The following is a 227207-nucleotide window of genomic DNA, read 5'->3' as shown; positions in this document are numbered from 1 at the left end:
ACCGCACCGGCCGGCGACGAGGTCGAACTCGCCTGGAACCCGGAGTTCCTGCGCGAGGGCTTCGCCGTGGAGGACACCCTCCACCCCGACCGGCTGGTCTTCGGCACCGAGTCCGCGTGGGCGGAGGAGCAGTTGCGCGCGGCGTTCGCTCCGGTCATCGCCCAGGGCACCCCGGTGGTGGTCGCCGACCTGCCGACCGCCGAACTGGTCAAGGTCGCCGCCAACTCCTTCCTGGCCACGAAGATCTCGTACATCAACGCCATGGCGGAGGTCTGCGAGGCCTCCGGCGCCGACGTCCACCGGCTGGCCGAGGCGCTGGCCTACGACGACCGGATCGGCGGCCGGTTCCTCAAGCCCGGCCTGGGCTTCGGCGGCGGCTGTCTGCCCAAGGACATCAGGGCCTTCATCCACCGCGCCGAGGAACTGAACGTCGCGCAGGCGGTCGCCTTCCTGCGCGAGGTGGACGGGATCAACCAGCGCCGCCGGGCCCGCACCGTGGACCTGGTCCGCGAGCTGGTCGGCGGGGAACTCGCGGGGACGAAGGTGGTCGCGCTCGGGGCGGCCTTCAAGCCCAACTCCGACGACATCCGGGACGCCCCGGCACTGGACGTCGCCTCGACGCTGCACCGGGCCGGTGCACAGGTGACCGTCTACGACCCGGTCGCGATGGACAACGCCCGCCGCGCCCACCCCGAGCTGACATACGGCACCGATGTGCTGCAGGCCGCCGCGGGCGCCGACGTCGTGGTGCTGCTGACCGAGTGGGCGCAGTTCCGGGAGATCGACCCGGAGGTCATGGGCTCCGTGGTGAACCGGCGCCGGGTCGTGGACGGCCGGCACGCCCTCGACCCGGCCCAGTGGCGGGCGGCCGGCTGGGAGTACCGGGCGCTCGGCCGCAACTGACCCGGGGCCGAGGCCGCCTCAGGCGAACTCGGCGAGGGCGCGCTCCACGATGGCCTCCAGCTGCTGGTGGTGCGCGCCCTTCCAGTAGGCGCGGCCGCACTCCGCGCACTGCGCGAAGACGTCGTACGACTTCTGCGTCCCGCCCTTCAGCTGGTCCGCCACCTCTTCCTTGGTCGCCTTCCTCAGCAGGCCGTTGCAGGCAGTGCAGCGGGTCCAGGGACGCAGCTCGGGGGCGAAGCGGTCGAGGATGTCATGGAGTTGGTCGTCGGGGCTGGTGCTGTAGACAAAGGCGCCCGCCCAGAGTTCGCGGCGGCGCAGCAGGCCCCGGTCACGGCTCAGCAGGACGCGCTTCTCGGCCGCCGAGCGGCCGGAGAGGGCCGGGTCGCCGATGTCCGTCGACTCGTACGCCGTGTCCACGCCCAGCAGCCGCAGCCGGCGGGCGAGGGTGCCGAGGTGGACGTCGAGGAGGAAGCGGAGGGGAGCGCCGGGCACCCGCTGCGGGCGCCGGACCGCGTGCACGGCCACCGACTCGCCGTCCGCCGGGATGTGGGCGACCGGGACCTCCCGGCCGTCCACCACCAGCGCGCCGACCTCGGTGAGCGGGACGCCGAGGGACTCGATCACATGGCCGAGCGTGGAGACGCCGTCGACGGCGAGCGGGTGCGTGCCCGTGCGGCGGGCTTGCGGGACGAACAGGGCCAGCTCGGGGGCGACTCCGACACGGATCTCGGGAGCGTTCACCTGGTCAGGATGGCATGGGAGGCGGCTGGACCTCAGGGTTTTTCCGGGGGCAGGCCGTGCTCGATGACGTTCAGGGCGCGGTCGACGAGGGCCTTGAAGTCGGGCTCGTGGTCCTGCTCCGCCCAGTACATCGAGGTCTCCATCAGGCCGCCGATGACGGACATCGCGTAGACCCGCACCTCCAGGCTGTTCGGGTCGCGGCCGGTGCGCTCGCCGATGGCCTGGCACAGCAGGCGGCCGGTCTCCGACATGCTCTCCATCATCCGGGAGCGCACCGCCGGCACCTCGACCATCAGCCGGGTGCGCAGCCGGGAGACCGCGTGGGCGTCCTTCATGCCCAGTGAGACCGCCCGGTGCATCACATGGCGGAGGGACTCCGGCCACGGCTCGTCGGCGGGCCGGGCGCGGAGCTCCTCCAGGATCAGCGGGTCGTACTCGTCCGTGAGGACGATGTCCTCCTTGGTCGGGAAGTACCGGAAGACGGTCGACGGCGACACCTCGGCCCGCTCGGCGATCTGCTCGATCGTCGTGGCCTCGTACCCCTGTTCCTCGACCAGCGCGTACATCGCCTCGCGGATCGACTCGCGGGTCTTGATCTTCTTCCGTTCGCGCAGGCCGAGCCGGGGGTTGTCGGCGGGGGAGAAGGAGGTGTGCGGTGCCGTCATGCTGGTCATTGTCCGGCATCGGCGGTGGCAGGGGCCACGGCCGGGTCCTCGTTCTCTTCCGCTTCCGTGTCGTGGGCGGCCGGTGTGTTGGGCAGGAACGCGGCGGCCAGCAGCGCGGTGAGCAGCGCGGCGACGCCGCACACCAGCAGGACCAGGCCCATGCCGTGGACGTACGCGGCGTTCGCGGAGGCGACCAGAGGGGTCGAGCCCGTCTTCTCGGCGACCAGGTGGGCGGCGACCACCGACTCGCCGGCGGTGTGACCGAGCGGGGCGGGCAGGCCGGTCACGTTCAGGCGGTCACGGAAGGTGCTCGCGAGCAGGCTGCCGAGCAGGGCGATGCCGATGGCGCCACCGACCTGGCGCGTGGTCATCAGCAGCCCGGAACCGCTGCCGGCCCGGTCGGTGGGCAGGGCACCGAGGGCGCCGTCCATCGCCGGGACCACCGAGAAGCCGAAGCCGAGGCCGGCGATGGACAGCCACACAGCGGTGTAGCCGTAGCCGGAGTCCACGGTCGTACGGCTGCCGAGGATCGCGGCGAAGGCGAGGACGACCAGGCCGGTGGCGACCACGGCGCGTGATCCGAAGCGGGCGACGATCGCCTCGGTGCCCCGCGCGGCCACCAGCAGGCCGCCCATCATGGGAAGGAGCCTCAGCCCGGTGCCGAAGGCGTCGTTGCCGAGGACCGCCTGGAGGTAGGGCGGCAGCACGAACAGCAGGCCGGACAGCACGAACATCACCAGGGTCGCCGCGAGGGTGTTGAGCAGGAAGCCGCGGTGGGTGAGGAGGGTCATGTCGAGCATGGGACGCTCGACCTGGCGTTCCCGCAGCACCAGGCCCGCGATGAGGACGACGGAGGCCGCCGGCAGGGCCAGGACCAGCGGGTCGCCCCAGCCGCGGTCGGGGGCCTCGATGATCGCGTAGATCAGGGCGCCGAGGCCGGTCACGGTGAGTGCGGTGGAGAGGATGTCCACCCTGGGGGAGGCGGGGTCGCTGGTCTCGGGGAGCAGGAAGACGCAGGCGGTGACGCCTATGGCGGCCATCGGGACGTTGATCAGGAAGACCGAGCCCCACCAGAAGTGGTTGAGCAGGAAGCCGCCGATGATCGGGCCGAGCGGCAGGCCGAGCGCGGAGGCGGCCGAGACGATGCCGACGGCCCTGGTGCGCTCCTTCGGCCCGAACAGCGAGGGCAGCACGGACATGGCGAGCGGCATCACCAGTGCCGCGCCCACGCCCATAACCGTACGGGCGGCGATCACCCAGTTCACGTCGTCGGCGAGGGAACCGGTCAGGGAGCCGGCCAGGAAGACCAGCAGGCCGGTGACGAGCATCCGGCGGCGGCCGAAGCGGTCGCCGAGGAGTCCGGCCGGGAGCATCAGCGACGCGAAGACGACGACGTACGCGTCCGCCATCCACTGCTGCTGACTGGTCGTGGCGCCGAGCTCGCCGGCCATGGTCGGCAGCGCCACATTGAGGATCGTCGTGTCGAAGCCGAGCACCAGCATGCTCGCGACCAGGGCGCCCAGGGCCCACCAGCGGCGGTGGTTCTGATGGGTCTCTTCAAGCTGAGTGACAGAAGCCATGAAATGAGAGTAGCTGTCAAAATCTTGTATCTGTCAATGGGGGGCTGCTGTCAGCGTATGAAAAACCGGGCATGAAGAACCGGGCATGAAAAAAGTGGCCACGGCTCGGGAGCCGTGGCCACTCGGAGAGCGGCGGGTGGGACTACGCGTGCTGGTAGGCCACCAGGGAGATCCCCACGTAGTGGACGACGAACGCGGCCAGGGTGAGGGAGTGGAAGACCTCGTGGAATCCGAAGTAACGCGGTGACGGGTTGGGGCGCTTGATGCCGTAGATCACGCCGCCCGCGCTGTAGAGGAGGCCGCCGACGACGACCAGGACCAGCACGGCGATGCCGCCGGTGTGCATGAAGTCGGGCAGGAAGAAGACCGCCGCCCAGCCCATCGCTATGTAGCAGGGGGTGTACAGCCAGCGAGGGGCGCCGACCCAGAAGACCCGGAAGACGATGCCCGCGGCCGCCGCTGCCCAGATGCCCCACAGCAGCCACACGCCCTTGGAGTCCGGCAGGAGCAGCAGGGTCAGCGGTGTGTAGGTGCCCGCGATGATCAGGAAGATGTTGGCGTGGTCGAGTCTGCGCAGGATGCCGTCCATGCGCGGACTCCAGTTGCCCCGGTGGTACAGCGCGCTCACGCCGAACAGCAGACACGCCGTCAGGACGTAGATCCCGCAGGCGACCCGGCCGCGCGGTGAGTCGGCGAGAGCGGTGAGGACGAGGCCCGAGATGAGTACGGCCGGAAACATGCCCAGATGCAGCCAGCCGCGCAACTTGGGCTTGACCTGGTGCGACAGGGAGGAGAGCGCGCTGGATCCGCTGCCGGCGGCCGGCGGGTCCGTGGGCGCGTCGGGGACGGACGCAGTCATGGACCGCATCGTACCTACGGAACCGTAAGTTACGGATCAGTCTCGCCCGATGACCGCCCAGGAGTGGCCATCCTCTCACGAAGCCTCCGAAGAGCTTACATCGGTGTGCAAAAAGACCTTGAGGCGAACTCAATGTGGACGCAAAGAAACGCAGGTGGGCGTGGCGACCGTGGCCTTCCTCACGTCGCTCATCTGTGACTCCCTCTGGACAGATGGGTGATCGAGTCGGAGGATCAAATGAGTGCGGTCGGCACCGGATGAGCGGCTACGAGAAGCATCCGGGTCGCAGCCCCCACGGGGCGACAAGGTCCTCAGCGGACCAAAAAGATCAAAAAATCCCTCATTTAGGAGCAATCGTGGCGCGCGACATCGCGGCTCCCACCGTCATCCCCACCAAACATCAGGAACTGATCTCGTGGGTCAACGAGATCGCCGAACTGACGCAGCCGGACAGCGTGGTCTGGTGTGACGGATCCGAGGCCGAGTACGAGCGACTGTGCGAAGAGCTCGTGGCGAGGGGCACCTTCAAGAAGCTCGACCCGATCAAGCGCCCCCACTCCTACTACGCGGCCTCCGACCCGACCGACGTCGCCCGGGTCGAGGACCGCACCTTCATCTGCTCCGAGCAGGAGCAGGACGCCGGCCCGACCAACCACTGGAAGGCCCCCGCCGAGATGCGGGACATCTTCACCGGCGAACAGGGCCTGTTCCGCGGCTCGATGAAGGGCCGGACAATGTACGTCGTCCCGTTCTGCATGGGCCCGCTGGGCTCCCCGCTCTCCGCGCTCGGCGTGGAGATCACGGACTCCGCGTACGTCGCCGCCTCGATGCGCACGATGACGCGCATGGGCCAGGCCGTCCTCGACGAACTCGGTGACGACGGCTTCTTCGTGAAGGCCGTGCACACCCTCGGCGCCCCGCTGGAGCCCGGCCAGGCGGACGTCCCCTGGCCGTGCAACCGGACCAAGTACATCTCGCACTTCCCCGAGTCCCGCGAGATCTGGTCCTACGGCTCCGGCTACGGCGGCAACGCCCTGCTCGGCAAGAAGTGCTACGCCCTGCGCATCGCCTCCGTGATGGCGCGGGACGAGGGCTGGCTCGCCGAGCACATGCTGATCCTCAAGCTCACTCCTCCGCAGGGCGAGTCCAAGTACGTTGCCGCCGCCTTCCCGAGCGCCTGCGGCAAGACCAACCTCGCCATGCTGGAGCCCACCGTCTCCGGGTGGACCGTCGAGACCATCGGCGACGACATCGCCTGGATGCGGTTCGGCGAGGACGGCCGCCTCTACGCGATCAACCCCGAGGCCGGCTTCTTCGGTGTCGCGCCAGGCACCGGTGAGCACACCAACGCCAACGCGATGAAGACTCTGTGGGGCAACGCGGTCTTCACCAACGTTGCGCTCACCGACGACAACGACATCTGGTGGGAGGGCATGACGGAGGAGCTTCCGGCCCACCTCACGGACTGGAAGGGCAACGACTGGACGCCGGAGTCCGAGACCCCGGCAGCCCACCCCAACGCCCGCTTCACCGTGCCCGCCGCGCAGTGCCCGATCATCGCGCCGGAGTGGGAGGACCCGAAGGGCGTGCCGATCTCGGCGATCCTCTTCGGCGGCCGCCGCGCCACCGCCGTACCGCTGGTGACCGAGTCCTTCGACTGGAACCACGGCGTGTTCCTGGGCGCCAACGTGGCCTCCGAGAAGACCGCCGCCGCCGAGGGCAAGGTCGGCGAGCTGCGTCGCGACCCGTTCGCGATGCTGCCGTTCTGCGGCTACAACATGGGCGACTACATGGCCCACTGGATCGACGTGGCCAAGGACAAGGACCAGTCCAAGCTGCCGAAGATCTACTACGTCAACTGGTTCCGCAAGAACGACGAGGGCAAGTTCGTCTGGCCCGGCTTCGGCGAGAACTCCCGGGTACTGAAGTGGATCGTGGAGCGGCTGGACGGCAGGGCGGCGGGCGTGGAGACGCCGATCGGTGTGCTGCCGACCCGTGAGGCCCTCGACACCAAGGGGCTGGACCTGGCCGACGGCGACCTCGACTTCCTGCTGACCGTCGACAAGGAGATCTGGCGCGAGGAGGCCGCGCTGATCCCCGACCACCTCGACACCTTCGGCGAGCACACGCCGAAGGAGCTGTGGGACGAGTACCGGGCGCTGGTGGAGCGGCTGGGCTGAGTCCCCGTGTGAAGACTCCGCGGCCGGTACGGGTGTGCCCTGACCAGCGATCGTCACGACCGGCCGCGGTGTGAACCGGCGAGGCCGCGCACAACGGAGTGCGCGGCTCATGGGCCTGCCGTCGCCTTTTCCCTTCCGCCCCGATGGGAGCGTTGGTGACGGCAGGCCTTCGCCTGTGGGGGTGCGTTGCCGGGTGCGGGTGTGGGGCAGCCGGTCGCGCAGTTCCTCGCGCCCCTAGGGAGTTTGGGCTGCCGGTGTCGTGCAGAGGCCGTTGGTCGCGCCCGCGCGGCGGCAGCCGCATATTGATACAGCCCCGCCCCGCCGCGCTTCTTCAGCTGCCCCTCTGTCCCGGAAGACCGAGTCGCTGCTGGGCGCCCTGGACGCTGACCAGCTTGTGCAGCAGCGGGGCGGTCCTCGCCACGTCGGCGTCGCTCGCCACGACCCGGCCGCCGTTGGCGGCCATCTTCAGGGTGCCCTTGCCCTTGCCGTCGAGCACGGCGAGGCCGTTGGCGGCCAGTACGTCGGCCGCGCTGCGGTGGGCCACCACCACGAGGGGCGAGTAGAAGGGCCGGGGGAGGGGCTGGCGGGCGTGGTGCTTCCCGGCCAACTGGTCGGCGGGCGCCGAGCCGGACGGGAAGGCGAAGTCATAGCCCTTCAGGTCCAGGCCGTCCATGGCAACGGGGGGACGAGGACCGATCGGAGGTACGGCAGGTTCGGCACCACCGAAGAACACCGTTGCGGGGGACCGCCGTTGCGGCGGGAAGAAGATGCCTGCGGTGAGGCGAGAGGCTCTGGAGGGGCGGGGAGTTGTGGCAACCCGGTCCGCGCGGCGTTGGATGGGCGCGCGGACCGGGGCCGTTCGGGGGGCGGTCAGCCGGTCGTCGTGAGTGCCGTTGCCGCCGCGTGGGCGTCCATGCGTTCCGCCGCGAGGATCGCCGCCGCGGTGTCCGCCCGGGATGCCGCGACGACCAGCGCGCGGCCGGCGAGCGCGTGGGCGCGCTCGTGCAGGGTCGCCGGCTCCTGGACCGCGGCCGGCGACGCGCGGACCGGCGTACGTCCGCCCCGCAGCCGGGTCACCTGCTCCGCCAGCCGGGTCGCGGCGGCGTCGAGGTCGGTGGACGGCGTGAGGCCGCGCAGCTCGTCGGTGACGGCGAGCAGGGCCGCGAGATGTCCCGCGAGCTGGATGTCCAGCTCTTCCTCGCGCGTCCGGTGCGGGAAGTCCGAGGGGGCGCCGGCCATCGTGCTGTGGATCGACTTGGTGCGGATCGGTTCGTACATGGGAGATGGCCTCCTGTGCTGTCAGGAAACCATCCTAGCTTAGATCTCGTCTAAAGTTGACCCGGCTCACGGCCCGTGGTCCGGCGGCTACGACGGGCCGCTCCCGCCCCCGGCTACCGCTGCCCGTAGCTGTCCAGGAACCGGCCGATCCGGGTGATCGCGTCCCGCAGGTCGCCCACCGACGGCAGGGTGACCACCCGGAAGTGATCCGGTTCCGGCCAGTTGAAGCCGGTGCCCTGGACGACCATGATCTTCTCCTGCCGCAGCAGGTCCAGGACCATCTGCCGGTCGTCCTTGATCTTGAAGACCTGCGGGTCCAGGCGCGGGAAGAGATAGAGGGCGCCCTTGGGCCGGACGCAGGTCACGCCCGGGATCTGGGTGAGCAGGTCGTACGCCGTGTCCACCTGCTCCTTCAGGCGGCCGCCCGGCAGCACCAGCTCGTTGATCGACTGGCGTCCGCTGAGCGCGGCCACGACCCCGTGCTGACCCGGCATGTTCGCGCACAGCCGCATGTTCGCGAGGATCGTCAGGCCCTCGATGTAGGAGTCGGCGTGTGCGCGGGGGCCGGAGATGGCCATCCAGCCGACCCGGTAGCCGGCCACCCGGTAGGCCTTCGACATGCCGTTGAAGGTGAGGGTGAGCAGGTCCGGGGCGATGGCGGCGGTGGGGGTGTGCGTGGCGTCGTCGTAGAGGATCTTGTCGTAGATCTCGTCCGAGCAGACGAGGAGGTTGTGGCGGCGGGCGATGTCGGTCAGTCCGCGCAGCATCGCCTCGTCGTACACCGCGCCCGTCGGGTTGTTCGGGTTGATGATGACGATGGCCTTGGTGCGGTCGGTGACCTTGCGCTCGATGTCGGCGAGGTCGGGCATCCAGTCCGCCTGCTCGTCGCACCGGTAGTGCACCGCCGTACCGCCGGAGAGCGAGACCGCCGCGGTCCACAGCGGGTAGTCCGGGGCCGGCACGAGGACCTCGTCGCCGTCGTCCAGCAGGCCCTGCATCGCCATCACGATCAGCTCGGAGACGCCGTTGCCGATGAAGACGTGCTCGACGTCGGTCTCGATACCGATGGTCTGGTTGTGCATGACGACCGCGCGCCGGGCGGCCAGCAGGCCCTTCGCGTCGCCGTAGCCGTGCGCCGAGGAGACGTTGCGGAGGATGTCCTCCAGGATCTCCGGCGGGCAGTCGAAGCCGAAGGCGGCCGGGTTCCCGGTGTTGAGCTTGAGGATGCGGTGCCCCGCCGCCTCGAGCCGCATCGCCTCCTCGAGAACCGGGCCCCGGATCTCGTAACAGACGTTGGCGAGCTTGGTCGACTGGATCACCTGCATGTCGGTGAGCTTACGGTGCGGTAACGCACGCCGGGTCGTGCTTTCCGCCACGTGAGACGACGCGTTCCGGTCGGCGGCGCCTCCGTCGTACACAACTCGCACACGGGTTCTTGCCGTGGGCAGGCCTTGCCGTGAGGATGTCCATGACAAAGACGTACGGGCGACCGGAAGATCTCCGGTCGCTCTCGTCTGCAGAGGGGACCCCCACATGAACAAGCCTCTCCTTGCCGCGCTCGCCTCCCTGGCCATCACCGGGATCGGCACGGCACCGGCGGTCGCCGCACCCCAGCAGGCCGCGGTGACCGTCAACTTCGCCGGCACCGTCTCGCTCAGCAACTGCTCCGGCTCCGTCATCCGCTTCCCGAACTCCGCGGACTCCGACCCGGCGCTCGTCCTCACCAACGGCCACTGCCTGGAGACCGGCTTCCCGGCGGCCGGCGAGGTCATCACCGGCCAGTCCTCCAGCCGTACCTTCGGCCTGCTGAACTCCGCCGGCACCAAGGTCGCCACGCTCCGCGCCAACCAGGTCGTCTACTCGACGATGACCGACACGGACGTCACGATCTACCGCACCACCACGACGTACGCGGCGATCAAGAACTCCTACGGCATCAGCCCGCTGACCGTCAGCAGCGCGCACCCCGTCGCCGGCACCGCCATCAAGGTCGTCTCCGGCTACTGGAAGACGATCTACAGCTGCAACGTCGACGGGTTCGTGTACCGGCTGAAGGAGGGCGACTGGACCTGGAAGGACTCGGTCCGTTACACCTCCGCGTGCAACACGATCGGCGGGACCTCGGGCTCGCCGGTGATCGACACCACCACGGGACAGCTCGTCGCCGTCAACAACACCGGCAACGAGGACGGGGAACGGTGCACCGTCAACAACCCGTGCGAGGTGGACGCGAGCGGGAACGTCACGGTTCGGCAGGGCATCAACTACGCGGAGGAGACGTACATCATTCCGGCGTGCTTCACGACGGGGAACGTGCTGAACCTCAGCGCGAGCGGGTGCACCCTGCCCAAGCCGTAGAGCTTGGTGGAGGGACGGTCCGTCACATGGGACTGCGACGGACCGCCCGCCCCGCCAGGACGTCCGTGCGACACCCGTCCTCGATCACGAAACGGCCGTTGATCAGGACGTGGGGGATGCCCGTCGGCAGCTTGCGCGGCTCTGTGAAGGTGGAGCCCGCCGCCACCGTCTCCGGGTCGAACAGGACCACGTCCGCCCGGTAGCCCTCACGGACCAGGCCGCGGTCCGGCAGACGGAGGCGGGCCGCGGGGCGCGCCGTGAGGTGGGAGACGCACTCCTCCAGCGACAGCACGCCCAACTCCCTTACGTAGTGGCCCAGATAGTGCGGGAACGTGCCGTACGCCCGTGGATGCGGCTTGGTGCCCTGGAGGATGCCGTCCGAGCCGCCGGTGTGGACGCGGTGGCGCATGATCGTGCGGACGTTCTCCTCGTGGCCGACGTGCTGGAGGATCGAGGGGGCGAGCCGGTCCGCCAGCAGCAGCCGGCGGGCCGTCGTCCACGGGGTCTCGCCGCGCAGCCGCGCCGACTCCTCGACCGTGCGGCCGACGAAGTCCGCCAGCGCCGGGTCGGCCACGCCGGAGACCTCGATCGTGTCCCACTCGATGGGCACGCCGTGACAGCCGTCGGAGCCGATGGACTCCAGGTGGTGGCGGATGCGCTCGGATGCCTCGTCGTCCGCGAGCCGGGCCAGGACCGCGTCCGGGCCGCCCTCGTTCGCCCAGCTCGGCAGCATGGCGGCGAGGGTCGTGCTGCCGGGGGTGTACGGGTAGGTGTCGAGGGTGATGTCGGCCCCGGCCGCGAGGGCCTTGTCCAGCAGCGACAGCAGTTCGGGCGCCCGGCCCTCGTTCACGCCGAAGTTCATGGTGGCGTGGGCGAGGTGGAGGGAGCAGTTCGCCGCGCGGGACAGGGCCACCATCTCCGCGTACGCCTCCAGGGCGCCCGCCCCGTACGAGCGGTGGTGCGGGCAGTAGTAGCCGCCGTACGACGCCACCACCCGGCACAGCTCGGTCAGTTCGGCGTCCCCGGCGTACATGCCGGGGGTGTAGGTGAGGCCGGAGGACATACCGACCGCGCCCTGTTCCATGCCCTCCGCCACCAGCCGGCGCATCCGGTCCAGCTCGGCCGGGGTCGCCTCGCGGTCCTCCCAGCCGACGGCCAGCGCGCGGACCGTGCCCTGCGGGATCAGGTAGGCCGCGTTGACGGCGATGCCCCGGTCCAGCCGGTCCAGGTACCCGCCCACCGAACGCCAGTCGAAGTCGATGTCGTCGCCGTGGCCGTTCCAGCCGGTGATGGCCCGGCGGACCTCGGCGAGGGTGCGGTCGTCGACGGGGGCGTACGACAGCCCGTCCTGGCCCAGGACTTCCAGGGTGACCCCCTGTGCGGCCTTGGCGCTGTGGTCCGGGTCGCGGAGCAGGGCCAGGTCGCTGTGGGCGTGCATGTCGATGAAGCCGGGGGAGAGGACCAGGCCCTCGGCGTCCAGCTCGCGCGTCGCACGCGGGCGCTGGCAGCCCGCCGCCGCGGCCTCCTTGACGATGGCGACGATCCTGCCGTCGTCGATGACCACGTCCGCACGGTAGGAGGGCGCGCCGCCGCCGTCGACGACGTCCGCGTCCCGGATGACCAGATCCTCCACCGGTTGCTCCCTAGAAGTAGGTGCGGACGTAGTCGACGACCGTGCCGTCCGCCTCGGCGACCGGGATCAGCTGCCACTTGTCGAACGACGTGCACGGGTGGGAGAGGCCCAGTCCCACCCAGTCCCCGACCCGGACGTCCGCCTCGGGGGTGGTGGCGAGCCAGGTGTGCTGGTCGGACAGGCCGGTGACCGACACCCCGGCCGCCGGGCGCTCCGTGCCCTCCCGGCGGATCACCTGGGCGAACGGGAGGTGCAGGTCGTAGGCCGCGTCCCGCTTGCCCGCGTTGGCGAAGGCCTGCTCGGGGGAGGGGCGGGAGACGATCTGCGCCCAGAGACGGAAGGCCGGCTCCAGGGCGCCCTCCTCGGGGACCCGGTTGAAGGGGGTGATCTCCCGGTAGTGGCCGTCGTCGTGCGAGACATAGGCGCCGGACCGCAGCAACCTCAGTACGGGGAGGGAGAGTTCGGGGATCCCGGCGAAGACGTCCGCCACCGCGTCGAACCAGGCGCTGCCGCCCGCGCTGATGACGACCTCGTCCGTGCCGGCGAACCGGCCCGCCTTGTCGAAGTCGGCGGCGAGCGCGACCAGCCGGCGCAGATAGGCGTGCACCCGGTCGGGGTCCGCCTGCGGGACCTCACCCTCGTACCCGGCGACCCCGACCAGCCGCAGGGTCCCCGCCGCCCCGGCCACCGCGTCCGCGACCGCCGCGCACTCCGCCTCGGTGCGGACGCCGGTACGGGCGCCCTCCCCGGCGGCCAGCTCCACGACGACGTCGACGGGACGCGAGGTGCCCTTCAGTGCCGCGTCCATCAGCTCGACCCCGCGCACGGAGTCGACGTAACAGACGAAGCGGAACTCCGCGTCGCGCTCCAGCTCGGCGGCGATCCAGCGCAGCGCCGGTGCGTCCACCAGCTCGTTCGCCAGGAAGATCCGCCGGGTGCCGAAGGCGCGGGCCACCCGTACCTGGTGCGGGACGGCGAGCGTGATGCCCCACGCCCCGCGCTCGACCTGGCGCCGGAAGAGCTGCGGGGCCATGGAGGTCTTGCCGTGCGGGGCGAAGGCGAGACCGTGCCGTTCGGTGTACGTCTCCATGAGCGCGAGATTGTGTTCCAGACACTCGGCGGACAGGGCCAGTACGGGGGTGGCGAAGCCGTCGGAGAAGAGGTTGCGGCGCTGGGCGGCCAGCTCGCCGACGGTGAGGCCCTCCGCGTCGGGCGGGAGGCCCTTGAAACGGTGGTCGACGCGCTCCTGGGCGAGGCGGGCGAGCGCTTCGGTGCCGGTGTCGAAGGACACGGGGCCTCCCTGATCAGGTCAGTTGCATTGCGTGCAACGTCCATTGCGTATATCGCTTACCGCTGTCTAACATCCACGCCAACGCCGGGTCAATGGAGCCCGCGGCGACCCGAGACGACGAGGAGCCACCACCATCGTGAAGGCCACGGACGCCGTTGACGCCGTTGACGTCGTGAAGGTCGTGGACGTCGTCGCGCTCGGCGAGTCCATGGTGACGTTCCTGCCCACGCGGCCGGGGCGCCTCGCGGACGTACCGTCCTTCGACCGCGCGATCGGCGGCGCCGAGTCCAACGTCGCGTGTGCACTGGCGGCGGCGGGACATTCGGTGCGCTGGGTGAGCCGGGTCGGCGCGGACGGGTTCGGTGACCACCTGGTGGAGACGGTGGCTTCGTACGGCGTCGACGTCGGGCGTGTGGACCGTGATCCCGTGCGTCCGACGGGCGTGTACTTCCGTACGGCGGGGGACCGGGCGACGGACGCCCACGAGGTCGCGTACTACCGGGCGGGCTCGGCGGCGTCGGCGATGTCGGTGCAGACGGTGGACCTGGCCGCGGTGCGGGCGGGGCGGATCCTGCATCTGTCGGGGATCACGGCCGCGCTGTCGCGGGGCTGCCTGGACCTGATGAGAGAGCTGACAGCTCTCGCCGATGGCCGGCCGGTGGTGTCCTTCGACGTCAACCACCGGCGCGGGTTGTGGGGTTCGGGCGACGGGCCGGATGTCCTGCTGGAGCTGGCGCGCCGGGCCGACATCGTGTTTGTGGGGGAGGACGAGGCGGAGGAGGCGTGGGGGGTGACGGGCGGGCCGGCGGCGGTTCGGGCGATGTTGCCGGAGCCGGGGGTGTTGGTGGTGAAGCAAGGTGCGGTGGGGGCCGTGGCATTCGTGTCGCCTGCGGGCAGTCGTGGGCTGGTCGCGCAGTTCCCCGCGCCCCTGACGGGGCGCTGTGGCTGCGGGCGTCCTGTCGGCTCACCCCGCTGCGGGCAGTCGTGCCGCTGGGGCGATGGGGGTCCCCCCACTCTAGCGAAGCCGAGAGTGGGGGAGGGTGGGCGCGGCGGCACCCTGCCGGCGCCGGAAAGCGATCCCACCCCTTCCCCCACCCCACCCGCCTTCGAGCCCGCCCCCACCGTGGACGTCGTAGTCCCCGTCGGTGCCGGTGACGCCTTCGCCGCAGGGTTCCTCTCCGGCACCCTGCGCGGACTGCCCCTCCGCGATCGCCTCCGCCTCGGCCACCTCTTCGCCGCCGCCGCCCTCACCACCCCCGCCGACCTCGCCCCGCCTCCCGCCCGCGACACCGCCGACCGTCTGACCGCCCTCGACGCCACCGCGTGGGAGAGACTTCGACTCGGCCCCGGCTGGACGCAAGCCGACGCGGCCGAAGAGGAGGTACCCACCCCATGAGCCAGACCGTCGACCGAGCGCTCAGCATCCTGCCGTTGCTCGCCGAGGGCCCCGCCGACCTCGGCCAGGTCGCCGAGCGCCTCGGCGTGCACAAGTCGACCGCCCTGCGACTGCTGCGCACCCTCCACGAACACGGGCTCGTCTACCGCCAGTCCGACCAGCGCTACCGGCTCGGCGCCCGGCTCTTCGCCCTGGCCCAGGAGGCGATGGAGAACCTCGACATCCGCGAGATCGCCCACCCCCACCTGGCCCGGCTCAACGAGGCCTGCGGGCACACCGTGCACCTCGCCGTGTTCGAGGAGGGCGAGGTCCTCTACATCGACAAGGTCGAGAGCCGCTACCCGGTGCGCATGTACTCGCGCATCGGCAAACCGGTCGCCATCACCGTCGCCGCCGTCGCCAAACTGCTCCTCGCCGACCTGCCCGAGCCCGAGCGGCGCGCCCTCGCCGACAAGCTCGACTACCCCATGTACACGGCCCGTTCGACACCGAACGCGGAGGCCTTCCGCAGGGAACTGGCCAAGGTGCGCGAACAGGGCTGGGCCACCGACCTCGGCGGCCACGAGGAGTCCATCAACTGCGTCGCGGCCCCCATCCGCGGCGCCGACGGCCGGGTCGTCGCCGCGATGTCGGTCTCCGCGCCCAACGTCGTCGTCACCGCCGACGAACTCCTCACCCTGCTCCCGCAGGTGCGCCGTACGGCGGACGCGATCAGCGGCGAGTACTCCGGCAGAACACCGATCAAGGAATCCAGCTGATGACCGAGAAGACCGCCCTCACCCCCACGACCCACACCACCCCGCCCGCCAAGTTCTCCCACGGCGTGCGCAAGGGCAACATCCTCCAGGTCGCCGGCCAGGTCGGCTTCCTACCCGCCGAAGAGGGCAAGCCCCCGACGCCGGCCGGCCCCACGCTGCGCGAGCAGACCCTCCAGACCCTCGCCAACGTCAAGGCGATCCTGGAGGAGGGCGGCGCCTCCTGGGACGACGTGATGATGATCCGCGTCTATCTGACGGACGTGGACCACTTCGCCGAGATGAACGGCATCTACAACACCTACTTCGAGGAGCAGGGCCTCACCGCCCCGCCCGCCGCCCGTACGACGGTCTACGTCGGTCTGCCCGCCGGCCTCCTCATCGAGATCGACGCGCTCGCCGTACTCGGCTGACGGCTCATCGACTCCCGCACGTCCTGCACGGCTCGGCGCCCGCATCGGGTGCCGAGCCGCGATCCCCCCTGCCCGAAAGCACGATGTACCTACGAAGAGGACCCCCGTATGTCCATACCGCTCGCCGCATCAGCCACCACCGCCCCGGCCACCCCACCCCACACCGGAGGACTGCTCCTCCTCCTCGACGGCACCGCGGGTCTTCTCACCGTCGCCGCCATCGGCATAGCCCTGCTCCTCTTCCTCATCATCAAGGCGAGACTCCAGCCCTTCGTCGCCCTGCTCGCCGTCTCCATAGCCGTCGGCCTGCTGGCCGGTCTCTCCGTCACCGAGCTCTTCGGCACCGTCCAGCGCTCGGACGCCGTCTCCACCATCGAGTCCGGCATGGGCGGCATCCTCGGCCATGTCGCGATCATCATCGGCCTCGGCACCATGCTCGGCGCGATCCTCGAAGTCAGCGGCGGGGCGGAGGTGCTGGCCTCCCGGCTGCTCAACCTCTTCGGGGAGAAGCGGGCCCCGCTCGCCATGGGCCTCACCGGCCTGATCTTCGGCATCCCGGTCTTCTTCGACGTCGGCATCTTCGTGCTGGCCCCGCTCGTCTACGCGGCCGCCAAACGCGGCGGCAAGTCGATCCTGCTCTACTGCCTTCCGCTGCTCGCCGGTCTCTCCATGACCCACGCCTTCCTCCCGCCGCACCCGGGCCCGGTGGCCGCCGCCGCCCTGCTCCACGTCCAGCTCGGCTGGGTCATCCTGATGGGCATCGTCTGCGGCATCCCGGCGGTGCTGGCCGCCTGGGTGTACTCGGCCTGGATAGGCAAGCGGATCTTCGTCGCCGTACCGCAGGACATGGTCGAGGCGGCCGACGAGGCCAAGCAGGCCGTGCTGGCCGAGCAGCGGGCGGACGGCGTCGAGCCGCAGGAGAAGCCCGTCGCGCTCGGCACGGTCCTCGCCATCATCGGTACGCCGCTGGTCCTGATCCTCGCCGCGACCTTCTCCTCCATCGCCCTGGACCCCTCCACCGGCCGCTCGGTGATCGAGTTCTTCGGCACGCCGATGGTCGCCCTCACCATCGCCCTGGTGCTCGCCTACTACCTGCTGGGCATCCGGCGCGGCTGGTCCCGCAAGTCCCTGGAGACGGTGTCGACCGCGTCCCTCAAGCCGGTCGGCAACATCCTGCTGGTGGTCGGCGCCGGCGGGATCTTCGGTGCCGTGCTGAAGGCGAGCGGGGTCGCCCAGGCCCTGTCCGACACCTTCAACGGCGTGGGCCTCCCGGTGATCGTCCTCTCCTATCTGATCTCCGTCGTCCTGCGGGTCGCCCAGGGCTCGGCGACCGTGGCGATCGTGACGACGGCCGGCATCGTCGCCCCGCTGCTGAGCGAGGGTCATCACTCCCAGGCCTTCGTCGCCCTCGTCATCATGGCCGTCTCGGCGGGCTCTATCTTCGCCTCGCACGTCAACGACGGCGGCTTCTGGATGGTGGCCAAGTACTTCGGCATCAGCGAGCGGGACACCCTGAAGACCTGGACCGTCCTGGAGACGGTGCTCTCGGTGGCCGGCTTCGCGGTGGCGGCCGTGCTCAGCGTCTTCGTGTAGGCGTCTGATAACGAAGTCGGGGCTGGCTGTGTCCGGCACAGGTTCTTGGACCATACTGCCCGCTGTGGAGCAGCGCATAGGAGCCAACAGCCAGCCCCTGGAAGGCGCCGGATTCGACCCGGCCTTCATCCCCGGGCTCACCGCACCCGCGTCCGCCGAGGCGAAGGACGCGGGGCCGGAGGACACCCGGCCCGAGGAGGCCGAGGATGCCGAGGCGGCGGAACCGGTGGCCCTGACCAAGGCCGCGACCGACGCGGAAACCACGGTCGACGAGGACGCCGAGGACGCCGAAGACACCGAGGAGGCCGCCGAGGGCCCCGTCTTCGAGGCCTCCGACCGGCGTGCCCGGATAGTGGCAGACCACCGGGGCGTGCGCCTCAGCCTCGACGAGGAGAAGTGCGAGTTCCGCTGGGACGAGATCGGCGCGATCGAGACCGAGGCACCGCGCTTCGGGAAGCGCTTCACGATCACCGTCCACACCCCGGACCGCCGTTGGTACCCCATCGAGATCGAGGCGACGTCCCGCTCCCGCTTCAAGGAGTGGGACGAGCAGCTGGACGTGGTCCTGGACGCGTACTTCGAGGACGGCGACGAGGAAGCCGAGAACGAGGTCGAGAAAGAAGCCGAGAAAGAAGCCGAGACCGACGCCGGCGACTGAGGGGCGCGGTGAACCGCGCACCGAACAGACCGTGTGGTGCGAGCTCGGTGCCTGTGGGTGCGAGTAGCTCCGCCGGGTGGGGTTTGTCGCGCCCACGCGGCGGAGCCACACATCGATGCAGTCCCGCGCCCCTCGGAGCGTTAGTGATCGCTACGGCAGGCCGTGCACATGCGCCCCCACCGAGTTGGACCACGCGTTGCCCGATGCCGCGTCCCAGTTGGTCGACCAGGTCATCGCACCCCGCAGGCCGGGGTACGTCGTCGACGGCTTGAAGGAGCCGCAGTTGGTGGCCTTGGTCAAGCAGTCCAGGGCGTTGTTGACCACCGTCGGGGAGACGTAACCGCTGCCCGCCGCGCTGGTCGACGCCGGCAGGCCGAGGCCCACCTGGGACGGGGACAGCCCGCCCTGCAGCTGGATGCAGGCCAGCGCGGTGAGGAAGTCCACCGAGCCCTGGCTGTACACCTTGCCGTCGCAGCCCAGCATCGAACCGCTGTTGTAGTACTGCATGTTGACGACCGTGAGGATGTCCTTGATGTTCAGGGCCGTCTGGAAGTACCCGTTGGACGTGGACTGCATGTCGATCGTCTGCGGTGCCATGGTGATGATCAGCGACGAGCCCGCCTTCGCCGACAGCGAGCGCAGTGCCTGGCTCATGTAGGTGGCGTTGATGCCGTTCTCCAGGTCGATGTCGACGCCGTCGAAGCCGTACGTCTGCATCAGCGAATAGACGGAGTTGGCGAAGTTCGTCGCGGAGGCCGAGTCGCTCACCGAGATCGTGCCGTTCTGGCCGCCGATGGAGATGATGACCTTCTTGCCGGCCGCCTGCTTGGCCTTGATGTCGGCCTTGAACTGGTCGACCGTGTACCCGCCGAGGCCGGCGGAGTCGAGGGTGAAGCTGACCGCGCCCGGTGTGGTGGTCGCGTCCGCGAAGGCGACGGCGATGATGTCGTACGAGGACGGCACGTCGGAGATCTTCTGGACGGTCGCGCCGTTGTTGAAGTTCTGCCAGTAGCCCGTCACCGCGTGCTTGGGGAGCGAGCCGCCGCCGCTGCCGCCGGAGGCGGTCGTGGTCGCCGTCACCGCCGTCGACCTGGCGGACTCGCCCGCCGAGTTGGTCGCGGTGACCTGGAAGGAGTACGACGTCGAGGCGGCGAGCCCGGTGATCGTGGCCGAGGCGCCGGTGACCGCCGTGACCTTGGCGCCGTTCTGGTAGACGTTGTAGCCGGTCGCGCCCGACACCGCGCTCCAGGACAGGGACGCCGAGGACGACGTCGTACCGGAGACCGCGAGGCCGGTGGGGGTGGCGGGGACCGTCGGTGTCGGGTCGGAGCCGCCGCCGTCGGGGCCGTAGACCGAGACGTCGTCGGCGTAGTAGGCGGGCTGGCCGTACCAGCCGTGGGTCCAGACCGTGACCGAGGTGGTCGAGGAACCGGTGGTGAAGGTCGTCGACAGCTGCGTCCAGGACGTGTTCGGGGTCCAGGTCGACACGTCCGTGGTGCCGGTGCCGGTCACACCGAGGTAGGTGTAGGCGCCCTGCACCCACGCGCTCAGCGTGTAGGTCGAGTTGGCCTTGACCGCCACCGTCTGGCTGCACTGGGCGTAGTCCTGCCCGGCCGGGGTCGCCTTCAGGGCGGCGGCGCCGGAGTGGACGGGGGAGGAGACGGTCGTACCGCTGCCCGCGGAGCAGGTCCAGTTGGCGAGGGCCGACTCGAAGCCGGCGTTCTTCACGTTGTTGACGTCGGCGGCGGAGGCCGGGGAGGAGGCCAGGCCCGCCATCGCGAGTGCCGTGGCGAGAGCGGCCACGGCCGACCAGGTTCGGATACGACGCTGTCCGGCATGCCGGGACACGAGTCGGGGGATGAGTCTGGGCATGACAATCAAGGTGGTCCAGACCAATTCCCGTGTCAATAGGTCCAGACCAAATTCAAAGCCGCCGCTGACCGGATCAGACCCCGGTCATATGCTCAACCTGTCCCGGTTTGAAGCTACTTGTGTGGTCACGGATCCCAGACAGCTGGACAAACGCTGTTCTCCGGTCACAGAGGCGTGGTTACAGTGCTGAGGTAGTCACGCAATGAAGTCGTCCCGGCTCATTGGAGTAACACCGGTGAGCCGCCGGGGTGTGAAGAGCGGGGAGCTGCGCGTGCCAACTGCCATTGCCGTGACCAGCGCCGACATGGCGCTGCCGGTGCAGGACGAGCGGACCATGCCCGCCGTCGTGCTCCGGGACCTGGACCAGCGGCCCCTCGACCAGACCCTCGCCGAGTTCGTGGCGCTCATCGAACAGCACGGGCATGTCATCGTCGTCTGCTCCGCGGCCGTACCCGAAGCCGTGATCCGGCGCCTGCACACGCTCCGCTCCCTGCTGGAGAGCGACCGGATCGCCCTGTTCCGCCCCGATCTCCCGCCCCTCGGCATCGCCGTCCTGGCCCGGCAGTTGCGGCAGCTGGCCTCCTGCGACCTCAGCCCCGGCGTCCTCGCGTCGGCCGGCCGGCTGCTCACCCACTACATCCACTCCGGCGCGGTCCTCGGCTCGGTCGCCAAGCTGGACCGGGTCCCGGTCACCCTCAAGACGCACGCCAAGTCCTGGGTGCCCGGCACCCAGTTCGGGGTCGTCGCGCATCCCCAGCCCCAACTGGTCCGGGTCGGCCCGGAAGCGACCCTGACGGGACCCGAGTTCAGCACCTGGATGCTGGTCGCCAGGGGACAGCTGCAGTCCGAGTGGATCGGCGGCCTCGCCAAGTCCTGGGGCGCGTACGGGCTGCGCGAGACCCCGCTGCCGGCCGAGTCCTCCGTGTGGTGGGGGACCGGCCGCATGATCGAGTTCACCAGCTATCTCGCCGACCTGTCGGTCCTCTACCAGCTGGTCACCTCGGTACGGCAGACCAGCTGTCACTGGTGCGGTATCGACGTCATCGGCGACCGCTGTGTCTTCTGCTCCGCCACCCCGCCCGACTACGACCCCCCGGCACGCCGCGCGCTGGAACAGCGGACGCCCGCCTGACCCGTACCACTCACCGCTCGGTTCCCCCACTTCCCCCGATGAGCCCGATGAGGTCGCACGGTCCATGAACTCCCGTCAGCGCCGCGGCGTGATACTCCTGATCCTGTCGGTGATCTGCGCCCTCGGCGCGTTCGCCGGCGTGCTCTCCGTCATCGACAACGCGAAGGCCGAGGTCGGCCCCAAGGTCACCGCGTACAAGGTCCGGTCGGACGTCAAGCCGTACACGACGCTGGGCGCCGGCCAGTTCCAGAAGGTCGAGATGCCCAAGCGGTGGCTGTCCGCCAACGCCGTCACCAGCCTCAGCGCGATCGAGGGCAAGATCGCGGTCACCACGCTGAAGAAGGGCTCGCTGCTCCAGACCGACATGATCGTCGACCAGCCCGCACTGAAGGCGGGCGAGCAGGAGGTCGCGATCATGATCGACGCGGCCACCGGTGTGGCCGGCAAGATCACCCCGGGCTCGCTGGTCAACGTCTACGCCACTTTCCAGGGCAAGCAGCAGAGCGCCCCTGACCAGTCGAAGATCATCGTGACCAACGCCCGGGTTCTGGACGTCGGCGCCCAGCTCAGCTACGTGGCCCCGGACAACAGGAACCAGCAGCCCAGCGACGCCGTCCCCATCACCTTCGCCCTGTCCACCCTCGACGCCCAGCGCCTCACCTACGCGGAGTCCTTCGCCCAGCGGGTCCGGCTCGCCCTGGTCGCGCCCGGCACCACGACCACCGTGCCGGACAAGGACCGTACGTACGAACTCGCGACGGACAAGTGAGAGGCGCCTCGCATGCCCATCAGGATCCTCCCCGCCGTCGGTGACGCGGACGCCGTCCGCTCTCTGGTCTCCCTGCTCAGCCAACTCCCGGACAGCGAGCCGCTGCCGCCCGTCGTCGACTCCACCCAACTCGTCGACATCCTGGCCCGGTTCGCCGCCGAGTCCGTCGACGAACTTCCCGAGGTCGTCGTCGTCCACGAACGCATCGGCCCGGTCCCGGCCCTGGAGCTGATCCGCGAGGTCGCCCTGCGCTTCCCCGCGGTCGGCGTCGTCCTCGTCACCACCGACACCAGTCCCGGCCTGTTCGCCGCCGCGATGGACTCCGGCGCCCGCGGCCTGGTCGGGCTGCCCATGAGCTACGAGGAACTGGCCGGCCGCGTCCAGGCGGTCGCCCAGTGGTCCACCGGCGTACGACGCCACCTCGGCCACGGCGCGGACGCCTTCGCCGGCGTCGGCGGAACCGTGGTCACCGTCAGCGGCGCCAAGGGCGGGACCGGCGCGACCCTGGTGGCGATCCAGATCGCCCTCGCCGCGCAGGCCTCCGGCCACTCCACCGCCCTGGTCGACCTCGACCTCCAGACCGGGGACGTCGCCTCCTACCTGGACGTCCAGTTCCGCCGCTCGGTCGCCGACCTGGCCGCGGTCAACGACATCTCCCCCCGCGTCATGGCCGAGGCCGTCTTCCGCCACGACTCCGGGCTCGCCCTGCTCCTCGCCCCCGCCGAGGGCGAACGGGGCGAGGAGGTCACCGACCGGGCCGCCCGCCAGATCCTCAGCTCCCTGCGCTCCCGCTACGAGATCGTGGTCGTCGACTGCGGCGCCCAGCTCGGCGGGGCGGGCGCGGCGGCGGTCGAGACGGCGGACCTGGCACTCCTGGTGACCACCCCCGACGTGGTCGCCGTACGCGCCGCCAAGCGCACGGTGCGCATGTGGGACCGGCTGCAGATCCGCAAGGCCGAGGAGACGACGGTGGTCGTCAACCGGCATACGAGAGCCACGGAGATCCAGCCGGCGCTGATCCAGCGGATCACCGGAACCGCACTGGCGGGGACGCCGATTCCCGCCAACTTCAAGGAACTCCAGGGCGCGGTGGACGCGGGGCGTGTGCACGAGCTGGACAGCCGCAGCACGGTGAAGCAGGCGATGTGGGCGCTTGCGGGGGAGCTGGGGCTGGTGCGGACATCGGAGGGAACGGTGCCGCGCCGGGCGGGCCGAGCGCGGGGCGGGGAGCGGGCGGCGGTTGGGTTCCGGCGGCGGAAGGAGCTGCCGTGAGAGGCCGTGGGCCGGGTGCCGGCAGGTGGGGGCCGAGCGCGCAGTTCCCCGAGCCCCTACGGGGCGCTTCCTTGGGGGACCTTGTAAAGACGTGCCCTGCTGAAGCGCGCCCAAGGGGCGCGGGGCCGCATCGGATATGCGGCTACCGCCGCGGGGCCGCGGTCAGCCCGCACCGGCCCGCACCCGACCGCGGTCAGGTCACGATCGAACTCCTGGGCATGACCCCGATCATCATCCTCACCCTGGTGCTCATGTGGCAGGCCGTCCTCGTCGGATACGCCTTCACCCTTGCCGGGAACGCCGCAGACGAAGGCGTACGCGCGGGCACGGCCGTCCCGCGGGGGGAACGCTTCGGCGTCTGCCAGACCGCCGCGCTTGAGGACCTCTCCAGCGCATGGCGGCAGGGAGCCACCGTGGACCGGTGCGGCGGCACAGGCACGGTCATCGCGGACGTCTCCCTGCGCGTCCCGGTGCTCTTCCCGGGCACCGTCGACTTCCCCGTCACCGTGCACGGCCACGCCGGCACGGTGGAGGAGGTGAAGCGCTGATGCGCCACAAGCCGCACGACCGCGGCCAGGTCGCCGTCGAGTACCTCGGGTTCATCCCGGTCCTGCTCGTCGTCGGGCTGGCCGGCATCCAGCTGGGCGCCGTCGCCTACGCCGCCGAGCAGGCCGGGACGGCGGCCCGGGCCGGGGCCCGCGCCGCCTCGCTGCGCGAGGACGTCGGCGCGGCCTGTACCAGCGCGGTCAGCGGCGGGATCGACGTGAGCTGCGCGTCCTTTGGGGGCGGCGACTCGGTCACCGTCACCGCCACGGTCCACATCCCGAAGATCGTCTGGGATCTGGGCAACGCCACCAAGTCCGCCACGATGCCCGTCGACCACTGAACGAGGAGCACGGCAAACATGAGCCTGCGGGCACGCATCAACTCCCCCGAGGAGCACGGCAGCCGGGGGGAGGACGGCCATCTGGTCTCCTCCTACCGGGCCAAGCTCCTGGAGGAGATCGACCTCGCGGAGATGAGCGCGCTGGCCGCCGCCGAGCGCCGGGCGCGCCTCGAACGCGTCCTCGGCCACATCATCAGCCGCGAGGGCCCGGTCCTGTCGACCGTCGAGCGCTCCCAGCTGATCCGCAGGGTGGTCGACGAGGCCCTGGGCCTGGGCATCCTGGAGCCGCTGCTCGAAGACGCGTCGATCACGGAGATCATGGTGAACGGCCCCGACGCGATCTTCGTGGAACGCGGCGGCCGCGTCGAGCAGTTGCCGTTGCGCTTCGTCTCGGCGGACCAGCTGATGCAGACCATCGAGCGGATCGTCTCCACGGTCAACCGCCGCGTGGACGAGTCCAACCCGATGGTCGACGCCCGCCTCCCCTCCGGCGAACGCGTCAACGTCATCATCCCGCCGCTCTCCCTGACCGGCCCCACCCTCACCATCCGCCGCTTCCCGCGCTCCTTCACCCTTCAGGAGCTGATCGGCTTCGGCTCGCTCGACGAGCACATGGTGTTCCTGCTGGCGGGCCTGGTGCAGGCGAAGTTCAACATCATCGTCTCCGGCGCCACCGGCACCGGGAAGACGACCCTGCTGAACGCCCTCTCCGGTCTGATCCCGGCGCACGAACGCATCATCACCATCGAGGACTCCGCCGAACTCCAGCTCCAGCAGTCGCACGTGGTCCGGCTGGAGTCCCGCCCGGCGAACGTCGAGGGCAAGGGCCAGGTCACCATCCGCGACCTGGTACGCAACTCGCTGCGGATGCGCCCCGACCGGATCGTGGTCGGTGAGGTCCGCGGCGGCGAGTCCCTGGACATGCTCCAGGCCATGTCCACGGGTCACGACGGATCGCTCGCGACCGTCCACGCCAACAGCGCGGAGGACGCCCTGACCCGGCTGCAGACCCTGGCCTCCATGTCGGACGTCGAAGTGCCCTTCGTCGCCCTGCACGACCAGATCAACAGCGCGGTCGAGGTCATCGTCCAGTTGACCCGGTTCGCCGACGGCGTCCGCCGGATCACCGAGATTGCGATCCTGGACAGCCACGGCAGCGAGCCGTACCGGCTGGCGACGGTGGCCCGCTTCGACGCCCAGCCCATGACCCACGACGGCCATGTCCAGGGCGTCTTCCAGTACTTCCCGCTCCCGCGCCGTACCGCCGACCGCCTCTACATGGCGGGCCAGCCGATCCCGCAGGCCTTCGGCGTGGCCCAGCACTTCGACCAGCTCACCACGCGAGAAGCGAGGTAGGCCATGACCCTCCACGACCTCGTCACCCTCACCACCGGCGTCACCCTGCTGGCCTGTCTGCTGGCCGTGGTGGGCCTGCACACCTACGCCTCCGGCCGGGCCCAGCGCGCCGCCCTGGTGGACCGCCTCTCCTCCACCGGCCAGGCCCCGCTCACCGGCCGCCGGCGCCGTTTCCGCAACCTGGACCGCCGCCTGCGCGGCACGGTGATCGGCCGCCGCCTCGAACTCCGCCTGACGGCAACGGGCCTGGACGTGACGCCCGGCGAGTTCTTCGCCTACATGCTCGCCGCCGTCGTGGCCCTCTGGCTCATCGGCCAGGCCGCGCTGGCCCCCTTCTTCGGGCCGATCGCCGGCCTCCTCGGGGTCTTCGCCGCCGTCCAGTTCCTCAACTGGCAGCGCCAGAAACGCATCGAGCGGTTCATCGCCCAACTGCCCGAACTGGCCCGCATCCTGGCCAACGCCACCCACGCCGGCCTCGCCCTGCGCACCGCGATCGGCATGGCGGCGGAGGAGCTGGAGGCCCCGGCCGGTGAGGAACTGGGCAAGGTGGCCGACCAGTTGGCGATCGGCCACGCCATGGAGGACGCGCTGGGCGAACTGGCCGCCCGGCTCCCGTCCCGCGAACTGGTCGTCCTGGTCACGACCTTGGTTCTGTCCAACAGGGCGGGTGGTCAAGTGGTGAGTGCGCTGCGCAACCTGACCGAGACCCTGGAGGAGCGCAAGGAGACCCGCCGCGAGATCCGCACCCAGCTCTCCCAGGTGACGATGACGTCGTACGCCGTCCCGGTGCTCGGCATCGGCGCCCTGTTCCTGATGAACGGGGTCAAGGGCGACACGCTGGACCGCATGACGGGCACCACCCTCGGCCAGGCGGCCGTACTCATCGCCTTCGGCCTCTACGTCGTCGGCTTCGTCCTCATCCGCCGCCTCAGCCGGATCGACGTGTAGGGGGCCGTGAACATGGCACTACTCCTGGCCCTCCTGATGGCCCTCGGCGTCTGGGGCGTCTTCGCGGGCATCCGCATGTACCGCGCGGACGCGAAGCTCCCCTCCGACCTGGCGATCGCCCTGGAGGTGGGCGCCACCCGCACCGGCGCCGCCCACTCCCTCATCGACCGCATGGGCATGCGCTACGCCCCCGCCGTCCTCCGCCTGATGGGCCCGCGCCAGGTGGCCCGGTACCGCCGGAAGATCGACCTGGCGGGCAACCCCGGCGGCCTGACGATCGACCGTTACGCGGCCCGGCGGGCGGTCTACGGCGCGCTGGGCGGCGTCGGCTTCCTGGTCTTCCTCCTCCGCGGCCAGTGGCTGGTGGCCGTTCTCCTGCTCCTCTTCGGCGCGTTCTGGACGGAGGTCGGCATCTGGTCGGCGATCCGCATCCGCAAGGACGTCATCGAACGCACCCTGCCGGACTTCCTGGACGTCCTCGCCGTGGTGGTGAGCGCCGGCCTCGGCTTCCGCCAGGCCCTCGACCGGGTGGCCTCCCACTACGAGGGCCCCTGGGCGGACGAACTCCGCATCACCCTGCGCCAGCTCGACCTGGGCATGAGCCGCCGCCAGGCCTTCGCGGAACTCAGGCGCCGCAACGACTCGGAACAGGTGGCCATGTTCGTCACGGCCCTCCAGCAGGGCGAGGAACTGGGAGCGCCGATCGTCGACACCCTGGTCGCCCTGGCCAAGGACATGCGCCGCACGGACGCCCAGAACGCCCGCCGCAAGGCCGCCCGGGCCGTGCCGAGGGCAACGCTGATGATCACCACGTTCATGGTCCCGGCGACGATGCTCCTGCTGGCGGCGGGCCTGCTGCTCGGCTCGGGAGTCGACTTCGGGTCGGTCACGGGCAAGTAGCCGGAGAAGGGTGGGTGACGGCGATGGCGACGCGGGAGGACGACGGGAAGGTCGAGATCCGGGCCCTGCAGGCGATGGGCCGCCAGGTCTTCGGCTTCCGCCTGGCGATGATCGCCGTGGCGACCCCCGCGGCCCTCCTCAACGCCACCCCCGGACTGGGCGCCCGCCTGGTCGGCTCGGCGGTGGTCGTCACCTTCATGATCTCGTACGTCCTCTTCCGCGACTGGCAGCGCTTCGGCCCCCTCCTCCTGCGTCACCCCACCCTGCTGGCCGCCGACACCCTCTTCGGCTCCTTCCTCCTGATCTCGGCAGGCCCGGACACCACCCTCGCCTACGTCAGCGTCTGCACCCCGCTCCTGGCCGGCCTCCTCTACAGCTGGCGCGGAGCGGCGGTCTTCGCGTCCCTCCAGTCGCTGATCCTGCTGCTCGTACAGGCCACCCTGAAGCACCACGCGAGCGTCGCCGAGTCGCTTCTCCTGCCCGGCCTGTGCGTGATCACCGGTGCGATGGGCTCGACCCTGCGCACCCTGATGCTCCGCTTCGGCACCGCCACCGAGGCCCTCACCGAGACCCGCGCCCGCCTCGCCGCGACGGAGGCGGTCAGCGCGGAACGCGCCCGGCTGGCCCGCGAGATGCACGACTCGGTGACCAAGACGCTGTACGGCGTCGCCCTGATCGCCGACGGCCTCGCGGAGTCGGCGGCCGCGTCCCCGGACCGCCTGGACCCGACGCTGATCAGACAGCAGGCGGAACTGGTGGCGAACGCGGCCCGCAGGGCGGCGGCGGAGTCCCGGGACATCCTGAAGGATCTGCGCGCCGGAACGGACGGTGAGGCATCGGACGTCCGCTCCGAACTGGAGTCGCTGACACGTGACTTCACGGCCCGTACGGCGATGACGGCGACATACGAGGGCCCGGACACCCCGGTTCCGCTGCCCCCCGCCACGACCCGCCAGTTGCTGGGCATCGCGGCGGAGGCCCTGGAGAACGCCCACCGGCACGCGCGGGCGACGAGAGTCGACGTACGGGCGGAGACCACCCCCGACCACCGTCTGATCGTCACGATCCACGACGACGGCCGCGGCCTGCCCCCGGACGCGACCGTCGAAGACCTGCACCACACCGGCCACTTCGGCCTGCTCGGCATGACGGAACGGGCCGCGTCGATGGGCGCGCGGCTCCGGCTGACCGCCGACAAGGGTACGGAGGTCCGGGTGGAGCTGACCCTGACATGACCGAGCCGAGAGGAGGCCCCCCGATGCCGCGGCACCCCTTCACGCAGTACGAAGACCCACCGCCCCCACCCCTGCGCGTCCTGGTGGCCGACGACAACCCGGTGATCCGCGCCGGCCTGACGGCCGTCCTCTCCGCCGCGGACGGCCTCACGGTCGTCGCCGAGGCCGAGGACGGTCGCGCGGCCTACGAGGCGGCCCTGCACCACCGCCCCGACGTGATTCTCCTCGACGTCCGCATGCCGGGGGTCGACGGAATATCGGCGCTACCGCACCTGGTGCGCCTGGCCCCGGTGATGATGCTGACGTACAGCGACGAGACGGAGATCGTGCAGGAGGCCGCACGCCTGGGCGCCGGTGGCTACCTGGTCCACGGCGAGTTCACCACAGCACAGCTGACACAGGCGGTACGGGACGTGGGCGGGGGGCGGCCGCACTTCACACCGACGGCTACGAACGCGTTGCTGGCCCATGTACGTCTGCATGCAACTGCACACAGGAACCCTGAACTTCGCATTAGAGCAAGGAATTTTCCACACCAAGACCTTTCGCAACTGCAATCAGATATGGGACAGTCGGCTAAGTCTCGGTTTCAACTGAGCAGCAGGGAGGCGGAGATCATGGACCTCATCGCGTCCGGCATGAACAACCATCAGATCGCCGCCACTTGCTTCATCAGCGAGAAGACGGTCAAGAACCACATCAACCGCATCTTCGCCAAGCTCCACAGCACCACCCGCGCGCAGGCGACGGCCAAGTGGCTGGGGGTGGCATGAGGATGAACTGGGTCCGGATTTGGGTCCTGGGACCCTCCGCGGATGGGTATGGTCCGCCGTACGTTGCGAGGATCGGAACCGAACCCGGAGGGGAGCACCATGAGCGACCGGATGCTGAGGATGCTAGTTGCCGTGCAGCGCCGTGCCGACGACCGGGGGCAGACCGCGGTCGAGTATCTGGGGATCATCGCGGTGGTGGTGGCGATCGTGCTGGCGATCACGGGTACCAGCATCGGCTCCACGATCCTCGACAAGATCACGGCGCAGATCAACAAGATCGTGTGAGGCGCGTCCGCCAGTACGGCGACTCCGGGCAGGCCTTCCCCGTCTACATCACGGTTGTGGGAGGCCTGCTCTTTCTCGCGCTCGCCTACTTCGCGGTCGGCCAGGCCGCGGTGAACCGTAACGGAGCCCAGACCGCCGCGGACGCGGCGGCGCTCGCGGCGGCGGTGAACACTCGCAACGAGCTTGCCGATCAGTGGGTGCAGGACGTACTTGACCCGACCAAGTGGCAGGACATCTTCGACGGCGACGTGGCAGTGGCTGACTCGTGCTGGCGCGCCGATCAACTCGCCGCGCAGAACGACGCCAAAGCCTGGTGCACATCCGAACCTCCTTTGCGTTACACGGTCGATGCCGAGACGAACAAGACGGTCGGGCACTCCGTGGTCCCCAACACCGAGGCATTGCAGTCGACCGCACACGCCACCGCCGTGATCGAGCCGCTCTGCACGTTCACGCTCCCCGGCGCGGGCGGCGCCTTGCCGAAACTCACCTGCAAGGACCGCGACTGGACCCTGGACCCGGCCGACCTTACGGACCTCCCGGGACCCGAGGACCTCTTCGACGTCCACCTGGCCGATTGACAAGCGAATCGACGAGTGAAGAAGGAAGCGGGAGCGATGAGCATTCGGTGCACTGCGCAGGCTCGCAGCGGGGCCGTCGCATTGCTGGTAGCGGCCGGTCTAGCCGCAGGAGTGGCCGGCTGCGGCGGCGGTGGCGACGACGGCAAGAAGCCGCAGGCATCGGCGTCCGCCTCCCAGAGCGGTGGATCCCAGCCGAGCGCCCAGGAAGGGCAGTCGGCCGCGCCCCTGGCCGAACTCCGCGGGCAGGACGGTCTGCTTCTCCAGATCACCTCGGCCGACCGCGACGCGGGCGGCTTCGTCACGGTGAACGGCGCGTTCAAGAACGACGGCTCCCAGTCCCTCGTGATCCCGTCCGCGATCCGTGGCGACGAGACCGAGATCGTCCAGCACGGGACGTCACTCGGCGGTGCGACGCTCGTGGACTCCAAGGGCAAGAAGCGGTACTACGTCCTGCGCGACACGGAGGGCCGCCCGCTGACGACGACCGGCCTCTCAACGATCGCGGCCGGCCAGACCATCCCCGTCTTCATGCAGTTCCCCGCCCCACCCACCGACACCACCGAGGTCACCCTCCAACTCCCCACCTTCTCCAGCGGCACGATCCGGATCTCCGGGTGAGGCCGAAGTGAACACACCACGCCTCCCCCTGACCCTGGGCGCCGCCACGCTCCTCCTCGTCACCAATCTCTGCGGCGCGACGGCCGCGAGGGCCGACGGCAGTGACCCGAGCGTCCCCCCGGGCACCGAGCCCTCCGCCACCGCGCCCGTGAAGATCGACCCGACCGATCCCGATCTGAAGCTCCCCGAGGGGGCCACCCTCGCCGATCCCAAGGTGCTGGACATCAAGTCGGTCGTGGAGGACCAGAGCGGGGACGAGCGCAGGGAGGACACCAACGCGGACGTGACGTTCGCCCTCCAGGCCGAGGTGCTGTTCAGCAAGGACAGCGCCAAGCTGAGCGCGGCGGCGAAGGCGCGGATCGGCACGATCGCGGACGAGATCAGGAAGCAGAACGCGACCCAGGTCCGCGTCTTCGGCTTCACGGACAACCTGGGCTCCTCGGCCCACGGAGACGTCCTCTCCCGCCAGCGCGCCAACGCCGTACAGGGCGTCCTCGACCAGGACCTGAACGACCCGAACGTCACCTTCGACGTCCGCGGCTACGGCGAGCAGTACCCGATCGCCGACAACTCCACGGAGGAGGGCCGCAAGAAGAACCGCAGGGTGGAGGTGACGTTCCCGAGGACGGGGGGCTGAGTGGCGTCGGTGCCCCAGCCGCGGGGCGCGGTCACAGTTCCTGGAGCGCGTCCAAGGAGATATCGACGTCGATGTCGAACGGGTCACCGACATTGAGCTGCTCTCTCGGTAAGTGCCGACCCATGCGTACGTCTTGGTCACGGGGTCGAGTTCATAGGCCCGTACGACCGGATGCCTGCCGCGGCGTACTTGTGCGGCTTGGAGTCGCGGTCGCGGGCCTCCGAGTCCGGCGAGACGAACTCGACGGCGAGCAGGACGTCGGCGGCCTTGAACCGAGTCTGCTCCAGCCCGGTGAGAGCGTCGGCGCGGACTACGGACACGTCGGGTTCGGGGCCGTGGGCGGCGGTCCAGGACGACGGTCATCTCACGGCGGACCTTGAACGCCTTGGGTACGGTCCGGCGCAGGCCGACCACCAGAAGGTCGATCATGGTCCAGTGGAAATCGGCACCGGCCAGCGACCGCCGGGCACGGCGTTCGGCTCGGCCAGGGGCTCGGCGGTCATGAGTCCTCCCCTGGGCGGGATTCTCGGCCTGCCTGTTCACCGTAACCAGCGAATCGACGCCTGTCATCACAATGAGTGACGGGCGAGGCGCACGCGTGAACCCGGCCCTGCTGGAGAGGGCGGTCCGCGCCGAGTGAGCTGCTACTCCACCTCGACGCTCACCCGTGCCCCCACTTCCACACCCCACCCCGCCATGGCCCCGGCCTCCGCCTCCAGCACATGCCGGGACCGGAGACGCGGCAGGCCCAGGCGCCCCGGCGGCATGGTGCGTACGGCGATGACGGTCAGCCGCCGGTCCAGATAGGCGACATCGATCGGCATCCGCATCCGGAACGTGTGGATGCTGCCTGCGGGGGAGAGCAGGATCGCCCCGTCGAGCGCGTCCCGTCCCAACAGGCCCTTCGCGCGAGCGCGATAGGAGGTGGCGATTTCCAGCGCGACGATGACCGGTTTCTCGCCGCCATGGATGACCAGCCTTCCTCGCCCGTCCCGCCAGCGCCTCATGGTCTGCCTCTCGCTTGTCTCCCAGCGGTTCCCCGAAGCGACCGTATCCGCAACACGGACGAGTGAAGCTTGCCGCGGTGCTCAAGTGCGCGGCGCGGCCGGGTATTTCGCCTCAGAGCAGGCAGACCGGTCCGGCCGGTTGCCCCCGGCCCGCCAGAGCCGAACCCGGGGTCGCCCCTGTCCCGCGGATATCGTCGGGAGGATCAAGAGACCTCTGGCCCCACACCACCGTAACGAGGCATCCGCATGGCTGAGCGGCTGAAGGTCGACGGTACTGAACTCGATCGGTTCTTCAAGGACTTGAAGCGAGCGCAGGAGTCGTTCACAGCCCTGCAGAAGTTTCTGCGTGACCCAGGCGTCAATGGCCTGGGCACGGACGACCTGGACCAGGCCTGTGACCGGTTCCGGGAGGACTGGCTACGGGGCCAAGGAGATCGCCGGGCAGATCGGGGAGCTCACGGACAGCACGAAGAAGGCCAAGGACGACTTCCACGAGGTCGACGTGGCCTTGGAGAAGGCGTTGGAAAAGGCGAGGCGGAAGAGCGGGAACAAGTGACGGCCACGAATCCCTACGCGACAGCGCGGCAACCCAGTTGTGACGGTCCCGGTCCTTGGGTAGGACCCTCCCCATGACCGCACTAGGCGCCGTATTCCGCCCCCAACTGCCCCCCGAGCGACTCCGTGCCGTGGCCCGGCTCGCGGACGAGGTCGGGCTGGAAGAGCTGTGGCTCTGGGAGGACTGTTTCCTGGAGGGTGGGATCTCCACCGCCGCCGCTGCCCTCGCCTGGTCGGAACGGGTGCGGGTCGGCGTCGGGCTGTTGCCCGTGCCGTTGCGGAACGTCGCCGTCACCGCCATGGAGGCGGCCGCGCTGCACCGGATGTTCCCGGAGCGCGCGATCCTCGGCGTCGGGCACGGAGTGCAGGACTGGATGGGCCAGGTCGGCGCCCGCGCCGAGTCCCCGCTGACCCTGCTGCGGGAGCACCTCGACGCCCTGCGGGCGCTGTTGCGCGGGGAGCGGCTCACCGTCGACGGGCGGTACGTCCGGCTCGACGATGTCGCGCTCGACTGGCCGCCCGCCGGGCCCGTCGAGGTCCTCGCCGGTGGCTCAGGCCCCCGTACTCTCCGCCTCACCGGTGAAGCCGCCGACGGGACCATCCTCACCGCCGCCACGCCACCCGACGGCGTCCGCCGGGCGCGGCGGCTCATCGAGGAGGGGCGGGCGGCCGCCGGGCGGGGCGCGGACGAGCCGTACAAGGTCGTCGTCTATCTCCTCACCGCCACCGGGGCCGACGCGGCCGCCCGGCTCCGGGCCGAACTCGTCGCCGAGGGGCTGGAGTCCGTCCCCGATCTCGGTGTCGCCGGAGACGCGGGCGCCGTCGCCAAGGCCGTGCAACGGCTCACGGAGGCCGGCGCCGACACCGTCATCCTCCAGCCGACGGGGGACGAACCCGACATGGAGGGCTTCGTGCGGTTCACCGCAGAGGAGGTCCGGCCGCTGGTGCCGTGAGCCGTCCGGCGGTCGAGACCGAGCAGGGCACGGTCAGCCGGTACCCGTGGCCACGGTCAGCCCGTACCCGTGGCCGTGGCCCGCCGGTGATCGCCCGTCGTCCCGTCGATCAGCTCCCGCAGGATGTCGATGTGCCCGGCGTGCCGGGCCGTCTCCTCGATCATGTGCACCAGCACCCAGCGCAGGGAGACCGGGTGGTCCCGCCAGTCCGGCCGGCCCAGCGTGTCCAGTGGCCGCCCGCTGATCACCGCGTCGGACGCGGCGCGCGCACGGCCGTAGAAGTCGATGATCTGCCGGGTCGTCTCGCCCGGGCCGACCGACAGGTCCTCTTCCGTGGACGGGTCGAACCACAGAGGCTCGACCTCGCCGCCGAAGCTCGACACGAACCAGCCGTACTCCACCGACCCCAGATGCTTCACCAGCCCCAGCAGGTTCGTGCCGGAGGGAGTCATCGGGCGGCGCAGCTGTTCGTCGTCGAGGCCGTCCAGCTTCCACAGCACCGCGTCCCGGTGCCGGTCCAGGCTTGCGTGCAGGATGTCCTTCTCGCCTGCGGTGTACGTGCCATCGGTCGTCATGGTGGGTGAAATTAGCAGCGGGCACTGACATTCCGTTGGGATCATGCGGTCCATGGCAGAGCAGACGCACCGCACCTTCGAGGATCTCGTCGCCGAGGGCACCGGCGTGCCGACCGAGGGCTGGGACTTCTCCTGGTTCGAGGGCCGGGCCACCGAGGCGCGGCCCTCCTGGGGCTATGCCCGCGCCGCCGGTGGACGGTTGGCCCGTGCCACCGCCGCCCTCGACATCCAGACCGGCGGCGGCGAGGTCCTCGGCTTGGCCCTCGGCGCCGCGGCCCCGGACCGGCCGCGGCTGCTCGCCGCCACCGAGGGCTGGCCGCCGAACGTCGGCAAGGCGAGCGCCCTGCTGAGCGAGCGCGGTGTCGTGGTCGTCGCCTCGCCCGAGGACGCGCCGCTGCCGTTCGCCGACGAGACCTTCGACCTGGTCCTCAGTCGGCACCCGGTGCGCGCCCACTGGTCCGAGATCGCGCGGGTGCTGCGTCCGGGCGGCAGCTACTTCGCCCAGCACGTCGGCCCCGCCAGCGTCTTCGAGCTGGTGGAGTTCTTCCTCGGGCCGCAGCCGGAGGCGGTCCGCGGCGTGCGCCATCCCGCCCGCGAGCGCGCCGGGGCGGAGGCGGCCGGGCTGGAGATCGTCGGCCTGCGGGCCGAACGGCTGCGGGTGGAGTTCTACGACATCGCCGCCGTCGTGCACTTCCTGCGGAAGGTCGTCTGGATGGTCCCCGGTTTCACGGTCGAGGAGTACGAGCCCCAACTGCGCGCCCTGCACCGGCGGATCGAGGTGGAGGGCCCCTTCGTCGCGCACAGCACCCGGCACCTCTTCGACGCCCGTAAGCCGGAGCGCCGGCCGTGATCCACGGACCTTGGAATGCCAGGCGCCGAAGAATGGCCAAGAACTGCCGCTCCAGCGCCTCGACACCCATCCCGCGCCAGGTGCACCCAAAGGATCATCATGGTGCATGTCGTGACGCTACAGACCCAACAGGGTCAAGTCGTGTACTAGTCCATGGAACTACGCATAAGCGAACATCCAACCTTTCCGTTCGGCTCCGATTTCCACAGCGTTTTCACATCGTTACCTCTTGTGCCCCATTTGGGTCCACCGGTTCACGTAAGTTCAGACCAAGGGAATTCGCGTGAGCAAAGCTGCGCGGGCGGCACCGTGCAGTGGAGGGGGCTGCGCGGTGCCGTAATACCCCCCCTGGTCCCCGTCCAGCGGCTGTTCGCAGGCGGAGTAGCCCATCGGGGGGAGGGGCGAACAACTCGCCGAGGCATCCCCAAGCGGTTCAAACCCTCTTGATCTCCCTGAATGGGATCGATTTTCCTGGGATTCCGCTGCGAATCGGCCATGGGAGGCCCCTGAATCCAGCGTTTCCGACCCACCGCGGCGTCGCCGGGCGACTCCGGAGAGTAGTTGTGGCACGCCGATGCGCGCAGCATCACTTACAAAGGGTTATGGTGGAGACCCCCCCTCGGGCCGGTCCGTCTCCCCCCCACGGACCGGCCCGTTTTTTGTCCGGCGCGGGGCTGTAGCAATCTGCGGCTACCGCCGCGTGGGCGCGACCAGCCCCGACGCACCAGCGGTCGCCCAATCACCCAGGCCCCGCACCCACCTGGGCGCCCTCCCACCGCCCCCCTCAACTCCCGGAGGGGTAGGCTTCGGCCCGCGGAACCCCACAGCGAAACATGAGGGGCGGACTCAAGTGAACCTGCGTGACAAGCTGCGCGGCCTGCTCGTCAGGCTCTACGCACGCCGGGTGGAAGGTCACCTGGACCACGCTCAGGTGCCCAAGCACATCGGCGTCATCATGGACGGCAACCGTCGCTGGGCGAAGGCCGCCGGCTCCAGCACCGTGCACGGCCACCGGGCCGGCGCCGAGAAGATCGAGGAGTTCCTCGGCTGGTGCTCCGAGACCGACGTCGAGGTCGTCACCCTCTGGCTGCTGTCCACGGACAACTTCGACCGCGCCAAGGAGGAGCTGGTCCCTCTCCTCGGCATCATCGAGGACGTCGTCCGCACCCTCGCCGCCGACGGCCGCTGGCGCGTCCACCACGTCGGCACCCCCGACCTCCTTCCCTCCCCGATGCAGAACGCGCTCAAGGAGGCCGAGGAGTCCACCGCGCACGTCGACGGAATACTGGTGAACGTCGCCATCGGCTACGGCGGCCGCCAGGAGATCGCCGACGCCGTCCGCTCGATGATCCTGGACGCCCACGACAAGGGCGTCGCGATGGACGACCTCGCCGACGCCGTCGACGTCGACATGATCGGCCGGCACCTCTACACCGGTGCCCAGCCCGACCCGGACCTGGTGATCCGCACCAGCGGCGAGCAGAGGCTGTCCGGTTTCATGCTCTGGCAGACCGCGCACTCCGAGTACTACTTCTGCGAGGTCTTCTGGCCCGCGTTCCGCAAGGTCGACTTCCTGCGGGCCCTGCGGGACTACGCCGCCCGGCACCGCCGCTACGGCGGGTGACGTGATCGTGACGGCGATCGGGAACTCGGCACACGACCCCCGTCACCGCCGCCACGCTGGATCACCCTCTCGCTACGGTGGATGACCCCACCGCACCCATGAGGCGTAAATCACCCATTTCGGGGCGCCGGTAACACGGTGTTCACCTGCGCGTCGTTGCGGACCGTGGCATGGCGGCGCATGTTCAAGGGCATAAGGCAAGCAGGTCGATGCCCGAACCACGGGCATCGGATCTCAGCGGGCGGCTCGGGGTCGCTCGCCCGGGAGGCCCTTTGCACCAGCCCGACCGTGCGGTCACGGCACGGAAGAAGCAGCGGGGGGCCGGTTTTCGGCCCGTGCAGGGTGGCCGTCGACCGGTCCAGCTCTTCCTCGTCGCTCCCCGACCTCATCCGAGGGGGTACGTCCTTCCGTGGTGACCAGCACAACGCGCCGCAAGTCCGACCGGCGCACCTATGTTCTCGACACCAGCGTCCTGCTGGCCGACCCGAACGCCATGACCCGCTTCGACGAGCACGAGGTCGTGCTCCCGATCGTCGTGGTCACGGAACTGGAGGCCAAACGGCACCATCCCGAACTCGGTTACTTCGCCCGGCAGGCCCTGCGTCTGCTCGACGACTACCGGGTCCGGCACGGCCGTCTGGACGCCCCCATCCCCATCGGGGACCTGGGCGGCACGATCCGTGTCGAGCTCAATCACTCGGACCCCAGCGTGCTGCCCTCCGGCTACCGCCTGGGGGACAACGACTCCCGCATCCTCGCGGTGGCTCGCAACCTGCAGGCCGAGGGGTACGACGTCACCGTCGTCTCGAAGGACCTGCCGCTCAGGATCAAGGCCTCGTCGGTCGGCCTCCTCGCCGAGGAGTACCGCGCCGAACTCGCCATCACGGGCGCCTCCGGCTGGACCGGAATGTCCGAACTGATGCTGTCCGGCGAACAGGTGGACATCCTCTTCGAGGAAGGCCATGTGTATGTGCCGGAGGCCTCCGACCTCCCCGTGCACACTGGCCTGACCATCCAGTCCGAGCGCGGTAAGGCACTCGGCCGGGTGACGGCGGAGGGCAACGTCCGTGTGGTACGCGGCGATCGGGAGGCGTTCGGCATCAAGGGCCGCAGCGCCGAGCAGCGCATCGCGCTCGATCTGCTGCTCGATCCGGACGTCGGGATCGTGTCGATGGGCGGCCGGGCCGGCACCGGCAAGTCGGCGCTGGCGCTGTGCGCGGGCCTGGAGGCGGTTCTCGAGCGCCGTCAGCACAAGAAGGTGATGGTCTTCCGGCCGCTGTACGCGGTCGGCGGGCAGGAACTGGGCTATCTGCCCGGCTCCGAGTCCGAGAAGATGAGCCCCTGGGCGCAGGCGGTCTTCGACACCCTCTCGGCGGTCACCAGCCGTGAGGTCATCGAGGAGGTCACCGCCCGCGGGATGCTGGAGGTGCTGCCGCTGACCCACATCCGCGGCCGCTCCCTGCACGACGCGTTCGTGATCGTCGACGAGGCCCAGTCACTGGAACGGAACGTCCTGCTGACCGTTCTGTCCCGGATCGGCGCGAATTCAAGGGTGGTTCTGACCCATGACGTGGCGCAGCGGGACAATCTCCGGGTCGGCCGTTACGACGGTGTGGTCGCCGTGGTGGAGAAGCTGAAGGGGCACCCGCTTTTCGCGCATGTCACCCTCACCCGGTCGGAGAGGTCCCAGATTGCCGCGCTTGTGACCGAAATGCTGGAGGACGGACACATCTGATCCATCTGACCCCTGTGTCCAACTTGGGCTGTTGATCCACCCGTTGGCGCCGTCCGGCAAAGGTCCTGAGCCTAGCCGGGCGGCTCCTTCGCGTGTGCGGCTTTCCTGAAATCCCCTGGGGGAAACGGGATGTGAGCTTTCACACGCAACTCGGAATTGCCACCCGGCGTCGGGTTACGGCAGAGTCTCATTCCTGTCAGGCCCCGCATACGACACACCTGTACCCCCAGCGGTACGGAACCACAGATGCATCACAGCTAATTCCACAGCGACGTCGTATGCCGCCCGAGCACCAAGCGGCGCTCCCCGCAGGGGAGTCGTCCATCGGGCCCGTGCCTCCCGTGACCCCGCAGTTGGGAGGCCAGCGTTCAGGGCACGATTGCGTCCGCCAGGGTCACCGAAGCGGGCGATGCTGGAAGGAAACCGTGTGAGCCGGATTTCGGTCCGGGGATTCGCAGTGGCCTCGGCCACCGCGGTCACCGCCGTCGGAAGCGTTGTCGGTGTTGCCTCGGGCAGCGTCGCACAGCCGAACGACGCTGAGGCGACGGCAGCCGACACCACGCTCCTCGCGGACATCCCCGCGGGTCAGCAGGCGACGGTGCAGACCGCGTCCCTGACGCAGCAGGCCGACGCCGTGGCCATCCAGGCCGACGCGAGCGCCAAGAAGGACGCCGAGCAGGCAGCCCGGGTGGCGGCCGCCAAGACCGCGGAGGCCAAGAAGGCCGCTGCCGAGCAGGCGGCGAAGGAGGCCAAGCAGCGCGCCGACGAGAAGGCGGCGGCCAGCCGTTCCTCCTCCACCAGCTTCCCGGTCCAGAGCTCGTACAGCGTGTCGCAGATCCAGGCGATGGCGCAGCAGATGGTGGCGAGCGGCCAGTTCCAGTGCTTCAGCAACATCGTGAGCCACGAGTCCGGCTGGAACTATCGCGCGGTCAACGCCTCCTCCGGCGCCTACGGCCTCTTCCAGGCCCTGCCGGGCTCCAAGATGTCGTCCGTCGGCTCCGACTGGCAGACCAACCCGGCCACCCAGATCAAGTGGGGCCTCAACTACATGAACTCCCGCTACGGCAGCCCGTGCCAAGCGTGGTCGTTCTGGCAGGCGAACTCCTGGTACTAGGGCCGACCCGGCTCCTTTCAACCCTCGACAGCCCCTCCCCGTCCTAGGGGGAGGGGCTGTCGCCCTGTACGGTCGGAACGAACGACTCCAGGGGGAGTGGTGAGGAGCACCCGAAGACGCGGGGGAAGAGAGCGGATCATGTCGCGAATGCCGGAGTGGCTCGGCACGCTCGGTGCCAAACTGAGCGAGATGGGCGAGCGGTTGGACGAGCGCCGGGCCGAGGTGGAGCGGGACCACCGCGACCCCGAGGCGCCCGCGCAGGCCCCCGCTCCCGCACCGGCGGCCCCCGCCCCCGCTCCCGCCCGCAAGCCCGCACCGCGTCCCGACCCCGTGACGGCCATTCCGTGGGGCGTACGGGTCGCCGCCGAGGCCGGTTGGCGACTGCTGGTGCTGGCCGGCACGGTCTGGATCCTGATGCGGGTCATCAGCGCCGTACAACTCGTCGTGTTCGCCTTCGTCATAGCGCTGCTGATCACCGCCCTGCTCCAGCCCACGGTCGCCCGGCTGTGCCGCCACGGCATGCCACGCGGGCCGGCCACCGCGCTCACCGCGATCTCCGGCTTCGTGGTGATCGGCCTGATGGGCTGGTTCGTGACCTGGCAGGTCATGGAGAACATCGACACCCTCTCCACCCAGATCCAGAGCGGCATCGACGATCTGCGCAACTGGCTCCTGAAGAGCCCCTTCCACGTCACCGACAAGCAGATCAACCAGATCGCCAAGAACCTCCGCGAGGCGATCGGCGCCAACACCGACCAGATCACCTCGTTCGGCCTGGAGGGCGTCCAGGTGGTCGTGGAGGCCCTGACCGGCATCCTGCTGGTCTTCTTCTCGACGCTCTTCCTGCTCTACGACGGTGCGCGCATCTGGCAGTGGTTCCTGAAGCTCGTGCCCTCCGCCGCCCGCGAGGGCGTGGCCGGCGCCGGCCCGCGCGCCTGGCGCACGCTCACCGCCTACGTCCGCGGCACGGTCCTGGTCGCCCTCATCGACGCCATCTTCATCGGCCTGGGCATCTACTTCCTGGACGTCCCCATGGCCGTCCCGCTCGCCGTCTTCATCTTCCTGTTCTCCTTCATCCCGCTGGTCGGCGCGGTGGCCTCGGGCGCCCTGGCGGTGGTGGTCGCGCTCGTCACCCAGGGCGTCTTCACGGCCGTCATGACCCTGGTCGTCGTCCTCGCGGTCCAGCAGATCGAGGGCCACATCCTGCAGCCGTTCATCCTCGGCCGCGCGGTCCGCGTCCACCCGCTCGCGGTGGTTCTCACGGTCGCGGCCGGCGGCATGGTCGCGGGCATCGGCGGCGCGGTGGTGGCCGTACCGCTGGTGGCGGTGACGAACACGGTGGTCAGCTATCTGCACCAGTACTCGCACGAGCGGTATGCGGACGAAGAGCCGCCCGAACCAGCCGGTACGGCGCCCGGGGACGAGGCCGTTCAGGCCGAAGCGGGGTCCGGGGGCGCGGCCCCCGGAGCCGCCGAGGACCCCGCCTACACGAAGTGAGCGGGGTCCACGGAGCGACGGCTCCTACTCGAACTCGGTAAGCACGGCTTCCGCGTCCAGCGTCACGCCCACAGCCTGAACCACCGAGGCGATCTTGAACGCCTCCTGGATCACCTCACGGTCGACGCCGGCCTTGCGCAGCACCTGCTCGTGCGAGTCCAGGCACATCCCGCAGCCGTTGATCGCGGACACCGCGAACGACCACAGCTCGAAGTCGACCTTGTCGACACCGGGGTTGCCGATGACGTTCATCCGCAGACCGGCGCGCAGGGTGCCGTACTCGTGGTCGGAGAGCAGATGGCGGGTGCGGTAGAAGACGTTGTTCATCACCATCACCGCGGCGGCGGACTTCGCCGCCCGGTACGCCTCCGGCGACAGGTTCGCCTTCGCCTCGGGCGCCAGCTCGCGCAGCACGATCGGGGAGCGGGAGGCGATGGCGGTCGCCAGGACCGTGCCCCACAGCTGCTGCGCCGGCAGCTCGGAGTTGCCGATGACCGAACCCAGGTTGAGCTTCAGGTCCTTGGCGTAGTCCGGGACCGCGGACTTGAGGGCGTCGAGCGACATCTCACTCACCGGCCAGCAGCGCGACCGGGTCCAGCGTCTCGTCGCCCTTGCTCCAGTTGCACGGGCAGAGCTCGTCCGTCTGGAGCGCGTCGAGGACCCGCAGGACCTCCTTGGGGTTACGGCCCACCGAGCCGGCGGTCACCATGGAGAACTGGATCTCGTTGTTCTGGTCGACGATGAACACGGCGCGCTTGGCGAAGCCGTCCTCGCCCTCGATGCCCAGGTCGCGCATCAGCTCGTGCTTCGAGTCGGCCATCATCGGGAACGGCAGCTCGCGCAGGTCGTCGTGGTCCTTGCGCCAGGCGTGGTGGACGAACTCGGAGTCACCGGAGAAGCCGAGGATCTGCGCGTCACGGTCGGCGAACTCGTCGTTCAGCTTCCCGAACGCGGCGATCTCGGTCGGGCACACGAAGGTGAAGTCCTTGGGCCACGCGAAGACCACCTTCCAACCCTGGTAGGTCTTGTGAGTGATCGTCTCGAACTCCTTGCCCTTCTCCAGCGAGACGCAGGCGGTCAGTTCGAACTCGGGGAACTTGTCACCGACAGTGAGCACATGCTCTCCTTGCAGCGCGGAAACACCCCGGATCGCGGGGTCGCCTCCGATGGGTTGGACGCCGTCGATCGTGGCACAGGGTGCATTGATTCCTGAAATAGCTACACTCGGTCGGGTTGATCGGAGGTGGCTATCAGTGGCTGTGGGTAACCCCATGGGGAACATGGGAAACGGTGTCGGCGCGGCAGGCAGGCGGCGTCAACCCAGTCTCGCCCAGCTGCGCGCCTTCTCCGCCGTCGCCGAGCACCTCCACTTCCGGGACGCCGCCGCCGCGATAGGGATGAGCCAGCCCGCGTTGTCCGGAGCCGTCTCGGCACTGGAGGAGACGCTCGGGGTCACGCTCCTGGAGCGCACCACCCGCAAGGTGCTGCTCTCGCCCGCCGGTGAGCGGCTGGCGGTACGTGCCAAGGCCGTACTGGAGGAGGTGCGGTCGCTGCTGGCGGAGGCCGAGGCCGTGCGGGCGCCGTTCACCGGCGCGCTGCGGCTCGGCGTCATCCCGACCGTCGCGCCGTATCTGCTGCCCACCGTGCTGCGGCTGGTCCACGGCCGCTACCCGGACCTCGACCTCCAGGTCCACGAGGAGCAGACCGCCAGCCTGCTGGACGGACTGGCCGCCGGCCGCCTCGACCTGCTGCTGCTCGCGGTCCCCCTGGGCATCCAGGGTGTCGTCGAACTCCCGCTGTACGACGAGGACTTCGTGCTGGTCACCCCGCTCGGCCATCCCCTGGGCGGCCGTACGGGCATTCCGCGCGAGGCGCTGAAGGAGCTGAACCTGCTGCTTCTGGACGAGGGGCACTGTCTGCGCGACCAGGCCCTTGACATCTGCCGTGAGGCGGGCCGCGCGGATGCCCCGGTGACCACCACGGCCGCCGGCCTCGCGACCCTCGTCCAGCTGGTCGCCGGCGGGCTCGGCTGCACCCTGCTGCCGCACACCGCCGTCAGGGTCGAGACGAGCCGCAGCGAACGGCTGCTCACCGGGGCCTTCGCCGAGCCCGCGCCGAGCCGGCGGATCGCCCTCGCGATGCGTGCCGGGGCAGCGCGCGGCGCCGAGTACCGGGAGCTGGCGGACGCGTTGCGCGAGGCGCTGCGGCCGCTGCCCGTCCGGGTACTCGGCGCCGGTTCCTGACCTTGTTATTCGGTACGCAGACCGTCCGGGCGCATCAGGCGCAGCAGCGGCGGCAGGCTGAGGAGCGTCACCGCCAGGACGACCGCCGCGCCGAAGCCGGTCATCGCCAGCACGCCCGGCCAGTCCACGCGCACCGTGTCGCCGACCATCTTCAGCAGCACCGTGCCCAGCGTCAGCCCCACCGCGCCGGCCAGCAGCAGACCGAGCCCGACCGGGATCGCCGTCTGCCACAGCACCGACAGGCTCAGCGTGCGCCGCCGGGTGCCGAAGGCGACCAGCGCCGACAGGAGTTTCCTGCGCTCGCGCAGCTGCTCCAGCTGGCCGACCAGCAGGCTCGCGCCGATCAGCGCCAGTACGGCGGCGGCACCGACGAACAGCCCGTTGCGGATCGAGTCGAACTGGCCGCTCAGTTCGGTCGAGGTCAGCGTTTCCGCGTGCATCAGCGGGTCGATCCGGACCGCCGTGTTGATCACGTACTCCCTGGCGTCGCGCACCCCGGAGTCGATGGACAGATAGACCACGCCCTGCACCGCCGTGCTGGCGCCGTCCGGCAGCGCGCCCGGGGTGAGCAGGAAACCGCCGCGCGCGTAGCCGGTGGGGTCCTGGCGGGTCTGTGCCTGCTTCAGCCCCGCCGGTACCGTCCAGCGGCTCACGGGGCCGTCGTCGCCGGTGTAGGAAGGGTTGAGGTAGAGCGTCCGGCCGTGCTTCTCCCCGGCCGCCAGCAGCTTCGCCGTCTCGGAGTCGGCATCGGAGCCCTTCAGCACGAAGGCGTCGCCGTCGTGGCAGGACGGCAGGGTCGCGACCTCCCGCAGCGAGGCGCAACTGCCCACGCTCACCTGGGCGGTCCGGGTCGGCTCCTTCTTCAGGTCACCGGCCTCGCCGTCGGCGATCGAGACCACCTTCAGCACACCTTTGGTACCGCTCATGGCCTGGGCGACCCTGGGCACCGGGACGCCGTTGGGAACCTGCACCGACATCTGGGCGCGAGTGAGGTCGTTGGTGGTCCGCTTGGTGTAGTCCGCCTCGACACCGGCGAAGACCATCTGGAGCGCGATCGCGCCGGCCACCGCCACCGCGATGCCGTTGACCATGCGGGCCGCCGTACCGCTGCTCAACTGGAGTCGCCGCACGGCCAGTTGCCAGGACACCGCGCCCCGGCCGAGCCGTGCGACGACCGACTCGACGACCCACGGCAGCAGGGCCGTGACGCCGACCAGCAGGAGCAGGACGCCGCCGGTGACCAGGTACTGGTTGAAGTCGCCGCCGCCGCGGCCCTGCCCGATCATCGGGTAGAGCGCCGCAAGACCGGCCACCGGGAGCAGTAGCCGCCACCACAGCCGGCGCCGCCTGGGCTTCGCCGTACGCACCACGCCGAGCGGCTCGATCACCACCCCGCGCAGCGCGAACAGCGTCACCAGCACGGCCGCCGCCGGGACGGTGACGCCCACCAGCGCGGCCAGCGCGGGAGAGGGGTTGAGATAGCTCGGGAACACACTGGTGCCGAACACCTCGGCACTGCCTACGAGCTGACGGCCGGCCAGGAAGAAGCCGACGCCGAAGACAAGGCCGAGCAGCGCGCCCGCCATCGCCTCGCCTGCCGCGATCCGCCGTACCATCCGGCCGTCGGAGCCGACGAGCCGCAGCGCGGCCAGCCGCCGGTCGCGGCGCTCGCCGCCGAAGCGGACGGCGGCCGCGACGAACACGGCGACCGGCATCAGCAGCACCACGAACACCAGGAGGACGAGCAGGGTGAGGACCGGGTCGGTGCTTGCGTCCGGCGACCTGGGGCTGCCGAAGTGGTCGAGCCGGGCCACGTTCGGCGGGTTGATATGGCCGGCGAGGTCGTCGGAGCCCGCGTAGTAGGCGAGTTCCTGTGAGCCGATCAGCCCGCGCTCCGCGATGGTGGCGGTGATCCGGTACGGCAGCCGGGTGCGCAGCAGCGCGCCGTCGGGGGAGTCGAGCAGCCGCTTCAGCGCGGGCGAGACGGCCATCTCGCCGGGCGCCGGGTACTTGGTGAGCCCGGGTGGCACCGGCGCCTTCGCGCCCTCCGGCTGGACCAGCCGGCCGCGGATGTCGTGTCCGCGGTAGGGGGTCTCGATGTCAGCGATGACGAACGTCTTCTCGCCGGCCTTCATGTGGTCGTAGGCGTACGTGTAGTCCGCCCTTGCCACATCGCGCTGGTGGCGCACGGCCAGCGCGTTCGGCAGGGCCGTGGTGAGCAGCAGCAGCGCCACCCCCAGGCCCACGCCGACCGCCGTCAGCGCGGCCCGGAACCAGCCCTCGCGTCCGCCCCCGAAGGCGAACCGGACCCCCATGGCCAGATCCCTGGACCTGCCCCACGCTCGACTTCGTTCGCGCGGGCGGTGCCCCCTCCTGACGTTCATACCACCCGCTCCATGTCCCGGGACCTGCCGTCGCGTACGACGATCTCGCGGTCCGAGTAGGCGGCCACCCGTGCCTCGTGCGTGACGAGCACGACGGCCGCGTTGGTGGAGCGGGCAGCGTCGGTCAGCAGTTCCATCACGCGCTCGCCGTTGAGGGAGTCCAGCGCGCCGGTCGGCTCGTCCGCGAACAGCACCCGGGGGCTGGTCACCAGCGCCCGCGCCACCGCGACCCGCTGCCCCTGGCCGCCGGAGACCTCACCGGGCCGCTTGCGGCGCAGGTCGTCGACCTCCAGCTTCTCCATCCAGCCCAGCGCGGCCTTCTCGGCCTCCTTGCGCGAGGTGCCGTTGAGCCGAAGCGGCAGCGCGACGTTCTCCACACAGGTCAGCTCCGGCACCAGCTGCCCGAACTGGAAGACGAACCCGAACTCGCTGCGGCGCAGGGCGCTGCGCTCGGTGTCGCTCATGGTGACCATCTCGCGCCCCGCGTAGACGATCGAGCCCGAGTCGGGCGGCACGATCCCGGCGAGACAGTGCAGCAGGGTCGACTTGCCGGAGCCCGACGGGCCCATCACGGCGACGACCTCGCCCGGGTGTATGGAGAACTCGGCTCCGTCGAGCGCGAGCGTGGGGCCGTAGGCCTTGCGCAGCCCCTCGGCCGTGAGCAGCGAACCAGCGGGAGCGGTCACTTGGTCACCTCCGTGCGGAGCTTGTCGAGGCGGGCGGCGGTCAGTTCCAGCCAGCGCAGATCGGCCTCCAGGTGGAAGAGCGCGTGATCGCAGACGAGCTGGTCCGCGAGATCGCCCTTCCGTTTCCGGTCGGTCAGGATCCGCATGCTGCGCAGATGCTCGGAGCGCTGACTGTCGAGGATGTCGCCGGCGTTCCGGTGTGTCAGCAGGGCGAGCACGACCTTGGTGTACAGGGTCGACTGGAGGTACTCCGCCGGCTTCTCCGGAGTCGCCAGCCACTTCTCGACGTCGGTGATGCCGGCGTCGGTGATGGCGTACCGCTTGCGCTCGGGGCCGCCGCCGGCCTCGATGCCGTCGACTTCCACGAGCCCGTTCTTCAGCAGGCGGGACATCGTCGAGTAGACCTGGCCGTAGTGCAGCGGCCGGTCGTGACCGAACTTCTCGTCGAAGGCCCGCTTCAGGTCGTAACCGTGGCGCGGGCCGGACTCCAGGAGCCCCAGGAGGGTGTGACCGATGGACATGACAGCACTCTACACACGGTGTATACCCCGCATGTATACGCACAGTGTGTAGATCATGGCGGGGCGTGTGAACGCCCAGCTGGAAGTCGATTGTCACGGTTGTGCGACAGCGCGATGTCACAGCGCGCGGACCTGTCTCGTCACTGCTGCGGGAGCCTGTTTCTCATTCCGGGAAGGTGATGGCCGTGCGGGTGTTCGTGGCAGGTGGCAGCGGGGTTCTGGGACGACGGCTGGTGCCGCGGCTGGTGGCGCGGGGGCATCGGGTGACGGCCACCACGACCAGCGCGGCCAGGCTGGAGCTGCTGAGGGAACTGGGGGCCGAGGGCGTGGTGATGGACGCCCTCGACGCGCTGTCGGTCGGGGCGGCCGTGGCCGAGGCCCGCCCCGACGTGATCGTGCATCAACTGACCGCGATCTCCATGGCGCACGCCGGCAAGCCCGACATCAGGCACCCGGACCGCTGGTTCGCCCTCACCAACCGGCTGCGCACCGAGGGCACGGACCATCTGCTGGCCGCCGCCGAGGCGACCGGCGTCCCCCATGTCGTCGCACAGAGCCACGCCAGCTGGAACGGCATCCGCGAGGGCGGCTGGGTGAAGACGGAGGAGGACCCGCTGGACCTGATGGCCGGGACGGCCGCGCACCAGGGGATGCTGGCGCTGCGCCACCTGGAGAAGGCGGTCCTCGACGCGGGCGGCGCGGCCCTGCGGTACGGCGCCTTCTACGGCCCCGGCGCCATCGACGACCAGGTGACCCTGGTCCGCAGGCGCCAGTACCCCTTGGTCGGCCGCGCTACCGGCTACAGCAGCTGGATCCACCTCGACGACGCGGCGAGCGCCACCGTGCTCGCCGTGGAGCAGAGGGCGACGGGCGTGTTCAACATCGTCGACGACGAACCGGCGCCGGCCGCCGAGTGGCTGCCGTACCTCGCCGAGTGCGCCGGGGTGAGGCGGCCGCTGCGGGCGCCGGTCTGGCTGGCCCGTCTGCTGGCCGGCGAACAGGCGGTGGTGATCATGACCCAGGGTCGCGGCTTCTCCAACGCCAAGGCCAAACGCGAGCTGGGCTGGGAGTTGCGGTACCCGTCCTGGCGGCAGGGCTTCAAGGCGGAGCTGGCATGAGCCCGGCCGAGGAGTTCGAGGAGCTGCGCCCGCTGCTGTTCGCGATCTCGTACCGGATTCTGGGCAGTGTGAGCGAGGCGGAGGACGCCGTCCAGGACACCTGGCTGCGCTGGACGGCCGCCTCGACCCGGCCCGCCTCGACCCGGGCCTACCTCTCGGCCGTGGTCACCCGGGTCTCGATCGACGTCCTGCGCTCGGCGCGGGTACGACGTGAGGAGTACGTCGGGGCTTGGTTCCCCGAGCCGCTGCTGACCGACCCCTACGAGGACCCGGAGCGCTCCGCCCAGCTGGCCGACTCGGTGTCCATGGCGGCCCTGCTCCTCCTGGAACGCCTGACCCCGCTGGAGCGGGCCGTCTTCGTCCTGCGCGAGGTGTTCGGTTTCACCTTCTCCGAGGTCGCCTCGGCGGTGGACCGCACGGAGGCGGCCTGCCGCCAACTGGCCGTCCGCGCCCGCCGGCACATGGAGGCCGGGCGCCCCCGCTTCGCGGCCGACCGCAGGGAACGCGAGGAACTCGCCGGGCGCTTCTTCGACGCGTTCCGGGAGGGAGACCTGGACGCGCTGCGGGCGCTGCTGGCGGCCGACGTCCGGATGACCGGCGACGCGGGCGGCAAGGCACCGCAGTGGAGCGAGGCCGGCCTGGTCGGCGTGGCGAAGGTGACCGAGGTGATCGGCGTGCTGGCCGGCAGGCTGCAGGGGGCCGGCGTCGTACTGACGCCCCACGAGGTGAACGGCCAGCCGGGCGCGATCCTCTACGACCGTGAGGGCAGGGTCCTCAGCACCATGGCCCTGGACATCCTCGACGGCCACATCCAGACGATCCGCTCCGTACTCAACCCCGACAAGCTGAGCCATGTGGGGCCGGTGGCGGATGCGTGGGCTTTTTCGAGAAAGACCGGCAAGCCATCCGACTGAGACCGAGGACGAACGCGCTGCAGGGCGAAGGCCGATCCAGGTGTCCCTCGTCCTTCCGGGCCGGAAGGCGAAGCCCGTTCGAGGTCCGCTGTCCTTCGGGTTCCGGGGGCGCGAAGGTGCCCGTTCCGGGCCCAAGGCCCGAGGGCGGAGAACGGTCCGCGTGGCGCCGCTCTTCCGCGCTGAGGCCGGAGACTGGTCGGCTTGCTTCTGCTCGGGTCGGGGGTTGAAGGGCGGTTCGCTCGCGCCTGTTCTTGCGGTCCTGTGGCCGGAGGCCGGTCCGCTCGCCCCTGCTCGGGACGTCCGCGTGTCGCTGTGCCTGCCCTGCTGAGGCCGGAGGCCGGTCCGCTCGCCCCTGCCGTCCTGCTTCTCCCGGGCCGGTCCGTGGGCCCCGTCCTTTACGGCCTGGAAGCCGGGCCGTGCTCCCACCAGCTCGTTCGGCGTTCGAGGACGCGGCCGTTCAGGGCGATGGGGGTCTGGGGGCGGAGCCTCCGGGAGGTCGGCCGCGGCGCGGTAGGGGGCCCGTCTCGCCGGGGAGCCGGCCGGCTTCCGCGAGGGCGCGCCGCAGCAGGAACTCGATCTGTGCGTTGGCCGACCGCAACTCGTCCCCGGCCCATCGCGCCAGCGCCTCGTACACCGCCGGGTCCAGCCGCAGCAGCACCTGCTTGCGCTGCTGCGGCCGACGCCGGGGCGCCTCTTCGGGCGAGTCCGTCACTGGTAGAGCGTCCCGGTGTTGAGCACCGGCTGCGGTGCCCGGTCCCCGCACAGCACCACCATCAGGTTGGACACCATCGCCGCCTTGCGCTCCTCGTCCAGTTCCACGATGCCCTGCTCGGCGATCCGCGTGAGCGCCGCCTCGACCATGCCCACCGCTCCGTCGACGATCTGCCGCCGCGCTGCCACCACCGCACCGGCCTGCTGCCGCTGGAGCATCGCCGAGGCGATCTCGGGAGCGTACGCGAGATGCGTGAACCGCGACTCCACGACCCGCACTCCGGCCGCCTCCACCCGCGCCTGGAGCTCGACGGCCAGCTTCTCGGTGATCTCCTCGGCGTTGCCGCGCAGCGAGAGCCCGTCCTCGTCGTGGGCGTCGTAGGGGTACTCGATGGCGATGTGCCGTACGGCGGTCTCGGTCTGTGTCGCGACGAACTCCGTGTAGTCGTCGACCTCGAAGACGGCCTGGGCGGTGTCCTGGACCTTCCAGACGATGACGGCGGCGAGTTCGATCGGGTTTCCGTAGGCGTCGTTGACCTTGAGGACGGCGGTCTCGTGGTTGCGGACCCGTGTGGAGATCTTCGTCCGTGAGGTGAAGGGGTTGACCCAGCGCAGCCCGTCCTGCCGGATCGTGCCCCGGTACCGCCCGAAGAGCTGGACGACCCGCGCCTCGCCCGGCGCCACCGTGTTCAGGCCGCGCATCGCGATGACGGCGGCGAGGAAGACGAGGACGCCCCCGACGGCGAAGCCTGGGTTCACGGAGGCGGCCACGAACAGCGCGACGGCGGCCAGGAGTCCCACCAGGCCCAGCAGCAGGGCGAGCCCGCCGCCGATGCTGTGCGCCGTGAACTCCCGCACGCGCGGGGCCGGCATCTCGGGTACGTCGGGTGCGTCGGCGGTCGCCGAGGAGTCGTGAACGGACATGGGTTCCCCCTGAGTCTGGCTGATGTCTAGCTTTCTTCTATCCAGGTGATATCACTTTACTCCGCCGAGGCAACCCTCCACCTTCCCCACTCGTCGGTTCCGTTGGGACGAGGTGCTGATTGTCACGTCCGTAAAAGGGCGGATCGTGCGTCCTTTGTCATAGAGAGCGGTGTTAGTTTTCTGGACTGACCTGAGCCACGTACCTGTGTGACACCCGTACACACGTGTGACAGCCGAGACGAAGCGGAGCAGACGGACTCATGGGACGAGCGGAAGAGAGAAGAGCGCGACAGCGCGGAGGCCACCGCGCCGCGCCCCCTGCCCGCTCGTCCGCTCCGGCGGCGCCCCCCGGTCCGTCCGGCCCGTCGGAGGCGGAGCCCACGGTCATAGGCGGCCGGGCCGCGGCCCGCCGCGCGGCCAAGGGCAAGCCGGGCCGCGACAAGGGCAAGGACGGGCGCAGCTTCGTACGCCGGATGTTCACCTGGAAGAAGATGCTCGGCGCCTTCTTCACCGTCTGCCTGCTGGGCATCGGCGGCTTCGTCGCGCTGTACATGATGGTGAGCGTCCCCCAGGGCAACGCGGCCGCGCAGACCCAGAGCAACGTCTACAAGTACAGCGACGGCACGGTCCTGGCCCGCAAGGGCACCGTCAACCGCGAGATCGTCGACCTGTCCAAGGTGCCGAAGGCCGTCCAGCACACCTTCGTCGCGGCGGAGAACAAGACCTTCTACAGCGACGCCGGCATCGATCTGAGGGGCATGACCCGCGGCCTCTACAACACGGTGATGGGCCGCGGCACCCAGGGCGGTTCGACGATCACCCAGCAGTACGTCAAGAACTACTACCTCAGCCAGGACCAGACCGTCACGCGCAAGCTGAAGGAACTGGTCATCTCGCTGAAGGTGGACCGCGAGAGGTCCAAGGACGACATCCTCGCGGGCTACATCAACACCAGCTACTACGGCCGGGGCGCCTACGGCATTCAGGCTGCCGCCCAGGCCTACTACCGCGTCGACGCCCAGGACCTCACCGTCGAACAGGGCGCCTATCTGGCCGCGCTGCTGCAGGCGCCGAGCCAGTACGACTGGGCGGTGGCAGGTCCCGTCGGCAAGAAGCTGGTGCAGGCACGCTGGAACTACGTCCTGAACAACATGGTCGGCCAGGGCTGGCTGGACAAGTCCAAGCGTGACGCCATGAAGTTCCCGGTGCCCAAGGGGCCGAAGGGCGCCCCCGGTCTGGAGGGCCAGAAGGGCTATCTGGTCGAACTGGCCAACTCGCAGCTGGAGAAGCAGCTGATGAAGTCGCAGGGCATCTCCCAGTCCGAGGCGGAGGCCCAGGTCGTCGACCAGGGCTGGACGATCACCCTGAACATCGACCGCAAGAAGCAGGCGAAGCTGGAGGCGGCCGTCAAGAGCCAGCTCACCAGCAAGCTGAACGGCAAGAAGCGCACGGTCGACAAGAACGTCCAGGCAGGCGCGGTCTCGGTCGACCCCAAGACCGGTAAGATCGTCGCCCTCTACGGTGGCGTGAGCTACTACCAGCACTACACGAACAACGCCACCCGCGCCGACTACCAGCCGGCGTCCACCTTCAAGCCGATCATCCTCGCCGCCGCGCTGGACCAGAACGCCAAGACGCAGAACGGCAAGGCGATCAACGCCAACACGATCTACGACGGCACCAGCGGCCGTCCGGTCAAGGGCAGCGACATCGCGTTCGCGCCGCCGAACGAGGACGACGCCGACTACGGCAACATCACCGTGCAGACGGCGATGAACAAGTCCGTCAACTCGGTGTTCGCGCAGATGGGCGTCGACGTCGGCATGAAGAACGTCCTGAGGGCCGCCGACGACCTCGGCCTGGACACCACGGGCCTGCCGGCGGTGCCCGCGCAGACCCTCGGCACCATGGGCGCGAGCCCGCTGGAGATGGCCGGGGTGTACGCCACCCTCGACAACCACGGCCGGAAGGTCACCCCGACCGTCCTCGCGTCGGCGGAGAAGACCGGCCGCAAGGTCGAACTGCCGGACCCGATCGGCCAGCAGGTGATCAACCCCAGCGCCGCCGACCAGGTGACCTCGGTCCTGACCGGTGTGGTCGACGACGGTACGGCGAAGGTGTCGGTGGCCCAGAACCCGCTGCGCAAGGGCCAGCAGGTGGCCGGCAAGACGGGTACGTCCGACAACAACAAGTCGGCCTGGTTCACGGGCTATACGCCCGACCTGGTGACATCGGTGGGCCTGTTCGGTGAGGACTACAAGCAGCACAGCCAGGTGTCCCTCACCGGCGCCACGGGCCTGATCCCCGGCACCGGCCGTATCAACGGTGGCGGTTACCCGGCGCAGATCTGGGCGGCGTACACCTTCGGGGTCACGAAGAAGGCCAAGTTCGAGCTGAACACCGATCTGGGCGCGGCCGTCCAGCCGACGGAGACGCCGAGCTACAGCTCGACTCCCTCGCAAACCCCGTCCGAGACGCCGAGCCAGACCCCGTCGAAGTCCGCGACCCCGTCCCAGACGCCGTCACAGACCCCGAGCCAGAGCCCGACGACATCGTCGCCCCCGACGACCTCGGCACCGCCGCCGACACCGTCCACCTCACCGACGGGCGGCATCACGGACAACCCGCTGGATTCGGGCAACGGCCAGCAGTGAACGCCCCGAGCTGAAGCGCCCCGCGCCCGGCGGGGCGCGGGGCCGTATCCGAGGTGCGGCGGCCGCCGCGCGGGCAACCGCAAGCGCTACGGCACTATCGGGTCAGCTCGAACCAGACGACCTTCCCGGTGCTCAACCGGGTCGCTCCCCACCGTCTGGCCAGTCTGTTGACGAGGTACAGCCCCCGGCCGCCCTCGTCCGTCGCTCGGGCCTGCCGCAGCCGGGGCAGCTGGGGCACGTCGTCGCCGACCTCGCACCGCAGCACATCGGTCCGCAGCAACCGCAGCGTCACCGGGCGCGACGCGTACCGCACCGCGTTCGTCACGACCTCGCTGACCAGCAGCTCGACGGAGTCGGTCATCTCCTCAAGGCCCCAACGCGCAAGGGCCCGCCGGGCCAGCCGCCGGGCCCTGCCCGGTGCCGCGTCCTCCGGCTCCAGGAACCAGTACGCCACATCGCTCGGCGCGATCCCGTCGAACCGGGCCGCGAGCAGCGCGATGTCGTCGTCGCGGTCACCGGGCCCGAGCATGTCGAGCACCTCGTCGCACAGCGCTTCGAGGGGCGGCGGATGGTCGGGTCCCGTCAGCTGCGCGGTCGCGGCGAGCTTCTCCCGCAACTGCTCTATCCCGGTCCACACGTCCCGCAGCCGGGACTCCACCAGACCGTCGGTGTAGAGGAGCAGGGTCGCCCCGGCGGGCGCGTCCAGCTCGACGGCCTCGAAGTCGACCCCGCCGACCCCGATCGGCGCCCCCGGCGGCACCCGCAGCACCTCGGCCCGTCCGCCCAGGTGCAGCAGGACCGGCGGCGGATGCCCGGCGTTGGCGATGGTGATGCGGTGCGACACCGGGTCGTAGACCGCGTACAGACAGGTCGCCATCCGGTCGGTGCCCAGCCGCTGCGCCTGCTCGTCGAGATGGTGCAGGACCTCCTGCGGCGGCAGGTCCAGCCCGGCCAGCGTCTGCGCGGTGGTCCGCAACTGCCCCATGATCGCGGCCGAGGTCATCGAATGCCCCATGACATCGCCCACGACCAGCGCCACCCGGCTCCCTGGCAGCGGAATCGCGTCGTACCAGTCACCGCCGACCCGCGCGGTCTCGGCGGCCGGCAGATAGCGCGAGGCCAGCCGCACCCCCGTGGCGCTCGGCAGGTGCTCCGGCAGCATGGTCCGCTGCAACTCGTCGGCGATGTAGGCCTCGCGGCCGTACAGCACCGCCTTGTCGATGCCGAGTGCGCTGTGCGTGGCCAGCTGGGCGGCGACCAGCAGGTCGTCCGTCTCGAAGGCGAGCCGCTCCGGACGGCGCAGGAACAGGGCCGCCCCGATCACCCGGCGCCGGCCGCGCAGCGGGGCGAGGATCGCGTGCCGGCCGCCGGGTACGAGTGACTCGTTGCCCTCGCCGAGGAGTTCGGGCAGCGCGGAGCGCGCGGCGGGGGAGTCGGCGAAAACCGGTCGTACGCCCCGCAGTACCTCGTTGAGGGCACCGCCCGGCCGTACCTCGCACAGCTCCGCGGTCAGCGCGGCCAGGCCGAGGTCGGCCGGATCCGGCTCCGGGACGGGCAGCGGCGGGAAACCATCGGTGTCCCGCTCCTCCGGGATCCGGTCGGTACGGCGCAGCCGCAGCACCACCGGGCCGACGGGCCGCTCGTCGCCGACCGGCAGCGGGTCGCGCAGATAGACCAGGATCGCGTCCGAGAAGGTCGGCACGGTCGCCCGGCACAGCCCCATCACGATCTCGTCCAGGTCGATACCCCGGGCGATCCGCCGGGTCGCGGCGCCCACGAAGCGCAGCCGGTCGCCGTCCCGCCGCATCGGCATCGGCCGGCCGGGCGGCAGCCCGCGTCCGGTACGGCGCTCCTGGGCACCGGCCGCCCGCTCCTGCTCGGCGCCGGGCTGCGGCGGGATGCCCTCCGGAGTGGGGCGCGGCCGGTGTGGGTCGGGCTCAGCGCTGGCGGGCTGGGCGTGCTCGGGGCCGTTGACGGGGTGCTCCTTGGACGTGCTGGTACCGGGGCCGGTGGGCGTCTCGCCGGCGCGGGCCTGTGCCGGTAAGGCGGTGGCGCCCAGCGGACGGGGCTGTGCCTGCGGCTGCGGTTGCGGGGAACGCAGGAGCGCCCCGCGGGCCTCCGCGGGGTCGACGCCCGGCTGTGGGCGCTCGTAGGAGGTGGGGTGCTCCGTCACGCGTGTCGAATCCGTCCGTCCGGGGCTGCGCGCCGGGCGCGCAGGTGGTCCCGCCGAGACTCCGATACCCGGTTTACGTGCCCCAGGAACGGAAATCCGGCGTGGCTGGAGGCTGGTCCCGCGCCACCGGCGAACGATGTGCGGTCGGCGCCCCGCTCGCCGGTGCTGCCCTCGTACCCCTCGCTCACGTCCTGCCGCCCCTCGGTGACGTTCGGTCAAGCCCGGAGTCCGCTCCGGGAGTTGTGCTCAACACGCCCTTGCGGAGGACGATCCTACGGTTGTGCACCGGGGGCGCATCAAGGGTCTCATGTGGACACGTGCGCGGGCGTACGGTCCCAGTTCCCCGGCAGTGACGGTACCGCCCACGACGGGTCCGGGCGCCAGTGCTGCCAGTCGTCCGAGAAGGGCGGCTCCCAGGCCCGTACGGCGGCCACCGCGGCCAGGCCCGCCGCCCGCACCCGTTCGGCCGTCTCCGCGTCCATCAGGCCGTCCCGCTGGGCCTGGGCGAACTCGTCCTCGTCGAGCCAGTGCCAACTGCGGTCCGGGCGCACGGAGATGTCCAGGAAGTGATCCTCCGAGTCCACTCCGCCGTCCCAACGGACCAGCGGCTGCTCAAGATTGACGTACCAGTTCTTGAACTGCCAGCCCGGCTCCCAGAACAGCCACACCGACCAGGGCTGACCGGGCCGGGCCAGCTTCAGCACCCCCGTGCCGAACCAGTGGCCGCGCCGCACGGTCCGCGGCTTGGTGTACCGGGACTCCAGCGGTTCGTCGCCGACCGACGTACCGTCGGCGAACACGGGCCTGACGCACTCGGTTCCTGGGGCCAGCCAGACGGCGAGCAGCTCCTCGTCGTCCCGGACGACGGTGACGGGGCGTGCGATGTGGAAGGCGTCCCCGGCGTTCTCCCGGTACCGCCACAGGATCTGGCTCCCCGGAGCCCAGAACCCGGCTCCGTTACCGGTCGCACCGCCCGTTTCCCCGCGCATCACGCGTCTCACCGCTCCACCGTCTGCCATGCACAGATATTAGGTGCCGTAGGCATACGACGCTGCGGCGGACGTCACGGTTCCGGCCGGGCGGCGCGAAACGTTCGCACGCGATTACGGCCGTGTCATCCGCAGGACATCCAGGGCCTCGTCCAGCTGCTCGACGGTCAGATCACCCCTCTCGACGTACCCGCTCTCCAGGACGACCTGACGGATCGTCTTACGTTCCGCCAGCGCCTTCTTGGCCACCTTGGCGGCCTCCTCGTACCCGATGTACTTGTTGAGCGGCGTGACCACGGAGGGCGACGACTCGGCGTACTCCCGGGCCCGCTCCCGGTTCGCGGTGATCCCGTCCACGGTCCGGTCGGCGAGCAGCCGCGAGACGTTGGCGAGCAGCCGGACGGATTCGAGCACGTTCTTGCCGATGACCGGGAGCATCACGTTCAGCTCGAAGTTCCCGGCCGCACCGGCCACGGTGATGGTCTGGTCGTTCCCGATGACCTGCGCGGACACCATCAGGACGGCCTCCGGGATCACCGGGTTGACCTTCCCCGGCATGATCGAGGACCCCGGCTGCAGGTCCGGCAGCGTGATCTCGGCGAGCCCGGTCCGTGGTCCCGAGGCCATCCACCGCAGATCGTTGGAGATCTTCGTCAGGCCGACCGCGACGGTCCGCAGCTGTCCGCTGGTCTCCACGATCCCGTCCCGCGCGCCCTGCGCCTCGAAGTGGTTGCGTGCCTCGGTGAACGGCAGCCCGGTGACCCGTGCGACCTCCTCGATCACCGCGGCGGAGAACCCGGGCGGCGTGTTGATCCCGGTGCCCACCGCCGTCCCGCCGAGCGGCAGTTCGGCGAGCCGGGGCAGCGAGGCCCGCAGCCGCTCGACGCCGTACCGCATCTGGGCCGCGTACCCGCCGAACTCCTGCCCCAGGGTCACCGGCGTGGCGTCCATCAGGTGGGTACGCCCGGACTTCACCACATCGGCGAACTCCTCGGACTTGCGCTCCAGGGCCGCGGCGAGATGCTCGAGCGCCGGGATCAGGTCCCGGGTGACGGCGGCGGTGGCGGCGATGTGGATGGACGACGGAAACACGTCGTTCGACGACTGCGAGGCGTTGACGTGGTCGTTCGGATGCACTTCCCACCCGAGCCGTTCGGTCGCCAGCGTCGCGATGACCTCGTTGGTGTTCATGTTCGACGAGGTCCCCGACCCCGTCTGGAAAACGTCCACCGGGAACTGCTCGTCCCACTTCCCCTCGGCGACCTCTTCGGCCGCCTCCTGGATCGCCTGGGCCATGTCCTTGTCGATCACCCCCAGCTCGGCGTTCACCCTGGCCGCCGCGCCCTTGATCCGGGCCAGCGCCTCGATGTGCGCGCGCTCGAGCCGCTGCCCGGAGACCGGGAAGTTCTCGACGGCCCGCTGTGTCTGGGCCCGCCACTTGGCGTGGGCGGGGACCCGGACCTCGCCCATGGAGTCGTGTTCGATGCGGTAGTCGCTCATGCCGGGTACAGCGGTCGGCGTGCCGGGGATGTTCCGCCGCTTGCTCCGCCCGGGTGTGTGACCCAGCTCTCACCGCGCGGATGCAGCAGTACGGCGCGGGGTCACGTCGAGGACGGGTGAGAGGAAGGGAGGAGCGTGTGGACACGGAATTCGAGGCAGGCTTCGACGGCTTTGTCGCCGCCCGGTCGGCTGCGCTGTTCCGGGGCGCGCTGGTCCTGACGGGAAACCGGGACGCGGCCGAGGACCTGGTCCAGGAGACGCTGGAGCGGGCCTGCCGCAAGTGGCGGACCATCGCCACCGCGGACGTCCCGGACGCCCATGTACGGCGGATCATGGTCAACCTCACCAACGACCGTCAAGCCCGGCGACACGGTCAACATCGTCCTCTGCGCAGACTGATGACCCTCCCTGACCCCCCGACGGGCGCCGAGGGGTCAGGGAGGGCACGGGGGCACTCAGGCCAGGCCGGGGCCCCGGACCGGGATGCTGGTGAACGTCGGCTGGGAGGGTTCCTGCGAGCTGAAGAAGTCGTTGCCCTTGTCGTCGACGACGATGAAGGCCGGGAAGTCCTCGACCTCGATCTTCCAGACGGCCTCCATGCCGAGCTCCTCGTACTCGACCACCTCGACCTTCTTGATGCAGTCCTGGGCGAGCCGCGCGGCCGGGCCGCCGATGGAGCCGAGGTAGAAACCGCCGTGGCTGTCGCAGGCGTCGGTGACCTGCTTGCTGCGGTTGCCCTTGGCGAGCATCACCTTGGACCCGCCGGCGGCCTGGAACTGCTCCACGTAGGAGTCCATGCGGCCGGCCGTCGTGGGACCGAAGGAACCGGAGGCGTAGCCCTCGGGGGTCTTGGCCGGACCGGCGTAGTACACCGGGTGGTCCTTCAGGTACTGCGGCATCTCCTCGCCCGCGTCGAGCCGCTCCTTGATCTTGGCGTGGGCGATGTCGCGTGCGACGACCAGCGGACCGGTGAGCGAGAGCCGCGTCCTGACCGGGTACTTGGTGAGCTCGGCGAGGATGTCGTCCATCGGCTGGTTGAGATCGATGCGTACGACGTCACTGTCGGAGTCCAGGTGCTCGTCGGTCGTCTCCGGCAGGAACCGCGCCGGGTCCGTCTCCAGCTGCTCCAGGAAGACGCCCTCGGCGGTGATCTTCGCGACGGCCTGCCGGTCCGCGGAGCAGGAGACGGCGATGGCGACCGGGCAGGACGCGCCGTGCCGCGGCAGCCGGACCACGCGCACGTCGTGGCAGAAGTACTTGCCGCCGAACTGCGCGCCGATCCCGATCTTCTGCGTCAGCTCGAAGACCTTCTGCTCCAGGTCCTTGTCCCGGAAGCCGTGGCCGAGCTCCGAGCCCTCCGCCGGGATCTCGTCCAGGTAGTGCGCGGAGGCGTACTTCGCGGTCTTCAGCGCGTACTCGGCGCTGGTACCGCCGACGACGATCGCCAGGTGGTACGGCGGGCACGCGGCCGTACCGAGCGAACGGATCTTCTCCTCCAGGAACTTCATCATGGAGGCCTCGTTGAGGACGGCCTTCGTCTCCTGGTAGAGGAACGACTTGTTGGCCGAGCCGCCGCCCTTCGCCATGAAGAGGAACTTGTAGGCGCCGCCGTCGGTCGCGTACAGCTCGATCTGGGCGGGCAGGTTGGACCCGGTGTTCTTCTCCTCCCACATGGTGAGCGGAGCCATCTGCGAGTACCGCAGGTTGAGGTTCAGGTAGGCGTCGTAGACGCCGCGGCTCAGGGCGGCCTCGTCGCCGCCCTCGGTCAGCACGTTCTGCCCGCGCTTGCCCATGACGATCGCCGTGCCGGTGTCCTGGCACATGGGCAGCACACCGGCCGCCGCGATGTTCGCGTTCTTCAGCAGGTCGAGCGCGACGAACTTGTCGTTGCCCGACGCCTCCGGGTCGTCGATGATCCGGCGCAGCTGGGCGAGGTGGGCCGGGCGCAGGTAGTGCTGGATGTCATGGATGGCCTCTTCGGCCAGCTTGCGCAGCGCCTCCGGCTCCACCTTGAGGAACGTCCGCCCGTCCGGTCCCTCGACGGTGGACACACCCTCGGAGGTCACCAGCCGGTACGGGGTGGTGTCCTCGCCCTGGGGGAGCAGATCGGTGTACGCGAACTCAGGCATCTCAGCCCATTCCTCACTCTGGCGGACGGCCGCCCGCCGACGCTGGCGGGCCTCACCAGCCTAGAACCTGGCTCTGACACGGAGCCTGTGAGGTAAGGCTCAGTTCGGCACACCAGGGTTGTCCACACCCCTGGTCGCGATCTATCGCGTTTCGGTACTCTGCTGCCGTGGACCTTCAGAAGCAGACCGAGACGCCGGTCGCCGAGCTGCGTGCCTCGGACGCCGACCGTGACCGCATCGCCGACATCCTGCGGGAGGCCCTCGCCGAGGGGCGCCTGACCGCCGACGAGCACGCCGAGCGGGTGGAAGGGGTGCTGAGCGCCAAGACGGTGGGCGAGCTGGAGGTCTTCATACGGGACCTGCCGGCGGCCCACGCCCGCCCGGCCGCCCCGACCTACACACCGGTACCGCCCCGGCCGAAGCCCGGCGCGATCCCCGTCGAGCCGGACGGCAACGTCGTGGCCGTCTTCAGCAGCGCCCGCCGCCGGGGCCGCTGGCGGGCGGGCCGCCGGCTGCACGTGTACGCGGTCTTCGGCTCCATCGAACTCGACCTCACCGAGGCCATCTTCGAGTACCAGCAGGTCGTCATCAGGGCGTTCTCGATCTTCGGCGACGTCCAGATCCGCGTCCCGGAGAACGTGTCGCTGCGCGGCACCGGCGGCGGTGTGCTGGGCAACTTCGAGGCGGACACGCTGGACTCGGTCGACTCCGACGCGCCGGTCGTCTACGTCGACGGGTGGGCCGTATTCGGCAATGTGGAGGCGCGGCCGAAGCGCGGGAAGCTCATCGAGGACATCCTGGGCCGGGTTCAGGACAAGGTCGACAGGAAGCTGCGCAAACACCTGGACCGTTGACGGACGCGAATCACTCCTCGGCGAGCGGCCCCCCGGGGTCGTGAACAAGCCGCCGCGCCACGGCTGTTGAGAACGCTGTGCATAGGCCCGCGCACAGCGGGTAGGCCTTGCTGCATCGTCTCTCGCTCGCGAAGCCGTCGTCAGGAGTAGACCGTGCTGCAACCGCCGCATTCGTCCCTGCAGGTAGCTGCCGTACCGGCCCAGCGGGTGCCAGTGCGGGACAGGGACCAAGACGCACCCTGGCACACCGAGGCGGTGTGCCGGCGCGACGAGGCAGGCCTGTTCTTCGCACCCTCCAAGGAACCCACCGCCGCCCGGCTGTCCCGGGAGGAGGCGGCCAAGCGGGTCTGCGCCCGTTGTCCGGTGATGGTCGAGTGCCGCGAACACGCGCTGCTCCAGCCCGAGCCGTACGGCGTCTGGGGCGGCCTCACGGCAGCGGAACGCCGAGTGGTCCTGGCGAGGCGCAGGCGCCGCGACATGGAACTGAAGAAGGCGGCACGAGCGACGGCGGCGAACCGCATAGCGCAGGCGGGCTGAACAAAGGCGCCCTCTCCGCACAGAGGGCGCCTTTCGAACGTCCGAAGGACCAGCCCCTTCATTCAGGGGCGCGGGGCTGTATCGATGTGCGGCTACCGCCGCGCGGGCGTGACCAGCCACAACGCACCGTCAGTCGCCGACGGCCCGCAGTCCCCTCTGCCTCGGCGTCACTTCGCCCGGTCGAAGTCGACCGCGCTGTACGCCCGCAGCTTGCGCAGCCGGTGCTCGGAGTCGATCCGCCGCACCGTCCCCGACTTCGACCGCATCACGATGGACTCGGTCAGCGCGGTCTCCGACCGGTACCGCACCCCGCGCAGCAGTTCCCCGTCGGTGATCCCGGTGGCGACGAAGAACACGTTCTCCCCGGTGACCAGGTCCTCGGTCGTCAGGACCCGGTCCAGATCGTGCCCGGCGTCGACGGCCCGCTGCCGCTCCTCGGCGTCCTTGGGCCACAGCTTGCCCTGGATGGTCCCGCCCAGGCACTTCACGGCGCACGCGGAGATGATGCCCTCGGGCGTACCGCCGATCCCGAGCAGCATGTCGACGCCCGTGCCCTCGCGCAGCGCGTAGATCGAGCCGGCGACGTCACCGTCGGAGATCAGCTTGATGCGGGCGCCGGCCTCCCGGATCTCCTTGATGATCCCTTCGTGCCGCGGCCGGTCGAGGATGACGACGGTCACGTCCTCCGGTGCGGACCGCTTCGCCTTGGCGACCCGGCGGATGTTGACGGCCACGGGGGCGTTGATGTCGACGAAGTCCGCCGCGTCCGGGCCCGTGACCAGTTTGTCCATGTAGAACACGGCGGACGGGTCGAACATGGCACCGCGCTCGGCCGCGGCCAGCACGGCGATCGCGTTGGGCATGCCCTTCGCGGTCAGCGTGGTCCCGTCGATCGGGTCGACGGCGATGTCGACTTCGGGGCCGGTGCCGTCACCGACGCGCTCCCCGTTGAAGAGCATCGGGGCCTCGTCCTTCTCGCCCTCGCCGATGACGACCACGCCGTTCATCGACACGGTGGAGACGAGGGTTCGCATCGCGCGCACGGCGGCGCCGTCGGCGCCGATCTTGTCGCCGCGGCCGACCCAGCGCCCGGCGGCCATCGCGGCGGCTTCGGTCACCCGGACGAGTTCCATGGCGAGGTTGCGGTCGGGGGCTTCGGAGGGGACATCGAGTTCGGACGGCAGGTGATGATGATTCTCGGTCATCGGTGCGCACCTTTCTGATACGACGACGGCCGGATGAGGGTTTCGCCTCGACTCTATCGTCAGGCTGACAAAATGAGCAGGGGACCCCACGGATGAGCGCAACGGGCACCTGCGACGATAGGGGGCGTGGCAGGCACGAACGGCAAGCAGAAGACGGTCCGGGACATGATTCTCTCCCTGGCCCTGATCGGCCTCGCGGCGGGCTTCATCTACCTGCTCGTCCCGCACGACGATCACGCTCCCGACATCCAGCGGGTCGACTACCGGGTCGAGCTGCTGACGGCTCGGCGGGCGGCGACCTATCCGGTGGCCGCGCCGGAGGGCCTGCCCGGCGACTGGAAGGCCACCTCGGTCCGCTTCCAGGGCCAGAACGGCGACCGCTGGCACCTCGGCTACCAGACCCCCGACGGTCAGTACGTCCAGATCGAGCAGTCGACTCAGAAGCCCGCGGACTTCATCACCGACGCGAGCCAGGGCGCGACGGCCACGAAGACGACCGAGAAGATCGGCGACCGTACCTGGACGCACTACACCGGCGGCCGCTATGACGCGCTGGTGCTGCAGAACACCCCCGGCTCCACGACTGTGGTGGCCGGCACGGCCTCCTTCACCCAGCTGAGCAAGATGGCCGCGGCGCTGAAGATGTCCTGACCCGCCTGTACTGAATCCCCTCCTAGACGCGAGAGGCCCCCCGGCGCCGTTGCCGGGGGGCCTCTTTCGCGGGTGCGGGGTGGCTCAGACGGTCGTGACGACGTCGTCGTACGCCAGACGCGGGGAACGCGGGAACCAGGCGTCCGGGCCCGGCTTGCCGATGTTGACGACCATCAGCGGGGTGTGGTCGTCGTCCAGGAACTCCTTCTGGACGCCCGCGAAGTCGAGGCCGGTCATCGGGCCGGCGGCGAGACCGGCGGCGCGGACGCCGATGATGAAGTACGCGGCCTGGAGGGTGGCGTTCAGGGCGGCGTTGGTCTCGCGGACCGCGCGCTCGCCGAAGACGGCGTCCTTGGCCTGCGGGAAGTGCGGGAAGAGCTCCGGCAGCTCCTCGTGGAACTCGTTGTCCGCGGCGAGGATCGCGACCAGCGGGGCGGTGGCGGTCTTCTTCTGGTTGCCCTCGGCCATGTGCTGCACCAGGCGCTCGCGGGCCTCGGGGGAGCGGACCAGGACGATGCGCAGCGGCGACTGGTTCATGGAGGTCGGGCCGTACTTGACCAGGTCGTAGATGGCCTGGACCTGCTCGTCGGACACCGGCTCGTCGGTGAAGGTGTTGGCGGTGCGGGCCTCGCGGAACAGCAGGTCCTGGGCGGTGGGGTCAAGAACGAGAGACATGGCTGAACTTCCTGAGAATCGTGTCCCTGCCCCTATCCGGACCGTGGTCCGGATAGGCTGACGGCGCGACCATACGCGAAGGAAGGTTCAACCTTCAACCAAAAGTGGACCGTTGTGATCCGCATCACGTCCGGCGTCCCTTTTACTCCTTCTCTTCCCCCTCTCCCTCCTCGGCCAGCGCCGCGTCCAGCCGGGCCCGCGCCCCCTCCAGCCACCGCCGGCACACCCTGGCCAGCTCCTCGCCGCGCTCCCAGAGCGCGAGGGACTCCTCAAGGCTGGTGCCGCCGGCCTCCAGCCGCCGTACCACCTCGATCAACTCGTCGCGCGCCTGCTCGTAGGAGAGCGTCTCCTCCGTCTTGCTGGTCATGCGTCCACCTTCCACAACGACTCATACGTCCCGGGTGACCCGTGCGGCACCTCAGCCGTCCACCCGCACCGTGAACTCCCCCTCGGCGACCCGCGCCCGCAGCGCCTCCCCCGGCTCGACATCCTCGCTGCCGCGCACCACATGGCCGTCGGCCTTCTGCAGCACGGCGTAACCGCGCTTCAGCGTGGCGGCGGGGGAGAGGGCCACCACGCGCGCGTGCGTGTGCGTCAGCTCGGAGTCGGCGCGGTCGAGCAGATGCCCGAGGGTGCGCCGCGACCGGTCCACCAGCGCGGCGACATGATCGGCCCGCTCGTCGACCATCCGGTGCGGATCCTCCATGACGGGCCGCGCCAGCGCATGCGCAAGCCCCCGCTCCTCCCGCGCCACCAGCCCGTCGACACACCGCCGCGCCCGGTCCCGCAGCATCCGCACCCGTTCCAGCTCCTCGCCGACGTCCGGGACGACCTTCTTGGCGGCGTCGGTGGGGGTGGAGGCACGCAGGTCGGCGACGTGATCGAGGAGCGGGTTGTCGGGCTCGTGCCCGATGGCGGACACGACGGGCGTACGGCACTCGGCGACGGCCCGCACCAACTGCTCGTCGGAGAACGGCAGCAGATCCTCCACACTGCCGCCACCGCGAGCCACGATGATCACGTCGACGTCCTGGATCGCGTCAAGCTCCTTCACGGCCTGCACGACCTGCGGCACGGCGTGCACGCCCTGCACCGGCACGTTCCGCACCTCGAACCGCACCGCCGGCCACCGATGCCGGGCGTTCTCCAGGACATCCCGCTCGGCGGCCGAGGCCCGCCCGCACACCAGCCCGATCAACTGCGGCAGAAACGGCAGCGGCTTCTTCCGCTCGGCGGCGAACAGCCCCTCGGCGGCCAGCGCCTTCTTGAGCGCCTCCAGCCGCGCCAGCAGCTCCCCGACGCCGACAGGCCTTATCTCGGCCGCCCGCAACGACAGCTGCCCGCGCGGCGCATACCACTCCGGCTTCGCGTGGACGACGACGCGGGCGCCCTCACCGACGACATCGGCGACGGCGTCGAACACCTGCCGGTAACAGGTGACGCCGATCGAGATGTCGTACGACGGATCCCGCAGCGTCAGAAACACCACACCCGCCCCCGGCCGCCGCGAGAGCTGGGTGATCTGCCCCTCGACCCACACAGCACCGAGCCGATCGATCCACCCACCGATCAACCGGGACACCTCACCGACAGGCACAGGCGCTTCGACAGACGTGTTCAAAGCCATGCGCCGAGAGTATCGGCGCCGACCGACAGGGCCTTCACCCCGCAGCCCGCCGCCGCCCCACCCGCCCCCGCTGCGCGACCAGCACCGACACCCCCACCGCCAACCACACCGCCCCCACCACCTGCGCCGCCCCCGACGCCGCCACGATCACCGTGACAGTGATCGCCGCCCCCGCCACCGGCACCACCACATGCCGCCACCAGCTCACCGCCCCACCCGCCCGCCGCACCGCGAACCAGCCCACCACGCTCGCGTGCAGCAACGTGAACGCCGTCAGCGCCCCGATGTCGACCACCGACACCAGCTTGTCCATGCCGTCGCCCCGCCGCGCCGCCCACACCGCCGCCACCAGCGTGACCACCGCCGCGCACAGCACCGCCACCCGCGGCACCCCGCCGTCGGTCCTGGCCAGCGCCCGCGGCAGCCGCCGCTCCCGCGCCATCGCGAACAGCAGCCGCCCGGCCGCCGCCTGTCCGGCCAGAGCCGCGAACGCCGCCCCGATCGCCGGGCTGCGGCGCCGTCGCCGTACCGGTCTCGGACATCTGTGCCTCCCGCGGCCGTGTGTCCCACACTGCTCCGGTCTCCCGTCAGTCTCCCCGGGATCGTCACCGGGACGCGATCTTTGGCCCCCCGAACGCGGCCTTACGATGGGTGCCATGACTGCTTCGCCTGGCCGCCGTGTCCTGCTCGCCGCCCCCCGTGGCTACTGCGCGGGTGTGGACCGCGCCGTGATCGCCGTCGAGAAGGCCCTGGAACAGTACGGGGCCCCGATCTATGTCCGGCACGAGATCGTCCACAACAAGTACGTCGTGCAGACCCTTGAGAAGAAGGGCGCGATCTTCGTCGAGCGGACCGAGGAGGTCCCCCCGGGGAACATCGTGATGTTCTCCGCGCACGGCGTCGCCCCCGTCGTCCACGAGGAGGCCGAGCGCGGCCGCCTCGCCTCCATCGACGCGACCTGCCCGCTCGTCACCAAGGTCCACAAGGAAGCCGTCCGCTTCGCGGGCGAGGACTACGACATCCTCCTGATCGGCCACGAGGGCCACGAGGAGGTCATCGGCACTTCCGGCGAGGCCCCCGACCACATCCAGCTCGTCGACGGCCCGGCGGACGTTGCCAAGGTCGAGGTCCGCGACGAGTCCAAGGTCGTCTGGCTCTCCCAGACCACGCTCTCCGTCGACGAGACCATGGAGACGGTCGACGCGCTGAAGGAGAAGTTCCCGCAGTTGATCTCGCCGCCGAGCGACGACATCTGCTACGCCACCCAGAACCGTCAGCTCGCCGTGAAGCAGATGGGCGCCGAGGCCGAACTGGTCATCGTGGTCGGCTCCCGCAACTCCTCCAACTCCAAGCGGCTCGTGGAGGTCGCCAAGCTGGCCGGCGCCCGCGAGGCCTACCTGGTCGACTTCGCCGCCGAGATCGACGAGGCCTGGCTGGACGGCGTGACCACGGTCGGCGTCACCTCGGGCGCCTCCGTCCCGGAGGTGCTGGTCGAGGAGGTCCTGGAGTGGCTCTCCGAGCGCGGCTACGGCGACGTGGAGATCGTCAAGGCGGCCGAGGAATCCATCACCTTCTCGCTGCCCAAGGAACTCCGCCGTGACCTGCGCGCAGAGGCGGCCGCCCTGGTCGCCGAGCGCGGCGGCAGCGGCACCGAGGCGTGAGCGGCGCTCGTACGACGGTGTGACCGCGGGACGTCCGGCGTCGTGACTGTCAGTCGTACGACGTAACGTGGGGCCCATGCAGATCTTCGGTGTGGACATCGGTGGTTCCGGGATCAAGGGTGCTCCTGTGGACCTGGACAAGGGCGACCTGGCCCAGGAGCGCTGCAAGGTGCTCACCCCGCATCCGGCGACGCCCGACAGCGTCGCCGACGGGGTCAAGGAGGTCGTCGACCACTTCGGGTGGAGCGGCCCGGTCGGGCTCACCTTCCCCGGAGTGATCACCGACGGCACTCATATCCGTACGGCGGCCAACGTCGACAAGAGCTGGATCGACACCGACGCGCGCACACTGTTCAGCGACCGGCTCGGCGGCCTGCCGGTGACCGTGGTCAACGACGCGGACGCGGCGGGTGTGGCCGAAATGCAGTTCGGCGCCGGCCGGGACCACAAGGGTGTGGTCATCCTGCTCACCTTCGGCACCGGCATCGGCAGCGCCCTGTTCATCGAAGGCGAGCTGGTCCCCAACACCGAGCTGGGCCACCTGGAGCTGGGCGGCCACGACGCCGAGAAGAAGGCCTCCAGCAAGGCCAAGGAGGACCACGACCTCAGCTGGGAGCACTGGGCGCACCGCGTCACCAAGTACCTCGCCCACGTCGAGATGCTGTTCACCCCGGAGCTGTTCATCATCGGCGGCGGGGTGAGCCGCAAGGCCGACAGGTTCCTGCCCCTCATCGAGGGCATCAAGGCCGAGATCGTGCCGGCCCAGCTGCAGAACAACGCGGGGATCGTGGGCGCGGCGATGCGCGCGGCCCACCACGCCAAGTAGTCGCCAGCAGCCGGGGGGCTCTGCGCCGGCCGGGGTCAGCCTCTGCGCCGGCGCCGGATCAGCCGGATCCGGCGGGCGATGACGATCACCCCGGCGATCAGTGTCCCGCCGTAGAGCCAGCCGGCCTGCGTGGACAGGGCCGTCACCAGGCCCATCACACTGCCCAGCAGCCCCCCGCCGCCGTCGGCGACGGTCAGCAGGCCGGCGGCGAAGGCGATCGGGACGACGACGGGGGCGGTCAGCAGATCGCTCCCGCGCACCCACAGCGCGGTCAGCGCGCACACCGGCAGGAACAGCAGGCCGTACACCGTCAGGGACGCCCCGAACAGCAGGTCGTCCAGGAAGCCGAGCAGGAACATCGCGGCCCCGCAGAACAGGCCCCCACCGAGTCCGGTGAGCCGTGGGCCCGGCGGCCGCGGAGGCTCGGCCGCCGCCGCCATGCGGGGCCTTCCCGGGGCCGGCCGGCGCGCGGCCTTCGCCGGCCGCCGTATGGCCTGCGGTGGCAGCGGCGCGCGGGGGGCGCCACGGCGCTGTCCGTGCTGTCGGGGGCGGGCCCTGTGATGCTCCACCGGACCAACCTAGGTCGGTTTATGTGCCGAATGGCGGCCCGGACACGCCGAAACCAAGCCGAAGAGCAGAGCTTGTCCAGGTGTTCGACGCGACCGCCGGCCCGGGGCCCCGAACCCCGTAAACTGGTGGATCGGCCGGCCCGCCGGCACCGGCAGCCTCCGGCTCACTCACCCACTCACTACGGGAAGTCGCAACGTGTCGCTCACGATCGGAATCGTCGGCCTGCCCAATGTCGGCAAGTCGACCCTGTTCAACGCCCTGACCAAGAACGACGTGCTGGCGGCCAACTACCCGTTCGCCACGATCGAACCCAACGTGGGTGTGGTCGGCGTCCCCGACGCCCGTCTGGTCAAGCTGGCCGAGATCTTCTCCTCGCAGCGGATCCTCCCGGCCACGGTCGACTTCGTCGACATCGCGGGCATCGTGCGCGGCGCCTCCGAGGGTGAGGGCCTTGGCAACAAGTTCCTCGCGAACATCCGTGAGTCCGACGCGATCTGTCAGGTCATCCGCGCCTTCAAGGACGAGAACGTCGTACACGTCGACGGCAAGGTCTCGCCCAAGGACGACATCGAGACGATCAACACCGAGCTGATCCTCGCCGACCTCCAGACGATCGAGAAGGTCCTTCCGCGCCTCCAGAAGGAGTCGCGCATCAAGAAGGACGTGGCACCCAAGGTCAAGGCCGTCGAAGAGGCCAAGGAGATCCTGGAGAAGGGCGACACCCTGTTCTCCCAGGGCATCCTCCAGGGCAGCGAGCGCGCCGAGCTCCTCCACGACCTGCACCTGCTGACCACCAAGCCCTTCCTCTACGTCTTCAACGTCGACGAGGACGAGCTGACCGACGACACCTTCAAGGCCGAGCAGCGCGCCCTGGTCGCCCCGGCCGAGGCGATCTTCCTCAACGCCAAACTGGAGGCGGACCTCGCGGAACTCGACGAGGAGGACGCCCTGGAACTGTTGGAGTCGGTAGGGGCGGAGGAGCCCGGCCTGGCGACCCTGGCCCGAGTCGGCTTCAACACCCTCGGCCTCCAGACCTACCTCACGGCCGGCCCCAAGGAATCCCGTGCCTGGACGATCAAGAAGGGCGCGACGGCCCCCGAGGCGGCCGGCGTGATCCACACCGACTTCCAGAAGGGCTTCATCAAGGCCGAGGTCATCTCCTTCGCCGACCTGGTCGAAGCCGGCTCGGTGGCCGAGGCCCGCGCGAAGGGGAAGGCGCGGATGGAGGGCAAGGACTATGTGATGCAGGACGGGGATGTGGTGGAGTTCCGCTTCAACGTGTAGCGGCTGACATATCACCACGTCGCTGATCTGGCAAACATGCAGGTCAGGGAGGGTCCGACTCTTCGGAGTCGGGCCCTTAGTTTTTTCCCGTGCTGGGATGGTGCTGGGATAGCTGACCCCTCGTCACCTGTCATCACCCCTGCTCATCCCTACTGTGCTGGGATCGTGCTGGGATGGGATGGAGGCGACCGTGCTGAGTTTCGGGCAGTGGGCTGTGCGATGCGAGGGGCGGAGGAGAGGGCTCCATCTACATGCTTTCTTCACGACGTCGTGGCGCCGCCCGGCGGCCGGACGTTGTCGATCTCCTGGCCGGTGATGGGAGGTGTCAGGCCTGAAGCTGTTCCACGCGACGAATGGCGGCGTGGCCGAGGTCACGCCGCGTGTCGCTGAAGTCGAGATGTGCAGGATCTCGTCGCGGCGCACATGGAGGCGATGTTGGGAGTCACGTTCCTTGCGAGCGAGTACGTGACCGACTGCGTCGACGGCGGACGTGTCGATTCGCTGGCTTCAGTGGGAACGGTGCGCCGGTAAGCGTCGAATGCCCTGCCAGAGTGTCGGTCTACCTGAAAGAGTCCGACGATGATGGACCTCGCGCCTGGCGGAGCAGGCCCAGTAGCTGTTCCGGCTCAGTTGCTTCGCGGGCATGGCGTGCGATGCACGCATAGTGCCGGACGAATTTCACAGGTGAGGTTGTAGATCGTTGCGGGTTACCTTCCGACGTGTGGTCAGGAATTGGCGGTGGATCTACAAGTATTCGACGGATCCTCGGTTTCGGTAACCGGGCATCCGCCGCTATGTTGCGCTCCCGCCTTTCTGCGTAGTCGCCGACGGCTCCGCAGTCGAGTCGGCTGCTTGTGTGTGTGGTGTTGGAGCGGCGGCAGCTGAGCGACGCGGTGAGCTTCTCGTCCCTTTCCCGGCCGGGGCTGCCCGATGTCACGCCACGGACAGAACGATCTTTCCGTGGGCCTGGTGGGAACGCAGGCGCTCGGTTGCGGGAGCCGCGGAAATAACACCCTGTGGAGGGGAGTCCCGTATCTTTGAGCGTCGTCGGCACGATCTGCCGGCCGACTTCGCACAAGGTGTAATCGCCCTCAGGCGTCCTTGATCTGTACGCGGTCGCCACACAGTTTCGACCAGTCGTCGCGATCCGAAGTCAGGACAAGCACGGGCCCCGGGGAGCGGAGCGCCATCGCGGCGACGAGAGCGTCGATGGCGTACTTGTGGCCGTGCAGGCCACCGGCGTCGCTCAGCAGCTGCACCGCGGTGAGGCTGTCCGCCTGGGTGACGTCCTGGACCTGGAGACGGGAGAGCACCCAGTGGAGCCGGGTGGTATCCGTCTTGCCATAGACGGCCTCCACCACCGTGAGAGCCGACACGAGAACGGGTACCCCTACGCGCCGAGCGGCCTCGATCCTGGTGACCATCTGGCGATCGTTGCGCAGGAGCAGCGACAGCGCCTGGGAGTCCAGCACCAGAGACCTGGCCGCGGGGGCCTTCATGCGGCGCTGTCGTTCGACGCGTACGGCGCCGGTGCGTCACCGAACAGTTCGCGCTGTGCGGCCTGGACCTCAGCCTCGCTCAACGGCTCGTACTCATCTTCGTAGGCCGCCACGATCTCGGCGAGGCCGTCCATCGCCAGCTGATGCCGGACCGCCGCGGTCACGTACGCGGACACGCCACGCTTGCCGGTGCGTGTGCGCAGAGCACCGAGGAGTTCCGAAGGCATCGAGACGGAGATGTTCTCCGTGCCGCCGGGGCGGGGTGACTTCATGAGGCCATTCTAGTACAGGAACTATTACAGCGTGGGGTGCTGTACGGCCAGCATCGCTGACCATGGTCTTGGCACTCCGGATCTTCTTGTACTTTGTGGCCGCTCCCGTGCTGGGATAGCTGACCCCTCGTCACCTGTCATCACCCCTGCTCATCCCTACCGTGCTGGGATGGGATGAGGAGGCCCGTGCTGGGTCGTGCACTGTCCCGTGCCCGGCAGCAGGTGGTACGCCGCTCGGCCCTCCCCTGCCACTGACCACCAAACCAACCAGCGGTGGTGGGTGCTGCCTTCTCCTTCGCGGATGTGCTGGGCCGGGCCGGGGCAGGGATGCCGTGAGGGGCGCAGCGGGGCAACGGTGTGTCACAGACCCCGGACGGAGTACGTCTGGGGGGTTCTGGCAGTACCTGTCATGACAGACCCTTCCTGACATTTCTGGCCTGCGGTTTCCTTGATGACGGAGCGCTCGGCGAGACCCAGAACGCACCTGGGCGCCGGGGTGCAGCAGCTGCCGGAAGGCACCGCTCTTCTTCCTCCCCCCTGATTGTCTCCTTGGAGTCCCCGCCATGAGCAAAGTCTTCTTCATCACTGGCGCCGGGCGCGGCCTGGGTGCGAACATCGCCCGCCAGGCACTTGCCGCCGGCCACCAAGTCGTGGCCACGGGCCGCCGCCCCGAGCGAGTAGTCGAGGAGCTGGGCGGTGAGCAGGAGAACCTGCTGGCCGCCGCCCTGGACATCACCGATTCGGCCGCTGCCAGGACGGCCGTCGACGCGGCCGTGGAGCGCTTCGGCCGGATCGACGTCCTGATCAACAACGCCGCCAACTTCTACGCCGGGTTTTTCGAGGAGCTGACCCAGGCGCAGGTGCGGGCGCAGATCGAGACGAACCTGTTCGGCCCGATGAACGTCACGCGCGCCGTCCTGCCGGTCATGCGCAAACAGCGGTCCGGGCACGTCATCACAGTCTCCTCCCTGGCCGGTGCCGTCGGCGTCGACTTCTGCGTGGCCTATTCTGCGGCCAAGTTCGGTGTCGAAGGATTCATGAAGTCCCTCCGCCATGACGTCGAACCGTTTGGTATCCACACCACGATCGTCGAGCCGGGCTTCTTCCGCACCGAACTGTTGGAAGACGCCTCTACCGCATGGGCAGAGCTGTCCATCGACGACTACGCCGAGCGCACCACCGCCACCAAGAAGCAGTGGGAGTCGATGAACGGGCAGCAGGCCGGTGACCCCGCCAAGCTGGCGGACGCCCTGCTGAAGGTCGCGGACCAGGAGCAGCCTCCGCTGCGGTTCGTCGCCGGAGACGACGCCCTCGCAGCGGTCGAGGCCAAGGCCAGGGAAGTCCTTGCCCAGGTCGACGCCTCCCGCGAGCTGGGCTCCGGTCTGACCCACACCGCTGCCTGATCCAACCCCCAACCCCACTTCTGCGGAGACATCATGGAATTCGTCAAGCAGCAGGACACCGTCAAGGCCCCTGCGGACTGGTTCACCGGCGACGTCTGGTTCGACGTGATCTACGCGGGCAAGGAGCCGTCCCGGATGCGTGCCAATCTGGTCCGCTTCTCCCCCGGGGCCCGCACTAACTGGCACTCCCACGTCGTGGGCCAGACCCTGCACGTCGTCGCCGGCATCGCCCTGATCGGCACCCGCGATGGCACCGTCCTCAAGGCCCACCCCGGTGAAACGGTCACCTGCCCCCCGGACGAGGAGCACTGGCACGGCGCCACCCCCGGCCGCTTCATGGAGCACATCGCCATGTGGGAGGGCAAGGGCGACGGCAGTGAGGAAACCACCTGGAACGAGCCGGTCACCGACGAGCAGTACAACCGCCCCCCCAGCCGCTGACCGGACACCGCTGCGCCTCGGCACGCCGAGGGGTCCGGCCGGCCGGTCGGATGACCTCCCGAACGGGCCCGGCGGCGTGCACTGCACCACTCCGGAAACGATGAACATACGGTCCATGCGTGTGCGCCGGCCCTGGGCCTGTGGCGCGCAGACCGACGAGAGGATCTTTTGATGACTGACCAGCAGACGCAGATCGGCGGTGGTCGCCGCACGATCGGTGACTTCGCCCCGAAGCTTGCCGAGCTCACCGACGACGTCCTGTTCGAAGACGTCTGGAACCGCACCGAGCTGGCCGCCCGCGACCGCAGTCTGATCACCGTCGCCGTCCTCGTCGCCGGTGGCGACTCCGACCAGCTCGGCTTCCACCTCGGACGGGCGAAGGAGAACGGTGTCACCGAGACCGAACTCGTCGAGGCGATCACCCACCTCGCCTTCTACGCCGGCTGGCCGAAAGCCATGACGGCGATCACGGTCGCGAAGCAGGTCTTCGCAGCCTGAGCACCGAAAGAGCCTTCGGGCGCCCCTCCCGGCGGAGTGCTGCCAGGTGCCTTCCGGCCGGCAGCACGCCGCGCCTCCCGAAAATCCGGCAGGCCCCGGGCGGACTACCACGAACAGAAGGAAGCACTCCGATGCCAGGAGCATTCATGCAGGGTGCCGACAAGCGGGAAGGCCCCGCGGGCGCCACCACTCCGGGCCTGGGTGCCGCGTGCACCGGCGCCCACGCCGATGGGGTGGTGCGATCGTGAGTCGGATTCTGGTGACCGGTTCCGCGGACGGTCTGGGACGGCGCGCGGCGGACTCCCTGCTGTCCGCGGGATACGACGTGGTGGTGCACGCCCGGAACGACGAGCGCGCGAGGAACCTCGACCCGCTGGTGGAGCGGGGAGCGCGCCTCGTGGTGGGCGACTTCATGGAACGCGACGCCGTACGGCGCATCGCCGCGGAGCTGAACGGCACGGAGCCGCTGGACGCGGTCATCCACAACGCAGGTGTGTGGAGCGGGCCGGCGGTCATGCCGGTCAATATCATCGCGCCCTACCTGCTCACTGCGCTGCTCCGCGGGCCGCGTCGGCTGGTGTATCTGAGCAGCAGTTCTCATTTCGGCGGGCACCCGTTGCCCGACGGAGTCGACTGGCGGGGCGAGAGCGCAGGTTCGTACTCCGACAGCAAGCTGTTCGTCACGGCACTCGCGGCTGCGGTGGCCCGCCTGCGTCCCGGGACGTTGAGCAACGCCGTTGATCCGGGCTGGGTACCGACGAAGATGGGCGGCGCCGGCGCACCGGACGACCTGGAGCAAGGCCATCGCACGCAGGAGTGGCTCGCCACCAGCGATGACCCCGAGGCCCTGACCAGCGGCGGGTACTGGTATCACCGCGAGCGGCTGGAGCCGCACCGCTCGGTGCGCGACGAAACGTTCCAGGACCGCCTTCTGCAGACACTGGCCGAGGAGACGGGCACCGCGCTCTGAGAGGTCACCGCGCACAGCACCGAGGGGCTCCACGTCGACGACGTGGAGCCCCTCAGTACAGGGAAGTTCAGTCGCGCAGCAGCTCGTGCTGCCATTCGTTCTCCGGCTGGTGGTGCAGGTCAAGGTATGCCTGGGCGAGCACGTCCGGGTCGAAGCGTGCCTGGCCGCCACCGATCTCGCCCGCGATCGTGACGCTGGTCGCGTGCACGCCAGTGCCCGCCAGCTGTGCGTACAGCGCCTGCACGTACGCGCGGAGCGCGGCCTTCCCGACAGACAAGGACGCGTACTCCGGGGAGGGATGCAGTGCGAGGCCGCCGCCCGTGAAGAGAAGGCTGCCGCGGCCGTCACGCAGTTCGGGCAGGACGGTCTCGGCCGCGACTTTGGCGCCCAGGACGTCGACGGCCAGGCCCTCGGCCCAGCCCTTGTCGTCACCGTCGGTGGGCGAGTCCTGTCGGAGCAGCGCCGCGTTGTACACGAGCACGTCGGGAGCACCCAGCTCGGCGAACGCGCGGCGGAACCCGGCGCGCAGACTGTCGGGCTCCGTAGCGTCCGCGGCATAGCCGTGGACCTCCTGCCCGGTGGAGGCGAGGCCGGCGGCGTAGGTGTGCAGCTTCGCCTGGTCGCGGGCGAACATCGCGACCGGGTGCCCCGCCTGGGCGAAGGTGCGGGCGAGCGCGAGGCCGAGACCGGGGCCGACGCCGACGATCACTGCGGTTCCGAAAGTCATGCTGGTCCGTTCTTGTATGGATGGGGGCGCCATGGCGTTGATCGCTTCTTGATCCGGCGTCCGGGTGTTCGAGGCAGCGAACGTCCTGACGCGTTCGGACGGTGCCCGGAATCAGACCGAGTGTCGTCAACCGATGAGGCTGCCGCCGTCGACGACGACGATGCTGCCCGTCATGTAGCTTGCGGCGTCACTCGCCAGGAACAGCGCGACCTTCGCGATGTCGTCGGGCTCCCCGAGCCGTCGCAGCGGGATGCGACTGGTGATCTGCTCCAGGTTCTCGGTGGACGAGTCGTCCATCGCGCCCACTCCCGGAGTGCGGATCAGTCCGGGCGCGATCCCGTTCACCCGGATGCTGTACTTGGCGAGGTTCAGTGCGAGCGACTTCGTGAGCATGACGACAGCGCCCTTCGAGGCGTCGTAGGTCTCGAAGTCGATGTTCGGCTTGAACCCGCCGATGGAAGCGAGGTTGATGATGTGACCGGGACGCTCCCGGGCGCGCAGGGCACGTACGAAAGCCTGGCTCTGGAACATCAGGCCCTTCACGTTCACGTCCATCATGCGGTCCCACTGCGCCTCGGACAGATCGACGAGCGGCACGTAGCTGTACACGCCGGCGTTGTTGACCAGCGTGTCCACGCGTCCGAAGTGCGACTCGGTGAATGCGACAAGGCTTTCGCCGTCCGGGATCGAGGACGCGTCGGCCCGGAAGGCGGCAGCTGTGCCTCCTTCGGCCTGGATGGCGTCGACGGTCCTGGCCGCCGCCTCCTGATTGATGTCGGCCACGACGACAGAAGCGCCGGCGCCGGCCAGGCGTGACGCGATGCTCGCGCCGATGCCGTTTCCTCCGCCCGTGACGATCGCGACCTGCTCCGACAGGTCGAAGATCTGCGCGGTCGTGTGATTCATGAGATCTCCCAGAATGTGTGGTGGGCTTCAGCCGATGGTCAGCGTCCGCCGCGCGACCGCCCAGAGGATCAGAGCGATGGCGAACAGGACGGTGGCGCCGGTCATCACCAGGGGCCATCCTCCGATCTGCCACAGGGCGGCCGCGAGCGCGGAGCCGATCGTTCCGCCGATGAAGTTGCCGGTGACGAAGGCGGTGTTCAGCCGGCTGCGGCTTTGCGGGTCCACACTCATCAGCCGGGTCTGGTTGAGCACGTTGACCGCCTGGATCGCCAGGTTCAGCAGCAGGACCGTAATCAGAACGATGACGATCGACCGGGCTCCGGTGGCGCCAAGTACGACCGACGCCAGGGCCAGCAGAAGTCCTGCGCCGGTGCCCGGCACCGACCAGCCGCGGTCGTGCAGGTGACCGGCTCGCTGGGCGGCCAGCGCGCCGACGAGGCCGACGAGGCTGATCAGACCGATCCGGCTCGCCGAGTAGTTGAACGGGGCGGCGCTGAGCAGGAAGGTCAGGGCAGTCCAGAACAGGGTGAACACGGTCATCGCGATAGCGCCCAAAAGCAGCGTGACCTGCACCGACCGGTAGCGGCGCACGGTGGTCAGCACCGAGGCCAGCAGCGAGGGATAACTGGCGGTAGCCCGGGACGGGAGCGCCGGCAGGACCCGCGCGAGGAGAGCTGCGAAAACCACCATGAGCACGGTGGCCATCACATAGACCGCGCGCCAGCCGAACGCGTCGGCGACCAGGCCGCTGATGGCCCGTGACACCAGGATCCCGATGAGAATTCCGGAGGCGACGGTGCCGACGACCCGGCCGCGCTGGTCGTCGGAGGCCAGGTCACCCGCGAGCGGGACCAGCAGCTGCCCGGCCACCGTGGTCACCCCGACCAGCGCGAACGCGACCAGCAGTGCGCCAAACCCGGCGCGGCAGCGCTGGCCGCCAGGGCAACGGCCGACGCGAGCATGATCGCGGGAATGAGCCGCCGCCGGTTGAGCCGGTCACCCAGCGGCACTACCAGGAACGCCCCGACCGCGTAGCCGATCTGCGTCAGGGTGACCAGCAGCCCGGCGGAGCCCGTGCTGATGTGCAGCGATCCGGCGATCGTGTGGAGAAGGGGCTGTGCCCAGTAGAGGTTGCCGACCGCTGCGCCCCCGGCGGCTGCGAACAGCAGGGTCAGACCGCGGTTCATGCCGCGGGCGACAGGAGCGGGTACGGGTTCAGCAGACACGTGTGTGGTGTCCGCGACCGTGGTCTTGTTCGTCATGCGATCCAGACAACCAAGATCGTCGCAAGTGCGGCAGGACGCGTTGAAGGGGGTATTGGCAAGCCCTCCACAACCTCCTCGCCTGTGCCTACGGTAGAAGGCATGGACCGTCGCAGCCAGATTCAGGAGTTCCTGGCCTCCCGCAGAGCGCGGATCACCCCGCAGTCGGTCGGACTGCCCGTGGCCGGACGCAAGCGGAGAGTCCCCGGGCTGCGCCGCGAGGAGGTCGCCGCCCTGGCCGGGCTCAGCGTCGACTACTACATACGCCTCGAACGCGGCGCCCTCACCAACGCCTCCGACAGCGTCCTGAACGCCGTCGCCCGCGCGCTGCAACTCGATGCGACCGAGCAGGCCCATCTGATCGATCTCGCTCGCGCCGGCAAGTCGTCCCCCGCCGCGTCCCGCTCCCGCCGCACTTCGCCCGCGGCTGCCATCGCCCCGCAGGTCCAGACGGTCCTCGACGCTCTCGTCAACGTCCCGGCGCTGGTGCGCAGCCCTACCCTCGACGTGGTCGCCGCGAATCCCCTCGCCCGCGCCCTGTACTGCGTGCTCTACACCGACACACGCGCAGCACCCAACCTCGCCCGTTTCACCTTCCTCGACCCCCGGGCCGCGGAATTCTGGCGCGACTGGGACCGGGTCGCCGACGACCTCACCGCCCACCTGCGTACCGCCGCCGGCGCCACCCCGTTCGACCGGGCCCTGACCGACCTCGTCGGCGAGTTGTCCACCCGCAGCGACACCTTCCGCCAGCTGTGGGCCCGCCACGACGTGCGCGCCTACAGCCGAGGCGTCAAACAATTCCAACACCCGGTCGTGGGCGCCCTCGACCTGCGCTACGACCTTTTCGAACCGGCCGCCGAACCCGGCCTGACCATGATCACCTACACTGCCGAACCGGCCACGGCCTCGCACGACAACCTGTCCCTGCTCGCCTCCTGGGCGGCCAGCCAGGACATGGCTCCAGAGCAAAGTCAGGCCACTTCGAGGGGCTGGCCCGTCACACCGCCTTCCGGCAACGACTGACTTCTTGCCGAGGCGAGGAGAACACCACCGGCCAGTCGCGGCCGCGCCTGCCTGCGCCCGCGCCACGACGGCGCCTCGGCAGTGATGCAGCGGCTCTGTACCGGCGAACTTCGCTTGCTCAGGCGGATCGGTAGTGGCGGCGAACGGCCGGTGGACGGACCCACCGCACACGGGCCGCGGCATCCCTGGTTCCAATCCCTGCCGCTCCCGTGCTTGTAGGTAAAACGGGGTGGCGGACCGTGCCGCAAGGCCGGAAACGTTGCCGACTTCCGCGGATCGACTCGCGTGGCTCGTCGGTCAGTCGGGTGTCTCGGCCGAGTCGGCGGGTTCGGGGTCGTCGGCCGGCGTGGACCGCTCGATGTCGTCGTTGGTCGCGGCCCAGCTGGCCAGCAGGTTGAGGGCGTCCTGCGTGGGTGAGGCGGGTTCGGCGGTGTAGGTGAGGAGTACCTGGCTGGGACCGTCGCCGAGTGGGAAGGTCTCGAAGGGCAGGTCGAGGTCGCCGACGACCGGGTGGTGGAGGAGCTTCACGCCGGTGGTGTGCATCCGGACGTTGTGGGCGGCCCAGCGGCGACGGAACTCCTCGCTGCGGGTGGACAGCTCCCCGATCAGGTCCGTCAGCCGCCGGTCGTAGAGATCGCGGCCGGCCTCGGCGCGCAGCATGGCGACCGTGTCGCCTGCGACCTGGTCCCAGTCGCGGAAGAACTCGGTCGCGTGCGGGTCGAGGAAGACGAACCGGGCGTTGTTGGGCGGCCTGGCGGGGTCGGCGTAGACCGGGGAGAACAGGGCGCGCCCGAGGTGGTTGGCGGCCAGGATGTCCCCGCGTCCGCTGAGGACGAACGCGGGTGTGCCGGCCATTGAGTCCAGTACGCGCTGCACGGCGGGCCGCACGCGCTGCTGGGCGGGCCGGCGGCGTGGTGGACGGGTGGTGCCGGCGCCGCGCAGGAGGTGGAGCAGGTGGATGCGCTCGGCCTCGTCGAGCTGCAGCGCTTGAGCGATGCCGTCGATGACGCTCTCGGAGACGCCGGTGGCGTTGCCGCGCTCCAGCCGCGTGTAGTACTCGCTGGAAATGCCTGCGAGGAGGGCGACCTCCTCGCGGCGCAGCCCGGTGACCCGCCGGCGCTCTCCGCCATACGCTGGCAGTCCGGCCTGCTCGGGGGTGACCCTGGCCCGTCGCGTGCCCAGGAATTCCCGGATCTCCGCGCGAAAATCATCACGGATGTCGCGGTTGGTGCCGTACGGGTCTTTTCTGCCTGGCATGGGCTCCACTCTACGAGCGCTGCCGTCTGCGTGGGGGTCCCTGTCAGTGACCCCCTCATCAGGGACTCCCACACTCCCGGGACAACGGGTTTTGTTGGTGGTGCACCGCCCACGGCAGTGCGAATGGCCCGGACAGGGCGGCGCTTGTGCTGCCGGTCTCCAGCCCCTCTGCGGTGCTGTCGGCGCTGCAGGCATCACCACCGCACATACCGGGTGCCGGATCACGGCGCCTGAAAGGAAACCCCTCATGAGCAAGGTCATTCTCGTCACCGGTGCCGGACGCGGTCTGGGCACCGACATCGCCCGCGAGGCCCTCGCCGCCGGCCACCAGGTCGTCGCCACCGGCCGCCGCCCCGAAGAGGTCGAGAAGACCCTGGGCGGGCCGCAGGACAATCTGCTGGTCACCAGGCTCGACGTCACCATCCTCGAAGACGCCGAGGCCGCCGCGCAGGCTGCCGTCGACCGCTTCGGCCGCATCGACGTCCTGATCAACAACGCCGGGAACCTCTTCGCCGGCTACTTCGAGGAGATCTCGCCCGCGCAGATGCGCAAGCAGTTCGAGACCAACCTCTTCGGCCCGATGAATGTCACCCGCGCAGTCCTGCCCGTCCTGCGCAAGCAGCGCGCTGGCCACGTCATCACGATCACTTCGACCGCCGGACTGGTCGGCATGGAGTTCACCTCCGCCTACGCCGCCTCCAAGTTCGCGGAAGAGGGCTGGATGGAGTCCCTGCGCTACGACGTCGAGCCGTACAACATCCACACCACGATCGTGGAGCCCGGCTACTTCCGTACCGAACTCCTCGTGGACGGCTCCACCACTTGGCCCGAGCTGTCCATCGACGACTACGCCCCGCGCACCGCCCCGACGATCGAGGGCATGAAGAGCATGAACGGCCAGCAGCCCGGCGACCCCGCCAAGCTCGCACGCGCCCTGCTCACCATCGCCCAGCAGGAGAAGCCGCTGCTGCGCTTCGTCGCCGGTGCGGACGCCATCGAGGCTGCCGAGGTCAAGGCGAAGGAACTCCTCGCCCAGGCCCAGGCATCCCGGGAACTGGGCGGCAGCCTCGCCTACGACGACACCAACGCCTGAGCAACACGAACCGCACCCCGGCCGAGGCGGGGGACCGCTACCGGGCGCAATCTTCGACAGCATGGAGAGAGGCAACATGCCGCTCAAAGGAGAATACGAGCCGAACACGGCGCAGTTTGTGCGTGACCAGGTGGAGCTGTACGAAAGTTCCGGTGGTAGGGAAGGAACGACGCTGCAGGACCTGCCTGTGGTCATCCTGACGACCCTGGGTGCGAAGAGCGGCAAGATCCGCAAGGTCCCGGTCATGCGGGTGGAGGACGACGGCTCCTATGCCGTGGTCGCCTCCATGGCAGGAGCCCCCAACCACCCGGTCTGGTACCACAACGCGGTGGCCGACCCCCGAGTCGAGCTTCGGGACGGCCCGGTACGTCAGGACATGCTGGCACGCGAGGTGACCGGGGACGAGAAGGCCGTGTGGTGGGCCCGAGCCGTCGAGGCGTTCCCGGACTACGCCGAGTACCAGAAGAAGACGGACCGTGAGATCCCGGTCCTCGTGCTGGAACCTGCTGCCCAGGAGCACTGACGCGGCGTAGCCGGTTCAGCCTATGGACCCCCGCCGCCTGTCCCTGACGACACCGGCGTCGAGCCCCGGCTGAACGGCGGCCAGCTCGAATCCCCCCCATGGACGGCCAGTGCGCGCCCGGTCGCCTGAACGAAGCCATGCGCATTTCCAACGCCCTCGGCGTCGATGTCGTCGGCGCTGGCCGACGACGACGCCCACGCCTGAGCAACACGCCCCCGGCCGAGGCGCCGGGCGCACCTGCGGCAGCTGACCCGCTACCTGCGGAACGGCGCCTGCGCCAGCAGCGCGCGGACCCTGAAGCACTGTCGGCCAGCTAATGGCACACCGCACTGACAACGACCACCGACCGGGCCTGACGGCCGTCACGACAAGGAGTACCTGATGAAGCACGTATCACTGGGTGGGCTTGATGTCTCCCGCATCGGCCTGGGAGCCATGACCATGGCCGGCATCTACACCACCGGCGCGGGGCTCGATGACGCCGAGTCGATCCGCACCATCCACCGGGCGCCGGACCTCGGGGTCACCCACATCGACACCGCCGAGATCTACGGCCCCTTCCACAGCGAGGAACTCGTCGGCCAGGCCATCAAGGGCCGGCGCGACGACGTCGTCGTGGCGACCAAGTTCGGTCTCATCGCCCATTCCCGTGGCGGCCCCGGCGTGATCGACAGCAGCGCCGGCAACGTGAAGGCCGCTGTCGAAGGCTCGCTCCTGCGGCTCGGCACCGATCACATCGACCTGTACTACCAGCATCGCGTCGACCCGAACACGCCCATCGAGGAGACCATCGGCGCTCTGGCCGAACTGGTAGCCGAGGGCAAGGTGCGCTACATCGGTCTGTCCGAGGCCGGGCCCGAGACGATCCGCCGGGCGCACGCCGTGCATCCGGTGGCCGCGCTGCAGACCGAATACTCTCTCTGGACCCGCGACGTCGAGGCCGAGATCCTCCCGCTGCTGCGCGAACTCGGTATCGGGTTCGTTCCCTACTCGCCGCTCGGGCATGGCCTGCTGACCGGGCAGATCCGCACCATCGACGACTTCGCCGACGATGACTGGCGCAAGACCAACCCGCGCTTCACCGGCGAGAACTTCCAGCGCAACCTGCGCATCGTCGACGAAGTACAGGCCATCGGCGCCGAGATCGGCGCCACCCCGGCACAGACCGCGCTGGCGTGGCTGCTGACCCGCGGCGACGACATCGCCCCCATCCCCGGCACCCGGCGGGTCTTGCGCGTCGAAGAGAACACCGCCGCCGACGGCATCGAACTCAGCGCTGCTCAGCTCGATCGCCTGAACAACCTCACGCCGGCCGCGGGCGAACGCCACGACGAGGCGAACATGGCCACCATCGACCGCTGACCGTCGGCGCCGCTGCGCCCGGCTCAGCCTGCGCTCCCCAAGTTCGCGCAGGAGAAGGGCTGATGCCCCGGCGAATTCCTGACCCGTCACACCCGACCGACCCGCATCCGTTCACCCATTTCACTGATCACTGAAGAGGTTCCTCATGTCCAAGGTTCTCCTTGTCGTCGGTCACCCCGACCTGTCCCAGTCCAAGGCCAACGCGGCGCTGGTGGACGCCGTCCGCGATCTGGCCCATGTCACCGTGCACGACCTCTACGCCACCTACCCCGACTTCCAGGTCGACGTCGACGCCGAGCAGGCGCTGCTGGCCGAGCACGATGTGGTCGTCTTCCAGCACCCGGTGTTCTGGTACAACACCACCCCTCTGTTCAAGCAGTGGCAGGACAAGGTCCTCACCCTTGGCTGGGCCTTCACCATGGACGGCTCTCCCTCGCAGCTGGCCGGCAAGAAGGCCGTCGTCGCCGTCACCGCCGAGCACTACACCCCCGAAGGCGCCAACAAGACCACCCTGGAGACCCTCCTCAGCAGCTGGCACGCGACCCTGCGGCTGTGCCAGTTCGACATCCAGCCGATGGTCAAGCTGTACGGCACCGCCTTCGGCCTCTCCCACGAGGGCCTGGCCACCGCCGCCAAGCAGTACAACGAACTGCTCGCCTCCTTCGCCGCCTGACCGCGCTCTCACGGCAACGGCCGCCCTCGTCGATCGCGACGCAGCGGTATGAGCGCAGGTCGGGGCCGTGACGTCGGGGTCTGCCGGGCGTTCACGCCGGACGATCCGGGTCTTACCGCCTCCGAGATCTCCCGGCGCGGGGTGTCTGCGCCCGGCGACCGTTCGCGGCTGGTGGGCGAGCTGGTCGCGCCCGGGTTCTCGCACGGGACGCCGACGGCCGGGTCCGGATCGGCGTACATCTTGCAGCGATTGCCGTGCGACGTTCGTCCCGCTCAAGGCCCGAGTCGAGGGCGAGTACCGCGACGTTCCAGTCGCGCCGTTTCTCGACCAGGAGATGGACGCGCACCTGGCGCAGTGGGCTCCGGTGCCCGTTGACTTCACCAGTCCGTCCGGCAAGCACCGGCAACTGTCGGTGTTGTTCGCCCCCCGCTGCCGCGGCAAGGGCGTCGTACCCACTGCGTCGACGTGCAGGTCAGGTGGGTTCCGGACCTTCGGGCGGATCGACTTGCCTCGGGATCGACGAGGACGGGGCGCCGGTGATCGTCGAGTACGGGCGCGGCACGGATGCCGCCGACGCTGTCGATCAGGTCCTCTCAGCTGGTTGTCGATGGTTCCGTACGCGAGTCGGCCCCTTGTGTGGCGGCCCATGAGGCGAGGAGGCGGAGGCCCTCTTCGGAGGGTGAGCCGGGTTCGGCGGTGTAGATGGTGAGGGTGAGGCCGGGTTCGGCGGCCATCTCCAGGCCCTCGAAGGCGAGGGTGAGGTCGCCGACGGCGTGGTGGTGGAAGTGTTTGGTGCCGGTGCCGTGGTGGCGGACGTTGTGGGCGCCCCAGCGGGTGCGGAATTCCTCGCAGCGGGTGCACAGTTCGCCGACCAGGTCGTGCAGGTCCTTGTCGTGCGGGTTGCGGCCGGCTTCGGTGCGCAGGATGGCGACGGCCACGTCGGCGAAGGCATCCCAGTCCGGGTAGAAGCGGCGGGAAGCCGGGTCGAGGAAGTTGAAGCGGGCCAGGTTCGTCTGGTTACCGGGCGTGGCATAGACGTCGGTGTAGAAGGCGCGGAAGAGCTGGTTGGCGGCAAGGATGTCCATGCGGCCGTTGCGGACGAACGCGGGACCTGCGGTGATGGCATCCAGGGTCCACTGGAGGCTGCGGTGCGGCTTCCACTGGTCCTTTGTACGTCGGCGCCGGGGGCGGGTAAGGGCGTCGGAGCCATCCGCGGTCTGGGCCAGGTTCAGCAGGTGGGCGCGTTCGGCGTCGTTGAGCCGGAGGGCGCGGGCGAGGGCTTCGAGGACGGCCGGGGAGACGCCGGCGAGGTTGCCGCGTTCGAGTTTCGCGTAGTACTCGACGCTCATATCGGCCAGGGCAGCGACCTCGCTGCGCCGCAGTCCCGGCACGCGGCGCCGGGAGCCGACGGGCAGTCCGGCCTGCTCGGGGGTGATCTTTGCTCGCCGCGAGGTGAGGAACTCGCGGACCTCTTCACGGTTGTCCACACCTCGACGGTACGTCCCGCAGGCGGCCATAGGGATGTACTGCCAGTACACCCCTTGATGGTGACTCGCTGCGCGCGTGAAGAGCCGGTTACCTGGAACGCGTGATGCTTCTCCTTCGGCCGAAGACGGCGGGGGAGGGGTCCGTATCCGGCTCGGGATGGTCCGCCATCCGAGCTCGCACCTGCGCCCGCCAGTACCCCCTGGTGCACCGCCTCAGCACGCAAAGGAACCCCACATGCGCGGAGCAGTGATCCACGCCCCCGGCGACATCCGCTTCGAGACCCTGGACGACCCGAAGATCCTCAAGCCCACCGACGCGATCATCCGCACCGCGGTCACCTGTGTGTGCGGCTCGGACCTGTGGCCCTACCGCGGCCTGGAGCCGACCGACGCGGCGCATCCGATGGGGCACGAGTACGTCGGTTTCGTGGAGGAGGTCGGATCCGAGGTGACCTCGGTAAAGCCGGGGCAGTTCGTCGTCGGGTCGTTCGCGACCTCGGACAACACCTGTGCGAACTGCCGTAACGGCTTCCCGTCGAGCTGTCTGAACCGCGAGTTCATGAGCACCTGCCAGGCCGACTACGTCCGTATTCCGAACGCGCAGGGCACCCTGGTCGCCACTGACGGCGTACCCGGCGAGGAGTTCTGGCCCGGTCTGCTGGCCGTCTCGGACGTGATGGGTACCGGCTGGTGGGCTGCCGAGGCGGCCGAGGTCAAGCCCGGCTCCACCGCCGTGGTGGTCGGCGACGGCGCGGTCGGTCTGTGCGCGGTGATCGCCGCGAAGGAGATGGGCGCCGAGCGGATCATCGCCATGTCGCGGCACGAGCCGCGGCAGAAGCTCGCCCGGGAGTTCGGCGCGACGGACATCGTCACCGAGCGCGGCGAGGAGGGTGTGGCCCGGATCAAGGAGATGACCGGCGGGATCGGTGCCGACAGCGTGCTGGAGTGCGTCGGCACGGCCCAGGCGATGCAACAGGCCCTGCACTCGGCCCGGCCGGGCGGCAACGTCGGCTTCGTCGGTGTCCCGCACGAGGTCGCCGTCGACGGGCAGGAGTTGTTCTTCTCCCACGTCGGCCTGCGCGGCGGACCCGCCCCCGTACGCCGCTACCTGCCCGACCTCATCGAACGGGTCCTGACCGTCCGCATCGATCCGGGCAAGGTCTTCGACCTCACCCTGCCCCTGGACCAGGTGGCTGAGGGCTATCGGGCGATGGACGAGCGCCGCGCCATCAAGACCCTCCTCACGCCCTGACCCCCCACGGGCGGCCCATCCACCTGACCCCCATGGGCCTGCCCCCATGACGCTCCACGGACAAGGAACGACCATGCACATCACCCGAAGCTCGATCGACACCGTCAAGGGCCCCGCCGACTGGTTCACCGGCGACGTCTACATCGACCCTGTCGCCGCGGCTCCCGCCCCTTCCCGGGTCACCGCTGCCCTGGTGCACTTCATGCCCGGCGCGCGCACCCACTGGCACCGCCACCCGCTGGGCCAGACCGTCTTCGTCACCGAAGGGATCGGCCTGTGCCAGCGCCGCGGCGGCCCCGTCGAGGTCATCCGGCCCGGCGACCGCGTGCTGTTCGAGGCCGATGAGGAGCACTGGCACGGCGCCGCGCCCAACCGGCTCATGGTTCACCTGGCCATCAACGAGGGCGACGCCGACCACGACGTCGTGCACTGGCTGACCCCCGTCACCGACGAGGAGTACGCCCCCGCCCCGGCCACCGACTGAACCCCGCCCGCTCTCCCCGCACGACGCCGAGCCGCTGTCCGGCGAAAGGAACAGAGTCACTCCATGCCGCGTGTCCCCCTTCCCCTTGCCGCCGCGACGGCGCTGGTCCTGGCCGTAACGGCCTGTGGCAGCGGCGAGTCGGCGTCGTCTCCCACCTCGTCCGCTTCCTCCCACCAGCCGAGTGCGTCGCGCGAAGCACCCTCGGCACCGTCCGAGAGGCACACCGCCATGGACATCCGCGTCACCCTCGACGGGCAGCCCGTCGACGCCACTTTGAACGACAGCCCCGCCGCCCGTGACCTCGCCTCCCTGCTCCCGCTCACCGTGGATCTGGAGGACTTCCACGGCACAGAGCGGATCGGCGACCCGCCGCGCAAGCTGACCACCGACGGTGCCCCCGAACCGGCCGCGCCCAAGGCCGGGGACATCGCCTACTACGCCCCGTGGGGCAACCTCGCCCTCTTCTACCGCGACGGCCCCTCCGCCTCCGCCGATCTGCTGATCCTCGGCCACATCGACGCCGACGCCGACCAGCTCTCCAGGGCCGAGCGCATCACCATCGAAGCCGCCTCCTGACCTCTCCCACCCCTCGTACGGGAAGAAGTTTCCGCATGCCTTCCGCCACCGGGCCCGCCCCCGGCAAGCTCCCCTTCGTCGTCTGGGTGCTCGCCGCCGGCACGTTCCTGATGGGCACCACCGAGTTCGTCATCGCCGGACTGCTGCCCGAGATGGCCGCCGACCTCGACGTCAGCGTCTCGCAGGCCGGTCTGCTGATCACCGCATTCGCCATCGGCATGATCATCGGCGGGCCGACCATGGCCCTGGCCACCCTGCGCCTGCCCCAACGCCATACCCTCATCGGCGCGTTGGCCGTCTTCGCGCTCGGGCACGTCGTCGCCGCGCTCACCACCTCCTTCACTGTCGTCCTGGCCGCCCGGGTCGTGACCGCGCTGGCCACCGGGGCCTTCTGGGCCGTCGGATTCGTGATCGCCACCACCGCCGCAGGCCCCAGCAGCGCGACGCGGGCGGTCGGCGTGATGATGGGCGGCCTCACGCTGGCCAACGTGGTCGGGGTGCCGATCGGCTCGTTCGTCGGCCAGTTCACCGGCTGGCGCGGCCCGTTCTGGGCGCTGGCCGTCCTCGCCGCCCTGGCCGCCGTGTTCGTCGGCCGGTTCATCCCGCGCGTCGAGCAGCATGCCGAGGTGTCGGTGCGGGCCGAGGTGCGGGCTCTGCGGCAGGGACGGCTGTGGCTGGCGCTGGCCGCCGCGGTGCTGATCATGGGCGGTGTCCTGGCGACCTACACGTACATCACGCCGCTGCTGACCGACCGGGCGGGCATCGCCGCGAGCGCGGTGCCGCTGGTGCTGATCGCCTTCGGTCTCGGCGCGCTGGCCGGTACCGCCATCGGCGGGCGTCTGGGCGACCGCCGCCCGATGGCCACGACGATCACCGCGGCGGCGGCCACCGCCGTCACGCTGCTGGTCCTGATCCCGGCCTCCAACAGCGCGGTGACCGCCGTGGTCCTGGTGTTCGTCATGGCCCTGGCCGGCTTCACCGTCAACCCGGTCGTCACCTCCCTCGCCGTCCGCTTCGCCGGTGACGCCCCGACCCTCACCTCGGCGCTGACCACCTCCGCGTACAACACCGGCATCGCCGCAGGCTCGGCCATCGCGGGCCATGCCCTGGACTCCTCGCTCGGACTGACCGGTCCGGTCCTGGTCGGCGCCGTCTTCGCCGCGCTCACCCTGCTGCCGCTCATCGCCCTCGCCCTCAGCGGTACGGCCCGCCCGGCACGGATCGTCGCCCAGCGAACCGAGACCACCGAGCAGCAGTCGGCCGGGACACCGGCGACGACCACCCACTGAACAACTTCCGCCTCGCACACCTTCGTTGGGAGAGACCATCATGAACCCCACCTACGACTTCACGGGGCAGGTCGCCTTCGTCACCGGTGCCAGCTCCGGGATGGGCCTGGCTGCTGCCTGCGCCTTTGCCGCATCCGGGGCCGCCGTCGGCCTCGCCGACATCGATGAGAACGCCGTCAACACGGCCGCCAAGCAGCTCACCGACGACGGCCACCAGGTGCTCGCCCTGGTCTGCGACGTCACCGACGAGGACCAGGTCGCCGCCGCCGTCAACCGCACCGTGGAGACCTTCGGACGGCTCGACATGGCCTACAACAACGCCGGCATCCAGGTTCCGCCGACCGACGCCGCCGATGAGAGCGTCGACCAGTTCGACCGGGTCCATGCCATCAACCTGCGCGGTATCTGGGCGTCCATGAAGCACGAACTGCGCCACATGCGCAGCCAGGGCAGCGGCGTCATCGTCAACTGCTCCTCCCTCGGCGGCCTCGTCGGGCTTCCCGGCCGCGCCTCCTACCACTCCTCCAAGCACGGCGTGATCGGCCTGACCACCAGCGCCGCCCTCGAGTACGCGCCGCGCGGTATCCGCATCAACGCCATCTGCCCCGGCACCATCGACACCCCGATGGTCAGCGACATGATCGCCAAGGGGGAACTCGACCGGGCCGAGGCGGAGGCGAACCAGCCCATCAACCGGCTCGGCACCGCCGACGAAATGGCCCAGGCCGTCCTGTGGCTCTGCAGCCCCGGAGCCAGCTTCGTCGTCGGCGTCGCACTGCCCGTCGACGGCGGCTACACCGCCCAGTAATCACCGCCGGCCCGGCCCTGCACGACGCTTGGCCTCCCAGGTCGGCACCCGGGCACCTACCTCACCTGCTCGCCCCCACCAGATCCGATCCGCTGTCAGCCCCCTGGCCACGGGGGCTGTCCCACCGTGCCCTTCTCCCTCCCGTGCGGGCGCCACTGCAGTGCTGTTGACCCTTTCCACGATGCGAAGGTCTCCCCAACATGCCCACTGAACCCGTCCCCCAGGGCACTACGCCCGCCACCTCCGAACCCACGCCCATCGCCCCGTCCCGGCGCACCTTCATCGCTACCAGCACCGCCGTCGGCACAGCTGTGGTCGCGGGCGGCGTACTCGGCTCCGGCCTGCTGCCGGAAGCCGAAGCGGCGCCTGCCACCGCGGTGCCCTCCAGCCGCCTCACCCTCACCGTCAACGGCACCCGCCACACCGTGACGGTCGACAACCGCACCTCGCTGCTGGACCAGCTGCGCGAGCACCTGGGCCTGACCGGCTCGAAGAAGGGCTGTGACGCGGGTGCCTGCGGCGCCTGCACCGTCCTGGTCGACGGGCGCCGGCAGAACGCCTGTCTGACCCTCGCGGTCCGCCTCGACAACGCCGAGGTCACCACGATCGAGGGTCTCGCCGACGGCGACCAACTCCACTCGCTGCAACAGGCGTTCATCGACCAGGACGCCTTCCAGTGCGGCTACTGCACCCCCGGCCAGATCCTCTCCGGCGTCGCCTGCATCAGCGAAGGCCACATCCACTCGCCGGAAGAGATCCGCGAGTGGATGAGCGGCAACATCTGCCGCTGCGGCTGCTACCCCAAGATCGTCTCAGCGGTCCAGCAGGCCGCCGGGAAAAAGTGAGGACCGGCACCCATGCATCCCTTCACCTACACCCGCGCCTCCACCACCCGTGACGCCCTCAACGCCGCACGCCACGGCGGCCGTTACCTCGCCGGGGGCACCACCCTGGTCGACCTGATGCGCGAAGGCGTCGAAAACCCCGACACCCTCATCGACATCAGCAGCCTTCCACTGGACGAAGTCAGGGCCACCGAACGCGGGGGCCTGCGCATCGGCGCCCTGGTGACCATGACACAGGCAGTCGCCCACCCCAAGGTACGCACCCTGTTCCCGGTGATCTCCCAGGCTCTGGAGCTGAGTGCGTCGGCCCAGCTGCGGAACATGGCCACCATCGGCGGCAACATCATGCAGCGCACCCGCTGCACCTACTTCCGCGACATCACCGCCGCCTGCAACAAGCGCCAACCCGGCGCGGGTTGCGCCGCCCTCGCGGGCTTCAACCGCACGCACGCGATCCTCGGCACGTCCGAGAGCTGCGTCGCCACCCACCCCTCCGATGTGGCCGTAGCCTTCGCGGCCCTGGAAGCGCAGGTGCATCTGCTGGGACCGGAGGGTGAGCGGACGGTGCCGTTCGCCGACTTCTTGCTCCGCCCTGACCGCACGGCCCACCGCGAACAGGCCCTCAAGCACGGTGAGTTGATCACTGCGGTTGAGATCCCCGCACTGCCCCGCCCGCTCAAGTCGGGCTACCTGAAGGTCCGCGACCGGCAGTCGTACGAGTTCGCCCTGACCTCCGCGGCCGTCGCCCTGCACGTACACGGCGGCATCATCCGCGAGGCCAAGGTCGCCGCCGGCGGAGTCGGCACTGTCCCGTGGAAACTTCCCGTCGTCGAAGACCACCTCATCGGCGAGCGCCCCTCCGGCGCCCTGTGGGAGGCCGCCGCGAAGAAGGCAGCGGACGGCGCCCGCCCGCTCGCCCACAACAGGTTCAAGGTCGAGCTGCTGAAGCGGACCGTCGAACGCCAGCTGCGCACCGTAGGAGGACACGCATGAGCCCGCAGCCGCAGGCCGCCGTCGGCGCCCCGCTCTCCCGCGTGGACGGCCGCCTCAAGGTCACCGGCCAGGCCCGCTACGCCGCCGAACACGACGTCGACGGCGCCGTGCACGCGGTCATCGTCGACGCGAGCATCGGCCGCGGACGTATCACCGCCATCGACAGCCGGCAGACCGAAGCGCAGCCCGGTGTGCTGAACGTGATCCACCACGGCAACGCGCCCAAACTCCCGTACAAGGAGAACAAGGCGTCCAACAACCCGCCGGGCGCGCGCCTTCGGGTCTTCCAGGACGACAAAGTGCGCTTCCACGGCCAGCCCGTCGCCGTCGTCGTGGCCACCACCCTGGAAGCAGCCCAGCACGCCGCGAGCCTGGTCGAGGTCCGCTACGACGCCGAACAGCCCACGACCGAACTGGGCAAGGGCAAGCCGGACAAGCCGACGTCGTACGCGCGCGGTGACGTCGACGCCGGCCTTCGGAAGGCGGACGTACGCCTCGACCTCACGTACCGCTTGGCACGCAACCACCACAACGCGATGGAGCCGCACGCCACCATCGCCCGCTGGAATGGCAACAAGCTCACCGTCTGGGACAAGACCCAGTGGATCGTCGGCACCCAGACCGAGCTCTCCACGGTGTTCGATCTGCCGTTGAAGTCCGTGCGGGTGATCTCCCCGTTCGTCGGCGGTGGCTTCGGCAGCGGTCTGCGCTGCTGGCCCCACACCGTCGTCGCCGCCCTCGCCGCCCGCGTGACGCGGCGCCCGGTGAAGCTCGCCCTCAGACGGAAGCAGCAGTACTTCGCGACGGGCTTTCGGCCCGAGTACGAGTACCGCCTGCGGCTCGGCAGCGACCGCCGAGGCCGCCTGACCGCCATGGCCCACGAGATCGAGCACGAGACCTCCTCGTACGAGACGTTCTCCGAAGGCGTCCTGGACCCGGGGCGGATGCTCTACAGCACGCCCAACGTCAGCCAGGCGTACCGGACGGTGCCGCTGGACGTGAACACGCCCATCTGGATGCGCGGCCCGGGCCCCGCGACGGCGTCGTACGTGATGGAGTCGGCGCTCGACGAACTCGCCGACCGGCTCGGCATCGACCCGATCGAGCTGCGCCGGCGCAACGAGCCGGACGAGGACGAGTCGTCCGGACTCCCGTGGTCTACCCGCCGGCTGCGCGAGTGCTACTCCGTGGGCGCCCGCGAGTTCGGCTGGGACCGACGGCCCGCCAAGCCCCGCTCGCGGCGGGAGGGCGACTGGCTGATCGGCATGGGCATGGCCGCAGGTGTCTACCACACCGCGCGCATGCCCGCCGAGGCCCGAGTGCGGCTCGACGCCGACGGTACGGCGGTCGTCGAGACCGCGGCCAGTGACATGGGGCCGGGGACCTACACCTCCCAGACCCAGGTCGCCGCCGATGCCCTCGGCCTGACCATCCGCACCGTCACACTCAAGCTCGGTGACTCCCTCTTCCCGCAGACGCCACCGCACGGCGGCTCGATGACCATGGCGAGCGTCGGCTCCGCCGTCCTCGACGGCTGCAACAAGGTCCGACAGCAGGCCATCAAACTGGCCGTCGAGGACAAGGATTCACCGCTGTACGGGTTGAACGCCGAGGATGTCGTGGTGCGCAGCGGCCGACTGCACCTACAGGGCAACCCGGCACGCGGCGAGACCTACCAGCAGCTGCTGGCCCGCAACGACCACACGCACCTCGAAGCCGACGGCTCGTACGCCGGAGCCCCTGGAACCGAGCGGCACTCCCTCCACGCCTACAACGCGACCTTCGCCGAGGTGGCCGTCGACGCCACCCTGGGTCTGGTGCGGGTGCGGCGGGTCCTCGGCGTGTACGACGCGGGACGTATCATCAGCCCCAAGCTCGCCGCGAGCCAGGCATTCGGCGGCATGGTCGGCGGCATCGGCCAGGCGCTGTTGGAGCACACGGTCACCGACCACCGCGACGGCCGCATCGTCAACGCCAATCTGGCCGACTACCTGGTCCCGGTCAACGCGGACGTCCCCGACCTCAAGGCGATTTACCTGGACGGCGAGGACCGCGAGGCCGACCCGCTCGGCGTCAAGGGTCTCGGCGAGGTCGTCATGGTCGGGGTGGCACCCGCGATCGCCAACGCGGTCTTCAACGCCACCGGCCGCCGCATCCGCCAACTCCCCATCACCGCCGACTCCCTGCTCTGACCTGAGCACCCGCACGCACGGCCGTGCAACCCCGCGCGGCCGTCAGACCCACCCGGTCCGCGGGACAGGGCCGCTGCTATACCCGCCCCCACCGGCCACGGCAGCGGCCCGACCCATCCGCCCGCCCCTTCGCGCCGGAGAAGCCACATGCTGAACATCGCGGACACGCTGCACACTTGGTGCCGCGAACAACGCCCCTTCGCCCTCGCCACCATCACCGGCGTCACCGGCAGCGCACCACTCCCAGTCGGTACCTCCCTCGCCGTGGACGAAACAGGCCACGTCGTCGGCAGCATCTCCGGCGGCTGCGTCGAAGCAGCCGTCTACGACCTGTGCCGCCAGGTCCTCGACGATCAGGGCGGTGCACGACGGGAACGGTTCGGATACTCCGACGACGACGCCTTCGCCGTCGGCCTGACCTGCGGCGGCGAACTCGACGTCCTCATCCAGCGCATCACCCCCGCCGACCAGCCCCACCTCGGCACCGCCCTAAACGCCGCCACCCAAGGCCGGCCAACCGCCGTGGTACAGGTTGTGGAAGGTCCAGAACCGTCGCTCGGCTCCTTGATGGTGCTGAATGCGGACACCGGCGAAGTGGTCGGGAATGTGGCCGACCCTGCGACGGACGCGACGGTGGCCGACCGGGCCCGCGCCCAACTGCGTACAGGCCGCACGGCCCGCATCATGCTGGGCGGCAGCACCGACGCCTGCCCCGAGGAACTGTCCGTCCTCGTCCACGTCGTGGCACCCCCGCCCCGCATGCTGATCTTCGGAGCCGTCGACTTCGCCGCCGCCCTCGCCCAGGCCGGCCGCTTCCTCGGCTACCAGGTCACCGTATGCGACGCCCGCCCCGTCTTCGCCACCACCGAACGCTTCCCCCACGCCGATGAGGTCGTGGTCGACTGGCCTCACCGCTACCTGCAACGCACCACCGTCGATGCCCGTACCGCCGTGTGCGTCCTCACCCACGACGCCAAGTTCGACATCCCCCTGCTGCAGTTGGCTCTCCGACTGCCCGTCGGATACGTAGGCGCGATGGGCTCCCGACGAACCGATGAACAACGCCAGCGGCTGCTGCGCGAAGCCGGGCTATCCGAGGAGCAGTTGGCCCGGCTGTACTCCCCGATCGGCCTCGATCTGGGGGCACACACGCCCGAGGAGACAGCCGTGTCCATCACCGCGGAGATCATCGCCCACATCAGCCGGACGACCGGACGGCCGCTCTCGCAACGCACGGGTCCGATCCACCGTCCACGTGCACATCGTTCGGACAGCCCACCGCCATCTCCCGGCGTCGGCCTCGACCACGGCTCGCGCCGCGAACCACGGGATCACCTCCTCGCAAACGTAGGTGGCGTACGTGGCTGTTGTGTACCGTTGTCGATCCTGAGCCGCCTTGTACTTTGTCGCTGCTCCCGTGCTGGGATGGTGCTGGGATGCGCCTGCATTTCCGCAGGTCACAGGCTTGTGATGGAATCCCGCTTCAACGTCTAAGACGTCTGGCGAAAGGCCGTCTGACCTGCGGCGGAGCTGGTTGGGCGGCCTTTCCTGTCCGCGCAGAGTCCGCAGCGTGCTGGATGAGTCCGGCACGCGGGGGGCCCGCACCCACCGCGACGGACAACGGGCCCAGGCCGAGTGCCGCAAGATCGAGGCCGAGTTCGGCCTGCGCCGCCTGAAGTCCGGCGACCTCACCGCGCCCCGCACCCCCACCGGCGCCGAACGCGCCAAGGCCGAACGCCAGGGCCAGACGGTCACGGCACGGCAGTGGCTGCGCGAGCAGGCGTACGCGGTCGCCGCCGCCGTGCGTACCGAGACCGACTACTTCACCGTGCTGCAGTCCCTCGGTATCCAGGTCAAGACCCGCCTCGGCCCCGAGACCGGCGACGTGATCGGCTACAGCCTCGCCGCACCAGGCGACACCAACGCGGCCGGCGAACCCGTCTCGTACGGCGGCTCCAAACTCGCCCCCGACCTCTCCATCAACCGCCTGCGCGAACGCCTCCCCGACCAGGAGGTGGCCGACCGTCCGCCGTATGTGGCGGACCCCACCGACCCATGGCGCCACACCACCACCGCAATACACACGGCGCACACCGTCCTCGACTCCGGTGACGATGCCGCCGCCCAGGGCCACCTCGCAGCCTTCGGCGATGCCCTGCACAACATCGCCGCCGCCACGACCAGCCCTCACCGGGCGGAACTGCGTGCGGCAGCGATGGCGTGCAACCGCGCCCGCCGCTCCGCCACCCGCGCCGATCACCAAGCTGCCACCGCCCTGCGCAAGGCCGCCAAGGAACTCGCCTACGCCTCCAGCGAGCCGGGCGGACTCGCCATCGCCCTGCTCTTCGCCACCGTGCACCTCGCCCGCGCCGCCGCCAAGTGGCACGAACAGCGCGGCCACGAACAGCAAGCGGCAGCGGCCGAAGAAGCCTTCCGCCACCTCCAGGCGGGCTACCAGCAGGCCGCCCCAACCGTCTTGGCGGACCTGGCCCGCCGTGCACCGCGAGCCGCGACCGCTCGCCGCTTCGAGCAGGACGTTCGCGCGGCCCTCCCCGACCACGCCGACCGGATCCTCACTGACCCCGCTTGGGCCGCCCTGACCGCAACCCTCGCCCACGCCGAGACCGCCGGCCACAGCCCTCGACGTCTCCTGGCCGAGGTGGGCACCCAGCGGGAACTCGACAGCGCCGAGCACCCCGCCGAGGTCCTCAACTGGCGCATCACCGCTCAGCCGAACCGGCGGACGCAAGCGGCTCGCAGCCGAAGCACCATCAGCGGCACATCGGCCAGGCCCGCCACGCCACACCCTCCGGCCACACCAGCGGCCACGAGGCCCGAAGAACGCAGTCGGCACCGCTGACCCGGGTCAGATGCCCTTCTGCGGACGCGCATCCTCATCACGCCGTAGCCTTCCGGCGTGCGCTATCTCGCAGAACCATTCATCCTCGGCGCCCTCAAGCGGGGGTGTTCCGTCGAGCAGTTCCTCGGACCGGCTGGAACCCCCGAGAGGCCGGGGGTCCGCTGGGTCGAAATACGACCGGCCCAAGGTTCCTACGAGGTCTACCTCCACGCCGCTCTCGACTGCGAACCCCTGACATGCGACCTGGATTCGCTGCCGCCGTTGTTTGACGGCGAGCAAGAGGACTTCGGACTGCTCTTGGCAACCACGAGTGAGCCGCTTGCTGCCATGCACGCTGCAGAGAGCCAAACCGGAGCCGCACTCGAACGCTGGGTAAACCAGTCCATGACAGGCGATGAGTACCGCGACTACGTACTGGCCGGCCGCCCCGCAACGACACCTGACGACCAGTCGTGGCCCATTCCGCGGTCGCCGGCCGCCAGGTCGGCGACCGCGGAGACGATCAGCGCTGATGGGCTCGTTGAAAATGGCTCTGACCGGAGTTCCGTGAACGATCTTGAATAGAGCTACAGGGTGCTGGTGCCGAAGGCGTGGCCACACGACGTCGTCACTCGCGCTTGTCCTGAGAGGAGGTGATGGCGGGCTCAGCGCCCGTGGGTAGGAGTTCAAGCACTAGAGACACAGCCTCTTCCGCGGTATCGACTTCGCCGATCACGGCGAAGGGATTGCGTCGGCGAACCCTGAACCGTCCGTTGTGCAAGGGCTCGATCGATCCGGCCTGCACGGTCCAGGGGTAGCTGGTGGAGCTGCTGAAGAACAGGGCGAAGTGGCTGGTGAACGGGTACAGCCGCCGGAGTCGTGGTTGAGCGGCAGCGGCCTCCAGCAATGGGACGATGCCCGGATATGGGCGCCCGGGCGCGTTGATCTGGTGTGCTGCGTGGCACCACTGCCACTTGAGCCGTAGGGACTGCCAATGGGCCTCGACGGCGGCAACTGGCCCGCGACTGCGTGCTGCGGCCATGTCTGGCAGAACTGGTCTTGGAGGCAGCGATGGCTGCTGATCGGAGGTCTCGCTGTTCGCGTCCACTGCCATAGTGTCGCGGCCGGAGCCTGGAACCGGCGCTCAGAGAGCAGCTGACCAGCGATGGATCGACGCACCTGCAGAGTCGCCCGTTAGCCAGCCCTCGCGTGGGCACCGGAAGCCGTCGCCGGAGGCGATCGCTGAGTTCACAGCCTTTCGCGCCCGGCAGTCTGTTGGTCGGTGATTGACATGATGGGCGCCGGTGAGTTCTCAGGTGTCTCTAGAGGGGCGACTATGGCGTTCAAGGCCGAAGCCGATTTCGGAGTCGCCGGACGGGACGAGTGGTCCTATGCGCCGGCTGTCGGCGTTGGACCGCTCCGGTTCGGTATGACCGTCGACGAAGTGGTCGAGGCGGCTGAGATACTCGGCCAGACGAAGGTCAGCGATTGTGCACGGGACCACGCGATTTTCTCGCCGACTTGGAAGGTCGAGGTCCGCCGTCGCGGGGCGGCTCCTTCTCCACCTGCCGTCACAACCTATGTGAGCCAAGCTGTGGGCCTCTTCTGCATCGCTGCCGACGCCGTGTACGGCCCCCAGGTCGTGTACGACGGAATCCCGCTGGTCGGGCGAGACCTGTCGGAGCTGGAGAGCGACGCAATCGCGTATGCCGAGGCCATGGACGTGTACTTCCGCTACACGCCCGAGGGTTACGCAGGACCGGATGATCCCGGGGTCGTCATGCGCGGGCAACTAGTCGGGCCGGTCCTCCGATCGCGCCCGTTGTTCATGGTGACGCGCGACGGCGCGAATACCGAATGGGACTCGATGCCCTCCGAGGAGTATCGCCTCAACGGGTCGACGGCCTGACGTGGCATGACTCATGACGAGGGGTGGAGGCCCGAATACGCCAGCCCACCAGTCGAGGTCGCGTTCGGGCCGACCGTTACGTAATGCACGTCGACACCGCGAAACTGAACGGCGCCCAGGCAGGCGGCACCCACAGCGCACCCTGATGCCCTTGCTGTCCGTGGCAGCGAGGGCATCAGTCGTCAGGCGGCTCGAGCTACGGGTAACTGCGCGACCCACGTCGTGACCTCGGCCAGGTGCTCGGGCTGTAGACCGAGGTGTGGGCCGGGTTGAACGAGGAGAGTCGGCGTTCCCTTGGCGGTGCGCTCCGCCGCCCAGGCGTGGTCGAGGCTGGTGAAGTCGTCGTCGATCCAGACGGCGGGGGCGTCGCGGAGCCAGGCATCGACGTGGTCGCGCTTCCACAGGTAGCCATTGGGGTGGCTGGTAGTGATCTGGGGACGCGGCAGGTCGACGTACGGCAGGGCCGGGAGGTCGAGAAGGGGCCCGATGAGGGTAGCGGCGTCCTGCCGCCAGCTGGTGCACCAGACGGGGGCGACCAGGCCGGCACGGATCACGTCCATGAGCATGGGGCCGTGGGCAGGGTCGAGCCAGACGGTGACCGGGTTGTCGGCGCTCCGGCCGGTGGGGACGACGTCGTGGCGGGCGTGGGTGGCCGGGGTCGAGCCGTCCGCGTTGGGGAAGGGTATGAGGACGCCGTCGATGTCGAGAAGCAGGTAGGGCGGGCGCATCGGTTCCTCCGGGGGAAGCCGGGCGGGTGGCTGTCAGAGCTTGCGGGCGCGGATCAGCAGGGTGATCGGCCAGTGGCCCATGCGGGGGTCGTTGAACTCCTGGGCCGAGGTGAGCCAGAAGCCCGCCTGGCTGAGGTGCTTCTCCCACCGGTCCGTGGAGAACTCCCAGCGGGCGATGGGTAGGCGGGTGCGATCGGGAAGAGTGACGTGGTCGCGACGAGGCCGGTCGTCGCCCGAGGGGCTTCGGCCGCCACGCTGCGGGTGCGGGACGGAGAAGGCGAGCACTCGGCCAGGCGTGAGGCGCTGGGCAATGGTCGGGAGCAGGAGCTCGGACGCGACGAGCCCGACGGCGCCGAATACGGAGTAGATCGCGTCGAACTGCTCGTCGGTGGCGTGCAGGTAGTGCAGGGCGTGGCCGGCGACGAAGGTGAGGTTGTTCAGCCGTCCGTAGTGGGAGCGGGCGCGGCGGACCTGCAGGCCGACCAGGTCGACGCCGGTGACGTGGGCGCCGTGTCGGGTGGCGAGGTGGGCGGCGTTGTGGCCGGGGCCGCAGCCGAGTTCCAGGAGCCGCTTCCCACGCAGGTCAGGCCCGAGGACGTCGGCTCCGGGCCCTTGGCCGGGTCTCGTGGTCCATTCCATCCGAGCGGGTACGGAGAGGGGTTCGGCGAGTCCGGCGGCGGTGCGCTGAAGCGCGTGGGCGTGCCACGGGGAAGCCTGAGCCAGCACGTCAGATCTCCAGGAGGTGGAAGACGTCGGTGAGGTGGCGGCGGACGGCCTTGAGGTAGGCGGGGTCGGTGGCCGGGTCGTTGATCCAGCGGATGGACTGCTCCATGAACCACTCGACGGCCCACATGCGGTGCCAGCCCAGGGCCCAGTTCTCGGCGGTGAGCCCGCCTCGCGGGGCAAGGGCGTCGGGGGTGCCGCCGGCGGTGACGTACTGCTCCAGGAAGATGCGCAGGCGCACGGGGTGCGGGGGCTCGATGGTGCCGTGCCAGCTGGCGAGGTCGAGCAGGCCGGGGCCGGTGAAGGCGCGGGCGAAGTCGAGCAGCCGCCAGCCGCGCTCGCCGATGTGGAGGCTGGTGGGGTGGAACTCGGAGTGCACCCAGCCGAACGGTTCCAGTGTTGCTCCGGCCGAGCGGGCTTCGGCGGCCTTGGCGATCCGGTCGATCGCGTCCTCGACGTCGTCGGCGTCCTGCCACCGGTCGGCCTTGCGCAGCCGTTCGAGGTGTTCCAGCGCCCGGGCCGGAAGTGCGCGCAGGCGCTCCTGGCCGAGGACGGGCAAGGGCGGAGCCGTACGGGTGCCGTGCAGGACCACAGCCGCAGCGACACCGTCGAGGTCGTCGGCCTCGCGGACGGACGGTCCGAGGTCCTCCATGAGCATGCCGAGCCAGCCGTCCAGGACGGCGGAGGCGTGGACCTGGGGGACGGGTACGCCGAGGGTATGGGCCAGGCGGAGGGCCTGGTCCTCGCTGTCGAAGGGCTTCTTGGCGTACTTGAAGATGGCCGTGGAGCCGTCGGGGAAGGTCACGCGCTCGACGCCGGACATGGACCACACGCGTACCTCCTCCCGTACGGCGGTGGTCTGGCCGGTCGCGGTGAGCAGGTTGTCGAGGAGTTCGGCGCTGGGGTTTGTGGTCACGGGAGGGCTCCGGGGGATGGTGGCTTCCGGGGCGGGCGAGGGATGCCGGCCCGCCCCGGAGCCTGATCGGATGGTGGGTTACGCGGCGGGGTTCACGCGGTGGGCGTAGACCTGCTCGATCCAGCCCGCCTTGAACGCGGCGAGGTCGTCGCGGAAGTCCGCCATCGAGGCACCGTAGGGCGCGACCACGCCGCCGGACTGGTCCGGCACGGACTGGCACCCGTGCACGAGCCGGCCACCGAGCGCCGCGTGGGCCTTGATGGACTCGATCCGGCGGTGCTCGTTGAACCAGCCGCCGTGGTAGACCTCGTCGAGCATCCCGCCCATCTCGTCGTCCAGGTCGAAGACGACGGACGTGGCGGCAGGGAAGAACCAGCACGGGCCGACGTTGGAGATGTGCCCGTCCACCTCGACCTTGTTGAGCGCCATGAGCGTGGCCGCCTCGCGGAGCATCCGCAGATGATCGGCGGTGATCTGCGGCAGGCCGAGGCCGGCCAGGTGCTCGTCGCGGAAGAGATACGCGTACACCTCGTACGCGGTGGCCAGAACGCGGGCCGCATCGGAGGTGGACTCGCTGTGCTGCTTGATGAAGTCGAGCGCGAACTGCTCGACCGCGCTCTCGGTCTTCCGTCCACCTCCAGGAGCTGGGCCTTGACCAGCTCCCAGTCGGCGACGAGCCACGTGCTCGACTCGAAGCGGAAGAAGTACTCGGCCGGGTCGATCGTGATGCGTCGGCCGTCGACCTGGATGCCGGGCAGCCGGCTCCAGCGCGGGTCGAACGCCTCGGGCAGCTCGACCGTGATGGCCGTGGTGTCGATGGTGGTCACCGTGTCTCCGTCTCTGATCGGCCAGGTTCGGGCACAGGAATGCCCGAGCCCGGTGTGGGCGTACGGAACTTCGGGGTGCCGCCCGGACCAAGGGGGAGCCTGGATCACGGTCGCGCCGTTCCGGGCGGCTGCTGATAAGTGAACCGGTGGTCACGCTCAGTGGGTACGGTGGAAGGCAGTTGAAGCGGTATACGCGGTTTACAGCTCCAGGGCGGAGGCGATCGTGGCGGCGCAGCGAGAACCCAACTCCCGTCTGCGGGACGTCATCGACGTGGCCGGCTGCACTTACGAGGCCCTCGCCCGAGACGTGCGGCGCATCGCTGCCGAGAACGGCGAGTTCTTTCAGACCAACAAGTCGGCCATCTCGCACTGGGTGAACGGCACTCGTGCCCCGTCGGGCCGAGTAGGCCAGTACCTCGCCGAAGCGCTGTCCCGTCGAGCGGCGCACGATCACCCAGACCGAGATCGGCCTCCAGACCAGTGATGACGAAGAGTCGGCGGAATCCGACCCGTCCTCGCCGTCACCGACCTGGGCCGGGCCGACGTCGAGCGCCGCCGCTTCCTCGCCATCGCGGCCTTCACCACCGCCGGCGTCGCCATGCCGCTCGGCTACGACCACGAAGCCACCACCCGTATGCTCCGAGCCCGCACCGGCACGTCCCTAGTCGGCGCGGAGGACGTGGACGTCGTACGCCAGATCACCGCGGCCTTCAGCGCCGCCGACGAACGCCTCGGCGGCGGGCACGGACTGACCACCGTCACCGCGTACCTCGCCGACACAGCGGCCCCCATGCTGCGCGGACGCTTCCCCAGCGATGCCTTACGCTGGGCCGCCTTCGGCGCCGTCGCCGAACTCGCCTACCTCGCAGGGTGGAAGCACCACGACCTCGGCCAGGAAGGCGCCGCCCAGCGCTACTACCAGGTCGGCTACAAGCTCGCCTGCGAAGCCGACCCCCACGGCCACGCCGCCTGGATGATGCGCGCCCTCGCCCACCAGGCCCTGAGCTTCAAGCAGCCCCACCACTGCGTCGACCTCGTCGAAGGCGCCCTACGCACAGGTCTCGGCCACGTCGACGGCCAGACCGAGGCCCTCCTCCACATCACCCACGCCCGCGCCTACGCGGCCACCGACGAGAACCCGTCGGCCGCACGCGCCCTCCTCGCCGCCGAGGACGCCCTCCTACGGGACGACGGCCCCCAGCCCAGCTACTCCCGCGTGAGCGGCCCGGCCGCTGGCACCGTGGCCAGCCACACCGCCCGCACCCTGACCGACCTCGCCGACCACATCGGCACCGAACAACAGCACCGCGATGCCCTTACCCGCTGGGACCCCGAAAAGTACAAGCGCGTCCACGCCCTCACCCACGCCGACCTCGGCGACAGCCTCGCCGCCCAGGCCCGCGCTGACGAAGCCGTCGCCGCCTGGACCCAAGCCCTGGTCCTCATGGAGGGCATGACCTCCGACCGCACCCGCAAGGCGATCACCTCGATCCGCTCCACGCTCGCGGTCTACCAGCGCCGCCGCGTTCCCGGCGCCGCCGATCTCGCTCGCCGCGCCCGCGAGGCCCTCGCCTAACATGCCCAACAACCCGCCCGACGAAGGGAACACCGTGGCCCAGCAGACCGACGACCGCTCCCAAGCCCTCAAGCCGGCGCTCGAATCGATGACCCTGCTGGTCGCGGCCGTCATCGTCCACGACAAGGCCACCAACCGCGTCGTCCTCCTCCAACGCAGCGAAAACGCCAAGTTCGCCCAGGGCCTGTGGGACCTCCCCGTCGGCAAGAGCGAGCCGGGCGAACCCATCACCGAAACTGCCGTGCGCGAGCTCTACGAGGAGACGGGACTCACCGTGAAGCCCGAGTCTCTCAAGATCGCCCACATCATCCACGGCGCCTGGGGCGTCGAAGCCCCCAACGGCTTCCTCACGGTCGTCTTCGCCGCCCACGAATGGACCGGCGAACCCGAAAACCGCGAACCCCGCAAGCATTCCCAGGTCCGTTGGGTCGAAGCCAACGCCATCCCCGAAGTGTTTGTGGATACCACGGCCAGCGCCCTCCATCACTACCTGAATGACGGTTCGGAGGTCTCGCTGAACGGCTGGTCGGCAGCGTGAGCATCACGCTGCTCCACCTCATACCCAAGGATCCGCATTTTTCGCCTACGACGGCTGCGAGCAAGGCTGCGCAGGCCCAGCTGCAACAACTGGTTCCTGAAGCATTGGGCGGTTATGACGTCTGGGACATCCCCGGCACAGCCTTCATCGACCCCGGGGAGAACTGGTGCGGTGTTCGGTGCCCCGTGTGCAGCTCCGACATCCAAGACTGGTGGGGCAACGCGATGGACATGGCGGCCCTTCCGGACGGCTATTTCGACTCACTTGCCGTGACGGTGCCCTGTTGCTCTACCCAGACGGACTTGAACGCCCTCGACTACGTGGAGGCTGCGGGTTTCGCCAGGTACAGCCTCGTGACCACGGATCCAGAATGCGAGCTGCCGCTACCGCCAGCTAGCGTCCAGGCGCTGGAGGGCCTCCTGGGTACGGACCTGCGACAGGTCATCGCCCGGTACTGACGTCAAGCGCTGGCTTCGCTATGCAGGGTCGCTCGGAAACAGAAGCTCGTACGGCAGGTAATCGTCGTCCGGCACGCGCGGCACGTAGTCCGGGGCCGTGCGTGCAGCCACCGCCAGCAGGCGAGCGGCAGCCTCCTCCTCGGAGATGGAGGCAAGCCCGAGGGCGTGCAGAAGGCGGTCGCGCTCGGCGTCGAAGTCCGGGTGGTCGGCCCGAAGGTCCGAGCCGAGCTCGCTGATCGCGAAGCCCTTCGCCAGGTCGCGCCAGAAGGGCAGCACCACGATGAGTGTGATGGCCTCGACGAGGTCGGCGCCGATCAGTGTGGCTTGGCCCTCCGAGTCGGCGTACAGGACGGGCCTCTCCTCGGCCCCGGCTTCCCCGCACAGGAAGTACGTGCCGCCGGCGCCGCAGCCGGCTATCGGGTGTAGGGGGATACCGGTGGGAAGGGCAAGGTCTTCAACGGGGTCCCGGCGTTCGACGTCGAAATCGCCAGGCCAGGCGAGCGCGGCAGCAAGGGAAGGCTCCTGCTCGATCCGAAGGAGTAGATCGTCTGGTGCGGTCATGGGTGGAACGTAACAGCGCCCTCGGACATCTGGTGCGGCTGGCATGCTGATCGACGCTCAAGGGGTGCTGTCAGTGGGGCATGGCACAGTTCGGCCATGAGCTACGACCTGGCGGTGTGGGAAGGCAGCAAGCCCGCTGACGATGTGATCGCGGGCGAGGTCCTCACCCAGCTGTACGACCGCTATATCGACACGGAGGAAGTGTTTCCACCGTCACCGCGTATCGCGGAGTACGTTGCTGGGCTCTTGGCGCGATGGGTGGATCTCACGGAGGACGAGGAGGACACCTCCCCCTGGTCGACGGGGCCGTTGATCGGCGAGGCGTCCGGGCCGTTCATCTACTTCCCGATGCGGTACAGCATGGCCGAGGAGGCTTCGGCCTACGCCACCGATCTCGCGGCATCGATGGGGCTCGTTTGTTATGACCCGCAGGCTCGGCTGCTGCAGCCGTGACCGCCTTCGGACCGAGGGCGGGTGCAGTCCGGCACGACCTTCTTGTGCGCAGGTAGCGTGACCGGCATGTCCGAGGAGTTGCCCGGTTTTCCCTACCACCCCGACCCCTTGGCGACCGGGGCGGTCGTTGCGTCCAGCACGACGTGCCTCTGCTGCGGGAGGGCGCGGGGGTTCGTCTACACGGGCCCGGTGTACGCGGTCGAGGAACTTTCCAACCTGCTGTGCCCGTGGTGCATCGCGGATGGCAGCGCGGCTGCGAAGTACGACGCGCACTTCATCGGTGACCCGGTCGGGGACGATGTCCCGCTTGAGGTCGTGATGTCCGTCGATGCGTGTACGCCGGGCTTCTCCTCCTGGCAGGACCCGCGGTGGTTCTTTCACTGCGGTGACGGTACGGCGTTCATGGGGGCGGTGGGGGCGGCTGAGCTGGCCACGTTCCCAGATGCCTGGGAGGAGCTGCGCAGCGAGGCCGGCGCGTGGGGGTGGTCTGCCGAGACAGTGGAGAGCTATCTGGGTGCTCTGGACAAGGACAGTCAGCCCACCGGCTACCTCTTCATGTGCCGCACTTGCGGCCGATACATGGCGTACGCGGACTTCACGTAGCAGCAGTCAGGCGGCTGCGGCTACGGCCGGGTCCAGCTGTTGGCGAAGTCGCAGTGGAGGTCGGTCCAGCGGCGCTGCTCGTGGGCTGTGTAGCTTGGTTGGTCGCGGAGGTGGACGAGGGCATTGACCCACTGGTCCCAGAGGCCGTTGGGCTGGGTGAAGCGGCCGGCGTGGTGGGTGCCGAGGTGGGCGTCGAGGCGGAGGAGGGCACCGAGGGCTGCGGGCTGGTCGTAGCGGAGGTCGGTGCGGGGGAGGTAGTGGTCGAGGTAGGCGGTGAGGATCTCGGCGTCCGAGTGGGTGCCGAAGCGGGCCAGAGCGAAGCAGTAGCCGCGCCCGGAGAAGCAGAACTCGCTGGCCAGGAGCAGGTCGCCGATGCGTTCGCGGAACGTGGCTCGTCGGCCTACGCCGATCAGCCAGGCACTGGTGAGACGTGAGCGCCACTCGTAGCCGAGGAGGGCCTCCAGCTCGGCGTCGGTGATCGTGGCCGAGTCGTCGATGAGGTGACGGGCGAAGCGTTCGGCGTGTGGCCACCCGGGCCGCAGGACGCGACCGCTTTTCAGGTCGCGGTAGCGCGGGTGATCCGAGTCCTTCCTCGTCACGTAGCGCTCGATCACGTAGCCGTAGCCGCTCTCCTCGGGATGCTGGAACGGCATCGGTCACCTCTCCGGGTACAGGTCGGTACGGTCGATCCAGGTGGGGGCGACGAAGATCTTGTCGCCGACGGGGGCTTCGGACGCTTCCAGCAGGGACCATGTGCGGGCCTCTTCGACGAGGTGCTCCCAGGGCGCAGTCCAGTCAAGTTCCCAGTCCAGGGAGGTGTCGGAGATGCCGTACGTGCCGCCCGCCTCCACCCGCCAGAACTGGGAGTAGAGGATCACCTGGGCGTGGTCGGCCAGGTCGTTGATGATCTCGATGCAGCGGGCCGAGGGCCAGCCAGGGGCGTCGTCCGCCGCGGTGGCGCGTAGGCCCGCTGTGAGCGGTGGGACTACAGGGATGCGGGCGCCGAGTTCCGTCAAGGCCCAGCGGATGCCGCCCGGCTCGGTCCAGTCGGGCGGGGTCGCCCGTTCCAGGCAGGCGCGGTAGGCGCGGCGCAGGGGTTCGATCGCGCCGTCGATTTTCAGGCTCGCCATGGCGATGGCCGCCCATTCGCGGACGGTCGGGTTGTCGCTGTCCAGCAGTCCGATGAGGGCGGGGCCGCAGCGGCGATCTCCCACCTCCTCGAGGACCTCGATGGCGGTCAGCTGGCCGAAGCCACCGAGGGAGGGGAGTCCGTCGATGATGGCGGGGATGGCTTCGGAGCCGATCCAGATCAGTTCGGCGCGGGCGTCGTAGGACGCGCCGGCTTCGCCATCGAGCTGCTGGACGAGTCGCTTGATGTGGGAGGTCATGACGCCGGGTGGTCGCGGCGCCAGAAGGTGGGCAGCCACCAGCAGAGCACCGAGCGGTCGTCGGGCCACGGGGCTCGGTCCTCGGCTTCCCAGTCCTCGAAGGAGTCGCGTGTCAGGTCGATGGGGCGCCAGGCTGGGTCGAGCGGCTCGTCCTCGGCCGGAGGGCGGGCGTACCGACGGCCGTGCTGGTCGCAGGCTCCGAAGTCCTGGTAGTTGCGCTGAGCCTCGATCAGGGAGACCTTGTTCGCGCCGCCGGGCATGGCCGGCCAGCGGAACTGGACCCCGTCGTCCTCCCAGAAGCAGACGGGGCAGATCTCGTACGAGCCGGGCATGGCGTCGAGCACGCGGTGCCCGCAGCAGGGACAGGGGTAGCGGTCGCTCACCTGCGCAGTCTCGTTGCAGGTCCGGCCGGTGCGCCATGGATTTCTCGGCCTCGGGCCCCCCGGACAGTCCGCAGCCAGTCCGCAGGACACCCGTAAACAGCCGTCTGGAGCCAACGCACGTCAACAAGGAAATCCCAGGTCAGGGACCTAGAGGGGGCTCCGCCGCAGGTCAGGACCAGTCCGCAGACATTCCGCTTCAACGTCTGAACAGCAGGGGTCGTGCTCCGATGAGCCCGACCCCTTTTGTCTTCCCGTGCCGACCGGGTGCCGGCTTCAGTCGCCTCGGGGCGGGGTGAGCTTGTCGAGATCCAGGCTGATCTCGAAAGGCACCGGGCGCTTCAGGGCGCCCCGGAAGATGCCGGCCGGTGCGTAGGCGCCAGTCGGTTCGTCGAGTTCGTAGACGTGGACGACGGGGCTGCCGCCTTCTTCCTCGATGCACCAGTAGTGCGGGATGCCTGCCTCCGCGTACTTGCGGAGCTTGACCGTACGGTCGCGGTGCGCGGACTCGGGTGAGACAACCTCGATGACGAGTCGTACCTCGTCAGGTGCGAACCAGGTGCGGTCCGGGTCGTAAGCCGCGGTCGTCACCAGCAGATCCGGCTCCGGACGGTTCCGCTGGTCGAGGCGGATCGTCATCTCCCGTTCGACCTCGAAACCGGCTGGTGCGGCGGCCGTGAGTGTCGTGGTGAGGGAGGTGACAAGGCGGCCGTGCCAGGACCGCTGGGGCGACATCATGAAGACGAGGGCTCCGTCGATCAGCTCGGTGTGGCGGGGTGCCTCGGGGAGGCGGTCCAGGTCCTCCGCGAACCAGCCTTCCGCGCGCGGCGGGCGCATCCACTCGGGCAGTGCGGTCATGGCTCAACCGTAGCGATCCGGCGAAGCCGGAGCCATGAGACCGCTTCTGTCCTCGCCCGGCGCCCGGCCGCGCCGTCTCCGTCGGGGACATGCTGCACAGTCCCGTCCCGAATCCGGTGCTCGCCGACGCGCTGGACACCGAGCACATCCAGGCCGAGGGTTCCAGGTACGTGCCGAGCCGCCGCCCCCGGCCCACCTGACCACCCCCCCGGTCGGCGACGAACACGTCGAACCGGCCGCCCGCCTCCCGGTCAGCCGAGGGCGGTCAGTGTGCTCTCGGCCGCCGCCAGGACCGTGCGGGTCTGGTGGGCCACCTGCCGGGGCACGGGCACCGGGCGCAGGCGCAGGGTCTTCTCGAAGTCCGTGCACCAGGTGGTGAAGAGGTGGTCCAGGTCGCGGTGCAGCCCCGGCGCGGCGCTGTCGTCCGCCGTCTCCAGCAGTCGTAGCAGCAGGCCCGCGGCGCGCAGCGGCTGTCGGCGGGCCACGATGTCCAGGGCGCAGACCTGGGCCGTGGTCAGCCCCGGCGGCCCGTCGGCGGCCTGCCGGGCGAGTGGTTCCCAGGAGTCGGCGACCAGGTCGTAGAGGCCGCCGGCCATCCACTCCAGGACGCGTCTGGGCGCGTTGTCCCGGGCCGCCGGCAGAAAGGGGCGCGCCTGGTCGAGGACCGCGGTCACCTGGCGTCCGCCGTCCCGTACCAGCGCGGCCAGACCGCGCAGGACGGCACCGGCGTCCGGGTGCGGGGACGGGTCGTCGGCCAGGTCGGTCGCCCACAGCGGTACTTCGACGATCGCCGTGACCCCGCCGTACCGCCCGGGTGCGCACCAGGTCGACGCCCCGATGTTCTCGGACCCGGCCGCCAGCCGGGCCGTGCTCTCCGGCGGCGGCAGGACATAGACGCCGGGGCCGGGGTTCTCCCAGTGCAGGGCGTCGAACGTGCCGTGCTGGAGCGGGATGCCGAGCGCCGCGGCGGACTTCTCGAACGGCGTGGTGAGTGGGGGGAGGGCACGGGTCAGCTGGACCCAGGTGCCGCCCGCTTCGACGCTGTGCAGGGAGCACTGGAGGACCGGCCGCAGTTCGTCGATGACGTCGAACAGAGCCTGGCTCTCGGGGAGGTGCCGGGACTCGATGGGTGCCCACTCCGGCTGTTCCGCCGCGACCGGGCGGTAGGCGGCGCGGTAGTAGTCGGCCAGGGTGTGGCCGGCCTTGGCCGTCGCCTCTTCGATGCCCTGGCTCAGCGCGGCCCCGTCCGGGTCCAGGCACAGGACGATGTCCCAGGTGACGAGGGACAGGTCGGTCGCCGTGGCCGACCGGTCGCCGTGCGGCCCCGGTGCCACCGGTGCGCTCGCGACCTGTTCCGCCAGGGCGATCGCGGTCGTGCCGCCGACCGGCTCGTCGGGGTGCGGCCGGGCGACCACCAGGACGTGGTGCGGACCGTGTCCCACGGACAGCATCAGGATCGGGCGGCCGGCCCGGGACGTGCCGATCCGGCGCAGCCGGCCGGTCCCCGGGAACCGCGAGACCAACCGCCTGGCCGAGTCGGTGACTTCCGCGACCGTGAGGTAACGGTCCAGCATCGGCGTCTGGTCAGCTGCCGCCGTTGCCACCGCTGTCGCCGGTGGTCTCCTTCTTGTCCAGCGGCCGGATCTCGATCTTGTTCGGCATGCCATGTCCTCCCGGTGGTGGCTGTGGCGTGCAGTGATTGACGTGCTCTTGCCAGAGTTCGCTGTACCGGTAACCCTTGTCAACGTCCTTGGTCCATCGGCTGGTTGAGGCTCGGGAGATTGGCGCGAAGATGACGGTACCCGCGATGCGGCGGCCTCGGATCAAGCCGGAACACCGGGCCTACCGGACCGTCGACGGCCATGTGCGGATCGGGAGCGTCGTGCACGGCATCGGGGCCGAGGTCACGGATCCCGACGGCTGGGTGTGGACGCTGGTCGAGACCATGGACGGCACCCGGAGCGCCGCGGACATCGTCGCCGAGGTGTCCCGCCGCCACCCCGGACTACGGCTGCCCGACCCGGACATCGCCCAGGCGATCACGGACCTGACCATGGCCGGGTACGTGGAGGACGCCGGTGTCGCGCCGCCGGCGGAGCTGTCCGAGCGGGAACGCGAGCGGTACGGCCGGGGCATGACCCTGCTGCGCTGGATGGACCTCCGGCCCCGGGAGAGCGCCTGGGAGCCGCAGCTGCGGCTGCGCCGGGCCCGGGTGCTGCTGGTCGGCGTCGGCGGTACCGGCGGGGCCGCCGCGCGGGACCTGGTGGCCTCCGGGGTGGGGCGGCTGCACTGCGTCGAACCGGACGTCGTCGAACTGTCCAACCTCAACCGGCAGACCCTCTTCGGCGAGCGCGACCTCGGCACACCGAAGATCGACGCGGCGCTGACGGCACTGCACGCCCTGAACTCCGACACGACGGTCACGGGCGAACGCCGGGAGGTGCACGGGCCGGGTGACCTGGAACACCTGCTGACCGAGGGCTCCGCCGACGGCTCGGGCTACGACGTACTCCTCCTGGCCGCCGACCGCCCCGCCGCGATCCGCAGATGGGCCAACCAGGTCTGCCTGGCCACCGGCACGTCGTGGGCCGAGGCCGGGTACCGGGGCCCGCTGGTGAGCGTCGGGGTGTTCGCGCCCGGCCGGGGCGCGTGCTGGGAGTGTCTGCGCAGCGCCGAGGTCGAGCGGCGCGACCTGCGGCTCGCGCCCGGCCAGGACGAGGAGGTCGCCTCACCCCGGATGCCGTGGAACCCGGTCAACTCGGTGACCGCGGGCCTGTCCGGCAGCCTGCTGGCCCATGCCGCGCTGATGCTGCTGTGCGGGATCCCGCCGGTCGACCCCGGTTGCCGGTTCGGCCTCAACCTCATGCTGCCCGGCGAGCCCGTGATGCAACGCTCGGAGCGCCGCCCCGACTGCCCCGCCTGCGGCGCCGCCCGCACGGCCCGGACGGCCGGGGACCTGACGTGACGGAGACCGCGGCGACGGACCGGACCCGGATCGAGCCGTCGACCCGGGTCCTGCTGCACGACCTCGGGATACGGCGGGACCGGGACGAGTGGATCGTGGGCCGCATGGCCACCCGGACCTTCGTCGCCCTGCCCGCGGCCGGGGCCCGGGCGGTGGAGCTCCTCGGCCAGGGACTGAGCGTCGCCCGCACGGCGGAACTACTGCACGAGGAGACGGGCGAGGAACTCGACATCACGGACTTCGTCCGGGACCTGGCCGCCCTGGGGTTCGTGGCGCGGATCGGGGACTGCCCGGTTCAGGACGCCGTACCGCCGCGCGCGTCACTGCCGTGGCTGCGGCCCCGTGCCGTCCGGTTCGCCCTGCACCCGGCCCTCGCGGTGCTCGTCGGAGTGCTGCTGACGGCCGCCGTCGCCGTCCTGGCCCACCGTCCCGACCTGGTCCCGGGCTACCGCGACCTGCTGTGGAGCCGGCACGGCAGCCTGGTCCTGCTCACCGGGGCGGCGGCCGGGTGGGCGCTGCTGTTCGCCCACGAGCTGGCGCATCTGGTCACCGCCCGGGCCGCGGGCGTGCCGGGGCGGATGCGGCTCGGCACCCGGCTGCAGTTCCTGGTCATGCAGACCGACATCAGCGGCATCGAGCTCGCGCCCCGCCGCCAGCGGCTGACGGCCTACCTGGCCGGTATCGCCCTGAACCTGTCCGTCGCCTCGGCCCTGGTCCTGGTCCTCGCCCTGACGCCCACCGGGACGACGGCCCACCGGGTGCTCGCCGCCGCCCTGCTGCTGGCCCTGCTGCCGCTGCCGTTCCAATGCATGGTGTTCACGCGCACGGACCTCTACTTCGTCCTCCAGGACGTCACCGGCTGCCGGAACCTGTACGGCGACGGTCTGGCCTACGCCCGCTACCGGTTCCGACGGCTGCTGCGCACCCCCCGCCCTGCCGGGGCCGGTGACCCCAGCACGCGGCTGCCCCCGCACGAGCGCCGGGCCGTCCGGCTCTACAGCGTCGTCCTCGTGGCCGGTACGGTGGCCTGCCTGGCGTTCATGGCCGCCGTCACCCTTCCCGCCGACCTCACCCTGCTGGTCCGCGCGGCCCGGGGACTGGGCCCGGACCACGGCCTCGCGCGCAACGCCGACTCGGCGGCCGTGCTGGTCACCCTGGGCGGCGTCAACGTCCTGTGGCTGGTGACCCGCTGGCGCGACCGCCGCGCACGCCGGTCCGCGGGACGGGCCTGAAGCACGAAGCCCGCGACCGGGCCCCCGCGCCGCCGCACCGAGAGCGGCCCGCCACCTGCGCCGACGCCGTCGGGACAGCGGGCCGAGTACGTCCGCCTCCGCGACACCGGGCCGCGTACCTCCGCCGGGCCGGCGAGCCGCGTACCCCGGCACGCCTGGGCAGCACGGACGGCAGGCCGCTCAGGGGCGCGCGAAAGGCGCGCCGACGCCCCCGACTCGGTCAGCCGCTCTGCCCACGCACAGCCACTCCCGCCCCCTGGCTACGCCGACTCGCGCAGCCGCAGTTCCGCCCCCACGGTCAGTTCGTCGGGGCGCAGCGGCCCGGCTCCGGTCAGGAGCCTGGCCGTCTGTTCGACGGCGAGCGCGCCGAGGCGGCGGGTGTCCAGGGCCACCGTGGTCAGCGCCGGCTCGACGAGGGTGCCCAGGCCGAGGCCGTCGAAGCCCAGCACGGCGAGATCCCCGGGGACCTGGCGGCCGAGCCGACGGGCGGCGCGCAACGCCCCGAAGGCGATGATGTCGTTGAACGTGAACACGGCGGTCAGATGCGGGTACCGGACCAGGAGCTCCTGGAGCGCGTGCTCCCCGCCGTCGACGCTCTGGTCGGCGCGGGCCACCGAACCGGCGTCCAGCGCGCACGCGGACATCGCGCTGTCGAACCACTCGTGCCGGACGCTCGGCTCGGAGCGTTCCGCGTGATCCAGCATGCCGATGTGCCGGTGCCCGGCCCCCATCAGGTGCCGTATCGCCGCGTGCACGCCCGCCTCGCCGTCGATCCGGATCGAACTGAACCGCTCGGTGGGGCGCTTCCGGTCGATGAGGACGACGGGCAGCCCCCGGGTGAGCCGGGCGATCTCGTCCTCCGGCAGGCTCAGGTAGCCCACCACGGCGTCCACCTGCGAGGCGATCACCTCCAGGGTGCCCCGCTCCTCCTCGATCCGGTCGCCGGTGTCGTACACCACGACGTGCCAGCCGCGGCCCCGGGCCGCGTCCAGCGCGGCGGCGGCGACCTCGGTGAAGAACGGGTTGAGCAGGTCGGGGATCACCAGTCCGACGCTGATCGTGTCCTGCCGCACCAGCCCGCGGGCGAACCGGCTCGGCCGGTAGCCAAGGGCAAGGGCGGCGTCCAGGACGCGCTGCTTGGTGGAGGCGCCGATCTCCCCCTTGTCGTTGAGCGCACGTGACACGGTCTGCCGGGACACTCCCACGGCTTCGGCCACATCGTCGATCGTCACCCTGCGGGGTCCGGTCCCCGACGGCGCCATCACTCACCTCCGTGCAGTTGCCGACGCGACCGCGTCGCAGGGACACCGAGTATGCCGGGTCCGACGTATTGAGTCTTGACACTCCGGCGGGCCGAAGTTCACACTCCCAATCACTTCCCGTTACCGCTCCCGTGAGCGCTCACGTTACCGCTCACGGAACCTGATTCCAACCAGAAGGCATCCGCCTCCAGGTGTCAACGTCGACCCGCCTGCCGCCCTCGGCCAGGCGTTCTCTGGAACGGAAGATATGAGCAGCACAGCCACACGCACCCGCCTCGCCGCCGCGGCCGCCACGGCGGGCATCGTCGTACTCGCCGGATGTTCCTCGTCCGGTTCGTCGGACAAGGCGTCGTCCGCCTCGTCCTGCGCTCCCGCGAAGGGCAAGGTCACCCTCCAGTACTGGAACACGGTCCCGGGCATGGACAAGGTCGTCGCCCTGTGGAACAAGCAGCACCCGGACGTCCAGGTCGAGACGAAGAACATCTCCAACGACCAGTACGGCACCCTCGGCAACGCCCTCAAGGCGGGCAAGGCGCCGGACCTCGCCCAGGTCGGCTACGACGAACTGCCGAACCTGCGCACCCAGAACGCCTTCGTGGACGCCTCCGCCTGCAAGGCGGCCACCGCGGCCAAGTCGAAGTTCGTGCCCTGGACCTGGTCGCAGACCAGCTTCGGCGGCACCGGTGTGTTCGCCCTGCCGCAGGACACCGGCCCGATGGCCCTGTTCGTGCGCACCGATATCTTCAAGAAGTACAACGTCGCCGTCCCCACGACCTGGGACGAGTACGCGACGGCCGCCGAGAAGCTGCACAAGGCCGACCCCAACCTCGACATCACGTTCTTCGACCCGAACAACGCCGAGTGGTTCAACGGGCTGCTCTGGCAGAACAACGCCCAGATGTACGGCTACTCCGGCGACAAGTGGCAGGTCAGCGTCGAGTCGGCGCAGAGCAGGCAGGTCGCCGACTACTGGCAGAAGCTGATCTCCGGGAAGCTGGTGCGCACCGACCTCGCCAACGGGTCGACGCAGATGTACGCGGCGTACCAGAAGGACCAGATCGCCAGCTACGTCGGCGCCGCCTGGGGTTACAGCATGTTCCGCGACAACCTGCCCAAGCAGTCCGGGAAGTGGTCGATCGTCCCGATGCCGACCTGGGGCACCAACGGCTCCTCCGGTGACTGGGGCGGCTCGACCGTCGCGTTCATGAAGGGCAGCAAGCACCTCTACGAGTCGGTCGAGTTCAACACCTGGCTGAACAGCGACCCGCAGGCGCTGGCGATGGAGAACGAACTGGGCGGCCTCTATCCGGCGGCCAACGCCGGGCTTGAGCTCCCCGCGCTCTCCAAGGGCGTGCCGTACTACGGCAACGAGAAGATCTTCGACGTCTTCGCCGACTCGTCCAAGAAGATCGACACCAGCTTCTCCTGGGGCCCCACCCAGAAGACGGTGAACCTGGCGCTGCAGGACGCGATGGCCAAGGCGGCAGGCGGTGACGGCACCCTCACCGACGCGCTCGCGGCCGCCCAGGCCGCCGCGCTGAAGTCGATGAAGGACCAGGCCATCCCGGCCGCGGCGGGCAAGTGACCGCCGTATGACCGACATCGCCACCCGCCCGACCCGCGCGGTGCCGCCGACCGGGGGCCGCCGTCGTCGTCTCGACGGCGGCGGCCCCCGGCTGGGCACCGTCGCCGCCTTCGTCACACCGTTCTTCCTGCCGTTCCTGCTGTTCTACCTCGTGCCGGTCGGCTACGCGCTCTGGCAGAGCGTCCGCGTGGTGCGCCGCAGCGGAGGGCAGTACGGGACGTCGTACACGACCTTCGGCGGCTTCGAGCAGTACGTACAGGTGTTCCACAACACCGAGTTCTGGTCCAGCATCGGCCGCATCGGACTGTTCGGCATCGTGCAGGTGCCCGTCATGCTGTTCGTCGCCCTGGTCATCGCGCTGCTCCTCGACACCCCGCTGCTGAAGGCGAAGGGCTTCTTCCGGATCACCGCCTTCATGCCGTACGCGGTGCCCGGAGTCATCGCCGCGATCATGTGGTCGTACCTCTACTCGCCGCAGCTCAGCCCTGTCGTCGACCTGCTGAACGGCGTCGGGCTGCACCCCGACTTCCTCGGCCCGGGTGCCGTGCTCTGGTCGGCCGCGAACGTCTCCACGTGGCTGTGGACCGGCTACAACATGCTGATCATGTTCTCGGCGCTCCAGTCGATCCCGCAGGAGCTCTACGAGGCCGCGAAGATCGACGGCGCCTCGAACTGGACGATCGCCTGGCGGGTGAAGGTCCCGATCATCGCCCCGTCGATCGTCCTGACCACGGTGTTCTCGATCATCGGCACGCTCCAGCTGTACGCCGAGCCGGCCGTACTGCGGCAGATCTCCTCGAACATCTCCAGCACGTTCACCCCGAACATGCTCGCCTACACGGTGGCCTCCGGGAACAACTACCAGCAGGCCGCGGCCATCTCCGTCGTCATCGCCGTCATCACCTTCGTCTTGAGCTTCGGGTTCATGCGACTGACCTCGAAGAAGGCCGGACTGTGAGCACTGTGAGCAATCACCCCTCCTTGATCAAAGAGAGCCGTGTCAGCCGGACCGCCGCCATGGGCCTGATGCTGCTGCTGGCCGTGTACTTCCTGCTGCCTGTCTACTTCCTGGTGGTCGCGGCGACCAAGCCGCAGGGCGACCTCGCCACCACCAACGGGCTGGCGTTCTCGCACTTCAACCTGTTCGACAACCTGCGGGTCCTGTTCACCCGCAGCGACGGCATCTTCGGCCGCTGGGCCCTCAACACCGTTGTGTACGCGGTGCTGGGCGCGGGCGTCGGCACCCTGATCTCCGCGCTGTGCGGCTACGCCCTCGCCAAGTTCCGGTTCCGCGGCCGGGAGTTCCTGTTCTCCGTCATCCTCGGCGGCGTCCTGGTGCCCACCACCGCGCTCGCCCTGCCGCTGTTCCTGCTGTTCTCGGCCACTGGGCTGGTCAACACCTATCTCGCGGTGTTCCTGCCCAGCATCGTCAGCCCGTTCGGCGTCTACCTCGCGCGAATCTTCGCGAACGCGGCCGTACCGCAGGAGCTGATCGAGTCGGCGCGCCTGGACGGCGCCGGCGAGTTCCGCACCTTCTTCTCGGTGGCGTTCCGGCTGATGACACCGGCCCTGGTGACCATCTTCCTGTTCCAGTTCGTGGCCATCTGGAACAACTTCTTCCTGCCGATGGTGATGCTGCAGAAGGAGTCCCTCTTCCCGATCACCCTCGGCCTGTACGAGTGGAACGGCCAGACCGCCCGCGCCCCGGCGCTCCAGCAGTCCATCATCACCGGCTCACTGGTCTCGATCGTGCCCGTAATCATCGTGTTCATCCTGCTCCAGCGCTTCTGGCGGACCGGACTCGCCGCCGGCTCCCTCAAGTGACCACCCGGAAGGTGCCCTTCGTCATGCCCGACTCCGCCGTCTTCGTGCCCCACTTCCACTGGGACCGGGAGTGGTACGAGCCGTTCCAGGTGTTCCGGCACCGCCTTGTCACCGCCCTCGACACCGTGCTGGCGACGGCCGAGGCGGATCCGGACTTCCGGTTCACCGTCGACGGGCAGATGGCGGCGGTCGAGGACTATCTGGAGATGCGCCCGGAAAACCGCGACCGGGTCGCGGCCCTGGTCCGCGAGGGCCGGCTCGCCGTCGGGCCCTGGCTGATCCTGCTCGACGAGTTCCTCTGCTCCGGCGAGACCATCGTCCGCAACCTGCAGATGGGGTGGGCGGCCGCGAAGCGCCTCGGCGGGGCGATGCCCATCGGCTATCTGCCGGACATGTTCGGCCACATCGCGCAGATGCCGCAGATCCTGGCCCGCGCCGGCATCGAGCACGCGGCCCTGTGGCGCGGGGTGCCCGGCGCGGTCGACGGCCACGCCTTCCGCTGGCGCGCCCCCGACGGCTCCGAGGTCCGCACCGAGTTCCTCTTCGACGGGTACGACAACGGCCTCGACGTCCTGCTGGTACCGGACCGGATCCGGCAGGCGCTCGCCGAGTACGCCGAGCTGACCGCCGGACGCTGGGGCGGCGACCCGCTCCTGGCCATGGCCGGCACCGACCACAACGCGCCCGACCCGCGGCTGGCGGACTGGCTGCGGCAGGCCTCCGGCGAGCAGCGGCCGATCACCGTCGCCACGCTCGACGAGTACATACGCAAGCACGTACGGGACGAGGTGACCGCGGTCGTCACCGGTGAACTGCGCAGCCATGTCCGGGGCAACATCCTGCCGGGCGTGCTGTCCGTACGGCTCGGGCTCAAGCAGCGGATGGCCCTCGCCGAGCGGACCGTCGACCACGCCGAGCGGATGAACGCCCTGTGGTCCCGGCGCGACGAGTCGCACTTCCTCGCCCTCGCCTGGCACAAGATCATCGAGTCGACCGCCCATGACTCGGTGGTCGGCTCCGGCACCGACGAGACCTGCGACCAGGTCGCCGCCCGCCTCGCCGAGGCCGCGCAGACCGCCCGGGCGGTCCGGGACGCGGCCCTCGCCGAGCCCGCCGCTCTGGTGCCGAGCGACGGCCACCTGGTCGCCAACCCGCTGCCCGTACCCCGTACCGCACTGGTCGAGGTGGACGTCGTCGCCCCGCCCGAGGACGGAACACTGGTCGCGACCAGCGCCGACGGGACGGCGCATCCGGTGCAGCTGGTCTCGCACGCCCCGACCGTCCTGAGCGACGAGCGCCTGGACGCGACACAGCTCGAACGCGTACTGCGCCGCATCCACCGCCGTGAGCTGTTCGGCCTGCTGATCGACCGCTATGAACTCACCCCGCACGAAATGGTCTTCCACCTCGCCGAAGTGCCCGTCGGCGGCCCCTTCGACCTGATGACCCTCCGCGGCGAGGTCGCCGCCGCGGCGGCCGCGCACCCGGGGGAGTGGCGGGTGCGGACCCTGGCCCAGGCCCGGGCCACCGCGCTGGTGGCGGTGCCCGTCCCTGCCTGCGGACTGACCACCTTCCGGGTGGCGGCGGGCGACCGGCCCGCCGCCCCGGCGACGCGGCCCGCGTCCGGGACGGCGGACACCCTGTCCAACGGCCTGGTCACGGTCGCCGTCGCGACCGACGGCACCCTCGACATGACCGGCGCCGACGGCACCGTCCTGTCCGGGGTCGGGCGTCTCGTCGACGGCGGCGACCGGGGCGACAGCTACAACTACGCGCCCCCGGCCCATGACCAGCTCGTCCACGAGCCGGTCCGGGTCGACGTCGAACTCCTGGAAACCGGCCCCCTGCGCTCCCGGCTGCGCGTCACCCGGGTCTACGACTGGCCCGATGCGCTCCGTACCGACGACCGTGACCGGCGTAGCGCCCGGACCGTGCCGACACCGGTGGAGACGCTGGTGGAGGTCCGCGCCGGCGAGCCCTTCGTCCGGATCGCCACCGCGTTCCTCAACCGGAGCGCCGACCACCGTCTCCGCTTCCACGTCCCGCTGCCCGTGCCCGTCACCACCTCCGCGTCGGCAGGGCAGTTCGCCGTCACCGAGCGCGGACTGACCGCCGAGGGCGGCTGGGGCGAGTACCCCATCCCGACCTTCCCCGCCGGCTCCTTCGTGTCGGCGGCCCCGGCCACCGTCCTGCTCGACCACTCGGTCGAGTACGAACTCGTCGACGACGGCTCCGCCCTCGCCCTCACCCTGCTGCGCGCCATCGGCTCGATCAGCGTCAACATCCACCCCCTGCGCGACGAACCCGCGGCGAGCGAGATCCCCGTCCCGGGCGCACAGGAGCTGGGCATGCGCATCGAGAACCGGTTCGCCGTGCTGCCCTGGGAGAGCGGCTGGCAGGGAGCGAACGCGGTCGCCCTCGCGGAGGAGTTCCGGGCCGACGTCCTGGTCGCCCGCGGGACCGCCCCCGGCGGTGGCCCGCTGCCCCCTGACGCGACCGGTGTCCAGGTCGACGGCCGGGACGTGCAGGTGTCGAGCATCCGGCGCGTCACCGACCCCGAGCACGGACCCGGCACCGAGGTCCGGCTGGCCGCGCTGCGCGACACCGCGTCGGCCGTCCGCGTGACCGGCGCCTTCACCGAGGCCACGACGGTCGACCTGCTCGGCCGGCCGATCGCCGCGGAGCCGGTGACGGAGGACGGGCTCGCCCTCGTCCTCGGCCCCTGGGAGATCCGCACCGTCGTCCTCCGATAGCGGCACAACACCCCCCCCGACACCCAGAAAGTTGTGAAGCCTTGCCCTCCGAGCACTCCGCGTACGTATCGGACACCGCCCCGTGGCGTGGCGCCCTGCGCCCGGCCCGCTCCTGGCTGCACTCCGACGCCCCCGCCCTCCCGCTCAACGGAAACTGGCGCTTCCGGCTGTCGCCGACGGCGGCCGTCGACGAGGAGTTCGCGGCCGAGGACTTCGACGACCAGGGCTGGGACGGCATCCCGGTGCCCGCGCACTGGGTGCTGGAGGGCGACGGGGCCTACGGCCGGCCGATCTACACGAACATCCAGTTCCCGTTCCCGATCGACCCGCCGCACGTCCCCGACGAGAACCCCACCGGCGACTACCGCCGCCACTTCGGCCTGCCCGACGGCTGGTCGGACGCCGAGCGGGTCCTGCTGCGCTTCGACGGGGTGGAGTCGCTGTTCAAGGTGTGGGTGAACGGCGTCGAGATCGGCAGCGCGAGCGGCAGCCGGCTGGCCCACGAGTTCGACGTGACGTCCGCGGTCCGCCCCGGTGACAACGTCGTCGCCGTCCGGGTGCACCAGTGGTCGGCGGCCAGCTACCTGGAGGACCAGGACCAGTGGTGGCTGCCGGGCATCTTCCGGGACGTCACCCTGCTCGCCCGCCCGGCCGGGGGCATCGAGGACGTCTGGCTGCGCACCGGTTACGACGACGGGCACGGGCGGATCGACCCCGAGGTCACCGCCGACCCGGCGGCCTTCCCCGTCACCCTGCGCATCCCCGAACTGGGCGTCGAGCGGGTCTGGGAGACGGCGGCCGACGTGGCACCCCTCGACATCCCGGGCATCGAGCCGTGGTCGGCCGAGCGGCCCCGCCTGTACGACGTCACCGTGTCCTCGGCCGCCGAGAGCATCGCCCTGCGGGTGGGCTTCCGCACCGTCGAGATTCGCGGTGACCGCTTCCTGGTCAACGGCCGCCGGGTCGTCTTCCACGGCATGAACCGCCATGAGGCGCACCCCGGGCGCGGCCGGGTCTTCGACGAGGCGCACGCCCGCGAGGACCTGGCCCGGATGAAGCGGTTCAACGTGAACGCCATCCGCACCAGCCACTACCCGCCGCACCCCCGGCTGCTCGACCTCGCCGACGAACTCGGCTTCTGGGTCGTCCTCGAATGCGATCTGGAGACCCACGGCTTCGACCACGTCGGCTGGACCGGCAACCCGACCGACGAACCGGCCTGGCGCGCGGCCTGCCTCGACCGTATCGAGCGCACCGTCGAGCGGGACAAGAACCACCCCGGCGTCGTCATGTGGTCGCTCGGCAACGAGGCCGGCACCGGCGCCAACCTCGCCGCCATGGCGGCCTGGGTGCACGCCCGCGACCCCGAGCGTCCCGTGCACTACGAGGGCGACCACACCGGCGAGTACACCGACGTCTACTCACGCATGTACGCGACGGTGACGGAGACCGAGCAGATCGGCACGGACGGTTCCCGTGCCCCGCTGCTCGGCTGCACCCCCGCCCAGGGCACCCGGCTGCGCACCAGGCCGTTCCTCTTGTGCGAGTACGCCCACGCGATGGGCAACGGACCCGGCGCCCTCGACCAGTACGAGGAACTGGTACACCGCCACCCCCGGCTGCACGGCGGCTTCGTCTGGGAGTGGCGCGACCACGGCATCCTGGCCCGGACCCCGGACGGGACGCCGTACTACGCCTACGGCGGCGACTTCGGCGAGGTCGTGCACGACGGCAACTTCGTCATGGACGGCATGGTGCTGAGCGACGACGTGCCGACGCCCGGCCTCCACGAGTTCAAGGCGGTGGTTCAGCCGATCCGCTTCGTGTTCGACGACGACCAGCTCGCGATCACCAATCTGCGGCACTCCGCCGACACCTCCGACCTGCGGTTCTGCTGGCGAGTCGAGCACGACGGCACCCTCGTGGAGTCGGGGGACCTGGAGGTCCCGGTGGTGGCGGCGGGCGAGTCGGAGCGGGTGCCGCTGCCGCCGGTCCCGGTGGCGGCGGACGCCGAGACCTGGCTGACGGTCGAGGCGGTGCTGGCGGCGGAGACCCCCTGGGCACCCGCGGGACACGAGGTCGCCACCGCCCAACTCGACCGCTCGGTGCGGCGGCCCGTGCCCGCCGTCCGGCACCGGACCGGCTGGCGGCCGGGCGAGGGCACGCTCACCCTCGGCATCGCCGAGTTCGCCGGCGGCTCCCTCACCCGCCTCGCCGGGCGCGCGGTGACCGGTCCGCGTCTTGAGCTGTTCCGGGCGCCGACCGACAACGACGAGGGCACGTCCGACCGGCTGGAGGGCAGTGACGCCAGTGCCGCCGGGGTGTCCAGCGCCGAGCTGTGGCGCCGCGACGGACTCGACCGCCTCACCGCACGGCGGGTCACCGTGGAGGAGGCCACGGACGCCCTGCGCACCGTCGACCGGGTCTCCGCCGCGCACTCCGCGCTGTCGGTGACGGTGGAGTCCGTGTGGTCCATCGAGGACGGCGAGCTGGAACTGCGCGTGGAGATCGAGCCCTCGCGCGGCTGGCGGACGGTGTGGCCGCGGATCGGGGTGCGCTTCGAACTGCCCGACGGGACGGCCCCGGTGGACGGCGCCGACTGGTTCGGCCTGGGCCCGCACGAGTCCTACCCCGACAGCCTCCGTGCGGCCCGCACCGGCCGCTTCTCCGCCGCCGTCCCGGACCTCTCGGCCGGCTACGCACGCCCCCAGGAGACCGGCCACCGCTCCCGGCTCCGCCACCTCACCCTGACCGGCGCCGACACCGAGGTACTGCACCTCACGGCCCTCCCCGACACCCGCGGCCGGCGCCCCGGCTTCACCCTCACCCGCCACACCCCCCAACAGCTCGCCCGGGCCGCCCACCCCTTCGAACTCCCGGAGTCCACCACCAGCCACCTCATCATCGACGCGGCCCAGCACGGCCTCGGCTCCCGGGCCTGCGGACCGGACGTGTGGCCCGAGTTCGCGCTGCGCCCCGAAGCACGCACCCTCAGATTGCGCATCACCCACGGCGTACGCCGGTGAGGTGAACCCGTCCCGGAAAACCTGTTGGACGTGAACTCCCTTCCGGGTGAAGGTGGTCGGCTGGACCGACCGCGACAGCAGGGAGACCGCACATGACCAGGATCTGGCTGATCACCGGGGCGAGCAGCGGCTTCGGCCGTGCGCTGGCCGAGGCCGCGCTCGCCGCGGGTGACACCGTCCTCGGGGCGGCCCGGCGCCCCGAGGCACTGGACGACCTGGCCGCCGCCCATCCCGGGCGGGTGGACCAGGTCCGTCTGGACGTCACGGACATCGCCGCGATCGAGCCCGCGGTACGGGACGTCGTGGCCCGGCACGGACGGATCGACGTCCTCGTCAACAACGCCGGCCGCACCCATGTCGGCGCCTTCGAGGAGACCACCGACGCCGAACTGCGCGACCTGTTCGACCTGCATGTCCTCGGCCCGGCCGCGCTGGTGCGAGCGGTCCTGCCGCAGCTGCGCGCCCAGCGCTCGGGGGCGATCGTGCAGATGAGCAGCATGGGCGGGCAGATGTCCTTCGCGGGCTTCTCGGCCTACAGCGGCACGAAGTTCGCGCTGGAGGGCATGTCCGAGGCGCTCGCCGACGAGGTGCGGGAGTTCGGGATCAAGGTGCTGATCGTGGAGCCGGGCGCCTTCCGTACCTCCCTCTTCGACACCAGCCGGGCCGGGACCAGCCCCGACACCGGGGTGTACCCGAAGGTCACCCAGACCCGTGGCGCCGTCGAGGGCGGCCGCGGCAGCCAGCCCGGCGACCCGGCCAAGGCGGCCGCCCTGATCCTGGCCGCCCTGGACGCCGAGGAGACCCCGCTGCACCTGCCCCTGGGCGACGACGCGGTGACCGCCGTACTGACGCAACTGGACGTCGTGCGACGGGACATCGCCGTCTGGGAGAAGCGCACCCGGGCCACCGACTTCGACTAGCCCGCCTCGGTCGGGTCCGCGACCCAGCCCGCCGCCAGGACCAGCCGGCTGTCGCGGTGCACGGCGAGGAAGCCGAACGGCCGGTCGAAGGTGGCCCGGACGACAGTCGACTCGTGCCGGTACTGCGGCGGCCCGCCGCCCGGCGCCGCGAGGACGGCCGTCACCGCGGCGGCCCGGAAGCCCAGCGGCCCGAACTCCGCGACCGCGGACTGCCCGGCCGCCCCGATGGCCAGCGGCGCGGCGCTGATGCCCGGGAAGTGCCCCTCGCGGGCGTCGGCGGCCGTGGAGAGCCCGAACAGACCGTGCAGCTGGAGCAGATCGTGGTCCGCGCGCACCTCGAAGCCGACGGTCGTCACATCGAGCCGTACCGGGTCCGGGGTGAGCGACGGCAGCCGCTCCACGGCCACCCCCGGTCCCGCCTGCCCGTAGGGCAGCTGGCCGCCGGTGGTCACCGGCAGGGCGCGCTCCAGGACGCCGATGCCGGTATGCAGCACCTGCCCGGGCGCCATCCCCTCCTCGCCGAGCAGGAGATGGACGTCGAGGGCGTTGCCGCCCAGCACCTTCAGGATGGTGACGTGCCCGTCCGGGCCCGCGGTCACCCCGATCCGGTCCGTCCGGACACTGCTGCGGCTGAGACCGGCCAGGGTACGGCCCTGCCAGGGCCCGGAGCCTGGCCGCAGCACGGTCTCCTCGAACGGCTGCCGCCAGTCCGTGTGCAGGGCCAGCGCGGTCGCGAGCACCATCCGGGCGCCCTCGGTCAGCTTGACCGGCATCCGCCCGACCAGCCCCTCGGTGCGCTTGGCCGCCCACGCGTCCAGCGCCTCCTGGGAGGCCGCGGGGTCGGCGCCGAGCACCCCGTGCGCCTCGGCGGGCAGTCCCGCCGCCCACTGCTCGCGCAGCTCCAGCGCACGGTCGGTCCACAGTCCCAGGGCCGCCCCGACACCGTGCATCGAGTCGAGGTCGCCGAGTAACTCCCGCGCCCCGGCCGCTGCTTGGTCGGCTTGCATCCCGACGGCCCGGCTCAGTTCGTCCCGGGCGGGGCCCGCCGCCCCGTCGGCGAGGAAGGCCAGCAGCGGCCAGACACCGGCGGCCGAGAAGACCGTGCCCTGTCTGGTCCGCTGCGCCCAGCGTGCGGTGAGCGCGTTGACGGCGCTGACGGTGTCGTTCATTGGTCGTCCTCCCAGGAGTACTCGGGGAAGGGCAGGGGATCCGTGACCCGGCCCGCCGCGAGGGCGAGCGGGGAGTGCCGGTGCAGGGCGAGCGGAACAGTCGGTCCGGTTCCGGCAGGCTGTGACCGGTCGTCATGTCGTACGCCCCTGTCGTCACGTCGAGAAAGGGCGGCGTCGGGCCGGCGCACCGCGGCTTCTCCACGCTCAGGCCCGGACCGGGCTCCCCGTAGGGAAGCTGACCGCCCGGGATTTGCTTCTGCCACACCCCGGCCGCCGAGAACACCGCGCCGTCCCGCGAAGCGGTCGCCCAGCGCGCGGTGAGCGCGTTCACCGTACGCACGGCCGCTCTCCCCACCCTCATTCCGCCCCCGTTCACGGCGCGCTTACGATGCGCGCAGTCGTACATCAGTTCAGCCGTCCGTTTCACGCGGCCAGACGCCCCCTCAGGAGCACGGTACCGGTGTCCATACCTCCGCCTCCCGGCCCCCAGCAGCCACAAGGGCCGTACCAGCCGCCCCAGGCGGGCCTGCCGCAGTACCCGCAGCACCCCCAGTACCCGTACGGACAGCAGCCGCCGTACCCCTCGCCGTACCAGCCCTGGGGCCAGGGCTACGGCCCCTACGCCGTCCCGGAGCCCGTCAACGGCCTCGCCATCGCCTCCCTCGTGCTCGGGCTGCTGTGCTGTCTGCCCGGGGTGGGGCTGGTGCTGGGGCTGGTCGCGCTGAGCCAGATCCGCAGGCGGGGGGAGCGCGGCAGGGCGATGGCGGTCACCGGGTCGGTGTTCTCCGGGATCGGACTGGCCCTGTGGGTGCTCTTGCTCGCCACCGGCGGCGCGTCCGGCTTCTGGGAGGGTGTCAAGGAGGGCGCGAACGACAGCTCCAGCCTCTCGCTGTCCACCGGCGACTGCTTCGACACCCCCGACGGCACCCTCACCGGCGACCTGGTCTCGGATGTCACCACCGTGGACTGCGAGAAGGCGCACGACGGCGAGGTCTTCGCCACCTACCACCTCAAGGGCTCGACCTACCCGGGCGACGCCCGGATCGGCGACTCCGCAGGCGCGCGCTGCTACGCCCTGGAGGACGGCTACGCGATGGACGGCTGGGCGGTCCCCGACGACGTCGACGTGTACTACTTCACGCCCAGCGAGGACAGTTGGGGGTACGGCGACAGGGAGGTGACCTGCGTCTTCGGCAACACGACCGAGGGCCGCACGCTGTCCGGTTCGCTGCGCAACGACGAGAGCATGCTGGACGCCGACCAGGTCGCCTACCTCGACGCCGCGCACGTCCTCAACACCGCCCTCGGCACGGTCCCCGATGCGGAGTACGTCGAGGACGACCTGCCCGGGTACCAGGCCTGGGCGGGCCGGGTGAGCAAGGCCATCACCCGGCAGACCGCGATGCTGGGCGCACACCACTGGCAACCGGACGCGAAGCAGACGGTGAACGACCTGGTCGCGGACCTGGACAAGGCCCGCTCGGAATGGGCGAAGGCGGCCGCGGCCACGGACTCGGACACTTACTACAGCCACTACGACAAGGGCTCGGCGCTGCTCGACCCGAAGCGGACGGTCACCGCGCGCAAGGCTCTGGGCCTCGCCATCACCCCGCCCTCGTACGACGACGGAGGCGGCGACTCCGGCAGCGGAGGAAGTGGCTCCGGAATGGAGGTGTGACCGCGGCCATAACGGGGGAGAAAGTGCCTGCGTAAAGCCTTCCCCGGTCACATGTCATCACATCGAGTGATTCTCTGGCCTTTGCTTGCATGGCACAACCCACGGTTGCCAGGCTGTTGCTGTCTGTAGAACCTGATGGGAGTGGCCAGTGACTTTCGGTGAGCAGCCGGCGTATCTGCGTGTCGCGGGTGATCTCCGTAAGAAGATCGTCGACGGTTCGCTGCCCCCCCACACCCGGCTCCCCTCCCAGGCCCGCATCCGCGAGGAGTACGGCGTCTCCGACACCGTCGCCCTGGAGGCCCGCAAGGTGCTGATGGCCGAGGGGCTGGTCGAGGGCCGCTCCGGCTCCGGGACCTATGTGCGGGAGCGGCCCGTGCCCCGGCGGGTGGCCCGCTCCGGGTTCCGCCCGGTCGGCGGCGCCACCCCGTTCCGGCAGGAGCAGTCCGACGCGACCGCGCGCGGCACCTGGGAGTCCAGGAGCGAGCAGGCAGAGGCCGGCGTGGTGATCGCCGACCGGCTCGGCATCCACGTCGGCGACCGTGTGATGCGCACCCGGTATCTCTTCCGGGACGCCGGCGAGCCGATGATGCTCTCCACCTCCTGGGAGCCCCTCGCCGTCACCGGCCGCACCCCCGTGATGCTGCCCGAGGAGGGCCCCCTCGGCGGCATGGGCGTGGTCGAGCGGATGCGCGCCATCGACGTCATCGTGGACAACGTCACCGAGGAGGTCGGCGCCCGCCCCGGCCTCGCCGAGGAACTGCTCACCCTGGGCGGTGTCCCCGGCCATGTGGTCCTGGTGATCCAGCGGACGTACTACGCCTCCGGCCGCCCCGTGGAGACCGCGGACGTCGTCATCCCGGCCGACCGGTACCGTGCCGCGTACCACCTGCCCGTGAAGTAGCGCACACCCTTGCGATAGTTGACGCCTCCACGGCCTCTGTCAGGCCTCGGGCCCGACCGCTGCAATCCGGCCGTTCTCCCAGGTGGCCCCGGCTGTCCGCGGTATGCCTCCGACTCGATGCACCGGGTGCACGACCGGCGCGTTCGTCCTCGTGCGCCCCCACCGTTCTGGCTGGTTGCGTACCTCTTTGTGAAAAGCCGTATTCGCTGCGTAAAGGTTGGGCGTACGCTCGGGCATATGCGGACTGCGGTTTCCTTAGCGGGGCGGGGATGGGCGGGAGCCGGGAGAAACGGAGGGGTGCGATGACGGAGGGCACGGTCTCTCTCCCCTGGCTCGTCATACGGCAGGACGACAGCGGCAATCGCTACCGCGTCGGCCGGTACGCGACCCGGGCCGAGGCGCAGAAGATCGCCGACAGTCTCGACGACCGCGGGCACAAGCAGCTCTACTGGGTCGAGCGCGTCGGCCACAGCAACGGCAACGGGGAGGGCTCCGCCCGTAACTGATCCCTCCGTCGCCTCCCGTAGGCTCCGGGCCATGAGCGAACGGATCGTGGTGGTCGGAGCCGCCCTGCTCGACGCCGGCCGCCTGCTCGCGGCCCGCCGCAGCGCACCCCCTGAGCTGGCCGGCCGCTGGGAGCTCCCCGGCGGCAAGGTCGAGCCCGGCGAGACCCCCGAGCAGGCCCTGGTGCGCGAACTGCGCGAGGAACTCGGCGTGGAGGCGGAAACGCTGGCACGGGTACCGGGGGAGTGGCCCCTGAGTCCCCCGTACGTCCTCCAGGTCTGGACGGCGCGCCTCCTGCCCGTTTCCGGCGCCCCCAGCCCCGTCCAGGACCACGACGAACTACGTTGGCTGACCCCCGAGGAACTCTGGGATGTGAACTGGCTGGACCAGGATGTCCCGGCGGTGCGTGAGGTAGTCGCATGGTGGGGCGAGGGGCGCAGCCCCAGCCCCACAAGGGGTGCGGGGCTGCGTTGAATACGCGGCCACCGCCGCGTGGGCGCTACCGGCCACGGCGGCGCCGCAGCCGCCCGGCACCCGCACCCCCTCCCCCTTAGGCGCTCGGCCCTTCGGCGGACGCCGTTCGTGCCACGGTGCGCCCTCTCGCGCGGTACTGCCTCCCGGTAATCGGGTATGTGCCCATTAACCCCACGAAACCGGACATGGGTGGGCTCGCGGCCAGCGATGCGACTGGGAAGTGATCGGTGTGATCAACACCGAAGGTGAGACCGCCGAGTGGTCCTTTCCCGCGGAGCCGGGCGCCGTGCGCACCGCCCGGACCGCGGTCCGTGACCAACTGGCCGACTGGGGGCTCGGCACCCTCGCCGACATCACCGCCCTGCTGGTCAGCGAGCTGGTCACCAACGCGCTCCGGCACGCCACCGGCCCCATCGGCGTCCGCCTCGTCCGCCCCGCCGACCTCGGCGACACCCTGCGGGTGGAGGTCTCCGACCCGCTCCCGGACCCGCCGCGCGAGCGCGCCGCCAGCCCCGACGACGAGAGCGGCCGCGGCCTCCAGCTGGTCGCCGGCTCCTCGCGCAGCTGGGGTAGCCGGCCCGGCGACACCGGAAAGACGGTCTGGTTCGAGCTGGCGGTACCCGACCGAACCGGGTGAACGGGGTGTACACGCAGCGCTACCTCGTCCACTCGCGGGAGTGGCCGGGGAATGGGTGCCGGAGTGCGTGATTCGACGGCGTGTTCCCTGGTTAGAAGACTGGCAGTGTTGGCACGGCCCCGTCCGGAAATCGTCGGGACCGTGCTGTGATCGTGAACACCGTGTCAGGCGGCACCGTAGTGCTGGATACTGCGGGCAGCCGCACCCGGTGACCGGTGCCGGGAGCGGTGAGCTGGAGGGGACGGTTCGCGTGAGCGAGATACCAGCTAAGGCCACGGAGTCCGAGGACCCGTCGGACGGTGCGAGTGCGGGGACCGCGGAGACAGCCGCGGCCCCCGGCGACGCCATGTGGCAGAGCAGTCCGCCCGGCTCGATCTACGACTACATCAAGGTCGCCTCGTTCTCCATCGGCGCCGGCGGCCTGGTCGACCAGTGGAGCCTGCGCGCCGAGCAGATCTTCGGCATCCCCGCCGAGCGTGCCGTCGGCATGGACCCCATCGAGGCGTTCATAGACCCCGACCTGCGCGAGCGCGGCCAACGGAAGATGGCCGAGATCCTGGACGGGCGGGAGTGGACCGGTGTGGTCCCGTTCCGGATGCCCGGCACGGCCGACGGCGAGCGCGGCGAGGAGGGCCTCGCGGAGGTCTACGTCATGCCCACCCGCACCGCCGAGGGCGAGAACGCGGCCGTGTGCATAGTGGTCGACGTCCGCACCCTACGCAGCATCGAGACCGACCTCGCCGCCTCGCAGTCGATATTCGGTCAATCTCCGTTCGGCTTCCTGCTGATCGACACCGACCTGCGGATCCGCCGCGTGAACGTGCGGTTCTCCTCCATCTTCGGCGGCAGCCCCGACGACCACCGCGGCAAGGGCGTCCACGACTATCTGCCGCGCTCCGAGGCCGAGCGGGTCGCGGCCACCCTGCGACGGGTCCTGGAGACCGGCAACTCCATCACGGACATGCACGTCACGGGCTTCGTCCCGGGCTCCGACGAGCGCCGGCACTGGTCCATCAACCTCTACCGGGTGCACAGCGGCACCGGCCGCCCCATCGGCATCGCCTGGCTCGGCCTGGACATCACCGCACGCCGTGCCGCCGCCCGCGAGGCCGCCGCGGCCCGGCGGAATCTCGCCCTCCTCAACGAGGCCGGGGCCCGTATCGGAAACTCCCTCGACCTGGAGACCACCGCCCGCGAACTCCTCGACGTGGTCGTGCCCGGCTTCTGCGACCTCGCCACCGTCGACCTCTACCAGGGCCTGCTGGCGGGCGACGAGAGGCCGCCAGGTCTCTCCGACGGCAGCGCGGAGCTGCGCCGGGTCGCCTTCGCCAGCGCGGTCTCCGACGCGCCCTTCGTGGGCGGCGGCGCCCCGGTCGCCGTCGGTGCCGTCCACCATTACCCCTTCAACTCGCCCTGTGCGGACGCCCTGCGCACCGCCCGCCCGCAGCATGTGCCGGCCGAGGACGGCGGCCTCGTCCAGTCCACCCTCGCCGTCCCGATGGTCGCCCACGACACGGTCGTCGGCCTCGCCCAGTTCGCCCGCACCAAGGGCAGCGAGCCGTTCGGCGACCGCGACCGCGAGCTGGCCGTGGAGCTGGCCGCCCGCGCCGCCGTCTGCATCGACAACGCCCGCCTCTACCGCCGCGAGCACGAACGCGCGTTGATACTGCAGCGGTCCCTGCTCCCGCCCGGCGACCCCGAGGCCTCCGGCCTGGACATCGCCTGCCGCTACCTTCCAGGCAACGCGGCCACCGAGGTCGGCGGCGACTGGTTCGACGTCATCGAACTCCCCGGCCACCGCACGGCGCTGGTGGTCGGCGACGTGATGGGCCGAGGCCTGCGCGCGGCGGTCGCGATGGGCGAACTCCGCACGGCGGTCCGTACGCTGGCCCTTCTCGATCTCGAACCCGCCGAAGTCCTCTCGGCGTTGGACGAGATCGCCCGCGGCCTCGGCACCCCCGGCGGAGTCCAGCAGGCCACCCGCACGGCCCGCCAGCCCCGCGACGCCGACCTCTCCGAGGTCTACCTCGCGACCTGCGTGTACGCCGTCTACGACTCGGTCACCAGGCGCTGTACGTTCGCCAACGCCGGCCATCTGCCCCCGGTGCTCGTGGAGCCCGGCGAGGACGCGTTGATGCTGGACGTGCCCCCCGGCATGCCACTCGGCGTGGGCGGCGAGCCCTTCGAGGAGGTCGAGGTCGAACTCCCCGAGGGCGCCCTTCTCGCCCTCTACACGGACGGTCTGGTCGAGTCCCGCGACCATCCCCTCGACGAGGGACTCCAGGCCTTCGTAGGGGCGCTCACCGACCCCTCCCAACCCCTCGAGGACGTCTGCGACCACGTCCTGAGCACCCTCGACACACACCACGGCGAGGACGACATCGCGTTGCTGATGGCACGTGTGCAGGGGCTGCCGGCCGAGTCGGTCGGCGACTGGACGCTGCCGCGCGAGCCGCGCAGTGTGGGCCGCGCCCGTGAGTACGCGCGCGGCCAGCTGCTCTCCTGGGACCTGGAGCCGCTGGTCGACACGGCGGAGCTGCTGGTCAGCGAGCTGGTCACCAACGCGCTGCGGTACGGCGAGGGGGAGATACGGCTACGGCTGCTGCTGGACCGGACGCTGGTGTGCGAGGTGTGGGACTCCGGCCTGGTCCAGCCGAGGCGCAGGCGCGCCCGCGACACGGACGAGGGCGGCCGGGGGCTGCAACTGGTCGGGCTGCTGAGCGCGGCGTGGGGCTCACGCCGGACGCCACGCGGGAAGACCGTCTGGTTCGAACTGCCCCTGCCAGACGGCGAGACAGGCCTGACGGACCCCGCGGAGGCATTGCTCAGCCTGTTCTGAGAAGGGGCACCGCGGACCGCTTCGAGGCCGCGGCGGGTTTGCTGGTGCGGCCGGTCGTGGTTGCCCGCGCAGTTCCCTGCACCTGGAGGCGGCGCCGCTGTAGCGCCCCTTTAGGGGCGCGGGGAACTGCGCGACCAGCCCCCACGTACCCGCAGTCGCCCGACGGCCTCTCGCGGCTAGTGCAACCGCGTCCGTGTCTCCGGCCCCCCGAACGCCACCACCGGCCCCCCGTCCCCCTCCTCACCCAGCAGCACACCCCCGAGCACCGCCCCCGCGAGCCCGCTCTCATGGGCCGCCTCCCCGGCGTACGGGTTCCCGTGCGCCCGTACGTCCCGCCCGGCCAGCTCCCGTGCCCTCCGCGCCAGCCGGTCCGCGTCCGCGGCAGCGGCCCGCCCCGCCTCCGCCAGCAGCGCCCGCGCCTCCGCCCCCACCGCCCCCCGATGCACCCCCACGAAGTCGTCCGCCACCCCCAGCGCACTGCGCGCCACCAGGTCCGCCCCGGCGGCGATCGCCCCGGACCGCCCGCCCCCCGTCCCCTCCACCGCCCGCACGACCCGGCGCAGGGCGTCCAGCGGGTCGTACGGACCACCCGTCAACTCCTCCCGCACGGCGGCCAGTACGGCGTCGGCGTGGCCCAGGCGTGGCGGCGGGCCGGACGCCCGGACGCCCGCCAGTTCCGCCTCCGCCCCCGTGAGCGCGGCCGGCACCAGTCCCGCCGCCGCCCGCAGTTCCTCGGTGAGCCGTGCCACCCCGTCCAGCAGCACCCCGGCCTGCGCCACCGCCCCCTCGGCGGCTCGCAAGCCACGGCGGAACCCGTCGCGGTCGCCCGAATCGGCGTCCTGGCGGGCCTGGTTGAGCCGTCCGGTCGCGAACACCAGCCGGTCCTTCGCCTGTTCGACGTACCCCACCACGGAGGCGACGGCCCCGCTCCCGTACCGCTCGCCCGCCTCCGTCAGCGCACCCGCCACCCCGCTCGTCCGCGCGGCCAGTTCCCGGAACCGCCCCTCGGCCACCGCCAGCGCATCCCCCGCACCCCACTCGGCGTCGAACACCTCCGCCGCCGCGTCCAGTTGGCGCCCCGCCTCCGCACACCGCCCCACCACGCCCACCAGCGCCTGCCGCCGGCCGGTGTCGTCCCCCGGTATCCCCTCCTCGTACCGCCGCCATATCGCGAACGCGGCCGACAGCTCGGTCTCGGCCGCCCGCAGGGCCCGTACGACGGACTCGCCGCCGTCGACGTACCCGAGCGCCTCCCGGCTGGCGCGGACGCAGTCGTCGGCGAGGACCAGGGCGGCCCGGGCCTGCCGCTCGAAATCGACGGGAGACGGCGTCGGCGGGGCGGCGGAGATGATCCCGGGGGTGGTCCGCGTGCGGGACCTCCGTACCCGCCGTATGTAGCCGTAGCCGCCCAGCGCACCGGCGGCCGCCACGGCGACCAGCGGCAGCACGTAGTCGGCGGTGGACGCCCCGTCCGCCTGGGTCACCGCGACCGGCTCGCGCGCCGCCGCGGGAACCGGATCTTGAGCGGTGGTCGTCGTCACCGGCAACACCAGCCAGACCGCTCCGGCCATCCCGCCCAGCACGGCATGCCCCACCCGCACACCTATGTGCCCGGTGGCGTGCCTCGGACGGCCCCGGATCAAGGATGACGTCACATTTCGGAGCGTATGGGCAGCCTGTCGGCTTCGCGACCGGGGCGGGGACGGGCGGGGGACGACGAGAACCGGGGGACCATCGATGGCACGGGAATCAGAACCGGAGGAGCCGGAGGGAGCGGAGGAGGCGGACGACGGCACGCCGGAGGCGCCCGGCATCCGGAAGGGAGCCGGCTGGGTCCGCCGGGCCCGACGTATCGCGCTCGCCGCAGCCCTGCTCCTGGTCCTCCCTCTCCTCACCGCCGAGACCGCCCTCCGCGTCAACTACACCGGCGACCCGAAGCCGGGCACCCACACCCGGCACAGGGACGCTCTCTGGCTCGGCCACGCCTGGGTCGACGGCCGTAGGACCGACGCCGACGTCACCGCCCTCGCCGCCCGGCTCGCGGACACCGGCATACGCGACCTCTACGTCCATGCCGGACCACTGGAGCACAACGGCACGCTGCCCAGAACGGCCTGTTCCAAGGCCCGTTGGCTGATAACGGCCGTGCATCGAAAACTCCCCGGCGTCCGCGTCCAGGCCTGGCTCGGGGACGAGGTCGCGCCCGAGAAGCCGTACGCCATGCATCTGGAGAAGAAGGAGACGCGTGCCGCTGTCGTCGACTCGGCCCGGCAGGTGATCACCGCCGGCTTCGACGGGGTCCACTTCGACCTGGAGCCCCTGCACTCCGGCGACCGGAACTACCTCGCCCTTCTCGACGCCCTGCGTCCGGTGACCCCGCTGCTGTCCGTCGCCGCACACCAGATCGACCCGCTCCCGGCCCTTCACTCGTTCTGGGGTACCGTCACCGACCATCCCAAGTGGTGGTCACAGGAGTATTTCGGGCAAGTCGCCCATCGGGTGGACCAGATCGCGGTGATGTCGTACGACACCATGCAGCCGCTGCAGAGCCTGTACGGCGGGTACGTCGCGCAGCAGACCAGCCTCGCGCTGGAGGTCACCCCGGCGGACACCGAGCTCCTCATGGGGCTGCCCTTCTACCACGAGAACCGTTTCGGTCACCGGGCGCACGCGGAGACCGTGCCGGCGGCCGTGCGAGGGGTTCGGCTGGGACTGTCCCGCACGGACGCGGATCGCGCTAACTTCGGCGTCGCCCTGTACGTCGACTTCGCCGCCACCGAGGATGACTGGACCTCTTATCGGAAGGACTGGGTTCGTACGTCATGACAACCGCTCGTGCCCACCTCACCCGTGACGACCTCGCTCCGCTCGCCCGCGAGGCCCTCGGCCGTGCCCCCGCCACCGCCACCCGGCTGCGCGGCGGCTCAAAGAAAGGCGTCTACCGGCTCGCCCTCGACAACGGCAGGACCGCGATCGCCTACGTCTGGTCCCCTGAGGAGGACTACTGGGGTCCCGCCGACGCCGACATCCGCGACCCCCTCTCGCACACCTCGGGCCTCGGCCTCTTCCTGTCGGCCCACGACCGGCTGACCGAGCTCGGTGTGCGCACCCCGCACCTGCTGTTCGCCGACGAGGAGGCCGAGCACCTGCCCATGTACTCGGCGGTCGTCGAGGACGTCCGCGGCGGCAGCCTGGAGATGCTGCTGCGGAGCGACCCGGGCGCGGCCCGGGTGCCGCTGGCCCGGCTGGCCGGGACGCTCGGCGTGCTCCGGGAGTGCGTCTCCCCCGGGTACGGCAAGGCCGCCCTGGTGGAGGATGGCGGCAAACCGCTCGGCAGCTCCTGCGAGCAGGTCGTCGCGGACCGGGCGGTGCGCGACATCGCGGAGATCGCCGAGCGGGACCCCCGGGTGCGGGAGGTCCGCGAGGCGCTGTCGGAGCGGGTCAGGCAGCTCTACGACGCGGTGGAGCCGCGCGACCACGCCTCCCTCGTGCACGGCGAACTCGGCCCGGACCACGTCCTGGTGACCGAGGAGGGCGATCCCGCACTCATCGACATCGAAGGCCTGATGTACTTCGACGCCGAGTGGGAGCACGTCTTCCTCCAGCACCGCTTCGGACCCGCCTACGACGTGCTGCACGCCGCCGACCTCGACGAGGACCGCGTGGAGCTGTACCGGCTCGCGATGCACCTCAACCTCGTGGCCGGGCCGCTCAGGCTGCTCGACGGCGACCTCCCGGAGCGCGAACCGATGCGGGACATCGCCGAGTTCAACCTCCGGCAGGCGCTCAGCCTCCTGCGGGGCGCCTCCTGATCTTCGAGCCGAGCCACACCAGCGGGTCGTACTTGCGGTCGACGGCCCGCTCCTTCAGGGGGATCAGGGCGTTGTCGGTGATGTGGATGCCCTCGGGGCACACCTCCGTGCAGCACTTGGTGATGTTGCAGTAGCCGAGACCGTGTTCGTCCTGGGCCGTGCGCTTGCGGTCCAGGCCGGACGCCTCGGCCGCGTCCAGCGGGTGCATGTCCAGCTCCGCGACCCGCATGAGGAAACGCGGCCCGGCGAACGCGGTCTTGTTCTCTTCGTGGTCGCGGACGACATGGCAGGTGTCCTGGCACAGGAAGCACTCGATGCACTTGCGGAACTCCTGCGACCGGTCCACGTCCTCCTGGAACATCCGGTACTCGCCGGGCCCCACTCCGGCCGGCGGTACGAACGACGGGACCTCCCTGGCCTTCTGATAGTTGAAGCCGACGTCCGTGACCAGGTCGCGGATCACCGGGAAGGCGCGCAGCGGGGTGACCGTGAGGGTCTCGTCCCGTTCGAAGACGGACATCCGGGTCATGCACATCAGACGCGGGCGGCCGTTGATCTCCGCCGAGCACGAACCGCACTTGCCCGCCTTGCAGTTCCAGCGGACGGCCAGGTCGGGCGCCTGGGTGGCCTGGATGCGGTGGATGATGTCCAGGACCACCTCGCCCTCGTTGACCTCGACCTTGAAGTCCTCCAGGCCGCCGCCCTCGACGTCGCCTCGCCACACCCTGAAGTGGGCCGTGTAGCCGCTCATTCGTACAGCTCCTCTTCGGCGAGGTACTTGACCAGCTCCTCCTTCTCGAAGAGGGCGAGCAGGTCGGGGCGGATGGGGTCGGTGGTCTCGCGGGTGAGGGTGATCTGCCCGCGCACCGGGTCGGTGGCCGCCGGCCCGCCCGTGGGGTCGGCCGGCCGGCAGAGCAGGTTGATCCGGCGCCAGTCGCGGTCCATCGTCGGATGGTCCTCGCGGGTGTGGCCGCCGCGTGACTCGGTGCGCTCCAGGGCCGCCCGGGCCACGCACTCGCTGACCAGCAGCATGTTCCGCAGGTCCAGGGAGAGATGCCAGCCCGGGTTGAACTGGCGGTGCCCCTCCACCCCGGCCCGGCGCGCCCGTACCCGCAGGGCGGCGAGCCGCTCCAGGGCCTGCTCCATCTCGCCCTCCCGGCGGATGATGCCGACCAGGTCGTTCATCGACTGCTGGAGCTCCTGATGGAGGGTGTACGGGTTCTCCGGCGGGCCCGCGTCGGGCTGCTCGCTCTCGGCGGAGAACGGCCGCAGGGCCTCCGCGGCCGCCAAGTCGACCTGGACGTCGTCCACCGTCGGCCGTACGTCGAGATCCGCCGCGTAGTCGGCCGCGTGCCAGCCCGCCCGGCGCCCGAACACCAGCAGGTCGGACAGGGAGTTGCCGCCGAGCCGGTTGGAGCCGTGCATACCGCCGGCCACCTCACCGGCCGCGAACAGCCCCGGTACCCCGCGCGCCGCCGCCGTGTCGGAGTCCACCGCGACCCCGCCCATCACGTAGTGGCAGGTCGGCCCGACCTCCATCGCCTCCGCCGTGATGTCGACGTCCGCCAGCTCCTTGAACTGGTGGTACATGGACGGCAGCCGGCGCCGGATCACCTCGGCCGGCATCCGCGTCGACACATCGAGGAAGACCCCGCCGTGCGGGGAGCCGCGGCCCGCCTTCACCTCGGAGTTGATGGCGCGGGCCACCTCGTCGCGGGGGAGCAGCTCCGGGGGACGCCGGTTGTGGTCCGGGTCCTCGTACCAGCGGTCGCCCTCCTCCTCGGACTGGGCGTACTTCTCCTTGAAGACGTCAGGGATGTAGTCGAACATGAACCGCTTGCCCTCGGAGTTGCGCAGCACCCCTCCGTCGCCGCGCACCGACTCCGTGACCAGGATCCCCTTCACCGACGGCGGCCAGACCATGCCCGTCGGGTGGAACTGCACGAACTCCATGTTGAGCAGGGGCGCCCCGGCCAGCAGGGCGAGCGCGTGCCCGTCGCCGGTGTACTCCCACGAGTTCGACGTCACCTTGAAGGACTTGCCGATACCACCGGTCGCGACCACCACGGCGGGCGCTTCCAGGACGAAGAAACGGCCGGACTCCCGCTCGTACGCGAAGACACCGGAGACACGCGAGCCGTCTTTCAGAATCCTCGTGACCGTGCACTCCTGGAAGACCTTCAGCCGGGACTCGTAGTCGCCGGTCTCCTTCTCGTCCTCCTGCTGGAGCGAGACGATCTTCTGCTGCAGGGTCCGGATCAGCTCGAGGCCCGTGCGGTCGCCGACATGGGCGAGGCGCGGGTACTCGTGGCCGCCGAAGTTGCGCTGGGAGATCTTCCCGTCCTTCGTACGGTCGAACAGGGCGCCCCAGGTCTCCAGCTCCCAGACCCGGTCCGGGGCCTCCTTGGCGTGCAGTTCGGCCATCCGCCACTGGTTGAGGAACTTGCCGCCGCGCAGGGTGTCGCGGAAGTGGACCTGCCAGTTGTCGTGCTCGTTGACGTTGGCCATGGCCGCCGCGATACCGCCCTCGGCCATCACCGTGTGCGCCTTGCCGAACAGCGACTTGCAGATCACCGCCGTACGGGCACCCCGCTCGCGTGCCTCGATCGCGGCGCGCAGTCCGGCGCCGCCGGCACCGACCACGACGACGTCCCACTCCTGCCGGTCCACCACGGGCATCAGAAAAACCTCGGATCGTCGAAGGCGCCGGACGCGACGAGAAAGACGTAGAAGTCGGCGAGCGCCACGCTCTCCAACGACGCCCAGGCGAGCAGCATGTGCCGGGCGTTGAGCCGGCCGACGAACTGCCACGCCTTGTAGCGCACGGGGTGTTTGGAGAAGTGCTTGAGCTTGCCGCCTACGATGTGCCGACAGGAGTGGCAGGACAGGGTGTACGCCCAGATCAGCACGATGTTGACCAGGAAGACCAGGGTGCCGAGGCCCATGTGGCCCCAGTTCTCGTGGGTGTCCCGGAAGGACAGCACCGTGTCGTAGGTCAGTACGCAGGCGACCAGGAGCGCGGCGTAGAAGAAGTACCGGTGGATGTTCTGCAGGATCAGCGGGAAGCGGGTCTCACCGGTGTACTTCGCGTGCGGTTCGGCCACCGCGCAGGCCGGCGGGGACGCCCAGAAGCTGCGGTAGTACGCCTTGCGGTAGTAGTAGCAGGTCAGGCGGAAGCCCAGCGGGAAGATCAGGATGATGATCGCCGGGGAGATCGCCCACCAGCTGCCGAAGAGGTCGGCGTTCGGGCCCGAGGGCATGGTCTTGCAGTTCTCGGCCAGACAGGGCGAGTAGAACGGCGAGACGTACGGCGCCGAGTAGTAGTCCGCGTTCGCGAAGGCGCGCCAGGTCGAGTACACGATGAACGCGAACAGACCGGCCGCGGTGACGGCGGGTGCCAGCCACCAGCGGTCGGTCCGCAGGTGCGGGGCGGAGATCGCGGCACGCGTACGGGTGCGTACGCCGCCGCTGTTCGGATGGGGTTCCGTACCAGTGGCCAACGGATGACTCCGGTCGGTTCGGGGATCGGGGGCCTGCGGGGAGCGCTGCTACGGTGCGCGCCGGTCGCGGGCGCCGAGACCCTCGTCGTCCGTGTCCGTCCACAGGTTGATGTCGTACGGGTCGTCGGAGATGGTGACGAGTTCGGGGCGTTTGCCAGGGGCGCCGGCCTTGGCCGTCTCCCGCAGCAGGGCCACGCTCTCGCGCAGGTGATCGGCGTCGGTGCGGACGCGGCGCATCTCCAGTCCGCCGCTCCCTAGCTGCTGCTCCAGGCGGCCGACGGACCGGTTCAGGTCCTCCAGGCAGCGCTGAACTGACGTCAGGTCGTCTTGCACGGACATGACGTGACCTCACTTCCGCGGACTTCACTGTCCAAGGTGGCAACGTTCATGCGCCTGCGAGTGTTGCGCGTCACACCTGCTGATGTGAAGGCATGTGCAGCGATTGGCGGATTGCGCGCCTCCGTCGCACGCCCGCACGCGCTCTGTGTGCGCCGGGAAGGGCGCCGGTGCGGAGGGTGCCGGCTCATGCGCCGCCCGGGTGGCCGTTGCGCCGTACGGGTGGCCTTTGGCAGCCCTCGCCGCCGTGTCGTCCCCAGCCGACGGACCCCGTCCATTTCAGTGGGGTCCGTACTTCTGAGTACATGTGATCAACTCCAAAATACCCCCAAATGCGAACAGACCCCACCCGTGTCACCGGGGCTCCCGGAGGTAGCAGAGATGTCTCACCACGGCGTCGGACCCAGGCTTGGCCGCAGTGCGGTCATGCGCTCGGTCACGTTCCTGACCGCGGGTGCGCTCGCGGTGCCGTTCCTCACGGGCTGCGGCTCCGACGACGAGGGGAGCAAGCCGCTGGCCGGACAGGACATCGCGGCGGTCGCCCGTGACGCGGTCGCCGAGGGGGGCACCCTGAAGTGGGCCGTGGACGCCGTACCGGAGACCCTCAACACCTTCCAGGCCGACGCCGACGCGGGCACCACCCGGGTCGCCCAGGCCGTCCTGCCGTCGATGTTCACCATCGACGCCACCGGCCGGCCGGTCCGTAACCCCGACTACCTGGAGTCCGCGAAGGTCATCGAGACCGAACCGCGCCAGGTCGTCCTCTACAAGCTCAACCAGCAGGCCGTCTGGAGCGACGGCCGGGAGATCGGCGCCGCCGACTTCGCCGCCCAGTGGCGGGCCCTGTCCGGCAAGGACTCCGCCTACTGGACCGCCCGCAACGCCGGCTACGACCGCATCGCCAAGATCGAGCGCGGCGCCAACGACCTGGAGGTCCGGGTCACCTTCGAGCGGCCGTACGCCGACTGGAAGTCGCTGTTCTCGCCGCTCTACCCGAAGGAGGTCATGGGCACCCCGGACGCCTTCAACGACGGCGCCCGCAGGAAGCTCACGGTCACCGCGGGACCCTTCAAGGTCGACAAGGTCGACACAGCCAAGAAGGACGTGATCCTCACCCGCAACCCGCGCTGGTGGGGCCGCCCGGCCAAGCTCGACGAGATCGACCTGCACGCCGTGTCCCGCGAGAAGCGGGCCACCGCGCTCGCCGCCGGCACGGCCGACGTCGCCGACATCGACGCCTCCGAGGCCCAGCGGATCATCATCGCCGGACGGGACAAGGGCACCGGCACGCCGTTGCAGGGCGCCGGGAAGACCTCGGCGAAGAAGCTGCGCTCCTGGGCGCTCACCCTCGGCATGGACGAGGAGAAGCTGCCCAAGGGGCCGAAGAAGCTCCGCAAGACCATCGCGAAGTGGCTGGAGCAGCAGCAGGAGCTGCGCGACGTCGAGGTCCGCAAGTCCCTGGAGCCCGCCTACACACAGCTCTCCCTGAACGGCTCCGAGGGCCCCCTCACCGACGAGCGGGTGCGCCGGGCCGTCGCCCGTGCCCTCGACCGCGAGACGCTCGCCAAGCTGGTGCTCACCCCGCTGGGGCTGCCCGCCGTCCCGGTCGGCAGCCACCTCGCCCTGTCCGGGCAGTCCGCCTACGCCGACAGCAGCGGGGCGATCGGCGGCCTCGACACCCACGAGGCGCAGGCGCTGCTCGCCGACGCGGGATGGGTGGCCGGCGGGCCGATCAAGGCCGGGGGCAAGGCGGCCGGCGCGGAGAACGAGAACGGCGCCAAGGGAGAGAAGGGCGACAAGGGCGACAAGAGCGACGATTCCGAGGGCGGGAGCGACGGGCAGTACATCGTCGGGGAGGACGACAAGGGTCCCGACGGCAAGGACACCCGCGACCACCAGAAGGACCACGCCCACGGGGCGCCCGGGGCGTACGCGCCGAAGGGCACAGCCGCGCCCAAGGGGGCGCAGGCCGCGTCCGCGCCGCTGGCCAAGGACGGCCAGGCGCTGAGCCTGCGGTTCGTGCTGCCGTCGGGCCCGGGGTCGGAGACGCTCCAGGAGGTCGCCGAGCGGATCCGGCAGATGCTGGCGACGGTCGGGATCCAGGCCGAGATCAGCAAGGTCTCCGACGACAGCTACTTCAAGGACCACATCGCGTCCGGGCAGTACGACCTCGCGCTGTACTCGTGGCCGTCGTCCGCGTTCCCGGCGACGGACGCACGGCCGATCTACGCGAAGCCGGTGCCGGCGGCCGACGGGTCGCTGAACGTCGAACAGAACTACACGAGGGTGGGCACCGACCAGGTGGACCAGCTCTTCGACCAGGCCCTCGGGACGCTGGACGAGGACGAGGCGGACGGGCTCCTGCGGAAGGCGGACTCGCGGATCTGGGCGTCGGCCGGGTCGCTGCCGCTGTACCAGAGGCCGCAGATCGTGGGGGTCCGGAAGAGTCTGGTGAACGTGGGGGCGTTCGGGTTCCAGACGCCGGTCTACCAGGACATGGGTTTCCTGAAGAAGGGGGCGAAGGTGTCGGCGAGCCCCAGCAAGGGGTAGGCCAGAGGGTGGGGAGCGGATTCGCGGTCGGGTGCGGCCGCATTGTTGCTGGTCGCGCCGTTGCCCGCGCTCTCAGGAGGTCGGCCCGGCGAGCCCACGCTGGATAGTGCCCGTACCATGGGGTGAGGCCGTGGCGTGTTTGCCCGGCAGGGTGCGCGTAACACCGATGTACGCGCAAGCCCCTTCCTCATACTCCGGGAGTACGCCGCACCATGGCCACGCGCCACGACATCCGCAACGTCGCCATCGTCGCCCACGTCGACCACGGCAAGACGACCCTCGTCGACGCCATGCTGAAGCAGGCCGGTGCCTTCGCCGCGCACGCCGCCGAGTCGCTCGACGACCGCATGATGGACTCGAACGATCTGGAGCGTGAGAAGGGCATCACGATCCTGGCCAAGAACACGGCCGTGAAGTACCACCCGAAGGACGGTGGCGAGGTCGTCACCATCAACATCATCGACACCCCGGGCCACGCCGACTTCGGCGGCGAGGTCGAGCGCGGTCTGTCGATGGTGGACGCGGTGGTGCTGCTCGTCGACGCCTCCGAGGGCCCGCTGCCCCAGACCCGGTTCGTGCTGCGCAAGGCGCTCCAGGCCAAGCTCCCCGTCATCCTGTGCATCAACAAGACGGACCGCCCCGACTCGCGCATCGACGAGGTCGTCAACGAGGCCTACGACCTCTTCCTCGACCTCGACGCCGACGAGGACCAGATCGAGTTCCCCATCGTCTACGCCTGTGCGCGTGACGGTGTGGCCTCGCTGACCAAGCCGGAGGACGGCACCGTCCCGGCCGACAGCGACAGCCTGGAGCCGTTCTTCTCCACGATCCTGTCCCACGTCCCGGCTCCCGAGTACGACGAGGCGGCCCCGCTCCAGGCGCATGTCACCAACCTGGACGCGGACAACTTCCTCGGCCGTATCGCGCTGCTCCGGGTCGAGCAGGGCGAGCTGCGCAAGGGCCAGACCGTCACTTGGATCAAGCGCGACGGCACGATGGCCAACGTCCGTATCACCGAGCTGCTGATGACCGAGGCGCTCACCCGCAAGCCCGCCGAGATGGCGGGCCCGGGTGACATCTGCGCGGTCGCCGGTATCCCGGACATCATGATCGGCGAGACCCTCGCCGACCCCGAGAACCCGATCCCGCTGCCGCTGATCACGGTCGACGAGCCCGCGATCTCGATGACCATCGGTACGAACACCTCGCCGCTGGTCGGCCGCGGCGGCACCGGCAAGGGCGCCGACGCGAAGTCGGCCGTCAAGGACCGCAAGGTCACCGCCCGCCAGGTCAAGGACCGCCTCGACCGCGAGCTGGTCGGCAACGTCTCGCTCCGCGTGCTCGACACCGACCGCCCGGACGCCTGGGAGGTCCAGGGCCGTGGTGAGCTCGCGCTCGCCATCCTGGTCGAGCAGATGCGCCGTGAGGGCTTCGAGCTGACCATCGGCAAGCCGCAGGTCGTCACCAAGCAGGTCGACGGCAAGACGTACGAGCCCGTCGAGCGCATGACGATCGACGTCCCCGAGGAGCACATGGGTGCGGTCACGCAGCTCATGGGCGTCCGCAAGGGCCGGATGGACAACATGTCCAACCACGGCTCCGGCTGGGTCCGCATGGAGTTCGTGGTGCCGTCCCGCGGTCTCATCGGCTTCCGTACCGAGTTCCTGACCGGTACGCGCGGCACGGGCATCGCCCACTCCATCCACGAGGGCCACGAGCCATGGTTCGGCGTCCTGACGACCCGTAACAACGGCTCGCTCGTCGCCGACCGCGCCGGCGCCGTCACCGCGTTCGCGATGACGAACCTCCAGGAGCGCGGCGTGCTGTTCGTGGACCCCGGCACCGAGGTGTACGAGGGCATGATCGTCGGCGAGAACTCGCGCTCCGACGACATGGACGTGAACATCACCAAGGAGAAGAAGCTCACCAACATGCGGTCGTCGTCGGCCGACTCGTTCGAGGCGATCGTCCCGCCGCGCAAGCTCTCCCTGGAGCAGTCGCTGGAGTTCTGCCGTGACGACGAGTGTGTCGAGGTGACCCCGGAGGCCGTTCGCATCCGCAAGGTGAACCTGGACGCCCGTGAGCGGGCCCGCGCCGCCAGCCGCGCCAAGCACGGCTGATCGCAGGACATCCGAGCCCGGGTGCCCCCATCATGGGGGCATCCGGGCTTTTTGCAACCCATTTTCGGGGGGCCACGAGTGAGCCATCCTCGGCCAGTGTCCGAAATGCGGAGATCCTTGCCCGATAGCCATGTAACAAGTCCGTTTCGTGGCCTTCTCCCCTCGAACAGTTTGTCCATTTTTCGGAAGAACTTCTCTTCAGCTGTGACTGAATTGAGATTTAAAGACAGTGGTCGGCACCTGGCTCATGGCAGATAGTTAGCCGCGTAGCGCTCGGGTCAATGGGTCTCGCGCTGTGGGGACAGCGCCCGACTCACGAGCATCAGGGGGTGTCTGACCCTCCGTCAGGGGTGTCGGAGGGCGGACGGAAGCCTCCTGTTCGGTGAACACGTGAAGTTATGAGGAGGGGTCCCATGTGCAGTGTCACAGGCACCAGGTGGGTTCCATCGTCGGCCGTCCCCGAATGCCCTTGTTCGTCCGGCGGTTGGTTCTGAAGAACCGGCCGGCCGCGTAGCGCCGTCGTTCGCCTACGCGCGTCCGGCTGTGGGTTTCCCGCACGTTCCGGGACGCCCTGACACGCCTTCAGATCCTGCCCCCGCGGCCGCGCTCACCCATGCCGGTCGCCGGTTCGGCACACCCATACCTGTGAATTGGACGAACTGTGACCAGTCCTACGGACATAGAGGGTGGCGGAAGGTCCGCCGTCATCGACGGCGGACCGCAACCCGACACGAAGACCGAGGCCAAGCAGCTTGAAGGCAGGTCCCCCGGCCAGCTGATGTGGATGCGCTTCAAGCGCGACAGCACCGGCGTCATCTCGGCCTACGTCGTGGGCTTCTTCTTCCTGATCGCCCTGATCGCCCCGCTGATCTCGATGCTGTACGGCAAGAACCCGTACACCGTCTACGCGGACGAGCGTCCCGAACTCTTCGACAGCGCGGGCGTGCCGGTGCAGCCCAACGGCGGCATCAGCAGTGACTTCTGGTTCGGTCTCGAACCGGGCAACGGCTACGACGTGTTCACCAAGCTCATCTACGGCATCCGGACCTCGCTGATGATCTCGGTGGCGGTGACGCTCGCGACGGTGCTGACCGGCATCCTGCTGGGCATCGCGGCCGGCTATCTCGGGGGCAAGACGGACTACTGGATCGGGCGGGTCATCGACTTCCTCCTCGCCTTCCCCGCCCAGCTGTTCTTCATCGCCAGCATGCCGGTGGTGGTCTCGCTCTTCGTGAACCCGCGCGACGAGACGCCCACCTATGTGCGGGTGCTGGCCCTGATCATGGTGCAGTGGTTCCTCGGCTGGATGAGCCTCGCCCGCATCCTGCGCGGCACCTCGCTCGCCCTGCGGGAACGGGAGTTCATCGAGGCGGCCAGGGTCAGCGGGGCCTCGCCCTGGCGGATCATCCGCAGGGAGATCCTGCCGAACGTCGTCACCCCGATCCTCGTCCAGTCGACGTACATGCTGCCGGGGTTCGTGACCGCGGAGGCAGGCCTGTCCTACCTCGGGGTGGGCATCATCGAACCCACCCCGGACTGGGGCCAGATGTTCGCCAAGGCCTCCACCGAGCTCGTTCTGCAGAACGACATCACCTACATGTTCTTCCCCGGTGTCTCGATGATCATCTTCATCGTGGCCTTCAACCTGCTCGGGGACTCGGTCCGCGACGCCTTCGATCCCAAGACGGCTCGCTGACCGACGGATGGTGGGCGTCCGAGCCCGAATACCGCACGGCATATCCCTTTGTGTACCGGTGACACCAGAGATAGGTGGAAATTCAGTGATGAGTAGGGGCGGACGCCACGCATACTCGGCGCTCTCAGTGCTCGCGGCCGGAGCTCTTGTGCTCACTGGTTGCAGCAAGGGGGGCAGCGATACCGGTGGCGACAACAAGAAGAAGGACCAGAAGAGCGCCCAGGAGCAGCAGGCGTCCATCAAGTTCGGCAACGCGTCGGACTCGACGGGCCCCGCGGCCGAGGTCCCGGGCGCGAAGACCGGCGGCAAGCTCGAGGTGCTCCAGCGTGACTCCTACGCGCACCTCGACCCGGGCCAGATCTACGTCTCCGACGAGGGCTCGCTCGCCAACCTGATCCACAGAGGCCTCACCGGGTACAAGTCGACCGACGACAAGGGCGTGGGCCACGAGGTCGTCGGTGACCTGGCCACCGACTCCGGCACCACCACCGACGGCGGCAAGACCTGGAAGTACACCCTCAAGGACGGCATCAAGTTCGCCGACGGCACGCCGATCACCTCGGCGGACTTCCGGCAGACCTACGAGCGGCTGTTCGCACCGTTCATCAACCAGGGTCCCACCTACCTCCAGCAGTGGCTGGCGGACACCGCGGGCGCCGACTACCGCAAGCTGCTGCCGGACGGCCCGTACAAGGGCAAGCACCTGCCGGACAGCGTCCTGGAGACGCCCGACGCCAAGACCATCGTCTTCCACTTCAAGACGGCCCACCCGGACCTCCCGTACGCGCTCGCCATGGCGGGCTACGCGGTGGTGTCCAAGAAGGGCGACACCCAGGCGAAGTACGACAAGAACCCGGTCACGAGCGGCCCGTACAAGATCCAGTCGTTCAAGTCCGGCAAGTCGATGGTCCTGGTCAAGAACACCAACTGGGACCCGAAGACCGACCCGATCCGCCACCAGTACCTGGACGAGCTGGACTTCACTTTCAACCAGCAGTTCGAGACGTCCACCAAGGCGCTCCTCGCGGACAGCGGTGCCGACCAGACCGGCGTCAGCTTCAACAACCAGGTCGACGCGGGCAACCTGTCGAAGGTCCTCGCCGACTCGACCCTCAAGGCCCGCACGGTCGCCGGCTACCAGCCGTACGTGGGTCAGATCAACATCAACCAGTCGCACGCGCCGCTCCAGGACAAGAAGGTCCGCGAAGCGATCGCGTACGCGCTGCCGGTCTCCCCGATCGTGCGCGCCTACGGCGGCAACGCGGCCATGGAGGTGGCCGGCGGCCTGATCTCCCCGACCGTCAGCGGCTACGACGCCTCCTTCGACCCCTGGGGCAAGAAGAAGAACCCCGGCGGTGACCAGGCCAAGGCCAAGAAGCTGCTGCAGGAGGCCGGCAAGGTCGGCATGAAGCTCACCTACGGTTACCAGAACACGCCGGAGGGCCAGCAGATCTCCACGGCCATCGCCGCCGCCCTGAAGAAGGCCGGCTTCGACGTCCAGCGCCAGGACATCCCGGCCGAGACGTACTACGACAACATCGGCAAGGTCAACAACAACTACGACATCTACTCGTCCGCCTGGGGCGCCGACTGGCCGTCCTCCTCGACCGTGATCCCGCCGCTGTACGACGGCCGCGCGATCGCCGACGGCTCGCCGAACTACTCGCACGTCAACGACGACCACGTCAACAGCGAGATCGACCGGATCAACAAGATCACCGACCCGGTCAAGTCGGCGGCCGAGTGGGAGAAGCTCGACCAGTACATCGTGAAGGACGTCATCAACGTCGTTCCCACCACGTACTACAAGCAGGTCCAGATCGCCGGTTCCAAGGTGGGCGGCCTCGTCTACGACAACGTCATCGGTGGCATCGACCCGCGTCGCCTCTACATCAAGTAACCACTGCCGTCGGTCCGGTACCCGGTACGTCCGTCCGCTCCGAGCGGGTGACGGCGTGCCGGGTACCGCCCGGCCCGTTGACGTCTGAGAGCTGCCCCCTCATGCTGCGCTTCCTCGTCCGCCGGACCCTCAGTGCGATCGTCATCCTCTTCCTGCTGAGCATCGTCACGTTCCTGCTGTTCTTCGGCGTGCCCCGGGACCCGGCGCTGCTGATGTGCGGAAAGACGTGCAACCCGACGGCAATCGCCAACATCCACCATGTGCTCGGCCTCGACAAGTCCATTCCCGAGCAGTACGGGATCTTCCTGCACAACCTGGTGCTGGGGAGCAACCAGTTCGACCAGGGGCCCTGCCCCGCGCCCTGCTTCGGGTACTCGTACCACACCAACGACCTGGTCTGGCAGACGCTCATGGACCGGCTGCCCACCACCGTCTCCCTCACCCTGGGCGGTGCGGTCTGCTTCCTGGCCATCGGTCTCGGCACCGGCCTGGCAGCCGCCTGGAAGCGCGGCACACTGATCGACAAGACGGCGACCGCCGGGTCGATGGTGCTCGGCTCCATGCAGATCTACTTCCTGGGCCCGCTCGCCCTGGCCATCCTCGTCTACCAGACCCACTGGTTCGACAAGCCGGCGTACAACAACTTCACCGACGATCCGGTCACCTGGTTCACCGGGCTGATCATCCCCTGGGTGGTGCTCTCCACCATCTTCGCCGCGCAGTACACCCGTATGGCGCGCTCGTCGATGATCGAACAGCTGCAGGAGGAGCACGTCCGCACGGCCCGCGCGAAGGGGATGTCCCGGCGGTACGTCTTCTTCCGCTACGCCGGGCGCGGCTCGCTGATCCCGATCGTCACCATCTTCGGCATCGACCTCGGCGCCCTGCTGGGCGGCGCCATCATCACCGAGTACACCTTCGGCCTGCCGGGCCTCGGCCAACTCGCCGTGCAGTCCGTGTACTTCAGCGACCTGCCGCTGCTGCTGGGCGTGATGCTGTTCTCGGCCAGCATGATCCTGCTGTTCAACATCATCGTCGACGCGGCGTACGCGTTCATCGACCCGCGCATCCGGCTGGCCTAGCCGGGTAAGAGGAGAACCGTCGTGACCACTTTGACCAAGAACGCCGGCGCCCCCGCTCCGGCCGACGCGGGCGCCTTCCTCTCCGTGCGGGACCTGTACGTCAGCTTCCGCACCGAGGACGGCATCGTGCGGGCCGTGGACGGGCTGTCGTTCGACGTGCAGCGCGGCAGAACGCTGGGCATCGTCGGCGAGTCGGGCTCCGGCAAGTCCGTCACCAACCTCACCATCCTCGGCCTGCACAACCCGCAGTTCACCACCGTCGAGGGCGAGATCCTCCTGGACGGCAAGGAACTGACCACCGCCAGGGAATCCGAGATGGAGAAACTGCGCGGCAACAAGGTCGCCATGATCTTCCAGGACCCCCTCACCGCACTGTCGCCGTACTACACGGTCGGCCGTCAGATCGCCGAGCCGTTCATGAAGCACAAGGGCGCCTCGAAGAAGGCGGCCTGGGACCGGGCCGTGGAGATGCTCGGCAAGGTGGGCATCCCCAACCCGGCGGCGCGGGCGAAGGACTACCCGCACCAGTTCTCCGGCGGTATGCGCCAGCGCGCGATGATCGCGATGGCCCTGGTCTGCGACCCCGACCTGCTGATCGCCGACGAACCGACCACGGCCCTGGACGTCACGGTGCAGGCCCAGATCCTGGACCTCCTCAAGGACCTGCAACAGGAGTTCGGATCGGGCATCATCTTCATCACCCACGACCTGGGGGTGATCGCCGACATGGCCGACGACATCATGGTGATGTACGCGGGCGGCGCGGTGGAGCGCGGCACGGTGAACGAGGTCCTGCGCGCGCCCCAGCACCCCTACACCTGGGGCCTGCTGAACTCCATGCCCCGCCTGGACTCCGACCTGGCCGCCCCGCTGAGCCCGATCCCCGGCGCTCCGCCCTCGCTGCTGAACCCTCCGAGCGGCTGCCGCTTCCACCCTCGCTGCACCTTCCAGGACCGGGTCGGCGGCGCCCGCTGTGTCACCGAACGCCCACTGCTGGCCCCCGACCGCGCCTCGGCCTGCCACCTCACGGCGGACCAGAAGCGAACCATCTTCATCGAAGAGATCAAGCCCCGACTGGGCTAGGAGACGACACGTCATGACCCAGGACACGATCCTTCCGGCCCAGCGCGAGGCCGCCGTCGGAGAACCGCTGCTGGAGGTCTCCGGGCTGACCAAGTACTTCCCGGTCAAGGGCGGCTTCCCGATCCGGCGGACGGTCGGGCACGTCCAGGCCGTGGACGGCATCGACCTGACCGTGCGGGTGGGGGAGAGCTTCGGCCTGGTGGGCGAGTCGGGCTGCGGCAAGTCGACCACCGGCCGGCTGATCACCCGCCTGCTGGAGCCGACCAGTGGCTCGATCTCGTACCGCGGCCAGGACATCAGCCGTGCCTCGCGCAAGCAGCTGGCGCCGATCCGCTCCGAGATCCAGATGATCTTCCAGGACCCGTACTCGTCGCTGAACCCGCGCCAGACGGTCGGCAAGATCATCTCGGGCCCGATGGAGATCAACGGGATAGTGCCGGAGGGCGGCCGGGAGAAGCGCGTACGGGAGCTGCTGGAGATCGTCGGCCTCAACCCCGAGCACTTCAACCGCTTCCCGCACGAGTTCTCCGGCGGCCAGCGCCAGCGCATCGGCGTCGCCCGCGCCCTCGCCCTGGAGCCGAAGCTGATCGTGGCGGACGAGCCGGTCTCGGCCCTGGACGTCTCCATCCAGGCCCAGGTGGTGAACCTCCTCCAGCAGGTCCAGAAGGAACTGGGCATCGCCTTCCTCTTCATCGCCCACGACCTGGCGGTGGTACGGCACTTCTCCCAGCGGGTCGCGGTGATGTACCTCGGCAAGATCATCGAGGTCGGTGACCGGGACGCCATCTACAACCGCCCCCGCCACCCCTACACCCACGCCCTGCTGTCGGCGGTACCCGAGGTGAACCTCTCGGGCGAGGAGGACGCGGCCGGCCGTGAGCGGATCCGCCTGGCCGGCGACGTCCCGTCCCCGATCTCCCCGCCGTCCGGCTGCCGCTTCCGCACCCGCTGCTGGAAGGCCCAGGACAAGTGCGCGACGGAGGAACCGCCGCTGGTCCGGATCTCGGGCAACCGGGAGGGCCACCTGACGGCGTGCCACTTCCCGGAGGAGCCGACGACGGAGGCGAGGGACGAGGACATCATCCTGGACCCGGCGCTGGCGGCGCTGGAGGACAGGGAAGAGAGGGGCGAGTAGGGGGGCTCTGCCGTTGGGCGACCGGCGTGGGCGTTCGCCCGGTGAGCGCCCGGTTCACGCCTAAGCGGTAGCCGCGCTTCCGCACGCTTGTGGATGCCGACGCGGGGATGGAAAGGCCTATGGGGCGTCGGGTTCCCGGCGTACGGCACACGCCGACCGTCCCATCCCTCCCGGTCGGCGGCGCAGAGAGGAAGCGCTCCGTGAGCAACCCGCAGGACGACGACACCATCGGCGCGGTCACCGCGGCACAGTTAGCCGAGATCGCCGACCGAGGCGTCTACACCTCGCCCACCTCGATCGACCCGGCCGCCGCCGACCTCGCCGAGGCCCTGGTGGCCACCCTGAGCGGCACGGCCGAGAGGACGCTGCTGACCGCTGACCTCCAGCAGCTGACCGAACGGGTGCGGCAGGCGGCCACCGTCGGCTTCCCCTGGATCACCGCGGACGACGGCGTACGGCTGTCTGCGCACACGATCAAGCTGAGGACCACGGAACCCCGGCCGGTGGTGATCGTCCCCGCCGGTTGGACGCCCTTCGGCTGGGTCCTGTTCGAGTACACGTACCTCCAACTGGCGCTGCGCGGATACCACGTGCTGGCCTACACCCCACGCGGTATCGGCCTCACGCTGCGGATCCCGGGCGGCGGCTACATCGACAGCCCGTTCACCTCCGGCGGCACCATCGACGTGGGCGGGCCCGCGGACTGGGCCGACGGCTCGACCGTCATCGGCTACGCCCAGCGACACTTCAACCCGAGCAAGATCGCGTTCCTCGGTGAGTCGTACGGCTCGGGCATCAGCCAGCTGGTCGCCGCGCACGATCCGGAGGAGCGTGTGGACGCGGTCGTGGCGCTGAGCACCTGGGGCGACCTGGCCGACAGCCTCTACCAGTACGACACCCGGCACCTGGCCGCGGTGACTGCCCTGGTCAACTTCACCGGCGGCCCCGTCGAGCGGAAGTTCGACGCGGCCACCCAACAGATCCTGGACGACTTCCAGGCCGGCCGGAACATGGACGACGTGGTGGCGTGGGGCAAGGAGCGGGCTCCGTCGGCATACGTCGAGGAGACCAACGCCCGTGGCGTCCCCACGTTCATCTCCAACACCTGGCACGAGACGCTGTTCCCGGTCAACGAGGTCATCGAGCTCTTCGACCGGCTGACGGTACCCAAGCACCTCAACCTCTGGATCGGCGACCACGCCGCCCCCGAGAGCGCCGGTCTGACCGTCCCGTTCAGCGGCCCGAACGTGCCGGTCGAGGAGGCGTTCGCCTGGCTGGACCACCATGTGCTCGGCGCCGACAACGCGGTACCCACCTGGTCCCCGGTCAATAGCCAGATCATGTTCACGTACCAGACCCGGACCGATCCGGAGACCGGGAAGAACGTCATCATCGAGCCGGCGGTCCGCGAGCCCCGCCCGTCCTGGGGAGATGTCACCACCTCGACCGAACGCTGGTACCTGACCGCCGCAGCGTCGACCGGCAGGGACGGCGGTCTGGGCATCGAACCGGAGACGGGCTGGCAGCGGGAGTTCACGGCCGGTCAGCTGACCGAGGCCACGGCCGTCGACGCCGTCATCACCACCGGCCAGGCCGAGTGGAACGGCAACCCGAAGAGCTACGCCACGGACAAGTTCGACCGCCAGTACCTGGCCGTCTGGACCAGCGACCCGCTCCCGGCGGCCCGCGAGGGCGCGGCGGCCCGCCGCATCCGGGGCATCCCCGAACTGACGCTGACGGTGCGCAGTACGGCCGACTCCACCACCCTGGTGGCCTACCTGTTCGACGTGAGCCCCGACAACACGGCCCGCATCGTCACACACGAGCCGCTCACCCTCGCCGACCTGATCTCCGGCCAGGACCGAACGGTCACCTGGAAACTTCAGGCCGCGGGCTACGACGTGGCAACTGACCACCGCCTGATGCTGGTCGTGGGCAGCAAGGACCAGCTGTACTCGGACGAGAGCGTCGACGCCAGCACCACGACGATCTCGTCACCGGAGAGCAGCGCTTCACACCTGGTGCTGCCGCTGGGCTGACCGGGTTCAGTGCGCGGGCCCCGCGACCGTGATGATCTCGGGGCTGTCGGGGGTGACCGGGCCGCGTGCCCAGTCGCCGTACTGCTCGACGACCTTCAGACCGACTCCGGTGAGGAAGCCGGCGAGGGCGTCGGGGCCGAGGAAGCGCAGGGTGGCGCGGCACACCCGGGGCCGGGGCCAGTGGGGGCCGTCGTAGGTCTCCGTGAAGGTCACTTGGTCCCCGGCCGCGCCCTCGACCTCGTGCCAGACCCGGACCTCACGGCCGTCCGCGTCGGTGACGTGGTGCACGCGGTCGGGGGTCCAGCTCTCCCAGGCGCGGGCGGCGGGATTGCGGGTCTCGAAGACGAAGCGGCCGGTGGGGGAGAGCGCCCGCCGTACGGCGGTCAGCGCGACACGCAACTCCTCGTCGCCCAGCAGTACCTGGAAGGCGTGACCGGTCATCACCACGAGGTCGAAGCCGGGTCCGTCCCAGAGCCGGGTACGGAGATCGCCGAGGATCCATTCGACGGTCGGGTCGGCCTGCCGCCCCTGCACGAGCATCGCGGCCGCCGGGTCGAGCCCGGCCAGCCGTCCCTCGTGCCCCGCCTCGCGGGCCTGCCGCAGCAGCCGCCCGGTGCCGCAGCCGACGTCGAGCACGGAGCCTGCGGACATGACGACATCCAGGTAGAAGTCGTCACCCGGCCCCCACGGGTTGAGGCTGTCGTACAGCGCGGCGAGCTCAGGATCCGCGAACGAATGATCGACCACCGCGGCAGTCTGCCACATGATGTTGAACGAAGGGTCAGGAACGGACTTCTTCTTGACCTTCTATCAACTTCCTTCGGAGCAAGGGTGCTTCATCACATAGAGCTGTGGGTGGCGGACCTGGACCAGGCTACGGAGTCCTGGGGCTGGCTGCTCGAACGGCTGGGCTGGACGCCGTACCAGAACTGGCCGGCGGGCCGCAGCTGGCGGCTGGGGACGACGTACGTCGTGATCGAGCGGTCGCCGGAACTGCGGGACGGCGACGCCGGGCACGACCGGATGCGCCCGGGCCTGAACCACCTGGCGTTCCACGCGGCCGACCGGGCGACGGTGGATGCGCTGGCGGAGGAGGCCGCGGGACACGGCTGGGAACTGCTCTTCACCGACCGCCATCCGTACGCGGGCGGGCCCGGGCACTACGCGGCCTACCTGGAGAACGGGGACGGCTTCGAGGTGGAGCTGGTGGCTCAGGAGGGGTGAGGGGCGGTGCCCTTCAGGGCGTCGAGGAACGGAGTGAAGGCGGCGGCGGGGAAGGTGAGGGTGGCTCTGGTGGGGGCCTTGGAGTCGCGGACGGATATGTGGGTGGGGCGGTGGGCGATTTCGACGCAGGCGTCGCCCTGGCCGCCTCCGGAGAAGGAGGACTTCAGCCAGGTGTCAGTGGTCGGCATGGTTACAGCTCCTTCGTCACTCGGTGGATGAAGTCACGCGATTGATCGGATTCGAGTGACACCGCCTCCACCCTACGGAAGAGCGTTCGATAGCGGGTGAGCTGGGCCTCTGCGTCTACGAAAACGGGACCGTTGGGCCCGTCCCGGACGACGGTGTCCAACTTGGGTACGGCGCCACCCGCGTACACCATGGCGCTCCCTGCCCCGCCGAAGCCGTCCAGATCGAAGGGGACGACGTGGACGCTGATGTGGTCGGCCTCGGCGAGTTCCAGGAGGTGGGTGAGCTGCGCCCGCGTCGCCTGCCGCTCCCCGACCCGGATACGCAGTGCCGCCTCGTGGATCAGCGCCTTGTACGGGACCGGATCCGGGCGCTCGATGATGACCCGACGCTTCATACGGTGTTCCACCCAGCGATCGACGTCGTTCTGGGGGAACTCCGGGTTCACATAGGAGAAGAGCGACCGGGCGTATTCGGCGGTCTGGAGGAGGCCGGGAATATGCAGGAACTCCACGTCCCAGCGGTAACTTGCGTGATGCTCCAGTTCGGGTAGATCCATGAAGGGCCTGGGTAGCAGATCCCGGTACTCCTCCCACCAGCCGCGCGTCCTGTCGGTCGCCATCGCGGCCAGGGCTCCGATCAACTCCGAGTCCACGCAGGCGTAGTTGGCTGCGAGCCGACGAACTCGTTGTTCGCTCACTCCGGCGATCCCCGATTCCATTTGGCTCATCTGGACTGAGTTCACCCCGAGCAGGCTCGCCGCTTCGGTCGCCCTGAGCCCAGCGGCTTCCCGCAGCCTCCGAAGCTCGGTCCCCAGGCGCACCTGGCGTGCGGTGGGATGCCGACGTGCTGGCACGGCGTCCTTCTTTCCTCAACGTCCCTGGTGAGTCCACTCGTTCGGAGGTCAGGTTACGGGATCCGCTTGCGATGAATGAAATTTATGACCTACCGTCGGTGACGGAACGTACACGCTGAGGAAGTGCACCGCACCTGTCGTGCGGCGATGCCACCGTGCGTGAATCCCCTTTCAACCGACCGGAGTTGATGAGCCATGCCCGAAACCTGGGACTACACGCTGTCGATCCCCAACGACCTCAGAGCCGTCACGATCTGCCGCCGCACCCTGCGTCTGATCCTGACGATGCACGGGCTCATCGGCCTGGCCGACACGGCGGAACTGCTGGCGGCGGAACTGGTCTCCAACGCCGTACGGCACACGAAGGGACCCGCCGCACTGAGGGTCCGGTGTTCCCCGGAGGGCGTCGTGTGGATCGGGGTGTGGGATGCGGATCCCGTGCCTCCGGAGCCGCCGGGGTCGTTGGAGGTGGTGGCGGGTCTCGATGAGGCGGGGCGGGGGTTGGGGCTGGTGGTGGCATGTGCCGACTGCTGGGGCTGGCAGCCGTCGTCCCGGTTCGGGGACCGGGGCAAGTACGTGTGGTGTGAGTTGGGGGTGGCGTGATGGTGGGGTCGACGCATGAGGCGTTGCACCGGATCTTCCAGAAGGATCCGGGGCTGCTGACGCACGCGTTACAGCGGGTGCTGGGTGTGCCGTTTCCCGAGCCGCGGGAGATCGCGGCGATGAACGTGGATCTGACGGAGATCGAGCCGGTCGAGCGTCGGGTGGACACGTTGTTGCGGGCGGAGACGGACGAGGGGACGTACCTCCTCGTGGTCGAGTCGCAGGGGAAGACGGACGAGCGGAAGCGGGGGAGTTGGCCGTATTACCTGTCGTATCTGTATGAGAAGTACCGGTGTGAGCCGGTGCTGATCGTGATCACACAGAGCAGCGCGACGGCGCGGTGGGCGGCGCAGCCGATTCGGCTGGGGCTGCGGGGGTGGGAGTCGCTGACGGTGCGTCCGCTGGTGCTGGGGCCGGACAACGTGCCGGTGATCGCGGATGTGCGGGAGGCCGAGAGCGACGTACCCCTTGCGGTGCTTTCGGCGATGACACACGGGCGGGGTCGGCAGGCCCCGGCCATACTGGAATCGCTGGCAGCCGCCCTGAAAACCATTGACCGTGACAGCGCCGCGGTCTTCGTGCAGTTCGTCGACTCGTGCCTGGTTGATCCTCAGGCGAAGCAGATGTGGAGGGACCTGATGACGGCGATCCAGTACTTCTGGCGACACCCGCTGGCGGAGCAGGTGCGCGAGGAAGGCCGGGAGGAAGGCCGGGAGGAGGGCCGCGAGGAGGGCCGGGCCGAGGCCAAGGCCGAGATGATCCTCCGCATCCTGGAGTGGCGCGGCATCTCGGTGAGTGATGCCGTACGCGAGCAGGTGCAGGCCTGCACCAACCCGGACCAGCTTGAGGTCTGGGCCCGGCGGGCGATGCATGTCGCCGACACTGCGGAGCTGTTCGTCGAAGAGTGACCGCAGGGGCGGAGAGCGGGGCCCGAGGCGGCGGGGGCGTAGTGTCCCCGTCCATGTCTGTCGCTGACCGCAGCCCCTCCTTACTCCGCAACGCCGGCTTCGTCCGGCTGGCACTGGCCCGGATCATTTCCGTCCTGGGCAATGGATTCGCCCGGATCGCGCTGGCTTTCGCGGTGCTCTCGCTGCCTGGCGCGACTCCGGGAGAGCTCTCGCTGGTCGTGGCCTGCCAGGCGGTCCCGCAGCTCGTTCTGGTCCTGGTGGGCGGTGTGATCGCCGACCGGGTCTCCCGCTCCGGGCTGATGGCCGCGTCGGACGTGCTGGGCGCTCTTTCCTACGGCGGACTCGCGGCCATGGTGCTCAGCGGCCACGCCCCTGTCGTCGCCCTGTGCGCCCTGGCCGTCACCGCGGGCATCGCATCCGCCCTCTTCGGGCCCGCGATGGACGGGGTCATCCCGCGGCTGGTGCCGTCCGAGGTGCTCCAGCGAGCCAACGGCCTGCTGCGCGTCGGTACCAACACCTCACTGCTGCTGGGGCTGGCCCTGTCGGGCGTGACCGTGGCATGGGTCGGGGCCGGCTGGGCGCTGGCCCTCAACAGCCTGTCCTTCGTCGTCAGCGCGGCACTCACCGTCCCGCTGCGGCTGAGCCGTCGGCCACGGAAGGCCACCTCGGGCTGGGCCGATCTACGCCAGGGCTGGCAGGAGTTCGCCTCCCGCCAGTGGCTGTGGGTGGTCGTCGTCCAGTTCTCCGTGGTCGTCGCGGCCATGAACGCCAACGCCGGTGTCCTCGGGCCACTGGCGGCAGGTGCCCACTTCGGTGGGGCCCGCGCCTGGTCGCTGGTGGTGGCGGCGCAGGCTCTGGGGGCCGTGGCCGGCGCCGGGATCGCGGGCCGTACCCGGGTGGGCCGGCCGATCCTGGCGGCGGTCCTGTTCACCCTGCCCGTCGCCCTGCCGCCGGTCCTCCTCGGGGTCGGGGCGCCGCTGTGGGTCGTGGCCGTGGGCGCCTTCGCCGCCGGCGTCAGCCTGGACTTCTTCGGCGTGCTGTGGTCCACCACCATCCAGCGTGAGATCCCCGAGGAGGCGCTGTCCCGGGTCAGTTCCTACGACTGGTTCGGCTCGCTCACCCTCGCGCCGCTCGGCCTGGCGGTGGCGGGACCCGCCGCCGACGCCTTCGGCACCGACCGGATGCTGGAGGTCTGCGCGGTCCTGATCGTCACCGCGACTCTCGCCGCGCTCCTGTCTCCCGCGGTGCGGTCGCTGCGGGCGCCGGACGCGGACCGACCCGAGCCCCTTGCGGCCGGTACGGCGACGCCGGCCGCCCCGCCGCGGACCGACGCGTCGCTGCCCGACACCGGCGCGGCCGACGCCCCGCCCTCCTGACGACGGCGGCCATGAGAAGGGCCCGCACCTGGGGAGGTGCGGGCCCTTGCTCCCCTGGAGCGGACGTTCAGGGCTCGGGTCAATGGGCCGGTGAAGGTCCGTTCCGCAGGCGGCGGCTGACGGAAAGGGGTGTGTCAGGCCGCGGCCTCGGGGTCTTTGGAGAGGCGCGGGGCGGGAACCATGTCCCGCACCTCAGGGTAGTGGCATGCGGTCAGGTGGCCCGGCTTGTTGCCGTCGGCCTGGACCAGCGGCGGCGCCTCCGTCGCGCACTTCTCCGTCGCCTTCCAGCAACGGGTGCGGAAGCGGCAGCCGGACGGCGGGTTGATCGGGGACGGGACGTCACCGACCAGGCGGATCCGCTCGCGCGGCTCCACATCCACCGTCGCCTCGGGCACGGCGGACAGCAGCGCCCGCGTGTAGGGGTGGCGCGGGTTGTCGTACAGGTCCTCGCGGTCGGCGATCTCCACGATCTTACCGAGGTACATCACCGCGACCCGCTGCGAGAAGTGCCGGACGATCGCGAGGTCGTGGGCGATGAAGACGAACGCGATGCCGAGTTCCTTCTGAACCTTCTGGAGGAGGTTCACGACCTGCGCCTGGATCGAGACGTCCAGGGCGGAGACCGGCTCGTCGGCGACGATCAGCTTCGGCTCCAGCGCGAGGGCACGGGCGACGCCGATGCGCTGGCGCTGGCCGCCGGAGAACTCGTGCGGGAAGCGGTTGAAGTGCTCCGGGTTGAGGCCGACGATCTCGAGGAGTTCACGGACCCGGGCCTCACGGCCGCCGGGCGGGTTGATGTCGTTGATCTCCATCGGGCCCGCGATGATCTTGCCGACGGTCTGCCGCGGGTTGAGGGACGCGTACGGGTCCTGGAAGATCATCTGGATCTCGGACCGGATCGGCGCCAGCTGCCTGCGGCCCGCGTGCGTGATGTCCTGCCCGCGGTAGGAGATCTTGCCGCCCGTCGGCTCCAGCAGGCGGGTGATCAGCCGGCCGGTGGTCGACTTGCCGCAGCCCGACTCGCCCACCAGGCCCAGCGCCTCGCCCTCGGCGACCTGGAAGTCCAGGCCGTCCACGGCCTGCACCGCGCCGACCGTCCGCTTGATCGGGAAGCCGCCCTTGATCGGGAAGTGTTTGGTCAGCCCGGAGACGTCCAGGAGGGGGTTCGTGTTGCTCATGATCGTGAAGTCCCGTCTTGTCCGTCAGTTGTGGCTGGTCGCCGCGTAGTCGGCGAAGAGATCGTCACGCTGGCTCAACTCCAGGTGGCAGGCGGAGCCGCGGCCCTCGGTCAGCTGGAGCAGCGGGCTCTCGGTGGAGCACCTGTTGCCCGGGACCTTGTCCGCGAACGCGCAGCGCGGGTGGAAGCGGCAGCCGGTGGGCGGGTTGAGCAGCGAGGGCGGCGAGCCGGGGATCGGCGACAGCGGGACGTCGACCGGCCCGTCGAGGCTCGGCATGGAGTTGAGCAGGCCCAGGGTGTACGGGTGCTGCGGCGAGCCCAGGACCTCCTTCTTGGTGCCCCGCTCCACGCACCGGCCGCCGTACATCACCAGGACGTCGTCCGCGATGTCCGCGATGACACCGAGGTCGTGGGTGATGAAGATGATCGCCGTGCCGAACTCCTGCTGGAGGTCCTTGAGGAGGTCCATGATCTGGGCCTGGACCGTCACGTCGAGCGCGGTGGTGGGCTCGTCCGCGATCAGCAGCTCGGGGTCGCAGACCAGGGCCATCGCGATCATCGCGCGCTGGCGCATACCGCCGGAGAACTGGTGCGGGTAGTCGTCCACCCGCACGTCCGGCTGGGGGATCCCGACCCGCTTCAGCATCTCGATCGCCCGCGCTCGGGACTCCTTCTTGGAGGCACCGGTGTGCTTGCGGTACACCTCGGAGATCTGAGCGCCGATGGTGTGGTACGGCGACAGCGAGGCCAGCGCGTCCTGGAAGATCATCGCCATCTTGTTGCCGCGCAGCTTCTCCAGCTCCCGCTCGGAAGCCGTGAGCAGCTCCTTGCCGTCGAGCAGGATCTCGCCGTCGATCTGGGTGCGGGCAGGGTCGTGCAGACCCAGGATCGTCAGGTTGGTGACGGACTTGCCGGAGCCCGACTCGCCCACGATGCCGAGTGTCTGGCCCTTGACGAGGTCGAAGCTGAGCCCGTCGACGGCCTTGACGATGCCGTCCTCGGTGGAGAAGTGGACTTTGAGGTCCTTGACGGAGAGGAACGGCTGCTGATCGGTGCTCGTCACGGTGACGCTCCTGGGGGGTGATGCGAGAGGTCGGGGGTGGGGCGGAGGTCAGGCGAGCCGGATCCGCGGGTCGATGAGGGCGTAGACGGCGTCGACGATGATGTTGAAGATCACGATCGCGCCGGCGGACAGCAGGGTCACGCCGAGCACCATGGGCAGGTCGCTCTGGTCCACGGACTTCAGCGCGAGCTGGCCCACGCCCTGGAGGCTGAAGACGGTCTCGGTGATGATCGCGCCGCCGATGAGCGTGGCGAGGTCGATGCCGAAGATCGTGACGATCGGACCCATGGCGCCGCGCCAGGCGAACCGGAAGAAGACGTTGCGCCGGGACAGGCCCTTGGCCCGAGCCGTGCGTACGTAGTCCTCGCTGAGCGTCTCGACCAGCTGCGAGCGCGTCATACGGGTGTAGTTCGCGGTCCAGATGAGGGCCAGCACCAGCCACGGCAGCAGCAGGCCGGAGGCCCACTCGATCGGGTTCTGGGTGAGGGGGGTGTACGACGGGTTGTCCAGGATGCCGAGCTTGGCGACGAAGAAGTACATCGCGATGTAGCCGACGAAGTAGATCTGCATCGAAGAGGCGATCAGCGACGCCGAGCTGGCGACCTTGTCCTGCCACTTGCCCTGCTTCACGGCGGCCAGCATGCCGGAGCCGATGCCGAAGACGAGGAAGACGGCTGCCGAACCGAAGGCGAGCGACAGGGTCAGCGGAAGCCGGTCCATGATCGTGCCGAGGACGGGCTCGCGGTTGGCGAACGAGTACCCGAGGCAGGGCGCGCTGCAGTTGCCGAAGTCGCCGTAGCTGCGTCCGACGAAGATGCCCTTGAGCCAGTACCAGTACTGGACCGGAACCGGGTGGTCGATGCCCAGGTTGCGCCGGACCTGCGCGAGCATGTCGGGCGTGCAGTTCTTGCCGCAGGACATCGTGGCGGGGTCACGCGGGATGGCGTAGAAGAGCCAGAAGGTGACGGCGCTGATGATCAACAAGATGACCAGCGCGCCGAAGACTCGGCGGACAAGGAAGCGGAACATGGGGCGTGACTTTCCGGACGGGGCGCCGTCGCCGGGGGTGAGGGGTGGGCCGTAGGGGGGCGGCCAGGTCGCGGCCGCCCCCCGAGGGTCTGTGCGCTTACTTCTTGACGTACAGCTTGCAGAGCGCGACGCAGGTGTTGCCGGCGTCGTAGACGACGTTGCCGATCTTGGATCCGTACATCCAGTTACGGATGGAGTGGTAGTCCGGGACGACCGCCGCGAGCTCCATGATCTGCTTGTCGATGGCGCCCCAGGCCTTGTTGGCCTCGGCGACGTCGGCGATCTTGGCGGCCGCGTCGATCGCCTTGTTCACGCTCGGGTCGTTCAGCTGGGCGTAGTTGCTGCGGCCGTCGCCGATGTTCTTGCCGCTCCAGCAGGGGTAGAAGACCGAGTAGCCGTTCGGCCAGTCCGGGCTCCAGCCGGCCGCGAACAGGTCGTAGCCGTTGTCGATCTTGCCGATCTGGGTGTAGAAGGTCGTCTTGTCGACCTGCTGGTTGACGACCTGGAAGCCGGCCGCCTCAAGGGCGTTCTTGATGGCCACGGCCTGCTTCACCGCGTTGTCCGACTGCTGGTAGGCGATGACCAGCTTCTGGCCGACCTTGCCGGCCTCCTTCAGCAGCGCCTTGGCCTTGACCGGGTCGCCACCGGGCTTCGTGGTCACGCCGTACAGGTCGAACTTCTTGTAGCCGGGGGTCACCGGGCTGAGGATGGTGCTGGCCAGCTCGCTGGTGGAGGCGCCACCGCGGATGGTCTGCAGCTGCTGGTGCGGCCACGCCCAGTTGATCGCCTGGCGGACCTTCACGTCCTTGATCCGGGTCATGTTGATCGGCCAGTAGTAGGTGACCGTGTCGACCTGGGTGAGGACGCGCTTCTTCAGCGAGGCGTTGGTGAGGACCTGCGCGGTGCGCTCGGCGGCGACCTCGTTGAAGATCGACATCGCGTACTGGTCGTTGCCCTTGTCGGCGATGTAGCGGTCGGTGGAGGCGACCGGCTGGAAGCCGAACTGGAAGATGTACTTGTCCGGGTACGCGTTGCGGATCGAGTCCGTGGCGGCGTCCCAGTGCTCGTTGCGCACGTAGGTCATCGACTTGCCGATGCTGCGGCTGTCGATCTTGTAGGGGCCGAGGGAGTACGGACGCTTGTCGTACTTCTCCTTGGTGTCCTTCTTCTTGTTGACGAGGCCGTAGCCCGGCATGCCGAGCGTGTAGTTGAAGTCGGTGCGCGGCTCGGTGAGGTTGAACGTGATCGTCTTGCCGGAGATCTCGATCGAGGAGAGCTTCTTGCCGTCGTAGGGGCCCTTGTACTTGTCGCCGCCGACCAGCCACTGCTGGACGTAGCGGGGGCCCTCGGTCACGAAGGAGGCGAAGAGGCGCTCGAAGGTGTGGCGGACGTCGTCCATGGAGAGGTCGGTGCCGTCCTCCCACTTGATGCCGTCCTTGATCGTGAACGACCAGGTCTTGCCGCCGTCCTTCATGGTGCCGGCGTCGGTCGCGACGTCGCCGACGAGCGTGGCGCCGCCCTTGTCGTCGACCTTGTAGCCGGTCAGACCGCGCAGGATGGGGCGGGTGATGGCGCCCTCGGTGGAGACGTAGATCTGCGCCGGGTCCAGGTGGTCCATGTCGAACTGGTCGAGCGAGTAGACCGTGCCGCCCTTGACCGCGCCCGGGACCTCGGGCGCCGGACCCGTGGAGTCCGCCTTGGTGCCGACCGGGATGTTCATGGTCTTCGCGCCGGAAACGGACGGGACCTGGGACGAGCCCTTGCTGTCGTTACCGCTGCTGCAAGCGCTCAGCACGGTCGTGGAAGCCGCAGCCACACCGGTGGCGATCAGGAAGTTTCTGCGAGAAAAAGACATGCTGAGCCTGCCTATAGGGGTCAATTCGGATGGTCGGAACCAGCCGGACGTCATCGAACCGGGCCGGGTGGTGCAGGGATCGCTACCGCTTGGACTTCGGGTCGAGCGCGTCGCGCACGGAGTCACCGAGCAGGTTGAAGGCGAGAACGAAGATCACCATGGAGATGCCGGGGAAGAGCATGAAGGTGATGTCCTCGGTGTAGAACTGCGCGCCTCGGCCGATCATCACGCCCCAGTCGGGGGTCGGATCGATCATGCCTACGCCGAGGAAGGCCAGGCCTGCCTCTGCGGTCACGAAGGCCGGCAGCAGCAGAGTGGACTGGATGATGATCGGAGTCCAGAGGTTGGGCAGCAGCTCCTTGAACACGACGCGCATCGGTGACGCGCCCGTGACCTTGGCCGCCTCGACGAACTCCCGCTCGCGCAGGCCGAGCACCTGTCCGCGCAGCAGTCGCGCGATCGACGCCCAGCCGAAGGCGGACAGCACGATGATCAGCGCGGTGGCGCGGAGCCAGGTCGGGATGTTCTCGTCGGGAGCGACGAAGAAGCCGAAGACGACCGGCATGAACGCGATGAAGAAGAGCGTGGACGGGAATGACAGCAGGATGTCGATGACCCGGCTGACGAGGTAGTCCGTCTTGCCGCCCAGGTAACCCGCCGTGACACCGATCACGACGCCGAGGACCGTGGTGAGCAGGGCGGCGGCCGTCGCGATACCGAGGGAGTTGCGGATGGCGTACAGCAGGAACGTGAAGACGTCCCGGCCGAGCTGGGGCTCGATGCCGAACCAGTACTCCGAGCTCATGCCGCCGTTGGGCCCTGCGGGGTACGAGAAGGCGTTGAGGAGCTCGGGGTGCTGGGTGGTGTAGGTGGTGTACGGGTCCTTCCCGTACAGCTTCGCGATGAGCGGCGCGGCTATGCCGATCACGAAGAAGAAGATCACGAGGTAAGCGGATATAACGCCCGTCCGGTCGCGCCTGAAACGCTTCCAGGCCAGACGGCCCGGCGACCTGCTCTCGCTGCCCTTCGAGCCGTCCGAAGTCGTCGACTTCTTCTCGGTCTCGTCGGTCACCTCGAGCGGGGCAGCCGCGGATGGAGTTGGGGGGGTCATGGTGCTCCTGGCCCAAGGGAGGGTCTGATGACTCCGCAGGGCACTCCCCTACGGGCTACGCCGGACTTTTTCAACGCAATTCACTCAAGGTCAATAAATTCTCGGGCGGCTTGGGTTTCTATTTACTTTCTTTGCCTTGGCTTGACCGTTCCGTAGCTACGCGGGTAGCACCTTGTGATCGGTCCGTGCTTTAGTTCGGGCGAACTGCGCCAAACGGGCAAGGAGTTCGATATGCGGACTCGAGTGTGCCGAAATGCGTACATCGGCGGGTTGCAATCCAACGTTTCGGCATCGTTACGCGTAGATCCATTGCGTCGTGGACTCAAGATCCTCGAGCGGCTCTCAAGGGTCCGCCTGCAATCGGGTGACGTGTCCCTCTAAAGGTCGTCATGGGGCTCCCGGGGGGCCGCCGTTCGGGGCAGTGGGTGAGCGTTATCGACCGATTGGGTCGATATTGACCGGTAACGGATCACTCGCGGATCACCCTTCACGGAGGAGGCACGCCATGCGTTCAGCCACGCACGCCCGATGGGCGGCCTGCGCGGTGGTGACGGCGCTCGCCGCCACGTCCTGCGGGGGCGGCGGCAGCAGCGGCGGAGGCGGCGGCAGCGCCGTACTCAGCTCCTCCTGGGGCGACCCGCAGAACCCCCTGGAGCCCGCCAACACCAACGAGGTCCAGGGCGGCAAGGTCCTCGACATGATCTTCCGTGGCCTGAAGAAGTACGACCCGAAGACCGGCAAGGCCCAGGACATGCTCGCTCAGAAGATCGACACGAGTGACTCGCAGAACTACACGATCACCGTCAAGGACGGCTGGACCTTCTCCAACGGGGAGAAGGTGACCGCCAGGTCCTTCGTCGATGCCTGGAACTACGGGGCGAGCCTCAAGAACAACCAGAAGAACGCCTATTTCTTCGGGTACATCGAGGGGTACGACAAGGTCCACCCCGACAGCGGCGGCCAGAGCGCCGAGGCGCTCTCCGGTCTGAAGGTCGTCGACGACAGGACCTTCACGGTGAAGCTGAACCAGAAGTTCTCCGGTTTCCCCGACACGCTCGGCTACGCGGCCTTCGCCCCGCTGCCCCGGGCCTTCTTCACCGACCACGCCGGCTGGCTGAAGCAGCCGGTCGGCGACGGGCCGTACGCCATCGAGTCGTACACCAAGGGATCGCAGATGTCCCTGAAGAAGTGGGACGGCTACCCCGGTGCCGACAAGGCGCAGAACGGCGGAGTGACCCTCAAGGTCTACACGGACAGCGACACCGCCTACACCGACCTCCTCGCCGGCAACCTCGACCTCGTCGACGACGTTCCCGCCCCACAGCTGAAGAACGTCAAGAACGACCTCGGCGACCGGTACATCAACACCCCGGCCGGCATCATCCAGACCCTCGCCTTCCCCTACTACGACAGCGCCTGGAACCGGAGCGGATCGGACAAGGTCCGCACTGGGCTTTCCATGGCCATCAACCGGAAGCAGATCACCGACACCATCTTCCAGAACACCCGCACCGCGGCCACCGACTGGACCTCGCCGGTGCTCGGCCTGGTGGGCGGCTTCAAGGAGGGGCTGTGCGGGAGCGCCTGTGACTACGACCCCGCGCAGGCCAAGAAGCTCATCCAGGAGGGCGGGGGACTGCCCGGCGGACAGCTCAAGATCACGTACAACGCCGACACCGGCTCGCACAGGATGTGGGTGGACGCCGTGTGCAACTCCATCAACAACGCGCTCGGCAACGACAAGGCGTGCGTCGGGAATCCGGTGGGCACCTTCGCCGACTTCCGCAACCAGATCAGCCAGCACAAGCTGACCGGACCTTTCCGCGCGGGCTGGCAGATGGACTACCCGCTCATCCAGAACTTCCTCCAGCCGCTCTACTACACCAACGCCTCCTCCAACGACGGCAAGTGGTCCAACAAGGACTTCGACAAGCTCGTCGACCAGGCCAACGCCGAGGCCGACACCGACAAGGCCGTCGGAACCTTCCAGAAGGCCGAGGAAGTCGTCCGCGACAACATGGCCGCCATTCCGCTCTGGTACCAGAACGGCAGCGCCGGCTACTCGGAGCGGCTCTCCAGCGTGGCTCTCAATCCGTTCAGCGTCCCCGTGTACAACGAGATCAAGGTCAGCTGACGCGGCATGGGGCGCTATGTCGTCCGGCGGCTGCTCCAGATGATCCCGGTGTTCATCGGGGCCACGCTGCTGATCTTCCTGATGGTCAATGTCATGGGCGACCCGATCGCGGGGCTGTGCGGAGAGCGGGCCTGCGATCCGGCGACCGCCGCCCAGCTGAAGAGGGATTTCGGGCTCGACAAGCCCGTGTGGCAGCAGTACCTCACCTATATGGGGAACGTCTTCACCGGGGACTTCGGTACGGCGTTCAACGGGCAGCCGGTCACCGAGCTGATGTCCACCGCGTTCCCCGTCACCATCCGGCTGACGATCGTGGCCGTCCTCTTCGAGGTCGTCATCGGCATCACCCTCGGAGTCCTGACCGGTCTGCGGCGTGGGCGGCCCGTCGACACCGGGGTGCTGCTGGCGACCCTGGTCGTCATCTCCGTACCGACCTTCGTCACCGGCCTGCTGCTCCAACTCCTGCTCGGGGTGGAATGGGGCTGGATCAAACCCTCCGTCTCCCCGGACGCCGCCTTCGGCGAACTGATCGTGCCGGGACTCGTCCTCGCCTCCGTGTCGCTCGCCTACGTCACCCGGCTGACCCGCACCTCCATCGCCGAGAACAGACGGAGCGACTACGTCCGTACGGCCATTGCCAAAGGGCTGCCCCGGCGCCGGGTCATCGCACGGCACCTGCTGCGCAACTCCCTCATCCCCGTGGTCACCTTCATCGGTACCGACATCGGCGCACTCATGGGCGGCGCCATCGTCACCGAGCGGATCTTCAACATCCACGGCGTGGGCTTTCAGCTCTATCAGGGGATCCTGCGGCAGAACACCCAGACGGTCGTGGGCTTCGTGACCGTCCTCGTCCTTGTCTTCCTCGTCGCCAACCTCCTCGTCGACCTCCTCTACGCCGTACTCGACCCGAGGATCCGCTATGCCTGAACGGCCGTTCGAGCAGGACCGGGCCATCGCCGGCACCGGCATGGGCGGGGCGATGGACCTGGCGGCGACCGAAGCCGAGACGCTGGAGAGGACGCCAGGGGGCCCACTGGGCACGGGTCCGGCCGGCAGGCCGCGCTCGCTCTGGTCCGACGCCTGGCGGGACCTGCGCCGCAACCCGGTCTTCATCGTCTCCGCCCTCGTCATCCTCTTCCTCTTCGTCATCTCCCTGTGGCCGTCGCTGATCGCCTCCGGCAACCCCCTCAAGTGCGACCTCGCCAACGCCCAGGAGGGCTCCCAGCCGGGCCATCCCTTCGGCTACGACGGTCAGGGCTGCGACGTCTACACACGGACCGTGTACGGGGCCCGTACGTCCGTCACGGTGGGCGTCTGCGCCACGCTCGGGGTCGCGCTGTTCGGGTCGGTGCTCGGCGGGCTCGCCGGGTTCTTCGGCGGGGCCTGGGACGCGATCCTGTCCCGGATCACCGACGTCTTCTTCGCGATCCCGGTCGTCCTCGGCGGTCTCGTCCTCCTCTCCGTGGTGACCAGCAACACGGTCTGGCCGGTCATCGGGTTCATGGTGCTGCTCGGCTGGCCCCAGATCTCCCGGATCGCCCGCGGCTCGGTGATCACCGCCAAACAGAACGACTACGTCCAGGCCGCCCGCGCGCTCGGCGCCTCCAACTCCCGGATCCTGCTGCGGCACATCGCGCCCAACGCCGTGGCCCCGGTGATCGTCGTGGCCACCATCGCGCTCGGCACCTACATCGCGCTGGAGGCGACCCTGTCGTACCTCGGCGTCGGCCTGAAGCCGCCCAGCGTCTCCTGGGGCATCGACATCTCCGCCGCCTCGCCCTACATCCGCAACGCCCCGCACGCGCTGCTGTGGCCCTCCGGGGCCCTCGCACTCACCGTCCTGGCCTTCATCATGCTCGGCGACGCGGTGCGCGACGCCCTCGACCCGAAGCTGAGGTGAGCGCCGCCGTGCTGCTCGAAGTGCGCGACCTGCACGTGGAGTTCCGGACCCGGGACGGGATCGCGAAGGCGGTCAACGGGGTCTCCTACGCAGTCGACGCGGGGGAGACGCTGGCCGTGCTGGGGGAGTCCGGGTCAGGGAAGTCGGTCACGGCCCAGGCGGTGATGGGGATCCTGGACATGCCGCCGGGGCGGATCGGCGGGGGCGAGATCCTCTTCCGCGGGCGGGATCTGCTGAAGCTCAAAGAAGAGGAGCGGCGGAAGATCCGGGGCGCCGAGATGGCGATGATCTTCCAGGACGCGTTGTCGGCGCTGAACCCGGTGCTGAGCGTGGGCGACCAGCTCGGCGAGATGTTCGTCGTGCACCGGGGGATGTCCAGGAAGGCCGCGCGGGCCAGGGCGGTCGAGCTGATGGACCGGGTGCGGATCCCGGGCGCGGCCCAGCGCGTGCGGGACTATCCGCACCAGTTCTCCGGGGGCATGCGCCAGCGCATCATGATCGCCATGGCGCTGGCCCTGGAACCGGCGCTCATCATCGCCGACGAGCCGACCACGGCGTTGGACGTGACCGTCCAGGCCCAGGTCATGGATCTGCTCGCGGAGTTGCAGCGCGAGTACCACATGGGGCTGATCCTGATCACCCACGACCTGGGCGTGGTCGCGGACGTCGCCGACCGGATCGCCGTGATGTACGCGGGGAGGATCGTGGAGTCCGCGCCGGTGCACGACATCTACAAGGCGCCCGCCCACCCTTATACGCGCGGACTCCTCGACTCCATCCCGCGCCTGGACCAGAAGGGGCAGGAGCTCTACGCCATCAAGGGCCTGCCGCCCAACCTCATGGACATCCCGCCGGGGTGTGCCTTCAACCCGCGCTGCCCCATGGCCCAGGACGTGTGCCGCACCGACGAACCACCGCTGTACCAGGTGGATCAACACCGGGGCAGTGCCTGTCACTTCTGGAGGGAGTGTGTCAATGGTTGACGCGGTGGTTGAGCCGATCCTGGAAGTGAGTGGACTGGTCAAGTACTACCCGTTGACCCAGGGCGTCTTGATCAAGAAACAGATCGGTGCGGTCAAGGCTGTTGACGGTGTTGACTTCGTGCTCAACAAAGGAGAGACCCTCGGCATCGTCGGGGAGTCCGGCTGCGGCAAATCAACAGTTGCCAAGATGCTGGTCAATCTCGAGCGGCCGACGGCGGGGTTGATCAAGTACAAGGGCGAGGACATCACCAGGTTGAGCGGGCGGGCGCTGAAGGCCGTCCGCCGCAACATCCAGATGGTCTTCCAGGACCCGTACACCTCCCTCAACCCCCGGATGACCGTGGGCGACATCATCGGGGAGCCGTACGAGATCCACCCCGAGGTGGCTCCCAAGGGCGATCGGCGCAGGCGGGTGCAGGAACTGCTGGACGTCGTGGGTCTCAACCCCGAGTACATCAACCGCTATCCGCACCAGTTCTCCGGTGGCCAGCGGCAACGCATCGGCATCGCAAGGGGCCTGGCGCTCCGCCCCGAGGTGATCGTCGCGGACGAACCGGTGTCCGCGCTGGACGTCTCCGTCCAGGCCCAGGTGATCAACCTGCTCGACCGGCTCCAGAACGACTTCGACCTGTCGTACGTCTTCATCGCCCACGACCTGTCGATCGTGCGGCACATCTCGGACCGGGTCGGGGTGATGTACCTCGGGCGGATCGTGGAGATCGGCAAGGACGAGGAGATCTACGACCATCCGACCCACCCGTACACCCAGGCCCTGCTCTCCGCGGTGCCGGTACCGGACCCGGAGGCCCGGGAGCACCGGGAGCGGATCATTCTGAGCGGGGACGTCCCGTCGCCGACGAACGTGCCGTCGGGGTGCCGGTTCCGCACGCGGTGCTGGAAGGCCGAGGAGCGGTGCGCCGTGGAGGTGCCGGCGCTCGCGGTGCCCGCCGCGTTCCGGCTGGAGCCGGGGCCGGCCGCCCATGACTCGGCCTGTCACTTCGCGGAGGAGAAGCAGGTGGTTCCGCCGGAAGAGCCCCCGGGCGATCTTGTCGACGGGGGTACATAACGGTATGAGCCGGGGTCAATCGCGTTAACACACAGGCAACTTCTCTGACCCGGTCTCGATATACGGACGCGGCACGCTTGTCAGCGTACGGCCGTGCGGGTGCCGTAAACGGGCCGGGGCGCGCCATGTCGCCCCGGCCCGTTGCCGTGCGCGCAGCGCCTACGCGAGGCCCAGCGAACGCTTCAGGAAGTCCAGCTGGAGCAGCAACAGGTTCTCCGCCACCTGTTCCTGCGGGGTCATGTGGGTCACGCCGGACAAGGGCAGTACCTCGTGCGGGCGGCCCGCGGCCAGCAGGGCGCTGGACAGGCGCAGTGAGTGGGCCACCACCACGTTGTCGTCCGCCAGGCCGTGGATGATCATCATCGGGCGGTGCGGGTCGGCCGCGTCGACCAGGCCCGCGTCGTCGATCACCGAGTTGCGGCGGTACACCTCCGGCTGCTCGCCCGGGTGGCCGAGGTAGCGCTCCTGGTAGTGGGTGTCGTACAGCCGCAGGTCGGTCACCGGGGCGCCCACCACCGCCGCGTGGAAGACGTCGGGCCGGCGCAGGGCCGCGAGCGCGGCGAGGTAGCCGCCGAAGGACCACCCGCGGACGGCCACCTTGGTCAGGTCGAGCGGGAAGTCGGCGGCGAGTGCCTGGAGCGCGTCGACCTGGTCCTGGAGGACGATCGCCGCGAGGTCGTCCTTGATGGACTTCTCCCAGGCCGGGGAGTGGCCGGGAGTGCCCCGCCCGTCGGCGACGATCACCGCGAAACCCTGGTCGGCGAACCACTGGGAGGTGAGGTGGGCGTTGTGCGCGGCGACCACACGCTGGCCGTGCGGGCCACCGTAGGGGTCGAGCAGAACCGGAAGGGGAGTGTCCCCGTGGTAGTCCCGTGGCATAAGCACGGCGCACGGAATTCGACGTGCGCCCCCCTCGGTGAGTGTCACGCGCGGGGACAGACCAGGATCTTCTGCGTACGACATGACAGTTGCCAGATGTTTTCCGTCACGCAGCACCTGGACGCGGGCGCCCGGCCTGTCCAGCGCGGCGGACACCAGAACGGTCACGCCCCCGGCGCGCACGGCCGTGTGCACGCCGGGCTCCTGCGACACCCGCTCCACGCCGAGTTCGTTGACGCGGTAGACGTGTACCTCGCCGATCTCGGGGGACTCGGCCTCCTCGCCGGCGGAGGCGGAAACCAGCACGTCATCGGCGGTCACGTCGAGAACCGCACGGATGTGCAACTGGGCACCCGTGAGCGGCCGTTCACCCACCGCGAGCACTCGGGCGCCGCCCTCGTCGATGATCCGGACCAGCTGTCCGGAGGGGCTCCAGCAGGGCACTCCACCGAACAGTTCAAGCCATGTTGGATCTTCGTCCGCATGCACCATCCGGGTCGCCCCCGACACCGGGTCCACGGCGAGGAACAGCTGGCTGCGCTGGTCGCGCGCCTGCACGAGCAGCAGGGGGGCACCCGCCTCTGACCAGTGCACATGCGCCAGGTACGGGTAGCGCGCCCGGTCCCAGGAGATCTCCGCGCGCTCCCCTTCGAGGTCGTAGGCGAACAGCCGTACGTCCGCGTTCCCGGTGCCCGCCGCCGGGTAGGCGACATGGTGTGGCTCACGCTCGGGGTGGGCCGGGTCGGCGATCCACCACCGCTGCACCGGCGTGTCGTCCACGCGGGCCACGAGCAGCCGGTCGGACCGCGGCGACCACCAGAAGCCGCGCGAACGCCCCATCTCCTCGGCCGCGATGAACTCGGCCAGTCCATAGGTGACCTGTGCCGACTCGGGCTCCGCCAGCGCCCGGTCGCCCTCGCCGTCGGTGCCCACGACCCGCAGGGCGCCCTCCACGACGTACGCGACATGGCGGCCGTCGGGGGACGGGCGCGGGTCGATCACCGGCCCGGGGACGGCGAGTTCGCGTGTGGTGCCGGCTCTGAGCTCCGCCGCGAAAAGCCGCCCTGACAAGGCGAAAGACGCCAGCTCCAGGGTCGCGTCGGTGGCGTAGGCGACAATGCCGGCACCGCCCTCACGGCTGCGTTCGCGACGGGCCCGCTCCTGTGCCGAGAGGTGTTCCTCGGCGCCGCCGAGCAGGGTGCGCGGGTCCGCCGCCAGGCGCTCCTCGCCGCTCGGCACATCGAGAACCCACAGGGAATTGGCCCGGTCCGTACCGGAACCGGAGCGCAGAAACGCCACGCGGGAGCCGTCGGGGGCCACGGTGAACGCGCGCGGCGCGCCGAGCGTGAAACGCTGGGTGCGGGCGTGCCGGCGGGGGAATGAGACAGCTTCGGTCTTCATGCCCCGACCATATTGGCCATGCGCCCCCTTGTGCGGCCGTGCGCCGAGCGATGCGCGAGCACGCATAGTTATGATCACTACCGCTGAGTGGGTATGAACCTGCTGGCTTACGCATGGATTTGCTGTCCCGATCTACAACCCCCATACCCGAACCCCCCGCGTCCCTGGGATCTTTGGAGGTGAGCCGCCGTGGCACTCTCGATTTCGGCGGTGGTGCTGCTGGCGATCATCGTCTTCTTGCTGATCAAGAAGTCGGGTCTGAAGGGCGGGCATGCGGTCGTCTGCATGCTGCTCGGTTTCTATCTCGCCTCGTCGACCATCGCACCGACGATCAGCGATCTGACGACCAACGTCGCCAGCATGATCGGCAGCATCAAGTTCTGACCCGGATCACCCTCCGGCCCGGTCGACCTCGTCGACCTCTCGACCGGGTCTGCGTGGCGCTGTCGGTGCCGTTTCGTAGGGTGGGCACATGACGGAACCGCCCGCCCGACCGCTACCCGCCCGGCGTCTGCTGCTCGTGCACGCGCACCCGGACGACGAGTCGATCAACAACGGCGCCACCATGGCCCGCTATGCGGACCAAGGTGTCCATGTGACGCTGGTCACCTGCACGCTCGGCGAGGGCGGCGAGGTCATCCCGCCCGAGCTGCGGCATCTGACCGGCGTCGCGCTCGGCGAGTACCGGATGGGGGAACTCACCGCCGCCACGCGTGAGCTGGGTGTCGACGACTTCCGGCTGCTCGGCGGCCCCGGCCGCTACCGCGACTCCGGGATGACGGGCCTGCCCGACAACGACGCACCCGGCTGCTTCTGGCAGGCCGACGTCGACGAGGCCGCCGGGCATCTGGTCGAGGTGATCCTGGAGATCCGACCCCAGGTCCTCGTCACCTACGACGACAACGGCGGCTACGGCCACCCGGACCACATCCAGGCCCACCGCGTCGCCATGCGGGCCGTCGAGCTCGCCGCCGAGGCCGGCCACCGCGTCTCCAAGGTCTACTGGAACCGCGTCCCCCGCACGGTCGCCCAGGCCGCCTTCTCCCGGCTCCACGACGATCTGCCCGGACTGCCGTTCGAGAAGGCCGCCGCCGTCGACGACGTACCGGGTGTGGTCGACGACCACCGGGTCACCACCGAGATCGACGGCACCGCGTACGCCGCCGCGAAGACCGCCGCGATGGCCGCCCACGCCACCCAGGTCGAGGTGGCCCCGCACGGCGCCCCCTACTTCGCGCTCTCCAACGAGCTGGCGCAGCCCGTGTTCACCACGGAGTACTACGAGTTGGCGGGCGGCGAGCCGGGCGCCGGACGCGAGACCGACCTCTTCGCCGGTATCGGGGAGGCGTCATGAGTTCCGCCGGACGCGGCTCGATGCTCGCGCAACCGTTGCAGCGGCCCTCCGCCGGGCGGATCGCGGGCCTGCTCGGGCTGATCGTGCTCGGCGTGGTCGTCGGCCTCGCCGGGGCCCTCGTCCAGGCCGCCTGGTTCCCCGGCGGACTGCTGCTCGCCCTGGCCGGCGCCGCCGGGCTCTTCCTCGGCGGGTCGCGGGCGGTGGGCAGCCGGTCCGGGGCCGTGGCGCCCGCGTTCGGCTGGGTCGTCGCCGTCATCCTGCTCACCGCCAGCAGACCCGAAGGTGACTTCCTGTTCGGTGCGGGAAGCGGTTCTTACCTCTTCCTGCTCGGCGGCATGGCGCTTGCTGTGATCTGCGCCACAACAGGTTTGGGGCGGCAACCCGACGCGGACGGCGCCCGACTTGGCAAGTGACGTACCACTTCGCCGTGGGCCGCGCGTGCGAGTCCGGTGTGGGTTTCCCCGGCGGTCATGGGATAAGCGCCAGAAGTGGCCAGTATGGTGGTGCGCGCCGCCGAGCCGCCCGAGCAAGGTCGTACGGGCGGCGGAGCCAACCGGGAGAACCTGCCTTGAGTCGTGAAACTGACACTCCTTCCTCCGGGCCCGACGGGCACGGCGGAGCCGCATACCCCTCGGGCACACCGCCGTACGGGACCCCCATGGCTTCCGACGACGGTAAGGCCGCGGGCCGTCCGGCCGCGCGGCCGGAGGAGCGCAAGACCGAGACCACGCTGACGACCCGGATCCGGATCAACATCCCCGGATCCCGGCCGATTCCGCCCGTGGTCGTCCGTACCCCTGTCGCGGACGCCGAGGGCGGCGCCGGCGAGGAGACGGGCACGCACGCGCAGCCGACGGGCGCCGCCATGTCCACCGGCACCGTCGAGCCGCCCGCCGACACCGCGCCCGCCACCGGGGAGAAGCCCAGCGACTGGTTCGCGCCGCGCAAGTCCGGCCCGGCCAAGGGCGGTCAGCGCGGTGGCGCCGGCAACGGCGCCGGTACGCCCACCGGTTCGCCCGCCCCGGCGCCGAACGGCCCGGCCGCGCAGGGCGCCCTGGGCGCTCCGCGTCCGAACGGCGGCCGCCCCGGCGGTGTCGTCGGCTCCATGAGCGTGCCCGGCACGTCCCGGCCCGGCGCGACCAACGGCGCGGGGATGCCCACGGGCGCGACCGGCGGCCCGGTGGCTCCCGGGCACGGCGGCGGCACCGGCTCCTTCGACGTGACCGAGGCGCTCGCCGCGGGCCCGCTCGGCGGCCCCCGGGGCGGCGCGAAGGACCCCGGCGAGCCCCGCCGGGACGAACTGCCGTACTTCTCCGAGAACGGCGGCCAGAACGGCGCCCAGCCCGGTTCAGGCGCGCCCGGTGGCGGCCCGGCCGGTCCCGGCGGCCCCAGCGGCTTCAACGGCCCCGGTCTCCCAGGTGGACCCGGCGGCCCGCAGGGCCCGGCGGGCCCCACCGGCGGCCCGGTCACCGGCGACGGCCCGTTCGTACCGCCGGTCAACGGCGGCGATTCCTTCGGCGGCCCCGGCGGTCCGGGCGGCGCGTCCTTCAACGGCGGCGAGCCCTTCGGCGCGCCCAGCACCCCCGCCGGCCCGGGCGGCCCCGCCCGACATGCCGCCCTGGCCGGACCCGGCGCGCGCCCCGCCCCCGCCGATCCCGGCCTCGGCCCCGGCGGGGGCCTGAGCGACGACACCGCCATCCTCACCCCGCAGAAGCCCGCCCGCCAACCGGGCACGCCCGGCTACGGCACCCCGGCGGACAACGTCTCCGGACACACCGTCACCAGCGGCATCCCGGTCGTACCGCCGGGCGCGAACTCCCCGTTCGGGCCGGGCGCGCCCACCGACGGGCCGTTGCCGCACACGCCCCCGAAGCTGCCCGAGCCGGTCTCGCCGCCCCCCGCCGAGTCCAAGGGCAAGGCCAAGGCCAAGGCCAAGAAGAAGCGGGGCAAGCTGCCGCTGCTCGTCGGTGTCGTGGTGGTCGCCGGCCTCGGTGTCTACGGCGCCGGGCTCCTGATGAACCACTCCGACGTGCCCAAGGGCACCACCGTGCTCGGCGTCGACATCGGCGGTGGCACCCGCGACGACGCCGTCAAGAAACTCGACGACGCGTTCGGCTCGCGGGTGAACAAGCCGTTGAAGCTGTCGGTCGACGGCAAGGCCGTCTCGCTGCCGCCGGACCAGGCGGGCCTGCAGTTCGACATCCAGTCCACGGTCGGGGCGGCCGCCAAGAGCGACTACAACCCGGTCTCCGTGATCGGCTCCCTGTTCGGCCAGAAGAGGGTCGTCCAGCCCGTCATGCCGGTCGACGAGGAGAAGCTCCAGGCCGCTCTCAAGGGGCTCGGCGGCAGCTCCGGTTCGGTCACCGAGGGCACGATCAAGTTCGTCTCCGGCAAGGCCGTCGCGGTCTACGGCAAGGCGGGCAAGGGCATCGACGCGGCCGCCTCCACGAAGGCGGTCGAGCAGGCGTACGAGTCGATGGTGGAGACGAACGCGGCTTCCGCGGTCGTCGTACCGACGGCCACCGTGCAGCCGACGGTCTCCAACGCGGAGGTCGACCGCGAGATGAAGGCGTTCGCGGAGCCGGCGATGTCCGCCAAGGTGTACGTGCAGACGGACGCGGCGCACAGCATCCCGTTCGGGCCCGTGTCCCTGCCGAAGATCCTCGGCTTCAAGGCCGTGGACGGCAAGCTGGTGGAGACGTACGACCTGGTGGCGCTCAAAGAGGCGTACGGCAGCACCTTCGACGGCGTGCTGATCACCCGGGGCACCGGGCAGAAGACGGCCGTCACCCCGCAGGACGTCGCCTCCGCGCTGCGCAAGGCGCTGGTCGGCAAGACGACGGCGGAGCGGGTCGGAGTCATCGACACGAACCCCAGCTGACGCCCACTCCGAGAGGGGGCGCCCGGTGAGCACCGGACGCCCCCTCTCGCGTGTCACGCCGTGCGGATGACATCTGTCATACGGCACTCCGGACGGTCGGCACTGCCCCCGGCCAGGGGCTCGCCGCCAGCATGGACGGCATGACAACGACAGCGGCGACGACCACCACCGGCACCCCGGTGGTGGTCGGGTTCGACCAGGTGAGCAAGACCTACGGGAAGGTGCGGGCCGTCGACGGGCTCTCGCTGCGGCTGCACCCGGGGGAGACCGTGGCCCTGCTCGGGCCCAACGGCGCGGGCAAGTCGACCACGCTCGATCTGCTGCTTGGCCTCAAGCAGGCCGACACCGGCTCGGTGAGCGTCTTCGGCATGACCCCACGCGAGGCCATCGTCGCCGGCCGGGTCGGCGCGATGCTGCAGAGCGGCGGCCTGATGGACGAGGTCACGGTCGCCGAACTCGTCAGGCTGGCCTGCCGGCTGCACCCGAGGCCCTACAAGGTCACCGACGTCCTCGCCCGCGCGGGCATCTCGCAGATCGCCGACCGCAAGGTCAACAAGCTCTCCGGCGGCCAGTCCCAGCGGGTCCGCTTCGCCCTCGCGACCGCAGGCGACAGCGACCTGATCGTCCTGGACGAGCCGACCACCGGCATGGACGTCTCCGCCCGCCAGGCCTTCTGGGCCACCATGCGCGAACAGGCCGACCAGGGCCGTACCGTCCTCTTCGCCACCCACTACCTCGAAGAGGCCGACGCCATCGCCGACCGGGTGCTGGTGCTGCACCGGGGCCGGCTGCTGGCCGACGGCACCGCCGCCGAGATCAAGGCCAAGGCGGGCGCGCGCCGGATCTCCTTCGACCTGGAGGGCGAGATCGACGAGGCGTCGCTGCGGGCGCTGCCGTTCCTCACCGCCATCGACGTCTCCGGCCAGACGGTCCGCGTCCAGTCGTCCGACGCCGACGCCACCGTCCACGCCCTCTACGGCCTGGGCGTCTACCCCCGCAACCTCGAAGTCGCCGGGCTCGGCCTGGAGCAGGCGTTCGTCGCCATCACGGAGGCCGAAGAGGCCAAGGAGGCCACGCAGTCGTGAACGCCTTGATCAAGCTGGAGCTCGCCCGGGCCCTGCGCAACCGCAAGTTCCTGTTCTTCTCGGTGATCTACCCGTCGATCATCTTCCTGCTGGTCGCCGGCCAGGGCGGCACCAGCCAGACCGTCGACAACTCGGGGCTCTCCCTGGCGGCCTACGTCATGGTCTCCATGGCCTCCTTCGGCGCCCTGACCGCTGTCCTGATGGGCAACAGCGAGCGCATCGCCAAGGAGCGTGAGAGCGGCTGGGTACGGCAGTTGCGGCTGACCACCCTGCCCGGGCGCGGATACGTCCTCGCCAAGACCGCCAGCGCCGCCGTGGTCAGCCTCCCGTCCATCGTGGTCGTCTTCCTGGTCGCCGCATCCGTGAAGCACGTACGCCTCGACGCCTGGCAGTGGCTCGCCCTCACCGGCGCCATCTGGGCCGGCAGCCTGGTCTTCGCCGCCCTCGGCGTCGCCATCGGCTACCTCGCCTCCGGGGACGCGGTCCGCCCGATCACGATGATCACCTACTTCGGCCTGTCGATCCTGGGCGGCCTGTGGTGGCCCTCCTCCGCCTTCCCGACCTGGCTCCAGGACATCGCGAAGTGGCTGCCCACGCACGCGTACGCTGCACTGGGGCGGGCCATCGAACAGAGTCAGGCCCCGCACGCCCAGGACATCGCCATCCTCGTCGTCTTCTTCGCCCTCTTCGTCGGCGGCGCGGCCTGGCTGTACCGGAAGGACACGCTGAAGGCGTGAGCACGATGACGGAAGACCTGCGGCCCGGCGACGAAGCCAGGGCGGAGCGGCTGGTGCGGATCGGCCTGCCGCCCCGCAACCGGGGCGAGGCGATGCGCAAGCTGGTATGGGTCCTGCCCTGGCTGGTCTTCCTCGCCTCCCCGGCGGACGACCTGGCCTCCGGCCACCACACCACAGGGGCCACGGTGGCCGGCTGGGCGGGCCTGACGGCCTTCGTCGGGATCTACCTGTCCATCGTGTTCCGCTCCATGGGCCGGCCCTTCCGGGGCCGGGTCGTCTCCGCCGCGATCGCCGTGGAGTGGACGCTCGCGGTCGTCCTGGCGCTCAGTCTCGGCAGCTCCTGGCTCGGCCTGTTCGTGTACGTGTCCGTCATGTGCGGGGTGACCTTTCCGCTGCGGGTGGCCTACTGGACGATCCCGCTGACCACCGCCGCCATGATGCTGGCGGGCTGGCACGCCCACGACCTGGGCGAGGCCTGGGGCCTGTTCCTGGTGGTGCTCCTGGTCGGCTACTCCATGACCGGTGTACGGCAACTCGTCGCCACCACCGTCGAGTTGCGCAAGGCCCGCGCCACCGTCGCCCAACTGGCCGCGAACGAGGAGCGGTTGCGGCTCGCCCGCGACCTGCACGACCTGCTGGGGCATTCGCTCTCCCTCATCACCCTGAAGAGCGAACTGGCCGGCCGGATGCTCCCCGACCACCCCGGCAAGGCGGCCCAGCAGGTCTCCGACATCGAACAGGTCAGCCGGCAGGCCCTGGTGGACGTCCGCGAGGCGGTCACCGGCTACCGGCGTCCCCGGCTCGCCGCCGAACTCGCGGGCGCCCAGGTCGCCTTGACCGCCGCCACGGTCACCGCCGAGGTCCCGGCCGACCCCGACCTCACCGGCGTACCCGAGGACGGCGAGGCGGCCCTCGCGTGGGCACTCCGGGAGGCGATCACCAACGTCGTACGGCACAGCGGCGCGACCGCCTGCACGGTGGAGCTGCTGCGCCGCCAGACCCTGGACGGCCCGGTCCTCGAACTCTCCGTCGAGGACAACGGCACGGGCGGCTCCGGCAAGGGTCCCGGCAACGGCCTCACCGGGCTCACCGAGCGCCTGGAGAAGGCCGGCGGCACGCTGGAGGCGGGCCGCCTGAAGCACGGTTTCCGGCTGGTCGCCCGGGTCCCGCTCGGCGTCGGCGTGGCCGTAGGATCCGGGGCATGAGCAGCACGATCAAGGTCCTCCTCGCCGAGGACCAGTCGATGGTCCGCGAGGCGCTGGCCGCCCTGCTGGGCCTGGAGGACGACATCGAGGTCGTGGCCCAAGTAGCGCGCGGCGACGAGGTGTTGGCGGCCGCGCGGGAGCACGCCATCGACGTGGCCCTGCTCGACATCGAGATGCCGGGCTGCACGGGCATCGAGGCGGCGGCCCAGCTCCACAAGGCGCTGCCGACGGTGAGACTCGTCGTCCTCACCACTTTCGGCCGCCCCGGCTACCTCCGCAGCGCGATGGAGGCGGGCGCCGACGCGTTCCTGGTCAAGGACGCCCCCGCCGCCCAACTCGCCGAGGCCGTCCGCAAGGTCCTGGCCGGCGAGCGCGTCATCGACCCGACCCTGGCCGCGGCGGCCCTGGCGGAGGGCGCCAACCCGTTGACCGACCGCGAGCGAGAGGTCCTCCGCGCGGCGGCCGACGGCTCGACGAACGCGGAGTTGGCGGCGGCGCTGCACCTTTCGCAGGGGACGGTACGGAACTACCTCTCGACGGCGATCCAGAAGCTGGCGGTACGGAACCGGGCGGAAGCGGTCCGGATCGCGCGGGAGAAGGGCTGGCTGTAGCGCCCGGCCGCCTACTCGTCGGGGACTTGCTGGTCGACTTGGTCGAGCACCCGGGCCATCTCGCGCAGCACGCCGACGAAGACCTCGCGCTGGTCCGCGCCGAGCGCGGCCGTGCGCGGTGAGGGAGACCATCGATACCCGCCGGCGCCATCAGCGCGGACCGCGCCGCCAGCTCCTCCTCGGTCGGGCCCGCGCCGAGGCCCACAGCCCCCGGACTGCTCGGTCTCACCCAGCCCGAATCGGCCTGACGGATCTCCGGCGTGCGGGGTCGCCCCCGCCGCCCGGCGGCGGTCCCGCTCAGTTCAGACGGGCCCGCGCCGCCCGGGCCTCTCCCCGGACCTTCTCCGCCGCCCCCTCGTCCACCGCGTCGATCAACCCCGCGTACTCCTCCAGCTCCTCGGCGCCGTCGACGAAGTCACCCCGCTGCACCAGCAGCCGCGCCCGGTCGTACCGCAGCCGGGCCGGGTGGGAGGGCATCAGCAGTGACAGGTCCACCGCCCACAGACCCACGTCCGACCGCTCCGGCCGGGCCGCCGCCCACGCCCGTACGTTGTTGAGGATCCGCCGTAGGACGTCCAGCGGATCGGCCGGTTCCAGCATCTCCGGCTCCAGCGGCACCCCCGCCGCGCCCACCACCAGCGTCTGCGCGTCCGCCCCGCTCAGCACCCGCCCCCCGTCGAACGGATCGGCCAGCACCTGGTCCTCGGCCGGCCCGAACCCCACCACGAAGTGCCCCGGCAGCGCGACCCCGTACACCGGCGCTCCCGCCCGCCGCGTCACCTCCAGCCACACCACGGACAGCAGGATCGGCAGCCCGCGCCGCCGGCGCAGCACCTCGTGCAGCAGGGAGGACTCCAGCCGGCGGTAGTCCGTTGCGGCGCCGTGGAAGCCGAACCGTTCGCCCAGCACCCGGTGAGCCGCCGTGGCCCAGGCCAGCGGGCCGCCCGGCCGGTACGGCAGCTGCCCGGCCAGCCGGTCCAGCTCCATCTGCGCCGCGTCGATCCCGGCCTCGTCCAGTGAGCCGTCGGCCGCGGCGCCCAGCAGCAGACACAGCGTCGCCAGATCGGGCCGCTCGGACCGCGCCTCCTCGGCGAACCGCCGCCCCACGTCGGCGGCCCGCTCCGGCGACGGCGGACGCGGATGCGGACGTGGATCCGGGTCTGGGTCTGGAAAAGGGGGATGCATAGCTGTTTCGTGCCCTTCCGGAATGATCCGTACCGCGGCGGCCTCAGAAGCCGTCCGCCTCCGGCGCCCTGTAGTGGTGGTACGCGTGGTGCGCCCCGAACCCCAGCCCGGTGTACATCGCCCGCGCCCCCGCGTTCTCCGCCTCCACCTGGAGCCAGGCCGCCGAAGCGCCCTCCTCCAGCGCCCGCCGGGCGAGCGCGGCCATGACCTCGGTGGCCAGCCCCCGCCGCCGTAGGGCCGGATCCACCTCGACGGCGGCGAACCCCGCCCACCGGCCGTCCACCACCAGGCGCCCGACGGCCGCCGGGGCGCCCTCGCCGGGAACGGTCGCGAACCACACCGAAGGACCGCCCCCCAGCACCCGCAACGCGACCTCGCTCAACCCCTTGCGCTGGTAGCGCGCCAGCCAGGCCTCGTCGGCCGTCCGGGAGAGCACAACGCCGGCCCCCTCCGCCAGGTCCGCCACGGGCGCCAGAGCCCCGATCCACAGCTCGGCGCTCACCTCACGCACCCAGCCCCGCCGCTCCAGCTCCGCGCAGAGCAGCTCCTGCGTGCCCTCGGCGCCGGTAGCGGTCTGCACATACGCGGGCAGCCCCCGCTCGCCGTACCACCGCCGTACGACGTCCAGGGCCGCGTCGAGCGGCAGCCCCGGCTCGCCGAGCGGCAGCACGCTGTTCGCCCGCCGGGTGAACCCTCCGGCGGCCCGCAGCTCCCACTCGCCGAGCTGTTCGCTGTCCACCGGCCGCCAGCCGCGCGAGGCGACACGCGCGAGTTCCCGATAGGTCGCCGCCGGTCCGCGCCGCCGCGCCGGGGCCGCCGGGGCGACCTTGGCCGCCACCAGCGCGGACTCCGGTATCCGGACGGTCTCACCGTCCCGCCGTGTGATGGTCAGCATGCCGGCGTCGTCCCATGATGTGAGAACACCCACCGTGTCGGTGAACTTCTCCCCGGTGACACCATTTCCTGTCAAACGGCGCACTGAGACCCGTTTACCCACGTCAGCAGCGGTGATACGGACCTCGAAGCGTCCTGCGGCCGAGATTTCCACTGGTCAGTTCACCCCTCCTGTTCGGATCATGCCCAAGAACGGAGATACTAGAGGCGGGCATCGACGACGCCGCGCTCCCGCGCGCCAGGCGGCGGAGCCTACGGAGGCCCGCCAGCGCCCAATCGAGGAGGAACGACAGCGTGACCTACGTCATCGCGCAGCCTTGTGTCGACGTGAAGGACAAGGCGTGCATCGAGGAGTGCCCGGTCGACTGCATCTACGAGGGCCAGCGGTCCTTGTACATCCACCCGGACGAATGCGTTGACTGTGGTGCCTGTGAGCCGGTCTGCCCGGTCGAGGCGATCTTTTACGAGGACGACACTCCGGAGGAGTGGAAGGACTACTACAAGGCCAACGTCGAGTTCTTCGACGAGCTCGGCTCTCCCGGCGGCGCCAGCAAGCTGGGCCTCATCGAGCGCGACCACCCCTTCGTCGCCGCGCTGCCCCCGCAGGCCGAGTAACCCATACCGGCGGCCCGCCGCACCACCGTGCCGCCTCGGTCCCGTACGGCCTGATCACACCCGATCGGCGCCTGCGGGACCGAGGCGTTTCCCGTACCGGCCGTACCAGTCGTATGGCCGTACCGGTCGTACCGAAGAAAGTGAGCCAGTGACCGTGTCCGCAGTCTCCGACCGTCTGCCCACCTTCCCGTGGGACAAGCTGGAGCCGTACAAAAAGACGGCTGCGGCGCACCCGGACGGCATAGTCGACCTCTCGGTCGGCACCCCGGTGGACCCGGTCCCCGACCTGGTCCAGAAGGCCCTGATCGACGCGGCCGACTCGCCCGGCTACCCCACGGTCTGGGGCACCCCTGAGCTGCGCGACGCGATCACCGGCTGGGTCGAGCGCCGCCTGGGCGCCCGCGATGTCACCCACCGCCATGTCCTGCCGATCGTCGGCTCCAAGGAACTTGTCGCCTGGCTCCCCACCCAGCTGGGCCTCGGCCCCGGCGACCGGGTCGCCTACCCGCGCCTCGCGTACCCCACGTACGAGGTCGGCGCCCGTCTGGCCCGCGCGGAGTACGAGGTCTACGACGACCCGCGCGAGCTGGACCCGAGCGGCCTGAAGCTCCTCTGGCTGAACTCCCCGTCGAACCCGACGGGCAAGGTCCTGTCCCAGCAGGAGCTGACCGAGATCGTCACCTGGGCCCGTGCCCACGGCGTCCTGGTCTTCTCCGACGAGTGCTACCTCGAACTGGGCTGGGAGGCCGACCCGGTCTCGGTCCTGCACCCGGACGTGAACGGCGGCTCGTACGACGGCATCGTGGCCGTCCACTCCCTCTCCAAGCGCTCCAACCTGGCGGGCTACCGCGCGGCCTTCCTGGTCGGCGACCCGGCGGTCCTCGGCCCCCTCCTGGAGATCCGCAAGCACGGCGGCATGATGACGTCGGCACCGACGCAGGCGGCGGTGGTGGCGGCCCTGTCCGACGACACCCACGTCCGGGAACAGCGCGAGCGCTACGCGGCCCGCCGCGGCCTCCTCCGCGACGCGCTGGTGGCTCACGGCTTCCGCATCGAGCACAGCGAGGCGAGCCTCTACCTCTGGGCGACCAGGGACGAGTCCTGCTGGGAGACGGTGGCCCACCTGGCCGAGCGCGGCATTCTGGTGGCACCGGGCGACTTCTACGGTGAGGCGGGCGGAAAGTTCGTACGCGTGGCGCTCACGGCGACGGACGAGCGCGTGCGGACGGCCGTGGAGCGGCTCTCCTGAGTGACGCGCCCGAGGGTCCGCAGCCAACGCACAACGAGAAGGGACCCGGGGAAACCCGGGTCCCTTCTCACATCACCGGCGCCGCGGCGTCAGCCGCCCAGCGGCAGGCCCTTGACGGGCAGCCCCCCCTTGGCGAGCCCGTCCGTCGGCAGCCCACCCTTCGTCGCGGTGGCCGCCGTCTCGCCCAGCAGCCCACCGGCGGAGCCGGCCGCGTCGCCCGCGGCGTGCTGCACCACCGGCGCCGCCACCTTGACGGCCTTGCCGCCGGTCTTGCCCGCGGCCGGCAGCGCCGACTCGACCGCCTTGCCACCGGTGTGGGCGACGGCCCCGGTGACGTTCTGCGCCGCAGCGTCGGCGGTGTTGCCGACGCTCGCTCCGTCCAGGGCGGTCAGACCACCCAGGTTCGGGGCGGCCGGCAGACTCGGGGCCGCGCTGGCGGAGCCGGCCGCACCGACCCCGGCAGCCGCTCCCGCTGCGACGAGCAGCGCGGCACGGGCGATCCGGCGGGTCAGAGGGAGGGACATGATGCTCCATTCGACGGGAGGGAACGTGATCGCCGTGACTACCGCTCGAAGCCCGCGAAGGTTGCGGAAGCAGAAGGTAAAGAATTGATAACGCATCGCATTATCGGGTGTGGATAAAAACGGGCAAAGAGTGCCTGGGTCGAGACCCCCGCCGAAACCCGCAGAATCCTTACGGCCCTGTGCTTCCAAGGGGCTTCGCGCATGCGCCAGCGGCCGTGCGAACACCTGGGCACACCAGGTGCGCGACCCGCCCGGGCCGACCCGTCGGAGTGAAAGTCCGAACTACTGTCCGGTCACGATCCGCACCGACCCGGCGGGCTTCTCGGCACCGCCCGTTCCCTGCGAACCGGCCGTCGGCTGCCACCGGCTGTCCGTGCTCCCGGCGGACCACTCCCGGCCGGCGTACGACACCCGCTGGATGTGCAGTGCCGAGGCGTTGGCCACCGCCCAGTGCGCCAGCTGCCAGCCGCGCTCGCTCTCGGTTCGCCCGGACCTGTCGGTCTTCGCGCCCTCCGGCACCGGCACGGTCACGGTCCTCCCGTGCGCCGTCGCGGTCACGCTCGGCGTCGGTGCCGGCGAACCCGTGGACGAGCCGTTCACCTCCGCACCGGCCTCCTCGACCGCGTCCCGCCCGAAGTCCCGTACCAGCGCGGTCCGTACCGCGTCCGGGCCCGTCGCCTCGGTGGTGGCCGCCGGGCGCCCGTCGCACGTCAGCGTGGCCGCCGCCTGCCCGGTCAGCGCCGCCGCGAGCAGCGTGGCGTCGGTCTCGTGCTTGGCGTACGCCTCCGGGTAGCCGCTGCGCTGCACGCGCTGCGCGGCCACCGTGAGCGGCAGGGTCTCGTAGTCGGGCACCTTGGCCAGGTGGGCGTAGAACATGCCCGCCGCGTACGCCGGGTCCAGGATCTGCTTCGCGGTGCCCCAGCCCTGCGAGGGCCGCTGCTGGAACAGGCCCAGCGAATCGAGGTCGCCGTGCTGGATGTTGCGCAGTCCCGACTCCTGGATCGAGGTCGCCAGGGCGATGGCCACCGCCCGCTCGGGCATACCTCTCCCGGTGCCGACGGCGGCGATCGTCGCCGCGTTCACCGCCTGCTCGGGTGTGAACTGGTACGACTCGCCGCCGCTGCGGTCCGAGACGACCTTGCAGCCCTCGGTGCCGCCGCCTCCGGTGACGTACTGGACGACCAGATAGGCCGCGACGGCGCACAGAATCAGCAAGCCCGACACGAAGCGCAGGACACGGCGGCGACGCTTGGGGCGGATGTGGGACGGCTCTGGCACGCGTACAACATACTGGACAGTACGAGGCGCTCACCGCCGGGCCCGTAAGCCTGTGAACCCGGCCGCCCGGTGGCGCGCGCTAGGGTCGGGACCATGGCCGACACCTCGCTTGACCTCTCGCTGGACGCCGCCGCGCTGACCGCGCGACTCGTCGACTTCCCCTCGGAGAGCGGCACCGAGAAGCCGCTCGCGGACGCCATCGAGGCCGCGCTGCGTGCCCTGCCGCATCTGACGGTCGACCGCCACGGCAACAACGTGATCGCCCGGACGAACCTCGGCCGCTCCGAGCGCGTGATCCTGGCCGGCCATATCGACACCGTTCCGATCGCCGACAACGTGCCGTCCAGGCTGGACGACGACGGCGTGCTGTGGGGCTGCGGCACCTGCGACATGAAGTCCGGCGTCGCGGTCCAGCTGCGCATCGCGGCCACCGTCCCCGCCCCCAACCGCGACCTGACCTTCGTCTTCTACGACAACGAGGAGGTCGCCGCCCACCTGAACGGCCTCAGGCATGTCGCCGAAGCCCACCCGGAGTGGCTGGCAGGCGACTTCGCGGTCCTCCTCGAACCCTCCGACGGTGAGGTCGAGGGCGGCTGCCAGGGGACCCTGCGCGTCCTGCTGAAGACCACGGGCGAGCGGGCCCATTCCGCGCGCTCCTGGATGGGCTCCAACGCGATCCACCGGGCCGCCCCGATCCTCGCCCGCCTCGCCGCCTACGAGCCGCGCTATCCGGTCATCGACGGCCTGGAGTACCGCGAGGGCCTCAACGCGGTCGGTATCTCGGGCGGCGTCGCGGGCAACGTCATCCCCGACGCGTGTGTGGTCACCGTCAACTTCCGGTACGCCCCCGACCGTTCCGAGGAGGAGGCGATCGCGCATGTCCGCGAGGTCTTCGCCGACTGCGGGGTCGAGGAGTTCGTGGTCGACGACCACAGCCCCGGGGCGCTGCCCGGCCTCTCCCACCCGGCCGCGGCCGCGTTCATCGAGGCGGTCGGCGGTACCCCGATGCCCAAGTACGGCTGGACCGACGTCTCCCGTTTCTCGGCCCTCGGCGTCCCGGCGGTCAACTACGGTCCCGGCAATCCGCACTTGGCGCACAAGCGGGACGAAAGGGTCGAAACCGGGAAGATCCTGGCGGGCGAGGAGCGTCTGCGCGCCTGGCTGGCCGGCTGAGCCACACGACGGCGCTTCGCACCCGACATGCCGACGTCCCGCGCCTGTAACCCGGGTGGATCTACGCTGAGGCAGATATACCTGCAAGCGGAGGGAGCGCACATATGCCTACCGGGAACCCCGAGGGGAAGAAGGTGCCGCCGGACGAGCAGCGCCTGGGACCGGTCCTCCGACGGCGCGGTCAGGTGACCGCGAGCACGACGGACCAGCGTCTGCTGGACGCCGGTGGCCCCTCCGACTGGGTCCACACGGACCCCTGGCGGGTGCTGCGCATCCAGTCGGAGTTCATCGAGGGCTTCGGCACGCTCGCCGAACTCCCGGCCGCGATCAGTGTGTTCGGCTCCGCGCGGACGCCGGTTGACTCGCCGGAGTACGAGGCCGCTGCGCAGTTGGGCCGGGGCCTGGTCGAGGCCGGCTGGGCGGTCATCACGGGCGGTGGGCCCGGCGCGATGGAGGCGGCCAACAAGGGCGCCCTGGAGGCGGGCGGTGTCTCCGTCGGCCTCGGTATCGAGCTGCCCTTCGAACAGGGCCTCAACCCGTACGTCGACATCGGCCTGAACTTCCGCTACTTCTTCGTGCGGAAGATGATGTTCGTCAAGTACGCGCAGGGCTTCGTGGTCCTGCCCGGCGGCCTCGGCACCCTCGACGAATTCTTCGAGGCGCTCACCCTCGTCCAGACGCAGAAGGTCACCCGCTTCCCGATCGTGCTGTTCGGCAGCGCGTACTGGGGCGGCCTGGTGGACTGGCTCCGCAACACCCTGGTAGCCCAGGGCAAGGCCTCGGAGAAGGACCTCCTCCTGTTCCACGTGACGGACGACGTGGACGAGGCGGTGGCGCTGGTCTCCAAGGAAGCGGCCCGCTGAAGCCGACGTCCTGCCCGCCCACTTCTCGACCGACCGAGTCCGGGTGGTGGGTGGACGGCGGGCTACGCCAGGCCCCGTCGGGCGACCGTCGGGGGGCGGTGGCCCGCGAGTGACGCCACCATGTCGAGGACCTGGCGGGTCTCCGCCACCTCGTGGACGCGGTACACCTGAGCCCCCAGCCACGCCGACACCGCCGTCGTGGCCAACGTGCCGATCACCCGTTCCTTCAGCGGCCGGTCCAGCGTCTCGCCGACGAAGTCCTTGTTGGACAGGGAGACCAGCACCGGCCACCCCGTCTGCACCATCTCGCCCAGCCGTCGCGTCGCCTCCAGGCTGTGCCGGGTGTTCTTCCCGAAGTCGTGCCCGGGATCGATCATCACCGACTCCCGGGGCACCCCCAGCGCCACGGCCCGCTCGGCCAGCCCCAGGGTCACCCGCAGAATGTCGGCCATGACGTCGTCGTACGTCACCCGGTGCGGCCGTGTCCGCGGCTCCGCCTCACCCGCGTGCGTGCAGACCAGCCCGACCCTGTACCGCGCCGCGACCTCCGCCAGCCCTGGGTCGACCCCGCCCCACGCGTCGTTGAGCAGATCCGCCCCGGCCTCGCAGACGGCCTCCGCGACCGACGCCCGCCAGGTGTCCACGCTGATGACGACCTCCGGGAACCGCCGGCGCACCTCCGCGACGAAGCCGACGATCCGCCGTGCCTCCTCCTCGGCCGTGACCTCTTCGCCGGGCCCGGCCTTCACCCCGCCGATGTCGATGATCGCGGCCCCCTCGGCGATCGCCTGCTCCACGCGCGCGAGGGCCGGTTCGTCGCGGAAGGTCGCACCCTGGTCGTAGAAGGAGTCCGGTGTCCGGTTCACGATGGCCATGATCACCGGTTCGTGCGGTGCGAACTCCCGCCTGCCCAACCTGAGCATCGCCTGTGACCTCTCGTAGTAAGTCCCTCGGTACACCGCCTGCGACCCTAACTGTCAGACTCGCATGGCACGATCGGACACAGACACATTCGACACCGAGCACACTGAGCACTCCGAGCACTCTGAGCGCCAGGAGTGCTGCACCGAGCTTCATCGAGCCTGGGGGCCACCGCGATGGTTATGTTCTTGTTCCTGGTCGTCGCGCTCGCGGTCGTGGTCGCCGCGGTCACGCTCTCCGTGGTGAGCGGCGGCGAGAGCGGCCCGCTGCCTGAGGTGGCGCCCGAGCGTTTCCAGGACCCGCTGCCCCCGGACCGGCCGGTGAACCGCGCGGACGTGGAGAGCCTCCGCTTCCCCCTCGCCCCGCGCGGCTACCGCATGGCGGACGTCGACGACGCGCTCAGCCGCCTCGGCGCCGAGCTCGCGGAGCGCGACGCCCGGATCACCGACCTGGAGTCCGCGCTGGCCGGCGCCCAGGCCGCACCCCACACCTCGCCGGCCAAGCCAGAGCCGGAGGACCGGCCGTGACCGACGGAGCGGTGGTGGCCGGGCCGGACGGCAAGCTGCGCTGCCCCTGGGCCCTGTCCACCGCGGACTACGTGGCGTACCACGACGAGGAGTGGGGCCGCCCGGTCCACGGCGACGACGCCCTCTACGAACGCCTCAGCCTGGAGGCCTTCCAGTCGGGGCTCTCCTGGATCACGATCCTCCGCCGCCGCCCCGGCTTCCGGGCCGCGTTCGCCGACTTCCGTATCGAAAAGGTGGCCACCTTCACGGACGAGGACCGGGAGCGGCTACTGGCGGACCCGGGCATCATCCGCAACAAATCGAAGATCGACGCGACGATGGCCAACGCGAAGGTCCTCGCGGAGTGGGCGCCGGGCGACTTGGACGAGCTGATCTGGTCGTACGCCCCGGAGCCGGGTATGTACCCGGCTCCGAAGACCATCGCCGACGTACTGCCGGTGACGCCGGAGTCGACGGCCCTGTCCAAGGCCCTGAAAAAACGCGGCCTGCGCTTCATCGGCCCCACGACGGCCCATGCCCTGATGCAGGCGTGCGGCTTGGTGAACGACCACTTGGAGACGTGCGTCGCCCGTAGCGCCTCTTAGGAGGCGCGGGGCTGTTCCCCACGACGAGTCACCGCCCCAGATACTTGGGCTTCTCCTTGTTCACGAACGCCTGCACGGCGATCCCGTGATCCTCGGAGGCCCCGGCCCGGGTCTGCAGCTCGTCCTCCTTGTCCAGCGTCTCGTCCAGGGAGTGCGTGAGCCCGAAAGCCACCGCCTCCTTCAGCGCCGCATAGGCCACCGTCGGCCCCTCGGCCAGCTTCCGCGCCGTCTTCTCGGCCTCGGCGCGCAGCTCGGCCGCGGGCACGACGCGATTCGCGATCCCCCAGTCATACGCGTCCTGTGCGCTGATGCTCCGGGGGAAAAGCAGCAGATCGGCGGCCCGCCCCGGCCCCACCACCCGCGGCAGCGTCCACGACACCCCGGAGTCCGCGGTCAGCGCGACCCCCGCGAACGACGTGTTGAAAGCGGCCGTATCGGCGACCACGCGGTAGTCCGCGGCAAGTGCGAACCCGAACCCGGCGCCGGCGGCGACGCCGTTCACCGCGGCCACCACCGGCTTCGGCGCCCCGGCCAGCGCCCGCACGATCGGGTTGTAGTGCTCCCGGACCGTCGTCATCGTCTGCCCCGACCCCGTCTCCCGGTCGGACGCGAGCAGCGTGATGTGTTCCTTGAGGTCCTGGCCCACACAGAACGCCCGGTCCCCGGCGGCGGTCAGCAGGATCGCCCGGACGGCCGTGTCGGCCGCCGCTTCCTGCGCGACCTCACGAAGCGCGACCTTCGTCGCGATGTTCAGCGCGTTCATCGCCTCGGGGCGGTTCAGCGTGATCGTCGCGAGTCCGTCGCTCACTTCGTAGAGCACGGTGTCGGTCATGGTGCGTCCCCTCCGTCGTCTCCGTCGTCGCGGCTGACGTACCGCTCAGTACGTCGATGTCCGAAGGACAGCATGGCGGAGATCGCGGTCCGGGGACCGGACCCGTCGTGTGACCTGCGTCAAAGAAATCCGGAGCCGACTCGGTCGGCGTAAGGACGCGGGGCGGCGCAGTATCGCAGTCACATCGCCGAATTGAGTGGTTTTGCTCGCGCGCGTTGCCCAAGCGATGCCGACTGATGTTGGTCATCGGGTCCTGAGATGCGGGATAATGGCTTGGAAGCAATGTGTTCGATGCCGGTGACGCGTGTCCCGTCAGGATCGCGCGTGCCCACGCGGGCCGTCGGCAGACGATGAGCTGTTTTCAGGAAGGGGAACCAGCATGGCGGCCATGAAGCCGCGGACGGGTGATGGCCCGCTCGAGGTGACCAAGGAGGGGCGGGGCATCGTCATGCGCGTTCCGCTCGAAGGCGGCGGTCGGCTCGTCGTCGAGCTGACCCCTGACGAGGCCGCGGCGCTCGCCGACGCCCTCAAGAACGTCGTCGTCTGAGGCGTCAGCGACCACACCCTTTCGGCCGCCCCGGCATCGTATGCGCTGCCGGGGCGCTGCCGTACCCGCGGTCCTTCCCCGCCGAGGTCAGCGCTTGACGGCGCAGAGCAGTCCGTCGCCCACCGGCAGCAGCGACGGCACCAGCTCCGGGGTCTCCCGGACCGTGCGCAGCAGCTCGCGCAGCCGCAGCACCTCGGTCGGCTGCGGTCCGGAGTCGACCGTGCGGCCGTTGGCGAAGACGCCCTCGAACACCACCAGGCCGCCCGGGCGCAGCAGGCGCAACGATTCAGCGAGATAGTCGCAGTACTCCTGCCGGTCGCCGTCGCAGAAGACCAGGTCGTAGCCGGCGTCCGCGAGACGGGGGAGGACGTCGAGGGCGCGGCCGGGGATGAAACGGGCCCGGTTGCTTGCGAAGCCGCAGGCACGGAAGGCCTGCCGGGCGAACTGCTGGTGCTCCGGCTCGGGGTCGACGGTCGTCAGGACACCGTCCGCGCGCATGCCGTGCAGCAGATGCATCCCGGACACCCCGCACCCGGTACCGATCTCGGCGACCGCCTTGGCGTCCACGGAGGCGGCGAGCATACGCAGCGCGGCGCCCGTGCCGGGCGACACCGAGCGCAGCCCTGCCTCGCGGGCCCGGTCACGGGCCCACCGCAGCGCTTCGTCCTCGGCGACAAAGGCGTCGGCGAACGCCCAGCTCGTCTGCCGGTTGCCGGTAATGACCCTCTCCTGTCCCCGTGGTTGCCTGGGCGTGACTGTATCCGTTGGCGCCGGGAACCTGCTGATGGGACCAGGCGTTCAGAGGGATGGAAGACAGGGCGGGGGGACACGAATGGATCACGACGACGAGACACTGGTCGAGCAACCGCTGGTGCGGCCGGACGAGCCGTATCAGCACAGATCAAGTTCTTGTAAAACCGCTTATCCGGTGCTAACGGGCGAGGTGGCTATGGTAGGGGCTCCACTGGACACCACCAGAGCCGACAGGGGAGGTGCGGCCGCGCCTGGGGATCGGGGAGGAGTGCTACGGCGCTTCCTCGGATCGGCGGGCAGGCCGAAATCCGTGAACGACACCGCTGCTGACCCCAGCCACGCCGACGCCCTCGCCATGGGCGAGGACCGGACCGCGACCTTCTCCACCGACGCGGACGGGCAGGCATGGACTCCGCCCACGTGGGAGGAGATCGTCAGCACGCACAGCGGCCGCGTCTACCGCCTGGCCTACCGCCTCACCGGCAACCAGCACGACGCCGAGGACCTCACCCAGGAGGTCTTCGTCCGCGTCTTCCGCTCCCTGTCGACCTACTCGCCGGGCACCTTCGAGGGCTGGCTGCACCGCATCACGACCAACCTGTTCCTCGACATGGTCCGGCGCAAGCAGCGCATCCGCTTCGACGCCCTCGGCGAGGACGCGGCCGAGCGCCTGCCCAGCCGTGAGCCCACCCCGTCCCAGGCCTTCAACGACGCGCACTTCGACGCCGACGTCCAGCAGGCCCTCGACACCCTCGCGCCCGAGTTCCGCGCCGCCGTCGTCCTGTGCGACATCGAGGGGCTGTCGTACGAGGAGATCGCCGCGACCCTCGGCGTCAAGCTCGGCACCGTCCGCTCCCGGATCCACCGTGGCCGCTCCCAGCTGCGCAAGGCCCTCGCGCACCGCTCCCCGGAGGCCCGCAAGGCCGAGCGCCGCTCCTTCGTGCCCCGTGTTCCCGCACTGGGAGGAGGGGGCGCGTCCGCGTGAGTGGTTCCCGACCGAAACCCGCCGAGCGACAGCTCGCCGAGCAGCATCTGGGAGACCGACTCTCCGCCCTGGTGGACGGAGAGCTCGGTCATGAGTCGCGTGAGCGCGTCCTGGCCCATCTGGCGACCTGCGCCAGGTGCAAGGCGGAGGCGGACGCCCAGCGCGCGCTGAAGAACGTCTTCGCGGAGGCCGCCCCGCCCCCGCCCTCCGAGAGTTTCCTGGCCCGTCTCCAGGGGCTGCCCGGGGGCGGCGACACGGACGGCGGCGGTTCGCCGTTCGGCGGCGGAGGCCCCTCGGGACGCCGGTCCGGCAGCGGGATCTTCGGCGTGAGCCAGGAGGACCGCTTCGAGTTCGGCTATGTACCGGCCCACCCGCACGACTCGGATGTGGCCGCCGGCCGGGGCTTCCGTATCCACGCCGTCGGCCGTCCGGACGCCGACCGCTCCGCCTCGCGCGGCATGCGGTTCGCGTTCGTCGCCGCCGGCGCGGTCTCGCTGGCCGCCGTCGCCCTCGGCGGGGTCACCGCAGGACTGCCCGGCTCCCCGGCCGCCGACGCCCGCACCGGCACCGGCGGTGGCAGTGTCGCACCGGCCGGTACGACGGGCACGGGCACCGCGGGCGCCGCCGACTCGCAGCGCCGCCGCTCGCTCACCCCGCTGCTGGCCTCCGGCACCCTGCTGGGCACCACCGCCGCGCCCACCTCGGTCTCCGCGCCGCTGCTGCCCGGGGTGCCCTCCCCGGCCGCCGGAGAGAAGGCACTGCGGGAACTGACCGCACCGGTACTGGCCGGCGCGGCCGCGGTCTCCCCGCTGATACGGCCGCTGAGCGCCAACTCGCCGTTCGCCCTCACCTCGTGGACCACCACCCCCGAGGCGACCGGCGCCGCCCTGCTCGCCGCACCCGCCCCCCACCCGACCTCCGCTCCCTCCCCTTCCTCCGCCCGCGCGGCCCGCTGACCACCTGCTGAACGGCCACTGCGCGGTGACTCGCGAACCTGGTTGAATCCTGTGAGCCAACCATGCCCGTGGCGGCTGCCCCGGGCGCGGATTCGCCCTTCCGCGGCCCGCCCCTGAGCGCGGGCCGCGGTTCGCCCGTGAGGAGACCATGGACGAGGGGATACCGACGTCACCGGAGACACTCGGCGACGCGGTGGCCGCTGCGGGGGAGCGGGCCAAGGAAGTGACACCGGCCGCGCCGAGTCGGGCGCCCGGCGACACCGACGGCGACTTCGCACTCGCGCGACCGGCGGCGGCCCTCGCCGGGAACGTCCAGGAGGCCCAGGAGACACAGGAGGCTTCCAAGACCGAGGCCGAGACCGGGGCCGAGACCGACGGCGACACGGAGACCGAGGCCGACGGCGACACCGACGGCGACTTCGCGCTGAGGCCGCCCGTCCCGGCCGCCGACCGGCCCCAAGAGCCCCAGCGGCCCCGGCGCACCCCGGACCCCTACAGCACCCCGCCCTACGGCCGCCCGGGCCCCTGGGCGGCCGTAGGGCCCGTACAGCACCCGGCCGCCCTCGCGGCCGCCCAGCAGGACCGGCCGCGCCAGGACCCGTGGACCGAGCCGGTGCCCCTCCAGCAGACCGGTGCGGCCGAGTCGGCGACGGAGACGACGGAGGCGAGGCAACGGCGGCGGACACGGAGCCGGCGCACGGTCGTCGTGGGCGCGCTGCTGCTCGCGGTGGTGTCCGGGGCGGCCGGCGGGCTGATCGGGGCCTACCTGGAGCGCACCGGCGGCGTGGAGGCCGTACAACTGCCCCAGCCCGGCCCACCGCCGCCCGGCCCACCGCCGCCCGGCCCACCGCCGCCCGGGCGGCCGCCGGGCAGCGCCGCCGCCATCGCCGCGCGGGCACTCCCCAGTGTCGTCACCCTGCATGTCACCGGCACCGGCACCGGCGAACAGGCCACCGGCACCGGCTTCGTGCTCGACACCCACGGGCACATCCTCACCACCGACCATGTCGTCGCGCCCGCGGTCTCCGGCGGCGGCCGGATATCCGTGACGTTCAGCAGCGGAGCCACCGCCGAGGCGACCGTGGCGGGCCGGGACAGCGGCTACGACCTCGCCGTCGTCCAGGTGCACGGGGTCCGCGGCCTCACGCCCCTGCCGCTCGGCGACTCCGACGACATCCGTGTCGGCGACCCGGTCGTCGCCATCGGCGCCCCCTTCGACCTGCCGGGCACCGTCACCGCCGGGATCATCAGCGCGAAGGAACGGCCCATCACCTCGGGCGGCGACGGCAGCGACGTGTCGTACGTCGACGCCCTGCAGACCGACGCCCCGATCAACCCCGGGAACTCCGGCGGCCCCCTCCTGGACTTCCACGCCCGGGCCGTCGGGGTCAACTCGGCGATCCGCTCCGCCGACGGCACGGGCGGTCTCGACGGCGGGCCGGCGGGGTCGATCGGGCTCGGCTTCGCCATCCCCATCAACCAGGCCGAGCGGGTCGCCGAGGAGCTGATCAGCACCGGCAAGGCGACCCACCCGGTCATCGGCATCACCCTCGACCTGCACCACACCGGCGACGGCGCCCGTATCGACGACAAGGCCGCCGACGGCGGGCCCGCGGTCACCGAGGGCGGCCCCGGCGCCCGGGCCGGACTGCGGGCAGGCGATGTGGTCACCGGGCTCGACGGGCAGCCCGTCCACTCCGGTGAGGAACTGATCGTCCGCACCCGCGCACACCGGCCCGGCGACCGGTTGAGCCTCACCGTCGAGCGCGCCGGAGCGGAGAAACGGCTCACGCTGGTCCTCGGCTCCTCGGACAGCAACTGACAGGAACGTCACAGGCGGCACCCCACTCGTGCCCCGACTAGGCAAACAACCCGGAAAACCGGTCGTACACACGCAGTCGGACACCTCGGGACGGTACCGGTCGGACCGGTACGCCGGGTACCGTGGACCCGGCCCGGACCACGGAACATCCGCAACAGCGACCGGAGGGCCGAGGACCGAGGACATCGCAAGGAGCTTCAGGTGTTCAACGACATAGGACCACTCGAGCTGGTGACCATCATTGTGCTCGCCGTGCTCGTCTTCGGTCCGGACAAGCTCCCGAAGGTCATCCAGGACGTGATGCGGACCATCCGCAAGATCCGGGAGTTCTCGGAGAGCGCCAAGGCGGACATCCGCGAGGAACTCGGCCCGGAGTTCAAGGACTTCGAGTTCGAGGACCTCAACCCCAAGACCTTCGTCCGCAAGCACCTGGACAGCGACGAGCTGGGGCTGAAGGAGATCCGCAACGGCTTCGACCTGAAGAAGGAGATGGCCGAGGTCACGGACGCGGTGCACAGCCGCGAGACCGACTCGTCCCCTTCCACGGGTACGGCGGGCGGCCGGATCGACATGACCAAGAAGCCCGACGACTCCGGCGAGGACGACCGTCCGCCGTTCGACGCGGACGCCACCTGAGCTTTACCGGACACCCGGACCTGAGCGGCGCACGTGACGCGTTTCATACCGCGTCCGCGCCGCTCACGGCTTGATCCCGCCGCCCGCGCGACCCACGCGCCGGGCGGTTTCGCTGCTGCTCCCAGCGGTGTGGATATGCTGCCGAGTTGTTGTGCGGACCGGACGAGTGCGCCCGAAGGGGGGCGGGCCGCCCCGGACCGACGAGAGCTAGGAGGCGTCCGGGCAGATGGAGACGACAAGTCGGGTGGGCGGACAGACGCCGGTCGCGGAGGACGGACAGCAGGTCCCCTCCGCCCGTCGCACGGTCGGCGGCTACCTGGAGGCGCCCTTCCCCTGGTACGGCCTCGACGAGGCGTTCACGGGGCCCCGCTGGCTGATGCAGGTGGGTACGGCGGCCGACGGCGCGGTCGAGCACGGGTCGATCGGACACGGGGACGAGCCGTCGGTGCGGAACGAGCACCTCGCCGCGTCCGTCGGGGAGCCGAGGGAGAAGTTCGCGGTGGTCGTGACCGTCGCGGCGAGTCCGTCCCGCAGGAGCGCCGACGGGACGGGATTGCTGGAGGCCACGTCCGTGTCGTCGGCCGCGTGGCTGGCGGGGGTCGGTCTGCTGTCCTTCACCTGGCCCGGGCAGATGGACCACAGTCTGCGGGACGACTGGCTGGAGCAGCAGACCGAGACGGCGTGGGAGCTGGCCGACGAGCTGAGCGGGCCGGAGTGGTCCACGCTCTCGCTGCCGGTGGACGGCGTGGCCACGCCGTTCCACTACCGGGAGTCGGAGTTCGGGTGGGTGCTCGCCGGGTCCACGTCGCAGGGGGTGCATCTGGGGGCGTACGGCAGGGGGATGTCCGCGTACGGGCTGGGATTCGCGGTGGTCAAGGACATCGTCGCGTACGCGTGAGACGTGAGAAAAGGGGCGCCGGTGGATTTGGCGCCCCTTCGCCGTAGGGGTTGCGGGTCGTGTGCGACTACGCCCTAGAACTTGTTCTTCGGGGTGATCCCCAGGGACAGTCCCGAAAGGCCCCGCTGCCGGCCCCCCAGCTTCCCCGCGATGCCCCTCAGCGCTGCTCCCGCCGGGCTGTCCGGGTCCGTCAGGACGACCGGCTTGCCCTCGTCGCCGCCCTCGCGGAGGCGGAGGTCGATGGGGATGTTGCCGAGGACCGGGACGTTCGTACCCGTCGTGCGGGTGAGGCCGTCGGCGACCAGCTGGCCGCCGCCCGTGCCGAAGACGTCGACCATCTCGCCGCAGTGCGGGCAGGGCAGGCCGGACATGTTCTCGACCACGCCGACGATTTTCTGGTGGGTCTGGACCGCGATGGAGCCTGCGCGCTCGGCGACCTCCGCCGCCGCCTGCTGAGGCGTCGTCACGACCAGGATCTCGGCGTTCGGGACCAGCTGGGCGACCGAGATGGCGATGTCACCCGTGCCGGGCGGGAGGTCCAGGAGGAGGACGTCGAGGTCGCCCCAGTAGACGTCCGCGAGGAACTGCTGGAGGGCGCGGTGCAGCATCGGGCCGCGCCAGACCACGGGGGTGTTGCCCGGGGTGAACATGCCGATCGAGATGACCTTCACGCCGTTCGCCGACGGCGGCATGATCATGTTCTCGACCTGGGTGGGGCGGCCGTCCGCGCCGAGCATGCGCGGGACCGAGTGGCCGTAGATGTCCGCGTCGACCACGCCCACCTTGAGGCCGTCGGCCGCCATCGCCGCCGCCAGGTTGACCGTCACGGACGACTTGCCGACACCGCCCTTGCCGGAGGCGACCGCGTAGACGCGGGTGAGACTGCCCGGTTTCGCGAAGGGCACCTCGCGTTCGGTCTGGCCGCCGCGCAGGGCGGACGCCAGCTCCTTGCGCTGCTCGTCGCTCATCACGTCCAGGGTGACGTCGACGCGGGTGACGCCGTCGACGCGGGAGACCGCCTCGGTGACGCGCTGGGTGATCGTGTCGCGCATGGGGCAGCCGGAGACCGTCAGGTACACGGTGACCGCGACCGCGCCGTCTTCCCCGATCGCCACCGATTTGACCATCCCCAGTTCGGTGATGGGTCGGTTGATCTCCGGGTCGTTCACCGTCGCCAGTGCCTCGCGCACCGCGTCTTCGCTAGCCATACAGACGATGGTACGGCGAGGCGCAAGGCCCCTATAACGCCCCTCACCGGTCGTCTACGTCACGCCTTGCCGACCGTTCTGCCGGGAATACGCCGTGCCCGTCCCTCCGCTCGTCCAGGTCCTTGAGCAGGTCCTGCAGTTCGGAGCGGATCCAGTCCCGGGTCGCCACCTCGCCCAGGCCCATCCGCAGCGCGGCGATCTCCCGGGTGAGGTACTCGGTGTCGGCGATGGACCGCTCGTTCTGCTTGCGGTCCTGTTCGAGGTTGACCCGGTCGCGGTCGTCCTGTCTGTTCTGCGCGAGCAGGATCAGCGGGGCCGCGTAGGAGGCCTGGAGGGACAGGGCCAGGGTCAGGAAGATGAACGGGTACTGGTCGAAGCGGAGCTTCCCGGGCGCCGAGACGTTCCACAGCACCCAGGCGATGATCACGAACGTCATCCAGACGATGAACCGCCCGGTGCCCAGAAAACGCGCGATGCGCTCGGACAGCCGGCCGAAGGCCTCCGGGTCCCACTCGGGCAGGAGCCTGCGGCGCGGCGGACGCGGCTGGTCCAGGCGGGGCCCGCGCGGCCGGGTGGCGGCGGTGGCGCCGGACGGCGTGCGCTCGCGGGTGCTCTCCCGTTCAGGCGCCACGGTTCCCCACCCCCTTGTCCTCCTCGTCCAGCTTGTCCTCCTCGTCCAGCTGGAACTCGGTCTCCCGCCAGTCCTCCGGCAGCATGTGGTCCAGTACGTCGTCCACGGTCACCGCGCCCAGCAGCGACCCGGTCTCGTCCACCACGGGCGCCGCGACCATGTCGTAGGTGGCGAAGAACCCGGCGATGATCGGGAGGGTGGCCTCGGGGTCGAGCGGTTGCAGGTCGTCGTCGATGAGCGAACTGACCAGGGTGTACGGGGGGTCGCGCAGCAGGCGCTGGAAGTGGACGGTGCCCAGGTACTTGCCGGTCGGGGTCTCGTCGGGCGGCCGGCAGACGTAGACCTGGGCGGCGAGGGCCGGGGAGAGGTCGGGGTTGCGGACCCGGGCGAGGGCGTCGGCGACGGTGGAGTCGGGCCGCACCACGATCGGCTCGGTCGTCATCAGACCGCCGGCCGTGTGCTCCTCGTACGACATCAGGCGCCGCATCTCGGCCGCGTCCGCCGGCTGCATCAGGCTCAGCAGCCGCTCCTTGTCCTCCTCCGGGAGTTCGGCGAGCAGGTCGGCCGCATCGTCCGGGTCCATGGCCTCCAGGACGTCCGCCGCCCGCTCCTCCTTCAGTTTGCCGAGGATCTCGATCTGGTCGTCCTCGGGGAGCTCTTCGAGTACGTCGGCCAGGCGGTCGTCGTCCAGTGCGGCGGCCACCTCGGCGCGGCGCTTGGCGGAGAGGTGGTGCAGCACGTTGGCGAGGTCGGCGGGGCGCAGCTGCTCGAAGGTGGCGAGCAGGCTCTCGGCGCCCTGGCCGTGCTCCTCCAGGGAGAAGCCGGTGACCTGCGACCAGTCGACGGTGAGCGACTCGCCTCTGGTCCGCCGGAAGGTGCCCGTGCGGCCCTTGCGGACGAAGACGCGGTCGATCTCCCACTCCCGGCGGGCCTGCCGCTGCTGGGCTCCCAGGTCCAGGACGGTGACCTCCTCGCCGGTCTCGACCAGCCGGACGCGGCGGTCGAGGAGTTCACCGAAGACCAGGCGCTCGGTGGGCCGCTGCTCGAAGCGGCGGACGTTGAGCACGCCGGTGGTGATGACCTGACCGGACTCGATGCTCGTCACCCGGGTCATGGGCAGGAAGATACGGCGCCGGGTGGACAGTTCGACGACCAGGCCGAGCAGCCGAGGAGGCTTGCGGCCGACGCGCAGCATGACGACGAGGTCCCTGACCCGGCCCACCTGGTCGCCGTTGGGATCGAAGACGGCCATGCCGGCGAGGTGCGAGACGAAGATCCGGGGAGCACCGGCTGCCATGGGTTCGCTTCCTTTGTCTGCCGAAGTGCCGCTGTCTGCCGAAGTGCCTACTGGAGGCCTTCCTGTCCTTTTCGCCTGCCCGGTGGGGATCAGGCTAGCCCGTACTGATCGGACACGCCCTGGTGGGGGGGGCCGGCCGGACTGGCTCCGCCGGGTGGGCGTGGCCCCGGTACGCTGCGGTACGCCGTGCCGGACCCGTCAGAAAGGTGGCCCTGTCCGTGACCGCGATTGCTCCGGGCCCTACCCGTACTCGCCGCGCCGCACTGGTGACCGCGATGTGTGCGCTGGCCCTCCTCACAGCGTGCAGTGAGGATCCGGACGCGGGCACGAACGGGGTGGGCAAGCTGGCCCCGGACGTCATCCAGTCGAAGACCCGCGCGGCGGCGACGTCGGCGGCGACGGTACGGATGGCGGGGACGGTGGTCACGAGCGGGCGCACGTACCAGCTGGACATGCGCCTGAACGCGGAGGGCGGGACCGGGTCGGTCACGTCGAAGGGGTCGACCTTCCATCTGCTCCGGGTGGGCCAGACGCTGTATCTGCAGGCCGACGCGGAGTTCTGGAACCATGCCGACGGGAGCGACACCAGCGCGGCGGCCTCGCTCGACGGCAAGTACGTCAAGGTGCCGCAGGGCGACCCTTCGTACAAGAAGTTCAGCGGCTTCACGGACAAGGACGTCCTCCTCTCGGGCCTGCTGACCCTGCACGGATCCCTTTCGACCGACGGTCACCACGAACAGGCGGGCACCCCCACCGTCCGCATCGCCGGCGACAGCGGCTCCGGGGGCACGCTGGACGTCTCACTGAAGGGCAAGCCGTATCCGCTTCGCCTGGAGCGCGGCGGCGGCGCCGGCACCCTCACCTTCTCGGACTGGGGCAAGACCTTCAGCGTCGTCGAGCCGGAGAAGGGCGAAACGGTGGACTACGGCAAGAAGCTGCCCTCGTCGTAGGGGGCGGCCACCGGGGCGGGGTTCACGGCCGCGATGTTTCGGCCGCGCTGGACCCGACCCGTGCTTCGGTTACTTGGACTTCCGGCGCTTCGTGAGGAGCTTCGGCAGGCCCGCCGGGATCGGCCGGCGGGTCGTGGCCGGGGACACCGGTGGCCGCTCTGCCAGGCTGCCCGTCGGCAAGGGTGCCGTCGCTCCCGTCGGGCGCAGGCGGAGCACCCTGCACTCCCTCGCCCAGCGGTCCGTCATGGCCTCGCCGTCGGGTGCGTTGAGGCGCTTGCCCTTCAGTTCCGCCACCGCCGCGTCCCACTCGGGGGAACCGGCGGACAGCTCCGTCACCGTCGCCGTCCAGGTGACCAGCCGGCCGCCCTTGTCCTTGCTGCGGACGGTCACCTCGGCCGACCCCCCGTCGGTCAGCCCGGTGAGCGGCTGCTCGCTTCCGTCGCCGACCAGGCACACGCCCCCGTCGGCCCAGGCATGCCACACCGCACGAGCGGCCGGCGCCCCGGCGCCCCGGACCCAGATGAGGCCGGACTTCTTCGTGGCCTCCTCGACGAGGGCCTGGCTGAGCAGCTCGCTTGTCATGGCGCCCAGCCTAGAGCCAGCCGTTGCGCTTCAGGGTGCGGTGGATGCCGAGGCAGATGCAGACCGTGATGCCCATGATCACCGGGTAGCCGTACTTCCAGTGCAGCTCCGGCATGTGCTTGAAGTTCATGCCGTACACACCGCACACCATCGTCGGTACGGCGATGATCGCGGCCCATGCCGTGATCTTCCGCATGTCCTCGTTCTGCGCCACGGACGCCTGCGCGAGGTTGGCCTGGAGGATGGAGTTGAGGAGTTCGTCGAAGCCGACGACCTGCTCCTGGACGCGGGCGAGATGGTCGGCGACGTCCCGGAAGTACTTCTGGATGTCGGGGTCGACCAGCCGCATCGGGCGCTCGCTGAGCAGCTGCATGGGACGCAGCAGCGGTGACACCGCGCGCTTGAACTCCAGTACCTCGCGCTTGAGTTGGTAGATGCGTGCCGAGTCCACGCCACGCGAGACCCCGCCCTTGCGGCCGGGCGAGAAGACCTCGGTCTCCACCTCGTCGATGTCGTCCTGCACGGCGTCCGCGACCGCGACATAGCCGTCGACGACATGGTCGGCGATGGCGTGCAGCACGGCCGAGGGGCCCTTGGCGAGCAGCTCGGGGTCGTCCTGGAGCCGGTGCCGCAGCGCCCGCAGCGAGCCCTGCCCGCCGTGCCGGACGGTGATGAAGAAGTCCCGGCCGGTGAAGCACATCACCTCGCCGGTCTCCACGACCTCGCTGTTGGCGGTGAGCTGGTCGTGCTCGACGTAGTGGATGGTCTTGAAGACGGTGAAGAGGGAGTCGTCGTAGCGTTCGAGCTTGGGGCGCTGGTGGGCCTGTACGGCGTCCTCCACGGCCAGCGGGTGCAGCCCGAACTCGCCCGCGATACCGGCGAATTCGGCCTCGGTCGGCTCGTGCAGGCCGATCCACACGAACCCGCCGTCCCGGCGCACCTGGCGCATCGCCTCCTGCGGGGTCAGCGGCTTCGGCGTCTCCACCCGCGCGCCGTTGCGGTAGACGGCGCAGTCGACGACCGCCGACGGCGTACCGGGGTCGCGGGTGGTGTCGTACGCGCCGGTCTCCGCACGCAGGCTCTTGCGCAGGGAGGGACGGGTCGGGCGGACCACGGCACGGAGGTCGCGGATCATCGACATGGGCAGGCTCCTTCGCGACGAGCAGCGGAAGACCGCGGCGAACGGGTGGAACTACCCGGAATGGGGACGTCCTGACTGCGGATGTTTGGCACGTCCACAAAGCGGGGAGCACCGCACCGTTGCGGTGGCGACTTCGCTACTGATTCGGATCGGACGAACGGATCCAGACAGACCCGGGAACGGGTCGGTCAGAGGGGTCAGGCAAGCGAGAACAAAGTGCTCTTCCGAACGACAACGCGAACGTGAAGGCGGCAGCCAGCCAGTAGACGAAATCAGCGGGCGGAAGAGCGAGTGGTACTGCACGGGTGACTTCGATCCATGACAGCCCCACCTCCTCCAGCCGGTCCCTCGTAAGGGAGTGCTCATGGCGTCGGGGTCTGACCGCGACGCTCTGCGTGCTGCCCCGAACCACCGCGGTCAGAGTAGCAGCAGCCCTCAGTGTCAAGGTGCTGCTTTGCCCGGTACTTACGAGTTCTATGCTCTCGACATGGCTGATGTTCTTCCTCTGGTCGAGGCCCGGTTGACCACCGCACTGGGCGAACCGGACGCGCGGGCGGCGGTCACCTTCCTCGGTACGGACCGCATCGAGGTGCTCCGTTTCCAGGAGGATCTCCAGGGCGAGAACGTCCTGCGCTACGCCACGCTCGGCATGTCCGCGCAGCCCATGACCGACCCCGCAGCGATGCTCGCGGACCCCGTCAAGGGACCCCGCGCCGAACTGGTCCTCTCGGTCCGCGCCGGCCTCGCCGAGACCGACAAGGTGCTCCGCGCGCTGGCCGTCCTCGCCGCGTCTCCGCAGGTGGAGGGCCTGATCGTGACGCCGGGCGCGTCGCTGGACGTCGGCGAGCCGCTGTGGCCCGGCGCTCCCTTCACCTCGGTCCTGGTCGGCGAGCCGGGCGGTCTCGTCGAGGATCTGACCCTGGACGAGCCGCTCGATCCCGTACGGTTCCTGCCGCTGCTGCCGATGACCCCGAACGAGGCCGCCTGGAAACGCGTGCACGGCGCCCAGGCCCTCCAGGACCGCTGGCTCGCCAGCGGGACCGACCTCCGGGACCCGCACCGGAATTCCGTCCCACTGGACTGATGCACGAGGGTGAGCAGGCTTACCAAGCGCCGTTGTGAACCGGTCAGTTGGCAAAGACGGTGACGCCGTCCTCCGTCGCGTGCCCCGGCTCCAGCTCCTCGGCCATGGGGGTTCCCCCGCCCGAGCGAAGCCGAGAGTGGGGGAGCGCGAGCGCGTTCCGTCGTACGAGAACCACCACCGCGCCCAGCACGGCGGTGACCGCCGCCACCACCTATTTGGTTGGCGTATACACATAGTAAGTAGGTCGGCTAATTAATGCGAGGTACATCTAACTTCGCCCCGTAACCGGTTCCGCCCGGACGGGTGATCGTCCTTGACGTGGGCGATTCCGGGTAGGACCGTGGGGCCCTATGAGGGGCGAACCCAGTTGCCCGAAGTGTGGTGGCCGGGTCAGGGCTCCCGGACTCTTCGCCGACACCTGGCAGTGCGATGTGCACGGGACCGTGCATCCGGTACAGCCCGTGATCCCGCCCAGCGTCGAGGCCCTCGATGTCGTGGTGCACCGCACCCAGGTGCCGGTGTGGATGCCCTGGCCGCTGCCGGTCGGCTGGCTGTTCACGGGTGTGGCATGCGCCGGGGACGACCGCAGCGGAGGGCGCGGGACCGCCGTCGCCTGCTCCGGACCCGCGCCGCTCGGCGGCATAGGAGAGATGATCCTGGTCGCCGAGGAGCTCGGGGTCGGCCTCGGGGCGCGCTATGCGGGCATCGACGGGCCGGATCCGGGGCCGTCGATGAACGTGGAGAAGCCACCGCAGGCGAAGGTGCTGGCCGCCGGAAGGCCGGCGCCGCTCTGGCATGTGGCCGGGGCGCCGGACGACAGGGCCGTCTTCGCGGGCGAGGCCCGGGGTCTGTGGCTCTGGGCGGTGGTGTGGCCCGAGCAGACCGGGCTGCTGATGTACGACGAGCTGGTGCTCACGGACCTGCGGGACGCGGGGGCGGAAGTGGATCTGGTGCCGTGCGGGGCGTTGTCGCCGCGCCTGCTCGAGCCATGACCGGTCCGCGCCCGTTCGGTCTGTAGGTGTGCCGTACCCTTAAGCGGTCCCGTCCCTTCCGTCCTGCCTGGAGTCCGCACCGTGCGTATCGATCTGCACTGCCACTCCACCGCCTCCGACGGTACGGACAGCCCGGCCGAGCTGGTGCGCAACGCCGCCGCTGCCGGGCTGGATGTTGTCGCGCTGACCGATCACGACACCACCCGGGGCCATGGCGAGGCCATCGCCGCGCTGCCCGAGGGGCTCACCCTGGTCACCGGGGCCGAGCTGTCCTGCCGTATCGACGGCGTCTCCATGCACATGCTGGCCTACCTCTTCGACCCCGACGAGCCCGATCTGCTCGCCGAGCGTGAGCTGGTCCGGGACGACCGGGTGCCGCGGGCCCAGGGCATGGTCGCCAAGCTGAACGGGCTCGGCGTGCCGGTCACCTGGGAGCAGGTGAAGCGGATCGCCGGCGACGGTTCCGTGGGGCGGCCGCATGTCGCCTCCGCGCTCGTCGAGCTCGGTGTCGTACCGACCGTGAGCGACGCCTTCACGGAGGAGTGGCTGGCCGACGGCGGCCGGGCCTTCGTGGAGAAGCACGAGACCGACCCCTTCGAGGCGATCCGGCTGGTCAAGCAGGCGGGCGGGGTGTGTGTGTTCGCGCACCCGGCGGCCGCCAAGCGCGGGCGTACGGTGCCCGAGTCGGCGATCGCCGAGATGGCCGCGGCCGGCCTCGACGGCATCGAGGTCGACCACATGGACCACGACGCCGACGCCCGCGTCCGGCTGCGCGGGCTGGCCGCGGAGCTGGGGCTGCTGGTCACCGGGTCCTCGGACTACCACGGCAGCCGTAAGACGGTGGCGCTGGGCGAGTACACGACCGACCCCGAGGTGTACGGGGAGATCACGCGCCGCGCGACCGGCGCGTTCCCCGTCCCGGGCACCGGCGGACGCTGAGGCTCGCCCCCCTTCCCCGGTTCCCTGCGCAGCACGCCGCGGCCGCCCTTTCCTGGGCCGGCCCCGCCCACGCGCGGGGACCCCCATCGCCCTGCGGCACGACCGCCCGCACCGCCGACCAACGCACAAGGCCCACGCATGTTCGACGTCGCCGTCTTCGGCTCTCTCTTCCTGACCCTTTTCGTCATCATGGATCCCCCGGGGATCACCCCGATCTTCCTCGCCCTCACCTCCGGCCGGCCCGGCAAGGTGCAGAAGCGGATGGCCTTCCAGGCCGTGTGCGTGGCAGGCGGAGTGATCACCGTCTTCGGGCTCCTGGGACACCAGATCCTCGACTACCTGCATGTCTCCGTGCCCGCGCTGATGATCGCGGGCGGGCTGCTGCTCCTGCTGATCGCCCTCGATCTGCTGACCGGCAAGAACGACGAGCCGAAGCAGACCAAGGACGTCAATGTGGCACTCGTGCCCCTGGGCATGCCGCTGCTGGCCGGTCCCGGTGCGATCGTGTCGGTCATCCTCGCCGTACAGAAGGCGGGCAGCGTCTCCGCCCAGGTGTCCGTGTGGACCGCGATCCTCGCCATCCATGTCGTGCTGTGGCTGGTGATGCGGTACTCGCTGCTGATCATCCGGGTCATCAAGGACGGTGGCGTGGTCCTGGTGACACGGCTCGCGGGCATGATGCTCTCCGCGATCGCCGTCCAGCAGATCATCAACGGCGTCACCCAGGTGATCAAGGGCGCGTAGACGGGACGGGGCGGGCGGACAGACGCGGAGCCCCCGTACGGCGTCGTGCCGTACGGGGGCTCCGAAGACTCTGCGGTGCTCCGCGCGTCGGTGTGGGTCGTGTGTCGTGGCCCGGGGCTCGTAGCTCGTCTCGAAGCCCGGTTGTCGTCTGGTTACGAAGCCTGGTTCTCGGCCGGTCGGATCCACAGTCGCTGCCCGATGGCGGCGGCCTGCTGGACGATCCTGTTGACGGAGGCGGCGTCCACGACGGTGCAGTCCACGGTGGTGCCGTCGACTTCGTCCAGTCGCCTGATTTCGAAGCGCATCTGCCTCTCCCTTCGTCTTGTGTTCCGTAGCAGTCAACGGCCTGCGTGTTACAAACATTCCCTTGGCTAAAGAAAATTTTCGAACGTCTAATTACCGAGCGGTAAGGGTTGTTCAGGAGACTGACCGGGACCGGTTGTGTTCGCAGCGTGACCGCCGGGACAATGGAGGCGATGAACGACGACCTCGCCGCCCTCAAGGCCCGTATCGACCGCACGAACGAGCTGCTCACCCGCATGCTCGCCGAAGTGGCGAAGACACCTTCGACACACGCGATCTTCGTCGACGCGGGCTACCTCTACGCGGCCACGGGCCGGCTCGTCGCCGGGACGGAGGACCGCCGCGCCTTCGACCTCGACGCCGAGGGGCTGATCGAGGCGCTCATCGACAAGGCACGCCAGATCTTCGCGGACAGCCGGCTGCTGCGCGTCTACTGGTACGACGGCGCCCGCCGCCGCATCCACACCGCCGAGCAGCAGACCATCGCCGAACTGCCCGACGTCAAGGTCCGGCTCGGCAACCTCAACGCCAACAACCAGCAGAAGGGCGTCGACTCCCTGATCCGCACGGACCTGGAGTCACTCGCCCGGCACCGCGCCATCAGCGACGCGGCCCTGCTCGGCGGCGACGAGGACCTTGTCTCCGCGGTCGAGGCGGCCCAGGGCTACGGCGCCCGTGTCCACCTGTGGGGCATCGAGGCGCCCGAGGGCCGCAACCAGGCCGAGCCGCTGCTCTGGGAGGTCGACAGCCAGCGCACCCTCGACCTCGAGTTCTTCAAACCGTACGTCGCCCGGCGCACCGCCCACGCCTACGAGGCCGGCGCCACCAGACCCAGCCGCGAGGACGTCCGTTTCGTCGGCGCGCAGATCGCCGCGAAGTGGCTGTCCTCGCGGGGCAGCGAAGCACTGGTCGAGCTGCTGCCCGGCCATCCCTACCTGCCGGGCTCCGTCGACCAGGACCTTCTCGTCGCGGCCGAGAGCCTGCTCCAGTACTCCCTGCGCGGCCAGGCCGACCTGCGCCGGGCCCTCCGGGACGGCTTCTGGGAGCACCTCCAGACGCAGTACTAGCCGTTCATCCTGTCCCAGAAGGCGGCGATCGCCTCTGCGGTGGGGGCCGGCCTTTCGGCGTTGGGGGAGTGCTCCGCACCCTCGATGACCGTGCGGTGCGCCCGCAGCCGCAGGGCCATGTCGTCCAGCAGCGGCAGCGGCCAGGTGTCGTCCCGCGCGCCCGACAGCACATGGAACGGCAGCGGTACGGCGGCGAGTTCACCGACGCGGTCCGGCTCGGTGCACAACTGGCGTCCGGCGGCCAGGAGTTGGGCCGCCTTGTTGCCCAGCCAGCGACGCCGCAGATCCTCCGGGTCCTCCTGGTCCTCCACACCGCCCTCGTCCAGCTCCTCAGGTGCGTCCATGGCCCGCATGGCCTCCCACACCTCGGCCATCGGCATCACCGCGAGCGCGTCCCGCAGCAGCTTCACCCGCTGCTGCTGGGGGACGGAGATCTGCGCCGGGCCCGAGGACATCAGCGTCAGCGAGCGGAACGGCGTGTGGTCGAGGAGCACGGCCGCGCGCGCGATCTGACCGCCGAGGGAGTGCCCCAGCAGATGCACGGGCCGGCCGTCGCCGACCGCCGCCGCCTGCGCGAGCACATCCCGCGCCAACTCCTCCTGGGCGTACGCCGATTCGTCGTCCGCCGGGCCGTCCGACTCGAACTGCCCACGCCCGTCCACGGCGACGGTCCGGTATCCGCGCGCGCCCAGTGCCTCGTGCAGCGGGTTGAAGTCCTCCTTGCTGCCGGTGAACCCGGGCAGCAACAGCGCGATCCCCTTGAGCTCGGCCCCTGCGGCCGCGGGTGCGTCGATGACGGCGAACTCACCCCGCGCGGTGGCGAGCGCGTACGCGCGGGCACCGGCGGGCGGGACAAAGGTGCGAGGCCTGCTCATGGGGAGAGGTTATCCGGCGGACGGCGACGGGCCGTAGGCCGGTGGATGAATCCCACAGCGGGGCAGCCGGCGGGCGGCGGTCCTGGGCCGGGAACGCCGACGGCCCGGCCCACACAGGGTGGGCCGGGCCGTCCTGACGCGTGCTCAGGCCTCGGGAGCCGCGGCGGTGGCCTTCCGGGTCCGGCGGGCCTTCGGCTTCGCCTCCGCGTCGGTCGTGTCGACCGTCGCGGCGGACTCGGCCGCCTTGCGGGTGGTACGACGCCTCGGCTTGACGTCCGGCTCGTCACTGGCCTGCGCCGGAATCTCCGCGGCGGCGGCGACAGCCGTCTTGCGGGTGCGGCGGGGCTTGGCCTCCGCACCTTCGGCGGTGTCGACAGCGGCCTCGGCGGCCTTCCGGGTCCGGCGCGGCTTGGCCTCGGCGACCTCGGCGGTCTCCGGGGCGGCTGCCGTCTTGCGGGTGCGGCGGGGCTTGGCCTCCGCGACCTCGGCGGTCTCCGGGGTGGCGGCCGTCTCGGTGGCGACTGCCGCCTTGCGGGTGCGGCGCGGCTTCGACTCGGTGGCCTCGGCCGTGTCGACGGCCGCTTCGGCGGCGGCTGCCGTCTTGCGGGTGCGGCGCGGCTTGACGGCCTCCGTCTCCGTCTCGGCGGCCGTTTCCGGAGCCGCGGCCGCGGTCTTGCGGGTACGGGGCGGCTTCGACTCGGTGGCTTCGGCCGTGTCCACCGCCGTCTCCGCGGCAGCGGCGGTCTTGCGGGTGCGGCGGCGCGGCTTGGCCTCGGGCTCGGTGGCTTCGGCCGTGTCCACCGCCGTCTCCGCGGCAGCGGCGGTCTTGCGGGTGCGGCGCGGCTTCGCCTCCTCGGCGTCGGCGACGACCTCGGGCTCCGGCGTGGTCACCACCGCCTCGACCGGCTCAGCGGCCTTGCGGGTGCGACGGCGAACCGGTGTCACCGGGGCCTCGGCGGCCTCCTGCGGAGCCTCCGTGACCTCGGCGGCCTCGGCCGGCATCACCGCTGCCTCAGCGGACCTGCGGGTCCGGCGGCGACGCGGCTTCTCCGGAGCGACCGGCTCCGCCAGGGCCTCGACGGCCTCGACGACCGCCTCCGGCGTCACGATCTCCGGGGTGGCGGCCGCGGCCGCCACCGGCTCAGGCGCTGCCCCGCCGCGCGTACGGCGTCGACGGCGCGGGGTGCGGGTGCCCGCGGGCTCCGACGCCGTGACGGACTCGGCGGCGGGGGCGGGGGACACGGACTCGGCGCTCGGCGCCGAGGACGTCGTACCGGACGCCGGATCCGTCGCCGTACCGGCGCGGGTGCGACGGCGGCGGCGCGGGGTGCGGGCCTGGCGCTCGCGCTCCTCGGAGCGGGCCCCGCCACGGTCACCACGGTCACCGCGGTCGCCCCGGCCACGTCCACCGCGGCCGCCGGTCTCGCCCAGGTCCTCCAGCTCCTCCGCGTCGAGCCCGGCGCGGGTGCGCTCCGAACGCGGCAGGACACCCTTGGTGCCGACCGGGATCTTGAGCTCCTCGAAGAAGTGCGGCGAGGTCGAGTAGGTCTCCACCGGCTCGGGGAAGCCCAGCTCCAGCGCCTTGTTGATGAGCTGCCAGCGCGGGATGTCGTCCCAGTCGACGAAGGTGATCGCCGTACCCTTCGCGCCCGCGCGGCCCGTACGGCCGATGCGGTGCAGGTACGTCTTCTCGTCCTCGGGGGACTGGTAGTTGATGACGTGGGTGACGCCCTCGACGTCGATGCCGCGCGCGGCGACGTCGGTGCAGACGAGGACGTCCACCTTGCCGTTGCGGAAGGCGCGCAGCGCCTGCTCGCGGGCGCCCTGACCGAGGTCGCCGTGGACCGCGCCGGAGGCGAACCCGCGGTGCTGGAGCTGCTCGGCGATGTCGGCGGCCGTGCGCTTGGTCCGGCAGAAGATCATCGCCAGTCCGCGACCGTCGGCCTGCAGTATGCGGGCGATCATCTCCGGCTTGTCCATGGAGTGCGCGCGGTAGACGAACTGCTTGGTGTTCGCGACGGTCGCGCCCGTGTCGTCCGGCGCGGTGGCACGGATGTGGGTGGGCTGGCTCATGTACCGGCGCGCGAGGCCGATGACCGCGCCCGGCATGGTCGCCGAGAACAGCATGGTCTGGCGCCTGGCCGGAAGCATGTTGATGATCTTCTCGACGTCGGGCAGGAAGCCCAGGTCGAGCATCTCGTCGGCCTCGTCGAGGACGAGCGACTTGATGTGCTTCAGGTTCAGCTTCTTCTGGCCCGCGAGGTCCAGGAGCCGGCCCGGGGTGCCGACGACCACGTCGACGCCCTTCTTCAGGGCCTCGACCTGCGGTTCGTAGGCCCGGCCGCCGTAGATCGCCAGAACGCGCACGTTACGGACCTTGCCGGCCGTCAGCAGGTCGTTGGTGACCTGGGTGCACAGCTCGCGCGTGGGAACGACGACAAGCGCCTGCGGGGCGTCGGTGAGGGCCTCGGGGGCGGCGCGGCCGGCCTCCACGTCGGCGGGGACGGTCACGCGCTCCAGGAGCGGCAGACCGAAGCCGAGGGTCTTGCCGGTGCCGGTCTTGGCCTGGCCGATGACGTCGGTGCCGGACAGGGCGACCGGGAGTGTCATCTCCTGGATGGGGAAGGGGTTGATGATGCCGACGGCTTCCAGGGCCTCGGCGGTCTCGGGAAGGATCCCGAGTTCTCGAAACGTCGTAGTCAGGGTGCTGCCTCTTCTGTGTGTCGCGGTCCGAGGCGAGCGCGGGGGTCTTTGACGGACCGTGCCGGGGGACGTCGGCTGCCTTACGGGCGGGCCGTTTGGGCACGCCGTATGACACGGGACCTCTGCCGACGCTCTAGCGCTCGTACCGCTGAGGTGTCCCTCCGGTCGTCGTACGCGATGTGCCGTACGCGCCGGGAGGGCTGTCGGGTCGGAGCCGATCGGGCCACCGACCGGGCATCCTCATACGTGCGGCCTGTCGAGGCACGTCCGAATACGACGGCGTACCAGCAGGCGCATTACCACCATACCCCGGAATCGTGCACATGCGATGGCCGATTTGGTCACGTCGTGGTAGTCACAGTGGTTGACCAGGGGCTTCCCGGAGACTTCTCCGGGTCTTCTCGGGTCTTCTCGGGGCTTCCCTGGGGCGGCGAGCGAGCTATTGTGCGCTTCATGACGAGCTCTGACAAGCCTGAGACCGCCTCCGCCGAGCCGACCGGTGTCGCCGCCCAGGACTGGGCGCGGGCAGCCGCCGACCCGCAGTACCGCGCCGCGGTAGTGGACCTGCTCGGCGCGCTCGCGTACGGCGAGCTGGCGGCGTTCGAGCGTCTCGCGGAGGACGCCAAGCTGGCGCCGTCGCTGGTGGACAAGGCCGAGCTGGCGAAGATGGCGTCGGCCGAGTTCCACCACTTCGAGCGGCTGCGGAACCGGTTGACGGAGATCGGCGAGGACGCGACGCAGGCGATGGAGCCGTTCGTCGCGGCCCTCGACGGTTTCCATCGGCAGACGGCGCCGTCGGACTGGCTGGAGGGCCTGGTCAAGGCGTACGTCGGCGACTCGATCGCCAGTGACTTCTACCGGGAGGTCGCGGCGCGGCTGGACGCCGACACACGCGAGCTGGTGGTGGCCGTACTCGACGACACGGGGCACGCCGGGTTCGCCGTGGACAGGGTACGGGCGGCCATCGACGCCGATCCTCGTGTGGGGGGCAGGCTGGCGCTGTGGGCTCGGCGGCTCATGGGGGAGGCGCTGTCGCAGTCCCAGCGGGTGGTGGCCGACCGGGACGCCCTGTCGACCATGCTGGTGGGCGGGGTGGCCGACGGGTTCGATCTGGCCGAGGTGGGGCGGATGTTCTCGCGGATCACCGAGGCGCACACGAAGCGGATGGCGGCCCTGGGGCTGGCCGCTTAACGCCCTGGGCGGGGCTGTTCGCCCGCGGGCGCGTCGGGCTACGCCGGGATCGATCGTCGGCGCAGATGACGGCCCGCCGGGCGGAGCAGCAGCGAGAGGGAGGCCGCCGAGACGATCGCGGCGCCCAGAAGGCTCACGAGGACCGTGCCCGGGCCCAGCGCGCTGTGGGTGACGAAGTCACCGAAGAGGGCTCCCGCGACGCCCGTGGAGAACACCAGGGGGCGGGCCGGAAGACGATGGGAGAGACGGCTGGCAGCGGCCCATGACAGAGCCAGGCCGAGCAGTGCGGATCCAAGGACTTCCAGCAGCATCACGAGGGGTCCCTCCCACGGTCGGCGGGTGCTTCGCGGTCGTAGGCCGTCATACCCGTGACCTGCGGAATGCAATCCTCCTCTGTGGGTGACTTGTGGACCGGATGTGGAGAGCGGACACGACGGAGGGGCCCGGCGGACGAGGTGTCCGCCGGGCCCCTCCGTGCTGCTGTGGCTAGACCGCGGTGAAGCCCACTTTGCGCACCGTCGGCTCGCCGAGCTCGATGTACGCCAGGCGGTCCGTCGGGACCAGCACCTTGCGGCCGCGCTCGTCCTCCAGGGACAGCACCTGCGACTTGCCGGCCAGCGCGTCGGCGACGAGGCGCTCGACCTCCTCGGCGTTGAGACCGCTCTCCAGCACGATCTCGCGGGGCGCGTGCTGCACGCCGATCTTGACCTCCACGGCTATGTCCCTCCGACGGTCAGTGAAGTGCGCGACCTTCCGCGCCGTACGCAGCACACATTAGCCCGGTGAGGGGACGTACACGCTCCTGGCGTGCACGCCAGGAGCGAACACCGAACGGGAATGCGGTGCCGGCACGTCCGTGCCCCCTCAGTGGTGGTCGGTGCCGTGCAGCGGGAAGCCGGCGATGCCCCGCCAGGCCAGCGAGGCCAGCAGCTGCACCGCCTGGTCGCGCGGGACGCTGCGGTCGCTGTGCAGCCAGGAGCGCGCCACCACCTGGGCGAGGCCGCCGAGGCCGGAGGCCAGCAGCATCGACTCGGCGCGCGAGAGACCGGTGTCCTCGGCGATCACGTCGCAGATCGCCTCGGCGCACTCGTTGGTGACCTTGTCGACGCGCTCGCGCACCGCGGGCTCGTTCGTCAGGTCGGACTCGAAGACCAGACGAAAGGCGCCGCCGTCGTCCTCGACGTACGCGAAGTACGCGTCCATGGTGGCCCGGACGCGCTGCTTGTTGTCCGTCGTCGACGCGAGCGCGCCCCGTACCGCCTGGATGAGGGCGTCACAGTGCTGGTCCAGCAGAGCCAGATAGAGGTCGAGCTTGCCCGGGAAGTGCTGGTAGAGCACCGGCTTGCTGACGCCGGCGCGTTCGGCGATGTCGTCCATCGCGGCCGCGTGGTACCCCTGCGCGACGAAAACTTCCTGGGCGGCGCCCAGCAACTGGTTCCGACGGGCACGGCGCGGCAGGCGAGTGCCCCGCGGGCGCGCCGCCTCTGTCTGCTCGATGGCTGTCACGCCGCCTCCCTAAATCGTCCACATGCGGATTGCGCCGCCCGGCCATCGTACTTTTCGGTAACCGTGCTGTGCGCGGTGCGAGCGCAGAATTTCACGTACCGGACGGCGGCGAAAGCCGCACCGGGAAACGCGGACAGGCCAGGTGGACCCGTCGAGCCCCCCGTGGTCAGCGGTAGTCGTCCTCGTCGAGGGAGATCACCCGCGCCTGTTCGATGAGATCGGCCTCGTTCGCGCGGTCCTTGTCCACATCGGTGAGCGGGTCGTCCTGGGACGGTGCGATGTCCGTGTGCTGCTCGGCTGCGTCGCCCTCCGGGGCCTCGACGTCGATCTCCGGGGCGTCCTCCGCCTCCGGCTCCAGATCGTCGAGCACGTCGGGGTGGGTGGGGTCGTAGGCCATGGTGGGCTCCCTTCCTTCGAATGTCCCTGGCAGAAGCGGGGGGTCATAAACGGGTGCCCTCTTTATGAGCGTAGGAGACACCGGATGCGGACGCTATGTCATCGACGGCCGTTCACCCGGGATGCCGCCGACGGCCGCCCACCCGGTCTCGTCGACTGCTCGTCGGCGCCCGAACCGCCGATCGGCCGATCGGCGGTTCGGGCGCCGCTCGCCCGGGTGGCTCTGTGATGGCGAACACACGAATCACTGTGTGATCGTCTCGTAACATTGGCCCATGTCTTCGACCGAGCTGCCCTCAGTGCCGCCCACCAGCGTGCTGCCGAAGGCGGCGGCCGTCAGAGTCGCGGAGGGCGAGCGGCTGCGGTCGGTGGGGCTGCCCGGTGTCACTCTTTCGATCCGGTCCAGGCCGCCCACGCGCGCGGGCCTGCCGTCCGCGTTGTACGTCCACGGGCTCGGCGGCTCCTCGCAGAACTGGTCGGACCTGATGCAGCGGCTCGAAGATGTCGTGGACGGCGAGGCGGTCGACCTGCCGGGCTTCGGCGACTCACCGCCGCCGGACGACGGCGACTACTCGGTCACCGGGCACGCGCGCGCGATCATCCGCTATCTCGACGCGGTAGGCCGCGGTCCGGTCCACCTCTTCGGCAACTCGCTCGGCGGCGCGGTCAGCACGCGCGTCGCCGCCGTCCGTCCCGACCTCGTCCGCACGCTCACGCTCGTCTCGCCGGCCCTGCCCGAACTGCGCGTGCAGCGCACGGCCATGCCGACGGTGGTGCTCAGTCTGCCCGGCGTCGCCGGACTGCTCACCCGCACGACCGGCAGGTGGACCGCCGAACAGCGCGTACGGGGCGTACTGGCCCTCTGCTACGGCGATCCCGGCCGGGTCACCCCCGAGGCGTTCGAGTACGCGGTGGAGGAGCTCGAACGGCGGCTGCGGCTGCCGTACTTCTGGGACGCGATGGCGCGGTCCGCGCGCGGGATCGTCAACGCGTACACGTTGGGCGGGCAGCACGGGCTCTGGCGCCAGGCCGAGCGCGTCCTGGCCCCGACCTTGCTGATCTACGGCGGCCGGGACCAGCTCGTCGGCTACCGCATGGCCCAGAGGGCCGCGCGCACCTTCCGCCACTCCCGGCTGCTGTCCATGCCCGACGCCGGGCATGTGGCGATGATGGAGTACCCGGAGGCGGTGGCCGGGGCGTTCCGTGAACTCCTGGCGGACGCCGAGGGGTTGGGCGGCGGTACGGTCGCGCCGGGCGTGGGGAGCTGAGGGGCGGGTGGGACGCCACAGTCGCCGCGGCCAGGCCCCCAAAGCCGACGCCGGGGATATATCGGGCATAGGTGCGGGCCGGAAGAGAGACTTCAAGGAGGGCGAGCGCGGGGGCGCCGGATCGATACCGCGCCCGGCCAACGGCACGCCTGCGGGCGGGGCGCCGCGTCTGCCCGACGGTACGGGTGCGGGTGCGGTGCCGCGTCTGCAGGTTGGTGCGCCGGGGGGTGGGGTGCCGCGTTTGCAGGACGGCACGCCAGTGGGTGGGGTGCCGCGGTTCGCGGGCGGTACAGCTGCCCGCGGTGTCCCGCGCCCCGCGGACGACACGCCGGCTCAAGGGGTCCCGCGTCTTCCGGACGGTACGCCTGTGCGTGGGGTGACTCGCCTCCTGGACGGTAGGCCCGCGCAGGGGGCGCCTCGGTTCCCGGACGGTACGCCCGCCCACGGCGTGCCCCGGTTCCCTGACGGTAGGCCCGCGCAGGGGGCGCCTCGGTTCCCGGACGGTACGCCCGCCCACGGCGTGCCCCGGTTCCCTGACGGCACTCCGGCTCACGGTGTTCCCCGCTTCCTGGACGGGACCCCCGCCCATGGCGTCCCCCGGGCCCGTGGCGGTCACCCCCAGCAGCGGGAAGCGGGCGGTGGCTGGGGTGAGGTGGGCGGGCAGGCCGGTGCCGCCGCCTCGGGGGCGGCCGGGCCGTCGATACCACGGCAGCGGCGGAGCGGGCCCGGTGGGCCCCGGCAGGACTACCTCGACGCTTTCGGCGAGGACGCCGACGTCTTCACGCCTCGCCCCGGCGTCGGCATCGGCGCCCAGCGCGCGGAAACGTATCCCCCCGGCTCCGGCCCGCGCACATCCCCGCTCGACCCCGGTCGGTCCACATCCCCGCTCGCCTCCGAGCCGTACGGCGACGGTGACGACGGCGATGACGACGCTCCGCCCACCGGTGAACCCGCGCAGCCCAAGGGCGGCAAGGGCCGGGCACTCGCCGGCGTTGCGGCCGCCGCCGTCACCACCGTGCTCGCGGTGATCGTCGCCGGCCAGGTCGCCGACGGCGGTGACAGCGCCGTACGGTCCCAGTCGGCCGCCGGCGACGCACGGGCCACCGACGGTCCCGCCTCGCGCGGCAACGGCCGTACGACACCGTCCGCCTCCGTCACCGCCTCGCCGAGCGTGGCGACGCTGTCGTACGAGCAGGCTATGGACAAGAAGTACCCGCTCGGCGCCGAACTGGCCGGGTCCGGGAAGTTCGACGCCGTGCCCGGGGGCGCCAAGGGGTCCGGCAAGGGGCAGAAGTACACCTACCGCGTCGACGTGGAGCAGGGACTCGGGCTGGATGGCGAGCTGTTCGCCGCGGCCGTGCAGAAGACGCTCAACGACGACCGCAGTTGGGCCCACAACGGCGCGCGCACCTTCGAGCGCATCTACTCCGGCAAGCCGGACTTCGTGATCACGCTCGCCAGCCCCGGAACCACCGCCAAGTGGTGCGCCAAGTCCGGTCTCGACACGACCGAGGACAACGTGTCGTGCGACTCGGCCGCCACCGAACGCGTGATGATCAACGCATACAGGTGGGCGCAGGGCAGCAAGACATACGGAGACAGCATGCACGCCTACCGGCAGATGCTGATCAACCACGAGGTCGGCCACCGGCTCGGCTACGGCCACGTGACCTGCGACAAGGACGGCGAGCTGGCGCCGGTCATGCAGCAGCAGACCAAGTTCCTCGACCACGACGGCATCCACTGTCTGCCCAACCCTTGGCCGTTTCCCAGGAGTTGACGGGTGGCGCATACATCACATTGACATGAGCGGAAAGTTCATACATATTTCTGGGCATGTCGACCCTTCACGTCTCCGCGCGCGCTGCCATCGAGCTGGCGCTCATCGGCGTGACCGCGCTCTGCGTGGCCGACATTCACTGTCGCTGACGCTCGCCCCTGGGCGTTCGCGTCGCGATCTCTCCGTCGCCGTGACTCGGTCACGGCTTTTTCGACGACCTGACGCCCGGGCAGACGTCTGTTCAATTGCGTCTCACTGCTCGTCAATCTGTCTCACTAGCCGAGACATGCCTTCCGAGAGGTCGTCATTCCGATGCGTCAACCGTCCGCCATAGCGCGCCGTATGGCCGTGGCATCCGTCAGCCTGGTCGTGGCAGCGGGCGCCGCCGCCTGCGGGCCGAAGGACAACGATGCCAACGGCTCCGGTGGCGACTCCACGCCGCACAAGGGCGGCACGCTCACGGTCCTGAACTCCCAGCCCCAGTCGGACTTCGACCCCGCCCGCCTCTACACCTCCGGCGGCGGAAACGTGCCCTCCCTGATCTTCCGTACGCTCACCACCCGCAACCGCGCGAACGGCGCCGCCGGCGCCAAGGTCGTCCCCGACCTGGCGACCGACACCGGCCGCCCGAGCGAGAACGCGACCGTGTGGACGTACACCTTGAAGAAGGGCCTCAAGTACGAGGACGGGACCGCGATCACGTCCGCCGACATCAAGTACGGCATCGAGCGCTCCTTCGCCCCCGAACTCTCCGGCGGCGCGCCCTACCTGCGGGACTGGCTGGTGGGCGCGGCCGACTACCAGGGGCCGTACAAGGACAAGAAGGGGCTCTCGGCGATCGAGACGCCGGACAGCCGCACGATCGTCTTCCATCTGAACAAGCCCGAGGGCGAGTTCCCGTACCTGGCCACGCAGACGCAGTTCACGCCTGTCCCGAAGGCCAAGGACACGGGCACCAAGTACGAGGAGCACCCGATCTCGTCCGGCCCCTACAAGGTCGTGAAGAACGAGAACGACGGTGAGCACCTGGTGCTGGAGCGCAACACGTACTGGTCCTCGGCCGTCGACGACCAGCGCAAGGCCTACCCGGACACCGTCGACGTACGTTCCGGGCTCGACTCCTCCGTGATCAACCAGCGGCTGTCGGCGTCCCAGGGCGCGGACGCTGCCGCCGTGACGACGGACACCAACCTGGGTCCGGCCGAACTCGCCGAGGTGACCGGCGACAAGGACCTGGCCGCGCGGGTCGGCACCGGCCACTTCGGCTACACGAACTACATCGCGTTCAACCCGACGGTCAAGCCGTTCGACAACGCCAAGGTGCGACAGGCGATCTCGTACGCCATCGACCGGTCGTCCGTGATCAACGCGGCAGGCGGCAGCGCGCTCGCCGAGGCCGCGACCACCTTCCTGCCGAACCAGAAGTCCTTCGGCTACACGCCGTACGACCTGTTCCCCTCGGGCGAGACCGGCAACGCGGCCAAGGCAAAGGAGCTGCTGAAGGAGGCCGGTTACCCGAACGGGCTCACCGTGACCCTGACCCACTCCAACAGCAAGGACTTCGAGACCAGCCCGGAGATCGCGACCGCTGTCCAGGACGCGCTCAAGAAGGCCGGCATCACGGTCAAGCTGCAGGGCCTGGAGGAGAACGACTACAAGGACAAGATCCACAGTGTCAGGACGGAGCCGGGCTTCTTCCTCGCCCACTGGGGTGCCGACTGGCCGTCCGGCGGTCCCTTCCTCGCTCCGATCTTCGACGGCCGGCAGATCGTCAAGGATGGAGCGAACTTCAACACGGGTCTGCTCAACGATGCTTCGGTCAATGCCGAGATTGACGCGATCAACAAGTTGACCGATCTTGACGCGGCCGCCAAGCGGTGGGGCGCACTGGACAAGAAGATCGCCGGGCAGGCGCTGACCGTGCCGCTGTTCCACCCCGTCTACAAGCGGTTGGTCGGCAAGGACATCAGGAACGTCGTGATCAGCGACTGGACCGGTGTCCTGGACATCTCCCAGGTCGCGGTGAAGTAGCGCCGTGAGCGAGGCACTTGTCGCCGCCCAGGTCCCCGAGGCGCTCGCCTCGGGGACCTCGGGGGCCCGTCAGTTCTGGCGGCGGCTGCGCACCCGGCGCGCCGCCCTCGTCGCGGCGGCCGTCGTCGCGCTGCTCGTCCTGGTCGCGCTCGCGGCGCCCCTGCTCACCGCGATCGAGGGCCAGGACCCGACCACCTACCACCCGTCCCTGGTCGACTCCGCGCGCGGAGGCGTGCCGGTCGGCTCCTTCGGAGGCATCGGCGCAGGCCACTGGCTGGGCGTGGAGCCGCAGACCGGGCGGGATCTCTTCGCCCGTCTGGTGTACGGCGCCCAAATCTCCCTGGGTGTCGCGCTGGCGGCGACCGTGATCCAGGTCCTTCTCGGGCTCCTCGTCGGGGTGGCTGCCGCGCTCGGCAGTGGATGGGTTGATCAACTGTTGAGCCGGTTCACCGACATCTTCGTCGCGATGCCCCTGATGGTCATGTCACTGGCGCTGCTCGCGATCGTCCCGCAGAGTTTCCCGCGGCCCGTCCTGGTCACCCTCGTCATCGGGTTCATCGCCTGGGGCAACATCGCGAAGATCGTGCGCGCCCAGACGCTCACGCTGAAGGGGCTCGACTACGTCGCCGCCGCGCGGCTCAGCGGCTGGGGCACCTGGCGCGTGGCCCGCCGTGAGCTCCTGCCGGGGCTGGCCGCGCCGGTCATCACGTACGCGTCCATCCTGATCCCGGTCAACATCAGTACCGAGGCGGCCCTGTCGTTCCTCGGCGTCGGCGTGAAGCCGCCGACGCCGTCCTGGGGGCAGATGCTCAGCGCCGCCGACGTCTGGTACCAGGCGGCCCCGCAGTACCTGCTGCTCCCGGCCGGCGCGCTCTTCGTGACCGTCCTCGCGCTGACCGTCCTCGGCGACGGCGTCCGCATCGCCCTCGACCCGCGCGCCGCGTCCCGGCTGAGCATCGGCACGGGACGCAAGCGGGAGGCCAGGGCCACCGCGTCCGCCGGAGCCGTGACGCCCGGGCCCGCCGTGTCCGCCGGGTCACCCGGGGCCGTGACGTCCGCCGGGTCCGTCGGCTCCGGCACGTCCGCCGCGTCCGTCGAGGAGGGGTCCGCATGAGCGGCTTCGGTGGGTTCCTGGTCCGCCGCGCCATCGGCATCGTCGTGACCCTGCTGGCCATCTCGGTCATCGTCTACGTCGTCTTCTACGCCACCCCCGGCAACGTCGCCCAGATCACCTGCGGCCCGCGCTGCTCCCCGGAGCAGGTGCACCAGGTGGCCCAGCAACTGCGGCTCGACGACCCCCTGTACGTGCGCTACTGGCACTTCCTGGAGGGCCTGCTCGTCGGCCAGGACTACTCGACCGGCACCTCCTTGGAGCACTGCTCGGCGCCCTGCCTCGGGCTCTCCTACCAGACCGACCAGCAGGTACTGAGCATCATCCTCACCAAGCTCCCGGTCAGCCTCTCCCTCGTCCTCGGCGCGATGGTGCTCTGGCTCGTCCTGGGCGTCGGCACCGGCGTGCTCTCCGCGTGGCGGCGCGGCCGGTTCACCGAACGCGTCCTGACAGCCCTCACGCTGGCCGGCTGGGCCACCCCGGTCTTCGTCATCGGCCTAGTGCTGATGATCGTCGTCTGCGGCGAACTGCAACTGCTGCCCTTCCCGCAGTACGTCAACTTCACCGACGATCCCGAACAATGGGCGTGGAACCTGCTGCTGCCGTGGCTGTCCCTCGCCCTCGTCGAGGCCGCCTCCTTCGCCCGGCTGACCCGGTCGTCGATGCTGGAGACGCTGGCCGAGGACCACATCCGCACCTTCCGCGCGTACGGCGTCGGGGAGCGGGCGATCGTCGGCCGGCACGCCCTGCGTGGGGCGTTCGCGCCGGTCATCGCGCTGAACGCCAACAACGTCGGCTCGGCCGTCGGCGGCGCGGTGCTCACCGAGACGCTGTTCGGACTGCCCGGCATCGGCCAGGAACTCGTCCACGCCGTCAACGTGGTCGACCTGCCCGTCGTCGTCGGAATGGTCCTGGTCATCGGCTTCTTCGTGGTCATCGCCAACGCCGTCGCGGACGTGCTCTACGCGGTGGCCGACCGACGGGTGGTACTGACGTGAGTCTCGTCCAAGTCACGGATCTGACCGTCGAGTTCGGCGACCTGCGGGCCGTGGACGGGCTCTCCTTCGGCCTGGCGGCGGGCGCCGCCCTGGCGCTGGTCGGCGAGTCCGGCTCCGGCAAGTCCACCGTCGCCTCGGCCCTGCTCGGGCTGCATCGCGGCACGGGCGCACGGGTCGGCGGCACGATCGAGGTCGCCGGCACCGACGTACAGGCGGCTTCCGACGAGGAACTGCGGCGGCTGCGCGGCGCGAAGGCGGCGATGGTCTTCCAGGACCCGCTGTCGTCCCTCGACCCGTACTACGCGATCGGCGACCAGATCGCCGAGGTGTACCGCGTGCACACGCGCGTGTCGCGACGGGCCGCACGCGCGCGTGCCGTGGAGGTTCTGGACCGGGTGGGCATCCCTGACGCCCCGCGCCGATCCCGGTCCCGCCCGCACGAGTTCAGCGGGGGCATGCGGCAGCGCGCGCTGATCGCCATGGCGCTCGCCTGCGAGCCCGACCTGCTGATCGCCGACGAGCCCACCACCGCCCTCGACGTGACCGTCCAGGCCCAGATCCTGGACCTGCTGCACACCCTGCGCGCGGAGACCGGCATGGGGCTGCTGCTCGTCACCCACGACGTGGGCGTCGCCGCCGAGAGCGTCGACCGGGTGCTCGTCATGCGGCACGGGCGCGTGGTCGAGCAGGGCCCGGTCGCCGGCGTGCTCGGGGCGCCCGCGCAGCCGTACACGCGCGAACTGCTCTTGGCCGTCCCGCGCGTGGACGCGGTGCGCGCGCCCTCACAGGCGTCGGAGGAGGTCGTGCTGGAGGCGTCAGGGCTGCGGCGCGAATTCGGCCGCGGCAGGAGGGCGTTCGCGGCCGTGGACGATGTCTCGCTGACCGTCCGTCGGGGCGAGACCCTCGGCATCGTCGGCGAGAGCGGCAGCGGCAAGACGACGCTCGGCCGGATGCTGGTCGGGCTGCTGGAGCCGACGGCGGGGGAGGTCCGTTACGAGGGGCACGCGCGCGTGGGCGTGCGGCCGGCCGTCCAGATGGTGTTCCAGGATCCGGTGTCGTCCCTCAACCCCCGGCGCACTGTGGGGGAATCGATAGCCGATCCGCTCCGCGCGCGTGGAGAGCGTGACGGGAGGCGCATCCGGGGGCGCGTGATCGAACTGCTGGAGCGCGTGGGGCTCGAAGGGGCGCACTACGAGCGCTACCCGCACGAGTTCAGCGGTGGTCAGCGCCAGCGCGTGGGCATCGCGCGGGCGCTCGCGGCCGACCCGCGCGTGATCGTCTGCGACGAGCCGGTCTCCGCGCTGGACGTCACCACCCAGGCCCAGGTGGTCGCCCTGCTCGGCGAACTCCAGCGCGAACTCGGCCTCGCGCTCGTCTTCGTCGCCCACGACCTCGCCGTGGTCCGCCAGGTCAGTGACCGGGTCGCGGTGATGCGCCGCGGCCGGATCGTCGAGACCGGGCCCGCCGACGAGGTCTACGACAACCCACAGGACCCGTATACCCGGCAACTTCTGGCCGCCGTACCCGCCCTCGACCCGGAAGCCGCGGCCCGGCGACGGGCGGCCCGGCGGGAACTGGCGTCGGCGTGACGTTTCTCCTGGTCCTGGGGATGTCCTGATGTGACGTTTCGCTGTCAACTGATCTCATAGCGCGACCGAACGCGACCCGCACGGGAAAGTTACGACCGTTCACCCCTTTTGGTGGCGCGATGGACAACCGTCCGTCGCGCCGCCGCCTTGTCCGCATACGTTCGTCCCGCTGCGAGCCACCGAGGCAACGGTGGCTCCCATACGGGAGATCGATCGGGGGTGCACACGTGCGCATCGGACTGCTTACGGAGGGTGGCTATCCGTATGTGAGCGGTGACGCCAGACTCTGGTGCGACCGGCTCGTGCGCGGGCTCGGGCAGCACGAGTTCGACCTCTACGCGCTCAGCCGCAGCAGGCGCCAGGAGGACGAGGGCTGGCTGCCTCTGCCGCCACACGTCAGCCGGGTACGGACCGCACCCCTGTGGACCGCCGAGGAGGACGGGGTCGGGTACGGCCGGCGCGCACGCCGGCGCTTCGCCGAGTGCTACGGGGAACTGGCGGGGGTCCTGTGCGCCGGTCCGGGCATCGCCGGCTCCGCCGGACCGGGCGGCCTGGACGGCTCAGGCGGTCCGGACGGCTCCGCTGCCGACCCCGGCCATCTGGCGGACCGTTTCGGCGGCGCGCTCTACGGACTCGCCGAACTCGCCCGTGACGAGGGCGGACTGGTCGGCGCACTCCGCTCCGACGCCGCCGTGCGCACACTGGAGCGCGCCTGCCGCGCACCCGGCGCGCTCGGTACGGCGCGCGACGCGCGCGTGCCGGACCTACTCGCCGTCGCCGCGCACCTCGAACGCACCCTGCGCCCCCTCTCACTCGACTGGTACGGCGACGACGGCCTCGGCGCAGCCGACCTCTGCCATGCCACCGCCGGCGGCCCGGCCGCCCTGCCGGGCCTGCTCGCCCGCCACTTCTCCGACGTGCCGCTGCTGGTCACCGAGTACGGCGTGCAACTGCGCTCGCACTATCTCGCCGCCGGCCCCGACGCGGCCACCCCGGCCGTGCGCGCCCTGCTCGCAGCCTTCCACGGCCGGCTCGCCGCCGAGGTCTACGCCCGCGCCGCGATCATCACCCCCGGCAACGCGCACGCCCGCCGCTGGCAGGAGCGCTGCGGCGCCGACCGCGCCCGCATCCGCACCGTCCACCCGGGCATGGAGGCCTCCCGCTTCGCCGAGGTCGGCGAGGCACCGGACCGGGCCGACCCGGACACGCTCGTGTGGGTCGGCCGCATTGAGCCGTCCAAGGATCTGGTGTCGCTGCTGCACGCCTTCGCGGAGGTCCGCAAGGAGGAGCCCAAGGCGCGGCTACGGGTCGTGGGCGCACCGGCGGGACCAGAGGGCGAGGCCTACCTGGGCCACTGCAAGGCACTCGCCGCCCAGCTCTTCCCGGACGAGGCCGAGGGGGTGCACGCCGTCGGCGACAACCCGGTCGCCTTCGAGGAGATCGGCGGCCCGGAGGCACTGACCCTCGCCGACGCCTACGCCTCCGGGGCCGTCGTCGTCCTCTCCAGCGTCGTCGAGGGTTTCCCGGTCGGCCTTGTCGAAGCGATGTTCTGCGGCCGCGCGACCGTCTCCACCGACGTCGGCGCCGTGGTGGAGGTCATCGGCGGCACCGGTCTCGTCGTACCCCCGCGCAATCCGCGGGCGCTCGCGGAGGCGTGCGTGGCGCTGCTGCGCGACCCCGAGCGCCGTGAGCGCCTCGGAGCTGCTGCGCGCGCCCGGGCGCTCGAACTGTTCACCGTCGAGCAGAACATCGCGGCATTTCACGGCATTTACCTGGAGATCGTCTCGCACTGCCCGGTGCGCCGGGTCGTTCTCGACGAGGCCGGCGAGCCCTTGCCGTTCGCCGCTCCGGCCGAGGCCCATGTCCCCGGCCGCTGGACCGGCCCCACGGCGCGCGTCGTGAACCGGGGCGGCCCCGGCTGGGCCCTGGGCGCCCCACTGCGGCCGACCCCGGTACGGGCCATCCCGCTCGCGGCCACGGAGGGCGTCCTGTGAACGGCGACGAGGACGGCACCGTGAACGG

At 70.2% G+C, this 227207-nt stretch carries 212 protein-coding genes and 7 pseudogenes (2 of these 219 only partly in view); 134 read left to right on the top strand and 85 right to left on the bottom strand.

Going from position 1 to position 227207, the window contains the following annotated elements; translation table 11 throughout:
• A protein-coding gene (locus ACZ7OO_RS01865; RefSeq protein WP_471500498.1) for a UDP-glucose dehydrogenase family protein crosses the window boundary here: on the top strand, positions 1 to 903 show its 3' portion. It extends 441 nt beyond the left edge of the window; the window shows 903 of its 1344 coding nt (coding positions 442–1344); the start codon falls outside the window, past its left edge; the stop codon is at positions 901 to 903.
• Positions 904 to 921: 18 nt separating this feature from the next.
• Here the strand turns inward: ACZ7OO_RS01865 and ACZ7OO_RS01860 are convergent, their stop codons facing one another.
• The 4 genes from ACZ7OO_RS01860 to trhA all read right to left on the bottom strand — a co-directional run bounded on the left by ACZ7OO_RS01860 (position 922) and on the right by trhA (position 4748).
• Positions 922 to 1644, bottom strand: coding sequence for a Mut7-C RNAse domain-containing protein (locus ACZ7OO_RS01860; protein ID WP_471500496.1), 723 nt, complete (start codon positions 1642 to 1644; stop codon positions 922 to 924).
• 32 nt (positions 1645 to 1676) lie between these two features.
• The gene (locus ACZ7OO_RS01855; RefSeq protein ID WP_471500494.1) at positions 1677 to 2318 is read right to left on the bottom strand and encodes a TetR/AcrR family transcriptional regulator; all 642 of its coding nucleotides are present in this window, start codon (positions 2316 to 2318) and stop codon (positions 1677 to 1679) included.
• Positions 2315 to 3889 carry a DHA2 family efflux MFS transporter permease subunit gene (locus ACZ7OO_RS01850; protein ID WP_471500492.1) on the bottom strand — a complete coding sequence of 525 codons (1575 nt, stop codon included), beginning with the start codon at positions 3887 to 3889 and terminating at the stop codon, positions 2315 to 2317. The genes ACZ7OO_RS01855 and ACZ7OO_RS01850 overlap by 4 nt, the downstream gene beginning before the upstream one ends.
• Positions 3890 to 4031: 142 nt before the next feature.
• The gene (gene trhA, locus ACZ7OO_RS01845; protein WP_471500490.1) at positions 4032 to 4748 is read right to left on the bottom strand and encodes a PAQR family membrane homeostasis protein TrhA; all 717 of its coding nucleotides are present in this window, start codon (positions 4746 to 4748) and stop codon (positions 4032 to 4034) included.
• 356 nt (positions 4749 to 5104) lie between these two features.
• Between trhA and ACZ7OO_RS01840 the strand changes: the two genes are divergently transcribed.
• A complete protein-coding gene (locus tag ACZ7OO_RS01840) occupies positions 5105 to 6928 on the top strand; it encodes a phosphoenolpyruvate carboxykinase (GTP) (protein ID WP_471500488.1) in 1824 nt (607 codons plus the stop codon).
• A gap of 364 nt (positions 6929 to 7292) precedes the next feature.
• On the opposite strand, the pseudogene ACZ7OO_RS01835 reads toward ACZ7OO_RS01840, so the two are convergent.
• The 3 genes and pseudogenes from ACZ7OO_RS01835 to ACZ7OO_RS01825 all read right to left on the bottom strand — a co-directional run.
• Positions 7293 to 7604 (bottom strand): annotated as a pseudogene (locus ACZ7OO_RS01835) (hypothetical protein); the annotation flags it as partial.
• Between the two features lie 194 nt (positions 7605 to 7798).
• On the bottom strand, positions 7799 to 8206 hold the full coding sequence (locus ACZ7OO_RS01830; RefSeq protein ID WP_471500486.1) for an SCO4983 family protein: 408 nt from the start codon (positions 8204 to 8206) through the stop codon (positions 7799 to 7801).
• Between the two features lie 113 nt (positions 8207 to 8319).
• On the bottom strand, positions 8320 to 9531 hold the full coding sequence (locus ACZ7OO_RS01825; RefSeq protein WP_471500484.1) for a pyridoxal phosphate-dependent aminotransferase: 1212 nt from the start codon (positions 9529 to 9531) through the stop codon (positions 8320 to 8322).
• A 208-nt stretch (positions 9532 to 9739) separates the two neighbouring features.
• Here ACZ7OO_RS01825 and ACZ7OO_RS01820 point away from each other — a divergent pair, with 208 nt between their 5' ends.
• Complete coding sequence (locus ACZ7OO_RS01820) at positions 9740 to 10564, top strand: trypsin-like serine peptidase (protein WP_471500482.1); 825 nt, start codon at positions 9740 to 9742, stop codon at positions 10562 to 10564.
• Positions 10565 to 10586: 22 nt separating this feature from the next.
• Here ACZ7OO_RS01820 and ACZ7OO_RS01815 read toward each other — a convergent pair whose 3' ends face one another.
• A complete protein-coding gene (locus ACZ7OO_RS01815; RefSeq protein ID WP_471500480.1) occupies positions 10587 to 12197 on the bottom strand; it encodes an N-acyl-D-amino-acid deacylase family protein in 1611 nt (536 codons plus the stop codon).
• A gap of 10 nt (positions 12198 to 12207) precedes the next feature.
• On the bottom strand, positions 12208 to 13488 hold the full coding sequence (locus ACZ7OO_RS01810) for an amino acid deaminase (RefSeq protein ID WP_471500478.1): 1281 nt from the start codon (positions 13486 to 13488) through the stop codon (positions 12208 to 12210).
• A gap of 136 nt (positions 13489 to 13624) precedes the next feature.
• On the opposite strand from ACZ7OO_RS01810, the gene ACZ7OO_RS01805 reads away from it, so the two are divergent.
• From ACZ7OO_RS01805 to ACZ7OO_RS01785, 5 genes are all read left to right on the top strand, one after another.
• Positions 13625 to 14884, top strand: coding sequence for a sugar kinase (locus ACZ7OO_RS01805; RefSeq protein WP_471500476.1), 1260 nt, complete (start codon positions 13625 to 13627; stop codon positions 14882 to 14884).
• On the top strand, positions 14881 to 15642 hold the full coding sequence (locus ACZ7OO_RS01800) for an IclR family transcriptional regulator (RefSeq protein ID WP_471500474.1): 762 nt from the start codon (positions 14881 to 14883) through the stop codon (positions 15640 to 15642). Before ACZ7OO_RS01805 ends, ACZ7OO_RS01800 begins: the two co-directional genes overlap by 4 nt.
• Entirely contained in the window at positions 15642 to 16052 is a 411-nt protein-coding gene (locus ACZ7OO_RS01795) for a RidA family protein (protein WP_351708518.1), read from the top strand. Before ACZ7OO_RS01800 ends, ACZ7OO_RS01795 begins: the two co-directional genes overlap by 1 nt.
• 108 nt (positions 16053 to 16160) lie before the next feature.
• Positions 16161 to 17645, top strand: a complete 1485-nt coding sequence (locus ACZ7OO_RS01790) for a GntP family permease (protein ID WP_471500472.1) — start codon at positions 16161 to 16163, stop codon at positions 17643 to 17645.
• A 64-nt stretch (positions 17646 to 17709) separates the two neighbouring features.
• Complete coding sequence (locus tag ACZ7OO_RS01785; RefSeq protein ID WP_471500470.1) at positions 17710 to 18303, top strand: hypothetical protein; 594 nt, start codon at positions 17710 to 17712, stop codon at positions 18301 to 18303.
• A 150-nt stretch (positions 18304 to 18453) separates the two neighbouring features.
• Here the strand turns inward: ACZ7OO_RS01785 and ACZ7OO_RS01780 are convergent, their stop codons facing one another.
• Positions 18454 to 20175 (bottom strand): chitinase, encoded by a 1722-nt coding sequence (locus ACZ7OO_RS01780; protein ID WP_471500468.1) that lies wholly within the window; start codon positions 20173 to 20175, stop codon positions 18454 to 18456.
• 271 nt (positions 20176 to 20446) lie between these two features.
• Between ACZ7OO_RS01780 and ACZ7OO_RS01775 the strand changes: the two genes are divergently transcribed.
• The 14 genes from ACZ7OO_RS01775 (at position 20447) to ACZ7OO_RS01710 (ending at position 31567) form a co-directional block, all read left to right on the top strand.
• The gene (locus ACZ7OO_RS01775; RefSeq protein ID WP_471500466.1) at positions 20447 to 21307 is read left to right on the top strand and encodes a hypothetical protein; all 861 of its coding nucleotides are present in this window, start codon (positions 20447 to 20449) and stop codon (positions 21305 to 21307) included.
• A gap of 64 nt (positions 21308 to 21371) precedes the next feature.
• A complete protein-coding gene (gene cpaB / locus ACZ7OO_RS01770; protein ID WP_471500464.1) occupies positions 21372 to 22076 on the top strand; it encodes a Flp pilus assembly protein CpaB in 705 nt (234 codons plus the stop codon).
• 12 nt (positions 22077 to 22088) lie between these two features.
• The gene (locus tag ACZ7OO_RS01765; RefSeq protein WP_471500462.1) at positions 22089 to 23348 is read left to right on the top strand and encodes an AAA family ATPase; all 1260 of its coding nucleotides are present in this window, start codon (positions 22089 to 22091) and stop codon (positions 23346 to 23348) included.
• A gap of 218 nt (positions 23349 to 23566) precedes the next feature.
• Entirely contained in the window at positions 23567 to 23896 is a 330-nt protein-coding gene (locus tag ACZ7OO_RS01760) for a pilus assembly protein (RefSeq protein WP_471500460.1), read from the top strand.
• Positions 23896 to 24234, top strand: a complete 339-nt coding sequence (locus tag ACZ7OO_RS01755) for a TadE/TadG family type IV pilus assembly protein (protein WP_471500458.1) — start codon at positions 23896 to 23898, stop codon at positions 24232 to 24234. The genes ACZ7OO_RS01760 and ACZ7OO_RS01755 overlap by 1 nt, the downstream gene beginning before the upstream one ends.
• A gap of 18 nt (positions 24235 to 24252) precedes the next feature.
• Positions 24253 to 25590, top strand: a complete 1338-nt coding sequence (locus ACZ7OO_RS01750) for a CpaF family protein (protein WP_471500456.1) — start codon at positions 24253 to 24255, stop codon at positions 25588 to 25590.
• 3 nt (positions 25591 to 25593) lie between these two features.
• Complete coding sequence (locus tag ACZ7OO_RS01745; RefSeq protein ID WP_471500454.1) at positions 25594 to 26538, top strand: type II secretion system F family protein; 945 nt, start codon at positions 25594 to 25596, stop codon at positions 26536 to 26538.
• 12 nt (positions 26539 to 26550) lie between these two features.
• Entirely contained in the window at positions 26551 to 27438 is an 888-nt protein-coding gene (locus ACZ7OO_RS01740; RefSeq protein ID WP_471500452.1) for a DUF5936 domain-containing protein, read from the top strand.
• Between the two features lie 23 nt (positions 27439 to 27461).
• Positions 27462 to 28673: a sensor histidine kinase gene (locus ACZ7OO_RS01735; RefSeq protein ID WP_471500450.1), complete on the top strand. Its 1212-nt coding sequence runs from the start codon at positions 27462 to 27464 to the stop codon at positions 28671 to 28673.
• The gene (locus ACZ7OO_RS01730; protein WP_471500448.1) at positions 28670 to 29446 is read left to right on the top strand and encodes a response regulator; all 777 of its coding nucleotides are present in this window, start codon (positions 28670 to 28672) and stop codon (positions 29444 to 29446) included. Before ACZ7OO_RS01735 ends, ACZ7OO_RS01730 begins: the two co-directional genes overlap by 4 nt.
• Before the next feature lie 99 nt (positions 29447 to 29545).
• Positions 29546 to 29731: a Flp family type IVb pilin gene (locus ACZ7OO_RS01725; RefSeq protein WP_471500446.1), complete on the top strand. Its 186-nt coding sequence runs from the start codon at positions 29546 to 29548 to the stop codon at positions 29729 to 29731.
• Positions 29728 to 30312 carry a pilus assembly protein TadG-related protein gene (locus tag ACZ7OO_RS01720; RefSeq protein ID WP_471500444.1) on the top strand — a complete coding sequence of 195 codons (585 nt, stop codon included), beginning with the start codon at positions 29728 to 29730 and terminating at the stop codon, positions 30310 to 30312. The genes ACZ7OO_RS01725 and ACZ7OO_RS01720 overlap by 4 nt, the downstream gene beginning before the upstream one ends.
• Positions 30313 to 30348: 36 nt before the next feature.
• Positions 30349 to 30930 (top strand): hypothetical protein, encoded by a 582-nt coding sequence (locus tag ACZ7OO_RS01715; protein WP_471500442.1) that lies wholly within the window; start codon positions 30349 to 30351, stop codon positions 30928 to 30930.
• Between the two features lie 7 nt (positions 30931 to 30937).
• Positions 30938 to 31567: an OmpA family protein gene (locus tag ACZ7OO_RS01710; protein WP_471500440.1), complete on the top strand. Its 630-nt coding sequence runs from the start codon at positions 30938 to 30940 to the stop codon at positions 31565 to 31567.
• 31 nt (positions 31568 to 31598) lie between these two features.
• On the opposite strand, the pseudogene ACZ7OO_RS01705 reads toward ACZ7OO_RS01710, so the two are convergent.
• Positions 31599 to 32008, bottom strand: a pseudogene (locus tag ACZ7OO_RS01705) (Uma2 family endonuclease); the annotation flags it as partial.
• A 203-nt stretch (positions 32009 to 32211) separates the two neighbouring features.
• Positions 32212 to 32574, bottom strand: a complete 363-nt coding sequence (locus ACZ7OO_RS01700) for a DUF192 domain-containing protein (RefSeq protein ID WP_471500438.1) — start codon at positions 32572 to 32574, stop codon at positions 32212 to 32214.
• Positions 32575 to 32920: 346 nt separating this feature from the next.
• Between ACZ7OO_RS01700 and ACZ7OO_RS01695 the strand changes: the two genes are divergently transcribed.
• Complete coding sequence (locus ACZ7OO_RS01695) at positions 32921 to 33130, top strand: hypothetical protein (RefSeq protein WP_471500436.1); 210 nt, start codon at positions 32921 to 32923, stop codon at positions 33128 to 33130.
• A 73-nt stretch (positions 33131 to 33203) separates the two neighbouring features.
• On the top strand, positions 33204 to 34082 hold the full coding sequence (locus ACZ7OO_RS01690) for an LLM class flavin-dependent oxidoreductase (RefSeq protein WP_471500434.1): 879 nt from the start codon (positions 33204 to 33206) through the stop codon (positions 34080 to 34082).
• A 56-nt stretch (positions 34083 to 34138) separates the two neighbouring features.
• Here the strand turns inward: ACZ7OO_RS01690 and ACZ7OO_RS01685 are convergent, their stop codons facing one another.
• Positions 34139 to 34657, bottom strand: coding sequence for a DinB family protein (locus tag ACZ7OO_RS01685; protein WP_471500432.1), 519 nt, complete (start codon positions 34655 to 34657; stop codon positions 34139 to 34141).
• Positions 34658 to 34709: 52 nt separating this feature from the next.
• Here ACZ7OO_RS01685 and ACZ7OO_RS01680 point away from each other — a divergent pair, with 52 nt between their 5' ends.
• The 5 genes from ACZ7OO_RS01680 to ACZ7OO_RS01660 all read left to right on the top strand — a co-directional run bounded on the left by ACZ7OO_RS01680 (position 34710) and on the right by ACZ7OO_RS01660 (position 41477).
• Positions 34710 to 35507 carry a class I SAM-dependent methyltransferase gene (locus ACZ7OO_RS01680; RefSeq protein ID WP_471500430.1) on the top strand — a complete coding sequence of 266 codons (798 nt, stop codon included), beginning with the start codon at positions 34710 to 34712 and terminating at the stop codon, positions 35505 to 35507.
• Positions 35508 to 36357: 850 nt separating this feature from the next.
• The gene (locus tag ACZ7OO_RS01675) at positions 36358 to 37131 is read left to right on the top strand and encodes an isoprenyl transferase (RefSeq protein WP_471500428.1); all 774 of its coding nucleotides are present in this window, start codon (positions 36358 to 36360) and stop codon (positions 37129 to 37131) included.
• A 409-nt stretch (positions 37132 to 37540) separates the two neighbouring features.
• Complete coding sequence (locus ACZ7OO_RS01670) at positions 37541 to 38866, top strand: PhoH family protein (protein ID WP_471500426.1); 1326 nt, start codon at positions 37541 to 37543, stop codon at positions 38864 to 38866.
• 427 nt (positions 38867 to 39293) lie between these two features.
• Positions 39294 to 39980, top strand: coding sequence for an aggregation-promoting factor C-terminal-like domain-containing protein (locus ACZ7OO_RS01665; RefSeq protein ID WP_471500424.1), 687 nt, complete (start codon positions 39294 to 39296; stop codon positions 39978 to 39980).
• A gap of 138 nt (positions 39981 to 40118) precedes the next feature.
• A complete protein-coding gene (locus ACZ7OO_RS01660; protein ID WP_471500422.1) occupies positions 40119 to 41477 on the top strand; it encodes an AI-2E family transporter in 1359 nt (452 codons plus the stop codon).
• Between the two features lie 24 nt (positions 41478 to 41501).
• On the opposite strand, the gene ACZ7OO_RS01655 is transcribed toward ACZ7OO_RS01660, so the two are convergent.
• Both ACZ7OO_RS01655 and ACZ7OO_RS01650 read right to left on the bottom strand, forming a co-directional pair.
• Entirely contained in the window at positions 41502 to 42041 is a 540-nt protein-coding gene (locus ACZ7OO_RS01655) for an alkyl hydroperoxide reductase (protein WP_471500420.1), read from the bottom strand.
• 1 nt (position 42042) lies between these two features.
• Positions 42043 to 42594, bottom strand: coding sequence for a peroxiredoxin (locus tag ACZ7OO_RS01650; protein WP_471500418.1), 552 nt, complete (start codon positions 42592 to 42594; stop codon positions 42043 to 42045).
• A gap of 163 nt (positions 42595 to 42757) precedes the next feature.
• On the opposite strand from ACZ7OO_RS01650, the gene ACZ7OO_RS01645 reads away from it, so the two are divergent.
• The gene (locus ACZ7OO_RS01645; RefSeq protein ID WP_471500416.1) at positions 42758 to 43720 is read left to right on the top strand and encodes a LysR substrate-binding domain-containing protein; all 963 of its coding nucleotides are present in this window, start codon (positions 42758 to 42760) and stop codon (positions 43718 to 43720) included.
• A 5-nt stretch (positions 43721 to 43725) separates the two neighbouring features.
• Here ACZ7OO_RS01645 and ACZ7OO_RS01640 read toward each other — a convergent pair whose 3' ends face one another.
• The 3 genes from ACZ7OO_RS01640 to ACZ7OO_RS01630 form a co-directional block, all read right to left on the bottom strand.
• Positions 43726 to 46035: an ABC transporter permease gene (locus ACZ7OO_RS01640; RefSeq protein ID WP_471500414.1), complete on the bottom strand. Its 2310-nt coding sequence runs from the start codon at positions 46033 to 46035 to the stop codon at positions 43726 to 43728.
• A gap of 65 nt (positions 46036 to 46100) precedes the next feature.
• On the bottom strand, positions 46101 to 46790 hold the full coding sequence (locus tag ACZ7OO_RS01635; protein WP_471500412.1) for an ABC transporter ATP-binding protein: 690 nt from the start codon (positions 46788 to 46790) through the stop codon (positions 46101 to 46103).
• The gene (locus ACZ7OO_RS01630) at positions 46787 to 47311 is read right to left on the bottom strand and encodes a PadR family transcriptional regulator (protein WP_471500410.1); all 525 of its coding nucleotides are present in this window, start codon (positions 47309 to 47311) and stop codon (positions 46787 to 46789) included. The genes ACZ7OO_RS01635 and ACZ7OO_RS01630 overlap by 4 nt, the downstream gene beginning before the upstream one ends.
• Positions 47312 to 47490: 179 nt before the next feature.
• Between ACZ7OO_RS01630 and ACZ7OO_RS01625 the strand changes: the two genes are divergently transcribed.
• Both ACZ7OO_RS01625 and ACZ7OO_RS01620 read left to right on the top strand, forming a co-directional pair.
• Positions 47491 to 48429 carry an NAD-dependent epimerase/dehydratase family protein gene (locus ACZ7OO_RS01625; RefSeq protein WP_471500408.1) on the top strand — a complete coding sequence of 313 codons (939 nt, stop codon included), beginning with the start codon at positions 47491 to 47493 and terminating at the stop codon, positions 48427 to 48429.
• Positions 48426 to 49343: an RNA polymerase sigma-70 factor gene (locus tag ACZ7OO_RS01620; protein WP_471500406.1), complete on the top strand. Its 918-nt coding sequence runs from the start codon at positions 48426 to 48428 to the stop codon at positions 49341 to 49343. Before ACZ7OO_RS01625 ends, ACZ7OO_RS01620 begins: the two co-directional genes overlap by 4 nt.
• Positions 49344 to 49800: 457 nt before the next feature.
• Here ACZ7OO_RS01620 and ACZ7OO_RS01615 read toward each other — a convergent pair whose 3' ends face one another.
• Positions 49801 to 50055, bottom strand: coding sequence for a type II toxin-antitoxin system antitoxin (locus ACZ7OO_RS01615; protein WP_352219688.1), 255 nt, complete (start codon positions 50053 to 50055; stop codon positions 49801 to 49803).
• Positions 50052 to 50978: an SPFH domain-containing protein gene (locus ACZ7OO_RS01610; RefSeq protein WP_471500404.1), complete on the bottom strand. Its 927-nt coding sequence runs from the start codon at positions 50976 to 50978 to the stop codon at positions 50052 to 50054. The genes ACZ7OO_RS01615 and ACZ7OO_RS01610 overlap by 4 nt, the downstream gene beginning before the upstream one ends.
• Before the next feature lie 260 nt (positions 50979 to 51238).
• Between ACZ7OO_RS01610 and ACZ7OO_RS01605 the strand changes: the two genes are divergently transcribed.
• Entirely contained in the window at positions 51239 to 53632 is a 2394-nt protein-coding gene (locus tag ACZ7OO_RS01605) for a transglycosylase domain-containing protein (protein WP_471500402.1), read from the top strand.
• Positions 53633 to 53726: 94 nt separating this feature from the next.
• Here the strand turns inward: ACZ7OO_RS01605 and ACZ7OO_RS01600 are convergent, their stop codons facing one another.
• From ACZ7OO_RS01600 to ACZ7OO_RS01585, 4 genes are all read right to left on the bottom strand, one after another.
• On the bottom strand, positions 53727 to 55805 hold the full coding sequence (locus ACZ7OO_RS01600; protein WP_471500400.1) for a SpoIIE family protein phosphatase: 2079 nt from the start codon (positions 55803 to 55805) through the stop codon (positions 53727 to 53729).
• Positions 55806 to 56110: 305 nt separating this feature from the next.
• Positions 56111 to 56824, bottom strand: coding sequence for a cytidylyl-2-hydroxypropylphosphonate hydrolase (gene fomD, locus ACZ7OO_RS01595; RefSeq protein WP_471500398.1), 714 nt, complete (start codon positions 56822 to 56824; stop codon positions 56111 to 56113).
• Positions 56825 to 56908: 84 nt separating this feature from the next.
• Positions 56909 to 58294 (bottom strand): class II fumarate hydratase, encoded by a 1386-nt coding sequence (locus ACZ7OO_RS01590; RefSeq protein ID WP_471500396.1) that lies wholly within the window; start codon positions 58292 to 58294, stop codon positions 56909 to 56911.
• A gap of 455 nt (positions 58295 to 58749) precedes the next feature.
• The gene (locus ACZ7OO_RS01585) at positions 58750 to 60423 is read right to left on the bottom strand and encodes a fumarate hydratase (RefSeq protein ID WP_471500394.1); all 1674 of its coding nucleotides are present in this window, start codon (positions 60421 to 60423) and stop codon (positions 58750 to 58752) included.
• 167 nt (positions 60424 to 60590) lie between these two features.
• On the opposite strand from ACZ7OO_RS01585, the gene ACZ7OO_RS01580 reads away from it, so the two are divergent.
• Both ACZ7OO_RS01580 and ACZ7OO_RS01575 read left to right on the top strand, forming a co-directional pair.
• Complete coding sequence (locus ACZ7OO_RS01580) at positions 60591 to 61277, top strand: DUF1707 SHOCT-like domain-containing protein (RefSeq protein ID WP_471500392.1); 687 nt, start codon at positions 60591 to 60593, stop codon at positions 61275 to 61277.
• A gap of 153 nt (positions 61278 to 61430) precedes the next feature.
• The gene (locus tag ACZ7OO_RS01575) at positions 61431 to 61814 is read left to right on the top strand and encodes a WhiB family transcriptional regulator (protein ID WP_350781383.1); all 384 of its coding nucleotides are present in this window, start codon (positions 61431 to 61433) and stop codon (positions 61812 to 61814) included.
• Between the two features lie 167 nt (positions 61815 to 61981).
• On the opposite strand, the gene glpX is transcribed toward ACZ7OO_RS01575, so the two are convergent.
• Complete coding sequence (gene glpX / locus ACZ7OO_RS01570) at positions 61982 to 63019, bottom strand: class II fructose-bisphosphatase (RefSeq protein WP_471500390.1); 1038 nt, start codon at positions 63017 to 63019, stop codon at positions 61982 to 61984.
• A gap of 126 nt (positions 63020 to 63145) precedes the next feature.
• Here glpX and ACZ7OO_RS01565 point away from each other — a divergent pair, with 126 nt between their 5' ends.
• Positions 63146 to 63670: a DUF4245 domain-containing protein gene (locus ACZ7OO_RS01565; RefSeq protein ID WP_471500388.1), complete on the top strand. Its 525-nt coding sequence runs from the start codon at positions 63146 to 63148 to the stop codon at positions 63668 to 63670.
• 84 nt (positions 63671 to 63754) lie between these two features.
• Here the strand turns inward: ACZ7OO_RS01565 and ACZ7OO_RS01560 are convergent, their stop codons facing one another.
• The 4 genes and pseudogenes from ACZ7OO_RS01560 to ACZ7OO_RS01545 all read right to left on the bottom strand — a co-directional run.
• Complete coding sequence (locus tag ACZ7OO_RS01560) at positions 63755 to 64345, bottom strand: malonic semialdehyde reductase (protein ID WP_471500386.1); 591 nt, start codon at positions 64343 to 64345, stop codon at positions 63755 to 63757.
• 142 nt (positions 64346 to 64487) lie between these two features.
• Complete coding sequence (locus ACZ7OO_RS01555; RefSeq protein ID WP_471500384.1) at positions 64488 to 64712, bottom strand: exodeoxyribonuclease VII small subunit; 225 nt, start codon at positions 64710 to 64712, stop codon at positions 64488 to 64490.
• A gap of 51 nt (positions 64713 to 64763) precedes the next feature.
• Positions 64764 to 65972: an exodeoxyribonuclease VII large subunit gene (gene xseA, locus ACZ7OO_RS01550; protein ID WP_471500382.1), complete on the bottom strand. Its 1209-nt coding sequence runs from the start codon at positions 65970 to 65972 to the stop codon at positions 64764 to 64766.
• Between the two features lie 34 nt (positions 65973 to 66006).
• Positions 66007 to 66483, bottom strand: a pseudogene (locus ACZ7OO_RS01545) (amino acid permease); the annotation flags it as partial.
• Positions 66484 to 66619: 136 nt separating this feature from the next.
• Here ACZ7OO_RS01545 and ACZ7OO_RS01540 point away from each other — a divergent pair.
• A complete protein-coding gene (locus tag ACZ7OO_RS01540) occupies positions 66620 to 67633 on the top strand; it encodes a 4-hydroxy-3-methylbut-2-enyl diphosphate reductase (protein ID WP_471500380.1) in 1014 nt (337 codons plus the stop codon).
• Positions 67634 to 67709: 76 nt separating this feature from the next.
• Complete coding sequence (gene ppgK, locus ACZ7OO_RS01535) at positions 67710 to 68459, top strand: polyphosphate--glucose phosphotransferase (RefSeq protein ID WP_471500378.1); 750 nt, start codon at positions 67710 to 67712, stop codon at positions 68457 to 68459.
• Positions 68460 to 68494: 35 nt separating this feature from the next.
• Here the strand turns inward: ppgK and ACZ7OO_RS01530 are convergent, their stop codons facing one another.
• A complete protein-coding gene (locus ACZ7OO_RS01530) occupies positions 68495 to 68899 on the bottom strand; it encodes a DUF6542 domain-containing protein (RefSeq protein WP_471500376.1) in 405 nt (134 codons plus the stop codon).
• 325 nt (positions 68900 to 69224) lie between these two features.
• On the opposite strand from ACZ7OO_RS01530, the gene ychF reads away from it, so the two are divergent.
• Positions 69225 to 70313: a redox-regulated ATPase YchF gene (gene ychF, locus ACZ7OO_RS01525; RefSeq protein ID WP_471500374.1), complete on the top strand. Its 1089-nt coding sequence runs from the start codon at positions 69225 to 69227 to the stop codon at positions 70311 to 70313.
• A 1091-nt stretch (positions 70314 to 71404) separates the two neighbouring features.
• Here ychF and ACZ7OO_RS01520 read toward each other — a convergent pair.
• Together ACZ7OO_RS01520 and ACZ7OO_RS01515 are read right to left on the bottom strand one after the other, a co-directional pair.
• Positions 71405 to 71812, bottom strand: a complete 408-nt coding sequence (locus ACZ7OO_RS01520) for a type II toxin-antitoxin system VapC family toxin (protein ID WP_471500372.1) — start codon at positions 71810 to 71812, stop codon at positions 71405 to 71407.
• A complete protein-coding gene (locus tag ACZ7OO_RS01515) occupies positions 71809 to 72084 on the bottom strand; it encodes a hypothetical protein (RefSeq protein WP_471500370.1) in 276 nt (91 codons plus the stop codon). Before ACZ7OO_RS01515 ends, ACZ7OO_RS01520 begins: the two co-directional genes overlap by 4 nt.
• 563 nt (positions 72085 to 72647) lie before the next feature.
• Between ACZ7OO_RS01515 and ACZ7OO_RS01510 the strand changes: the two genes are divergently transcribed.
• The 4 genes from ACZ7OO_RS01510 to ACZ7OO_RS01495 all read left to right on the top strand — a co-directional run bounded on the left by ACZ7OO_RS01510 (position 72648) and on the right by ACZ7OO_RS01495 (position 75396).
• Positions 72648 to 73487 (top strand): SDR family oxidoreductase, encoded by an 840-nt coding sequence (locus tag ACZ7OO_RS01510; protein WP_471500368.1) that lies wholly within the window; start codon positions 72648 to 72650, stop codon positions 73485 to 73487.
• Between the two features lie 33 nt (positions 73488 to 73520).
• The gene (locus ACZ7OO_RS01505) at positions 73521 to 73928 is read left to right on the top strand and encodes a (R)-mandelonitrile lyase (protein WP_471500366.1); all 408 of its coding nucleotides are present in this window, start codon (positions 73521 to 73523) and stop codon (positions 73926 to 73928) included.
• A gap of 171 nt (positions 73929 to 74099) precedes the next feature.
• On the top strand, positions 74100 to 74426 hold the full coding sequence (locus ACZ7OO_RS01500; RefSeq protein ID WP_471500364.1) for a carboxymuconolactone decarboxylase family protein: 327 nt from the start codon (positions 74100 to 74102) through the stop codon (positions 74424 to 74426).
• A gap of 244 nt (positions 74427 to 74670) precedes the next feature.
• Positions 74671 to 75396: an SDR family NAD(P)-dependent oxidoreductase gene (locus ACZ7OO_RS01495; protein ID WP_471500362.1), complete on the top strand. Its 726-nt coding sequence runs from the start codon at positions 74671 to 74673 to the stop codon at positions 75394 to 75396.
• Positions 75397 to 75463: 67 nt separating this feature from the next.
• Here ACZ7OO_RS01495 and ACZ7OO_RS01490 read toward each other — a convergent pair whose 3' ends face one another.
• The 4 genes from ACZ7OO_RS01490 to ACZ7OO_RS01475 all read right to left on the bottom strand — a co-directional run bounded on the left by ACZ7OO_RS01490 (position 75464) and on the right by ACZ7OO_RS01475 (position 78291).
• Positions 75464 to 76123: an SDR family NAD(P)-dependent oxidoreductase gene (locus tag ACZ7OO_RS01490; protein ID WP_471500360.1), complete on the bottom strand. Its 660-nt coding sequence runs from the start codon at positions 76121 to 76123 to the stop codon at positions 75464 to 75466.
• Between the two features lie 126 nt (positions 76124 to 76249).
• Positions 76250 to 77029: an SDR family NAD(P)-dependent oxidoreductase gene (locus ACZ7OO_RS01485; protein ID WP_471500358.1), complete on the bottom strand. Its 780-nt coding sequence runs from the start codon at positions 77027 to 77029 to the stop codon at positions 76250 to 76252.
• Positions 77030 to 77056: 27 nt separating this feature from the next.
• Positions 77057 to 77908 (bottom strand): MFS transporter, encoded by an 852-nt coding sequence (locus ACZ7OO_RS01480; protein ID WP_471500356.1) that lies wholly within the window; start codon positions 77906 to 77908, stop codon positions 77057 to 77059.
• Positions 77905 to 78291 (bottom strand): MFS transporter, encoded by a 387-nt coding sequence (locus ACZ7OO_RS01475; RefSeq protein WP_471500354.1) that lies wholly within the window; start codon positions 78289 to 78291, stop codon positions 77905 to 77907. The genes ACZ7OO_RS01480 and ACZ7OO_RS01475 overlap by 4 nt, the downstream gene beginning before the upstream one ends.
• A gap of 102 nt (positions 78292 to 78393) precedes the next feature.
• On the opposite strand from ACZ7OO_RS01475, the gene ACZ7OO_RS01470 reads away from it, so the two are divergent.
• The gene (locus tag ACZ7OO_RS01470; protein ID WP_471500352.1) at positions 78394 to 79317 is read left to right on the top strand and encodes a helix-turn-helix domain-containing protein; all 924 of its coding nucleotides are present in this window, start codon (positions 78394 to 78396) and stop codon (positions 79315 to 79317) included.
• Positions 79318 to 79614: 297 nt separating this feature from the next.
• Here the strand turns inward: ACZ7OO_RS01470 and ACZ7OO_RS01465 are convergent, their stop codons facing one another.
• Complete coding sequence (locus tag ACZ7OO_RS01465) at positions 79615 to 80574, bottom strand: helix-turn-helix domain-containing protein (RefSeq protein WP_471500350.1); 960 nt, start codon at positions 80572 to 80574, stop codon at positions 79615 to 79617.
• 247 nt (positions 80575 to 80821) lie between these two features.
• Here ACZ7OO_RS01465 and ACZ7OO_RS01460 point away from each other — a divergent pair, with 247 nt between their 5' ends.
• The 4 genes from ACZ7OO_RS01460 (at position 80822) to ACZ7OO_RS01445 (ending at position 84225) form a co-directional block, all read left to right on the top strand.
• A complete protein-coding gene (locus ACZ7OO_RS01460; RefSeq protein WP_471500348.1) occupies positions 80822 to 81667 on the top strand; it encodes an SDR family oxidoreductase in 846 nt (281 codons plus the stop codon).
• Between the two features lie 76 nt (positions 81668 to 81743).
• On the top strand, positions 81744 to 82190 hold the full coding sequence (locus tag ACZ7OO_RS01455; RefSeq protein WP_471500346.1) for a nitroreductase family deazaflavin-dependent oxidoreductase: 447 nt from the start codon (positions 81744 to 81746) through the stop codon (positions 82188 to 82190).
• Positions 82191 to 82571: 381 nt separating this feature from the next.
• The gene (locus tag ACZ7OO_RS01450) at positions 82572 to 83552 is read left to right on the top strand and encodes an aldo/keto reductase (protein ID WP_471500344.1); all 981 of its coding nucleotides are present in this window, start codon (positions 82572 to 82574) and stop codon (positions 83550 to 83552) included.
• Positions 83553 to 83697: 145 nt separating this feature from the next.
• The gene (locus ACZ7OO_RS01445) at positions 83698 to 84225 is read left to right on the top strand and encodes an NAD(P)H-dependent oxidoreductase (RefSeq protein WP_471500342.1); all 528 of its coding nucleotides are present in this window, start codon (positions 83698 to 83700) and stop codon (positions 84223 to 84225) included.
• A gap of 593 nt (positions 84226 to 84818) precedes the next feature.
• Here the strand turns inward: ACZ7OO_RS01445 and ACZ7OO_RS01440 are convergent.
• Complete coding sequence (locus ACZ7OO_RS01440; protein ID WP_471500340.1) at positions 84819 to 85712, bottom strand: helix-turn-helix transcriptional regulator; 894 nt, start codon at positions 85710 to 85712, stop codon at positions 84819 to 84821.
• A gap of 235 nt (positions 85713 to 85947) precedes the next feature.
• Between ACZ7OO_RS01440 and ACZ7OO_RS01435 the strand changes: the two genes are divergently transcribed.
• From ACZ7OO_RS01435 to ACZ7OO_RS01385, 11 genes and pseudogenes are all read left to right on the top strand, one after another.
• Complete coding sequence (locus ACZ7OO_RS01435; protein WP_471500338.1) at positions 85948 to 86964, top strand: zinc-dependent alcohol dehydrogenase family protein; 1017 nt, start codon at positions 85948 to 85950, stop codon at positions 86962 to 86964.
• A gap of 73 nt (positions 86965 to 87037) precedes the next feature.
• Complete coding sequence (locus ACZ7OO_RS01430; protein ID WP_471500336.1) at positions 87038 to 87448, top strand: (R)-mandelonitrile lyase; 411 nt, start codon at positions 87038 to 87040, stop codon at positions 87446 to 87448.
• A 63-nt stretch (positions 87449 to 87511) separates the two neighbouring features.
• Positions 87512 to 88024, top strand: a complete 513-nt coding sequence (locus tag ACZ7OO_RS01425; RefSeq protein ID WP_471500334.1) for a cyclophilin-like fold protein — start codon at positions 87512 to 87514, stop codon at positions 88022 to 88024.
• 35 nt (positions 88025 to 88059) lie between these two features.
• Positions 88060 to 89313 (top strand): MFS transporter, encoded by a 1254-nt coding sequence (locus ACZ7OO_RS01420; RefSeq protein WP_471500332.1) that lies wholly within the window; start codon positions 88060 to 88062, stop codon positions 89311 to 89313.
• A gap of 40 nt (positions 89314 to 89353) precedes the next feature.
• Positions 89354 to 90121: an SDR family NAD(P)-dependent oxidoreductase gene (locus ACZ7OO_RS01415; protein WP_471500330.1), complete on the top strand. Its 768-nt coding sequence runs from the start codon at positions 89354 to 89356 to the stop codon at positions 90119 to 90121.
• 200 nt (positions 90122 to 90321) lie between these two features.
• Entirely contained in the window at positions 90322 to 90966 is a 645-nt protein-coding gene (locus ACZ7OO_RS01410; protein ID WP_471500328.1) for a (2Fe-2S)-binding protein, read from the top strand.
• Between the two features lie 12 nt (positions 90967 to 90978).
• Complete coding sequence (locus ACZ7OO_RS01405) at positions 90979 to 91959, top strand: FAD binding domain-containing protein (protein WP_471500326.1); 981 nt, start codon at positions 90979 to 90981, stop codon at positions 91957 to 91959.
• Positions 91956 to 94151 (top strand): xanthine dehydrogenase family protein molybdopterin-binding subunit, encoded by a 2196-nt coding sequence (locus tag ACZ7OO_RS01400; protein WP_471500324.1) that lies wholly within the window; start codon positions 91956 to 91958, stop codon positions 94149 to 94151. Before ACZ7OO_RS01405 ends, ACZ7OO_RS01400 begins: the two co-directional genes overlap by 4 nt.
• Before the next feature lie 147 nt (positions 94152 to 94298).
• On the top strand, positions 94299 to 95645 hold the full coding sequence (locus tag ACZ7OO_RS01395) for an XdhC family protein (RefSeq protein WP_471500322.1): 1347 nt from the start codon (positions 94299 to 94301) through the stop codon (positions 95643 to 95645).
• Between the two features lie 97 nt (positions 95646 to 95742).
• Positions 95743 to 97011 (top strand): annotated as a pseudogene (locus tag ACZ7OO_RS01390) (relaxase/mobilization nuclease domain-containing protein); the annotation flags it as partial.
• Between the two features lie 57 nt (positions 97012 to 97068).
• A complete protein-coding gene (locus ACZ7OO_RS01385) occupies positions 97069 to 97575 on the top strand; it encodes a hypothetical protein (protein WP_471500320.1) in 507 nt (168 codons plus the stop codon).
• A 43-nt stretch (positions 97576 to 97618) separates the two neighbouring features.
• On the opposite strand, the gene ACZ7OO_RS01380 is transcribed toward ACZ7OO_RS01385, so the two are convergent.
• On the bottom strand, positions 97619 to 98098 hold the full coding sequence (locus tag ACZ7OO_RS01380; protein WP_358978443.1) for a DUF6193 family natural product biosynthesis protein: 480 nt from the start codon (positions 98096 to 98098) through the stop codon (positions 97619 to 97621).
• Positions 98099 to 98326: 228 nt separating this feature from the next.
• Between ACZ7OO_RS01380 and ACZ7OO_RS01375 the strand changes: the two genes are divergently transcribed.
• Complete coding sequence (locus ACZ7OO_RS01375; RefSeq protein WP_358978441.1) at positions 98327 to 98899, top strand: hypothetical protein; 573 nt, start codon at positions 98327 to 98329, stop codon at positions 98897 to 98899.
• 182 nt (positions 98900 to 99081) lie between these two features.
• Here the strand turns inward: ACZ7OO_RS01375 and ACZ7OO_RS01370 are convergent, their stop codons facing one another.
• The 4 genes and pseudogenes from ACZ7OO_RS01370 to ACZ7OO_RS01355 all read right to left on the bottom strand — a co-directional run bounded on the left by ACZ7OO_RS01370 (position 99082) and on the right by ACZ7OO_RS01355 (position 102093).
• Positions 99082 to 99627, bottom strand: coding sequence for an HAD domain-containing protein (locus ACZ7OO_RS01370; RefSeq protein WP_471500317.1), 546 nt, complete (start codon positions 99625 to 99627; stop codon positions 99082 to 99084).
• 33 nt (positions 99628 to 99660) lie between these two features.
• Entirely contained in the window at positions 99661 to 100353 is a 693-nt protein-coding gene (locus ACZ7OO_RS01365) for a class I SAM-dependent methyltransferase (protein WP_471500315.1), read from the bottom strand.
• A gap of 1 nt (position 100354) precedes the next feature.
• Positions 100355 to 101266: a phosphotransferase family protein gene (locus tag ACZ7OO_RS01360; protein ID WP_358978437.1), complete on the bottom strand. Its 912-nt coding sequence runs from the start codon at positions 101264 to 101266 to the stop codon at positions 100355 to 100357.
• Positions 101267 to 101344: 78 nt separating this feature from the next.
• A pseudogene (locus tag ACZ7OO_RS01355) lies at positions 101345 to 102093 on the bottom strand (hypothetical protein).
• Between the two features lie 223 nt (positions 102094 to 102316).
• Here ACZ7OO_RS01355 and ACZ7OO_RS01350 point away from each other — a divergent pair.
• The 3 genes and pseudogenes from ACZ7OO_RS01350 (at position 102317) to ACZ7OO_RS01340 (ending at position 104665) form a co-directional block, all read left to right on the top strand.
• Positions 102317 to 103669: pseudogene (locus ACZ7OO_RS01350) on the top strand (tetratricopeptide repeat protein).
• Position 103670: 1 nt separating this feature from the next.
• Positions 103671 to 104207, top strand: a complete 537-nt coding sequence (locus ACZ7OO_RS01345; protein WP_471500313.1) for an NUDIX domain-containing protein — start codon at positions 103671 to 103673, stop codon at positions 104205 to 104207.
• Complete coding sequence (locus ACZ7OO_RS01340) at positions 104204 to 104665, top strand: hypothetical protein (RefSeq protein ID WP_471500311.1); 462 nt, start codon at positions 104204 to 104206, stop codon at positions 104663 to 104665. The genes ACZ7OO_RS01345 and ACZ7OO_RS01340 overlap by 4 nt, the downstream gene beginning before the upstream one ends.
• Positions 104666 to 104683: 18 nt before the next feature.
• On the opposite strand, the gene ACZ7OO_RS01335 is transcribed toward ACZ7OO_RS01340, so the two are convergent.
• On the bottom strand, positions 104684 to 105226 hold the full coding sequence (locus ACZ7OO_RS01335) for a hypothetical protein (RefSeq protein ID WP_471500309.1): 543 nt from the start codon (positions 105224 to 105226) through the stop codon (positions 104684 to 104686).
• Positions 105227 to 105322: 96 nt separating this feature from the next.
• On the opposite strand from ACZ7OO_RS01335, the gene ACZ7OO_RS01330 reads away from it, so the two are divergent.
• Together ACZ7OO_RS01330 and ACZ7OO_RS01325 are read left to right on the top strand one after the other, a co-directional pair.
• A complete protein-coding gene (locus ACZ7OO_RS01330; RefSeq protein WP_471500307.1) occupies positions 105323 to 105679 on the top strand; it encodes a hypothetical protein in 357 nt (118 codons plus the stop codon).
• A gap of 66 nt (positions 105680 to 105745) precedes the next feature.
• Complete coding sequence (locus tag ACZ7OO_RS01325; RefSeq protein WP_471500305.1) at positions 105746 to 106282, top strand: CbrC family protein; 537 nt, start codon at positions 105746 to 105748, stop codon at positions 106280 to 106282.
• Positions 106283 to 106302: 20 nt separating this feature from the next.
• Here ACZ7OO_RS01325 and ACZ7OO_RS01320 read toward each other — a convergent pair whose 3' ends face one another.
• From ACZ7OO_RS01320 to ACZ7OO_RS01300, 5 genes are all read right to left on the bottom strand, one after another.
• A complete protein-coding gene (locus tag ACZ7OO_RS01320) occupies positions 106303 to 106935 on the bottom strand; it encodes a DUF6000 family protein (protein ID WP_471500303.1) in 633 nt (210 codons plus the stop codon).
• 3 nt (positions 106936 to 106938) lie between these two features.
• Positions 106939 to 107670: a HEAT repeat domain-containing protein gene (locus ACZ7OO_RS01315; protein ID WP_471500301.1), complete on the bottom strand. Its 732-nt coding sequence runs from the start codon at positions 107668 to 107670 to the stop codon at positions 106939 to 106941.
• Positions 107667 to 108053: a CPCC family cysteine-rich protein gene (locus tag ACZ7OO_RS01310; RefSeq protein ID WP_471500299.1), complete on the bottom strand. Its 387-nt coding sequence runs from the start codon at positions 108051 to 108053 to the stop codon at positions 107667 to 107669. The genes ACZ7OO_RS01315 and ACZ7OO_RS01310 overlap by 4 nt, the downstream gene beginning before the upstream one ends.
• A 273-nt stretch (positions 108054 to 108326) precedes the next feature.
• The gene (locus ACZ7OO_RS01305) at positions 108327 to 108908 is read right to left on the bottom strand and encodes a Uma2 family endonuclease (protein ID WP_471500297.1); all 582 of its coding nucleotides are present in this window, start codon (positions 108906 to 108908) and stop codon (positions 108327 to 108329) included.
• Positions 108909 to 109159: 251 nt separating this feature from the next.
• Positions 109160 to 110479, bottom strand: coding sequence for a M14 family zinc carboxypeptidase (locus ACZ7OO_RS01300; protein WP_471501224.1), 1320 nt, complete (start codon positions 110477 to 110479; stop codon positions 109160 to 109162).
• Positions 110480 to 110700: 221 nt separating this feature from the next.
• Between ACZ7OO_RS01300 and ACZ7OO_RS01295 the strand changes: the two genes are divergently transcribed.
• Positions 110701 to 111873 carry a HesA/MoeB/ThiF family protein gene (locus tag ACZ7OO_RS01295; RefSeq protein ID WP_471500295.1) on the top strand — a complete coding sequence of 391 codons (1173 nt, stop codon included), beginning with the start codon at positions 110701 to 110703 and terminating at the stop codon, positions 111871 to 111873.
• Positions 111870 to 113105, top strand: a complete 1236-nt coding sequence (locus tag ACZ7OO_RS01290) for a zinc metalloprotease (protein WP_471500293.1) — start codon at positions 111870 to 111872, stop codon at positions 113103 to 113105. Before ACZ7OO_RS01295 ends, ACZ7OO_RS01290 begins: the two co-directional genes overlap by 4 nt.
• A 260-nt stretch (positions 113106 to 113365) precedes the next feature.
• Here the strand turns inward: ACZ7OO_RS01290 and ACZ7OO_RS01285 are convergent, their stop codons facing one another.
• Positions 113366 to 114367 (bottom strand): LacI family DNA-binding transcriptional regulator, encoded by a 1002-nt coding sequence (locus tag ACZ7OO_RS01285; protein WP_471500291.1) that lies wholly within the window; start codon positions 114365 to 114367, stop codon positions 113366 to 113368.
• A gap of 247 nt (positions 114368 to 114614) precedes the next feature.
• Between ACZ7OO_RS01285 and ACZ7OO_RS01280 the strand changes: the two genes are divergently transcribed.
• From ACZ7OO_RS01280 to ACZ7OO_RS01255, 6 genes are all read left to right on the top strand, one after another.
• Positions 114615 to 115952 (top strand): ABC transporter substrate-binding protein, encoded by a 1338-nt coding sequence (locus ACZ7OO_RS01280; protein ID WP_471500289.1) that lies wholly within the window; start codon positions 114615 to 114617, stop codon positions 115950 to 115952.
• A 7-nt stretch (positions 115953 to 115959) separates the two neighbouring features.
• Positions 115960 to 116910: a carbohydrate ABC transporter permease gene (locus ACZ7OO_RS01275; protein ID WP_471500287.1), complete on the top strand. Its 951-nt coding sequence runs from the start codon at positions 115960 to 115962 to the stop codon at positions 116908 to 116910.
• Between the two features lie 59 nt (positions 116911 to 116969).
• Complete coding sequence (locus ACZ7OO_RS01270; RefSeq protein ID WP_471501222.1) at positions 116970 to 117776, top strand: carbohydrate ABC transporter permease; 807 nt, start codon at positions 116970 to 116972, stop codon at positions 117774 to 117776.
• Positions 117777 to 117799: 23 nt separating this feature from the next.
• Positions 117800 to 120529, top strand: a complete 2730-nt coding sequence (locus ACZ7OO_RS01265) for a glycoside hydrolase family 38 N-terminal domain-containing protein (RefSeq protein WP_471500285.1) — start codon at positions 117800 to 117802, stop codon at positions 120527 to 120529.
• A gap of 41 nt (positions 120530 to 120570) precedes the next feature.
• Complete coding sequence (locus ACZ7OO_RS01260; RefSeq protein ID WP_471500283.1) at positions 120571 to 123555, top strand: glycoside hydrolase family 2 TIM barrel-domain containing protein; 2985 nt, start codon at positions 120571 to 120573, stop codon at positions 123553 to 123555.
• Positions 123556 to 123647: 92 nt separating this feature from the next.
• A complete protein-coding gene (locus tag ACZ7OO_RS01255) occupies positions 123648 to 124475 on the top strand; it encodes an oxidoreductase (protein ID WP_471500281.1) in 828 nt (275 codons plus the stop codon).
• Here ACZ7OO_RS01255 and ACZ7OO_RS01250 read toward each other — a convergent pair.
• Complete coding sequence (locus ACZ7OO_RS01250) at positions 124472 to 125644, bottom strand: serpin family protein (protein ID WP_471500279.1); 1173 nt, start codon at positions 125642 to 125644, stop codon at positions 124472 to 124474. The genes ACZ7OO_RS01255 and ACZ7OO_RS01250 overlap by 4 nt on opposite strands.
• Positions 125645 to 126104: 460 nt before the next feature.
• On the opposite strand from ACZ7OO_RS01250, the gene ACZ7OO_RS01245 reads away from it, so the two are divergent.
• The 6 genes from ACZ7OO_RS01245 (at position 126105) to ACZ7OO_RS01220 (ending at position 132677) form a co-directional block, all read left to right on the top strand.
• A complete protein-coding gene (locus tag ACZ7OO_RS01245; protein ID WP_471500278.1) occupies positions 126105 to 127322 on the top strand; it encodes a DUF4190 domain-containing protein in 1218 nt (405 codons plus the stop codon).
• Between the two features lie 148 nt (positions 127323 to 127470).
• Positions 127471 to 128223 carry a GntR family transcriptional regulator gene (locus ACZ7OO_RS01240; protein WP_471500276.1) on the top strand — a complete coding sequence of 251 codons (753 nt, stop codon included), beginning with the start codon at positions 127471 to 127473 and terminating at the stop codon, positions 128221 to 128223.
• A gap of 302 nt (positions 128224 to 128525) precedes the next feature.
• Positions 128526 to 128729 (top strand): SPOR domain-containing protein, encoded by a 204-nt coding sequence (locus ACZ7OO_RS01235; protein ID WP_471500274.1) that lies wholly within the window; start codon positions 128526 to 128528, stop codon positions 128727 to 128729.
• 31 nt (positions 128730 to 128760) lie between these two features.
• The gene (locus tag ACZ7OO_RS01230) at positions 128761 to 129201 is read left to right on the top strand and encodes a (deoxy)nucleoside triphosphate pyrophosphohydrolase (protein WP_471500272.1); all 441 of its coding nucleotides are present in this window, start codon (positions 128761 to 128763) and stop codon (positions 129199 to 129201) included.
• Between the two features lie 220 nt (positions 129202 to 129421).
• Positions 129422 to 129838, top strand: a complete 417-nt coding sequence (locus ACZ7OO_RS01225; RefSeq protein WP_471500270.1) for an ATP-binding protein — start codon at positions 129422 to 129424, stop codon at positions 129836 to 129838.
• 250 nt (positions 129839 to 130088) lie between these two features.
• Positions 130089 to 132677 (top strand): SpoIIE family protein phosphatase, encoded by a 2589-nt coding sequence (locus ACZ7OO_RS01220; RefSeq protein ID WP_471500268.1) that lies wholly within the window; start codon positions 130089 to 130091, stop codon positions 132675 to 132677.
• A 176-nt stretch (positions 132678 to 132853) separates the two neighbouring features.
• Here the strand turns inward: ACZ7OO_RS01220 and ACZ7OO_RS01215 are convergent, their stop codons facing one another.
• The gene (locus tag ACZ7OO_RS01215) at positions 132854 to 134332 is read right to left on the bottom strand and encodes a hypothetical protein (protein ID WP_471500266.1); all 1479 of its coding nucleotides are present in this window, start codon (positions 134330 to 134332) and stop codon (positions 132854 to 132856) included.
• A gap of 82 nt (positions 134333 to 134414) precedes the next feature.
• Here ACZ7OO_RS01215 and ACZ7OO_RS01210 point away from each other — a divergent pair, with 82 nt between their 5' ends.
• Positions 134415 to 135503, top strand: a complete 1089-nt coding sequence (locus tag ACZ7OO_RS01210; RefSeq protein WP_471500264.1) for a glycoside hydrolase family 18 protein — start codon at positions 134415 to 134417, stop codon at positions 135501 to 135503.
• Positions 135500 to 136489, top strand: a complete 990-nt coding sequence (locus tag ACZ7OO_RS01205) for a phosphotransferase family protein (protein WP_471500262.1) — start codon at positions 135500 to 135502, stop codon at positions 136487 to 136489. The genes ACZ7OO_RS01210 and ACZ7OO_RS01205 overlap by 4 nt, the downstream gene beginning before the upstream one ends.
• Here the strand turns inward: ACZ7OO_RS01205 and ACZ7OO_RS01200 are convergent.
• The 4 genes from ACZ7OO_RS01200 to ACZ7OO_RS01185 are packed head-to-tail and all read right to left on the bottom strand — an operon-like array spanning position 136464 to position 140328.
• On the bottom strand, positions 136464 to 137240 hold the full coding sequence (locus ACZ7OO_RS01200; RefSeq protein ID WP_471500260.1) for a succinate dehydrogenase/fumarate reductase iron-sulfur subunit: 777 nt from the start codon (positions 137238 to 137240) through the stop codon (positions 136464 to 136466). The genes ACZ7OO_RS01205 and ACZ7OO_RS01200 overlap by 26 nt on opposite strands.
• Positions 137237 to 139168, bottom strand: coding sequence for a fumarate reductase/succinate dehydrogenase flavoprotein subunit (locus ACZ7OO_RS01195; RefSeq protein ID WP_471500258.1), 1932 nt, complete (start codon positions 139166 to 139168; stop codon positions 137237 to 137239). Before ACZ7OO_RS01195 ends, ACZ7OO_RS01200 begins: the two co-directional genes overlap by 4 nt.
• Positions 139168 to 139989 (bottom strand): hypothetical protein, encoded by an 822-nt coding sequence (locus tag ACZ7OO_RS01190; RefSeq protein WP_471500256.1) that lies wholly within the window; start codon positions 139987 to 139989, stop codon positions 139168 to 139170. Before ACZ7OO_RS01190 ends, ACZ7OO_RS01195 begins: the two co-directional genes overlap by 1 nt.
• 48 nt (positions 139990 to 140037) lie before the next feature.
• Complete coding sequence (locus ACZ7OO_RS01185; protein ID WP_471500254.1) at positions 140038 to 140328, bottom strand: hypothetical protein; 291 nt, start codon at positions 140326 to 140328, stop codon at positions 140038 to 140040.
• 378 nt (positions 140329 to 140706) lie between these two features.
• Here ACZ7OO_RS01185 and ACZ7OO_RS01180 point away from each other — a divergent pair, with 378 nt between their 5' ends.
• The 8 genes from ACZ7OO_RS01180 (at position 140707) to ACZ7OO_RS01145 (ending at position 153930) form a co-directional block, all read left to right on the top strand.
• The gene (locus ACZ7OO_RS01180; RefSeq protein WP_471500252.1) at positions 140707 to 142875 is read left to right on the top strand and encodes an ABC transporter family substrate-binding protein; all 2169 of its coding nucleotides are present in this window, start codon (positions 140707 to 140709) and stop codon (positions 142873 to 142875) included.
• Positions 142876 to 143087: 212 nt separating this feature from the next.
• On the top strand, positions 143088 to 144995 hold the full coding sequence (typA, locus tag ACZ7OO_RS01175; protein ID WP_471500250.1) for a translational GTPase TypA: 1908 nt from the start codon (positions 143088 to 143090) through the stop codon (positions 144993 to 144995).
• A gap of 661 nt (positions 144996 to 145656) precedes the next feature.
• Positions 145657 to 146691, top strand: coding sequence for an ABC transporter permease (locus ACZ7OO_RS01170; protein ID WP_471500248.1), 1035 nt, complete (start codon positions 145657 to 145659; stop codon positions 146689 to 146691).
• Between the two features lie 88 nt (positions 146692 to 146779).
• On the top strand, positions 146780 to 148591 hold the full coding sequence (locus ACZ7OO_RS01165) for an ABC transporter substrate-binding protein (RefSeq protein ID WP_471500246.1): 1812 nt from the start codon (positions 146780 to 146782) through the stop codon (positions 148589 to 148591).
• Between the two features lie 101 nt (positions 148592 to 148692).
• The gene (locus tag ACZ7OO_RS01160; RefSeq protein WP_471500244.1) at positions 148693 to 149673 is read left to right on the top strand and encodes an ABC transporter permease; all 981 of its coding nucleotides are present in this window, start codon (positions 148693 to 148695) and stop codon (positions 149671 to 149673) included.
• Positions 149674 to 149694: 21 nt separating this feature from the next.
• Complete coding sequence (locus ACZ7OO_RS01155) at positions 149695 to 150756, top strand: ABC transporter ATP-binding protein (RefSeq protein WP_471500242.1); 1062 nt, start codon at positions 149695 to 149697, stop codon at positions 150754 to 150756.
• A gap of 13 nt (positions 150757 to 150769) precedes the next feature.
• Positions 150770 to 151891 carry an ABC transporter ATP-binding protein gene (locus ACZ7OO_RS01150; protein ID WP_471500240.1) on the top strand — a complete coding sequence of 374 codons (1122 nt, stop codon included), beginning with the start codon at positions 150770 to 150772 and terminating at the stop codon, positions 151889 to 151891.
• Positions 151892 to 152091: 200 nt separating this feature from the next.
• A complete protein-coding gene (locus ACZ7OO_RS01145) occupies positions 152092 to 153930 on the top strand; it encodes an alpha/beta fold hydrolase (protein ID WP_471500238.1) in 1839 nt (612 codons plus the stop codon).
• A gap of 6 nt (positions 153931 to 153936) precedes the next feature.
• Here the strand turns inward: ACZ7OO_RS01145 and ACZ7OO_RS01140 are convergent, their stop codons facing one another.
• On the bottom strand, positions 153937 to 154677 hold the full coding sequence (locus ACZ7OO_RS01140; protein WP_471500236.1) for a class I SAM-dependent methyltransferase: 741 nt from the start codon (positions 154675 to 154677) through the stop codon (positions 153937 to 153939).
• Positions 154678 to 154761: 84 nt separating this feature from the next.
• On the opposite strand from ACZ7OO_RS01140, the gene ACZ7OO_RS01135 reads away from it, so the two are divergent.
• Complete coding sequence (locus ACZ7OO_RS01135) at positions 154762 to 155154, top strand: VOC family protein (protein ID WP_471500234.1); 393 nt, start codon at positions 154762 to 154764, stop codon at positions 155152 to 155154.
• On the opposite strand, the gene ACZ7OO_RS01130 is transcribed toward ACZ7OO_RS01135, so the two are convergent.
• Entirely contained in the window at positions 155142 to 155342 is a 201-nt protein-coding gene (locus tag ACZ7OO_RS01130) for a DUF397 domain-containing protein (RefSeq protein ID WP_471500232.1), read from the bottom strand. The genes ACZ7OO_RS01135 and ACZ7OO_RS01130 overlap by 13 nt on opposite strands.
• Positions 155343 to 155344: 2 nt before the next feature.
• Positions 155345 to 156196, bottom strand: coding sequence for a helix-turn-helix domain-containing protein (locus tag ACZ7OO_RS01125; protein ID WP_471500230.1), 852 nt, complete (start codon positions 156194 to 156196; stop codon positions 155345 to 155347).
• A 195-nt stretch (positions 156197 to 156391) separates the two neighbouring features.
• On the opposite strand from ACZ7OO_RS01125, the gene ACZ7OO_RS01120 reads away from it, so the two are divergent.
• The 3 genes from ACZ7OO_RS01120 to ACZ7OO_RS01110 are packed head-to-tail and all read left to right on the top strand — an operon-like array spanning position 156392 to position 159083.
• Positions 156392 to 156799, top strand: coding sequence for an ATP-binding protein (locus tag ACZ7OO_RS01120; protein ID WP_471500228.1), 408 nt, complete (start codon positions 156392 to 156394; stop codon positions 156797 to 156799).
• Positions 156799 to 157707 (top strand): hypothetical protein, encoded by a 909-nt coding sequence (locus ACZ7OO_RS01115; RefSeq protein ID WP_471500226.1) that lies wholly within the window; start codon positions 156799 to 156801, stop codon positions 157705 to 157707. Before ACZ7OO_RS01120 ends, ACZ7OO_RS01115 begins: the two co-directional genes overlap by 1 nt.
• Positions 157708 to 157760: 53 nt before the next feature.
• A complete protein-coding gene (locus ACZ7OO_RS01110; RefSeq protein WP_471500224.1) occupies positions 157761 to 159083 on the top strand; it encodes an MFS transporter in 1323 nt (440 codons plus the stop codon).
• A 134-nt stretch (positions 159084 to 159217) separates the two neighbouring features.
• Here the strand turns inward: ACZ7OO_RS01110 and ACZ7OO_RS01105 are convergent, their stop codons facing one another.
• The 5 genes from ACZ7OO_RS01105 to ACZ7OO_RS01085 form a co-directional block, all read right to left on the bottom strand.
• Positions 159218 to 160261 (bottom strand): ABC transporter ATP-binding protein, encoded by a 1044-nt coding sequence (locus ACZ7OO_RS01105; protein WP_453570711.1) that lies wholly within the window; start codon positions 160259 to 160261, stop codon positions 159218 to 159220.
• 24 nt (positions 160262 to 160285) lie between these two features.
• Positions 160286 to 161323 carry an ABC transporter ATP-binding protein gene (locus ACZ7OO_RS01100; RefSeq protein WP_471500222.1) on the bottom strand — a complete coding sequence of 346 codons (1038 nt, stop codon included), beginning with the start codon at positions 161321 to 161323 and terminating at the stop codon, positions 160286 to 160288.
• A 48-nt stretch (positions 161324 to 161371) separates the two neighbouring features.
• Positions 161372 to 162352: an ABC transporter permease gene (locus tag ACZ7OO_RS01095; protein ID WP_471500220.1), complete on the bottom strand. Its 981-nt coding sequence runs from the start codon at positions 162350 to 162352 to the stop codon at positions 161372 to 161374.
• A gap of 97 nt (positions 162353 to 162449) precedes the next feature.
• Positions 162450 to 164207 carry an ABC transporter substrate-binding protein gene (locus ACZ7OO_RS01090; RefSeq protein WP_471500218.1) on the bottom strand — a complete coding sequence of 586 codons (1758 nt, stop codon included), beginning with the start codon at positions 164205 to 164207 and terminating at the stop codon, positions 162450 to 162452.
• Positions 164208 to 164289: 82 nt separating this feature from the next.
• Positions 164290 to 165279, bottom strand: a complete 990-nt coding sequence (locus ACZ7OO_RS01085) for an ABC transporter permease (RefSeq protein WP_471500216.1) — start codon at positions 165277 to 165279, stop codon at positions 164290 to 164292.
• 544 nt (positions 165280 to 165823) lie between these two features.
• On the opposite strand from ACZ7OO_RS01085, the gene ACZ7OO_RS01080 reads away from it, so the two are divergent.
• From ACZ7OO_RS01080 to ACZ7OO_RS01060, 5 genes are read left to right on the top strand one after another with little or no spacing between them, the layout of a single operon-like run.
• Complete coding sequence (locus tag ACZ7OO_RS01080; protein WP_471500214.1) at positions 165824 to 167452, top strand: peptide ABC transporter substrate-binding protein; 1629 nt, start codon at positions 165824 to 165826, stop codon at positions 167450 to 167452.
• 6 nt (positions 167453 to 167458) lie between these two features.
• A complete protein-coding gene (locus tag ACZ7OO_RS01075) occupies positions 167459 to 168382 on the top strand; it encodes an ABC transporter permease (RefSeq protein WP_471500212.1) in 924 nt (307 codons plus the stop codon).
• Entirely contained in the window at positions 168375 to 169355 is a 981-nt protein-coding gene (locus ACZ7OO_RS01070; protein WP_471500210.1) for an ABC transporter permease, read from the top strand. Before ACZ7OO_RS01075 ends, ACZ7OO_RS01070 begins: the two co-directional genes overlap by 8 nt.
• Positions 169356 to 169363: 8 nt before the next feature.
• A complete protein-coding gene (locus ACZ7OO_RS01065) occupies positions 169364 to 170338 on the top strand; it encodes an ABC transporter ATP-binding protein (RefSeq protein WP_471501220.1) in 975 nt (324 codons plus the stop codon).
• Positions 170331 to 171404 (top strand): ABC transporter ATP-binding protein, encoded by a 1074-nt coding sequence (locus tag ACZ7OO_RS01060; RefSeq protein WP_471500208.1) that lies wholly within the window; start codon positions 170331 to 170333, stop codon positions 171402 to 171404. The genes ACZ7OO_RS01065 and ACZ7OO_RS01060 overlap by 8 nt, the downstream gene beginning before the upstream one ends.
• Positions 171405 to 171563: 159 nt before the next feature.
• Here ACZ7OO_RS01060 and ACZ7OO_RS01055 read toward each other — a convergent pair whose 3' ends face one another.
• Positions 171564 to 173684: an alpha/beta fold hydrolase gene (locus tag ACZ7OO_RS01055; RefSeq protein ID WP_471500206.1), complete on the bottom strand. Its 2121-nt coding sequence runs from the start codon at positions 173682 to 173684 to the stop codon at positions 171564 to 171566.
• 189 nt (positions 173685 to 173873) lie between these two features.
• Here ACZ7OO_RS01055 and ACZ7OO_RS01050 point away from each other — a divergent pair, with 189 nt between their 5' ends.
• From ACZ7OO_RS01050 to ACZ7OO_RS01015, 8 genes are all read left to right on the top strand, one after another.
• Positions 173874 to 174068, top strand: a complete 195-nt coding sequence (locus ACZ7OO_RS01050) for a hypothetical protein (RefSeq protein WP_089098958.1) — start codon at positions 173874 to 173876, stop codon at positions 174066 to 174068.
• 88 nt (positions 174069 to 174156) lie between these two features.
• Positions 174157 to 175038 carry an N-acetyl-1-D-myo-inositol-2-amino-2-deoxy-alpha-D-glucopyranoside deacetylase gene (gene mshB / locus ACZ7OO_RS01045; RefSeq protein ID WP_471500204.1) on the top strand — a complete coding sequence of 294 codons (882 nt, stop codon included), beginning with the start codon at positions 174157 to 174159 and terminating at the stop codon, positions 175036 to 175038.
• A complete protein-coding gene (locus ACZ7OO_RS01040; protein ID WP_471500202.1) occupies positions 175035 to 175451 on the top strand; it encodes a DUF6113 family protein in 417 nt (138 codons plus the stop codon). Before mshB ends, ACZ7OO_RS01040 begins: the two co-directional genes overlap by 4 nt.
• 155 nt (positions 175452 to 175606) lie before the next feature.
• The gene (locus ACZ7OO_RS01035) at positions 175607 to 177919 is read left to right on the top strand and encodes a hypothetical protein (protein ID WP_471500200.1); all 2313 of its coding nucleotides are present in this window, start codon (positions 175607 to 175609) and stop codon (positions 177917 to 177919) included.
• A 140-nt stretch (positions 177920 to 178059) separates the two neighbouring features.
• On the top strand, positions 178060 to 179004 hold the full coding sequence (locus tag ACZ7OO_RS01030) for an ABC transporter ATP-binding protein (RefSeq protein ID WP_471500198.1): 945 nt from the start codon (positions 178060 to 178062) through the stop codon (positions 179002 to 179004).
• Complete coding sequence (locus ACZ7OO_RS01025) at positions 179001 to 179741, top strand: ABC transporter permease (RefSeq protein ID WP_471500196.1); 741 nt, start codon at positions 179001 to 179003, stop codon at positions 179739 to 179741. Before ACZ7OO_RS01030 ends, ACZ7OO_RS01025 begins: the two co-directional genes overlap by 4 nt.
• Before the next feature lie 5 nt (positions 179742 to 179746).
• A complete protein-coding gene (locus ACZ7OO_RS01020) occupies positions 179747 to 180946 on the top strand; it encodes a sensor histidine kinase (protein WP_471501218.1) in 1200 nt (399 codons plus the stop codon).
• On the top strand, positions 180943 to 181557 hold the full coding sequence (locus ACZ7OO_RS01015; RefSeq protein WP_471500194.1) for a response regulator: 615 nt from the start codon (positions 180943 to 180945) through the stop codon (positions 181555 to 181557). The genes ACZ7OO_RS01020 and ACZ7OO_RS01015 overlap by 4 nt, the downstream gene beginning before the upstream one ends.
• A gap of 297 nt (positions 181558 to 181854) precedes the next feature.
• On the opposite strand, the gene ACZ7OO_RS01010 is transcribed toward ACZ7OO_RS01015, so the two are convergent.
• Both ACZ7OO_RS01010 and ACZ7OO_RS01005 read right to left on the bottom strand, forming a co-directional pair.
• On the bottom strand, positions 181855 to 182742 hold the full coding sequence (locus ACZ7OO_RS01010; RefSeq protein WP_471500192.1) for a transglutaminase family protein: 888 nt from the start codon (positions 182740 to 182742) through the stop codon (positions 181855 to 181857).
• Positions 182743 to 182785: 43 nt separating this feature from the next.
• The gene (locus tag ACZ7OO_RS01005) at positions 182786 to 183790 is read right to left on the bottom strand and encodes a GNAT family N-acetyltransferase (protein ID WP_471500190.1); all 1005 of its coding nucleotides are present in this window, start codon (positions 183788 to 183790) and stop codon (positions 182786 to 182788) included.
• A gap of 140 nt (positions 183791 to 183930) precedes the next feature.
• On the opposite strand from ACZ7OO_RS01005, the gene fdxA reads away from it, so the two are divergent.
• Positions 183931 to 184251, top strand: coding sequence for a ferredoxin (gene fdxA, locus ACZ7OO_RS01000; RefSeq protein WP_007495984.1), 321 nt, complete (start codon positions 183931 to 183933; stop codon positions 184249 to 184251).
• A gap of 154 nt (positions 184252 to 184405) precedes the next feature.
• Complete coding sequence (locus tag ACZ7OO_RS00995) at positions 184406 to 185500, top strand: bifunctional succinyldiaminopimelate transaminase/glutamate-prephenate aminotransferase (protein ID WP_471501216.1); 1095 nt, start codon at positions 184406 to 184408, stop codon at positions 185498 to 185500.
• A gap of 89 nt (positions 185501 to 185589) precedes the next feature.
• On the opposite strand, the gene ACZ7OO_RS00990 is transcribed toward ACZ7OO_RS00995, so the two are convergent.
• Both ACZ7OO_RS00990 and ACZ7OO_RS00985 read right to left on the bottom strand, forming a co-directional pair.
• Positions 185590 to 186024 (bottom strand): ATP-binding protein, encoded by a 435-nt coding sequence (locus tag ACZ7OO_RS00990; RefSeq protein ID WP_471500188.1) that lies wholly within the window; start codon positions 186022 to 186024, stop codon positions 185590 to 185592.
• A 282-nt stretch (positions 186025 to 186306) separates the two neighbouring features.
• Complete coding sequence (locus tag ACZ7OO_RS00985; protein WP_471500186.1) at positions 186307 to 187302, bottom strand: VldE C-terminal domain-containing protein; 996 nt, start codon at positions 187300 to 187302, stop codon at positions 186307 to 186309.
• Between the two features lie 93 nt (positions 187303 to 187395).
• Here ACZ7OO_RS00985 and dapE point away from each other — a divergent pair, with 93 nt between their 5' ends.
• Positions 187396 to 188475, top strand: a complete 1080-nt coding sequence (gene dapE, locus ACZ7OO_RS00980; RefSeq protein ID WP_471500184.1) for a succinyl-diaminopimelate desuccinylase — start codon at positions 187396 to 187398, stop codon at positions 188473 to 188475.
• A 104-nt stretch (positions 188476 to 188579) separates the two neighbouring features.
• Entirely contained in the window at positions 188580 to 189338 is a 759-nt protein-coding gene (locus ACZ7OO_RS00975) for an LOG family protein (protein WP_471500182.1), read from the top strand.
• Positions 189339 to 189400: 62 nt separating this feature from the next.
• Here the strand turns inward: ACZ7OO_RS00975 and folP are convergent, their stop codons facing one another.
• Positions 189401 to 190261 (bottom strand): dihydropteroate synthase, encoded by an 861-nt coding sequence (gene folP / locus ACZ7OO_RS00970; protein ID WP_471500180.1) that lies wholly within the window; start codon positions 190259 to 190261, stop codon positions 189401 to 189403.
• Between the two features lie 174 nt (positions 190262 to 190435).
• On the opposite strand from folP, the gene ACZ7OO_RS00965 reads away from it, so the two are divergent.
• Both ACZ7OO_RS00965 and ACZ7OO_RS00960 read left to right on the top strand, forming a co-directional pair.
• On the top strand, positions 190436 to 190786 hold the full coding sequence (locus tag ACZ7OO_RS00965; protein WP_352219756.1) for a DivIVA domain-containing protein: 351 nt from the start codon (positions 190436 to 190438) through the stop codon (positions 190784 to 190786).
• Positions 190783 to 191370 carry a DNA-3-methyladenine glycosylase I gene (locus ACZ7OO_RS00960; RefSeq protein WP_471500178.1) on the top strand — a complete coding sequence of 196 codons (588 nt, stop codon included), beginning with the start codon at positions 190783 to 190785 and terminating at the stop codon, positions 191368 to 191370. Before ACZ7OO_RS00965 ends, ACZ7OO_RS00960 begins: the two co-directional genes overlap by 4 nt.
• Before the next feature lie 28 nt (positions 191371 to 191398).
• On the opposite strand, the gene chcB is transcribed toward ACZ7OO_RS00960, so the two are convergent.
• On the bottom strand, positions 191399 to 192202 hold the full coding sequence (gene chcB, locus ACZ7OO_RS00955) for a 2-cyclohexenylcarbonyl CoA isomerase (RefSeq protein WP_471500176.1): 804 nt from the start codon (positions 192200 to 192202) through the stop codon (positions 191399 to 191401).
• 379 nt (positions 192203 to 192581) lie between these two features.
• Between chcB and ACZ7OO_RS00950 the strand changes: the two genes are divergently transcribed.
• Positions 192582 to 192749: a DUF3117 domain-containing protein gene (locus ACZ7OO_RS00950; RefSeq protein WP_004950282.1), complete on the top strand. Its 168-nt coding sequence runs from the start codon at positions 192582 to 192584 to the stop codon at positions 192747 to 192749.
• Positions 192750 to 192836: 87 nt separating this feature from the next.
• On the opposite strand, the gene ACZ7OO_RS00945 is transcribed toward ACZ7OO_RS00950, so the two are convergent.
• Positions 192837 to 193535 carry an O-methyltransferase gene (locus ACZ7OO_RS00945; protein WP_352219892.1) on the bottom strand — a complete coding sequence of 233 codons (699 nt, stop codon included), beginning with the start codon at positions 193533 to 193535 and terminating at the stop codon, positions 192837 to 192839.
• A 235-nt stretch (positions 193536 to 193770) separates the two neighbouring features.
• On the opposite strand from ACZ7OO_RS00945, the gene sigE reads away from it, so the two are divergent.
• The 5 genes from sigE (at position 193771) to ACZ7OO_RS00920 (ending at position 198799) form a co-directional block, all read left to right on the top strand.
• Positions 193771 to 194487, top strand: a complete 717-nt coding sequence (gene sigE / locus ACZ7OO_RS00940; protein WP_471500174.1) for an RNA polymerase sigma factor SigE — start codon at positions 193771 to 193773, stop codon at positions 194485 to 194487.
• Entirely contained in the window at positions 194484 to 195443 is a 960-nt protein-coding gene (locus ACZ7OO_RS00935) for an anti-sigma factor family protein (protein WP_471500172.1), read from the top strand. Before sigE ends, ACZ7OO_RS00935 begins: the two co-directional genes overlap by 4 nt.
• Before the next feature lie 148 nt (positions 195444 to 195591).
• Entirely contained in the window at positions 195592 to 197265 is a 1674-nt protein-coding gene (locus ACZ7OO_RS00930; protein WP_471500170.1) for a S1C family serine protease, read from the top strand.
• Between the two features lie 201 nt (positions 197266 to 197466).
• On the top strand, positions 197467 to 197901 hold the full coding sequence (locus ACZ7OO_RS00925) for a sec-independent translocase (protein WP_471500168.1): 435 nt from the start codon (positions 197467 to 197469) through the stop codon (positions 197899 to 197901).
• A gap of 226 nt (positions 197902 to 198127) precedes the next feature.
• Positions 198128 to 198799, top strand: a complete 672-nt coding sequence (locus ACZ7OO_RS00920) for a hypothetical protein (protein ID WP_471500166.1) — start codon at positions 198128 to 198130, stop codon at positions 198797 to 198799.
• A gap of 74 nt (positions 198800 to 198873) precedes the next feature.
• Here ACZ7OO_RS00920 and ACZ7OO_RS00915 read toward each other — a convergent pair whose 3' ends face one another.
• The 3 genes from ACZ7OO_RS00915 to ACZ7OO_RS00905 are packed head-to-tail and all read right to left on the bottom strand — an operon-like array spanning position 198874 to position 201935.
• Positions 198874 to 200007: an Mrp/NBP35 family ATP-binding protein gene (locus tag ACZ7OO_RS00915; protein WP_471500164.1), complete on the bottom strand. Its 1134-nt coding sequence runs from the start codon at positions 200005 to 200007 to the stop codon at positions 198874 to 198876.
• Between the two features lie 43 nt (positions 200008 to 200050).
• Complete coding sequence (locus ACZ7OO_RS00910; protein ID WP_471500162.1) at positions 200051 to 200638, bottom strand: DUF1003 domain-containing protein; 588 nt, start codon at positions 200636 to 200638, stop codon at positions 200051 to 200053.
• Positions 200628 to 201935 (bottom strand): magnesium transporter MgtE N-terminal domain-containing protein, encoded by a 1308-nt coding sequence (locus ACZ7OO_RS00905; protein ID WP_471500160.1) that lies wholly within the window; start codon positions 201933 to 201935, stop codon positions 200628 to 200630. The genes ACZ7OO_RS00910 and ACZ7OO_RS00905 overlap by 11 nt, the downstream gene beginning before the upstream one ends.
• Before the next feature lie 218 nt (positions 201936 to 202153).
• Between ACZ7OO_RS00905 and ACZ7OO_RS00900 the strand changes: the two genes are divergently transcribed.
• Positions 202154 to 202885, top strand: coding sequence for a hypothetical protein (locus ACZ7OO_RS00900; protein WP_471500158.1), 732 nt, complete (start codon positions 202154 to 202156; stop codon positions 202883 to 202885).
• 69 nt (positions 202886 to 202954) lie between these two features.
• Here ACZ7OO_RS00900 and ACZ7OO_RS00895 read toward each other — a convergent pair whose 3' ends face one another.
• Positions 202955 to 203467 (bottom strand): hypothetical protein, encoded by a 513-nt coding sequence (locus ACZ7OO_RS00895; protein WP_471500156.1) that lies wholly within the window; start codon positions 203465 to 203467, stop codon positions 202955 to 202957.
• A gap of 10 nt (positions 203468 to 203477) precedes the next feature.
• On the bottom strand, positions 203478 to 204608 hold the full coding sequence (locus ACZ7OO_RS00890) for a magnesium and cobalt transport protein CorA (RefSeq protein WP_471500154.1): 1131 nt from the start codon (positions 204606 to 204608) through the stop codon (positions 203478 to 203480).
• A gap of 487 nt (positions 204609 to 205095) precedes the next feature.
• Here ACZ7OO_RS00890 and ACZ7OO_RS00885 point away from each other — a divergent pair, with 487 nt between their 5' ends.
• Positions 205096 to 205692: a suppressor of fused domain protein gene (locus ACZ7OO_RS00885; protein ID WP_471500152.1), complete on the top strand. Its 597-nt coding sequence runs from the start codon at positions 205096 to 205098 to the stop codon at positions 205690 to 205692.
• A 43-nt stretch (positions 205693 to 205735) separates the two neighbouring features.
• Here the strand turns inward: ACZ7OO_RS00885 and ACZ7OO_RS00880 are convergent.
• Positions 205736 to 205903: pseudogene (locus ACZ7OO_RS00880) on the bottom strand (MFS transporter); the annotation flags it as partial.
• A 139-nt stretch (positions 205904 to 206042) separates the two neighbouring features.
• On the opposite strand from ACZ7OO_RS00880, the gene ACZ7OO_RS00875 reads away from it, so the two are divergent.
• The 3 genes from ACZ7OO_RS00875 (at position 206043) to ACZ7OO_RS00865 (ending at position 208367) form a co-directional block, all read left to right on the top strand.
• Positions 206043 to 206684: a DUF6758 family protein gene (locus ACZ7OO_RS00875; protein ID WP_471500150.1), complete on the top strand. Its 642-nt coding sequence runs from the start codon at positions 206043 to 206045 to the stop codon at positions 206682 to 206684.
• Positions 206685 to 206765: 81 nt separating this feature from the next.
• A complete protein-coding gene (locus ACZ7OO_RS00870; RefSeq protein ID WP_471500148.1) occupies positions 206766 to 207623 on the top strand; it encodes a PHP domain-containing protein in 858 nt (285 codons plus the stop codon).
• 138 nt (positions 207624 to 207761) lie between these two features.
• The gene (locus tag ACZ7OO_RS00865; protein WP_352219773.1) at positions 207762 to 208367 is read left to right on the top strand and encodes a MarC family protein; all 606 of its coding nucleotides are present in this window, start codon (positions 207762 to 207764) and stop codon (positions 208365 to 208367) included.
• A 152-nt stretch (positions 208368 to 208519) separates the two neighbouring features.
• Here ACZ7OO_RS00865 and ACZ7OO_RS00860 read toward each other — a convergent pair whose 3' ends face one another.
• Positions 208520 to 208672, bottom strand: coding sequence for a hypothetical protein (locus ACZ7OO_RS00860; RefSeq protein WP_351704745.1), 153 nt, complete (start codon positions 208670 to 208672; stop codon positions 208520 to 208522).
• Between the two features lie 162 nt (positions 208673 to 208834).
• Here ACZ7OO_RS00860 and ACZ7OO_RS00855 point away from each other — a divergent pair, with 162 nt between their 5' ends.
• Positions 208835 to 209737 carry an NYN domain-containing protein gene (locus tag ACZ7OO_RS00855; RefSeq protein WP_471501214.1) on the top strand — a complete coding sequence of 301 codons (903 nt, stop codon included), beginning with the start codon at positions 208835 to 208837 and terminating at the stop codon, positions 209735 to 209737.
• Here ACZ7OO_RS00855 and ACZ7OO_RS00850 read toward each other — a convergent pair.
• Positions 209734 to 210612: an alpha/beta fold hydrolase gene (locus ACZ7OO_RS00850; protein WP_471500146.1), complete on the bottom strand. Its 879-nt coding sequence runs from the start codon at positions 210610 to 210612 to the stop codon at positions 209734 to 209736. The two genes, ACZ7OO_RS00855 and ACZ7OO_RS00850, sit on opposite strands and share 4 nt — an antisense overlap.
• 144 nt (positions 210613 to 210756) lie before the next feature.
• Positions 210757 to 213222 (bottom strand): DEAD/DEAH box helicase, encoded by a 2466-nt coding sequence (locus tag ACZ7OO_RS00845; RefSeq protein WP_471500144.1) that lies wholly within the window; start codon positions 213220 to 213222, stop codon positions 210757 to 210759.
• A 537-nt stretch (positions 213223 to 213759) separates the two neighbouring features.
• On the opposite strand from ACZ7OO_RS00845, the gene ACZ7OO_RS00840 reads away from it, so the two are divergent.
• The gene (locus tag ACZ7OO_RS00840) at positions 213760 to 214506 is read left to right on the top strand and encodes a ferritin-like fold-containing protein (RefSeq protein WP_471500142.1); all 747 of its coding nucleotides are present in this window, start codon (positions 213760 to 213762) and stop codon (positions 214504 to 214506) included.
• 38 nt (positions 214507 to 214544) lie between these two features.
• Here ACZ7OO_RS00840 and ACZ7OO_RS00835 read toward each other — a convergent pair whose 3' ends face one another.
• From ACZ7OO_RS00835 to ACZ7OO_RS00820, 4 genes are all read right to left on the bottom strand, one after another.
• Positions 214545 to 214817: a hypothetical protein gene (locus ACZ7OO_RS00835; RefSeq protein ID WP_351705238.1), complete on the bottom strand. Its 273-nt coding sequence runs from the start codon at positions 214815 to 214817 to the stop codon at positions 214545 to 214547.
• A gap of 175 nt (positions 214818 to 214992) precedes the next feature.
• Positions 214993 to 215220 (bottom strand): DUF3107 domain-containing protein, encoded by a 228-nt coding sequence (locus tag ACZ7OO_RS00830; RefSeq protein ID WP_352219778.1) that lies wholly within the window; start codon positions 215218 to 215220, stop codon positions 214993 to 214995.
• Positions 215221 to 215370: 150 nt separating this feature from the next.
• On the bottom strand, positions 215371 to 216012 hold the full coding sequence (locus ACZ7OO_RS00825; RefSeq protein WP_362569462.1) for a TetR/AcrR family transcriptional regulator: 642 nt from the start codon (positions 216010 to 216012) through the stop codon (positions 215371 to 215373).
• 166 nt (positions 216013 to 216178) lie between these two features.
• A complete protein-coding gene (locus ACZ7OO_RS00820; protein ID WP_471500140.1) occupies positions 216179 to 216409 on the bottom strand; it encodes a hypothetical protein in 231 nt (76 codons plus the stop codon).
• Positions 216410 to 216683: 274 nt separating this feature from the next.
• Between ACZ7OO_RS00820 and ACZ7OO_RS00815 the strand changes: the two genes are divergently transcribed.
• The 9 genes from ACZ7OO_RS00815 to ACZ7OO_RS00775 form a co-directional block, all read left to right on the top strand.
• Positions 216684 to 217676 carry an alpha/beta fold hydrolase gene (locus tag ACZ7OO_RS00815; RefSeq protein ID WP_471500138.1) on the top strand — a complete coding sequence of 331 codons (993 nt, stop codon included), beginning with the start codon at positions 216684 to 216686 and terminating at the stop codon, positions 217674 to 217676.
• Positions 217677 to 217683: 7 nt separating this feature from the next.
• Positions 217684 to 219456, top strand: a complete 1773-nt coding sequence (locus tag ACZ7OO_RS00810) for a DUF3152 domain-containing protein (RefSeq protein WP_471500136.1) — start codon at positions 217684 to 217686, stop codon at positions 219454 to 219456.
• Positions 219457 to 219512: 56 nt separating this feature from the next.
• Positions 219513 to 219605 carry an Ms4533A family Cys-rich leader peptide gene (locus ACZ7OO_RS00805; protein ID WP_352219783.1) on the top strand — a complete coding sequence of 31 codons (93 nt, stop codon included), beginning with the start codon at positions 219513 to 219515 and terminating at the stop codon, positions 219603 to 219605.
• Between the two features lie 163 nt (positions 219606 to 219768).
• Entirely contained in the window at positions 219769 to 221487 is a 1719-nt protein-coding gene (locus ACZ7OO_RS00800; protein ID WP_471500134.1) for an ABC transporter substrate-binding protein, read from the top strand.
• 4 nt (positions 221488 to 221491) lie between these two features.
• Positions 221492 to 222601, top strand: a complete 1110-nt coding sequence (locus ACZ7OO_RS00795) for an ABC transporter permease (RefSeq protein ID WP_471500132.1) — start codon at positions 221492 to 221494, stop codon at positions 222599 to 222601.
• On the top strand, positions 222598 to 223596 hold the full coding sequence (locus ACZ7OO_RS00790) for an ABC transporter permease (protein WP_471500130.1): 999 nt from the start codon (positions 222598 to 222600) through the stop codon (positions 223594 to 223596). Before ACZ7OO_RS00795 ends, ACZ7OO_RS00790 begins: the two co-directional genes overlap by 4 nt.
• Positions 223593 to 225185, top strand: a complete 1593-nt coding sequence (locus tag ACZ7OO_RS00785; RefSeq protein ID WP_471500128.1) for a dipeptide ABC transporter ATP-binding protein — start codon at positions 223593 to 223595, stop codon at positions 225183 to 225185. The genes ACZ7OO_RS00790 and ACZ7OO_RS00785 overlap by 4 nt, the downstream gene beginning before the upstream one ends.
• Positions 225186 to 225451: 266 nt before the next feature.
• Positions 225452 to 227179 carry a glycosyltransferase gene (locus tag ACZ7OO_RS00780; protein ID WP_471501212.1) on the top strand — a complete coding sequence of 576 codons (1728 nt, stop codon included), beginning with the start codon at positions 225452 to 225454 and terminating at the stop codon, positions 227177 to 227179.
• A protein-coding gene (locus ACZ7OO_RS00775; protein ID WP_471500126.1) for a hypothetical protein crosses the window boundary here: on the top strand, positions 227176 to 227207 show its 5' portion. 1309 nt of this gene lie beyond the right edge of the window; 32 of the gene's 1341 nt are visible here — the first part of the coding sequence; its start codon is at positions 227176 to 227178; its stop codon lies off the right edge, out of view. The genes ACZ7OO_RS00780 and ACZ7OO_RS00775 overlap by 4 nt, the downstream gene beginning before the upstream one ends.

Source organism: Streptomyces sp. NPDC111744 (assembly GCF_055634995.1).
Note: the sequence above shows the minus strand (reverse complement) of the source record. Positions and strands in the feature narration are given on the sequence as shown.

Coding starts and splice junctions, on each gene's coding strand:
- ACZ7OO_RS01855 (WP_471500494.1), bottom strand. CDS start 2,318: ATGACCAGCATGACGGCACCGCACACCTCCTTCTCCCCCGCCGACAAC.
- ACZ7OO_RS01850 (WP_471500492.1), bottom strand. CDS start 3,889: ATGGCTTCTGTCACTCAGCTTGAAGAGACCCATCAGAACCACCGCCGC.
- trhA (WP_471500490.1), bottom strand. CDS start 4,748: ATGACTGCGTCCGTCCCCGACGCGCCCACGGACCCGCCGGCCGCCGGC.
- ACZ7OO_RS01830 (WP_471500486.1), bottom strand. CDS start 8,206: ATGTACGAACCGATCCGCACCAAGTCGATCCACAGCACGATGGCCGGC.
- ACZ7OO_RS01825 (WP_471500484.1), bottom strand. CDS start 9,531: ATGCAGGTGATCCAGTCGACCAAGCTCGCCAACGTCTGTTACGAGATC.
- ACZ7OO_RS01820 (WP_471500482.1), top strand. CDS start 9,740: ATGAACAAGCCTCTCCTTGCCGCGCTCGCCTCCCTGGCCATCACCGGG.
- ACZ7OO_RS01800 (WP_471500474.1), top strand. CDS start 14,881: ATGAGCCAGACCGTCGACCGAGCGCTCAGCATCCTGCCGTTGCTCGCC.
- ACZ7OO_RS01795 (WP_351708518.1), top strand. CDS start 15,642: ATGACCGAGAAGACCGCCCTCACCCCCACGACCCACACCACCCCGCCC.
- ACZ7OO_RS01790 (WP_471500472.1), top strand. CDS start 16,161: ATGTCCATACCGCTCGCCGCATCAGCCACCACCGCCCCGGCCACCCCA.
- ACZ7OO_RS01780 (WP_471500468.1), bottom strand. CDS start 20,175: ATGCCCAGACTCATCCCCCGACTCGTGTCCCGGCATGCCGGACAGCGT.
- cpaB (WP_471500464.1), top strand. CDS start 21,372: ATGAACTCCCGTCAGCGCCGCGGCGTGATACTCCTGATCCTGTCGGTG.
- ACZ7OO_RS01765 (WP_471500462.1), top strand. CDS start 22,089: ATGCCCATCAGGATCCTCCCCGCCGTCGGTGACGCGGACGCCGTCCGC.
- ACZ7OO_RS01760 (WP_471500460.1), top strand. CDS start 23,567: ATGACCCCGATCATCATCCTCACCCTGGTGCTCATGTGGCAGGCCGTC.
- ACZ7OO_RS01755 (WP_471500458.1), top strand. CDS start 23,896: ATGCGCCACAAGCCGCACGACCGCGGCCAGGTCGCCGTCGAGTACCTC.
- ACZ7OO_RS01750 (WP_471500456.1), top strand. CDS start 24,253: ATGAGCCTGCGGGCACGCATCAACTCCCCCGAGGAGCACGGCAGCCGG.
- ACZ7OO_RS01745 (WP_471500454.1), top strand. CDS start 25,594: ATGACCCTCCACGACCTCGTCACCCTCACCACCGGCGTCACCCTGCTG.
- ACZ7OO_RS01740 (WP_471500452.1), top strand. CDS start 26,551: ATGGCACTACTCCTGGCCCTCCTGATGGCCCTCGGCGTCTGGGGCGTC.
- ACZ7OO_RS01735 (WP_471500450.1), top strand. CDS start 27,462: ATGGCGACGCGGGAGGACGACGGGAAGGTCGAGATCCGGGCCCTGCAG.
- ACZ7OO_RS01730 (WP_471500448.1), top strand. CDS start 28,670: ATGACCGAGCCGAGAGGAGGCCCCCCGATGCCGCGGCACCCCTTCACG.
- ACZ7OO_RS01725 (WP_471500446.1), top strand. CDS start 29,546: ATGAGCGACCGGATGCTGAGGATGCTAGTTGCCGTGCAGCGCCGTGCC.
- ACZ7OO_RS01715 (WP_471500442.1), top strand. CDS start 30,349: ATGAGCATTCGGTGCACTGCGCAGGCTCGCAGCGGGGCCGTCGCATTG.
- ACZ7OO_RS01700 (WP_471500438.1), bottom strand. CDS start 32,574: ATGAGGCGCTGGCGGGACGGGCGAGGAAGGCTGGTCATCCATGGCGGC.
- ACZ7OO_RS01690 (WP_471500434.1), top strand. CDS start 33,204: ATGACCGCACTAGGCGCCGTATTCCGCCCCCAACTGCCCCCCGAGCGA.
- ACZ7OO_RS01685 (WP_471500432.1), bottom strand. CDS start 34,657: ATGACGACCGATGGCACGTACACCGCAGGCGAGAAGGACATCCTGCAC.
- ACZ7OO_RS01680 (WP_471500430.1), top strand. CDS start 34,710: ATGGCAGAGCAGACGCACCGCACCTTCGAGGATCTCGTCGCCGAGGGC.
- ACZ7OO_RS01660 (WP_471500422.1), top strand. CDS start 40,119: ATGTCGCGAATGCCGGAGTGGCTCGGCACGCTCGGTGCCAAACTGAGC.
- ACZ7OO_RS01655 (WP_471500420.1), bottom strand. CDS start 42,041: ATGTCGCTCGACGCCCTCAAGTCCGCGGTCCCGGACTACGCCAAGGAC.
- ACZ7OO_RS01645 (WP_471500416.1), top strand. CDS start 42,758: ATGGGAAACGGTGTCGGCGCGGCAGGCAGGCGGCGTCAACCCAGTCTC.
- ACZ7OO_RS01640 (WP_471500414.1), bottom strand. CDS start 46,035: ATGGGGGTCCGGTTCGCCTTCGGGGGCGGACGCGAGGGCTGGTTCCGG.
- ACZ7OO_RS01630 (WP_471500410.1), bottom strand. CDS start 47,311: ATGTCCATCGGTCACACCCTCCTGGGGCTCCTGGAGTCCGGCCCGCGC.
- ACZ7OO_RS01625 (WP_471500408.1), top strand. CDS start 47,491: ATGGCCGTGCGGGTGTTCGTGGCAGGTGGCAGCGGGGTTCTGGGACGA.
- ACZ7OO_RS01620 (WP_471500406.1), top strand. CDS start 48,426: ATGAGCCCGGCCGAGGAGTTCGAGGAGCTGCGCCCGCTGCTGTTCGCG.
- ACZ7OO_RS01610 (WP_471500404.1), bottom strand. CDS start 50,978: ATGTCCGTTCACGACTCCTCGGCGACCGCCGACGCACCCGACGTACCC.
- ACZ7OO_RS01605 (WP_471500402.1), top strand. CDS start 51,239: ATGGGACGAGCGGAAGAGAGAAGAGCGCGACAGCGCGGAGGCCACCGC.
- fomD (WP_471500398.1), bottom strand. CDS start 56,824: ATGGCAGACGGTGGAGCGGTGAGACGCGTGATGCGCGGGGAAACGGGC.
- ACZ7OO_RS01590 (WP_471500396.1), bottom strand. CDS start 58,294: ATGAGCGACTACCGCATCGAACACGACTCCATGGGCGAGGTCCGGGTC.
- ACZ7OO_RS01585 (WP_471500394.1), bottom strand. CDS start 60,423: ATGCCTGAGTTCGCGTACACCGATCTGCTCCCCCAGGGCGAGGACACC.
- glpX (WP_471500390.1), bottom strand. CDS start 63,019: ATGACCGAGAATCATCATCACCTGCCGTCCGAACTCGATGTCCCCTCC.
- ACZ7OO_RS01560 (WP_471500386.1), bottom strand. CDS start 64,345: ATGTCTCTCGTTCTTGACCCCACCGCCCAGGACCTGCTGTTCCGCGAG.
- ACZ7OO_RS01555 (WP_471500384.1), bottom strand. CDS start 64,712: ATGACCAGCAAGACGGAGGAGACGCTCTCCTACGAGCAGGCGCGCGAC.
- xseA (WP_471500382.1), bottom strand. CDS start 65,972: ATGGCTTTGAACACGTCTGTCGAAGCGCCTGTGCCTGTCGGTGAGGTG.
- ACZ7OO_RS01540 (WP_471500380.1), top strand. CDS start 66,620: ATGGGTGCCATGACTGCTTCGCCTGGCCGCCGTGTCCTGCTCGCCGCC.
- ppgK (WP_471500378.1), top strand. CDS start 67,710: ATGCAGATCTTCGGTGTGGACATCGGTGGTTCCGGGATCAAGGGTGCT.
- ACZ7OO_RS01530 (WP_471500376.1), bottom strand. CDS start 68,899: ATGGCGGCGGCGGCCGAGCCTCCGCGGCCGCCGGGCCCACGGCTCACC.
- ACZ7OO_RS01520 (WP_471500372.1), bottom strand. CDS start 71,812: ATGAAGGCCCCCGCGGCCAGGTCTCTGGTGCTGGACTCCCAGGCGCTG.
- ACZ7OO_RS01515 (WP_471500370.1), bottom strand. CDS start 72,084: ATGAAGTCACCCCGCCCCGGCGGCACGGAGAACATCTCCGTCTCGATG.
- ACZ7OO_RS01510 (WP_471500368.1), top strand. CDS start 72,648: ATGAGCAAAGTCTTCTTCATCACTGGCGCCGGGCGCGGCCTGGGTGCG.
- ACZ7OO_RS01505 (WP_471500366.1), top strand. CDS start 73,521: ATGGAATTCGTCAAGCAGCAGGACACCGTCAAGGCCCCTGCGGACTGG.
- ACZ7OO_RS01500 (WP_471500364.1), top strand. CDS start 74,100: ATGACTGACCAGCAGACGCAGATCGGCGGTGGTCGCCGCACGATCGGT.
- ACZ7OO_RS01490 (WP_471500360.1), bottom strand. CDS start 76,123: ATGACTTTCGGAACCGCAGTGATCGTCGGCGTCGGCCCCGGTCTCGGC.
- ACZ7OO_RS01485 (WP_471500358.1), bottom strand. CDS start 77,029: ATGAATCACACGACCGCGCAGATCTTCGACCTGTCGGAGCAGGTCGCG.
- ACZ7OO_RS01475 (WP_471500354.1), bottom strand. CDS start 78,291: ATGACGAACAAGACCACGGTCGCGGACACCACACACGTGTCTGCTGAA.
- ACZ7OO_RS01470 (WP_471500352.1), top strand. CDS start 78,394: ATGGACCGTCGCAGCCAGATTCAGGAGTTCCTGGCCTCCCGCAGAGCG.
- ACZ7OO_RS01465 (WP_471500350.1), bottom strand. CDS start 80,574: ATGCCAGGCAGAAAAGACCCGTACGGCACCAACCGCGACATCCGTGAT.
- ACZ7OO_RS01460 (WP_471500348.1), top strand. CDS start 80,822: ATGAGCAAGGTCATTCTCGTCACCGGTGCCGGACGCGGTCTGGGCACC.
- ACZ7OO_RS01455 (WP_471500346.1), top strand. CDS start 81,744: ATGCCGCTCAAAGGAGAATACGAGCCGAACACGGCGCAGTTTGTGCGT.
- ACZ7OO_RS01450 (WP_471500344.1), top strand. CDS start 82,572: ATGAAGCACGTATCACTGGGTGGGCTTGATGTCTCCCGCATCGGCCTG.
- ACZ7OO_RS01445 (WP_471500342.1), top strand. CDS start 83,698: ATGTCCAAGGTTCTCCTTGTCGTCGGTCACCCCGACCTGTCCCAGTCC.
- ACZ7OO_RS01435 (WP_471500338.1), top strand. CDS start 85,948: ATGCGCGGAGCAGTGATCCACGCCCCCGGCGACATCCGCTTCGAGACC.
- ACZ7OO_RS01430 (WP_471500336.1), top strand. CDS start 87,038: ATGCACATCACCCGAAGCTCGATCGACACCGTCAAGGGCCCCGCCGAC.
- ACZ7OO_RS01425 (WP_471500334.1), top strand. CDS start 87,512: ATGCCGCGTGTCCCCCTTCCCCTTGCCGCCGCGACGGCGCTGGTCCTG.
- ACZ7OO_RS01420 (WP_471500332.1), top strand. CDS start 88,060: ATGCCTTCCGCCACCGGGCCCGCCCCCGGCAAGCTCCCCTTCGTCGTC.
- ACZ7OO_RS01415 (WP_471500330.1), top strand. CDS start 89,354: ATGAACCCCACCTACGACTTCACGGGGCAGGTCGCCTTCGTCACCGGT.
- ACZ7OO_RS01410 (WP_471500328.1), top strand. CDS start 90,322: ATGCCCACTGAACCCGTCCCCCAGGGCACTACGCCCGCCACCTCCGAA.
- ACZ7OO_RS01405 (WP_471500326.1), top strand. CDS start 90,979: ATGCATCCCTTCACCTACACCCGCGCCTCCACCACCCGTGACGCCCTC.
- ACZ7OO_RS01400 (WP_471500324.1), top strand. CDS start 91,956: ATGAGCCCGCAGCCGCAGGCCGCCGTCGGCGCCCCGCTCTCCCGCGTG.
- ACZ7OO_RS01395 (WP_471500322.1), top strand. CDS start 94,299: ATGCTGAACATCGCGGACACGCTGCACACTTGGTGCCGCGAACAACGC.
- ACZ7OO_RS01375 (WP_358978441.1), top strand. CDS start 98,327: ATGGCGTTCAAGGCCGAAGCCGATTTCGGAGTCGCCGGACGGGACGAG.
- ACZ7OO_RS01370 (WP_471500317.1), bottom strand. CDS start 99,627: ATGCGCCCGCCCTACCTGCTTCTCGACATCGACGGCGTCCTCATACCC.
- ACZ7OO_RS01345 (WP_471500313.1), top strand. CDS start 103,671: ATGCCCAACAACCCGCCCGACGAAGGGAACACCGTGGCCCAGCAGACC.
- ACZ7OO_RS01335 (WP_471500309.1), bottom strand. CDS start 105,226: ATGACCGCACCAGACGATCTACTCCTTCGGATCGAGCAGGAGCCTTCC.
- ACZ7OO_RS01330 (WP_471500307.1), top strand. CDS start 105,323: ATGAGCTACGACCTGGCGGTGTGGGAAGGCAGCAAGCCCGCTGACGAT.
- ACZ7OO_RS01325 (WP_471500305.1), top strand. CDS start 105,746: ATGTCCGAGGAGTTGCCCGGTTTTCCCTACCACCCCGACCCCTTGGCG.
- ACZ7OO_RS01320 (WP_471500303.1), bottom strand. CDS start 106,935: ATGCCGTTCCAGCATCCCGAGGAGAGCGGCTACGGCTACGTGATCGAG.
- ACZ7OO_RS01315 (WP_471500301.1), bottom strand. CDS start 107,670: ATGACCTCCCACATCAAGCGACTCGTCCAGCAGCTCGATGGCGAAGCC.
- ACZ7OO_RS01305 (WP_471500297.1), bottom strand. CDS start 108,908: ATGACCGCACTGCCCGAGTGGATGCGCCCGCCGCGCGCGGAAGGCTGG.
- ACZ7OO_RS01295 (WP_471500295.1), top strand. CDS start 110,701: ATGACGGTACCCGCGATGCGGCGGCCTCGGATCAAGCCGGAACACCGG.
- ACZ7OO_RS01285 (WP_471500291.1), bottom strand. CDS start 114,367: ATGGCGCCGTCGGGGACCGGACCCCGCAGGGTGACGATCGACGATGTG.
- ACZ7OO_RS01280 (WP_471500289.1), top strand. CDS start 114,615: ATGAGCAGCACAGCCACACGCACCCGCCTCGCCGCCGCGGCCGCCACG.
- ACZ7OO_RS01275 (WP_471500287.1), top strand. CDS start 115,960: ATGACCGACATCGCCACCCGCCCGACCCGCGCGGTGCCGCCGACCGGG.
- ACZ7OO_RS01270 (WP_471501222.1), top strand. CDS start 116,970: ATGGGCCTGATGCTGCTGCTGGCCGTGTACTTCCTGCTGCCTGTCTAC.
- ACZ7OO_RS01265 (WP_471500285.1), top strand. CDS start 117,800: ATGCCCGACTCCGCCGTCTTCGTGCCCCACTTCCACTGGGACCGGGAG.
- ACZ7OO_RS01255 (WP_471500281.1), top strand. CDS start 123,648: ATGACCAGGATCTGGCTGATCACCGGGGCGAGCAGCGGCTTCGGCCGT.
- ACZ7OO_RS01250 (WP_471500279.1), bottom strand. CDS start 125,644: ATGAACGACACCGTCAGCGCCGTCAACGCGCTCACCGCACGCTGGGCG.
- ACZ7OO_RS01235 (WP_471500274.1), top strand. CDS start 128,526: ATGACGGAGGGCACGGTCTCTCTCCCCTGGCTCGTCATACGGCAGGAC.
- ACZ7OO_RS01230 (WP_471500272.1), top strand. CDS start 128,761: ATGAGCGAACGGATCGTGGTGGTCGGAGCCGCCCTGCTCGACGCCGGC.
- ACZ7OO_RS01210 (WP_471500264.1), top strand. CDS start 134,415: ATGGCACGGGAATCAGAACCGGAGGAGCCGGAGGGAGCGGAGGAGGCG.
- ACZ7OO_RS01205 (WP_471500262.1), top strand. CDS start 135,500: ATGACAACCGCTCGTGCCCACCTCACCCGTGACGACCTCGCTCCGCTC.
- ACZ7OO_RS01200 (WP_471500260.1), bottom strand. CDS start 137,240: ATGAGCGGCTACACGGCCCACTTCAGGGTGTGGCGAGGCGACGTCGAG.
- ACZ7OO_RS01195 (WP_471500258.1), bottom strand. CDS start 139,168: ATGCCCGTGGTGGACCGGCAGGAGTGGGACGTCGTCGTGGTCGGTGCC.
- ACZ7OO_RS01185 (WP_471500254.1), bottom strand. CDS start 140,328: ATGTCCGTGCAAGACGACCTGACGTCAGTTCAGCGCTGCCTGGAGGAC.
- ACZ7OO_RS01180 (WP_471500252.1), top strand. CDS start 140,707: ATGTCTCACCACGGCGTCGGACCCAGGCTTGGCCGCAGTGCGGTCATG.
- typA (WP_471500250.1), top strand. CDS start 143,088: ATGGCCACGCGCCACGACATCCGCAACGTCGCCATCGTCGCCCACGTC.
- ACZ7OO_RS01165 (WP_471500246.1), top strand. CDS start 146,780: ATGAGTAGGGGCGGACGCCACGCATACTCGGCGCTCTCAGTGCTCGCG.
- ACZ7OO_RS01160 (WP_471500244.1), top strand. CDS start 148,693: ATGCTGCGCTTCCTCGTCCGCCGGACCCTCAGTGCGATCGTCATCCTC.
- ACZ7OO_RS01150 (WP_471500240.1), top strand. CDS start 150,770: ATGACCCAGGACACGATCCTTCCGGCCCAGCGCGAGGCCGCCGTCGGA.
- ACZ7OO_RS01130 (WP_471500232.1), bottom strand. CDS start 155,342: ATGCCGACCACTGACACCTGGCTGAAGTCCTCCTTCTCCGGAGGCGGC.
- ACZ7OO_RS01120 (WP_471500228.1), top strand. CDS start 156,392: ATGCCCGAAACCTGGGACTACACGCTGTCGATCCCCAACGACCTCAGA.
- ACZ7OO_RS01115 (WP_471500226.1), top strand. CDS start 156,799: ATGGTGGGGTCGACGCATGAGGCGTTGCACCGGATCTTCCAGAAGGAT.
- ACZ7OO_RS01110 (WP_471500224.1), top strand. CDS start 157,761: ATGTCTGTCGCTGACCGCAGCCCCTCCTTACTCCGCAACGCCGGCTTC.
- ACZ7OO_RS01105 (WP_453570711.1), bottom strand. CDS start 160,261: ATGAGCAACACGAACCCCCTCCTGGACGTCTCCGGGCTGACCAAACAC.
- ACZ7OO_RS01095 (WP_471500220.1), bottom strand. CDS start 162,352: ATGTTCCGCTTCCTTGTCCGCCGAGTCTTCGGCGCGCTGGTCATCTTG.
- ACZ7OO_RS01090 (WP_471500218.1), bottom strand. CDS start 164,207: ATGTCTTTTTCTCGCAGAAACTTCCTGATCGCCACCGGTGTGGCTGCG.
- ACZ7OO_RS01080 (WP_471500214.1), top strand. CDS start 165,824: ATGCGTTCAGCCACGCACGCCCGATGGGCGGCCTGCGCGGTGGTGACG.
- ACZ7OO_RS01075 (WP_471500212.1), top strand. CDS start 167,459: ATGGGGCGCTATGTCGTCCGGCGGCTGCTCCAGATGATCCCGGTGTTC.
- ACZ7OO_RS01070 (WP_471500210.1), top strand. CDS start 168,375: ATGCCTGAACGGCCGTTCGAGCAGGACCGGGCCATCGCCGGCACCGGC.
- ACZ7OO_RS01060 (WP_471500208.1), top strand. CDS start 170,331: ATGGTTGACGCGGTGGTTGAGCCGATCCTGGAAGTGAGTGGACTGGTC.
- ACZ7OO_RS01055 (WP_471500206.1), bottom strand. CDS start 173,684: ATGAAGACCGAAGCTGTCTCATTCCCCCGCCGGCACGCCCGCACCCAG.
- mshB (WP_471500204.1), top strand. CDS start 174,157: ATGACGGAACCGCCCGCCCGACCGCTACCCGCCCGGCGTCTGCTGCTC.
- ACZ7OO_RS01040 (WP_471500202.1), top strand. CDS start 175,035: ATGAGTTCCGCCGGACGCGGCTCGATGCTCGCGCAACCGTTGCAGCGG.
- ACZ7OO_RS01030 (WP_471500198.1), top strand. CDS start 178,060: ATGACAACGACAGCGGCGACGACCACCACCGGCACCCCGGTGGTGGTC.
- ACZ7OO_RS01020 (WP_471501218.1), top strand. CDS start 179,747: ATGACGGAAGACCTGCGGCCCGGCGACGAAGCCAGGGCGGAGCGGCTG.
- ACZ7OO_RS01015 (WP_471500194.1), top strand. CDS start 180,943: ATGAGCAGCACGATCAAGGTCCTCCTCGCCGAGGACCAGTCGATGGTC.
- ACZ7OO_RS01010 (WP_471500192.1), bottom strand. CDS start 182,742: ATGCATCCCCCTTTTCCAGACCCAGACCCGGATCCACGTCCGCATCCG.
- ACZ7OO_RS00990 (WP_471500188.1), bottom strand. CDS start 186,024: ATGTCCCTCCCTCTGACCCGCCGGATCGCCCGTGCCGCGCTGCTCGTC.
- dapE (WP_471500184.1), top strand. CDS start 187,396: ATGGCCGACACCTCGCTTGACCTCTCGCTGGACGCCGCCGCGCTGACC.
- ACZ7OO_RS00975 (WP_471500182.1), top strand. CDS start 188,580: ATGCCTACCGGGAACCCCGAGGGGAAGAAGGTGCCGCCGGACGAGCAG.
- folP (WP_471500180.1), bottom strand. CDS start 190,261: ATGCTCAGGTTGGGCAGGCGGGAGTTCGCACCGCACGAACCGGTGATC.
- ACZ7OO_RS00965 (WP_352219756.1), top strand. CDS start 190,436: ATGGTTATGTTCTTGTTCCTGGTCGTCGCGCTCGCGGTCGTGGTCGCC.
- chcB (WP_471500176.1), bottom strand. CDS start 192,202: ATGACCGACACCGTGCTCTACGAAGTGAGCGACGGACTCGCGACGATC.
- ACZ7OO_RS00950 (WP_004950282.1), top strand. CDS start 192,582: ATGGCGGCCATGAAGCCGCGGACGGGTGATGGCCCGCTCGAGGTGACC.
- ACZ7OO_RS00930 (WP_471500170.1), top strand. CDS start 195,592: ATGGACGAGGGGATACCGACGTCACCGGAGACACTCGGCGACGCGGTG.
- ACZ7OO_RS00920 (WP_471500166.1), top strand. CDS start 198,128: ATGGAGACGACAAGTCGGGTGGGCGGACAGACGCCGGTCGCGGAGGAC.
- ACZ7OO_RS00915 (WP_471500164.1), bottom strand. CDS start 200,007: ATGGCTAGCGAAGACGCGGTGCGCGAGGCACTGGCGACGGTGAACGAC.
- ACZ7OO_RS00905 (WP_471500160.1), bottom strand. CDS start 201,935: ATGGCAGCCGGTGCTCCCCGGATCTTCGTCTCGCACCTCGCCGGCATG.
- ACZ7OO_RS00895 (WP_471500156.1), bottom strand. CDS start 203,467: ATGACAAGCGAGCTGCTCAGCCAGGCCCTCGTCGAGGAGGCCACGAAG.
- ACZ7OO_RS00890 (WP_471500154.1), bottom strand. CDS start 204,608: ATGTCGATGATCCGCGACCTCCGTGCCGTGGTCCGCCCGACCCGTCCC.
- ACZ7OO_RS00885 (WP_471500152.1), top strand. CDS start 205,096: ATGGCTGATGTTCTTCCTCTGGTCGAGGCCCGGTTGACCACCGCACTG.
- ACZ7OO_RS00875 (WP_471500150.1), top strand. CDS start 206,043: ATGAGGGGCGAACCCAGTTGCCCGAAGTGTGGTGGCCGGGTCAGGGCT.
- ACZ7OO_RS00865 (WP_352219773.1), top strand. CDS start 207,762: ATGTTCGACGTCGCCGTCTTCGGCTCTCTCTTCCTGACCCTTTTCGTC.
- ACZ7OO_RS00860 (WP_351704745.1), bottom strand. CDS start 208,672: ATGCGCTTCGAAATCAGGCGACTGGACGAAGTCGACGGCACCACCGTG.
- ACZ7OO_RS00855 (WP_471501214.1), top strand. CDS start 208,835: ATGGAGGCGATGAACGACGACCTCGCCGCCCTCAAGGCCCGTATCGAC.
- ACZ7OO_RS00850 (WP_471500146.1), bottom strand. CDS start 210,612: ATGAGCAGGCCTCGCACCTTTGTCCCGCCCGCCGGTGCCCGCGCGTAC.
- ACZ7OO_RS00845 (WP_471500144.1), bottom strand. CDS start 213,222: ATGACACTCCCGGTCGCCCTGTCCGGCACCGACGTCATCGGCCAGGCC.
- ACZ7OO_RS00835 (WP_351705238.1), bottom strand. CDS start 214,817: ATGCTGCTGGAAGTCCTTGGATCCGCACTGCTCGGCCTGGCTCTGTCA.
- ACZ7OO_RS00820 (WP_471500140.1), bottom strand. CDS start 216,409: ATGGCCTACGACCCCACCCACCCCGACGTGCTCGACGATCTGGAGCCG.
- ACZ7OO_RS00815 (WP_471500138.1), top strand. CDS start 216,684: ATGTCTTCGACCGAGCTGCCCTCAGTGCCGCCCACCAGCGTGCTGCCG.
- ACZ7OO_RS00805 (WP_352219783.1), top strand. CDS start 219,513: ATGTCGACCCTTCACGTCTCCGCGCGCGCTGCCATCGAGCTGGCGCTC.
- ACZ7OO_RS00800 (WP_471500134.1), top strand. CDS start 219,769: ATGCGTCAACCGTCCGCCATAGCGCGCCGTATGGCCGTGGCATCCGTC.
- ACZ7OO_RS00790 (WP_471500130.1), top strand. CDS start 222,598: ATGAGCGGCTTCGGTGGGTTCCTGGTCCGCCGCGCCATCGGCATCGTC.